Source organism: Klebsiella quasivariicola, assembly GCF_002269255.1.
Taxonomy (GTDB): domain Bacteria; phylum Pseudomonadota; class Gammaproteobacteria; order Enterobacterales; family Enterobacteriaceae; genus Klebsiella; species Klebsiella quasivariicola.
Genome location: NZ_CP022823.1, coordinates 2403415 through 2626979 on the forward strand (window position 1 = coordinate 2403415; position 223565 = coordinate 2626979).

General features: G+C 58.0%; 221 protein-coding genes, 3 tRNA genes, 8 pseudogenes and 2 CRISPR repeat arrays (2 of these 234 only partly in view). Of the genes and pseudogenes, 110 read left to right on the forward strand and 122 right to left on the reverse strand.

Annotated elements, in window-relative coordinates:
- Nucleotides 1–536, forward strand: partial view of a M20 aminoacylase family protein gene (locus B8P98_RS11955; RefSeq protein WP_095033047.1) — the 3' end only. The gene continues 622 nt to the left of window position 1, outside the view; 536 of the gene's 1158 nt are visible here — the last part of the coding sequence; its start codon lies beyond the left edge, outside the window; it ends in the stop codon at nucleotides 534–536.
- A 44-nt stretch (nucleotides 537–580) separates the two neighbouring features.
- Here the strand turns inward: B8P98_RS11955 and fdhF are convergent, their stop codons facing one another.
- Both fdhF and B8P98_RS11965 read right to left on the reverse strand, forming a co-directional pair.
- Nucleotides 581–2731 carry a formate dehydrogenase subunit alpha gene (gene fdhF / locus B8P98_RS11960; protein ID WP_095033048.1) on the reverse strand — a complete coding sequence of 717 codons (2151 nt, stop codon included), beginning with the start codon at nucleotides 2729–2731 and terminating at the stop codon, nucleotides 581–583.
- Between the two features lie 246 nt (nucleotides 2732–2977).
- The gene (locus B8P98_RS11965) at nucleotides 2978–4057 is read right to left on the reverse strand and encodes a malate/lactate/ureidoglycolate dehydrogenase (protein ID WP_095033049.1); all 1080 of its coding nucleotides are present in this window, start codon (nucleotides 4055–4057) and stop codon (nucleotides 2978–2980) included.
- Nucleotides 4058–4360: 303 nt separating this feature from the next.
- On the opposite strand from B8P98_RS11965, the gene B8P98_RS11975 reads away from it, so the two are divergent.
- The 13 genes from B8P98_RS11975 (at nucleotide 4361) to B8P98_RS12040 (ending at nucleotide 20775) form a co-directional block, all read left to right on the forward strand.
- The gene (locus tag B8P98_RS11975; protein WP_004203017.1) at nucleotides 4361–5449 is read left to right on the forward strand and encodes an ABC transporter substrate-binding protein; all 1089 of its coding nucleotides are present in this window, start codon (nucleotides 4361–4363) and stop codon (nucleotides 5447–5449) included.
- Between the two features lie 74 nt (nucleotides 5450–5523).
- Complete coding sequence (locus tag B8P98_RS11980; protein WP_095033050.1) at nucleotides 5524–7293, forward strand: ABC transporter permease; 1770 nt, start codon at nucleotides 5524–5526, stop codon at nucleotides 7291–7293.
- Nucleotides 7286–8356, forward strand: coding sequence for an ABC transporter ATP-binding protein (locus tag B8P98_RS11985; protein ID WP_008804521.1), 1071 nt, complete (start codon nucleotides 7286–7288; stop codon nucleotides 8354–8356). The genes B8P98_RS11980 and B8P98_RS11985 overlap by 8 nt, the downstream gene beginning before the upstream one ends.
- Before the next feature lie 251 nt (nucleotides 8357–8607).
- Nucleotides 8608–9064: direct repeats of the CRISPR family, unit length 29 nt; unit sequence GTCTTCCCCACATGCGTGGGGGTGTTTCT.
- 440 nt (nucleotides 9065–9504) lie between these two features.
- Complete coding sequence (cas3, locus tag B8P98_RS11995; RefSeq protein ID WP_095033051.1) at nucleotides 9505–12120, forward strand: CRISPR-associated helicase Cas3'; 2616 nt, start codon at nucleotides 9505–9507, stop codon at nucleotides 12118–12120.
- Between the two features lie 3 nt (nucleotides 12121–12123).
- Nucleotides 12124–13647: a type I-E CRISPR-associated protein Cse1/CasA gene (gene casA, locus B8P98_RS12000; RefSeq protein ID WP_025712116.1), complete on the forward strand. Its 1524-nt coding sequence runs from the start codon at nucleotides 12124–12126 to the stop codon at nucleotides 13645–13647.
- A gap of 11 nt (nucleotides 13648–13658) precedes the next feature.
- Entirely contained in the window at nucleotides 13659–14225 is a 567-nt protein-coding gene (gene casB, locus B8P98_RS12005) for a type I-E CRISPR-associated protein Cse2/CasB (protein WP_025712117.1), read from the forward strand.
- Entirely contained in the window at nucleotides 14218–14865 is a 648-nt protein-coding gene (gene cas6e / locus B8P98_RS12010; protein ID WP_025712118.1) for a type I-E CRISPR-associated protein Cas6/Cse3/CasE, read from the forward strand. Before casB ends, cas6e begins: the two co-directional genes overlap by 8 nt.
- 29 nt (nucleotides 14866–14894) lie before the next feature.
- Nucleotides 14895–15929, forward strand: coding sequence for a type I-E CRISPR-associated protein Cas7/Cse4/CasC (cas7e, locus tag B8P98_RS12015; protein WP_025712119.1), 1035 nt, complete (start codon nucleotides 14895–14897; stop codon nucleotides 15927–15929).
- A 12-nt stretch (nucleotides 15930–15941) separates the two neighbouring features.
- Nucleotides 15942–16658 (forward strand): type I-E CRISPR-associated protein Cas5/CasD, encoded by a 717-nt coding sequence (cas5e, locus tag B8P98_RS12020; protein ID WP_025712120.1) that lies wholly within the window; start codon nucleotides 15942–15944, stop codon nucleotides 16656–16658.
- Nucleotides 16658–17533: a type I-E CRISPR-associated endonuclease Cas1e gene (gene cas1e, locus B8P98_RS12025; RefSeq protein ID WP_025712121.1), complete on the forward strand. Its 876-nt coding sequence runs from the start codon at nucleotides 16658–16660 to the stop codon at nucleotides 17531–17533. The genes cas5e and cas1e overlap by 1 nt, the downstream gene beginning before the upstream one ends.
- On the forward strand, nucleotides 17511–17798 hold the full coding sequence (gene cas2e / locus B8P98_RS12030; protein WP_071993256.1) for a type I-E CRISPR-associated endoribonuclease Cas2e: 288 nt from the start codon (nucleotides 17511–17513) through the stop codon (nucleotides 17796–17798). Before cas1e ends, cas2e begins: the two co-directional genes overlap by 23 nt.
- Nucleotides 17799–17845: 47 nt before the next feature.
- Nucleotides 17846–18727: direct repeats of the CRISPR family, unit length 28 nt; unit sequence GTCTTCCCCACGCACGTGGGGGTGTTTC.
- Nucleotides 18728–18965: 238 nt separating this feature from the next.
- Complete coding sequence (locus tag B8P98_RS12035; RefSeq protein WP_025712123.1) at nucleotides 18966–20081, forward strand: DUF6883 domain-containing protein; 1116 nt, start codon at nucleotides 18966–18968, stop codon at nucleotides 20079–20081.
- A gap of 10 nt (nucleotides 20082–20091) precedes the next feature.
- A complete protein-coding gene (locus B8P98_RS12040) occupies nucleotides 20092–20775 on the forward strand; it encodes a YrhA family protein (RefSeq protein ID WP_025712124.1) in 684 nt (227 codons plus the stop codon).
- 60 nt (nucleotides 20776–20835) lie between these two features.
- Here the strand turns inward: B8P98_RS12040 and B8P98_RS12045 are convergent, their stop codons facing one another.
- On the reverse strand, nucleotides 20836–21207 hold the full coding sequence (locus B8P98_RS12045) for a VOC family protein (RefSeq protein WP_025712125.1): 372 nt from the start codon (nucleotides 21205–21207) through the stop codon (nucleotides 20836–20838).
- Nucleotides 21208–21708: 501 nt separating this feature from the next.
- Here B8P98_RS12045 and B8P98_RS12050 point away from each other — a divergent pair.
- From B8P98_RS12050 to ccmI, 12 genes are all read left to right on the forward strand, one after another.
- Nucleotides 21709–22464, forward strand: a complete 756-nt coding sequence (locus B8P98_RS12050; RefSeq protein ID WP_025712126.1) for a gluconate 2-dehydrogenase subunit 3 family protein — start codon at nucleotides 21709–21711, stop codon at nucleotides 22462–22464.
- Nucleotides 22465–22466: 2 nt separating this feature from the next.
- Nucleotides 22467–24251 carry a GMC family oxidoreductase gene (locus tag B8P98_RS12055; protein ID WP_002908285.1) on the forward strand — a complete coding sequence of 595 codons (1785 nt, stop codon included), beginning with the start codon at nucleotides 22467–22469 and terminating at the stop codon, nucleotides 24249–24251.
- A 10-nt stretch (nucleotides 24252–24261) separates the two neighbouring features.
- Entirely contained in the window at nucleotides 24262–25602 is a 1341-nt protein-coding gene (locus B8P98_RS12060) for a c-type cytochrome (protein ID WP_165931789.1), read from the forward strand.
- Between the two features lie 83 nt (nucleotides 25603–25685).
- On the forward strand, nucleotides 25686–26309 hold the full coding sequence (gene ccmA / locus B8P98_RS12065) for a cytochrome c biogenesis heme-transporting ATPase CcmA (protein WP_080896729.1): 624 nt from the start codon (nucleotides 25686–25688) through the stop codon (nucleotides 26307–26309).
- Nucleotides 26306–26965, forward strand: coding sequence for a heme exporter protein CcmB (ccmB, locus tag B8P98_RS12070; protein WP_095033052.1), 660 nt, complete (start codon nucleotides 26306–26308; stop codon nucleotides 26963–26965). Before ccmA ends, ccmB begins: the two co-directional genes overlap by 4 nt.
- 49 nt (nucleotides 26966–27014) lie before the next feature.
- Nucleotides 27015–27752 (forward strand): heme ABC transporter permease, encoded by a 738-nt coding sequence (locus B8P98_RS12075; protein ID WP_095033053.1) that lies wholly within the window; start codon nucleotides 27015–27017, stop codon nucleotides 27750–27752.
- Nucleotides 27749–27979 (forward strand): heme exporter protein CcmD, encoded by a 231-nt coding sequence (gene ccmD / locus B8P98_RS12080; RefSeq protein WP_025712131.1) that lies wholly within the window; start codon nucleotides 27749–27751, stop codon nucleotides 27977–27979. Before B8P98_RS12075 ends, ccmD begins: the two co-directional genes overlap by 4 nt.
- Complete coding sequence (gene ccmE / locus B8P98_RS12085) at nucleotides 27963–28421, forward strand: cytochrome c maturation protein CcmE (protein ID WP_025712133.1); 459 nt, start codon at nucleotides 27963–27965, stop codon at nucleotides 28419–28421. The genes ccmD and ccmE overlap by 17 nt, the downstream gene beginning before the upstream one ends.
- Nucleotides 28418–30370 (forward strand): heme lyase CcmF/NrfE family subunit, encoded by a 1953-nt coding sequence (locus B8P98_RS12090; protein WP_095033054.1) that lies wholly within the window; start codon nucleotides 28418–28420, stop codon nucleotides 30368–30370. The genes ccmE and B8P98_RS12090 overlap by 4 nt, the downstream gene beginning before the upstream one ends.
- Nucleotides 30367–30921 carry a DsbE family thiol:disulfide interchange protein gene (locus B8P98_RS12095; RefSeq protein ID WP_025712135.1) on the forward strand — a complete coding sequence of 185 codons (555 nt, stop codon included), beginning with the start codon at nucleotides 30367–30369 and terminating at the stop codon, nucleotides 30919–30921. The genes B8P98_RS12090 and B8P98_RS12095 overlap by 4 nt, the downstream gene beginning before the upstream one ends.
- An 11-nt stretch (nucleotides 30922–30932) precedes the next feature.
- Nucleotides 30933–31379, forward strand: coding sequence for a cytochrome c-type biogenesis protein (locus B8P98_RS12100; protein ID WP_167382694.1), 447 nt, complete (start codon nucleotides 30933–30935; stop codon nucleotides 31377–31379).
- Nucleotides 31376–32218 (forward strand): c-type cytochrome biogenesis protein CcmI, encoded by an 843-nt coding sequence (gene ccmI, locus B8P98_RS31425; RefSeq protein ID WP_095033056.1) that lies wholly within the window; start codon nucleotides 31376–31378, stop codon nucleotides 32216–32218. Before B8P98_RS12100 ends, ccmI begins: the two co-directional genes overlap by 4 nt.
- Before the next feature lie 402 nt (nucleotides 32219–32620).
- On the opposite strand, the gene B8P98_RS12110 is transcribed toward ccmI, so the two are convergent.
- From B8P98_RS12110 to budA, 4 genes are all read right to left on the reverse strand, one after another.
- Nucleotides 32621–33184 carry a GNAT family N-acetyltransferase gene (locus B8P98_RS12110; RefSeq protein ID WP_071993257.1) on the reverse strand — a complete coding sequence of 188 codons (564 nt, stop codon included), beginning with the start codon at nucleotides 33182–33184 and terminating at the stop codon, nucleotides 32621–32623.
- Nucleotides 33185–33489: 305 nt separating this feature from the next.
- Nucleotides 33490–34260, reverse strand: a complete 771-nt coding sequence (locus tag B8P98_RS12115; protein WP_023341702.1) for a (S)-acetoin forming diacetyl reductase — start codon at nucleotides 34258–34260, stop codon at nucleotides 33490–33492.
- Between the two features lie 23 nt (nucleotides 34261–34283).
- Nucleotides 34284–35963 (reverse strand): acetolactate synthase AlsS, encoded by a 1680-nt coding sequence (gene alsS / locus B8P98_RS12120; protein WP_025712139.1) that lies wholly within the window; start codon nucleotides 35961–35963, stop codon nucleotides 34284–34286.
- Between the two features lie 9 nt (nucleotides 35964–35972).
- Nucleotides 35973–36752: an acetolactate decarboxylase gene (gene budA, locus B8P98_RS12125; protein WP_025712140.1), complete on the reverse strand. Its 780-nt coding sequence runs from the start codon at nucleotides 36750–36752 to the stop codon at nucleotides 35973–35975.
- Between the two features lie 106 nt (nucleotides 36753–36858).
- Here budA and B8P98_RS12130 point away from each other — a divergent pair, with 106 nt between their 5' ends.
- Complete coding sequence (locus B8P98_RS12130; RefSeq protein ID WP_025712141.1) at nucleotides 36859–37731, forward strand: LysR family transcriptional regulator; 873 nt, start codon at nucleotides 36859–36861, stop codon at nucleotides 37729–37731.
- 19 nt (nucleotides 37732–37750) lie between these two features.
- Here the strand turns inward: B8P98_RS12130 and B8P98_RS12135 are convergent, their stop codons facing one another.
- The 6 genes and pseudogenes from B8P98_RS12135 to B8P98_RS12160 form a co-directional block, all read right to left on the reverse strand.
- Nucleotides 37751–38521, reverse strand: a complete 771-nt coding sequence (locus B8P98_RS12135; RefSeq protein ID WP_025712143.1) for a 3-hydroxybutyrate dehydrogenase — start codon at nucleotides 38519–38521, stop codon at nucleotides 37751–37753.
- A gap of 23 nt (nucleotides 38522–38544) precedes the next feature.
- Nucleotides 38545–39946, reverse strand: a pseudogene (locus tag B8P98_RS12140) (GntP family permease).
- Between the two features lie 44 nt (nucleotides 39947–39990).
- Entirely contained in the window at nucleotides 39991–40914 is a 924-nt protein-coding gene (locus tag B8P98_RS12145) for a 3-hydroxyacyl-CoA dehydrogenase family protein (protein ID WP_095033057.1), read from the reverse strand.
- 11 nt (nucleotides 40915–40925) lie between these two features.
- Nucleotides 40926–42107, reverse strand: a complete 1182-nt coding sequence (locus B8P98_RS12150) for an acetyl-CoA C-acetyltransferase (protein WP_095033058.1) — start codon at nucleotides 42105–42107, stop codon at nucleotides 40926–40928.
- A 9-nt stretch (nucleotides 42108–42116) separates the two neighbouring features.
- Complete coding sequence (locus B8P98_RS12155; protein ID WP_012541466.1) at nucleotides 42117–42773, reverse strand: CoA transferase subunit B; 657 nt, start codon at nucleotides 42771–42773, stop codon at nucleotides 42117–42119.
- Between the two features lies 1 nt (nucleotide 42774).
- On the reverse strand, nucleotides 42775–43482 hold the full coding sequence (locus tag B8P98_RS12160; RefSeq protein ID WP_095033059.1) for a CoA transferase subunit A: 708 nt from the start codon (nucleotides 43480–43482) through the stop codon (nucleotides 42775–42777).
- Between the two features lie 140 nt (nucleotides 43483–43622).
- Between B8P98_RS12160 and B8P98_RS12165 the strand changes: the two genes are divergently transcribed.
- Nucleotides 43623–44513, forward strand: a complete 891-nt coding sequence (locus tag B8P98_RS12165) for a LysR family transcriptional regulator (RefSeq protein WP_167382659.1) — start codon at nucleotides 43623–43625, stop codon at nucleotides 44511–44513.
- 47 nt (nucleotides 44514–44560) lie between these two features.
- On the opposite strand, the gene B8P98_RS12170 is transcribed toward B8P98_RS12165, so the two are convergent.
- On the reverse strand, nucleotides 44561–44701 hold the full coding sequence (locus tag B8P98_RS12170) for a hypothetical protein (RefSeq protein WP_002908189.1): 141 nt from the start codon (nucleotides 44699–44701) through the stop codon (nucleotides 44561–44563).
- A gap of 290 nt (nucleotides 44702–44991) precedes the next feature.
- Here B8P98_RS12170 and B8P98_RS12175 point away from each other — a divergent pair, with 290 nt between their 5' ends.
- Nucleotides 44992–45900, forward strand: a complete 909-nt coding sequence (locus tag B8P98_RS12175) for a DUF535 family protein (RefSeq protein ID WP_025712150.1) — start codon at nucleotides 44992–44994, stop codon at nucleotides 45898–45900.
- Nucleotides 45901–46057: 157 nt separating this feature from the next.
- Here the strand turns inward: B8P98_RS12175 and B8P98_RS12180 are convergent, their stop codons facing one another.
- A complete protein-coding gene (locus B8P98_RS12180; protein ID WP_080896737.1) occupies nucleotides 46058–46528 on the reverse strand; it encodes a winged helix-turn-helix transcriptional regulator in 471 nt (156 codons plus the stop codon).
- Between the two features lie 60 nt (nucleotides 46529–46588).
- Between B8P98_RS12180 and B8P98_RS12185 the strand changes: the two genes are divergently transcribed.
- The 3 genes from B8P98_RS12185 to chrA all read left to right on the forward strand — a co-directional run bounded on the left by B8P98_RS12185 (nucleotide 46589) and on the right by chrA (nucleotide 49269).
- Entirely contained in the window at nucleotides 46589–46825 is a 237-nt protein-coding gene (locus tag B8P98_RS12185; RefSeq protein WP_095033061.1) for a tautomerase family protein, read from the forward strand.
- Nucleotides 46826–46973: 148 nt separating this feature from the next.
- Complete coding sequence (locus B8P98_RS12190) at nucleotides 46974–47933, forward strand: chromate resistance protein ChrB domain-containing protein (RefSeq protein WP_025714438.1); 960 nt, start codon at nucleotides 46974–46976, stop codon at nucleotides 47931–47933.
- The gene (chrA, locus tag B8P98_RS12195) at nucleotides 47902–49269 is read left to right on the forward strand and encodes a chromate efflux transporter (protein ID WP_025714439.1); all 1368 of its coding nucleotides are present in this window, start codon (nucleotides 47902–47904) and stop codon (nucleotides 49267–49269) included. The genes B8P98_RS12190 and chrA overlap by 32 nt, the downstream gene beginning before the upstream one ends.
- Nucleotides 49270–49348: 79 nt before the next feature.
- Here the strand turns inward: chrA and B8P98_RS12200 are convergent, their stop codons facing one another.
- The 11 genes from B8P98_RS12200 to B8P98_RS12250 form a co-directional block, all read right to left on the reverse strand.
- Entirely contained in the window at nucleotides 49349–49648 is a 300-nt protein-coding gene (locus B8P98_RS12200) for a hypothetical protein (RefSeq protein ID WP_095033062.1), read from the reverse strand.
- Between the two features lie 41 nt (nucleotides 49649–49689).
- Complete coding sequence (locus B8P98_RS12205) at nucleotides 49690–50121, reverse strand: hypothetical protein (RefSeq protein WP_025714441.1); 432 nt, start codon at nucleotides 50119–50121, stop codon at nucleotides 49690–49692.
- A gap of 1 nt (nucleotide 50122) precedes the next feature.
- Nucleotides 50123–50599: a hypothetical protein gene (locus B8P98_RS12210; protein WP_025714442.1), complete on the reverse strand. Its 477-nt coding sequence runs from the start codon at nucleotides 50597–50599 to the stop codon at nucleotides 50123–50125.
- Between the two features lie 371 nt (nucleotides 50600–50970).
- Complete coding sequence (locus B8P98_RS12215) at nucleotides 50971–52392, reverse strand: FAD-binding oxidoreductase (RefSeq protein ID WP_025714443.1); 1422 nt, start codon at nucleotides 52390–52392, stop codon at nucleotides 50971–50973.
- A 26-nt stretch (nucleotides 52393–52418) separates the two neighbouring features.
- A complete protein-coding gene (locus B8P98_RS12220; RefSeq protein WP_004175779.1) occupies nucleotides 52419–53234 on the reverse strand; it encodes an ABC transporter permease in 816 nt (271 codons plus the stop codon).
- A gap of 1 nt (nucleotide 53235) precedes the next feature.
- Complete coding sequence (locus B8P98_RS12225; RefSeq protein ID WP_004175785.1) at nucleotides 53236–54066, reverse strand: ABC transporter ATP-binding protein; 831 nt, start codon at nucleotides 54064–54066, stop codon at nucleotides 53236–53238.
- Nucleotides 54063–55046, reverse strand: coding sequence for an ABC transporter substrate-binding protein (locus B8P98_RS12230; RefSeq protein WP_095033063.1), 984 nt, complete (start codon nucleotides 55044–55046; stop codon nucleotides 54063–54065). Before B8P98_RS12230 ends, B8P98_RS12225 begins: the two co-directional genes overlap by 4 nt.
- Nucleotides 55046–55927 carry a creatininase family protein gene (locus B8P98_RS12235; protein ID WP_080924293.1) on the reverse strand — a complete coding sequence of 294 codons (882 nt, stop codon included), beginning with the start codon at nucleotides 55925–55927 and terminating at the stop codon, nucleotides 55046–55048. The genes B8P98_RS12230 and B8P98_RS12235 overlap by 1 nt, the downstream gene beginning before the upstream one ends.
- On the reverse strand, nucleotides 55924–56403 hold the full coding sequence (locus B8P98_RS12240) for a RidA family protein (protein WP_002908128.1): 480 nt from the start codon (nucleotides 56401–56403) through the stop codon (nucleotides 55924–55926). Before B8P98_RS12240 ends, B8P98_RS12235 begins: the two co-directional genes overlap by 4 nt.
- Nucleotides 56393–57676, reverse strand: a complete 1284-nt coding sequence (locus B8P98_RS12245) for an amidohydrolase family protein (RefSeq protein ID WP_095033064.1) — start codon at nucleotides 57674–57676, stop codon at nucleotides 56393–56395. The genes B8P98_RS12240 and B8P98_RS12245 overlap by 11 nt, the downstream gene beginning before the upstream one ends.
- Nucleotides 57677–57687: 11 nt before the next feature.
- Entirely contained in the window at nucleotides 57688–58656 is a 969-nt protein-coding gene (locus B8P98_RS12250; RefSeq protein WP_095033636.1) for a PDR/VanB family oxidoreductase, read from the reverse strand.
- 207 nt (nucleotides 58657–58863) lie between these two features.
- On the opposite strand from B8P98_RS12250, the gene B8P98_RS12260 reads away from it, so the two are divergent.
- From B8P98_RS12260 to B8P98_RS12275, 4 genes are all read left to right on the forward strand, one after another.
- Entirely contained in the window at nucleotides 58864–59763 is a 900-nt protein-coding gene (locus B8P98_RS12260; RefSeq protein ID WP_025714449.1) for a LysR family transcriptional regulator, read from the forward strand.
- Nucleotides 59764–60058: 295 nt separating this feature from the next.
- Complete coding sequence (locus B8P98_RS12265) at nucleotides 60059–61048, forward strand: ABC transporter substrate-binding protein (protein WP_095033065.1); 990 nt, start codon at nucleotides 60059–60061, stop codon at nucleotides 61046–61048.
- An 11-nt stretch (nucleotides 61049–61059) separates the two neighbouring features.
- A complete protein-coding gene (locus B8P98_RS12270) occupies nucleotides 61060–62478 on the forward strand; it encodes an amidohydrolase family protein (protein WP_087805222.1) in 1419 nt (472 codons plus the stop codon).
- 20 nt (nucleotides 62479–62498) lie between these two features.
- A complete protein-coding gene (locus B8P98_RS12275) occupies nucleotides 62499–63488 on the forward strand; it encodes an isopenicillin N synthase family dioxygenase (RefSeq protein ID WP_095033066.1) in 990 nt (329 codons plus the stop codon).
- A 454-nt stretch (nucleotides 63489–63942) separates the two neighbouring features.
- Here B8P98_RS12275 and B8P98_RS12280 read toward each other — a convergent pair whose 3' ends face one another.
- Both B8P98_RS12280 and B8P98_RS12285 read right to left on the reverse strand, forming a co-directional pair.
- Nucleotides 63943–64467, reverse strand: a complete 525-nt coding sequence (locus B8P98_RS12280; RefSeq protein WP_095033067.1) for a phosphoribosyltransferase — start codon at nucleotides 64465–64467, stop codon at nucleotides 63943–63945.
- A 15-nt stretch (nucleotides 64468–64482) separates the two neighbouring features.
- Nucleotides 64483–65070: a sugar O-acetyltransferase gene (locus B8P98_RS12285; RefSeq protein ID WP_167382661.1), complete on the reverse strand. Its 588-nt coding sequence runs from the start codon at nucleotides 65068–65070 to the stop codon at nucleotides 64483–64485.
- A gap of 234 nt (nucleotides 65071–65304) precedes the next feature.
- Here B8P98_RS12285 and B8P98_RS12290 point away from each other — a divergent pair, with 234 nt between their 5' ends.
- On the forward strand, nucleotides 65305–66435 hold the full coding sequence (locus B8P98_RS12290) for a gluconeogenesis factor YvcK family protein (RefSeq protein WP_095033069.1): 1131 nt from the start codon (nucleotides 65305–65307) through the stop codon (nucleotides 66433–66435).
- Between the two features lie 71 nt (nucleotides 66436–66506).
- On the opposite strand, the gene B8P98_RS12295 is transcribed toward B8P98_RS12290, so the two are convergent.
- The 3 genes from B8P98_RS12295 to B8P98_RS12305 all read right to left on the reverse strand — a co-directional run bounded on the left by B8P98_RS12295 (nucleotide 66507) and on the right by B8P98_RS12305 (nucleotide 69564).
- A complete protein-coding gene (locus B8P98_RS12295) occupies nucleotides 66507–67481 on the reverse strand; it encodes a LacI family DNA-binding transcriptional regulator (RefSeq protein ID WP_157738367.1) in 975 nt (324 codons plus the stop codon).
- 130 nt (nucleotides 67482–67611) lie between these two features.
- Nucleotides 67612–68784, reverse strand: coding sequence for an MFS transporter (locus B8P98_RS12300; RefSeq protein ID WP_095033071.1), 1173 nt, complete (start codon nucleotides 68782–68784; stop codon nucleotides 67612–67614).
- A 9-nt stretch (nucleotides 68785–68793) separates the two neighbouring features.
- Nucleotides 68794–69564: an inositol monophosphatase family protein gene (locus tag B8P98_RS12305; RefSeq protein ID WP_095033072.1), complete on the reverse strand. Its 771-nt coding sequence runs from the start codon at nucleotides 69562–69564 to the stop codon at nucleotides 68794–68796.
- Nucleotides 69565–69663: 99 nt separating this feature from the next.
- Here B8P98_RS12305 and B8P98_RS12310 point away from each other — a divergent pair, with 99 nt between their 5' ends.
- Nucleotides 69664–70434, forward strand: a complete 771-nt coding sequence (locus B8P98_RS12310; RefSeq protein WP_095033073.1) for a DeoR/GlpR family DNA-binding transcription regulator — start codon at nucleotides 69664–69666, stop codon at nucleotides 70432–70434.
- Nucleotides 70435–70493: 59 nt separating this feature from the next.
- Nucleotides 70494–71069 (forward strand): helix-turn-helix domain-containing protein, encoded by a 576-nt coding sequence (locus tag B8P98_RS12315; RefSeq protein ID WP_095033074.1) that lies wholly within the window; start codon nucleotides 70494–70496, stop codon nucleotides 71067–71069.
- Nucleotides 71070–71355: 286 nt separating this feature from the next.
- Here B8P98_RS12315 and B8P98_RS12320 read toward each other — a convergent pair.
- Nucleotides 71356–71879: pseudogene (locus B8P98_RS12320) on the reverse strand (transposase); the annotation flags it as partial.
- Nucleotides 71880–71957: 78 nt separating this feature from the next.
- Here B8P98_RS12320 and B8P98_RS12325 point away from each other — a divergent pair.
- The 3 pseudogenes from B8P98_RS12325 to B8P98_RS31620 all read left to right on the forward strand — a co-directional run bounded on the left by B8P98_RS12325 (nucleotide 71958) and on the right by B8P98_RS31620 (nucleotide 74362).
- Nucleotides 71958–73068 (forward strand): annotated as a pseudogene (locus B8P98_RS12325) (IS3 family transposase).
- A gap of 243 nt (nucleotides 73069–73311) precedes the next feature.
- Nucleotides 73312–73425, forward strand: a pseudogene (locus B8P98_RS31615) (helix-turn-helix transcriptional regulator); the annotation flags it as partial.
- Nucleotides 73426–74106: 681 nt separating this feature from the next.
- A pseudogene (locus B8P98_RS31620) lies at nucleotides 74107–74362 on the forward strand (transcriptional regulator).
- A 36-nt stretch (nucleotides 74363–74398) separates the two neighbouring features.
- Here the strand turns inward: B8P98_RS31620 and B8P98_RS12335 are convergent.
- From B8P98_RS12335 to B8P98_RS12395, 13 genes are all read right to left on the reverse strand, one after another.
- Nucleotides 74399–74887: a DinB family protein gene (locus tag B8P98_RS12335; protein WP_095033075.1), complete on the reverse strand. Its 489-nt coding sequence runs from the start codon at nucleotides 74885–74887 to the stop codon at nucleotides 74399–74401.
- 117 nt (nucleotides 74888–75004) lie between these two features.
- Nucleotides 75005–75514, reverse strand: a complete 510-nt coding sequence (locus B8P98_RS12340) for an anti-virulence regulator CigR family protein (RefSeq protein ID WP_074385644.1) — start codon at nucleotides 75512–75514, stop codon at nucleotides 75005–75007.
- Between the two features lie 377 nt (nucleotides 75515–75891).
- Nucleotides 75892–76863: an ABC transporter ATP-binding protein gene (locus tag B8P98_RS12345; RefSeq protein ID WP_080896754.1), complete on the reverse strand. Its 972-nt coding sequence runs from the start codon at nucleotides 76861–76863 to the stop codon at nucleotides 75892–75894.
- Nucleotides 76860–77840: an ABC transporter ATP-binding protein gene (locus B8P98_RS12350; protein ID WP_080896755.1), complete on the reverse strand. Its 981-nt coding sequence runs from the start codon at nucleotides 77838–77840 to the stop codon at nucleotides 76860–76862. Before B8P98_RS12350 ends, B8P98_RS12345 begins: the two co-directional genes overlap by 4 nt.
- A complete protein-coding gene (gene opp4C, locus B8P98_RS12355) occupies nucleotides 77837–78787 on the reverse strand; it encodes an oligopeptide ABC transporter permease (RefSeq protein ID WP_087805234.1) in 951 nt (316 codons plus the stop codon). Before opp4C ends, B8P98_RS12350 begins: the two co-directional genes overlap by 4 nt.
- On the reverse strand, nucleotides 78784–79743 hold the full coding sequence (locus B8P98_RS12360) for an ABC transporter permease (RefSeq protein ID WP_095033076.1): 960 nt from the start codon (nucleotides 79741–79743) through the stop codon (nucleotides 78784–78786). The genes opp4C and B8P98_RS12360 overlap by 4 nt, the downstream gene beginning before the upstream one ends.
- A gap of 44 nt (nucleotides 79744–79787) precedes the next feature.
- Nucleotides 79788–81491, reverse strand: coding sequence for an ABC transporter substrate-binding protein (locus tag B8P98_RS12365; protein WP_080924162.1), 1704 nt, complete (start codon nucleotides 81489–81491; stop codon nucleotides 79788–79790).
- 148 nt (nucleotides 81492–81639) lie between these two features.
- Entirely contained in the window at nucleotides 81640–82683 is a 1044-nt protein-coding gene (locus tag B8P98_RS12370; protein WP_025710873.1) for a methionine ABC transporter ATP-binding protein, read from the reverse strand.
- A gap of 52 nt (nucleotides 82684–82735) precedes the next feature.
- The gene (locus tag B8P98_RS12375) at nucleotides 82736–83512 is read right to left on the reverse strand and encodes a MetQ/NlpA family ABC transporter substrate-binding protein (RefSeq protein WP_025710872.1); all 777 of its coding nucleotides are present in this window, start codon (nucleotides 83510–83512) and stop codon (nucleotides 82736–82738) included.
- A gap of 32 nt (nucleotides 83513–83544) precedes the next feature.
- Nucleotides 83545–84219, reverse strand: coding sequence for a methionine ABC transporter permease (locus B8P98_RS12380; protein ID WP_025710871.1), 675 nt, complete (start codon nucleotides 84217–84219; stop codon nucleotides 83545–83547).
- A gap of 1 nt (nucleotide 84220) precedes the next feature.
- Nucleotides 84221–85447, reverse strand: a complete 1227-nt coding sequence (locus B8P98_RS12385; protein WP_025710870.1) for an SfnB family sulfur acquisition oxidoreductase — start codon at nucleotides 85445–85447, stop codon at nucleotides 84221–84223.
- A gap of 266 nt (nucleotides 85448–85713) precedes the next feature.
- Complete coding sequence (locus B8P98_RS12390) at nucleotides 85714–86397, reverse strand: CatA-like O-acetyltransferase, family 1 (RefSeq protein ID WP_080896756.1); 684 nt, start codon at nucleotides 86395–86397, stop codon at nucleotides 85714–85716.
- A 31-nt stretch (nucleotides 86398–86428) separates the two neighbouring features.
- Entirely contained in the window at nucleotides 86429–86812 is a 384-nt protein-coding gene (locus tag B8P98_RS12395) for a VOC family protein (protein WP_025710868.1), read from the reverse strand.
- A gap of 91 nt (nucleotides 86813–86903) precedes the next feature.
- On the opposite strand from B8P98_RS12395, the gene B8P98_RS12400 reads away from it, so the two are divergent.
- Nucleotides 86904–87674 (forward strand): DeoR/GlpR family DNA-binding transcription regulator, encoded by a 771-nt coding sequence (locus B8P98_RS12400; RefSeq protein ID WP_025710866.1) that lies wholly within the window; start codon nucleotides 86904–86906, stop codon nucleotides 87672–87674.
- A 3-nt stretch (nucleotides 87675–87677) separates the two neighbouring features.
- Here the strand turns inward: B8P98_RS12400 and B8P98_RS12405 are convergent, their stop codons facing one another.
- Nucleotides 87678–88307: a LysE family translocator gene (locus tag B8P98_RS12405; protein ID WP_025710865.1), complete on the reverse strand. Its 630-nt coding sequence runs from the start codon at nucleotides 88305–88307 to the stop codon at nucleotides 87678–87680.
- 248 nt (nucleotides 88308–88555) lie between these two features.
- On the opposite strand from B8P98_RS12405, the gene B8P98_RS12410 reads away from it, so the two are divergent.
- Nucleotides 88556–89191 (forward strand): carbonic anhydrase, encoded by a 636-nt coding sequence (locus tag B8P98_RS12410; protein ID WP_025710864.1) that lies wholly within the window; start codon nucleotides 88556–88558, stop codon nucleotides 89189–89191.
- A 288-nt stretch (nucleotides 89192–89479) separates the two neighbouring features.
- Here the strand turns inward: B8P98_RS12410 and B8P98_RS12415 are convergent, their stop codons facing one another.
- From B8P98_RS12415 to B8P98_RS12425, 3 genes are all read right to left on the reverse strand, one after another.
- The gene (locus tag B8P98_RS12415; RefSeq protein ID WP_025710863.1) at nucleotides 89480–89689 is read right to left on the reverse strand and encodes a YdgH/BhsA/McbA-like domain containing protein; all 210 of its coding nucleotides are present in this window, start codon (nucleotides 89687–89689) and stop codon (nucleotides 89480–89482) included.
- A gap of 84 nt (nucleotides 89690–89773) precedes the next feature.
- Entirely contained in the window at nucleotides 89774–90490 is a 717-nt protein-coding gene (locus B8P98_RS12420; RefSeq protein WP_025710862.1) for a hypothetical protein, read from the reverse strand.
- A 45-nt stretch (nucleotides 90491–90535) separates the two neighbouring features.
- Entirely contained in the window at nucleotides 90536–90970 is a 435-nt protein-coding gene (locus B8P98_RS12425; RefSeq protein ID WP_025710861.1) for a winged helix-turn-helix domain-containing protein, read from the reverse strand.
- Nucleotides 90971–91369: 399 nt separating this feature from the next.
- On the opposite strand from B8P98_RS12425, the gene B8P98_RS30900 reads away from it, so the two are divergent.
- Nucleotides 91370–91519 carry a hypothetical protein gene (locus tag B8P98_RS30900; RefSeq protein ID WP_042929032.1) on the forward strand — a complete coding sequence of 50 codons (150 nt, stop codon included), beginning with the start codon at nucleotides 91370–91372 and terminating at the stop codon, nucleotides 91517–91519.
- A 72-nt stretch (nucleotides 91520–91591) separates the two neighbouring features.
- Here the strand turns inward: B8P98_RS30900 and B8P98_RS12430 are convergent, their stop codons facing one another.
- Together B8P98_RS12430 and B8P98_RS12435 are read right to left on the reverse strand one after the other, a co-directional pair.
- On the reverse strand, nucleotides 91592–92428 hold the full coding sequence (locus B8P98_RS12430; RefSeq protein ID WP_025710860.1) for an MBL fold metallo-hydrolase: 837 nt from the start codon (nucleotides 92426–92428) through the stop codon (nucleotides 91592–91594).
- A gap of 7 nt (nucleotides 92429–92435) precedes the next feature.
- Nucleotides 92436–92951 carry a DUF4286 family protein gene (locus B8P98_RS12435; RefSeq protein WP_025710859.1) on the reverse strand — a complete coding sequence of 172 codons (516 nt, stop codon included), beginning with the start codon at nucleotides 92949–92951 and terminating at the stop codon, nucleotides 92436–92438.
- A gap of 155 nt (nucleotides 92952–93106) precedes the next feature.
- Between B8P98_RS12435 and B8P98_RS12440 the strand changes: the two genes are divergently transcribed.
- On the forward strand, nucleotides 93107–93991 hold the full coding sequence (locus tag B8P98_RS12440; protein WP_025710858.1) for a LysR substrate-binding domain-containing protein: 885 nt from the start codon (nucleotides 93107–93109) through the stop codon (nucleotides 93989–93991).
- Here the strand turns inward: B8P98_RS12440 and B8P98_RS12445 are convergent.
- Complete coding sequence (locus B8P98_RS12445; RefSeq protein ID WP_025710857.1) at nucleotides 93988–94914, reverse strand: AraC family transcriptional regulator; 927 nt, start codon at nucleotides 94912–94914, stop codon at nucleotides 93988–93990. The genes B8P98_RS12440 and B8P98_RS12445 overlap by 4 nt on opposite strands.
- A gap of 98 nt (nucleotides 94915–95012) precedes the next feature.
- Here B8P98_RS12445 and B8P98_RS12450 point away from each other — a divergent pair, with 98 nt between their 5' ends.
- Both B8P98_RS12450 and B8P98_RS31625 read left to right on the forward strand, forming a co-directional pair.
- A complete protein-coding gene (locus B8P98_RS12450) occupies nucleotides 95013–95765 on the forward strand; it encodes an SDR family oxidoreductase (protein WP_025710856.1) in 753 nt (250 codons plus the stop codon).
- Nucleotides 95766–96725: 960 nt separating this feature from the next.
- Nucleotides 96726–97208 carry a hypothetical protein gene (locus B8P98_RS31625; RefSeq protein ID WP_223862108.1) on the forward strand — a complete coding sequence of 161 codons (483 nt, stop codon included), beginning with the start codon at nucleotides 96726–96728 and terminating at the stop codon, nucleotides 97206–97208.
- 184 nt (nucleotides 97209–97392) lie between these two features.
- Here the strand turns inward: B8P98_RS31625 and B8P98_RS12460 are convergent.
- From B8P98_RS12460 to B8P98_RS12470, 3 genes are all read right to left on the reverse strand, one after another.
- Nucleotides 97393–97469: transfer RNA gene (locus B8P98_RS12460), tRNA-Val, on the reverse strand.
- Nucleotides 97470–97473: 4 nt separating this feature from the next.
- Nucleotides 97474–97550: transfer RNA gene (locus tag B8P98_RS12465), tRNA-Val, on the reverse strand.
- Nucleotides 97551–97554: 4 nt separating this feature from the next.
- Nucleotides 97555–97631, reverse strand: a tRNA-Val gene (locus tag B8P98_RS12470).
- Nucleotides 97632–97885: 254 nt separating this feature from the next.
- Here B8P98_RS12470 and B8P98_RS12475 point away from each other — a divergent pair.
- A complete protein-coding gene (locus B8P98_RS12475) occupies nucleotides 97886–98464 on the forward strand; it encodes an LOG family protein (RefSeq protein ID WP_025710855.1) in 579 nt (192 codons plus the stop codon).
- Here the strand turns inward: B8P98_RS12475 and ydgU are convergent.
- From ydgU to mdtK, 3 genes are all read right to left on the reverse strand, one after another.
- A complete protein-coding gene (gene ydgU, locus B8P98_RS32135) occupies nucleotides 98457–98540 on the reverse strand; it encodes a small membrane protein YdgU (RefSeq protein WP_002907795.1) in 84 nt (27 codons plus the stop codon). The genes B8P98_RS12475 and ydgU overlap by 8 nt on opposite strands.
- Nucleotides 98541–98605: 65 nt before the next feature.
- Complete coding sequence (gene asr, locus B8P98_RS12480; RefSeq protein WP_025710854.1) at nucleotides 98606–99013, reverse strand: acid resistance repetitive basic protein Asr; 408 nt, start codon at nucleotides 99011–99013, stop codon at nucleotides 98606–98608.
- Between the two features lie 176 nt (nucleotides 99014–99189).
- Complete coding sequence (gene mdtK / locus B8P98_RS12485) at nucleotides 99190–100563, reverse strand: MdtK family multidrug efflux MATE transporter (RefSeq protein WP_025710853.1); 1374 nt, start codon at nucleotides 100561–100563, stop codon at nucleotides 99190–99192.
- Between the two features lie 229 nt (nucleotides 100564–100792).
- Between mdtK and B8P98_RS12490 the strand changes: the two genes are divergently transcribed.
- On the forward strand, nucleotides 100793–101428 hold the full coding sequence (locus B8P98_RS12490; RefSeq protein ID WP_080924156.1) for a riboflavin synthase subunit alpha: 636 nt from the start codon (nucleotides 100793–100795) through the stop codon (nucleotides 101426–101428).
- 35 nt (nucleotides 101429–101463) lie between these two features.
- Here B8P98_RS12490 and cfa read toward each other — a convergent pair whose 3' ends face one another.
- The gene (gene cfa / locus B8P98_RS12495; protein WP_095033077.1) at nucleotides 101464–102612 is read right to left on the reverse strand and encodes a cyclopropane fatty acyl phospholipid synthase; all 1149 of its coding nucleotides are present in this window, start codon (nucleotides 102610–102612) and stop codon (nucleotides 101464–101466) included.
- Between the two features lie 292 nt (nucleotides 102613–102904).
- The gene (gene punC / locus B8P98_RS12500; protein ID WP_095033078.1) at nucleotides 102905–104086 is read right to left on the reverse strand and encodes a purine nucleoside transporter PunC; all 1182 of its coding nucleotides are present in this window, start codon (nucleotides 104084–104086) and stop codon (nucleotides 102905–102907) included.
- A 111-nt stretch (nucleotides 104087–104197) separates the two neighbouring features.
- Between punC and punR the strand changes: the two genes are divergently transcribed.
- Nucleotides 104198–105109 carry a DNA-binding transcriptional activator PunR gene (punR, locus tag B8P98_RS12505; protein WP_025710849.1) on the forward strand — a complete coding sequence of 304 codons (912 nt, stop codon included), beginning with the start codon at nucleotides 104198–104200 and terminating at the stop codon, nucleotides 105107–105109.
- 18 nt (nucleotides 105110–105127) lie between these two features.
- Here punR and purR read toward each other — a convergent pair whose 3' ends face one another.
- Entirely contained in the window at nucleotides 105128–106153 is a 1026-nt protein-coding gene (gene purR / locus B8P98_RS12510) for an HTH-type transcriptional repressor PurR (RefSeq protein ID WP_025710848.1), read from the reverse strand.
- A 292-nt stretch (nucleotides 106154–106445) separates the two neighbouring features.
- On the opposite strand from purR, the gene cydH reads away from it, so the two are divergent.
- On the forward strand, nucleotides 106446–106538 hold the full coding sequence (gene cydH, locus B8P98_RS12515) for a cytochrome bd-I oxidase subunit CydH (RefSeq protein ID WP_002907776.1): 93 nt from the start codon (nucleotides 106446–106448) through the stop codon (nucleotides 106536–106538).
- A gap of 166 nt (nucleotides 106539–106704) precedes the next feature.
- Nucleotides 106705–107871, forward strand: a complete 1167-nt coding sequence (locus B8P98_RS12520; protein WP_095033079.1) for an MFS transporter — start codon at nucleotides 106705–106707, stop codon at nucleotides 107869–107871.
- Between the two features lie 63 nt (nucleotides 107872–107934).
- On the opposite strand, the gene sodB is transcribed toward B8P98_RS12520, so the two are convergent.
- Nucleotides 107935–108516 carry a superoxide dismutase [Fe] gene (gene sodB / locus B8P98_RS12525; RefSeq protein ID WP_095033080.1) on the reverse strand — a complete coding sequence of 194 codons (582 nt, stop codon included), beginning with the start codon at nucleotides 108514–108516 and terminating at the stop codon, nucleotides 107935–107937.
- A gap of 485 nt (nucleotides 108517–109001) precedes the next feature.
- On the opposite strand from sodB, the gene B8P98_RS12530 reads away from it, so the two are divergent.
- Entirely contained in the window at nucleotides 109002–109487 is a 486-nt protein-coding gene (locus tag B8P98_RS12530) for a helix-turn-helix domain-containing protein (RefSeq protein ID WP_025710846.1), read from the forward strand.
- On the opposite strand, the gene B8P98_RS12535 is transcribed toward B8P98_RS12530, so the two are convergent.
- Nucleotides 109442–110311, reverse strand: coding sequence for a C40 family peptidase (locus tag B8P98_RS12535; protein ID WP_080924151.1), 870 nt, complete (start codon nucleotides 110309–110311; stop codon nucleotides 109442–109444). The genes B8P98_RS12530 and B8P98_RS12535 overlap by 46 nt on opposite strands.
- 340 nt (nucleotides 110312–110651) lie before the next feature.
- Here B8P98_RS12535 and B8P98_RS12540 point away from each other — a divergent pair, with 340 nt between their 5' ends.
- The gene (locus B8P98_RS12540; RefSeq protein ID WP_002907768.1) at nucleotides 110652–110999 is read left to right on the forward strand and encodes a Grx4 family monothiol glutaredoxin; all 348 of its coding nucleotides are present in this window, start codon (nucleotides 110652–110654) and stop codon (nucleotides 110997–110999) included.
- A 48-nt stretch (nucleotides 111000–111047) separates the two neighbouring features.
- On the opposite strand, the gene rnt is transcribed toward B8P98_RS12540, so the two are convergent.
- The 4 genes from rnt to B8P98_RS12560 form a co-directional block, all read right to left on the reverse strand.
- Nucleotides 111048–111695 carry a ribonuclease T gene (gene rnt / locus B8P98_RS12545; protein ID WP_025710844.1) on the reverse strand — a complete coding sequence of 216 codons (648 nt, stop codon included), beginning with the start codon at nucleotides 111693–111695 and terminating at the stop codon, nucleotides 111048–111050.
- A 135-nt stretch (nucleotides 111696–111830) separates the two neighbouring features.
- The gene (gene gloA, locus B8P98_RS12550; protein ID WP_004202879.1) at nucleotides 111831–112238 is read right to left on the reverse strand and encodes a lactoylglutathione lyase; all 408 of its coding nucleotides are present in this window, start codon (nucleotides 112236–112238) and stop codon (nucleotides 111831–111833) included.
- A 78-nt stretch (nucleotides 112239–112316) separates the two neighbouring features.
- On the reverse strand, nucleotides 112317–113414 hold the full coding sequence (nemA, locus tag B8P98_RS12555) for an alkene reductase (protein WP_095033081.1): 1098 nt from the start codon (nucleotides 113412–113414) through the stop codon (nucleotides 112317–112319).
- A 53-nt stretch (nucleotides 113415–113467) separates the two neighbouring features.
- Nucleotides 113468–114067: a TetR/AcrR family transcriptional regulator gene (locus B8P98_RS12560; RefSeq protein ID WP_025710842.1), complete on the reverse strand. Its 600-nt coding sequence runs from the start codon at nucleotides 114065–114067 to the stop codon at nucleotides 113468–113470.
- Nucleotides 114068–114206: 139 nt separating this feature from the next.
- Between B8P98_RS12560 and B8P98_RS12565 the strand changes: the two genes are divergently transcribed.
- The 3 genes from B8P98_RS12565 (at nucleotide 114207) to sodC (ending at nucleotide 115985) form a co-directional block, all read left to right on the forward strand.
- On the forward strand, nucleotides 114207–114449 hold the full coding sequence (locus B8P98_RS12565) for a DUF1289 domain-containing protein (RefSeq protein ID WP_167382662.1): 243 nt from the start codon (nucleotides 114207–114209) through the stop codon (nucleotides 114447–114449).
- 48 nt (nucleotides 114450–114497) lie between these two features.
- Entirely contained in the window at nucleotides 114498–115394 is an 897-nt protein-coding gene (locus tag B8P98_RS12570; protein WP_095033083.1) for an aldo/keto reductase, read from the forward strand.
- Nucleotides 115395–115463: 69 nt separating this feature from the next.
- Nucleotides 115464–115985 (forward strand): superoxide dismutase [Cu-Zn] SodC, encoded by a 522-nt coding sequence (sodC, locus tag B8P98_RS12575; RefSeq protein WP_025710839.1) that lies wholly within the window; start codon nucleotides 115464–115466, stop codon nucleotides 115983–115985.
- On the opposite strand, the gene B8P98_RS12580 is transcribed toward sodC, so the two are convergent.
- From B8P98_RS12580 to B8P98_RS12590, 3 genes are read right to left on the reverse strand one after another with little or no spacing between them, the layout of a single operon-like run.
- Nucleotides 115978–118002, reverse strand: coding sequence for an FUSC family protein (locus tag B8P98_RS12580; protein WP_080896762.1), 2025 nt, complete (start codon nucleotides 118000–118002; stop codon nucleotides 115978–115980). The genes sodC and B8P98_RS12580 overlap by 8 nt on opposite strands.
- Nucleotides 118002–118898 carry an efflux RND transporter periplasmic adaptor subunit gene (locus B8P98_RS12585; protein WP_025710837.1) on the reverse strand — a complete coding sequence of 299 codons (897 nt, stop codon included), beginning with the start codon at nucleotides 118896–118898 and terminating at the stop codon, nucleotides 118002–118004. The genes B8P98_RS12580 and B8P98_RS12585 overlap by 1 nt, the downstream gene beginning before the upstream one ends.
- A gap of 10 nt (nucleotides 118899–118908) precedes the next feature.
- Nucleotides 118909–119145, reverse strand: a complete 237-nt coding sequence (locus tag B8P98_RS12590) for a DUF1656 domain-containing protein (protein ID WP_025710836.1) — start codon at nucleotides 119143–119145, stop codon at nucleotides 118909–118911.
- A gap of 172 nt (nucleotides 119146–119317) precedes the next feature.
- On the opposite strand from B8P98_RS12590, the gene slyA reads away from it, so the two are divergent.
- Nucleotides 119318–119758, forward strand: a complete 441-nt coding sequence (slyA, locus tag B8P98_RS12595) for a transcriptional regulator SlyA (protein ID WP_025710835.1) — start codon at nucleotides 119318–119320, stop codon at nucleotides 119756–119758.
- Between the two features lie 34 nt (nucleotides 119759–119792).
- Here the strand turns inward: slyA and B8P98_RS12600 are convergent, their stop codons facing one another.
- Nucleotides 119793–121154, reverse strand: a complete 1362-nt coding sequence (locus B8P98_RS12600) for a sensor domain-containing diguanylate cyclase (protein ID WP_095033084.1) — start codon at nucleotides 121152–121154, stop codon at nucleotides 119793–119795.
- Between the two features lie 223 nt (nucleotides 121155–121377).
- The gene (gene slyB, locus B8P98_RS12605) at nucleotides 121378–121845 is read right to left on the reverse strand and encodes an outer membrane lipoprotein SlyB (RefSeq protein ID WP_002907749.1); all 468 of its coding nucleotides are present in this window, start codon (nucleotides 121843–121845) and stop codon (nucleotides 121378–121380) included.
- Nucleotides 121846–122112: 267 nt separating this feature from the next.
- Here slyB and anmK point away from each other — a divergent pair, with 267 nt between their 5' ends.
- The 5 genes from anmK to pdxY all read left to right on the forward strand — a co-directional run bounded on the left by anmK (nucleotide 122113) and on the right by pdxY (nucleotide 126686).
- Nucleotides 122113–123237, forward strand: coding sequence for an anhydro-N-acetylmuramic acid kinase (anmK, locus tag B8P98_RS12610; RefSeq protein ID WP_025710833.1), 1125 nt, complete (start codon nucleotides 122113–122115; stop codon nucleotides 123235–123237).
- A 91-nt stretch (nucleotides 123238–123328) separates the two neighbouring features.
- Entirely contained in the window at nucleotides 123329–123652 is a 324-nt protein-coding gene (gene mliC / locus B8P98_RS12615; protein ID WP_042929030.1) for a C-type lysozyme inhibitor, read from the forward strand.
- Nucleotides 123653–123709: 57 nt separating this feature from the next.
- Nucleotides 123710–124366, forward strand: coding sequence for a pyridoxamine 5'-phosphate oxidase (gene pdxH / locus B8P98_RS12620; RefSeq protein WP_025710831.1), 657 nt, complete (start codon nucleotides 123710–123712; stop codon nucleotides 124364–124366).
- Nucleotides 124367–124490: 124 nt separating this feature from the next.
- Nucleotides 124491–125765, forward strand: coding sequence for a tyrosine--tRNA ligase (gene tyrS / locus B8P98_RS12625; protein WP_080924141.1), 1275 nt, complete (start codon nucleotides 124491–124493; stop codon nucleotides 125763–125765).
- 60 nt (nucleotides 125766–125825) lie between these two features.
- On the forward strand, nucleotides 125826–126686 hold the full coding sequence (gene pdxY / locus B8P98_RS12630) for a pyridoxal kinase PdxY (protein WP_095033085.1): 861 nt from the start codon (nucleotides 125826–125828) through the stop codon (nucleotides 126684–126686).
- Between the two features lie 42 nt (nucleotides 126687–126728).
- Here the strand turns inward: pdxY and gstA are convergent, their stop codons facing one another.
- The 13 genes from gstA to blr form a co-directional block, all read right to left on the reverse strand.
- Complete coding sequence (gene gstA / locus B8P98_RS12635; RefSeq protein ID WP_025710828.1) at nucleotides 126729–127334, reverse strand: glutathione transferase GstA; 606 nt, start codon at nucleotides 127332–127334, stop codon at nucleotides 126729–126731.
- Between the two features lie 110 nt (nucleotides 127335–127444).
- On the reverse strand, nucleotides 127445–128950 hold the full coding sequence (gene dtpA / locus B8P98_RS12640; RefSeq protein ID WP_080896766.1) for a dipeptide/tripeptide permease DtpA: 1506 nt from the start codon (nucleotides 128948–128950) through the stop codon (nucleotides 127445–127447).
- 601 nt (nucleotides 128951–129551) lie between these two features.
- Nucleotides 129552–130187, reverse strand: a complete 636-nt coding sequence (gene nth / locus B8P98_RS12650) for an endonuclease III (protein ID WP_025710826.1) — start codon at nucleotides 130185–130187, stop codon at nucleotides 129552–129554.
- A gap of 1 nt (nucleotide 130188) precedes the next feature.
- Nucleotides 130189–130887: an electron transport complex subunit E gene (locus tag B8P98_RS12655; RefSeq protein WP_025710825.1), complete on the reverse strand. Its 699-nt coding sequence runs from the start codon at nucleotides 130885–130887 to the stop codon at nucleotides 130189–130191.
- A gap of 2 nt (nucleotides 130888–130889) precedes the next feature.
- Nucleotides 130890–131510 (reverse strand): electron transport complex subunit RsxG, encoded by a 621-nt coding sequence (rsxG, locus tag B8P98_RS12660; protein WP_025710824.1) that lies wholly within the window; start codon nucleotides 131508–131510, stop codon nucleotides 130890–130892.
- Nucleotides 131511–131519: 9 nt separating this feature from the next.
- Complete coding sequence (gene rsxD / locus B8P98_RS12665) at nucleotides 131520–132572, reverse strand: electron transport complex subunit RsxD (protein ID WP_095033086.1); 1053 nt, start codon at nucleotides 132570–132572, stop codon at nucleotides 131520–131522.
- Nucleotides 132573–134726 (reverse strand): electron transport complex subunit RsxC, encoded by a 2154-nt coding sequence (rsxC, locus tag B8P98_RS12670; protein ID WP_080896767.1) that lies wholly within the window; start codon nucleotides 134724–134726, stop codon nucleotides 132573–132575.
- Entirely contained in the window at nucleotides 134719–135297 is a 579-nt protein-coding gene (rsxB, locus tag B8P98_RS12675; protein WP_025710821.1) for an electron transport complex subunit RsxB, read from the reverse strand. The genes rsxC and rsxB overlap by 8 nt, the downstream gene beginning before the upstream one ends.
- Nucleotides 135297–135878, reverse strand: coding sequence for an electron transport complex subunit RsxA (gene rsxA / locus B8P98_RS12680; RefSeq protein ID WP_025710820.1), 582 nt, complete (start codon nucleotides 135876–135878; stop codon nucleotides 135297–135299). The genes rsxB and rsxA overlap by 1 nt, the downstream gene beginning before the upstream one ends.
- Before the next feature lie 78 nt (nucleotides 135879–135956).
- Nucleotides 135957–136397 (reverse strand): DUF2569 domain-containing protein, encoded by a 441-nt coding sequence (locus B8P98_RS12685; RefSeq protein WP_025710819.1) that lies wholly within the window; start codon nucleotides 136395–136397, stop codon nucleotides 135957–135959.
- Nucleotides 136398–136472: 75 nt separating this feature from the next.
- The gene (gene ydgT / locus B8P98_RS12690) at nucleotides 136473–136688 is read right to left on the reverse strand and encodes a transcription modulator YdgT (protein WP_004202843.1); all 216 of its coding nucleotides are present in this window, start codon (nucleotides 136686–136688) and stop codon (nucleotides 136473–136475) included.
- Between the two features lie 216 nt (nucleotides 136689–136904).
- Nucleotides 136905–138275 (reverse strand): GH1 family beta-glucosidase, encoded by a 1371-nt coding sequence (locus tag B8P98_RS12695; RefSeq protein ID WP_095033087.1) that lies wholly within the window; start codon nucleotides 138273–138275, stop codon nucleotides 136905–136907.
- 115 nt (nucleotides 138276–138390) lie between these two features.
- The gene (gene blr / locus B8P98_RS12700) at nucleotides 138391–138528 is read right to left on the reverse strand and encodes a division septum protein Blr (protein ID WP_025710817.1); all 138 of its coding nucleotides are present in this window, start codon (nucleotides 138526–138528) and stop codon (nucleotides 138391–138393) included.
- Between the two features lie 188 nt (nucleotides 138529–138716).
- Here blr and B8P98_RS12705 point away from each other — a divergent pair, with 188 nt between their 5' ends.
- On the forward strand, nucleotides 138717–139757 hold the full coding sequence (locus tag B8P98_RS12705) for an oxidoreductase (protein ID WP_095033088.1): 1041 nt from the start codon (nucleotides 138717–138719) through the stop codon (nucleotides 139755–139757).
- Between the two features lie 35 nt (nucleotides 139758–139792).
- Here B8P98_RS12705 and add read toward each other — a convergent pair whose 3' ends face one another.
- Nucleotides 139793–140794, reverse strand: coding sequence for an adenosine deaminase (gene add / locus B8P98_RS12710; protein WP_025710815.1), 1002 nt, complete (start codon nucleotides 140792–140794; stop codon nucleotides 139793–139795).
- 220 nt (nucleotides 140795–141014) lie between these two features.
- On the opposite strand from add, the gene B8P98_RS12715 reads away from it, so the two are divergent.
- Complete coding sequence (locus tag B8P98_RS12715; RefSeq protein ID WP_095033089.1) at nucleotides 141015–141200, forward strand: hypothetical protein; 186 nt, start codon at nucleotides 141015–141017, stop codon at nucleotides 141198–141200.
- 9 nt (nucleotides 141201–141209) lie between these two features.
- On the opposite strand, the gene B8P98_RS12720 is transcribed toward B8P98_RS12715, so the two are convergent.
- The gene (locus B8P98_RS12720) at nucleotides 141210–141572 is read right to left on the reverse strand and encodes an RND transporter (RefSeq protein WP_095033090.1); all 363 of its coding nucleotides are present in this window, start codon (nucleotides 141570–141572) and stop codon (nucleotides 141210–141212) included.
- Between the two features lie 254 nt (nucleotides 141573–141826).
- On the opposite strand from B8P98_RS12720, the gene cybB reads away from it, so the two are divergent.
- From cybB to B8P98_RS12735, 3 genes are all read left to right on the forward strand, one after another.
- Entirely contained in the window at nucleotides 141827–142354 is a 528-nt protein-coding gene (gene cybB, locus B8P98_RS12725) for a cytochrome b561 (protein ID WP_025710812.1), read from the forward strand.
- A gap of 105 nt (nucleotides 142355–142459) precedes the next feature.
- Nucleotides 142460–142735 (forward strand): metal/formaldehyde-sensitive transcriptional repressor, encoded by a 276-nt coding sequence (locus B8P98_RS12730; protein WP_004101746.1) that lies wholly within the window; start codon nucleotides 142460–142462, stop codon nucleotides 142733–142735.
- Nucleotides 142736–142759: 24 nt separating this feature from the next.
- Complete coding sequence (locus B8P98_RS12735; RefSeq protein WP_025710811.1) at nucleotides 142760–143878, forward strand: S-(hydroxymethyl)glutathione dehydrogenase/class III alcohol dehydrogenase; 1119 nt, start codon at nucleotides 142760–142762, stop codon at nucleotides 143876–143878.
- Nucleotides 143879–143933: 55 nt separating this feature from the next.
- On the opposite strand, the gene B8P98_RS12740 is transcribed toward B8P98_RS12735, so the two are convergent.
- From B8P98_RS12740 to pcaH, 4 genes are all read right to left on the reverse strand, one after another.
- Complete coding sequence (locus B8P98_RS12740) at nucleotides 143934–146306, reverse strand: glucose/quinate/shikimate family membrane-bound PQQ-dependent dehydrogenase (RefSeq protein WP_095033091.1); 2373 nt, start codon at nucleotides 146304–146306, stop codon at nucleotides 143934–143936.
- A gap of 298 nt (nucleotides 146307–146604) precedes the next feature.
- Nucleotides 146605–147528, reverse strand: coding sequence for a LysR substrate-binding domain-containing protein (locus B8P98_RS12745; protein WP_080896772.1), 924 nt, complete (start codon nucleotides 147526–147528; stop codon nucleotides 146605–146607).
- 175 nt (nucleotides 147529–147703) lie between these two features.
- Nucleotides 147704–148324, reverse strand: a complete 621-nt coding sequence (gene pcaG, locus B8P98_RS12750; protein ID WP_025710808.1) for a protocatechuate 3,4-dioxygenase subunit alpha — start codon at nucleotides 148322–148324, stop codon at nucleotides 147704–147706.
- Nucleotides 148321–149061: a protocatechuate 3,4-dioxygenase subunit beta gene (pcaH, locus tag B8P98_RS12755; RefSeq protein ID WP_095033092.1), complete on the reverse strand. Its 741-nt coding sequence runs from the start codon at nucleotides 149059–149061 to the stop codon at nucleotides 148321–148323. Before pcaH ends, pcaG begins: the two co-directional genes overlap by 4 nt.
- Before the next feature lie 239 nt (nucleotides 149062–149300).
- Between pcaH and hglS the strand changes: the two genes are divergently transcribed.
- Together hglS and B8P98_RS12765 are read left to right on the forward strand one after the other, a co-directional pair.
- On the forward strand, nucleotides 149301–150644 hold the full coding sequence (gene hglS / locus B8P98_RS12760) for a 2-oxoadipate dioxygenase/decarboxylase HglS (protein WP_080924131.1): 1344 nt from the start codon (nucleotides 149301–149303) through the stop codon (nucleotides 150642–150644).
- A 41-nt stretch (nucleotides 150645–150685) separates the two neighbouring features.
- Nucleotides 150686–152191 (forward strand): carboxylesterase/lipase family protein, encoded by a 1506-nt coding sequence (locus B8P98_RS12765; RefSeq protein ID WP_080896774.1) that lies wholly within the window; start codon nucleotides 150686–150688, stop codon nucleotides 152189–152191.
- A gap of 54 nt (nucleotides 152192–152245) precedes the next feature.
- On the opposite strand, the gene B8P98_RS12770 is transcribed toward B8P98_RS12765, so the two are convergent.
- Nucleotides 152246–153334, reverse strand: coding sequence for an NAD(P)-dependent alcohol dehydrogenase (locus B8P98_RS12770; protein WP_080924127.1), 1089 nt, complete (start codon nucleotides 153332–153334; stop codon nucleotides 152246–152248).
- A 441-nt stretch (nucleotides 153335–153775) separates the two neighbouring features.
- Between B8P98_RS12770 and B8P98_RS12775 the strand changes: the two genes are divergently transcribed.
- Complete coding sequence (locus B8P98_RS12775; RefSeq protein WP_080924125.1) at nucleotides 153776–155431, forward strand: glucan biosynthesis protein D; 1656 nt, start codon at nucleotides 153776–153778, stop codon at nucleotides 155429–155431.
- A 52-nt stretch (nucleotides 155432–155483) separates the two neighbouring features.
- A complete protein-coding gene (gene rimL / locus B8P98_RS12780; RefSeq protein WP_025710802.1) occupies nucleotides 155484–156062 on the forward strand; it encodes a 50S ribosomal protein L7/L12-serine acetyltransferase in 579 nt (192 codons plus the stop codon).
- Here the strand turns inward: rimL and ydcK are convergent.
- Nucleotides 156048–157028 (reverse strand): YdcK family protein, encoded by a 981-nt coding sequence (gene ydcK, locus B8P98_RS12785; RefSeq protein WP_025710801.1) that lies wholly within the window; start codon nucleotides 157026–157028, stop codon nucleotides 156048–156050. The two genes, rimL and ydcK, sit on opposite strands and share 15 nt — an antisense overlap.
- 111 nt (nucleotides 157029–157139) lie before the next feature.
- On the opposite strand from ydcK, the gene tehA reads away from it, so the two are divergent.
- The 3 genes from tehA to B8P98_RS12800 all read left to right on the forward strand — a co-directional run bounded on the left by tehA (nucleotide 157140) and on the right by B8P98_RS12800 (nucleotide 159672).
- The gene (tehA, locus tag B8P98_RS12790; protein ID WP_080896778.1) at nucleotides 157140–158144 is read left to right on the forward strand and encodes a dicarboxylate transporter/tellurite-resistance protein TehA; all 1005 of its coding nucleotides are present in this window, start codon (nucleotides 157140–157142) and stop codon (nucleotides 158142–158144) included.
- Nucleotides 158141–158737 (forward strand): tellurite resistance methyltransferase TehB, encoded by a 597-nt coding sequence (gene tehB, locus B8P98_RS12795; protein ID WP_025710799.1) that lies wholly within the window; start codon nucleotides 158141–158143, stop codon nucleotides 158735–158737. The genes tehA and tehB overlap by 4 nt, the downstream gene beginning before the upstream one ends.
- 266 nt (nucleotides 158738–159003) lie before the next feature.
- Nucleotides 159004–159672 carry a DUF3313 domain-containing protein gene (locus tag B8P98_RS12800; RefSeq protein ID WP_025710798.1) on the forward strand — a complete coding sequence of 223 codons (669 nt, stop codon included), beginning with the start codon at nucleotides 159004–159006 and terminating at the stop codon, nucleotides 159670–159672.
- 47 nt (nucleotides 159673–159719) lie between these two features.
- On the opposite strand, the gene B8P98_RS12805 is transcribed toward B8P98_RS12800, so the two are convergent.
- Nucleotides 159720–160616, reverse strand: a complete 897-nt coding sequence (locus tag B8P98_RS12805) for a DMT family transporter (protein WP_025710797.1) — start codon at nucleotides 160614–160616, stop codon at nucleotides 159720–159722.
- 182 nt (nucleotides 160617–160798) lie between these two features.
- Here B8P98_RS12805 and B8P98_RS12810 point away from each other — a divergent pair, with 182 nt between their 5' ends.
- A complete protein-coding gene (locus B8P98_RS12810) occupies nucleotides 160799–161668 on the forward strand; it encodes an AraC family transcriptional regulator (RefSeq protein ID WP_025710796.1) in 870 nt (289 codons plus the stop codon).
- Here the strand turns inward: B8P98_RS12810 and B8P98_RS12815 are convergent.
- Nucleotides 161645–162811, reverse strand: a complete 1167-nt coding sequence (locus B8P98_RS12815; RefSeq protein WP_095033093.1) for a benzoate/H(+) symporter BenE family transporter — start codon at nucleotides 162809–162811, stop codon at nucleotides 161645–161647. The two genes, B8P98_RS12810 and B8P98_RS12815, sit on opposite strands and share 24 nt — an antisense overlap.
- Nucleotides 162812–162993: 182 nt before the next feature.
- On the opposite strand from B8P98_RS12815, the gene B8P98_RS12820 reads away from it, so the two are divergent.
- The gene (locus tag B8P98_RS12820; RefSeq protein ID WP_025710794.1) at nucleotides 162994–163563 is read left to right on the forward strand and encodes a helix-turn-helix domain-containing protein; all 570 of its coding nucleotides are present in this window, start codon (nucleotides 162994–162996) and stop codon (nucleotides 163561–163563) included.
- A gap of 10 nt (nucleotides 163564–163573) precedes the next feature.
- Here B8P98_RS12820 and B8P98_RS30915 read toward each other — a convergent pair.
- Nucleotides 163574–163741, reverse strand: a pseudogene (locus B8P98_RS30915) (hypothetical protein).
- Between the two features lie 32 nt (nucleotides 163742–163773).
- Between B8P98_RS30915 and B8P98_RS12825 the strand changes: the two are divergent.
- Nucleotides 163774–165735, forward strand: coding sequence for a peptidase U32 family protein (locus B8P98_RS12825; protein WP_095033094.1), 1962 nt, complete (start codon nucleotides 163774–163776; stop codon nucleotides 165733–165735).
- Between the two features lie 7 nt (nucleotides 165736–165742).
- Here B8P98_RS12825 and B8P98_RS12830 read toward each other — a convergent pair whose 3' ends face one another.
- The 5 genes from B8P98_RS12830 to B8P98_RS12850 all read right to left on the reverse strand — a co-directional run bounded on the left by B8P98_RS12830 (nucleotide 165743) and on the right by B8P98_RS12850 (nucleotide 169142).
- On the reverse strand, nucleotides 165743–165976 hold the full coding sequence (locus B8P98_RS12830) for a DUF2554 family protein (RefSeq protein WP_080896780.1): 234 nt from the start codon (nucleotides 165974–165976) through the stop codon (nucleotides 165743–165745).
- A gap of 151 nt (nucleotides 165977–166127) precedes the next feature.
- Nucleotides 166128–166514 (reverse strand): hypothetical protein, encoded by a 387-nt coding sequence (locus B8P98_RS12835; protein ID WP_095033095.1) that lies wholly within the window; start codon nucleotides 166512–166514, stop codon nucleotides 166128–166130.
- 95 nt (nucleotides 166515–166609) lie between these two features.
- Entirely contained in the window at nucleotides 166610–166735 is a 126-nt protein-coding gene (locus B8P98_RS12840) for a DUF2474 domain-containing protein (protein WP_048271748.1), read from the reverse strand.
- Entirely contained in the window at nucleotides 166735–167745 is a 1011-nt protein-coding gene (gene cydB / locus B8P98_RS12845) for a cytochrome d ubiquinol oxidase subunit II (RefSeq protein ID WP_095033096.1), read from the reverse strand. The genes B8P98_RS12840 and cydB overlap by 1 nt, the downstream gene beginning before the upstream one ends.
- The gene (locus B8P98_RS12850; RefSeq protein WP_080896783.1) at nucleotides 167745–169142 is read right to left on the reverse strand and encodes a cytochrome ubiquinol oxidase subunit I; all 1398 of its coding nucleotides are present in this window, start codon (nucleotides 169140–169142) and stop codon (nucleotides 167745–167747) included. Before B8P98_RS12850 ends, cydB begins: the two co-directional genes overlap by 1 nt.
- Nucleotides 169143–169672: 530 nt before the next feature.
- Between B8P98_RS12850 and B8P98_RS12855 the strand changes: the two genes are divergently transcribed.
- From B8P98_RS12855 to patD, 6 genes are all read left to right on the forward strand, one after another.
- The gene (locus tag B8P98_RS12855) at nucleotides 169673–171085 is read left to right on the forward strand and encodes an aminotransferase-like domain-containing protein (RefSeq protein WP_095033097.1); all 1413 of its coding nucleotides are present in this window, start codon (nucleotides 169673–169675) and stop codon (nucleotides 171083–171085) included.
- A 305-nt stretch (nucleotides 171086–171390) separates the two neighbouring features.
- Nucleotides 171391–172536 (forward strand): putative ABC transporter substrate-binding protein YdcS, encoded by a 1146-nt coding sequence (ydcS, locus tag B8P98_RS12860; protein ID WP_025710787.1) that lies wholly within the window; start codon nucleotides 171391–171393, stop codon nucleotides 172534–172536.
- A 16-nt stretch (nucleotides 172537–172552) separates the two neighbouring features.
- Nucleotides 172553–173566 carry an ABC transporter ATP-binding protein gene (locus B8P98_RS12865; RefSeq protein ID WP_025710786.1) on the forward strand — a complete coding sequence of 338 codons (1014 nt, stop codon included), beginning with the start codon at nucleotides 172553–172555 and terminating at the stop codon, nucleotides 173564–173566.
- Between the two features lies 1 nt (nucleotide 173567).
- Nucleotides 173568–174497 carry an ABC transporter permease gene (locus B8P98_RS12870; RefSeq protein ID WP_025710785.1) on the forward strand — a complete coding sequence of 310 codons (930 nt, stop codon included), beginning with the start codon at nucleotides 173568–173570 and terminating at the stop codon, nucleotides 174495–174497.
- Nucleotides 174487–175293: an ABC transporter permease gene (locus tag B8P98_RS12875; protein WP_095033098.1), complete on the forward strand. Its 807-nt coding sequence runs from the start codon at nucleotides 174487–174489 to the stop codon at nucleotides 175291–175293. Before B8P98_RS12870 ends, B8P98_RS12875 begins: the two co-directional genes overlap by 11 nt.
- A 22-nt stretch (nucleotides 175294–175315) precedes the next feature.
- Nucleotides 175316–176743 carry an aminobutyraldehyde dehydrogenase gene (gene patD / locus B8P98_RS12880; protein WP_025710783.1) on the forward strand — a complete coding sequence of 476 codons (1428 nt, stop codon included), beginning with the start codon at nucleotides 175316–175318 and terminating at the stop codon, nucleotides 176741–176743.
- A gap of 334 nt (nucleotides 176744–177077) precedes the next feature.
- On the opposite strand, the gene B8P98_RS12885 is transcribed toward patD, so the two are convergent.
- On the reverse strand, nucleotides 177078–177200 hold the full coding sequence (locus B8P98_RS12885; RefSeq protein WP_042929916.1) for a small membrane protein: 123 nt from the start codon (nucleotides 177198–177200) through the stop codon (nucleotides 177078–177080).
- A 489-nt stretch (nucleotides 177201–177689) separates the two neighbouring features.
- On the opposite strand from B8P98_RS12885, the gene B8P98_RS12890 reads away from it, so the two are divergent.
- Entirely contained in the window at nucleotides 177690–177941 is a 252-nt protein-coding gene (locus B8P98_RS12890; RefSeq protein ID WP_080896786.1) for a hypothetical protein, read from the forward strand.
- 51 nt (nucleotides 177942–177992) lie between these two features.
- On the opposite strand, the gene yncL is transcribed toward B8P98_RS12890, so the two are convergent.
- Nucleotides 177993–178085, reverse strand: a complete 93-nt coding sequence (gene yncL / locus B8P98_RS12895; RefSeq protein ID WP_071993330.1) for a stress response membrane protein YncL — start codon at nucleotides 178083–178085, stop codon at nucleotides 177993–177995.
- A 195-nt stretch (nucleotides 178086–178280) separates the two neighbouring features.
- Here yncL and B8P98_RS12900 point away from each other — a divergent pair, with 195 nt between their 5' ends.
- Both B8P98_RS12900 and B8P98_RS12905 read left to right on the forward strand, forming a co-directional pair.
- Nucleotides 178281–178454, forward strand: coding sequence for a GhoT/OrtT family toxin (locus B8P98_RS12900; protein ID WP_004202771.1), 174 nt, complete (start codon nucleotides 178281–178283; stop codon nucleotides 178452–178454).
- 88 nt (nucleotides 178455–178542) lie between these two features.
- Nucleotides 178543–179292 (forward strand): alpha/beta fold hydrolase, encoded by a 750-nt coding sequence (locus B8P98_RS12905; protein ID WP_025714527.1) that lies wholly within the window; start codon nucleotides 178543–178545, stop codon nucleotides 179290–179292.
- 13 nt (nucleotides 179293–179305) lie between these two features.
- Here the strand turns inward: B8P98_RS12905 and B8P98_RS12910 are convergent, their stop codons facing one another.
- A complete protein-coding gene (locus B8P98_RS12910) occupies nucleotides 179306–180739 on the reverse strand; it encodes an aldehyde dehydrogenase (RefSeq protein ID WP_095033099.1) in 1434 nt (477 codons plus the stop codon).
- A 269-nt stretch (nucleotides 180740–181008) separates the two neighbouring features.
- Between B8P98_RS12910 and B8P98_RS12920 the strand changes: the two genes are divergently transcribed.
- The gene (locus tag B8P98_RS12920) at nucleotides 181009–182607 is read left to right on the forward strand and encodes an ABC transporter substrate-binding protein (RefSeq protein ID WP_095033100.1); all 1599 of its coding nucleotides are present in this window, start codon (nucleotides 181009–181011) and stop codon (nucleotides 182605–182607) included.
- Between the two features lie 16 nt (nucleotides 182608–182623).
- A complete protein-coding gene (locus B8P98_RS12925) occupies nucleotides 182624–182857 on the forward strand; it encodes a YdcY family protein (RefSeq protein WP_025714524.1) in 234 nt (77 codons plus the stop codon).
- 8 nt (nucleotides 182858–182865) lie between these two features.
- On the opposite strand, the gene B8P98_RS12930 is transcribed toward B8P98_RS12925, so the two are convergent.
- Together B8P98_RS12930 and B8P98_RS12935 are read right to left on the reverse strand one after the other, a co-directional pair.
- Entirely contained in the window at nucleotides 182866–183315 is a 450-nt protein-coding gene (locus B8P98_RS12930) for a DMT family transporter (RefSeq protein ID WP_025714523.1), read from the reverse strand.
- Nucleotides 183312–183830, reverse strand: a complete 519-nt coding sequence (locus tag B8P98_RS12935; protein WP_080896789.1) for a GNAT family N-acetyltransferase — start codon at nucleotides 183828–183830, stop codon at nucleotides 183312–183314. Before B8P98_RS12935 ends, B8P98_RS12930 begins: the two co-directional genes overlap by 4 nt.
- A 162-nt stretch (nucleotides 183831–183992) precedes the next feature.
- Between B8P98_RS12935 and B8P98_RS12940 the strand changes: the two genes are divergently transcribed.
- Both B8P98_RS12940 and B8P98_RS12945 read left to right on the forward strand, forming a co-directional pair.
- Complete coding sequence (locus tag B8P98_RS12940; protein ID WP_025714521.1) at nucleotides 183993–184574, forward strand: helix-turn-helix domain-containing protein; 582 nt, start codon at nucleotides 183993–183995, stop codon at nucleotides 184572–184574.
- A 65-nt stretch (nucleotides 184575–184639) separates the two neighbouring features.
- Nucleotides 184640–185689 carry an NADP-dependent oxidoreductase gene (locus tag B8P98_RS12945; protein WP_095033101.1) on the forward strand — a complete coding sequence of 350 codons (1050 nt, stop codon included), beginning with the start codon at nucleotides 184640–184642 and terminating at the stop codon, nucleotides 185687–185689.
- Between the two features lie 48 nt (nucleotides 185690–185737).
- On the opposite strand, the gene rihA is transcribed toward B8P98_RS12945, so the two are convergent.
- Nucleotides 185738–186673 carry a pyrimidine-specific ribonucleoside hydrolase RihA gene (rihA, locus tag B8P98_RS12950; protein WP_080924112.1) on the reverse strand — a complete coding sequence of 312 codons (936 nt, stop codon included), beginning with the start codon at nucleotides 186671–186673 and terminating at the stop codon, nucleotides 185738–185740.
- On the opposite strand from rihA, the pseudogene B8P98_RS30925 reads away from it, so the two are divergent.
- Nucleotides 186635–186858: pseudogene (locus tag B8P98_RS30925) on the forward strand (hypothetical protein). The gene rihA and the pseudogene B8P98_RS30925 sit on opposite strands and share 39 nt — an antisense overlap.
- Before the next feature lie 85 nt (nucleotides 186859–186943).
- The gene (locus tag B8P98_RS12955) at nucleotides 186944–187243 is read left to right on the forward strand and encodes a DUF406 domain-containing protein (protein WP_025714929.1); all 300 of its coding nucleotides are present in this window, start codon (nucleotides 186944–186946) and stop codon (nucleotides 187241–187243) included.
- 98 nt (nucleotides 187244–187341) lie between these two features.
- Here the strand turns inward: B8P98_RS12955 and B8P98_RS12960 are convergent, their stop codons facing one another.
- Nucleotides 187342–189048: an amidohydrolase gene (locus B8P98_RS12960; RefSeq protein WP_095033102.1), complete on the reverse strand. Its 1707-nt coding sequence runs from the start codon at nucleotides 189046–189048 to the stop codon at nucleotides 187342–187344.
- A 197-nt stretch (nucleotides 189049–189245) separates the two neighbouring features.
- Nucleotides 189246–191351 (reverse strand): TonB-dependent receptor PqqU, encoded by a 2106-nt coding sequence (gene pqqU / locus B8P98_RS12965; protein ID WP_167382663.1) that lies wholly within the window; start codon nucleotides 191349–191351, stop codon nucleotides 189246–189248.
- 258 nt (nucleotides 191352–191609) lie between these two features.
- On the opposite strand from pqqU, the gene yncE reads away from it, so the two are divergent.
- Together yncE and B8P98_RS12975 are read left to right on the forward strand one after the other, a co-directional pair.
- Nucleotides 191610–192671 carry a 7-bladed beta-propeller protein YncE gene (gene yncE / locus B8P98_RS12970; protein WP_080896793.1) on the forward strand — a complete coding sequence of 354 codons (1062 nt, stop codon included), beginning with the start codon at nucleotides 191610–191612 and terminating at the stop codon, nucleotides 192669–192671.
- Between the two features lie 171 nt (nucleotides 192672–192842).
- Nucleotides 192843–193064 (forward strand): YgdI/YgdR family lipoprotein, encoded by a 222-nt coding sequence (locus B8P98_RS12975; protein WP_025712668.1) that lies wholly within the window; start codon nucleotides 192843–192845, stop codon nucleotides 193062–193064.
- 50 nt (nucleotides 193065–193114) lie between these two features.
- On the opposite strand, the gene ansP is transcribed toward B8P98_RS12975, so the two are convergent.
- The gene (gene ansP, locus B8P98_RS12980) at nucleotides 193115–194569 is read right to left on the reverse strand and encodes an L-asparagine permease (protein WP_025712669.1); all 1455 of its coding nucleotides are present in this window, start codon (nucleotides 194567–194569) and stop codon (nucleotides 193115–193117) included.
- A 189-nt stretch (nucleotides 194570–194758) separates the two neighbouring features.
- Entirely contained in the window at nucleotides 194759–195646 is an 888-nt protein-coding gene (locus tag B8P98_RS12985; RefSeq protein ID WP_025712670.1) for a LysR family transcriptional regulator, read from the reverse strand.
- A 194-nt stretch (nucleotides 195647–195840) separates the two neighbouring features.
- Between B8P98_RS12985 and dapF the strand changes: the two genes are divergently transcribed.
- Entirely contained in the window at nucleotides 195841–196707 is an 867-nt protein-coding gene (gene dapF / locus B8P98_RS12990) for a diaminopimelate epimerase (protein ID WP_095033103.1), read from the forward strand.
- 23 nt (nucleotides 196708–196730) lie between these two features.
- Here the strand turns inward: dapF and B8P98_RS12995 are convergent, their stop codons facing one another.
- Nucleotides 196731–197426, reverse strand: coding sequence for a class I SAM-dependent methyltransferase (locus B8P98_RS12995; protein ID WP_095033104.1), 696 nt, complete (start codon nucleotides 197424–197426; stop codon nucleotides 196731–196733).
- 95 nt (nucleotides 197427–197521) lie between these two features.
- On the opposite strand from B8P98_RS12995, the gene B8P98_RS13000 reads away from it, so the two are divergent.
- The 8 genes and pseudogenes from B8P98_RS13000 (at nucleotide 197522) to B8P98_RS13040 (ending at nucleotide 205681) form a co-directional block, all read left to right on the forward strand.
- Nucleotides 197522–198073, forward strand: a complete 552-nt coding sequence (locus tag B8P98_RS13000) for a shikimate kinase (protein WP_025712673.1) — start codon at nucleotides 197522–197524, stop codon at nucleotides 198071–198073.
- Between the two features lie 91 nt (nucleotides 198074–198164).
- On the forward strand, nucleotides 198165–199172 hold the full coding sequence (locus B8P98_RS13005) for an MsnO8 family LLM class oxidoreductase (RefSeq protein WP_025712674.1): 1008 nt from the start codon (nucleotides 198165–198167) through the stop codon (nucleotides 199170–199172).
- The gene (locus tag B8P98_RS13010) at nucleotides 199162–200283 is read left to right on the forward strand and encodes a M20 peptidase aminoacylase family protein (RefSeq protein ID WP_095033105.1); all 1122 of its coding nucleotides are present in this window, start codon (nucleotides 199162–199164) and stop codon (nucleotides 200281–200283) included. The genes B8P98_RS13005 and B8P98_RS13010 overlap by 11 nt, the downstream gene beginning before the upstream one ends.
- Nucleotides 200284–200307: 24 nt before the next feature.
- Nucleotides 200308–202571, forward strand: a pseudogene (locus B8P98_RS31635) (NtaA/DmoA family FMN-dependent monooxygenase).
- Nucleotides 202572–202582: 11 nt separating this feature from the next.
- Nucleotides 202583–203092, forward strand: a complete 510-nt coding sequence (locus tag B8P98_RS13025) for a GNAT family N-acetyltransferase (protein WP_025712678.1) — start codon at nucleotides 202583–202585, stop codon at nucleotides 203090–203092.
- Nucleotides 203093–203101: 9 nt separating this feature from the next.
- On the forward strand, nucleotides 203102–204028 hold the full coding sequence (locus B8P98_RS13030; protein ID WP_025712679.1) for an amino acid ABC transporter permease: 927 nt from the start codon (nucleotides 203102–203104) through the stop codon (nucleotides 204026–204028).
- A complete protein-coding gene (locus tag B8P98_RS13035) occupies nucleotides 204012–204791 on the forward strand; it encodes an amino acid ABC transporter ATP-binding protein (RefSeq protein WP_025712680.1) in 780 nt (259 codons plus the stop codon). The genes B8P98_RS13030 and B8P98_RS13035 overlap by 17 nt, the downstream gene beginning before the upstream one ends.
- A gap of 38 nt (nucleotides 204792–204829) precedes the next feature.
- Nucleotides 204830–205681 carry a transporter substrate-binding domain-containing protein gene (locus B8P98_RS13040; protein WP_167382695.1) on the forward strand — a complete coding sequence of 284 codons (852 nt, stop codon included), beginning with the start codon at nucleotides 204830–204832 and terminating at the stop codon, nucleotides 205679–205681.
- Nucleotides 205682–205746: 65 nt separating this feature from the next.
- On the opposite strand, the gene B8P98_RS13045 is transcribed toward B8P98_RS13040, so the two are convergent.
- Entirely contained in the window at nucleotides 205747–207057 is a 1311-nt protein-coding gene (locus tag B8P98_RS13045) for an MFS transporter (protein WP_095033107.1), read from the reverse strand.
- Nucleotides 207058–207261: 204 nt separating this feature from the next.
- A complete protein-coding gene (locus B8P98_RS13050) occupies nucleotides 207262–208458 on the reverse strand; it encodes an L-talarate/galactarate dehydratase (RefSeq protein ID WP_012541576.1) in 1197 nt (398 codons plus the stop codon).
- Nucleotides 208459–208761: 303 nt separating this feature from the next.
- On the opposite strand from B8P98_RS13050, the gene B8P98_RS13055 reads away from it, so the two are divergent.
- The 3 genes from B8P98_RS13055 (at nucleotide 208762) to pptA (ending at nucleotide 210765) form a co-directional block, all read left to right on the forward strand.
- Entirely contained in the window at nucleotides 208762–209766 is a 1005-nt protein-coding gene (locus B8P98_RS13055) for a LacI family DNA-binding transcriptional regulator (RefSeq protein ID WP_095033108.1), read from the forward strand.
- Between the two features lie 83 nt (nucleotides 209767–209849).
- The gene (locus B8P98_RS13060) at nucleotides 209850–210467 is read left to right on the forward strand and encodes a glutathione S-transferase family protein (RefSeq protein ID WP_095033109.1); all 618 of its coding nucleotides are present in this window, start codon (nucleotides 209850–209852) and stop codon (nucleotides 210465–210467) included.
- Nucleotides 210468–210537: 70 nt separating this feature from the next.
- Nucleotides 210538–210765, forward strand: a complete 228-nt coding sequence (gene pptA, locus B8P98_RS13065) for a tautomerase PptA (protein WP_095033110.1) — start codon at nucleotides 210538–210540, stop codon at nucleotides 210763–210765.
- A 39-nt stretch (nucleotides 210766–210804) separates the two neighbouring features.
- Here the strand turns inward: pptA and B8P98_RS13070 are convergent, their stop codons facing one another.
- Genes B8P98_RS13070 through B8P98_RS13080 form a run of 3 tightly spaced genes read right to left on the reverse strand, consistent with a single transcriptional unit; the run spans nucleotide 210805 to nucleotide 215438 of the window.
- A complete protein-coding gene (locus B8P98_RS13070; RefSeq protein ID WP_095033111.1) occupies nucleotides 210805–212421 on the reverse strand; it encodes a carbohydrate porin in 1617 nt (538 codons plus the stop codon).
- Nucleotides 212422–212463: 42 nt separating this feature from the next.
- On the reverse strand, nucleotides 212464–213846 hold the full coding sequence (locus tag B8P98_RS13075) for an MFS transporter (RefSeq protein ID WP_025712686.1): 1383 nt from the start codon (nucleotides 213844–213846) through the stop codon (nucleotides 212464–212466).
- Between the two features lie 23 nt (nucleotides 213847–213869).
- Complete coding sequence (locus B8P98_RS13080) at nucleotides 213870–215438, reverse strand: alpha-L-rhamnosidase-related protein (protein ID WP_025712687.1); 1569 nt, start codon at nucleotides 215436–215438, stop codon at nucleotides 213870–213872.
- A gap of 205 nt (nucleotides 215439–215643) precedes the next feature.
- Between B8P98_RS13080 and B8P98_RS13085 the strand changes: the two genes are divergently transcribed.
- Nucleotides 215644–216468, forward strand: a complete 825-nt coding sequence (locus B8P98_RS13085) for a helix-turn-helix domain-containing protein (protein ID WP_025712688.1) — start codon at nucleotides 215644–215646, stop codon at nucleotides 216466–216468.
- Nucleotides 216469–216523: 55 nt separating this feature from the next.
- Here B8P98_RS13085 and B8P98_RS13090 read toward each other — a convergent pair whose 3' ends face one another.
- Nucleotides 216524–217105, reverse strand: coding sequence for a flavin reductase family protein (locus B8P98_RS13090; RefSeq protein WP_004151228.1), 582 nt, complete (start codon nucleotides 217103–217105; stop codon nucleotides 216524–216526).
- A gap of 309 nt (nucleotides 217106–217414) precedes the next feature.
- Here B8P98_RS13090 and nhoA point away from each other — a divergent pair, with 309 nt between their 5' ends.
- Complete coding sequence (gene nhoA / locus B8P98_RS13095) at nucleotides 217415–218260, forward strand: N-hydroxyarylamine O-acetyltransferase (protein WP_025712689.1); 846 nt, start codon at nucleotides 217415–217417, stop codon at nucleotides 218258–218260.
- 536 nt (nucleotides 218261–218796) lie between these two features.
- Here nhoA and narI read toward each other — a convergent pair.
- The 4 genes in view from narI to B8P98_RS13115 are tightly spaced (each overlapping or abutting the next) and all read right to left on the reverse strand, a layout consistent with a single transcriptional unit that may run on beyond the window.
- A complete protein-coding gene (gene narI, locus B8P98_RS13100; RefSeq protein ID WP_025712690.1) occupies nucleotides 218797–219477 on the reverse strand; it encodes a respiratory nitrate reductase subunit gamma in 681 nt (226 codons plus the stop codon).
- Nucleotides 219474–220169 (reverse strand): nitrate reductase molybdenum cofactor assembly chaperone, encoded by a 696-nt coding sequence (gene narW, locus B8P98_RS13105; protein WP_080924099.1) that lies wholly within the window; start codon nucleotides 220167–220169, stop codon nucleotides 219474–219476. Before narW ends, narI begins: the two co-directional genes overlap by 4 nt.
- Nucleotides 220169–221713, reverse strand: a complete 1545-nt coding sequence (gene narH, locus B8P98_RS13110) for a nitrate reductase subunit beta (protein ID WP_025712692.1) — start codon at nucleotides 221711–221713, stop codon at nucleotides 220169–220171. The genes narW and narH overlap by 1 nt, the downstream gene beginning before the upstream one ends.
- Nucleotides 221710–223565 carry the 3' end of a nitrate reductase subunit alpha gene (locus tag B8P98_RS13115; protein WP_095033112.1) on the reverse strand. 1885 nt of this gene lie beyond the right edge of the window, so 1856 of the gene's 3741 nt are visible here — the last part of the coding sequence; its start codon lies beyond the right edge, outside the window — the gene reads right to left on this strand; the stop codon is at nucleotides 221710–221712. Before B8P98_RS13115 ends, narH begins: the two co-directional genes overlap by 4 nt.

Genomic DNA, 223565 nt, shown 5'->3' on the forward strand with positions numbered 1-223565 from the left:
AGCTGATTATGGCGCTGCAGACCATTCCTTCCCGCCGCCTGTCGCCGCAGGATTCGGCGGTGGTCAGTATCACCCAGATAAACGGCGGCGAGGCGATCAACGTTCTGCCGGACACCGTGGTGCTGCGCGGTACCTTCCGCTGCCTGAGCAATCGCGTTCGCGCCCGCGTGCGGGAGCTCATCGAAAGCTATGTGGCGACCCAGCCGCAGGTGTCCGATGTGCAGGGCGAGATTAGCTGGTTCCCGGGCTATCCGGTGACCAAAAACCATGCGCTGCAGGCGCAGCAGCTGCGCGAGGTCGCCGCCGCCACTCTCGGCGCGGAAGCGGTGCGCTGGAACCAGGCGCCGTCAATGGCCTCCGAAGATTTTGCCTGCATGCTGGAGGCCTGTCCGGGGGCCTATTTCTGGATAGGCACCGACGGCGAAATCCCGTCAAAGCCGCTGCATAACGCCAGCTATGACTTTAACGATGCGCTGATCGGCCCCGGCGTCGCCATGTGGGTGGCGCTGGTGGAGAAACAGCTGCCGGCGGCGTAACCCACCGGCAGCGAAAGAGGGGGAGCGCGGCGCGCTCCCTGAGATCAGACGTCGGCGGCGGCTTTCAGTCGCGCCTTCATGTCGCTGTAGGCCGTCCAGGCATAGCGCTCCGCCCATTGCTGGTCGGCTATCGCTTCCACTTTCACCGCACAGTATTTGGTTTCCGGCGTTTTGGAGATCGGATCGAGGTTATCCTGGGTCAGCTCATTGCAGGCGCCCACCCACCACTGATAGGTCATATAGACCGCCCCCGGGTTAATGCGATCGCTAAGGTCGGCGCGGGAGATCACCTTTCCTCGGCGGGAGCTGACCCACACCAGCTGTTTGTCGGCGATCCCCAGCCGTTGCGCGTCCAGCGGATTCATCTGCACCCGTCCCGGCTCGTCGGCCAGCGACTGCAGCGCGGCGCAGTTGCCGGTCATTGAGCGGCAGGAGTAGTGCCCGACTTCCCGCACGGTGCAGAGCACCAGCGGCCACTCGTCATCCGGGCGCTCCGCCGGTGCGCGCCAGGCGGTGGCGAACAACTGCCCTTTACCGGAGGGGGTGTCGAAGCGGTTGTCTTTATACAGCCACGGCGTGCCGGGGTGATCGAGGGTCGGGCACGGCCACTGAACGTGTCCCATATCGCCCATTTTCTCCCAGGTCACGCCGTAGAACAGCGGGCAGAGTTCGCGCATCTCGTCCCAGATCTGCTGGTTGTTCTCATAGTGCATCGGATAGCCCATTTCGCTGGCCAGCAGGCTGATGATCTCCCAGTCGCGCTTCACATTTCCCGCCGGAGGGATCGCCTGTTCAAACCGCTGGAATCCACGGTCGGCGCAGGTGAAGACGCCGCCGTGCTCGCCCCAGGAGGTGGCTGGCAGCAGGACATCGGCCATTTCCGCGGTTTTGGTCATAAAGATGTCCTGCACCACCACAAAGTCCAGCGCCTCGATGCCTTTGCGCACCAGGCCGAGGTCGGCTTCGGTCTGCAGCGGATCTTCGCCCATGATGTAATAGGCTTTAATCTCGCCGGTCAGCGCTTTATGCGGCACCTCGGTGATGCGGGTGCCGACCTGGTCATCCATCAGCGCCGGGTCGACGCCCCAGGCGGCGGCGAATTTCGCCCGCACGGCGGGATCGGTGACCTCCTGATAGCCGGGGAACAGGTTCGGCAGCACGCCCATATCGCAGGCGCCCTGCACGTTGTTTTGCCCGCGGACCGGCCCCACGCCGACGTTAGGCCGTCCCAGGTTGCCGGTGAGCAGCGCCAGGCTTGCCAGGCCGCGCACCACGTCCACCGCCTGGCCAAACTGGGTGACCCCCATGCCCCACATAATGGTGGCGGATGGGGCCGCGGCGAAGATGCGCATCGCCTCCCGGATTTGCTGCGCGCTGACCCCAACGATCGCTTCCACCGCTTCCGGGGCGTAATCTTTCACCGCCTCGCGGTAAGCGTCCAGCCCTTCGGTATAGCGTTCGACATAGGTTTTGTTATACAGCTCCTCCTCCAGTAGCACATAGCCGAAGGCATTCACCAGCGCCATATTGCTGCCGTTGTTGAGCTGTAGATGACGGTCGGCTATGCGTGCGGTTTCAATGCGTCGCGGATCGCAGACGATGATTTTGGCGCCGTTGTCCCGGGCTTTGATCACCCGGCGGGCGACGATTGGATGGGAGTCGGCGCAGTTGTAGCCAAACACCAGCAGGCACTTCGAGTTTTCGATGTCGCTTATCGAGTTGCTCATCGCCCCGTTGCCCAGCGCCTGCTGCAGCCCGGCGACGGAGGGACCGTGGCAGACGCGGGCGCAGCAGTCGACGTTATTGGTGTTGAGCACCGCGCGGGCGAACTTTTGCATCACATAGTTGGTTTCGTTGCCGGTACCGCGCGAGGAGCCGGTGGTCATGATGGCGCGCGGGCCATGCTTCTCTTTGATCTCCCTGAGCTTGCTGGCGGTGTAGCGAATCGCCTCCTGCCAGCTGACCGGCGTAAAGGCGCCGCCTTTCTGATAGCGGATCATCGGTTGTTTAAGACGGGGCGTCAGGAGCTGCGTGTCATTAAGAAAATCCCAGCCGTAGTAGCCCTTCAGGCACAGCTGGTTCTGGTTGGTGACGCCGTCGGCGGCTTCCGCGCGAATGATTTTATTGTTGTCGACAACCAGTTTAAGTTTGCAACCCGCCCCGCAGTAGGGGCACACGCTCGTGATTTTTTTCATCAGTAACAGACCTGTTAACAGTGAACTGAGGATCGCTGTCGCGCCGGGCCCGACGGGCAACGATCGCGGTATCGCCTGGTGGTGATGCAGACGCAGGCCTGCTGCGTTATGCAGGTCTTGTGCCAAAAATTAACTTATTGATTTTTATTGTAAAATGAAAGGTGATTACTGACGGGAGCGTGACCTCGTCACTAATGACGATGACGCAGAGCGCCGACGTCAGACGCTCTGCGGGGTAAAACGTGGCTAGGCGAGAGGGCGGCAGCGGTCGAAGTGCGATTCGCTCAGGCCGACGTTGCGCGCGGCGGTGCAGATAGCCTGCCAACTGCCGGCATCCAGCGGGATCCCGTGGGCCAGCCGCGCTTCGCGGTTGGCGGCCTCCCATTCGCCGGGCGCCAGCACCGGGGCATCGGGATCGTGCGGTGTCTGTTTACACCATGCGATAAAGGCCTCCGTCTGCGCCTGGCTGTCCGGGGCATCGAACGCGTCCGGGCGCAGGATCACCGTGGTCATGCAGTTAAAGATGGCGTCGACGCTGGTCTGCAGACTCTCCTGATGGGTGGTTTGTCCCCCGGAGAGCGCGCCGCCGAGCACTTCGCACAGCGTCGCCAGGGCATAGCCTTTGTGCTGGGCGAAGGTGAGCAGGGCGCCCAGCGGCGAAGTCTGCATCACCGCCGGGTCGGTGGTGGGGAGCCCTTTGGCGTCGATCAGGCAGCCGGGCGCGACGGCTTCGCCTTTATGCCAGGCGACGCGGGTTTTACCAAAGGCGATGGCGCTGGTGGCGTAGTCCAGCAGCAGCGGCGGATGGCCCTCGCGGGGGAACACCACGCACAGCGGGTTAGTGCCGAAGCGGCTGTCCTTCCCGCGGAACGGGGCGACCATCGGATCGCCGATCACGCTGACGAAGTGAATGGAGATCAGCCCGGCAGCGGCGCACTGCTCGGCCCAGTAGCCGATGCGCCCGACGTGATGCGCATTGCGCAGGGCGATCGCCGCCATACCGTGCTGCTTCGCCTTTTCAATGCCTAACTGCATCGCCTCGTGGGCAACCACCTGGCCGAAGCCGGCGTTGCCGTCGAGGGTGACCACGGCGCCGGCGTCTTTGGTTACCGTGGCGTGGCGGTTGAGCTGCAGAAAACCACCGGCGTGGGATTTCACGTAGCTGGGGATCATCCCGACGCCGTGGGAGTCATGCCCGGCAAGATTGGCGGCGATCAGATGGTCCGCGACGAGGGTGGCTTCCCCCGGGGTACTGCCGAGATGGGTAAACAGTGAGACGACAAACTGATGCAGATCCGTCGCCAGAAAGCGGTGTCCTGTAGGCACTGATTCTCTCCTGTAGTCTGTTGTTATTTTGTTATGTTTGCCGTTTTATGCTGCGCCGCCCGGCGCAGAAGGTCAAGGGCGGCTTCTCCCGGTGGAACGTCACCGCGTCTGCGTCTGAGTCAGGCGCCAGGCGATAAAAAACCGGGTCGGGATCGCGTTTTAATTAACGCCATAAACACCACATTTTTAAATTCTGCCAGTGTCACAAAAGCCAGAAAAAAGCCATCCCCGTCGTTGCAAGGGGAGCTGATACCACTATATGTTAAATTTGTGTTTATTAATTGATGATTAAAGGTTGGTATCATGTATAAGAAAATAAGTGGTTTAGTGGTTTCACTGACGGCCGTTTTCGCCTGTGCCGCCTGGGCGGAGGTGCCTGCGGGCTATCCGGCGGATTATCAAAAAACGGTGGATGCCGCCGTCAAAGAGGGCAAGGTGGTGATCTATTCCACTACTGATACCAAAGCGGCCGGGCCGTTAATTAAAGGATTCGAAGCGCAATATCCGGGCGTAAAAGTCGAATATAACGACATGAACAGCACCGAGCTGTATAACCGCTATATCAGCGAGCAGGCCGCCGGGGGCGGCAGCGGGGACGTAGTGTGGAGCTCGTCGATGGATACCGCGCTGAAATTAGCTACCGAATACGCGGAGCAATATGCCTCGCCGGAGGTGAAGCAATTACCCGACTGGGCGGTCTGGCAGCAGAAAGCCTATGGCACCACCTACGAGCCGGTGGTGTTTATCTATAACAAACGCCTGATCCCGCAGAATGAGGTCCCGGATTCGCATACCGCGCTGGCAAAACTGATCGCCAGCCAGGCCGATAAATTTAAAGGCAAAGTCACCACTTACGATATCGAAAAATCGGGCCTCGGCTTTATGCTGGCGGTGCAGGACAGCCAGGCCGACGCGAACTATTTTACCGACCTGGCGAATATTGCCAAAGGCGGCCTGACGGTGCAGTCTTCCACCGGCACGATGATGGAGCGCGTCTCCTCTGGCGAAAACCTGATCGGCTATAACATTCTGGGCTCCTATGCCGAAGCGCGGGCGAAAAACGATCCCTCCTTAGGCATTGCCTATCCGAAAGATTACGTGCTGGTGCTCTCCCGCGTCTCGTTTATTAGCCAGGAGAGCGAACATCCCAATGCGGCGAAATTGTGGCTCGACTATGTCCTGTCGGAAAAAGGCCAGCAGATCCTCGCCAGCCAGGCGGATATTCCCTCTATTCGTCGCGATATTGAAGGTAAAAATGATATCGACGGCATGACCGCGCTGCTGGGCAAAGCGTTAAAACCGATCCCGGTCAACGAAACGCTGCTCGATTATTTACAGCCGCAAAAACGCCTGCAGTTTATTAAACAATGGCGCAGCGCCGCCGCGAAATAATCCTCCCCCGGGGCGTCGCCGATGCCCCTTATTCACACCCGGCGGGTTTTTTCTCCTGACCGAAGGGATGAACCATGAATGTATTACGCAGAAAGTGGCAGGGGCTGCCGCGCGGCGTGGTGGTGTGCATCACGGCGCTGGTGATTTACGTCCCGCTGTTATTTATTGTGGTGCAGAGTTTTCTCTCCGCGCCATTCTTTTCCCGCTCCAAATCCTGGAGTCTGGAAGCCTTCGCCTTTATTTTTACCGACCCGGATTTTTATCTGGCATTAAGATCCGGTTTTATTCTCGCCTTTGGCCTGGTGATTATCGCCATTCCGCTGGGCGGTATTTTGGCGTTTCTGATGGTGCGCACCGATTTACCCGGCCGACGGTTCATTGAGCCGCTGATCCTGGTGCCGATTTTCGTTTCGCCGATGGTGCTGGGCTTTGGCTACGTGGTGGCCGCCGGGCCGGTGGGCTTCTTTTCCCAGTGGGCGCAGCAGCTGATCGGCTTTGTGCCGTGGAATATCTACTCGATGTTCAGCATTGTGGTTATCGCCGGCTTAACACACGTGCCGCACGCCTATCTCTATATCTCCTCGGCGCTGCGCAGCGTCGGTTCCGACGTGGAAGAGGCGGCGCGCACCGTCGGCGCCACGCCGCTGCAGGTGATGACCTCGGTGAGTCTGCCGATGGTGCGCCCGTCCATTCTTTACGCCTGCGTGCTGCTCTTCTTCCTCGGTCTGGAAGTTTTCGGTCTGATGCTGGTGCTGGGCGACCCCGAGGGCAACATGGTGCTGGCGACCTATCTCTATAAGCTGACTAACAAGCTCGGCACCCCCTCCTATCATCTGATGGCGGCGGTGGCGGTGGTGCTGATCTGCATCACCATCCCGCTGGTGATGCTCCAGCGGCGGCTGATGCGCACCGCCAACCGCTTTGTCACCATGAAGGGCAAGGCGTCGCAGGCGCGGGCGCTGCCGCTGGGCAAATGGCGCTGGGTCGCCGGAGCGGTGGTGATGGCCTGGCTGACGGTGACCATCGGCGTACCGCTGCTCGGCGTGGCGCTACGCGCTTTTATCTCCAACTGGGGCGTCGGGGTGTCGCTGTGGGATGAGCTTTCGCTGGCGACGTTCCACAATATCTGGCAGCAGCCCAACCTGCTGCGGGCGATCGTCAACTCGATGGCTATCGGCATCGTTGGCGGCGCGCTGGCGGTGATCTGCTATCTGTTTGTCGGCATCGCCATGCATCGCAAAGCCGACAACGTCACCCGCTTTCTCGACTACAGCGTGCTGGTCCCGCGCGCGGTGCCGGGGCTGCTGGCCGGTCTGGCCTTCCTGTGGGTGTTCCTGTTCGTGCCGATGTGGCTCGATCAGTCGCTGAAGCACGGCTGGCTCTCGGCGCTGCCGGTGGCCGACTGGCTGCGCGAGCACCTTATCGTGCAGCTGCGCGCCCTGCGCAACACCATCTTCAGCGTCTGGCTGGCCTACACCGTGGTGTGGATGGCCTACGGCCTGCGACTCATCTCTTCGACGCTGCTGCAGGTGGGCCCGGAGCTGGAGGAGGCGGCGCGCAGCACCGGCGCTTCCCGGGGGCAGATCACCCGCCACGTGACCGTCCCGCTGTCGCGCTATGGGCTGATTGGCTCCTGGCTGCTGATGTTCCTTATCTTTGAGCGCGAATATTCCACCGGCGTCTATCTGCTGTCGCCGGGTACCGAAACCATCGGCTCGATGCTGGTGTCGCTGTGGGCGGCGGGGGCCATCGATATCGTCGCGGCGCTCTCCTTTATTAATATTCTGCTGGTGGTGATTGGCCTCGGTATCGCCCTGCGCTTTGGAGTGAAATTACATGATTGAATTATCGGTAGAAAATCTGCATCTCACCTATGGCGACAACCCGGTGCTGAAGGGGGTGTCCATGACGCTCGGCCGGGGGGAGGTGGTATCGCTGCTGGGGCCGTCGGGAAGCGGCAAAACCACGCTGCTGCGGGCGGTGGCCGGGCTGGAAAAACCGACGAGCGGACGGATCGCCATTGGCAACCGCACGGTGTACGACGGCACGCCGCGCAGCGAAATCCCGGCCGAAGAGCGTAACCTGGGCCTGGTCTTTCAGTCCTATGCCCTGTGGCCGCACAAAACGGTGTTCGACAACGTGGCCTATCCGCTGAAGCTGCGTAAAGTCGCCGCCGGGGAGATAAAAGAGCGGGTGCAACGCGTGCTGGATCAACTGGGGCTGGGGCATCTTGGCAACCGCCATCCGCACCAGCTCTCCGGCGGCCAGCAGCAGCGGGTGGCCATCGGTCGGGCGCTGGTCTACAACCCGCCGGTTATCCTGCTGGATGAGCCGCTCTCCAACCTTGACGCCAAGCTGCGCGAAGAGGCGCGGGTGTTTCTGCGCGAGCTGATCATCAAGCTGGGGCTGTCGGCGCTGATGGTCACCCACGATCAGAATGAAGCAATGGCCATCTCCGATCGTATTCTGCTGCTGAATAATGGCGTCATTGAGCAGCAGGGGACGCCGCAGGAGATGTACGGCAGTCCGGCGACGCTGTTCGCCGCCGAGTTTATGGGCAGCAATAACCGCCTGCACGGTAAGGTGACGGCGCTGGAGAACGGTCGTGCGAGGGTTGAAGGCGCCAGCTGGACGCTGTGGGGACGAGCGGGCGAGGGGGTCAGCGTCGGCCAACCGGCGACGGCGGTGATCCGCGTCGAGCGCCTGCGTCTGGACGGCGCAGCGCAGGATAACAGTCTCCAGCTCCCGCTGCTGACCAGCATGTATCTTGGCGACCGCTGGGAGTACCTGTTCCGTACCGAAGGCGACGACTTTCCGCTGCGTGCCTACGGAACGGCGCTGCGCGATGCCGAACACTGCCATCTGACGCTCCCGGCGGAGGATGTGTGGATTTTTCCGCAGCGGTAACTGCGCGAAGCCACGGAAGGCAAGCGCCAGGATGACGCGCTACGTTCCGGGAATGACAAAAGTGTTTTGCGCCTGGCTGCGGCCCGGGGAGGCGAGTAGGGTAGACCGGTCCTGGTCAGCAGCAAGTCAACGGTGGTGAGATGGGGACTTACTTTTTCGTTTGATGAATGTGATGCTGATGCGGAACCCCTGCGGAGTGCAATTATCGTAAATCTGGTGTTTTAATACGCCGCTAAACACAATATGCTGGTGTCTTCCCCACATGCGTGGGGGTGTTTCTGGGTTTTCGTTCGAGTTTAGCGCCTGCAGGCGGTCTTCCCCACATGCGTGGGGGTGTTTCCCAGTCGCCAGGAACAAACTGTTCAACGGTTACGTCTTCCCCACATGCGTGGGGGTGTTTCTTATTATCTGCCGGTCGAATCCTCATATTTAGAGGTCTTCCCCACATGCGTGGGGGTGTTTCTACATCTGGCGCGAGAATAAGAAAGGCAACCCCGTCTTCCCCACATGCGTGGGGGTGTTTCTTGCTCTTGCCACAGCCGCGCCACGTTTATTTTGTCTTCCCCACATGCGTGGGGGTGTTTCTCGAATGGGAAAACCTGTTCGCTTTTTTATCAGGTCTTCCCCACATGCGTGGGGGTGTTTCTGGGATTCAGCCTGGGTTCTCTCTTGATGTGAGGTCTTCCCCATATGCGTGGGGGTGTTTCTCATGTAACTTTCAGTGCGCACCTTCTTTCATGGTCTTCCCCACATACGTGGGGTGTTTCTCTCGTGATGGTCTATGACGTCGCCGTCGGTGGGTCTTCCCCACACGTGTGGGGCGATTCAACAAAGCTGGTCAACCGTTGTTATCGTTATCTTGGTTTAGTTTGGCAAACACAGTTTAATATATTTTTCATGTGAATTTAAAATTCATATTCATGTGTTATATTTATTTTTTATTTCGCAATGGTTGTTAAGTCCATTTTTCTGGCGCACCTGAAGTATGATTATTCATACTACTTATTTATAATGTCTGATATTGTCGATTTGATGTCTCACATTAAGCGCAGCGTTTGTGAGTGCTTTTTATTTTATAAAAAATTATTTATAAAGCTTCCTGACTTTAGTATTAATAAAACGCACATGTTTTATTAAGGATGATTTTCATGAGGCGCTTAACCAGGGTTTCGCTACAAAATCAACATGCCATCGCGGCGATAAGTTTTGAAAACTGCCCGGCGAAAACCCGGATGTTGAGTGATGGTCGCGTGGTGCAGGGACGCTCGGTATTGAGTCATTGTAAGATTGTCGGGGAGATTGCCCGGGCGCTTATAGCGCTGTATCCCGAGCCGATGCGAAGTCGACTCTTTCCCGCAGGAAGTGAAATGGCAGCGGCTGGCCACGATATCGGAAAGGTCAGTCCGACGTTTTCCGCCAAACTTTTTGCGGCCTGTGACGTTAATGACCTCCGTCTTGCTGGGTTATCGGCGGTGAATCCCGGACTCGAAACGCTCTGGGGAGGACATGCAGGCGTCAGTCAGGCGACAGCGGAAAGTTTATATGCTCCGCGCTATGTTCCTGAGATCCTTGGTCAGCACCATGGTTTTAATCCAGGGCTCAACGGCAGGCGTGGTGATGCTGAAGTATTCGGCGGGCCGCTCTGGTTTGATGAGCGTAAAAAACTCGTGGATAAGCTGAAAGCGGAACTCTCCGCTGATTGGCCGACATTTGATTCAGCGGCTCAGGCTCGCGTGGTCGCCGGGTTGACCTCGGTAGCCGACTGGATTGGCTCTGGCGAATTTTTTGAAAATCCTGAGCAAGCGTGGCAGCCTGCCATAACGGCAGCCCTTAATAACGCCGGTTTTATTAAACCCGTTATACGTAAGGGACTATCCTTTGCAGAGGTCTTTTTTCCTGACGATCCGTCGAAGGAACCACGCGAAGCGCAATCGCGCTTTATTGACCAGGTTGCGGGGCCGGGTCTTTATATTCTCGAAGCGCAAATGGGGATGGGGAAAACCGAAGCTGCGTTATACGCTGCTTATCAAATGCTGACTGAGGAAAAAGCAACCGGTATTTATTTTGCGCTACCCACCCAGCTTACCTCGAACAAAATATACGATCGCTTTAATGCGTTTCTGCAACAAATTGTCAGTACTGAAACTCCACAGCATGCCTTACTTTTACATTCTGGCGCCTGGTTGATGAATACCGAGATGGGAGAAGAAGCAAGCCCTGGTGGCGCGTGGTTTAACCACCGTAAACGCGGCTTATTAGCGCCGTTTGCCGTCGGTACCATCGATCAGGCGCTGATGGCGGTGATGAATATTAAGCATGGTTTTGTCAGAGCGTTAGGGCTCGCAGGCAAGGTCGTGATCCTTGACGAAGTTCATACATACGATTTGTACACCGGCACGATCCTTAATGCGTTAGTCGAATTTCTGCGTCAAATCGACTGTACGGTGATTATTCTCAGCGCCACGCTGAGTCGGGCCCGCCGTGACGCCTTGCTGCAACAGACTACAAGCAGTGAGGCCTACCCGCTGATCACCGCCGCGCCCATCAGCGCAAGAGAGCAAGCGCTGGTAGAGATTGGCGTTCCTGTCACTGAGCACGCCACCCTTACGCTGTATTCCTGTAACAATGATGAATCCGCGCTGGAAGAGGCGCTGCGGCGCGCAGAACGTGGGCAACAGGTGTTGTGGATTGAAAATACCGTAGCTGAAGCGCAGCAACGGTATCTGGATATGGCTAGCCGGGCGGTTGAGGTGGGATGTGAAATCGGACTCTTACATTCTCGTTTTACGCCTCAGCACCGCAACCGGCATGAGCAACGCTGGATCGCGCTCTACGGCCGGACCGGCTGGTCGCAACGTCAGCAGTGCGGGCGTATTTTAGTCGGCACCCAGGTTCTGGAACAATCCCTTGATATTGATGCCGATTTCCTCGTGAGCCGATTTGCGCCATCCGATATGTTGCTGCAACGTCTTGGCCGGCTGTGGCGACATACCGATACACCCCGCAATGTGAGTGCGAAGGCGGAATGCTGGCTATTGTCACCTTCGCTGGAGAGCGCTTTAGCCAACCCGGGCTCGGCATTCGGCATGAGCGCCCTGGTCTACTCACCCTATGTGTTATGCCGCAGTCTGGAGGTCTGGCAAGAGATCCCGTCTCTCTCGTTGCCAGGAGATATTCGTCCCCTGATCGACCGGACCTATGTTGCACGTGCGGAAGAGGGACCATGGGCCACGCTACTGCATGAACTCAAGAATGGCAGCCGCTTTCGTTCTGGTGAAGAGGCGCTGCAGTCGCTGGCGAAGCTCACGTTATCTGGCGGCGGGAAAACGCTGCCTGAGCATAAAGCGGAGACTCGCTATAGCGATCGTGACACTCATGATCTGCTGCTGCTGCGTGGTCTGCGTACGCAAGACGGCGTCACGTATATGCGCCTTCTTGATGATGGTGAATTAGCCCTTCCTCATGGGCGCAACCGTTTAAGTCGGTTGCAATGGCGACAGCTGGCGGTGGCGCTGAATCAGCAGCTGGTACGAGTTAATCCGGCTTATTGTCCGCCCACGATAGCAAAAAGTGATCTGGAAAAATTACACCTGCAGGAGGTGTTCTATCTCGGCCGCCCCGAAGATGATGAGGCGTTATTGCGCGTTGCCATTGTCAGCCCCGCGGGTGAACTGAAGACGCTGGATGGCCGCCCCGCGGGAGAGAAATACACCCTTGAATACAGTGAATATCTTGGCTTCCGGGCCATTTCCAAAAAGGAATAAACCATGGAGAACCGCTTCAATTTGATTGATGAACCCTGGATTGCGGTCGTGGATGTGGGGTTGGTCAGTTTAACCGATATTTTCAGTCAGCCGACATTACGCGCTTTAGGGGGAAATCCGGTAGAAAAAATCGCGCTTACCAAATTGCTACTTGCTATCGCCCAGTCAGCCGCGACGCCGGCTGATGATAGCGACTGGCAGCAGATGGGCTGGCAGGGAATGGCCCATTGCTGCCTGAAGTACCTTGCTAAATGGCACGACCGTTTTTATCTGTATGGCGAAAAGCCGTTCTTACAGATGCCCGCTATTCAGGCCGCTGAATGTAAGTCATTGGGCGTATTATCACCTGAGGTGAGTACCGGCAATACCACCGTTTTAACCGAAAGTCAGCAACAGCAGCAATTAACTGATGCGGACAAAGCGCTAGCTATTATTGTGCAAATGGGCTTTGGGCTCGGAGGCAAGAAAACCGATAACTCTGTGGTATTAACGCCGGGCTATCGGGGTAAACAAAACGACAAGGGGAAGCCGGGCAGTGGAAAGGCCGGGATTTCTGTCGGGCATATGGGATTGTTACATTCGTTCTGGCAGGGGAATTCAATCGTACAGAGCATTTGGCTCAATTTATTTACCGCTGAGGATATTGCACAACTGGTGATGTATCCCACGCTGGGGACTGCGCCGTGGGAGCGAATGCCGACAGGGGAAGATGATGACGTTGCGCGTTCGTTAAAAGCATCGCTGCTTGGCCGCCTGATCCCAATGGGTAAATTTTGTCTGTTAGCCGGGGACGGTATTCACTATAGCGACGGTATAAGCCATGCCGGCTATCTGGAAGGCAAAACCGATCCCACGGTTTCCGTCGATTTTTCAGGAAAGAAACCGAAGGCATTATGGGTTAACCCAGGCAAACGCCCCTGGCGCGAACTGACGTCGTTATTACAGTTTATTGAGCAGGATAGCTCCCGAGGATATGAAACCCGTCAGCTTAACCTTCCTTTGAAGCGAATAGCCCATAATACGGTTCAGTTTGCGCTATGGTCGGGCGGCTTACGGGTAAGTAGTAATGCGGGTGAACAGTATGCTTCAGGAATGGATGATTATGTTCAGTCAGAAATATGGTTGTCATCCGAATTAATTAATAATTGCTTTATTGAATATTTAAAATATGAAATGACGCAGCTTGATGCTGTGCAAAAACAGCTTTGGGGTGCAGTTGTACGTTATTTCCGACAGCTTTCCGATATTGATAAATCAGCAACCGGTAAGGCCCAACCCTTTGTGGCAAAACAGGCCGAAAAAGCAACGGCGCTATTCTGGCAACTCTGCGAGCGTCAGGCCCAGGCGCTCATTAATGTTTGCCTGAGTTCCGGGGAAGACCATTCCGCGCGTCATCAGTTACGAAAAACGTTTATCAGCTATGCCGGCCAGGTTTTTAATCGGCTCTGTCCTCGTGACAGTGCCCGTCAATTAGATGCCTGGGCGCAGTCCCGGCCTAATTTTTCCAAATATCTCACCGTCGATTAAGGAGGATCTTAATGGATCAGTTTCCTGCAGACGTTACCGCTGAAAGCGCGAGTAACGAATTGCCCGCCAAACGATTTGTCGGTTACGTGATTGAGCGTATCGCAAAAGACAATGGCTTTGCCGCCCGCCTTAAACGAGCGGACAACCCGGCGACTGAGTATCAGAGCTGGGAAATTCTGGCAGGGTTTGGCATTGATCTGGAAAAAGAGTGGCAGCGCCTTCCGTACTGCGTCATTGGCGCCGCGCTGGCCAGGGTGAAACCGGCCAGCAATGGCACGACCTCGCTGGGAGGCGCCATTGCAGCTTGTTATCCCGAAGGGAATCAGTCTGAACAGGCGAAAGCCCGCCTGCGGCGATTGTTGGCCTGTACCTCGACGAGTGAAGCATGCCGTATTCTGCGCCCGTTGCTGGCATTAATGGCCAGCCGCAATGTGACACTGGATTTCGCCAGGCTACTCAATGAACTGCAGTGGTTTTCCGGCAGCAGTCGCGAACGGATCCGCGCCCGCTGGGCGCAAGAATTCTATCGTCGAGCCGATGAGGCAGCCGGGAATGAGGCGGGGAATCCACATGACTGAACTCTTTGCGAGTGCTTTACATCTCGATCGCGCTGCGGTGAAAGCCCTGAAAATCAGCGATGCCTATTCCCTGCACCGGGTGGTGTACAGCCTGTTTGCTGATGCGCGCACAGACCAGGAGAAGTGCAGCCATATGTCGAGCGGGATTGCTTATGCCGACCAGGGCGGAGATTTCCATGGCCGCAAAGTATTGATCGTCTCTGACAGACCTCCCGCTGCAAAGGTCGATGGGCTGTACGGTGAGGTCAACAGCAGATTAATTCCGGCCGCCTTTCTCTCTCATTCACATTATCGCTTTCAGGTGCAGGTGAATCCGGTACGGAAGGATAAACAGACAGGTAAACGCGTCGCGGTGAAAGGCCGGACTGATATTGCGCAGTGGTTCATTCAGCGCGCTGCCAGCCGCTGGGGCTTTGAAGTGGATGCGTCGAGCCTGCAGGTTGACGCGGTGGAAGTGCTGCAATTTAAAGATAAAGCAGGTCGCCAGGTGACCCTTGGCAAGGCGACGGTGCAGGGCTTGCTTACCGTCACCGACCGACAGCAGTTCCAGCATAGCTTTCATCATGGCATTGGCAAAGGGCGAGCCTTTGGCTGTGGCCTGCTGCAGATTGTGCCCGTTGTTGATGCGCTTTTTTCCTGATGGTTAATCAATTTATTAAGGATAATCCAATGACTACCCCATTTAAAAACACCCGTATCGAGTTTCATATTTTGCAGTCTTTCCCGGTGACCTGCCTTAACCGCGATGACGTGGGGGCTCCCAAGTCCGCTATTGTCGGCGGTGTGTCGCGCGCCAGAGTGTCATCGCAGTGCTGGAAACGTCAGGTTCGTCTGGCGCTGCCAGATTTTGGAATTCGTCTCGGGGTGCGTAGTAAAAAAATTGCTTCATTGCTGGCCAATGCCTGTCGCACAGCAGGGGCGAGCGAAGAACAGGCCACTCACTGCGGTGAGACGATGGCCGCTTTTTTCTCCGACGATACCCTGTTGTTTCTCAGCGCGGCTGAGGCCGCCGCATTTGCCGCTTATGCGCAGGAAAAAGATTTTGACGCCGCGAGCCTGAAAGACAAAGAACTGGTCAAGGTCGCCAAAAAGGTGGTTAACAATACCCTGGATGCCCTGGATATTGCGCTTTTAGGCCGTATGGTGGCCAAAGCGGCGGATATGAACGTTGAGGCGGCGGCATCGTTCGCGCATGCCATTTCCACCCATAAAGTGAGTAATGAGGTCGAGTTTTTTACCGCCGTGGATGACTGTAAAACGGAGGATGAAAGCGGTTCGGCACATATGGGCAGCCTGGAGTTTAATTCGGCGACCTACTATCGCTATGTCAGCCTGGATCTCGGGCAACTGGCGCAGACGTTGGGTGAGGGCGCCGATATGAAAACCGCCGTCGCCGCTTTTGTTAAGGCACTCTATGTCGCCGTCCCCTCAGCCCGACAGACAACGCAGTCCGGGGCCTGCCCGTGGGAATATGCTCGCGTGTTACTGCGTAAAGGTCAGGGTCTGCAGGCTTCATTCGAGCAGCCCGTTAAGAGTCAGGGTGAAGGCTTCTTATCCCCCAGTAAAGCGGCGCTCAAAGACTGGTTGCATACAAAAGAAAAACTCTCTGGCTCCCTGTTCGGCAAACAAGGCGATTACGAGTGGGGTGAGGATCTTGACTACAGCATTGACCGACTGATCGCTGACTTGCAGTCACATCTGTAATGGACGGTGAAGATGAGCCAAACTACGCACTATATGCTGCTGTGGCTTGAAGGGCCGCTGCAGTCATGGGGATTCGATTCAAAGTTCGGTGTACGCGATACGCTGAATTTCCCGACCCGCTCGGGCATTCTGGGGCTGATTTGCTGTGCACGAGGCGCCGCGGGGCCAGAGGTCGAGTGGCTGGCGGAGATGAATAACCTGCCGATGGAGGTTCGCGCCTACGCCCGAACCGACAAGGAGGGCCAGCCGCTCCTGCGCGAGCCGACATTGTGCGATTTCCAGATGGTTGGCAGCGGATATGACGACAGCGATCCGTGGCAAAGTCTGCTGATCCCTAAAACATCCGATGGAAAGAAAGCCGTAGGGGGTGGAACGAAAATGACCTACCGCCACTATCTCCAGGATGCCGTATTCGCCGTGGTAATGGGGCTTGGCAGCCAGCAAGCCGAGTCGTTACCAGAGGCGCTACAAAATCCGGTATGGGATTTATATCTCGGTCGTAAAAGCTGCGTGCCCAGCGAGCTGATCTATCAGGGCATCTATGACAGCGCAGAAGCGGCATGGCAGCAGGCCCGGACATTAGCTGAGAGTAAGCGGCGCACGCTGAGCTACAGGGTCATTGAAGGGGAAGGGGATGGCGATGTCATCACGCTTAATGATGTCCCGGTGCAGTTCGGCCGGCATAAGCGTTACCGGGATCGTCAGGTGACCGTGCTGGAGTGCGGCTAATGGCCCTGGGGGAGAGGCTGTTTGTCAAAGTTACCCGCGAACTCCTGCCTCAGGTAAAAGATAAATATCCTTTTCTCTATCTTGAGCGCGGGCGGCTGGAAATTGATGACAGCAGTGTGAAATGGGTGGATGCGGATGGCAACGTGGTGCCTCTCCCGGTGGCGACCATCAACACGCTGCTGCTCGGCCCCGGGACAACTGTGACGCATGAGGCGATCAAAACCGCGACCGCCGCTAACTGCGCGGTGTGTTGGGTGGGCGAGGATAGCCTGCTGTTTTATGCCGCCGGTTTTTTGCCCACTGCTGATACCCGCAATCTTAAAGCGCAGATGGCGCTGGCCTGCGATGGGGCGTCTGCCCTTAAGGTTGCCAGGATGATGTTTGCTAAACGCTTTCCGGATGCCGATCTGGAGGGTAAAAGTTTAAACAGCATGATGGGCATGGAGGGGAGTCGGGTTCGCGCGTTGTATCAGCAGAAAGCGCAGGAGTATGGCGTCGGCTGGAAAGGGCGTCAGTTTACACCAGGCAAGTTTGAACTGAGTGACCTGACAAACCAGGTACTGACCTCCACCAACGCCGCCCTGTATGGCATTTTATGCTCGGTTGTGCATGCGATGGGCTACTCGCCGTATATCGGCTTTATCCATTCAGGTAGCCCTTTACCGTTTGTCTATGATTTGGCCGACCTATATAAAGAACGACTCTGTATCGATCTGGCTTTTTCGCTGTCGAGGGAGATGGCGGGTCGATATGATAAACATAAAGTTTCTGAGGCATTCAGAAAACGAGTGATAGCCCTGGATTTGCTCAACCTTATTGCCGCCGATATCAATGAGCTAATGGGAGGAAAAGGTGCTCGTCGTACTGGCAAATGATCTGCCGCCAGCGGTCCGTGGACGAATGAAGCTGTGGTTTGTCGAACCCCGGCCAAATGTGTTCGTCTCAGGCGTCAAAGATTCGGTTGCACAAACCGTTGTTGATTATCTGATGCAGTACACGCCTGTGGAATCGGGCCTGATGCTGTTTCGCAGTATTCCTCAACCGCCTGGTTATGAAATTCGCTACAAGGGTGAGGTCAGAAAGCCGATTATTGAACTCAGTGGGTTACAGCTGATTATTGAAACCCTAAAACTGTCGTAATACGTGGATATTGTGGTTAAATTCTCGCTCTTTCACAATATGTTGGTGTCTTCCCCACGCACGTGGGGGTGTTTCCGGGTGAACTCCCCCCGCAGGTGGAGGTGTTTGGTCTTCCCCACGCACGTGGGGGTGTTTCCTCCCCCCGCAGGTGGAGGTGTTTGGGCAGCTTGTCTTCCCCACGCACGTGGGGGTGTTTCTTTGCTGGTCCGCAGCGCGGTCGCGGTTGGGGGGTCTTCCCCACGCACGTGGGGGTGTTTCCTTTTGATCTTCGCACCATTTTTCAACGGCTTTGTCTTCCCCACGCACGTGGGGGTGTTTCTAACCCCGGTTTGATCCAGTTTTTCAACCAGCCGTCTTCCCCACGCACGTGGGGGTGTTTCCAGACCTCTTCGTCCACCTCGACCGCCCTACAGGTCTTCCCCACGCACGTGGGGGTGTTTCTATCGCCCGGGCTCGCAGGCGCAGGACTATATCGTCTTCCCCACGCACGTGGGGGTGTTTCTACCAGTTACAGAAAGGGGATTGCCTCGAAGTTGTCTTCCCCACGCACGTGGGGGTGTTTCTATATTGGCTATATCCCGATTTATACAGGCATGGTCTTCCCCACGCACGTGGGGGTGTTTCCATCAGCAGAGAACCCGAGCGTAGACAGGCATTGTCTTCCCCACGCACGTGGGGGTGTTTCTATTGTTCGCGGCAAGTGTCATACGACCTGGTAGTCTTCCCCACGCACGTGGGGGTGTTTCTCATCCTTAACGGGTCGATGATTGAGCCTGTGAGTCTTCCCCACGCACGTGGGGGTGTTTCCCAGCCATCGGCAAAGCATATCGCGCGACCGTGGTCTTCCCCACGCACGTGGGGGTGTTTCCTCGCGCGCCGCTGCGGGCTGATCACGGCCAGCGTCTTCCCCACGCACGTGGGGGTGTTTCCAAAGAGGGGATCTGTTACGAGCTGCGCGACTAGTCTTCCCTACGCATGTGGGGCTTAGCAATAAGCGGAATACTCGTATTAGAATAAATATTTTATAGCCAGCGAAACTTAAAATGATTTTTAGCTAATGAAACTGTCGTTTGGGAGAGGTAGGAGTATTTTATTGCGATAGAGAAGGGAACTGTTTAAAGCAATAACCGCGAATGATTCTTATAAAATGAAGGATAGGGAATTCATATGTTTCGGCTTTACCAGTCACATGATTTAATACGCCAGTTAAAACCTGAAGACTTTCAATATATTTTGACACCAGCAGGTTCGCTAAGAGAAGTGTGTATACATTACGACCTCTCCTGTGAGGCGAATGGTCACAGCCTCGCTTTTGGCCTACCGAAGGAAATATACAATTCATCTCCACATAAAAGGCCATATGAACGAAGGCAACGTAGCTATGCAGATCCTATCTACGATGAGGTAGAGCACAGGCTACAAATTGGCTGGCTTGTTGGTCTGGATATCTCCAGGTGTTGGAGCAGTGACAGAAATCCATTTTACATCGACGACAATGGCGATTTAATTTTTACCCCTACCGCTTCGTTATACCATGCGTGGTTTAAGAACGAAATTATGAACGCCTACAGGCACACGATTGCCGATCGCCAAGGAAGGAAGCCAGCTCCCACTCAGCATATACAACACAATTATAATGGCTCAAGAATCGCACCAGCGTCAAAGACACTAAACAGTAAGACCATTGGCCGACTGCTAGCCGCTGGCGGTGTATATAATGGCAACATTGAAGGATTCCATGAAACAGCGTTGCAACTGGGTGGGGATGCGCCTGCAGGTTACGACCAGATTATGGACAATAAAGGATTACTCATTGCAGGAGCCTCTTTCGCGGCAGGATTAACAATGGGTAGGGTGAATCCTTTAAGTGAGTTAGATGAGTTATCGAGTCTCAGTAAAATACCAGCCTTTGAAAGTCCGTATGTAAAGGGCTTCATCTCTGAGAACGGTACGTTAGTGAATGCTGAACATGCCGTTATCGATCCGAAAAAACTCGCGACGTACGCTTTAGATTCAACACATCCTACAGGCGGTCATAAGGCTCGGGTGTTTGAGTCTGCCATGGGGTACAACCCAACGAATGCGGATGTTTTAGCCGCACGAATTCAGAAGGGCGTATTATCGGCCCCAGCAAAGATATTGCAGACAAACAACTACGGTCAAACAATGGCTGTAGATATGCCAATTTTAGGCATCAATGGTGAAACGGCGGTCATCCGTACAGGCTGGATGTATGAAACAGATGCGCTCGTTCCTCGCCTGACAACTATTTACGTTAAATAGGGAAATAAACATGAAAAGAGCCGAATTAGACGTTGTGGTTTTAGGTGAGGATTTACCGAATGAAGGGCTGGTAAAAGGAACGCCTGGTACGATTGTTATGGTTTTTAATACGCCAACAACTGGCTATCTGGTCGAGTTTTGCGACGAGAAAGGAAAAACAATCGCAATGCCAGTTTTATTCCCCGCCCAGCTAAAGCGCTATTTCACCATTGGTAACCTGAAGTCGCTGATGGTTGAAGGTAATTATCCCGTAGCCGACCCTGTAGACCCAGACGTCATGGCAGATTTAATGCACAAAGTCGCGCCTGTTGAATGGGAGGACAAGAAAAGAAGGGGCTATGAGGATATTCAACGACTATTGATTAGTCGGCCGGACTACGCGGATATGTTCAATATTATGGATGGGGGTGAGTACAATGGCATGACATTGTACAGCCTGGTGCAGGCAGAGAACGGTGAACCTGCATGGTCGAATATCTTTGTTCGAAACTTTGAGACGCGTATTAACGAAATCTATGTCGATCCAAACCTCAATGACAAAGTAGTGATTGGTGAAGAGGGCATGTCCGTGATTGTCTACAGCTTCACAGATGACCGTTTCGAAATCCGCGATAAAGTCTCCTCGGATTATGTCATTGAGTCACATACCCACTTCACCGGACTGTTGTCCGCCCTCATTGAGCCGGTCAGCTGAATCCGACACATCCATACCTTCAGCGTTTCCCACGGACGTGGGAATTTTTTTCCGCTCAGCTTACCCCGCCAGATGGCACACGGCTTCAATATTGTGCCCGTCTGGCGCAATCACAAACGCGGCGTAATAACTGGCGTGGTAGTTTGGCCGTAACCCCGGCGCGCCGTTGTCCCTTCCTCCGGCGGCCAGCGCCGCCTGCCAGAAGGCATCGACCTGCTCGCGGCTGTCGGCACGAAAGGCAATGTGCAGCGGCGCCGGTTTTTCCGCGCTTTGATAGAGGCATAGAGAAACATCGCCGCTGCCGGCCAGCTCTGCGCCGTAGCTCGGTTCGCCTTCGCCGACCAGCGTTACGCCAAGTGGGGCCAGAGCCTGTAAAAAGAACGCTTTGCTTGCGGCGTAGTCGCTGACGCCGAATTTCACATGATCGAACATAACGTCTCTTCTCCTGTGGACGGAATATCGCCAGCTGAACGGTTCAGCCAGGAAATAGATGGAAAATAATTAACAACGGTTATTAACTTTTTTAACAGCTCTAAATGTTTAATTATTCCTAATACGAGTGTTTACAGACGTTTAATCTGCCATGTACCATAAACAAAAAATAACATTTGTGATACAAGTCACTCTTTTTTGGCGCACAGGTAAGCTCAGCGCGGTGTGAACGCCGTCGGTTTACCGCCTCAAGGTTATGGCAGCACCCTTCTCACGATGACATTCCGGTGAATTTCGCTCCGATTTCCCGCGTTTCGTTGAGAATCGTCTACTATCCAAACGATAACCCTATAAATGATGTCGCCTCTGGCGATGTTTTATCCGACTTGCCGGGCCGGGCCAGACGCTAAGCGGTTTGAAAGCGCAATGGTATCGGTTCCAGCACGACATTCACTGGGTTTGTCTGCGACAAAAACAGTAATTTTCAATGACAGGAATGTGATGATGTCGAGCGAGAAAACCAACAATTCCAGGCGTGATTTCCTGGTGAAATCGATGGCGCTGATCCCGACGGTGGTGATCGGCGGCGCGGGAGCAGGGGCCATTGGCGTGGCCACCAGCGCGACCGCGCAGGCGGCCCCCGCTTCAGAGCCAGCCTCCGGGAACACCGCGGCGGCCAGCGACTGGAAGCCGCAGTTCTTCAACGATCGTGAGTGGGTGTTTATCAACGCCGTCGTCGCTCGCTTAATCCCGGCGGATGAACTCGGTCCCGGCGCCAAAGAGGCCGGCGTCCCGGAGTTTATCGACCGCCAGCTCAATACCCCTTACGCCACCGGCTCCATCTGGTATATGCAGGGTCCCTTTAACCCCGACGTGCCGAAAGAGATGGGCTATCAGCTGCCGCTGGTGCCCAAACAGATCTATAACCTCGGGATCGCCGACGCCGAGGCCTGGTGTCAGGACAAATATCACAAGACCTTCGCTGAACTGAGCAGCGAGCAGCAGGACGAGGCGCTCGGCCTGTGGGAATCCGGCAAAGCCGAGTTCAAACAGCTGCCGGCCTCGCTGTTCTTCACCTATCTGTTGCAAAACACCCGCGAAGGCTTCTTCAGCGACCCTATCCATGGCGGCAATAAAGGTATGGTCGGCTGGACGCTGATTAATTTTCCCGGCGCGCGCGCCGACTTTATGGACTGGGTTGAACGGGGCGAACGCTACCCCTTCCCGCCGGTATCAATTAATGGGGAGAGGGCGTAATCATGGCCACCGTATTGAAAAAAACCGATGTCGCGATCGTCGGCTTCGGCTGGGTTGGGGCGATCATGGCCAAAGAGCTGACCGAAGCGGGGCTCAACGTCGTCGCGCTGGAGCGCGGCCCGATGCGCGACACCTGGCCGGACGGCGCTTATCCGCAGGTTATCGATGAGCTGACCTATAACATCCGCCGCAAGCTGTTCCAGGATCTGTCGAAAAGCACCGTTACCATCCGGCATAACACCAGCCAGCAGGCGGTGCCGTATCGCCAGCTGGCGGCCTTCCTGCCGGGTACCGGCGTGGGCGGCGCCGGGCTGCACTGGTCCGGCGTCCATTTCCGCGTCGATCCCATCGAACTGCGGATGCGCAGCCACTATGAAGAACGCTACGGCAAAAACTTCATTCCCCAGGATATGATCATCCAGGATTTCGGCGTCACCTACGACGAGCTGGAGCCGTTCTTCGATAAAGCGGAAAAAGTGTTCGGCACCTCCGGGACCGCGTGGTCGATCAAAGGCAAGGTGGTCGGCAAAGGCCGCGGCGGCAACGCCTTCGCCCCGGACCGCTCGGACGACTTCCCGCTGCCGGCGCAGAAAAACACCTGGTCGGCGCAGCTGTTTGAAAAAGCGGCGCTGGAAGTTGGGTATCACCCCTATAATCTGCCGTCGGCCAATACTTCCGACTCCTATACCAACCCCTACGGCGCGCAGATGGGCCCGTGCAACTTCTGCGGTTTCTGCAGCGGCTACGCCTGCTACATGTACTCTAAAGCCTCGCCGAACGTGAACATTCTGCCGGCGCTGCGCCAGGAAAAACGCTTTGAGCTGCGGACCAACGCCAACGTGCTGAAGGTCAACCTGACCGACGACAAATCCCGCGCCACCGGCGTGACCTACGTCGACGGCCAGGGGCGTGAAATGGAACAGCCGGCGGACCTGGTGATTATCGGCGCCTTCCAGTTCCACAACGTGCACCTGATGCTGCTCTCCGGGATCGGCAAACCCTACAATCCGGAGACCGGCGAAGGGGTGGTGGGGCGTAACTTCGCCTATCAGAACATGACCACCATCAAGGCCATTTTCGACAAAGACACCTATACCAACCCGTTTATCGGCGCGGGCGGCAACGGCGTCGGGGTCGACGACTTCAACGCCGACAACTTCGACCACGGCGCGGCCGGCTTTGTCGGCGGTTCGCCGTTCTGGGTCAACCAGGCCGGGACCAAGCCCATATCCGGTTTCCCGGTACCGCCGGGCACCCCGGCGTGGGGCAGCAAGTGGAAAGCGGCGGTGGCCGACACCTACACCCATCACCTGTCGATGGATGCCCACGGCGCGCACCAGTCCTATCGGCAGAACTATCTCGATCTTGATCCGAACTACAAAAACGTCTTCGGCCAGCCGCTGCTGCGCATGACCTTCGACTGGCAGGAAAACGACATCAAGATGGCGCAGTTTATGTTCGATAAGATGGCGCCGATCGCCAAAGCGATGAAGCCGAAATATATCCTCGGCAGCCCAAAAAACGCCAACAGCCACTTTGATACCACCACCTACCAGACCACCCATATGAACGGTGGGGCGGTGATGGGGGAAGATCCGAAAACCAGCGCCGTTAACCGTTATCTGCAAAGCTGGGACGTGCATAACGTCTTCGTCATCGGCGCCTCCGCGTTCCCGCAGGGGCTGGGCTACAACCCAACCGGCACGGTGGCCGCGCTGGCCTACTGGTCAGCGAAGGCGATCCGTGAGCAGTATCTGAAAAATCCGGGTCCCCTGGTGCAGGCATAAAGGAAGGCAGATGATGAAAATGCAATGGTTATCGGCCCTGGTGCTTGGGGCATTGAGCTGCGCGGCTTTTGCCGAAGAGGCGCCTGCGGACAGCAATCTGATTAAGCAGGGGGAGTATCTGGCGCGGGCGGGGGACTGTGTCGCCTGCCACACCAACGGCAAAGCAGGGAAACCTTTCGCCGGCGGTTTGCCGATGGAGACGCCGATCGGCACTATCTACTCCACCAATATCACGCCGGATAAAGAACACGGCATCGGCGGGTACACCTTCGAAGAGTTCGACGACGCGGTGCGCAAGGGTGTGCGGAAAGACGGTTCCACGCTCTATCCGGCGATGCCGTATCCCTCGTTCGCGCGGATCAGCGAAGCGGACATGCGCGCCATGTACGCCTACTTTATGCACGGCGTGGAGCCGGTGAATGTCGCCAACAAGGACACCGACATCCCATGGCCGCTGTCGATGCGCTGGCCGCTGGCGTTCTGGCGCGGCATCTTCGCCCCGACGCCGAGCGACTTTGTCGCCAACCCGCAGGTTGACCCGGTGCTGGAGCGCGGCCGCTATCTGGTGGAAGGCCTGGGCCACTGCGGCGCCTGCCATACCCCGCGTAGCCTGACGATGCAGGAAAAAGCGCTCAGCGAAAGCGAAGGCGATGATTACCTGGCGGGCAGCAATGCGCCGATTGACGGCTGGGTCGCCTCCAGCCTGCGCGGCGAAAACCGCGACGGTCTGGGAACCTGGAGCGAAGCCGAGCTGGCCGAGTTCCTCAAAACCGGACGCAACGATAAATCGGTGGTCTTCGGCGGCATGAGCGATGTGGTGGAGCACAGTCTGCAGTATCTCTCTGATGACGACATCACCGCCATCGCCCGCTATCTGAAGTCGCTCCCGCCGCGCGGCGGCAAACAGACCCCAGCCCCGGTGGAAGACAGCGTGGCGAAAGACCTGTGGAAGGGGAACGACAGCAAAACCGGCGCCGCGCTGTACGTCGATAACTGCGCCGCCTGCCACCGCACCGACGGCGTAGGCTATAAGCGCGCTTTCCCGTCGCTGAAGGGCAACCCGGTGGTACAGACCGAAGATGCCACTTCGCTGATCCACATCGTTCTGACCGGGAGCACCACGCCGGCGGTGAAAGAGGCGGTCTCCAACCTGACCATGCCGTCGTTCGGCTGGCGTCTGGACGACCAGCAGGTGGCGGATGTGGTCAACTTCATCCGCACCAGCTGGGGCAACAACGCGCCGGCGGTCAGCGCCAGCGATGTGGCGAAGGTGCGTAAGGAGACCGCGGCGCACGATGAGAAGGCGTTAGGCAACGCCGATATCTCGAAGCTGCCGGGGGCCGGACAGTAATCGTCAGGGTTGCGTCGCCCGCGCGGCGCAACCCATACTTAGCCACGACGTAAAATACTGTCTGAATCAAGGAGTTTGCCTTCATGCTGCATGCAGAGCGACTGACCTGCATCGTTGACGATCGACCGCTATTTGCGGCGCTGACGCTGTCCCTCGCTGCCGGCGAGCTGCTGCAGGTCGCCGGTGATAACGGCGCGGGGAAAACCTCGCTGCTGCGGATCCTTTGCGGCCTGGCGCGCCCGGAAAGCGGGGTGGTGAGCTGGCAGGGGCATCCGCTGGCGAAGGTCCGGGAGTCATTTCATCGTCAGTTGCTGTGGCTGGGCCATAAACCCGGCGTCAACGCGGCGCTGACCGCCGATGAAAACCTGCGTTTCTTCTTTCCATCCAGCCGCCTTCAGCAGCGGGAAAGCGCCCTCGCCGCCGTCGGCCTGGCGGGCTATGAAGACCTCCCCTTGAGCCAGCTCTCCGCCGGGCAACAGCGGCGGGTGGCGCTGACCCGCCTGTGGTTAACCGACGCGCCGCTGTGGATCCTCGATGAGCCGTTCACCGCCCTCGACGCCACGGCGATGGAAACCCTGACCCGCCGCCTGGAGCAGCACGCCCGGCAGGGGGGAAGCGCGATCCTCACCACTCATCAGCCGCTGCGGCCGCTGCGCTGCCCGTTGCGCACCCTGCGCCTCGGCGGCGACGCGGGAGGCGGGCAATGATGCGAGCGCTGTTGGCCCGGGAACTGCGCCTGGCGTGGCGCAGCGGGGCGGAGATCCTCAATCCGCTCTGGTTCTTTCTGATCGTCATCACCCTGTTTCCGTTCGGCGTCGGCGCCGCGCCGCAGCTGCTGGCGCAGATTGCGCCGGGCGTGGTGTGGGTCGCCGCGCTGCTGGCGGCGCTGCTGGTAATGGATCGGTTGTTTCGCGACGACTGGCAGGACGGTTCCCTGGAGCAACTGATGCTCCTGCCGACGCCGCTGGTGGCGGTAGTGCTGGTGAAAGTGGTGGCCCACTGGATGATGAGCGGCCTGCCGCTGCTGATCGTCTCGCCGCTGGCGGCGCTGCTGCTGGGGATGAGCGTGCATGACGCCGGTGTGCTGGTGCTGACCTTGCTGCTCGGCACCCCGACGCTCAGTTTTCTCGGCGCGGTGGGGGTTGGCCTGACGGTCGGCCTGAAGCGCGGCGGCGTCCTGCTGAGCCTGCTGGTGCTGCCGCTGGCGGTGCCGCTGCTGATTTTCGCCACCGCAGCCTGCCAGGCGGCCGCCGCCGGGCTCCCGGTCAGCGGTTATCTGGCGATGCTGGCGGCGTTCTTAACCGCCAGCGCCACCCTGTGCCCGTTCGCCACCGCCGCCGCGCTGCGGCTGACCGTGCAATAATTCGCTGCGCCTGCGGGCGCGGTCATCATAACCGTGTGAGTAAGCGTCTATGTGGAAAGCGTTACATCAACTGGCGATCCCCGAGCGGCTGTACCGCCTGTGCGGCTGCTGGATCCCCTGGCTGGCGGCGTTAAGCGCGCTGTTGCTGGCCATCGGCCTGGGGTGGGGCTTTGGCTTCGCCCCCGCGGACTATCAGCAGGGGGAAAGCTACCGGATCATGTACCTTCACGTCCCGGCGGCGATGTGGTCGATGGGGCTGTACCTGGCGATGGCCGTCGCGGCCTTCGTCGGGGTGGTCTGGCAGATCAAAATGGCCGACCTGGCGATCGCCGCCCTGGCGCCGGTGGGGGCGGTCTGCACCCTGGTGGCGCTGGTCAGCGGCGCGGCATGGGGCAAGCCGATGTGGGGGACCTGGTGGATCTGGGACGCCCGCCTGACCTCAGAGCTGGTGCTGCTGTTTCTGTATGCCGGGGTCATCGCCCTGTGGCACGCCTTTGACGACCGGCGGCTGGCCGGGCGCGCGGCCGGGATCCTCGTGCTGGTTGGGGTGATCAATCTGCCCATCATTCATTACTCGGTCTACTGGTGGAACACCCTGCACCAGGGCTCGACCAACCTGCAGCAAACCATCGACCCAAGCATGCGTCTGCCGCTGCGGATCTGCATCTTTGCTTTCCTCGCGCTGTCGGTCACGCTGACCCTGATGCGCCTGCGTAACCTGATCCTGCAGCTGGAGCGCCGTCGACCGTGGGTGGTGGCGCTGGCTAGCAAAGGAGCCTCCCGATGAGCCCCGCCTTTTCGTCTTTCGCCGCCTTCCTGCATATGGGCGGCTATGCCGTGTACGTCTGGCTGGCAGTGGCCGTGGCCGTCGCCGCCTTTGGCCTGCTGACGGTGCACACTCTGTGGGCGCGGCGAGCGCTATTCCATGAGGTGCGACGCCAGCAGGCGCGCGAGCGGCGGATCGCTGCCGCCCGCGAACATGACAAGGAGGCCGCGGATGCAAGCGCGTCGTAAAACCCGGCTGTATATCGTGCTGGCGGTGCTAGCCGGCCTCGGGCTGACCGTCAGCCTGACGCTGTACGCCCTGAGCAGCAATATCGATCTGTTCTACACCCCGGGGGAAATTATCTACGGCAAAACGGAAACCCGGGCGCTGCCCCATACCGGGCAGCGGCTGCGGGTGGGGGGCTACGTTCAGCCGGGCTCCCTGCAGCGCGACCCGCAAACCCTCGACGTGCGCTTTAAGCTGTATGACGCCCGCGGGGTGGTGGACGTCAGCTATAAGGGCATTCTGCCGGACCTGTTCCGTGAAGGTCAGGGCGTGGTGGCCCAGGGCGTGCTGGACGGCGAGCGGCATATTACCGCCCAGCAGGTGCTGGCCAAACATGATGAAAATTACACGCCGCCGGAGGTGAAAAACGCCATGACGCCGGAGAAAGCGGGGGCGCAGCCATGATGCCGGAGCTGGGCAACTTTTTATTGTGTCTGGCGGCGGGGCTGGCGCTGCTCCTGAGCGTCTATCCCCTGTGGGGCGCGGCGCGGCAGGATCGGCGGCTGATGGCCCTGGCGCGGCCGCTGGCCTGCGGGCTGTTCGCCTGTATCGGCGGCGCCTTCCTGCTGCTGGTGCACGCCTTTGTGGTCAATGACTTTACCGTCCGCTACGTGGCGGAAAACTCCAACAGCGCGCTGCCGGTGTGGTATCGGGTGGCGGCGACCTGGGGGGCGCACGAGGGCTCGCTGCTGCTGTGGGTCCTGCTGCTCAGCGTCTGGACCTTCGCCGTCGCCATCTTCAGCCGCCGGATGCCGCTCGACGCCGTCGCCCGGGTGCTGGCGGTGATGGGGATGATCGCCTTTGGGTTCCTGCTGTTTATCCTCTTCACCTCCAATCCGTTCAGCCGCGGCCTGCCGCAGTATCCTATTGATGGCCGCGACCTCAATCCGCTGCTGCAGGATATCGGCATGATTTTCCATCCGCCGATCCTCTATATGGGTTACGTCGGCTTCTCGGTGGCTTTCGCCTTCGCCATCGCCTCGCTGCTGGCGGGGCGGCTGGATACTGCCTGGGCGCGCTGGTCGCGTCCCTGGACCCAGGCGGCATGGATGTTCCTCACCCTCGGCATCGTGCTGGGCTCGGCGTGGGCCTATTACGAACTGGGCTGGGGCGGCTGGTGGTTCTGGGACCCGGTGGAAAACGCCTCGTTTATGCCGTGGCTGGTGGGGACCGCGCTGCTACACTCCCTGGCGGTGACCGAGAAGCGCGGCAGCTTCCGCGCCTGGACGGTGCTGCTGGCCATCGCCGCCTTCTCCCTGTGTCTTCTGGGCACCTTCCTGGTGCGCTCCGGGGTGCTGGTCTCAGTGCATGCCTTCGCCTCGGATCCGTCGCGCGGGCTGTTTATTCTGGTACTGCTGATTGTCGCCATCGGCGGATCGCTGCTGCTGTACGCCCTGAAGGGCGGCCGGGTGCGGGCGCGGGTGGAACATACGCTGTGGTCGCGCGAGTCGTTCCTGCTTGGCAACAATATCTTGTTGATGGCCGCGATGCTGGTGGTGCTCCTCGGAACGCTGCTGCCGCTGGTGCATAAAGAGCTGGGCCTCGGCAGCATCTCCATTGGCGAGCCGTTCTTCAATACCATGTTCACCGCCCTGATGGCGCCTTTTGCGCTGCTGCTGGGGCTGGGACCGCTGATCCGCTGGCGGCGCGATGACGTCGCCAGGCAGATTAAACGCCTGATTATTGCCCTGGTGGTGACGTTGTCACTTTCTCTGGCGCTGCCGTGGCTGCTGCAGGACCGTATCACCGCCATGGCGGTCATCGGCCTGATGATGGCCCTGTGGGTGCTGATCTTCGCCCTGATGGAGGTTCACGAACGGGCCACCCATCGCCACGGCTTCTGGCGCGGCCTGCGCACTCTGACCCGCAGCCAGTGGGGGATGGTGCTCGGCCACGTCGGCGTGGCGGTGACCGTTATCGGCATCACCTTCAGCCAGAACTACAGCGTGGAACGCGATGTACGGATGCGCCCCGGCGACAGTATCGATATCCACCGCTATCACTTTGTGTTTAACGGCGTGCGCAATATCGTCGGCCCCAACTGGACCGGCGGCGAAGGCATTATCGCCGTGACCCGCAACGGCCGCCCGGAAGCGACGCTGTATGCCGAGAAACGCTTTTACACCGCCAGCCGGATGATGATGACCGAGGCGGCGATCAGCGGCGGGCTGACCCGCGATCTGTACGCCGCGCTGGGAGAAGAGCTGAGCGACTGCAGCTGGGCGGTGCGTCTGTACTACAAACCGTTTGTTCGCTGGATCTGGTACGGCGGGGTGCTGATGGCCCTCGGCGGTCTGTGCTGCATGCTCGACCCGCGTTACCGGATGCGTAAGAAGCTGCAGGAGGCTTCATGAACCGGAAGCTACTGTTTATCCCGCTGGTGCTGTTTCTGGTGCTAGCCGCCGCGCTGTTCTGGCAGCTGATGCGCAACGCCGATGGCGATGACCCGACGACCCTCGAGTCGGCGCTGATTGGCAAACCGCTGCCGGCATTTCGCCTGGAAGCGCTGAATACCCCCGGGCAGACGCTGGACCGGGGGGCGCTGATTGACGGCAAGCCGCTGCTGCTCAACGTCTGGGCCACCTGGTGTCCAACCTGTCGCGCCGAGCATCAGTTTCTCAACGGCCTGGCGCAGCAGGGCGTGCGGGTGGTGGGGATGAACTACAAAGACGATCGGCAGAAGGCGATGAGCTGGCTGCAGCGCCTGGGCAATCCGTACAGGCTGAGCCTGTACGACGGCAACGGCATGCTCGGCCTGGATCTGGGGGTGTATGGCGCGCCGGAGACGTTTCTTATCGACGGTCAGGGCTTCATCCGCTGGCGGCATGCCGGCGACCTGAACGAACGGGTGTGGCGCGAGGAGCTCCAGCCGCTGTGGGATCAATACAACCGGGGGGCGGGCTGATGAGACGCGTAATGGTCATCCTGCTGGCGCTGATGCTGACCGGCCAGGCGTGGGCCGCCATCGACACCTGGCAGTTTAAGGATGAGGCCCAGGAGCAGGCCTTCCGCGAGATCACCTCCCGGCTGCGCTGCCCAAAATGCCAGAACAACAGCATCGCCGACTCAAACGCGATGATTGCCGCCGATATGCGGCAGAAGGTGTACGAGCTGATGCAGCAGGGAAAAACGCAAGAGCAGATCGTTGACTATATGGTGGCTCGCTACGGCAATTTTGTCAGCTACGAGCCGCCGCTGACCGCGGGCACGGTGCTGCTGTGGCTGGGGCCGGGGCTGTTCGTCCTGGCGGGCGCGGGGGTGATTATCGCCCGCGCGCGTCGTCGCGACATTCCTGACGCGGCGCTCAGCGCCGAAGAACGCCAGCGGCTGGCGGCATTATTGCAAGAAGGAAAAGAACGATGAGTCTGTTGGTGGTTATCGCCGGGCTGTTGCTGGCTGGCGCGCTGGGGCTGCTGTACTTCCCGTGGTCGGGCAAAGGGGCGGTGGACCGCGATACCCTCAACCGCGCCCTGTACCAGTCGCGTCTGCAGGAGCTGGCGCAGGAGCGCGGCGAGGACAACCCGGCGCTGGTCGTCGAGCTGCAGCGCACGCTGCTGACCGATATCCCGCCGCAGACACTGCCTGGCGAACGGCCGCTAAACCGCTGGGTGCTGCTTCCGGGCGCGCTGCTGCTGGTGATCCTGAGTCTGGGCCTGTATCTGAAAACCAGCGATATTGGCCAGGTGTTGCTCTGGCAGCAGGCTGAACGGCATTATCCTGCGCTGTTGCAGCAGGTTAAGGACCCGACGGCGGCGCCGCTACGAATGGATGAGCTGGCGGAGCTGCGGCTTGGCCTGCGCAGCCACCTGCAGGATACCCCGAACGACCTCGCCGGCTGGCAGCTGCTTGGGCGGCTGGGCCTGTTGTTAAACGATGGCGAGACGGCGATCGGCGCCTTTGGCCGGGCGCATGCTCTGGCGGCGGATGACCCCGCGACGGCTTTCGATTACGCCAGCGCGCTGGTGCGGGCGGGGGATAGCGGCCAGGTTCGGATGGGCGAGCTGCTGCTGCGCGACCTGCATCAGCGGCAGCCGACCAGCCTGCCGGTGCTGGAGATGCTGGCCCTGAGCGCGGTGCGTAATGAAGATTACCCCGAGGCCGTGGCAGCCCTGCAGGCGTTACTGGCCCGGCTGCCGGAAGGAGATGCGCGGCGCGCGGCGATCGTCCGCCAGCTGGCGCAGGCGCAGCAGCAGGCGCAGTAACAGCCCGGCGGCGCTGAACTTGGGGTCTGCCGCGAGGACGGTACGGGCAGTTTTTGTAGGCCGGGTAAGTTTTGTAGGCCGGGTCAGGCGCAGCCGCCACCCGGCATAAAATCGGCCCATGCCCGCAGTCCTTGCCCGGCGGCGCTACGCTTGCGCGGGCCTACGAAGGGCGCGATTAGAGCGTCAAATCACCGGGCCGGGTAAGGCGTAGCTGCCACCCGGCAAAAATACGGCACCAGAGCGTAGCCCGGATTAGGTGCCATACGCCGCCATCAGGGATTTTCTCTGCTGGCGCTGTCATCAGAATGAGAGCGATTGCAAACGTCCTTTCTTCGCTCATAGCGGACCTTCAACTCAATCGCTCGTCCGATCCGCGCCAGCAGCGGACGTTACGCATGAACTCTAATGATCAATGGGTGGGGTAGTTCCCCTACTTAGCGCGTTGTTCCACTCATCCAGAGTCACAGTAAAAAGCATGCTTGCGGGCTCATTTTTCACGTCATGAATATTTCGTGAAAACCGGAGACCTGCTTTCGTCAGGATCTTTTGGGATGCCAGATGGTTTGGTCTTACTACCGCAGAAATCTCAGCCAGTTTTAAAACATCAAACCCGTACCCGACCGCATATTTAGCGAACTCTGTCGCCAGACCTTTCCCCCACGACTCTGTAGAGAAACGATACCCCAGGTTCATTATCGGTGTATTGTCATAACTGATAATGCTAAGCCCTCCAAAACCGATAATTCTATCGGGATTCTCTTTCAGTGAGATAGCCCAGTTTCCGAACCTATAATTCTCCCAGTGGTTAAGCCAACGGGCCATTACATTACGTGCGTGACTCATATCAGGATACGGGCCTGCTGGATTGAACGTATTTGTTGCAGGGTCGCCATAAATCCTGAAGAGATCATCTATATCTGATGCGTTAACGCGGCGAAGATAAAGTCTTGAGCGATCTGACTGCAAAGTAATCTCCCGATCTACAGTTTATAAAGCGGAGTATATTGCTGATATATAGATGTTAGATCCAGATTTCTCAACAGGATTGTTATGCTCGTGTGACAAAATATTCAATCGCACATAGTGACAGGTAGCTCTTCGCTCAAAGCATACTTTCATCCCAGCCAGATTGCCACGTTGTGCCGAAGCGTAAGTGAGAACGCCAGAGACTTTCAAATATCGTTGCTGTGTTTTGCACGAAGCTCACACCCAAACCAAAAAAAAGCCCCTGCGTGAAAGCAGGGGCAAGCCATGTCAGAGCTTATTTTTTATTAGTTAAATACCATCCCGCCGTCGATCAGCAATGACTGACCGGTCATGTAATCAGAATCCGGGCTGGCAAGATAGGAGACGCAGGCGGCGACATCTTCCGGCTCGGATAGCCGACCGAGAGTGATGCGTTTGGCGAACTCGGCGGTACCGTAGCCCAGCGGTTTCCCGGCGGCTTCGGACACCTGGCGGTCAATTTCGGCCCACATTGGCGTTTTGACAATCCCCGGGCAGTAGCCGTTTACCGTGATGCCCAGCGGCGCGAGGTCGCGAGCGGCGGTCTGGGTTAAGCCGCGTACCGCGAATTTACTGGAGCTATACACCGCCAGCTCCGGGTTGCCGACGTGGCCAGCCTGGGAACAGGCGTTGATGATTTTCCCGCCGTGACCCTCTTTTTTAAAGGCCTCGACCGCCGCCTGAATGCCCCAGATCACTCCTTTGACGTTGATGTTGTAGACTTTGTCGACAATCTCCGGAGTAATGGATTCGATCGGCGTGGACGGTGCCACGCCGGCGTTATTGACGATGACGTCGAAGCCGCCCAGCGTTTTGCGCGCCTGTTCGACGGCGGCAAACACCTGATCGCGGTCAGAAACATCCACTTTCACCGCCACGGCGCGTCCGCCGGCCTGGTTGATTTCGGAGGCGACCGCCTTGGCGGTGGCGTCGTTATAATCGGCAATGGCCACGGCAAATCCATCTTTCACCAGACGAAGGGCGATAGCTTTGCCGATCCCCTGGCCGGCGCCGGTAACAAGTGCGACTTTTTTCATTTTCCTTTCCTTATTGTGATGACTTACAGAATCTGACTCAGATGCAGCTGGCCCATCAGCAGCGGGTTATCGCGATAATCCACCGGGATGGCCACTACCGCCGGGCCGTCGACGTCCATCGCCGCATGCAGGGTTGGCTCCAGCGCTTCGGCGCTTTCCACGGCAAACCCTTTGGCACCGAAGGATTCGGCATAGGCTTTAAAATCCATCGGCCCGAACGCGACGCCGGACAGGCGCTGATATTTTTTCTCTTCCTGAATGGCCACCATGTTGTAGCCATTATCGACCCAGATGAGGTGCAGCACGTTGGCGTTCAGGCGGACAGCGGTCTCCAGCTCCATGCTCGACTGCAGGAAGCCGCCGTCGCCGGAGACGGAGACCACTTTGCGCTCAGGATTAACCAGCCAGGCGCCGATGGCCCAGGGCAGGGCGACGCCCATGGTCTGCTGGCCGTTGGAGATCATCACCTGACGGGCGCGGAAGCTGTACAGGTAGCGGGCGATCCAGATATGGAAGCTGCCCATGTCCACGGTCAGCGTGACGTCGCTGTTGACGATATCCTGCATGGCGCGAACGATGCGCAGCGGATGCAGGGCAAACTGGTTCAGCTGCGCGCCGCGATGGTCCAGCAGCTCGCGCTGGTGCTGGCGGTCGCGGAGGATCTCCGCCGCCTGCGGGGAGAGCACCAGCCGGTGATCGATATTTTGCGCCAGTTTGTTAAGCGTGCCGGCGATATCGCCCACAAGCTCGACATCCGGGGTGTAGTTGCGCTCTTCATAGGCGGGCAGCACGTCGATATGCACCAGCGTTGCGTTGCCGCTGTTCCACATCGCCGGTTCATATTCCACCGGGCTGTAGCCAATGCAGATCACCAGGTCGGCGAGCTGCAGCAGACGGTCCCCGGCCTGGTTGTTAAACAGCCCGACCCGGCCGGCGAAGCGAGAAAAGTTATCCTGATTCACCGCCCCGGCGGCCTGATAGGTGCTGGTGACCGGAATATGGCTGGCCTCCAGCAAACGGCGCAGCGCCGCGCTGTTTTCCGGCTGGCTGGCCATCAGGCCGAGCAGGAAGATCGGGTTCTTCGCCTGGGCGATAAGTTTCGCCACCTGGTCGATGGCGTCATCCGGCGCGGCGCCCATCTGCGGAGCCCCGCTGGCCGGCAGCACTTTGCCGCTGACCGGGCCATCGACCACATCCTGCGGCAGACTGACGAAGGCGCTCCCCGGCCGGCCCTGTTCGGCGGCGCGGAAGGCGTTGGAGACCACCTCGGCCAGCGCATCCGGCGCCGTCACCTCGACGGCGTATTTGGTGACCGGGCTGAACATCGCCACCGTGTCCATACTCTGATGCACCTGTTTGGCTTTATCGGCGCGTTTTACCGCGCCGCCCAGGGCCACCACCGGGTCGCCTTCGCTGTTGGCGGTGGCCATGCCGGTGATCAGGTTGGAACAGCCGGGACCGGAGGTGACCAGCGCTACGCCCGCTTTGCCGGTAATGCGTCCGACCGCGGCGGCCATAAACGCGGCGTTGGCTTCGTGGCGTACCGGAATAATGCGAATCGAGGAATCCAGTAGTGAGTCAAACACCTTGTCGATTTTGGCGCCGGGGATGCCGAACACCTGCCGTACGCCCTGAGCTTCCAGCTGGCTGACGACGAGATCGGCGCCGTGCGCCCACTGGCGTACCGGATACTGTTTGTCCATGTGACCCCCTTAACTTTCTACGGAACGGATGGAGGCATCGAGATTATCGGGATGCAGATTGGCCTGCAGGAACGCGCTGTCGGCGGGCAGGTCGATCATCAGCTTGTGTATTTCGCCGAAGGTCAGCACCCCGTGATCGAGCTGGTAATCCAGCAGGTGACCGCCGCCTTTGCGGTCATCGGTAATAAAGTGCTCGTGATACCCGGCGACGTTGATCCCCTGCATATGCTGCGGGGTACGGAAGCCGACCAGCACCCCTTCGCGCTGGGTAAAGCGGAACACCGGCTGATCGTCGAGGACGTCGGTCATCGCCCGGTACGGCGGCGTCTGGCGCGGCACGGTGCGGGTATGGGCATGGCGGAAATGGCCGTCGATGCGCAGGGCGCAGAACAGGTTGTCAGAGGGGATTTGCTGGTCGATAACCTCGTGCAGCTGCTGGCGGCTCACCGGATGGTTGAAGGTTTTCCGGTACTGCGGCTGAAACCAGGTCATCACCGCGAACGGCGTTTTCTGCTCCGGCTGGGCTTTACGCGCGCTACCGTCGGCGCGCAACTGATAGACCTGACTGCTGAAGGCGATCATCTCCCCGTCCAGCTCATTAAAGGTCCCGAGGCCGAAATCGCCGTGCTTCAGCAGGTCCGCGATGGTGGTGCTGCCTTCGTAAACCCCGCTCAGCAGGGCGCTCATGAGCGATGTCTGATAGAGCACGCTCTCGGGATGCTGCGCGGAAAACGCCCGCAGGGTTTCGCACAGACTTTCTTCGCAGGTGCATTCAGCAGAATGATTCATATACCACTTCCTCGTTCAACAAATATAAGAAAGGTTAAATAAATGTTGACCCGATTCAGCTCACAGTTCCAATATAGAAACCATGCTGGTTTGAGACGTTTTCGATATGGAACTTCGCTATCTTCGTTATTTTGTCGCCGTCGCCAGGACGCGGCACTTCACCCAGGCCGCCAAGGAACTGGGTATTTCACAACCTCCATTAAGTCAGCAAATTCAGCGGCTTGAGCGCGAGGTGGGGACCCCGCTGTTTCGGCGTTTAACCCGCGGGGTGGAGCTGACGGAAGCGGGTGAGTCGTTCTATGAGGATGCCCGTCAGATCCTCGCCATGAGCGATGCGGCGCTGGAGAAGGCCAAGGGCATTGCGCGTGGGATGAACGGCAGCCTGTCGCTAGGCATTACCAGCTCTGATGCTTTCCATCCGCAAATCTTCACCCTGCTGCACCGTTTTCAGCTCGATCACCCCGGGGTGACCCTCCATCAGATGGAGGGCAACATGGCCAATCTGATGACCGCCCTGAGCGAGGCCGAGCTGGATATCGCCTTCGTCCGTCTGCCGTGCGAGAGCAGTAAAGCGTTTAATCTGCGGATCATTGATGAGGAGCCAATGGTCATTGCGCTGCCGCGCGATAACCCGCTGGCGACGCAGCCGACCCTGACTCTGGAGCAACTGCGCGACGAGGCGCCGATCCTCTTCCCGCGGGAAGTGGCCCCGGGGCTGTATGAGCTGGTGTACAACAGCTGCCTGCGCGCCGGGATCGATATGGAGCGCACCTGGCAGTCGTCGCAGATTTCGTCGTCGCTGAGCATGGTCAATGCCGGCTTCGGCTTCGCGCTGGTCCCGCAGTCGATGACCTGCATTCAGCAGCCGAACGTCAGCTATCACCCGCTCAGCGGGGCGCCGCTGAAGACCGATATCGCCATCGCCTGGCGGCGCTTCGAGCGCTCGCGAACGGTGAAACGCTTTCTGGCGATGTTCTGATCTTCGCGGCGCCAGCGGCTTACTGCGCCACCCAGCCGCCATCCATGTTCCACGCGGCGCCGCGCACCTGGGCGGCGGCGTCGCTGCACAGAAACAGCGCCATTTCGCCCAGCTGCTGCGGGGTGACAAACTCCCCGGAGGGCTGTTTTTCCGCCAGCAGCTGGGCGCTGGCCTGCTCCGGGTCGAGCCCCTCGGCGATGCGCTTATCGATCTGCTGCTGCACCAGCGGGGTCAGCACCCAGCCAGGGCAGATGGCGTTGCAGGTGATGCCGCTGCGCGCGGTTTCCAGGGCCACGGTTTTGGTCAGGCCGACCACCGCGTGCTTGGCGGCGACGTAGGCCGATTTCTCTTTCGACGCCACCAGGCCATGCACTGAGGCAATGTTAATGATGCGTCCCCAGTTGCGCTGGCGCATGCCCGGCAGCGCCAGGCGAGTGGTGTGGAAGACGCTGGAGAGGTTAATGGCGAGAATATCGTTCCATTTGTCCACCGGGAACTGCTCCACCGGGGCGACGTGCTGGATGCCGGCGTTATTGATCACGATATCGACGCCGCCGCAGGTGCTTTCGGCATAGTGCATCATCGCCTCGATCTGCCCGACGTCGCGCAGGTCGGCGTCGTGATAGCCGGGGATCTTGCCCTGCGCGGCGACTTCAGCCCGCGCGTGGCTGCTGTCGCCGAAGCCATTGAGGATCACCTGCGCGCCCGCCTGCGCCAGCACTTTGGCGATCCCTAAACCGATGCCGCTGGTGGAGCCGGTGACCAGCGCCGTTTTACCGTTTAAATTCATTTTATTCCTCCTTCAGTCTGGTATCAGACAATCCCGGTGACATAGAACGTGGCGATGACAAACAGCACCGCGAGGCTTTTGATCACCGTGATGGCGAAAATGCCGCCGTAGGCCTGGCGATGGCTCAGGCCGGTGATCGCCAGCAGCGTGATCACCGCCCCGTTATGCGGCAGGGTGTCCATACCGCCGCTGGCCATAGCGGCGACGCGGTGCAGGACCTCCAGCGAAATATTGGCGGCGTGGGCGGCGGCGACAAAGGTCTCGGACATTGCTGCCAGCGCGATGCTCATCCCCCCGGAGGCCGAGCCGGTGATCCCGGCCAGTACCGTGACGCTGATCGCCTCGTTTAACAGCGGATTGGGAATGGCCGCGAGGGTTTTCGACAGCACCAGGAAACCCGGCAGGGCGGCAATGACCGCGCCGAAACCATACTCAGAGGCGGTGTTCATCGCCGCGAGAATAGCGCCGCCGACCGCCGACCGCCGTCCGGCTCCCCTCCGCCAGCCGGCCGCGAATATTGCGATAGCCGCAGACCAGCACCAGCACAATGCCGGAGAGCAGCGCCGCCTGTACCGCCCAGATGGCGGTGATTTTCCCCACCTCGGTGACCACAGGCTTGGCCAGACCCGGCAGGGTGAGCTCATGGCTGGCGCCGTACCACTGCGGGATCCAGTGGGTAAACAGCAGATTCAGCACCCCCACTAACAGCAACGGGGCGATAGCGATCAGCGGATGCGGCAGATCGATGTCATCTGGCGTCTCCGGCTCATTTTGCAGGTCGGTCCCATAGCCTTCGCCGCGGGCCTGAGCTTTGCGGCGCTGACGCTCCAGCCACAGCAAGCCGAAAATGATAATGAACAGCGAGCCGATAAGCCCCAGCCACGGGGCCGCCCAGGCGTTGGTGCCGAAGAAGCTGGTGGGAATAATATTCTGGATCTGCGGCGTGCCGGGCAGGGCGTCCATGGTAAACGAGAAGGCCCCGAGAGCGACGGTGGCCGGGATCAGCCGTTTCGGGATCCCGCTCTGGCGAAACAGTTCGGCGGCGAAAGGGTAGACGGCAAAGGCCACCACAAACAGCGACACCCCGCCGTAGGTCAGCAGAGCGCACACCAGCACGATCACCGGGATCGCATGGCGGCGTCCGAGGATGCGGATGGCGGCGGCGACAATCGAGCGCGAGAATCCCGACAGCTCAATCAGCTTGCCGAACACGGCGCCCAGCAGAAACACCGGGAAATAGAGCTTCACAAAGCCGACCATTTTTTCCATAAACAGGCCGGTAAAGGCCGGGCCGACCGCGCCCGGATCGGTGAGCAGCACCGCGCCGAGGGCGGCGATCGGCGCAAAGAGGATCACGCTGTATCCACGGTAGGCCGCCAGCATCAGTAACGCCAGCGCGGCCAGGGCAATTATCACACTCATCACGACGTCTCACTCTCATTGTTATTGTAGGGGTACAGAACGCGATACTAAGGCTTCAGGGCGTAGCGAAGCTGATGTTCCCGGCGCGACTGGATGCGCTGTTGCCGCGCCTCATCCCAGCGGTAAAAGCCTTGCCCGCTGCGGGCGCCGGTGTTGCCTTGCGCCACCTTCTCCGCCACCAGCGACATCATCTCCGTGCCGCTGGCCAGCTCCGGCAGCAGGTGCTGGCAGATATCCTGGACCGTCGCCAGGCCGGTCATGTCCGCTGCCTCCAGCGGGCCGACCATCGCATAGCGGCGGCCGAGCGAGGCGCGCATCACCTGGTCCACCACCTCGGCAGAGGCAATGCCGCTGTGGACGATATGCAGTGCTTCGCGCAGCAGGGCGAACTGCAGCCGGTTGCCGACAAAGCCCGGCGCGGCGCGATTGAGCACCACCGCTTCCAGCGCGCAGGCGGCGCAAAAGTCGCTCACCTGGCGCGCCAGATGGGGCAGTGTGGCGCTCCCGGGCACCACTTCCACCAGCGGGATCAGGTGCGGCGGATGCCAGAAGTGGGCGATCAGCAGCCGTTCAGGGTGGCGCATGCCCTGCGCCAGCGAGTCCGGCGGCAGGCCGCTGGTGTTGCTGGCGATAATCGCCTCGTCGGCGATCAGCGTTTCCAGTTCGGCATACAGGGCGTGCTTCAGCGTCAGCCGCTCGGGGATCGCTTCTATCAGCAGCGTGGTGTCGGCCAGGGTATTCAGCGCCGGGGTGGGGGTCAGACGGGCCAGCACGGCGTCGCGGTCGGCGGGATCCTGCTGGCCGCTGGCCTCCAGCTCGCACAGGATGGCGCTGGCCACCGCCGGAACCTCGGCGAGACGCTGCGGATCGGTGTCATACAGGCGGACGGCGTGACCGTGACGGGCGAAATGACAGGCGATGCCGACGCCCATCAGTCCCGCGCCAAGTACCGCCAGGCGTGGTGTAAACATAGTAGCTCCTGTTAACGTTGAAGGGTCATGGCGATGCCCTGGCCGCCGCCGACGCACAGGGTTGCCAGCCCTTTGCTGGCGCCCCGGCGCTGCATCTCATGCACCAGACTGACGAGGATCCGGCAGCCGGAGGCGCCGATGGGATGGCCAAGGGCGATGGCACCGCCGTTGACGTTGACCTTCTCGCTATCCCACTCAAGCAGCTGACCGACGGCCAGCGCCTGGACGGCAAAAGCCTCGTTAGCTTCGATAAGATCCACCTCGTCCAGCGTCCAGCCGGCGCGCTGCAGCGCTTTGCGGCAGGCGCTCACCGGGCCGATGCCCATCACCGATGGGTCGACCCCGGCGACCGCTGAGCTGACAATGCGCGCCAGCACCGGTAGCCCGAGCGCGTGCGCTTTATCGACGCTCATCAGCAGGACCGCCGCGGCGCCGTCGTTCAGCGACGAGGCATTCCCGGCAGTGACGCTGCCGTCAGCGGGACGAAACGCCGGGCGCAGCTGGGCCAGCTGCTGCTCGCTGGTCTCCGGGCGCGGTTGCTCGTCGTCAGTCACGACACGCGGCGGCTTTTTGCCCTGCGGGACGCTGACCGGGACGATCTCGTCGCGAAAGCGTCCGGCGGCGATGGCGGCCGCCGCTTTGCGCTGGGACCCGGCGGCAAAGGCATCCTGGCGCTCGCGGCTGATGTCGAAGGCGTCGGCGAGGTTCTCGGCGGTGATGCCCATGTGGTAGTCATTAAAGGCGTCCCACAGGCCGTCCAGAATCATGCTGTCCTGCAGGCTGGCGTGGCCGAAACGCAGGCCGTCGCGGGCGCCGTGCATCAGGTAGGGGGCATTGCTCATGCTCTCCTGGCCGCCGGCGATGACGATCTCGGCGTCGCCGCAGCGGATCGCCTGCACCGCCTGCTGAACCGCTTTCAGCCCGGAGCCGCACACCAGATTGACGGTGACCGCCGGGGTGTCCACCGGCAGGCCGGCCCGCAGCGCGGTCTGGCGCGCCGGGTTCTGCCCGCAGCCGGCGGCGAGCACCTGGCCGAAAATCAGTTCGTCGACCGCCGCGGCGGGCAACGGGCAGCGTTCAAGCAGGCTGCGTACCACCGCGGCGCCGAGGTCAACGGCGGAAAGAGGGGCGAAGGCGCCGCGAAAGCTGCCGACCGGGGTGCGTACTGCAGCAACAATGGCAATATCGGTCATGATCTCTCCTTAGCTGAAGCGCATTTCGCGCACATCGTCGGCCACGATCAGCCGTCCCGCCGTTTTACGCATCACCTCGTCGGGGCTCACCCCCGGGGCCACCTCGCGCAGGACAAACGCGCCGTCGACAATGTCCAGCAGGGCCAGGTCGGTGAGCACCCGGCGAATACAGCCCACGCCGGTGAGCGGCAGAGTGCACTGCGGCAGCAGTTTGGATTCACCGTTTTTTGAGGCGTGGGTCATCACCACGATGATGTTCTGCGCGCCGGCCACCAGGTCCATGGCGCCGCCCATCCCCTTGACCATTTTTCCAGGGATCATCCATGAGGCGATGTTGCCGGCGACGTCGACCTCAAAGGCGCCAAGAACGGTCAGGTCGACGTGGCCGCCGCGGATCATGGCGAACGACTGGGCGGAGTCGAAGATGGCCGCCCCGGTTTGCGCGGTGACGGTCTGCTTGCCGGCGTTAATCATGTCGGCGTCGATTGTGGCTTCGTCGGGAAATTCGCCCATCCCCAGCAGGCCGTTCTCCGACTGGAGCATCACCTCAATACCGGCGGGAATGTAATTGGCCACCAGCGTCGGGATACCGATCCCGAGGTTGACGTAGTCGCCGTCGCGCAGCTCCTGGGCGACGCGCATCGCCATTTGTTCACGGGTCAGCATCTCAGTGCCCTCCGGCGCGCAGGGTGCGCTGTTCAATACGTTTTTCAAATTGCCCGACGATCAGTCGGTCGACATAGATCCCCGGGGTGTGGATGGCGGAGGGCGGCAGTTCGCCCGGCGGCACAATCTCTTCCACCTCCACCACCGTAATACGCCCGGCGGTGGCCATCAGCGGGTTGAAATTCTGCGCGGTATGGCGATAAACCACATTGCCGTACCAGTCGGCTTTCCAGCCTTTGACCAGCGCGAAATCGCCGCGGATCGACTCTTCAAGGATGTAGTGCCTGCCGTCGAACTGGCGCACCTCTTTGCCTTCGGCGATCGGGGTGCCATACCCGGTGGCGGTGTAAAAGCCGGGGATGCCGGCGCCACCGGCACGGATTTTTTCGGCCAGCGTTCCCTGCGGGGTAAGCTCAACCGCCAGCTCGCCGCTCAGCACCAGCTGTTCAAACAGCGCGTTCTCCCCGACGTAAGAGGCCACCACCTTGCTGACCTGGCGCGACGCTAGCAGCAGGCCGAGACCGAAGCCGTCGACGCCGCAGTTGTTGGAGACCACCGTCAGCCCCTGCACCTGGCGACGCTGCACCTCGGCGATTAAGTTCTCGGGAATGCCGCACAGGCCGAAGCCGCCGGCGAGCAGCGTCATGCCGTCCGTTAACCCTTCCAGCGCCGCTTCGTAGCTGGCGACGCGTTTATCCAGTCCTGCCATCTTGTCTCTCCTGCCTTGCGATAGCCTTATCATTGGCGCAGGAGACTGATTTGATAATTTTGAATTTGTGACCCACTCATTTGGATTTTTAATTAATTTCCTGTTAACTAATTTTTTTCAATTAGTTAACAGGAAGAAAAATGAGAATGAGTGTCAAACAGTTACGCGCGTTTTTAGCGGTAGCTCACACTCTGAATTTTGCCCACGCCAGCGAAAGGCTGAATCTGTCGCAGCCCGCTCTCAGCCTGACTATCAAAGGGTTAGAGGAGGCGCTGGGCGGCGCGCTGCTGCAGCGCAGCACCCGCAAGGTGAACCTTACTCAGGAGGGGGAACTCTTTCTGCCGATGGCCCGTCAGCTGCTGGCCGACTGGGATAACGTCGAGGAGGCGATGCGTCAGAGCTTTACCCTGCAGCGGGGGAAAATTTCGGTGGCCGCGATGCCGTCGTTTGCCGCCAACGTCCTGCCGGAGGCGCTGAAGGCCTTTCGCGACCGCTATGCCGGGGTGAACGTCACGGTGCATGACGTGATTAATGAGCAGGTGATCGAGATGGTGCGCGAGGGGCGAGTGGAGATGGGCATCGCCTTCGAGCCATCGCCCAGCCACAATTTGCTGTTTACCCCGCTGGCGGTGGACCGCTTCGTGGCGATCGTTCCCCGGCAATCGCCGCTGGCGAAGAGAAAGCAGCTCACCTGGCAGGAGCTGTTGACCCTCGATTTTATTACCCTGCAGCGCCCCTCGGCGGTACGCCTGATGCTGGAGGAGGCGCTGGCGCGCAGCGGTCGTCAGCTGGACGTGGCGCTGGAGAGCCACCAGCTGGTGACGGTGGGAAGAATGGTGGCCAGCGGGCTGGGGGGCAGCGCGGTGCCGGCGCTGTGTAAAACGCAGATGGCGTCGCTGGGCGCCGTCTGTCTCCCGCTCAGCGATCCGCCGATTGAGAAGTGCGTCGGCGCGATCCATGCCGGGCACCTGCCGTTGTCAAAGGCGGCGCAGGCGCTGCTGGATACGCTGAAAGGGTTCTTGCCTACCTGAGCAGGCGGGAGGAACAAAAAAAACCGGCCAGCTGGCCGGTTGGATAATCAGATTTTGCAGGCGTCGCCGCAATCGTCATCGGCAACGATCGCCTGGGCTTTTTTGTCCGCTTCTTCCAGACGCTCCGCGTTGCGCTCTTCCGCTTCATCCAGGCCGCTGAAGACCAGGTTGTCGAGATCAATTTCCATAAGTTACCTATCGTTGCTGGTTTTTAATCAGCGTCAAGTATAGGGCAAAATCGCCAGCGGATGTAGCCGGGCTCTGCGCCGAACGCACAGAGCGTTAAGTCGCTGAATGCCACGCTCTCCCTACCATAATTAACCGTTGACAGACTGGCGTTGGATTAATTAATAACCATGCAGAATGATTTCCTGTGTATATATTAAATGAAAGGACAACGAAGGAGTAATTAAGCGTTGACGAAACGCTTTTATGTTAATATGCCGGCGATTATGGATGAATCTATGGATCTTAATCAATGGAACATACTGTTGCAGGCGCCATCAAAGAATGGCGTAAACATAATAAAGTGATCGGTCAGGTCAAATTAAACTATAAAAAAATATTACGAAAATGCAGAGAGCTGTCGCTCGCAGGAGGTAAATACAGAGAATATCAAGAACGTTGTGCGCAATATCAGTGCGCGCGGTTGACGGCCGTAACCAAAGGACTGGTGCCTTTCGAGGATAAACCCTTTAAAGCCTATCTTAATAAACGGCTGTCAAAACGTCGCAAACTGGATATCGCCCACGGTGCGCTGAATTTTATTGAGAAAACGTTTCACCCCGACGTCCTGCCGCAGCTGTACAATGTGGCGGATTTTGGCCGCGCAATGTTTGTTATTCCTTTGAAAAATGGCGATAACCTTGACGTTAAGCTGCTGGCGTCGCCGTTTCAGGAGGAGGGGGAGCTGATGCTGCAGCTGTTTCTCGGTGAGCGCCGCGTCTACAGCGTCTGTTTTTCCTGTACCGACGATGGCCGCGCCTATATCGGCGGCATCCAGGGCGGGAAAGACATCACCAATGACGAAGTGAAGGTGCTGACGAAAGAGCTGCATGGCGCGCGGCCGAAAAATATCATCATGAGCGTGCTGTATGGTTTTCTGCGATATTTCAACATCACGACGATCTACGCGATTGATGCCGATTACCACGTGAAAAGCGATCTGGTGAAAGCCAGTTATTCATCGCTGTGGCTGGAAATGGGCGGTGAGAAGCAGTCACGTGGCTGGTATAAACTGCCCGCGCAAGAGATCAAAAAAAGTATTGAAGAGGTGAAAAGTAAGCACCGGAGCCAGTTTATTAAACGCGAAGGTCTTAAAGAGCTGATTCAGATTGATATGGCGAATGCCCTGCAGCAAATTACCTTGCCAGCGCGGGTGAATTAACGCCACTCACACGCCGGGCGGGCAGCAGGGGGCTGCCGCCCGCCCGGCGCTATCCTTTCTTCACTGGCGCGTTTCCCGCCAGATTTCCTCCTTTCCCGGCGTTTTGGTGACCTGTCGAGCAGGCGAGGCCGCGCGTCCGGCGCCCGGAACACCTTCCTCAGCCTTCGGCATGGTTATCGGCTTTGACGATCTGTAGCGCGGCGGGGTTCGCCACGGCGCCGCTGGCGGTGACGAATCCGGGATGGACGGTCTCACCGCTGGCGGTGTCCACCAGCGCAATATGCGGTGCGCTGTGCAGCACCTGCTGGTGGCCCCATTCCATCAGGGCGAACAGCACCAGCGCCAGGCTACGGCTTTTGTCGGTCAGAACATATTCATAGCGTTCGCGGGAGCCGGCTTCCCGGTAGGGCACTTTGCTCAACAATCCCGTTTCAGTCATGGTTTTTAACCGGGTGGTGAGCGTCTGGCGGGTGATGTGGGTGTGCGCCAGCATCGTTTCAAAACGCGTCACGCCGTAAAACGCTTCGCGGAGGATCAACAGCACCCAGCGGTCGCCGAGGATTTTCGCCCCTTCCGCCAGGCCGCACAGCTCCGGGTCGAGATAGGGTAGTGATTTATTTTTTGACATCGCGAGATTGACCTTCTACTCTGAGTTTGAATTTTAGACTTAGATGCTAAGGAGCATAGCGTGCCATTTGTTAACGTGCAAACCATTAAAGGGATCATGACGGCGGAACAGAAAAGTGAGCTGCTGCGACGGATGACCGATCTGCTGGTGGAGATTGAGGGGCAGGGCGATCCGCAGTTCCGCCAGTCGGTGTGGATCCGCATTGACGAACATGACCCGGAGCAGTGGAGTCTGGGGGGCGTACAGCCGACGGCCGCGATGATTGCGGCGAAATTTGCCGCCGCGGGGCGCGACTGATCCGTGGAAAAACCGGGCCGCAAATGGCGGCTCGCCAGACGGGCCGCCATTTGCGCTTTTCGGCTTTGCTTTACTGAACTTCATCTAAGCTACAGCGCGTAAAAACGTCACATACGCTACATGCTGTAGTAATCTCTACACCATGACAATGCATCTCCTGATACTTAACCTGACAACGTCGCAAGCCACGCTGCGCATGCGTGTCTGGCGAACCCTGAAGCAGAGTGGGGCAGCAGTCCTGCGCGACGGGGTCTATCTGCTGCCCGACGTGCGCCAGGGCCATGAGACCTTCCTCAGCACCTGCGAGGCGATCCGCGCGGAAGGGGGGACCGGGCATGTGTTTACGATTGAGTCAGCGGAAGAAGAGATGCTCAGGCCGCTCTTCGATCGCCGCGAACAGTACGGCGCGCTGTTGCAGGATCTGCAGGCGCTGCAGAGGGCGTTATCCGCCGACGAACTGGCGGCTCAGCTCAAACAGCTGCGTAAAATTCAGCGTGATTACCGGCGAATTGAGGCCATTGATTTCTTCCCGGGGGCCGCCCGGGAGCAAACCGCTGAGCGACTGGCCGTCGTTGAGCAGGCGATAAATCAGCGATTATCGCCGGACGAGCCGCAGGCGGTAGCGGGCGAACTGAGCCTGCTGGACAGAGAAGCCTTTCGCGGCCGGCAGTGGGCCACGCGCCGACGGCCGTGGGTCGATCGTCTGGCCAGCGCCTGGCTTATCCGGCGCTTTATCGACCACGAGGCGCGGTTCCTGTGGCTGGCCGCCCCCGAGACCTGCCCGGCGACGGCGGTCGGCTTTGATTTTGACGGCGCGCCGTTCAGCCACGTCGGCACGCGGGTGACTTTTGAAGTACTGGTCCACCGCTTTGCGCTGGAAGCCGCGATCCCCGACAGCCTGGCGCGGCTGATCCACTTCCTGGACGTCGGTGGGGTACCGACCCCGGAGGCGGCGGGGGTGGAAAGCATTCTTGCAGGGCTGCGGGAAACCATTACGGACGATGACCAACTGCTGGCGGCAGCCTGCTCGCTGTTCGACGGCTTACTGAGGTCCTGTGAAATGAGGTCTGGCAACCATGAGCAAAACGGTCGTTCTTCCGCAGACTGACACTCCTTCCGTCGTCGCTTCCGTCTCCTTCTGGCAGGCTTTTCGCTTCTGGCTGAAGCTTGGGTTTATCAGCTTCGGCGGGCCTGCCGGGCAGATCGCCATGATGCACCAGGAGCTGGTGGATAACCGACGCTGGATATCGGAAGGGCGATTCCTGCATGCGCTCAATTTTTGTATGGTCCTGCCCGGCCCGGAGGCCCAGCAGCTGGCCACCTACATCGGCTGGCTGATGCATAAAACCTGGGGAGGCGTCATCGCCGGGGTGCTGTTTATTTTGCCCTCGCTGGTGTTACTCATCGCCCTGGCGTGGATCTACCTCGTCTGGGGGGATGTCGCGGTGGTGGCGGGGATTTTTTATGGCATCAAGCCTGCCGTGGCGGCAATCGTGCTGCAGGCGGCGCACCGCATTGGCTCGCGGGCGCTGAAAAATGGCGCCTACTGGGCTATCGCCGCTGCTGCCTTTGTCGCTATTTTTGCGCTGAACGTTCCCTTTCCGCTGATTGTCCTCGCCGCCGCGATCGTCGGCTTTATCGGCGGACGGCTGGCGCCGGCAACATTCGGCAAAGCGGACGCCCATCGTGCTCCGAGTCACCCTGGCGGGGCCGCCATTATTGATGACACGACGCCGATCCCGGCCCACGCCCTGTTCAGCTGGCGGCGTACCTCCCGGGTGCTGATCGCCGGGTTGCTGCTGTGGCTGGTGCCGATGGCCGCCCTGACGCTGATGCTGGGCTGGGCGCATCCGCTGACCCAGATGAGCTGGTTCTTTACCAAAGCCGCGCTGATGACCTTTGGCGGGGCATATGCCGTCCTGCCCTATGTTTATCAGGGGGCGGTGACCCACTTCGGCTGGCTGACGGCAGGGCAGATGATGGACGGCCTCGCCCTTGGGGAATCGACCCCCGGACCGTTGATCATGGTGGTGACTTTTGTCGGGTTTGTCGGCGGCTACACCAAAGCGGTGTTGGGCGTTGATGATGTGCTGCTGGGGGGCATCGCGGCGGCGTGCCTGGTGACTTGGTTTACTTTTTTACCCTCGTTTATCTTTATTCTCGCCGGCGGGCCGTTTATTGAAACGACCCATAATAAGGTGGGATTCACCGCGCCGTTGACCGCCATCACCGCCGCGGTGGTGGGCGTTATCCTGAATCTGGCGCTGTTTTTTATCTGGCATAGCGTCTGGGGACCATCCGGTTTCGACCCGTGGTCCGCAGCCATAGCCCTGGGCGCCGCCGGGCTGCTGTTTCGCTATAAGTGGAAGTTGACCTGGGTGCTGGCCGCCGCCGCCGCGGTAGGGCTTATCGTCCATATGGCGGGACTGTCCGGCGCAGGATAAGGTCGGCGTTGGGCTGAGAGACGTACACCGATGGGGGAGAGGCCAGTGCCCGGGCAGGCCCTGGCCGGATGGAGGAAATTTATTTATAGATGGGAGGCTCCACCGCGAGATGCAGTTGACAATATTGTTCAACGCCTTCTTTAAGCATCTTAATAATCATAAGTAGCATGGGTAAGTGCGGAACTAACTGAACAAGCAGTGCGCCCGTAGATCCGTCAAGCAGCGCCAGTGCGGCATCCACTTTCTTTTTCCATGCTTTGTTATATTCCACGCAAAAATTTTTAATATCGGCTGGCTGCGTTGAACGGGCAATCTGTTCGAGTTCTTCGATGGCGTTGAGTGCCGCTTTTATTTTCTCAATATCAGTGTGTTGAGTCATGTTAGCCTCGTAGTAACAGGAGAAAGAGAATTAACTCGTTTTTACTTCCCGGTTTGTGGCTTAAACAAAAGCCACGGTAAGGTGTAATCGTACAGCGCTTTCACCGGCACCACGGATAAGTGGAAATGTTTATCGTGCGGGCTGGCGCCATGATAATCCCGCCATATCCATGGCTGGACAGAAGCGCTAATGATCCGTTTGTTCCAGATAATATATTTAATTCGTTTGTCTTTGCTCTCGACCAGCGCATCGACAATCGCCTGAGCATTACACCCGTGATAAGGATCGTGTGTAATATCGATAGCCGTTACCACACCAATATTGCCATCCATCACCTGCGGATTATGATCCGAGTTGGTGTGAGCATGATGTTCATCGCCAATGGTGCCATCGCTGTCCGTGTTGCGATGTGGCGCGAATTGATCAATCTGATCTCTGAGTATCAGCAGACTCTTTGCGACCCGCCATACCATGTTATTTACCCTCCGGATTAAAACAGGGATTTGAGCTGACCGGCTCTGCGCCAGGAACCACGTCCTGATAAACCGGAGAGGGGGGAACAGGATCGGCGACAGGAGCCGCTTTCGCGCTGCTGACTTGTTCCTTTTTCAGGTTTTTCACTTGCAACAGATAATTAAGAATGACGTTCCAGAGCGCCGATCCACCGCTCGCCATCAGGCCAATGCATAATGTCATCAGGTCCGGATGTTTAATGGCCGAGAAACTGCCGGCGACAAAAGGTTGGGTCAAAAACGCCGTCACAATACCAGCAGCTACCGCTAACAGCTGCAGGGCAGATTTGCGCCGTCCTTCGATGACCGGATCCTGTTTTTCCAGATTGAGCCAGGGAAAATACCCTTTGATAATCTCTACCAGTCTTTCCGAGGCGATACTGATGGCGATCAGCATCGTAATGATGTTTTCAAGTTGCGAAGAAATGGCATCGCTCATATTATCCTCACTCTTGCTGTGTTGAAGGGAAATAAATCACAATGTTTTTATCATGTGTTTAATTCACAGTAGAAAATTCATGTCGACTAATTTTACGGTCAATTTTCGTCGTTCAGGCCAGTAATTGATAAGTTGTAATAAAATGACGGCGCGAAATAAAAATACGCCAGAGCGTGTTCGGAATAACTATTTAATTCGGCACGAAAACTGACTCGCGATAATAAATATATCGTCGCTTTTTTGATGAGTATAACGGAGGAAACCGACACGCCACTCATTCATATGAATGAGTGGCGTAAAAAAACTCGCCGCGCGGGCAGGAGGAAGAGATGCGGGCCAGCGACCGGTTAGCGTACCCCGGAATGGGACGCTCAGGTCGTGGGGGTTTCGCGGGTGGCCAGTGCCAGCGGGTTGCTGTCCAGCTCCAGCTGGTCGCGCAGCGCCCAGCCGCGCAGCTTGCCGGGGTTAAGCAATCCCGCCGGGTCGAGAGACTGTTTCACCGCCACGACGTCAGGACGGATCTCGCCCTGTTTGCCGTCCTCAACCTGCAGTACGTGGGGATTGTTAATCTTGACGTCGTTGTCGCGAAATATCTGCATGATGGCGTTGAGCCGCGCGGGTGTGGTATAGCGCACCAGCTGCAGACCGCTGGCGGTGAGATTGCCCTCGCTATCGCGCAGAAACTCAATATGGGAAATCACCTCCCCGGCGAAGTGCTGCTCCATCTGTAAAATTTGCTGCGGATAGCGCAGCGGATCAAACGCCGTCTGCAGATAAGTCAGCGTATTGTCCACCTTGAGCGCATGCAGGGTGGTGTGGTTCCAGCAGTATTCCATTAACGAGGCGTTTTGCGTCCGGGCCTCGTCGCTGGCCTGACGGATGGCGTTGCTCCCGCGATGGCGCTGTAACAGGCTGGCGCAGAGTCCTTCGCTCTCCTCGGCGATCAGGCTGATAACCGCATGCTGCCCGGTGCGGTAACGATCCTTGAGGTGGCTAAAATAGTCGGCGATCGGCGTGGCCAGCAGCGCGACCTGACGTTTCACCAGCCCCGGCGAGCGGACGCAGGCGTTGGCATAGTTCAGCGCATCAGCGAAATCGTCAAACACGTCCAGACGTTCAATCCACTGGTGCACGGGCGCCAGCGCCAGCTCAACCTCCAGAATGATGCCGTTGGTGCCGTAGGCGTGATGCAGTAGCAGCGCTTCGGGAGCCGGGATGGTCAGTATGCGGGGGACCGGCTCGACGGTCATCACTTTGACGCTGAGCACATTGCCGGGCGCCGCCAGCGGCCCATAGTTGATGGAGCCGATGCCACCGAACCCGCCGCCGTAGAGGCCGCCCAGGCTTGCCAGGCGGTAGGTTGACGGCATACAGCGCAGCTCCCAGCCCGTTGGGCGGGCGGCGGTTTCGATGTCTGCCAGACGAATGCCGGCCTGGGCGCGTACCGTGCCGTTGCCGAGGGCGACGATCTGGTTGAGTCCGGTCATATCGACCAGCAGCCCGCCTTCGAGGGGGACCAGTTGGCCATAGTTGCCGGTGGCGCTGCCGCGCAGGGTCAGCGGCAGCTGGTGCTGCGCGCAGGCGGCGACCAGCTGGCGCAGCTCCTCTTCGTCGCGTGGGCGAACCACCGCGTCCGCCTGTTTCCCCGCCAGTTGCTCAGTGAGTAGCGGACTGAACCAGTGAAAATCGCGGGAAAGCCGTTTGATCTTCGCCGGCTGTAAGGTCCACTCCAGCATCGGGAGTGCCTGCTGGATCGCCGCGACCGCGTGTTGACGCTGCTCATCAGTCATCATTTTTCTTCCTGTTCGTCAGCAAAACATTAATGAGATTGCACGGCTTCGCTTTCATGCCAGGCGCTGAGCGCCCGGCGCGAAACCCAGGACATCACGCCAAACAGCGCGATCCCGGCGAGAGAGATCAGCAGCAGCGCGGCAAACATCAGCGGAATATCCAGCTGGTAGCCAGCCTGCAGGATCTGATAGGCCAGACCGGTATTGGTCCCGCCGGTCCCGGCGACAAACTCCGCCACCACCGCGCCAATCAGCGACAGCCCGCTGGAAATACGCAGCGCGCCGAAGAAATAGGGCAGCGCCGAAGGGATACGCAGCCGCACCAGGGTTTGCCAGCGGCTGGCGTGATTGAGGCGAAAATAGCTCAGCAGGCCGGGGGAGACGCTGCGCAGGCCCTGAGTGGTATTGGAGATGATGGGGAAGACCGCCATCAGGGTGGCGCACACCACCAGCGAGAGCGTGGCATCCTTCACCCAGATGATGATCAGCGGGGCGATGGCGACGATCGGCGTCACCTGCAAAAACACGATGTAGGGAAACAGGGCGGTTTCCACAAAGCGGTTCTGCACCAGGATAAACGCCACCGCGGCGCCGATGACAATCGACAGCAGAAACGAGATCAGGGTGATCTTGAGGGTGAACAGCAGCGCCAGCAGCAGCGGCGTGAGATGCGTCCACAGGCTCTCCAGCATCACCAGCGGCGACGGCACCAGAAAGGCCGGGATGCGGAAATAGCTCACCGCGCCCTGCCACAGAAGCACCACCGCCACCGCGACGAGGGTCGGATAGAGAATTTTGAGAAAACGCGGATGCTGGACCCACGGCGTTGAGGTTGTGTTTTTCATATTATGACTCCATACCGGACTGACTGGCCTGCAACAGACTGTCCTGCAGCTGACGGGCATACAGGGAAAAGGCCGGACTGACGCGGAACGCCTCGCTGCGCGGGAACGGCTCGCGGATGGCAATATCTTCCACCACCCGTCCGGGACGGGCCGCCATCATGATCACCCGCTGTGAGAGAAACACCGCTTCATGGATCGAGTGGGTGACGAACACCACCGTCAGGTTCTGCTCCTGCCAGAGACGCAGCAGGTCGCTGTCGAGTTTATTACGCGTGATTTCATCGAGCGCGCCGAAGGGCTCATCCATCAGCAGCAGCTTTGGCCGGGTGACCAGGCCGCGGGCGATGGAGACGCGCATTTGCATGCCGCCGGAGAGTTCGCGCGGCAGGACGTCGGCGAATTTGCCCAGCCCCACCAGCTCAAGGACTTCACTCACCCGGGTATTACCTTCCGCCCGCGGCACGCCGGCCAGATCCAGCGGCAGCCTGACGTTATTGCGCACGCTGCTCCACGGCATCAGGGTGGCTTCCTGGAAGACGAACGAGAGCGGATGCTGGGCTTTTTCCCGGCTGTCGCGCCGCCACAGCATCAGCTTGCCGTCGCTGGGCTCCACCAGGCCGGCGACCATCTTCAGCAGCGTACTCTTCCCGCAGCCGGACGGGCCGAGCAGGGTAATAAACTCCCCCTGATTGATGGTCAGGTTGACGGGCAGCAGCGCCCGGGTACCGTTACTGTAGATCTTCTCCGCCGACAGCACCTCAATGGCCGGGGTGGCAGAGGCGGGCGTAAAGCGGGTGTCGCTCATCACGGTCAGTTTCGGGGCGGTATTCATGGCATCACTCCGGCGTCTTTGACCATCTCCAGGGTGTAAGTCTGCTCAAACGGCACCTTGCTGGCGTCGATCAGTTTGTTTTTCACCAGCATGTCCCAGGTTTTCTTCAGCCGCGGCTCGGTGATGATGCCGATGCCGCCGGTCTTAGCATCGCCGCCGGTCACCAGCTGGTACTGCTTCATCTGGGCAATACCAAAGGCGATCTGCTCGGCGCTCATTTGCGGATTTGCTTTACCGATCAGGCTGTTGCCGGGGGCGGGATCCTGCAGGTAGCTTTTCCAGCCCTCCATAGAGGCTTTGACGAAGGCCGCCACCGCCGCCGGACGTTTGCGGATGGTGTCGGCCATACAGATAATCGAGTTGCCGTAGGGCGGGTAGCCCCAGTCGCTGAGCGGATAGACATAGAACGGCTGTCCGCCTTTGGCGACGGAGAACGGCTCGGAGGTCACGTAGCCCTGCTGCACCAGATTTTTATCGGCGAGGAACGGCTGGACGTTAAAGGTATAGGGGCGCACTTTGCTGCCAGCCAGACCCAGCTCGCTCTTCGCCCACGGCCAGAAAGAGGTATAGGCCTCGGTGGCGAGCAGGAAGGTTTTGTCTTTAAGCTCCGCCGGGTTCTCCACTTTGTTATGAGTGATAAAGACCGTCGGCGAGTGCTGGAACACGGTAGCGACGGTCACCGCATGCACCCCGGCCTGCCAGGTCTCCAGCGCCTGACCGTTGTCGCCAAGGGTACAGTCCGCCTGGCCGGCCGCCATCAACTGCATGACGTTGATCTGCGGGCCGCCCATTTTAATCTCGACATCGAGACCGGCGTGCTGATACAGCCCGGTGGCCTGGGCCTGGTAAAACCCGCCGTGCTCGGCCTGGGCATACCAGTTGGTGAGAAACGTAAACTTCTCCGCCGCGAAGCAGGAGGCTGAGGTGGCGAGGGCGGCCACGGTCAGCAGGGTAAAAACGGGCGTCGGTCTGGTATTCATCAGGGCTCCTTGGATCCAGCAACGAAAGAGGGGGGTAGAGACTGCACAAAGCCGTGCCAGTGCTGTTTGCCCCAGGTCGGTTCGCGACGTTCGACCCAGGCCATGCGGTGGATCTCAATGATCGCCTGCGCCCAGCTGGCGGCGAGGGAGTCGAGAAGCCCTTCGCCTTGCTCCCGCGTCGCCGGGGTCGGGTCGCCAATCACCCCGCTGGGGCCAAAGTCATAGGAGGCCCACGCCGCCGCCGGGCGGCCTTTTGACAGGGTCGGGCAGGGAAATTCCGGCGGGAAGTTGGCGACCGCCCGCTCCATATGAACGCACTCCGGCGCCAGCGCCAGCATCAGCGCCGTTTCGCTATGCCCGGCGTGCATCGCCATCCGCTGTTCATGCGGGCTGAGAAACTGCTTTTCGCAGTTGGGCACGTTGAACACGTCGTGGGGGATGGCGATGAAATCCCCGTGGCGCAGGCGCATTTCCCGGCAGGCGATCTGCAGGATCTGCGGCTGGCCGCCGTGGCCGTTGATCATCAGCAGCTTGCGAAAACCGGCCCGATAGAGGGATTCGGCGATCTCCAGCACGGTATGCAGCAGCGTATCGCCGCTGAGGGTCAGGGTGCCGGGAAAATGCAGATGCTCCTCGGACTTACCGTAGACGATCGGCGGGATGGCGTAGGCCGGGATCGCCGCCGGCAGCCGGGCAAGGGCATGGCCCGCCACGCCTGAAGATATCACGCTGTCCACCGAGCAGGGCAGATGCGGGCCGTGCTGTTCTATCGCTCCAGTGGGGAGGACGATAACCGTATTGCTTTTATCCGGCAGGGCGGCAACGTCCGTCCAGCTCAGAAAAGGGAGAAAGCGCGCGGCAGGAATGTAACCGTTAATCATCGCGGAGCCTCGGAGTTAAATGACGGGGGTAACCAGACGGTCGCTTCAACTTCAATCAGTACCGTGGCGTCGGGCAGCATTTCGCTGACCTGCACCACGGTGGAAACGGGCGGCTGGTCGGGATAAAACAGCTTTCTGACCCGGCTGTAATAGGGAAAATGGTCAAGGTTGCGAAAGTACTGCACCAGCTTGATAACGTCGCTCATCTGCCCTCCCGCGGACGCCACGGTGCGGCGGATGCTTTCCAGTACGTACCAGCTCTGGGCGAGGATCGGGCCCTGTTTCGCGTCGGTCGAAAATTCGCCGGTCGCCCCCAGCAGCTCCCGCACCGGCTCAGGCACATCCTGAAAGCCGTTGACGATGGTGCCGGTCAGGGGATTGACCGGAATAATGCCCGAGAGAAAGATAAAATCGCCGGCTCTGCGCCAGGCGGCATACCGCGCCAGCGGTGCCCCCGCGCCTGCTTCAAGACTCATGTGCCATCTCCTCTTGCCACACGCGCCGGTGGGTTAATCTGCCGTGGTTAACCACCAGACGGGCGGCGCTGTTTAAAGGCCAGGTAAAACGGTCGCTACCCGGGAAAATCACCACGCTGGCCGCCGCGCCGACGGCAAAGGGCGCCGCGTCTGCCGGCGAACCGGTTAACGCCGCGCGATCGCAGATCAGCCGCGACTGCCGGTCAAACAGGTCGCTGAGCTGGGCGCTGAACAGGCCGCAGGCCAGGGTGTCCAGCGGGTCATAGCTGCCCGCCGGGCAGAAGGCATCCTGAACGTTGTCACAGCCGAGCAGGGTGGCCACGCCGGCGGCCTGCGCCTCGTGCAGCAGGGTGATCCCCCGCTGGCGCGGCGTGCGGCCGAATGTCGCATCCTGCAGCAGCAGGTTGGTCATCGGCAGAGCGATAAGGGTGACGCCGTGCGCCGCCAGCTGGCGCAGGATCGGCACCGCCTGTTCGTCGCTGCCGGCGGCCAGCGCGCAGCCGTGGCTGCAGCAGATATGCCCGGGAAAAGGGTGGCGGGAGAGATGGTCCGCCAGCCAGGCCATCCCCTGAGACACCTCGCGGAGCTCCTCATCGATATGCAAATCCAGATCCAGATCCCAGCGGGCGGCGCTATCCAGCAGGTTTGCCATGGCGGCGGCGTCCCAGTTGGAGGAGTGGATAAAGCCGCCCAGCAGGCAGCGCTCCCCGCTGTTGGCGACCGTTCGGGCAATGGCCCCGGCGTCTGCCGGATCGCGAAACAGGGTCAGCGGGACCAGCGCCACTCGCTCCAGGGTGATGCCGCCGGTATCGAGGCGGGCGATCTCCTGCCAGACGTCCGGTGCGTCGGCGGTAAACCAGTCGATATGGCTGCGCAAATGGGTCACGCCATTTGCTGCCGCCCGGGCCAGCGCGGCGGACGCCCTACGTTGAATATCCGCTCTGGTCCAGTGCCGGCGATCCTCGTGCATGGCGTGGATCGCCGCCAGCAGCCCGGCCTGCGCCGGACGGCAGCGTTCAATGGTAAAGGTCTTGTCCAGATGGGCATGAGGTTCCACCAGGCCGGGGAGCGTCAGGGCCCCCGCCAGGTCCCACAGGCCGGGAACCGGCTGGTCGGTCGGGGTCAGTGCGGCAATCCGACAGTCGCGAAAGGCCAGGTCCGCCAGCAGCGGTTCGCCATTGGCCTGCGTCGGCCAGCCGTCGGGCAGCGCCCAGGCCGGGAGGCGGGCGCGGCTGATGCCGGCGAGCGGCGAGGAAGAGGAGGGGAACGTCATCGTCAGTCTCCTCACAGATCCAAAACCAGACCCGGGGATTTCGCCCGCGAACAGCAGAGCGTGATCTGGTCGTTGCCGGCTTTCTCTTCCGCCGTCAGCACGCTGTCCCGGTGTTCGGGGATCCCGTCGAGGACCCCGGTAATACAGGAGCCGCACATTCCCTGTTCGCAGGAGAGCATCACCTCCACCCCGGCGTGCTGTAATACCTGAGCAATCGTTTGATCCGCGGCGACCTGCAGACGCTGGCCGCTGGAGGCCAGCTCAATATAAAAAGCATTTTTCGCCGCGGTATTATTTTCCGCCGCGGGAGTAAAACGCTCGAAGACGAATTGCGACGGCGACCAGCAATATTCCTCCATGACCGACTGCAGTCGCTGAATAAACCCCTCCGGGCCGCAGGCGACCACTGCGGTATCAGGATCGGGCGTGGTTAAGCAGGCGGGGATCCGCTGGCGAAACGACGCGCCTTCCTCGCTACAGTGGATCGCCACGGTGCCGCCCGCAGCCAGCTGGGTCAGGCGCGGGGAGAAGGCCGTCTGGCGCGCGCTGGCGACATAATAATGCAGCTCCAGCGCCCCCTTTCTGGCGGCAATCGCTTCAGCCATCGCCAGCAACGGCGTGATGCCGATACCGCCGGCAAACAGCAGGTAGCGCCCGGCCTGCGGCAGGGGAAAATGGTTACGCGGCGGCGAAATGGCGAGCCGATCGCCGGCTTTGAGCTGCTGGTGCAAATAGCGTGAGCCGCCGGTGGAGGTGTCAGTCAGCCTGACGCAAACTTCATAAGTATTACTGCGGTCAGGCATGCCGCACAGGGAATACTGCCGGGGGCCAACGCCGGGAATAATAATATCGATATGCGCCCCGGCGGAGCAGGCCGGTAATATTTCCCCGGCCGCCGCCTGCAATATTATGGATAGGTTTCCCTCACCATTGGGACGTATTTCCCCGACCGAGACCGAAATAAGATCGTGGCTGTGCATTACCATTTACTCTCCCTCATTCCGCTGTCTGCAGGGCGGCCAGGGGCGGCGAAGAGATAACTCCCCTTCGCGGTGAACTGTCCGGCGTGCAAGAAAATGGGTGAAACGATCGTTTCTCCGCTATGAATGCTACGGTATTGTGATAAAACTGTTGCGTCCAGAGCTTTGATTCGCACAACCCGTTGCAAAAAAGAGAGCACCCATACCATGTTTGCCTTCTCCCGATTTCTGCTCTATTTCACCGAAGTGGCCCGTCAGGGATCGTTTCGTAAAGCGTCAGAGGCGCTGCATGTGTCGGCGTCTTCCATCGATCGGCAGATTTTGCGCGTGGAACAGGAGCTGGCGATGCCGCTCTTCGAGCGCCACCCCACCGGGCTGCGGCTGACCGCCGCCGGGGAGCTGCTCCTGCACGCGGCCAATAACTGGAAAAAGGACTTTACCCGGGTCTGCGAACAGCTGGATGACCTGCGCGGGTTGCGGCGGGGGCATGTGCGCATCGCTACCATCGATGCTATTAACCGGCATTTTTTTTCGACGATGCTCAAAGAGGTGCATAAACATTATCCCAACATCTCTTTTACATTGACCACCATCAACAATATCCACATTCAGCAGGCGCTGATCTCCGGCGAGGCGGATTTCGGCATCATGCTCAATCCCCAGACTTCCCGCGAACTGCAGGTGCGGGCGTTTGCCGAGATGAATATGGGTATTGTGGTGCCCACCGGCCATCCGCTGGCCAGCCGCAGCGCGGTGCGCTTTAGTCAGTGCCTCGACTACCCGTTTATTCTGCCATCCGTCCCGTTGATGATCAGCGAGCCGGTGGCGGCGCTGGTGAATATCAGCGGCAACGAGGTGAAGGAGGTGGCGGTGTCGAATAACATTCACATGATCCGCACCCTGATCAAAGAGCAGATGGGCATCGGCATCCTGTGCCGGCTGGATATTCTCGATGAGATCGAGTCCGGCCAGCTGGCGTTTGTGCCGCTAACCGATCCGCAGCTTAAACCTTTCACGCTGGCGCTGTGCGTCTCGCCCGCCCGCCAGCTTTCCCTCGCCGCCTCGATGATGCTGAACCAGCTGGAGATGCTCTTCAGCCAGCTGTGAGCGACCGGGCAGGCACTAAAATCATTCATTAACGCACCATTGTGGTGCGTTTTTGGTGTGCATGAATCAAAGGTTGCATACCCAAGGGCGGCGGCGCAGGCGATTTCTCGCGGTAGTTCGCGGGCGATCAAATCTGGCATTGTTTTTGTATAACTGAGTGTGAGTAGAAGCGGTCAGTACGGGTTATCCATACGGGACATTGCTCAGTCACCATGTCGCGGTTCAATGTTGACCGGGATGGGAGGCTGAGCCGTGGTTTGCTCGCCCCTCTCCCGGCATGAAGAGGAGAGGGATAATGAAAAGTCATGCACGCCTTCCCCGGGGCTTACGCTGGCTGGGCCTGATGGCTCTCGGCGGTGTCTCGCTGGCCGTTCAGGCCGAGGAGAAAATCGTTCTGCTGACCTCCTGGTACGCCCAGGCGGAGCAGGGGGGTTATTATCAGGCCCAGGCCTCCGGGCTGTACAAAAAATACGGTCTCGACGTCGAGATCCGCTCCGGTGGCCCCCAGGTCAACGGCATGCAGTTGCTGTTGTCGAAGCGGGCCGATGTGATCATCGGTTACGACCTGCAGCTGCTGGAAGGCATTCAGCGCGGCTTCCAGGCAAAAGCTATTGCCGCGCCCTTTCAGTACGATCCCCAGGGGCTGTTGACCCACGCCGATGTCACCTCCCTGCAGGGGCTGAAAGACAAAACCCTGCTGGTCTCCAGCTCCGGTCAGGCGACGTGGTGGCCGTGGCTGAAGGCGCAATACCAGCTGAGCGATGCGCAGGTTCGCCCCTATACCTTCAATATTCAACCCTTTGTCGTCGACGACGCCGTCGCCCAGCAGGCTTATGTCAGCTCCGAGGTGTTTCAGGTGCAGAAGGCCGGGGTGAAGGCGAACTTCTTCCTGTTTTCTGAGCATGGTTATCCTCCCTACGGCGGCATTCTCATCGCCCGCCCGGACACCATCGCCGAGCGTAAAGGGGCGATGGCGAAGTTCGTCCGTGCCTCAATGGAGGGTTGGGTGAGCTATCTCAAGGATCCGGCGCCGGGAAATGCGTTGATTAAGCAGGACAACCCGAAAATGACCGACGATCTGCTCGCCTGGGGCGTGACCCAGATCCGTGAGCATCATCTGATCGACGGCGGGGATGCCGCCAGCCAGGGCTGGGGGACGATGACCGACGCGCGCTGGCAGAAGACCCGCGACTTTATGGTCAGCGCCGGTCTGCTGGCGGTGACCACCGACTGGAAACAGGCCTACACCACCGAATTTGTCCAGGCCATGCAGGTTAAACCCTGAGGAGCGACGCCATGTCATTAATCATTAAAAATGCCCATGCCATCCTCAGCGGTCTGCCGGGGGAGGCGGCGCGGCTGGCCGGGCCGGATATTCGCATCCGCGACGGCAAGATTGCGGCCATCGGCAGTCTGACGCCGCAGCCGGAAGAGCGACAGATCGATGCCCGCGACTGCGTGATCTATCCGGCATGGGTGAACACACACCACCATCTTTTTCAGTCGTTACTGAAGGGCGAGCCGCAGGGGCTGAACCAGAGCCTGACGGCCTGGCTGAGCGCCACGCCGTACCGCTTTCGCGCGGCCTTCGATGAGCACACTTTTCGTCTGGCGGTGCGCATTGGTCTGGTGGAGCTTCTGCGCTCGGGCTGCGCCAGCGTGGCGGATCACAACTACCTGTACTGGCCGGATATGCCTTTCGATACGTCGGAGATTGTCTTCAGCGAAGGGGAAGCGCTGGGGATGCGTATCGTCCTGTGTCGGGGTGGGGCGACCCAGGGCCGGGCGGTGGAACAGGATCTGCCCGTAGCGCTGCGTCCGGAAACCTTCGACGGCTATATGGCGGATATCGAACGGCTGGTCAGCCGCTATCACGACCCCCGGCCCGGTTCTCTGCGTCGGGTGGTGATGGCGCCCACTACCGTCCTGCACTCCGCGCCGGGCGCCCAGCTGCGGGAGATGGCGAAGCTGGCCCGTCAGCTGGGGATCCGGCTGCACAGCCATTTATCGGAAACCGTCGATTATCTCGACGCCGCGCGGCAGAAATTCGCCATGACGCCGGTGCAGTTCTGCGCGGAGCATGACTGGCTGGGAAATGACGTGTGGTTTGCCCATCTGGTGAAGCTGCTGCCGGAGGAGATTGCCCTGCTGGGCCGTACCGGAACCGGCATCGCCCACTGCCCGCAAAGCAATGGCCGACTGGGCAGCGGCATCGCCGATCTGCTGGCGCTGGAGCAGGCCGGGGTCCCGGTCTCGCTGGGAGTGGACGGCGCTGCCTCGAATGAAGCGGCGGATATGCAAAGCGAAGCCCATGCCGCATGGCTGCTGCAGCGCGCGCGCAAGGGAATGCTGGCGCAGCCGCGCTACGCCGGGGGCACCTTCGAGGGCGGGGCCGATGCGGCCACGGTGGAGGATGTGGTGCGCTGGGGCAGCGCCGGCGGGGCGCAGATCCTTGGCTTAGCGCAGAGCGGCACTCTGCAGGTCGGCATGCAGGCGGACCTCGCCATTTACCGGCTGGACGATCCGCGCTACTTCGGCCTGCATGATATGGCCATTGGGCCGGTGGCCTGCGGCGGGCGCGCCGCGCTGAAGGCGCTGCTGCTCAATGGCCGCCCCATCGTGGAAGATGACGCCATTCCCGGTCTCGATCTTGACGCGATGCGCCACGACGCGCTGGCGGCCGTCCGTACCCTCCAGCAGCGCGCCGCTGTTTAACTGATAACAGGATAATGACGATGACCTCAACCCCCCAGAATCAACGCTACGCCTTACAGGAACTGGAAAAAGAGGCGCTGATGGGCGCCCAGGGTGAAGAGACCTTCGCCCGCGAAGTGCGCTGTATCGACCTGTCGAACTTTGCCGAAAGAAAAAGTGAAATTGCCGAACAACTGTGGGAGGCGGCGGTGGAGATTGGCTTCTTCCAGGTCAGCCACCACGGTATTCCGCTGGCGGAGATCCGCCAGGCCTTCAGCATGACCGAGGCGTTTTTCGACCTGCCCGACGAGGTGAAGCGCCAGTATCCGCTGGCAGGCAACGCCGGCTGGGAGAGCAAGGCGCAGGTCCGGCCATCGACCCGCACGCCGGATCAAAAAGAGTCCTATCAGATAACCCGGCCGCTGATGGCCGGGCGCTGGCCCAGCGATCGGGAGTTGCCAGCATTTCAGCAGACGATGCTCGGGTTTGAATCGCAGTGCTGGCAGCTGGGGATGAAGATCCTCTCCTGCTTTGCTTTGAAGCTCGGTTTTCCGGAATCGTTTTTCACCACCGCGCACGATCCGCAGCGTGACAGCTACCAGAGCACCTTACGCATGCTGCATTACTATGCAACCGGGCAGTCGCAGCAGGGGATGTGGCGGGCCGGCGCGCACACCGATTTTGACTGTCTGACGCTGCTGTTCCAGCGCCCCGGCCAGGGCGGCCTGCAGGTTTGTCCCGGTAAAGACCGCGAAAGCCAGCAGTGGACCAGCATTGAGCCGCGGGAAGAGGTCATCACCTGCAATATCGGCGACATGCTGATGCGCTGGAGCGACGACCAGCTGCCGTCTAACTTCCACCGGGTGAGAAACCCGCTGCCGCACGAATATCAGGGGCCGCGCTACAGCCTGGCGTTTTTCTGCCAGGCCAATAAAGATGTCGAGATCCTCGGGCCGCAGAGAAAGTACCCGCCCATCAGCGCCGAGGATTATCTGCAGCAGCGGATCCAGGCCAATTTCGCCAAAGGGTAGGATGCTCCCTTGCGTGGTATTCCTGCCGCCGGCTTTCGCTGGCCGCGCGGCAGGATATCCGGCGCTGAGCTTTTCAGCTACCGTGTTAAGTTCCCTGGTATCGTTGAAATAACTGAAGAACATCCCCCTAAGCGTCAGTAGCAAGCTACCTTGGTTAAGGCCCTGAAAATCATGCCCTTTACGTCGTAAACGCCGTAAAGCCAGCTCACCGGGGGTAAAGGGATTACCTTAACTTCTTTATTGCTGTTAGTGGGTTAAGGCTAACCAGGGCAGGGGGGCCGAATTTATAGCTCGGTAACCGGCTACGCCGGGCTTTCGGCGCCATTTGACTCCACAGACACATGTAACCTCATCTGGCACCTCCATGCCGCTGACGCGGCATTCTGAAGCTTCTCGATGCTGTAGGTGTTAACGTCTGCTTTGTGCCATAAGCGGACGTCGCTCCAACGCAAGCTTAGCTGTCTTTGATCAACGTAGACACACAGGGTAGATTGCGGAACTTGTTCTGCCAGGGCATGCCATATCCTATGAGTAGATCATCATTCTCCATCTCATATGCGTAATAACACCGTGCAGGAATGGATACACGTCCGGGTTTAACAAAAAGGACGGCAACCGAGACTGACTGTGGATGATATTTTTCGTTAAGATGCTCCACAAGACGTCTCATTGTCCCCCCTGATTCGATCGCGTCGTCGATAACAATGACATGTCGTCCCTCAATTCCAATGTTGTTGTGGAAGACAATTTCTGACGCGTTATTACGTTCACCGGGTGTGTGTGGACAGGAAATATAATCCATTGCAACATCAAAGTTCAGTTTTCTCGTTAAGTCAGCAGTAAAAAATATCCCGCCGGGTACGACGGTAATAATCACAGCATCGCTGAAATCAGCATTAAGCCTGTCCGCAACAAGATTGACACCTTTCGCGATTGTGGATTCATCGAGAATAATTTTTCCAATATGTGAATCATTCATTTTAGTTTCTCTCCTTTACTGAATATGTTTTAACACTCTTGCGGGCACTCCACCGGCTATAACTCTGTCCGGAATATCGCGGGTCACCACACTCCCGGCGGCGATGACAACATCATTGCCGATCTTTACGCCTGGAAGAACAACCGATTTACCTCCAATCCAGACTCGGTCGCCTATGGTGACCGGCTGGACATACTCTATCCCTGTACTCCGGTGTCCGGGGTTGATGGGATGACTGACGGTATAAATGTTCACCTGAGGACCCAGTTGAACATCATCCCCGATAGTAACGTCTGTGAGATCCAGGATGACGCAGTCTACATTACAGTAGAAATTCTTCCCCGCCCGGATGTTATACCCTCTGCTGCAATGAAAAGGAGTGGTGACAGATACACCTTCTCCACATTCAGGCAACAGTTCTTTCATCAATCGCAGGCGGGCGCCAGTTTCAGCGGGGTCAATGTGGTTAAAACGATGAAGAAGCGATTTTGTCCGCAGGGAATCTGCTTTTATAGCTGGCTCTGCAGGGAAGAAATAATCCCCATCTTTAAGACAGATACGCTCCACCCCGACGTCAGCACAGGGGGGCAATTTTTCGTTCATTAATCCAGTCTCCTGCGTATTCAACGTGTATTCGGTCATCGGTACTTCGTGAACAAGCTATTCATATGAAAAACATGGCCAGTTCTTGTTGTTTTTCTCACAAAGTATCATAATCGAGCATAAAGTAAAGATTAAAACCACTTAACCGAGCACAATCGAGCTAGTGGATAACATCATGTTCCCCCTCCTGAGACAAAAGGATCGGGCCAATAGTTGGTAATGAGGAAGCACGTAATGAAACGAGTGGTTCTGTTTTCAGGAGGGAGTGCCTGTCGCTCACTGAATAATGCTTTGTGCCGGGAGGATGTCTCTCTGACCCGCATAGTGCCTGCCTGGGACAGTGGCGGGAGCTCGAGAACAATCAGACTGAGTCTCGATATGCTTTCTGTTGGAGATATTCGTCAGGCCCTGATGACGATGGCTCATGGGGAAAAACGGTCGGGTGACGTCGTGCGCATTTGTAACACACGTTTATCCTCCGATCTGCAGTCTCAGGATGCGAGAACGGAATTTACAGCCTACCTGGAGGGATATCACCCTCTACTTGAAAGGCTGGAGCCCGGTCTCCGGGGGGCTATCGTAAATTACCTGAAAACCTTTGCAGCAGAAGCCGGCAATACCTTTGATTACCGAAATGGCAGTATCGGGAATTTTATTCTTTCAGGTGCCTATCTGGCGCATAACAGAGATATCAACACTGCCATTTTTGTGTTCAGAAAGCTTTGCGGAATTTCAGGTAACGTCTGGCCTTCATCGCTCTGTAACGATCTCACTCTGTCAGCAACGCTGAATGACGGAAAAATTGTTTCGCCTCAGGACCAGATAACCAAGATGGCAGAATCGGATGCTTCAACGGGCATCAAAAATATTGAATTACGCACGTCTGACGGTCATGCTCCTGGCGCCAACCCGGTGGTACTGGAAGCAATCAGGGATGCTGATCTCATTGTATTTGGTCCGGGAAGTTTCTATACCAGCATTCTTCCTCATCTTCAGGTCGAAGGGATCACATCGGCTGTATCGCAGTCAGGATGTCCGGTTGTGTTTATCAGTAATATCCTTCAGTGCAAGGAGAGCCTGGGTCTTGGGTTAAGAGAAGTGTCAGAACGTTTTGAACGGGAATGGAAAACCCAGAGCAGTAATGTAGCTTTGCCGGTTCTGTATCTCTTTGGCAACCGTCGATTTCTCGCTATAGATAAATACGTTAACGGATTTGCTTATCTGAGTGATGAGGTCAGTGAATGCGAGGAATATCGTGTTGTGCTGGATGAGTTTGAAGATGTTTGGGAACGGGGAAAACATGATGGTACAGCCGTAGCAGCGAAGCTGCTTGCTCTGACTGATGGCTCTGTTCTGTCTCTATAAACGGTTCCGGCGCCGCGAACCTGGTGTACAGTACGCCTCCCTTCCATAGGAGGCGTATCGTCAGAACGTTCTCAGGATAAGATTTCCCCTGAATACCTTTGGTCAGTGCCGGGTGCATTGTGAAACAGCGCTGCTGCTTTATGTAGTGCTTCCCTGATAAGTTCCGGATAATTTATGACGACAACATTAACATCCTGATGCTCAAGTACCGGATCGTAAATTTCATCAAACGTAATCAGTAAAGGGGAAACAGGTATCTGCTGTTCGGACAGGGCCTGTGATACGCCATTATAGATTTCAGTATTGCAGGTAATGACAGCAGATACGGACTTTTTGCCCGACAGGAGGCCAGACATGGCCATGCGCCCCGCCTGAAAATTCCTTGCGCAGGGAACCAGATGATATTTCGAACGAGGCAGTTTGAGCTTCCTGGCAGCACACCTGAATTGTTCAATAATCTCGCAGTCAGGCGTTCCCGGCGAGAAATCACCGAGTATGGCGATATCATCACGCTCATAGCGGGTTAACATCTCCACCAATCTGAGAATACATGGTTGATAATCCACCCAGATAGCATGGCGCGGATTTTGTATTAACCGTTTATTAATAAGAATGATATCTGCTGCAGAGCGCTCAATTATTCGCCCCAACTCTGCGCTACCCATCGATACACTCATGATCAATATCACTGCACACTGCTGATTCTCCAGACGGGCGATGCCCTGCCGTTCATCCTCAGCATCAGCCCTGGCATCCGTTATAATAAGTTTCTTGTTATGCTCCTGCGCAAAATGCGCGGTGAGCCGGATGAGCTCAGGAAAATACCGTGTTTTATATACAGCCTCACTGACCAGCAAACCAATATTTTCCGCAGACTGAGTCGATAAACTCTGTGCAGTCTGGTTAATGGCGTAACCTGTTTCAGCGATAACATCCATGACTCTTTTATGCGTGTCCGGGGACACAACGTTTGCTCCCGATAACACCCTTGATACTGTCGCGATAGAGACGCCCGCGTGACGGGCGACATCAGTCATCTTAACCATAGCTATCATCCTGAACTATTTTCAGTGTGCCCTCCGGATATAGTGGAATGATCACACCTTCTGCATATGAATAATCAGCAAAACCACATACCGGCGCCGATACCCTATCAGCCGGTATGTGCACCGGAATTCAGGCTCCTGATTCAGCCGAGCAGATTCTCCCGACCATCACGTTTCTCGTTTTCAGGGTCATCAGGGCGACCAGGATCATCAGCACGCTAATACAGATGAACGCTGCGGGTAATGTGCTGAAGTGGGCAACATACCCGACGATGGCAGGCCCTGCCAGAACGCCAAGGTAACCCATCGTTGTCACAGCTGGAATTGCCACCGCTGCAGGCATGACAGCCTGTCGCCCTGCTGCGGAGAACATGACAGGAACAATATTGGCGCAACCCAAGCCCACTAACGCATATCCGGCCAGGGATATTTTCCAGTCTGGGATGAATAGCACCAGCGCAAACCCGGCGGCAGCGATGAGAGCCCCAGCAATCACAACCGGTATAGCGCCCAGCCCTGTAATGATGCGGTCCCCAATCAGTCTGGCAAAAGTCATTGCCAACGCAAATGTCGCGAAACCTAGCCCACCGTTAGATTCAGCCACGTCCCTGATTTCCGTCAGGAAAACGGCGCTCCAGTCAAGTACCGTGCCTTCTGCAAGAAAGACACTGAAGCAAATAATCCCCATCCACAGGACAATCCCTTTTGGCTTCGCAAAAGTGGGGCCTTCCACATGGCTGGATTCAGTCAGGAGCCCCTTTTGACTGATAATAAGCAGCGCAATCACCACTACCGAGACAAACGCCGTCGCAACAGAAATCGATATACCCACAGAAAGAAGTACGGTCATAAGCCCGGCACCGGCGATCCCTCCGCAGCTGTACATGCTGTGAAAGCCAGACATAAGCGGTTTACCGGCTTTTTTTTCCACGATGACAGACTGGATATTGATGGCCCCGGCAGTAATACCGATTCCGGTCCCAAATATCAGCAGCGCTGCCGCCAGCAGCAGCGGTGAGGTGATCAATGAGAGTAAAGGAAGTGAGGAAATAATACTCCAGACGGAAGCCCGGATAACCTTTTTGCAGTTGTATTTTGCCGTCAGATATCCAGTAAGTGGCATGGCCAGCAATGCGCCACCACCGAGACAAAGTAGAAGGGTACCTAACGTCGCTTCGTTTACACCAGTATTGGCCCTGGCATAAGGCACCACCACGGCCCACGAAGACGAGCTAAATCCCGTGATAAACAAAATGAGTTTTGTACCTAAGCGCTGATAGCGTTCCAGTAATGAAATGGACATGAATGACCTTTATTTAGATGAATTAAGTACTCTGAGGACTTCAGCATGCAGAACTGGCCCGGAACTGGCCAGATAGCCGGAATTCGGTCCGGATAGCTCTGTCACACATCCGCCAGCATTTTTTACCAGCAGGATCAGGGGTGAGAACGCACTCATCTTATCGGGATGAATGACGCACAAATCGATATAACCGGCAGCCAGCATGGTCATGGCGTGGCACGGATCGCCCCATCTTGACATCAGCACTCGGGACGACAGGCTTTGAATACCTTTCCGGGTGGCATCTTCGAAATAGTCGCCTTCACTGACGTGCATAATCGACTGATGCAACTGGATATTTCTTCTGGTATTAAGTCGAAATTCACCGAAAGGACTGCAGGCCATGGCTTCGGCGCCCTCCGCCCAGAAACGTTCCCGTGTGAAGGGGCTGACGACCATGCCAGCCACGATTTTTCCCCGGTGAGATAATCCGGCGGTGGCACCTCTCGCAGGAATGCCACGGTCGTTCAGCCTTTCCATATTAAAAACATCAACAGACCATACAAATTCATCACATGACTCATCCCGACTGCTGTCAAACACGGTGTGTCCAGGGAATGCCGTCGAAATATAGTCCTTTAAAATGCCCTGGATTTTGCCACTGCAGCCATAATGGAGTTCGTGATTAGTAATATCCCTCCCTCCCTGTTGATTTACGGCCGCTGCGTGCTCCTTCAGAATGAGATCTTCAGATAACGCAGCGAGTTGGTTCAGAAAACTCACATCAGGAATTGCTAACACTTTAAGGCCTCATCTTTGTATACAGAGAGTTGACATGAGGATCATGAATGCACGATCATGCTCTCTGATGCTTCATTTAGATAACTTCAGGTAAAACACATGCTCGATTATGCAACTTTCCCCGACCAACGACAAGAGTACATAAAAGAATCTCTTCGTGAGACCGGCAGAGTGTTTGTCGCCGAATTAGCCAGTACCCTCAATGTATCTGAACACACGATTCGCCGTGATTTACATGAACTTAGCAAAGATGGATTTTGCAAAAAGGTCTATGGTGGGGCGGTAATCATCATCCCTGAAGTGAGTGATTTTACCGTCAGAAAATCGCTGAACACCTCATCAAAGAGCAAAATCGCGCATAAATGTGCACAACTGGTTAAGCCAGATACCTGCATTTTCATTGATTCAGGAACAACTAATCTGGTCATGGCAGAGGCTGTTCCTGAAGACATTGGCTTAACCGTGGTGACGAATTCGCCTGAAATAGCGACTGTGCTTCTGAATAAACCATTATGCGAAGTGATCATACTTGGCGGGCAGATTCAAAAGGGTGTGAACGGTTGTATCGGTTCCACTGCCTTAGCTCAGATCCAGGGAATAAATTTTGATCAGGCATTTATTGGTGGATGTGCGATGGCCCCGGAATCAGGATTAACGGGTTACGACTATGCTGACTGTGAATTCAAAAAAGCCGTCATACAACAAAGCAGCGAAAATATTGTTGCTCTAACGGCAGAGAAAATGCCCGGTGTTGCAAGATATGTTGTGGCAAAAAGTACCGATATCGATGTCATTGTGACAGAGGAAAATACAGTAAAGGAATATGTTAATGCATTCAAAGGCCTGGACATTCGTGTTCATCAGGTCTGAAAAGGCTAATTATGGTCTGAACAGAAAATGCAACTAATCAACATCGGAGCCCCAGGAATATGAAAATAACTGGAACAGCACAGGCTGAGTTTTTAGCTCTCCCGACCCACTCTAAGGCGAAGGTGATACATACTATCGACAGGTTCCTGCTCGGCGATGGTTTCTCTACCCTGGTAAGGGTGGATGATAATTTAACAGGGATTCAAACAGAAGGAGCAGGCATCCAAAGAGTTATTTTCATTCGCAGAACCGTTGAAGGTGAGGTAATTCTAGGCGTAGCGATGAAGAAAAAGATGCGTTTCAACCAGAATGACGCCTTAGCATTTTTGGCAGACCGACTGGACTTATCAAAACCAACTAACCATGAATACTGGAATAATTTCAGAAAAGAGGCACTTACTGTAACAGCGGTAAAAAGCGGCTTTGAAAATGAAGTTTTAAAGGAAACTCTCCAGAAAACACTGATGAAATGGCGCAGTATCGCTGGCCTGACTCGACAACAACTCGCCAACAAAATGGGGGTGTCTTACAAATACCTATGTAGTATAGAAGCAAACCCATCCAAAGTGAGCATCATTACCCTTTACCATTATGCTAAGAAGTGTAATGTCAAAAGCCCTCAAATTTATCTATAAATAAAAAATACAAGATGCATTTCATCGAATTTTAGCTAATGTCCACAAGACTCAATTGCGCTCAAGATAACAGCCTAATCCTTTTACCAAGCTGAACTGTTTCAGACAGGGCTCAGTTTGGATATCGAAAATTATTGTACGTTAATGTTGTTTTTTGACCTTCCTACTTTAGCTGGCCGCTGACCTGATCCCGGTTGATTATTACATGTCAATGTTAGTCCTACATCCCTGCGGTTATGACAAATGCCAACTTCCGCTTCACGCCCTGAGACATTCGACAAGCTTTTTATGGCTTCAGTAAGGGCGAGTGTCGCGCTTCGAGAGCCAGCAAATATTTCGCTTCGTCGTAGCGGGTTCTGGTCTTCCAGCAGCGGTAAATGATCCTTATCCATTTAAACGCCAGAGCACGGATTGCAGATTGGTGAGATTTTCCTTTTTCTCGCAGTCCCTGATAATAAAGTCAGGCCCAATATGATGAGTTAACCGTCTTGGCAGCCCATTCAACGAAGGTCTGCCTGACGAACTTCGCACATTGCCATCTCCAGTGAACCCAGGATTTCTGGCCACTTCTTTCTGTCACCGGGCAATACCTGCATAGTTTTGAATTTCTTCAGCGCTGTTAAACCGGTCACGGTTATCACCAAGTGCAGCAAGCATCCGTGGGCCCATACACGGCCCCATGCCCGGAAGGGATTTGAACAGCCCCGCATCTGGCAATGTGTCAAACAGCGTTTCAATTCGTTCGTCATAGGTTTTGATGATTTCACTCACGACTTTAATTTGTGTCGCCAGTGCTGTTGCCATCAAAGTGTAAGTATCCCGGTAAAACGGACCATTCACTTTTAGAGATCTTCCGACATACTGATTATGTCCCCTGAGGAGATCGCTATGCGCAAGATCCGATTCACTGAACACCAGATCATCGCCGTATTGAAGTCCGTCGAAGCCGGACGTACCGTCAAGGATGTGTGCCGTGAGGCCGCTATTTCGGAAGCCAGCTATTACAACTGGAAGGCGAAATATGGCGGGATGGAAGCGGCCATATTAAAAAAATAAAAGACCTTGAAGATGAGAATCGACGTCTGAAACAGATGTTTGCTGATCTCAGCCTTGAGTGCCGGGCACTTAAAGACGTCATCGAAAAAAAGCTTTAAAACCAGCGATAAAACGTGAACTCGTCAGCTATCTGACGGCGCAATTTGCCATGAGTTTACGCCAGGCCTGCAGGACGTTATCGCTGAGCAGGACGGTCTATTTTTATCAGCCCGATACCCGACGTGATGAACCGGTGATCTGTGCGCTGACTGAACTGGCAGAACGCTATCCGCGCTACGGTTTTAAGAAGTTGTTCCAGCTGCTGCGCAGGCAGGGCAATACCTGGAACCATAAACGTGTTCACCGGATTTACTGCCTGCTGAAACTGAATTTTCGTCGCAAGGGAAAACAGCGACTGCCAGTACGTAATCCAGCACCACTGGCGACACCGCAAGCGTTAAACCAGAGCTGGTCCATTGATTTTATGCACGACGCGCTGGTCTGCGGCAGACGCTTCCGGACCTTCAATGTGGTGGATGATTTTAATCGTGAAGCACTGGCGATAGAAATCGACCTGAATATCCCGGCTCAGCGTGTCGTCCGGGTACTGGACAGGATAGTGGCAAATCGCGGCTACCCGCTAAAGATGCGGATGGACAACGGACCAGAACTCGTCTCACTGGCGCTGGCACAGTGGGCCGAAGAACATGGCGTGCAACTCGAATTTATTAAGCCGGGTAAGCCAACACAGAATGCGTTTATCGACCGGTTCAACCGGACATACCGGACAGAGATCCTGGATTTTTACCTGTTCAGAACACTGAATGAAGCACGGGAAATTACCGGGCGCTGGCTGATGGAATATAACAACGAGCGGCCTCATGAATCCCTGAACAACCTGACGCCGGAAGAGTACCGGCTGATGGCTGAAAAACCGGAACTCTCAAAAAGTGCGTGGAACTAAAACAGGTGTGCTTACAGTCACCCTGGTGTGCGCATTGATGGTCTGGCGGACGCTATGCCGGAACGGGAGCGCTTTGCAAACCCGCAACAGCGAATCCTGAACCCCTTGATAGCGCATTGGCGTCATGCTTCCCGGTCTGCTTAGCGAACCGGGACTGTCATTGTTTCGCTGGCGGAACTATGCTGATTAGGGCGGCCACATGCGCCGCTCCGGCCGCGGAAACAGTGACTCACAGGTGTCGTTATGGCGATTGATCCGGAACTGATTTACATCGAGATCCTGGAAACGGTGCTGATGGCCACCCTGGATCCTGATTTGTGGAAATCGGCGTTGCAGAAACTGGCGTTACTGACCGGCCATCAGTACGCGGCATTTCTGTTTTACGACAAAGGCAATGCGCATCTGTTGACCGATTCATTCCTGCTTGAGGAGAAGGTCTTTACCGCCTATCGCGATGTATTTCTGGCTATCGATCCCGCCGAAAAAATATTGACCGCGTTACCGGTCGGGCAAATGTATCGGGACCGCGAGTATTTGGGCGATAAGTTTATTGCCGGCAGCGTCTATTACAATGAATTTCATCACCCCAACGACCTGAATCATCTCACCAGCGTCAAGCTGTGCACCATCAATGGCTATGCCACCTATCTGTCACTGATGACGGCCAATACGGCGGCTTATCCGCAGCCAGTGCAGTTTGAACTGTTCAGGCGCCTGATCCCGGCGTTAAAAACCGCCTGCCAGCTTCACGCCCGGTTTGAACAACTGCGGGACACCATAAAATACCAGAGCGCGGTGATGGACAACGGGATCTACCCGGTATGGCTGGTGGATCATGGCGGTAAAATTCTCTACGCCAGCGCGCATGCTGAACGCTACCTGCGCGCCAACGCCCGCCTCTCCTGGTATAGCGGGGGCGATACGCTGTGCCTCGATACTGACAGTAAAAAACTCAAACGCGCCATCGAGCAGGCCACCCGGACGGCAGAGCCGCCGAAGGCAGGGCTGTGCTATACCGCCGGGCGCCAGCCGAAACCGATCCTCGTGATCCCGGCAGCCCGTCTTGCCGGGGTCGCCTGCGTGATTATTCCCGAGCCGTTTCTCACCGGCAGCGCCTTGATGGAGCTGTTTAACGTTAAGCCCGCCGAGAATGCGGTGGCGGAGCTGCTGGTGCGGGGCATGACACCGGATGAATGCGCCTTACATCTGGGCGTATCCATCGCCACGATCAGAACCCATCTCAGCGCCCTGTACCGGAAAACCCATACTCGTCATCAGGCTGAACTTCTGCTGATCCTCCGTGCGATCCACGGCTGATGCTATCGCTCCCTCAGGCATGATGGTCGCGCAGGAAAACCGTCAGCACCTCTTTCGGCGGCACGCCGCCGCATTCGCCAATCATCCAGCCCACCGCCCCGCGGTGATAGGTGCCGTGAAAGAGCATGTGATTCAGCATCTCCATTGCGGTCATATTGCCGTCGCCGCCATCGACGAATTTGAAGGCGATACGTTGGTGGAAATCGGTGGGGGTCATGGCGCTGACGTACTGAATGTACTCATCTGTACAGGCGGTCATGGCCGTCTCCAGCTGATCAACGGTTGGCGTCTCGGGGGTATTCAGCGCGGTATAACCGTGCGGCCTGCCGCGCAGGTTCGCCCGAAAAATCATATCAACGACATGGATATGGTTCATCAGCCTGAGGGTCAGATGACGTTTTTCACCATATACCGTTCCGTCAATTGCGCGGATCGCCTGCAAGGTGGCAAGGTCAATCCAGCGCTTGTATTTCAACAGCGTCACTACTGTGTCTTTGTCCATAGTCGGTCTCGGGTTGGTTGAACCGTTATCATACTGGTTATGCCGGTGAGTCGTCACGCTCCGGCATCAGGCACAAAAAAGCCTCGCCGGAGCGAGGCTTTTCAATAAGCAGGTGATTTAGTCAAACACACCGTTAATCACGGCGGTGACGATGGCGGTGCTCAGGGCGACCAGCACCAGGTCATCGCCGACCGCGCGCCATTCATAGCCAGGATAATAGGGCAGGTCGTTAATCATCGAAGCCGGCAGGGTCTTTTTCGCGATCCCCGGAGGCAGCGGTTTGCCGCGGGCGACATTTTTGGCGATACCCGGCGGCAGTGCCTGATAGCCGACCAGACCGTAGTTCACGGCAAGGGAGCGCGCTCGTGAAAAGCTGATATCGCTGTCGACGTGGTCGGGTTTACCGTAGTTTTTACGGTTGCCATGATCGTCAGTGGACTGACCTTTATTCTGGCCTTTATTACCATGGTCGCCATTATTGCCGTTATTGCCATGGTTACCACTGTTCCCGTGATTACCACCACCGTTACCGTTGCCGTTACCCGGGTTGGCATAGACTGGCGCGGCCAGCACGGCAAGAGAGATAACCGCCGCCAGTGCTGTTTTAAGTGTGCGACGCTTGAGCATGATGTTGATTCCTTGAAGGGGAGTACACGCTTAAAAAATAAGAGAAAGCTATGCCCCTGGCAATCTCATCATTTCTTATTTTTTGCAGGTTTTTAATCACCGGCGGGAAAGATAAAGGGAAAGGGATAGCGGGACGCGGACAAGCAATTCCATTGCTGCGTTTTGACAGACGGGCGACCGCGCCCCGCTAAATGTGTTGCCGACAGGATCGCTCCCGGGCGTAGAGAAAAAAATGCCCGAAGCCATCGGGCAAAAATGAACAAAAATATTACGCTTCATTCATAACGCGTCTCACAAGACGGAGCGGATAGTAAAGCCTGGCGCCGTCGCGCACAATCGGCCGGTTGTTTAGAAATAAACAACCCCGCCGACCGTGCTCAGGGGGAGACCCAATGACAGGCGACCCGATGGCCCGGGACTATCTCGCGGAGCGCCGGCGCCTCGCTGCGGCAGCGTTCGCTCACCTGCGGGCAGCGGGATGAAAAGCGGCAGCCGGTGGGCGGATTGGCTGGATCCGGGATCTCGCCTTGCACCAGCGCCTGCGGTTCACTGTGCGGATCGAGGGTCGGCACCGCGGCCAGCAGGGCGCGGGTATAGGGGTGGAGAGGGCGACTGAACAGCGCATCGCGGCTGGCGCTTTCCACCAGCTGTCCCAGATACATTACCGCCACATCGTCACATAAATGCTCCACCACCCCGAGATCGTGGGAGATAAACAGGAAGGTGACGCCGCGGTCGTCGCGCAGATCGGAAAACAAATTGATGATCTGCGCCTGAATCGACACATCGAGAGCCGAGATGGGCTCATCAGCGACGATAAAATCCGGGTTGAGGATCAGCGCCCGGGCAATACCGATCCGCTGGCGCTGGCCGCCGGAGAACTGATGCGGGAAGCGGGCGTAGTGTTCCGGCGCCAGGCCACAGATTTTCATCACGGCGATCACCCGGTCATACAGCTCATCGGGGGTGCACAGCTTGTGCTGCAGCATGGCTTCGCCAATCGCGTCGCCAATACGCAGCCGCGGGTTCAGTGAGCTGTAGGGGTCCTGAAACACCAGCTGCATTCTGGGCCGGATGGCGCGCAGGGCAGGCGCGGTAAGGTCGGCCAGCTCCTGACCGTGAAATTTCACGCTGCCGGCACTTTTCTCATACAGGCCAAGCAGGGTCCGGCCGACGGTGGTTTTACCGCTGCCGGATTCGCCCACCAGGCCAAAAATGGTGCCCGGACGGATGTTAAAGCTGACGCCGTCCACCGCGCGAAGCTCGCCGGTCTGCTGGCCAAACAGGCCGTCTCGCAGGGGAAAATATTTTTTCAATCCATCCACTTCAATGACATAGCGTTCACTCATGCTGTCGCCTCCGCAAATTCGCTATAAAGGCAGGCGGCTCGATGGCGCTCGCCGAGCAGGGGCGGAATCGCCTCCCGGCAGCGCGCTGTCGCCCGCTCGCAGCGCCCGGCAAAGGCGCAGCCCGCCGGCAGGGCGGCCAGGTCCGGCACCTGGCCGGGAATTGAGTACAGCCGCCGACGCCGCTCACCCGGCACCGGGCGGGAGGCGATCAGCCCCCGCGTGTAAGGGTGTTGCGGATGCCGTAACACCTCCGCGGTGGCGCCCTGTTCCACGATCCGTCCGGCATACATCACCACTACCTGCTTGGCCATCTGCGCGATCACCCCCAGATCGTGGGTAATCAGCATCATCGCCATCTGGCTGGCCCGCGCCCGGTCGCGCAGCAGGCGCAGGATTTGCGCCTGCACGGTCACATCGAGCGCGGTGGTGGGTTCGTCGGCAATCAGCAGTTTGGGCTGACAGCTCAGCGCCATGGCGATCATCACCCGCTGCAGCATGCCGCCGGAAAGCTGGTGAGGGTAGCGGGTCATCAGGCTGTCGCCGCGCGCCAGGCCGACCTCGCTTAACAGCTGGATGGCCTGCTGCCAGGCGGCTTTCGGCGTGGCGCCGAGGTGGCGGATCGGCGGTTCGCACAGCTGTTCCCCGATGGTCAACACCGGGTTCAGGGCCGACATCGGTTCCTGAAAGATCATGGCCAGCTGGTGGCCGCGCAGGTCGGCCATCTGTCTGGCTTTCAGTCGCAGCAGATCGCGGTCCGCGAAACGGATCTCACCGCCGTCGATGCGCGCGGCCTGCGGCGGCAGAAGGCCCATCAGCGCCATGGCGGTGACGCTTTTGCCGCAGCCGGATTCGCCCACTACGCCAACGGTTTGCCCGGCCTGTATAGTGAAAGAGACCTCCTGCACCGCGCGCACGCGAGTGCGTTCCCCGGCGAAAGAGACGGAAAGATGATTAAAGGAGACTAACGGCGTGGTCATTTCAGCCTCGGTTTCATATTGGGATCCATGGCGTCGCGCAGGCCATCGCCCAGCACGTTGATGGCGATCACGGTGATAAAGATGGCGATGCCCGGCGGCATCCACAGCCAGGGGCGGCGCTGGAAATCGATCAGGCTATTGGCGGCATCCATCATATTGCCCCACGACGGCGTCGGCGGCACCACGCCAAGGCCGAGATAGCTCAGCGCGGATTCACTGAGAATAGCGTTGGCGACGGCCATGGTCGCCATCACCACCAGAATCGGAATGGTATTCGGCAGCAGGTGGCCAAACAGCCGGCGACGCGCCGACAGGCCCAGCACCTGGGTGGCCAGCATAAAATCGCGTTCGCGCAGGGAGAGACATTGTCCGCGCACCAGCCGCGCCAGTCGGGGCCACTCCAGCAGGCTGAGCATCACCACCACCATATAAATGCGCGAGTCCGGCGAAAAATCGAGCTCGGAAAGCATCGCCCCGGCGACGATCAACAGCGGTAACCCGGGGATGGTCATCACCAGGTCGGCCACCCGCATGATCAGTTTGTCGGTTAACCCGCCGAGATACCCCGAGAGGGCACCGAGCAGGTAGCCGAGGCACACCGACATCACCATGGTCAGCAGGCCGATAATCAGCGAGATGCGCCCGGCCAGCAGCAGGCGGGTGTAGACATCGCGACCGAGAAAATCGGTCCCCAGCCAGTGTTCCGCCCCAGGCGGTTGGTTGATGCTCAGAGCATCGGTGGCATCCTCTTTCCACGGCGACCAGACGGGCCCCAGCACGCACCACACCGCCATCACCGCCAGCAGGATCAGGCAGAACATGGCCAGCCGGTTACGGCGTAGCTGTCGCCACCCCTGGCGCCAGAGAGAGGGGGGAATATGCGCCAGCGCCGGGATAGCCGCCTGCCGCTGGCGGCGACGGGAAGCAAAGTAAGACAGGATCATCACGACCTCACCCGAATACGCGGATCGGCCCAGGCGTACAGCACGTCGGCGAGCAGATTCCCGACGATCGTCAGCACCGCCAGAAACAGGGTAAACCCCATCAGCACCGGATAGTCGCGGGCGGCCAGCGAGTCGATATGAATGTGGCCCGCCCCCGGCCAGTTGAATACCTTTTCGGTAATGATCGCCCCGGAGAACAGCCCCGGCAGCTCGAAGCCCAGCAGGGTGATAATCGGCAGCAGGGCGTTGCGCAGGGCATGTTTGAGGATCACCGTGCGCTCCTGCAATCCCTTGGCGCGGGCGGTACGGATAAAATCCATTTTCACCACGTCGAGCATACTGGCGCGCACATAGCGCGCCAGGCTGCCCGCCTGCAGCATCACCAGCGCCAGCACCGGCAGCGCCAGGTGGGCGGCCACTTGTAGCACATACTGCCAGCCGCTCTCGTCGCTGCCGGTATTGGTCATCCCGCCTACCGGTAGCCAGTGGAGATCGACGGCAAACCATTTAATCAGCAGCAGGCAGAGGAAAAAGGTGGGGAACGACATGGCGGCAAACACCGCGACGCTTACCAGATGGTCAAACCAGGAGCCGGGCCGCAGGGCGGAAACCACGCCGACCGCCAGGCCAATGCCCCAGTAAAAGACCAGCGCGACGCTGGCCAGCAGAAAAGAGTTCCAGATGTACTGGTTGAGCAACTGGCTGACCGGGATCTGATATTGCAGTGAAAAGCCTAAATCGCCGTGCAGCAGCTGTCCCAGCCAGTGGAGGTAGCGGGTGAACAGCGGCTGGTCGAGGCCGTAGATCGCCTTCAGCTCCGCAGCGCGGGCGGCGGTCAGGGTGATATTGCCATCGATAAAGTCGCCGGGGGTTTTGGCGAACAGCATAAAAATGATGAACGAGGCCAGCAGCAGCATCGGCAGCGTTTGCAGCAAGCGCCTCAGGATGAAATTTTTCATGACGGTCTCATATCAGCCGCCGGTTAACCCGGCGGCCAGGGGAGTTACTTGACGATTTTTACATCCGGCAGGCTGCCGGTCAGGCCGTTGTAGATATCCGGCTTAAAGCCGGTGACGCGGGCGCTGCTGGCGGAAAGGATGTTGCGATAGCCGAGCAGGATCACCGGCGGATCGTCGGCCAGCACTTTATACAGCTGGTGGTAGATCGGCTTGCGCTGTTCAATGTCGAGCACCGCATTGCCGGCGTTAATCAGCTTATCGACTTCCACATTATGGTAGCCGGACTCTTTCGCTTCGCTGCTGTAGAAATCCCATACCCCGTCGTGCGGGTCGTTGAGCGTGCTGGTGCTAAAGGAGGCCAGATCGTAATTTCCGGCTTTGCGCTGCGCCATCAGGGCGTTGAAATCCACCACCTGCGGCTTCAGCAGTACGCCAATCTGCCGCCAGTTCTCCTTGGCGATGGGGATCAGTGCATCGTTGAGCACCTTCTTGCTCACCAGCAGGGTCAGCTCCAGGCGCTGGCCGTCTTTGGCGCGGATACCGTCGGCGCCAGGTTTCCAGCCGGCCTCATCCAGCAGCTTTTTCGCCTGTGCCGGATCGTAAGGGTAAGGGTTGACGCCTTCAGCGTTAAAGGCCCAGGAGATCGGGGCGATCGGCTCGATGGCGACTTTGCCGTACCCCTGATAGACCACGTCGATCAGCTTCTGCCGATCCAGACCGTAAATCAGCGCCTGGCGCACGCGCTTATCCTGCAGCGCCGGGCGATGCACGTTGAACTCCACCTGGCTGTAGTCGCTGGAGCCGTAAAGATTAATGTTGGCGAAGCCGAGCATCTTCAGTTGCTCAATATCGTCGGGACGCGAGGTAAAGGCGTCATAGTCGGTCTCCCCGGTCTGGAACAGCTGGAAGTTGGTCGACGGATTGGTCACGCGGTAGATAAAGCGCGGCGTTGGCGGTGTTCCACGGTAAAAATGGCTATTGGCATGGAAGCGAATTTCCTGACCGGGAATATATTTGTCGTACACGTAAGGGCCGTTGCCCAGCGGCTTGCCGTGCAGTGAGCGCAGATAGTCGAGATGTCCCCGCTGATACCCTTTGCCGTACCAGGCTTTCGACAGCACCGGACCGCCAATTTTGGCCAGCGTGGTGGCGCCTGGCTGAGTGGTGGTCACCTGCAGGGTGAGCGGGTCGATGACCTTCAGGCCGCTGACGCTGTCAGCTTTGCCGGCTTTGTAGTCCGCGCCGCCGGCGATATTGGCCAGGGTGATGTCGGTATCGCCATCATAGCTGGGGTCGAGCAGGACCGTCAGGGTAAAGGCGACATCTTCCGCCGTCAGCGGTGAACCGTCGCTGAAGGTCAGGCCAGGGCGCAATCTGATGGTGTAGACTTTACTGTCCGGGCTGACCGTCCAGCTCTCCGCCAGCCCGGGGACCAGCTTACCCTGGCTGTCCCAGTCGATCAGGCGTGAAAAGATAACGTTGGTGACGTTCTCATCCCAGCCGTTGACGAAAAAGTAGGGGTTAAAGATCCCCTGCGGCTCGGAGATCCCGGCCACCACCGTGTCTGTGCGCAGCCTGGCGCTTGCCGGGATCTGGCTGGCGTCGGTGGCCGGAGTGATGCCTTCTTTCAGGATCCCATCCGCAAAGGCGCCAGAAGAAAATGCCACCACGCCGCCGAGCAGGGCCACTTTTAGCGCCAGGGCGAAGCGGGTTTGTCTGGTTTTTAATCCTTGTTGTAATATGGACAAAAGTGCTACCTCATCAAATGATTGCGTGGTTATTTACAATTCATGACGAAAGATAAGAGGCGCACTTCGCCCTGTCTAACACTGAAACGCTATGGTTTATAACCAATTATCCTTAGCAAAGGATCGGGAATATAATTCCATCTGTTTGCTAAGACGCAGTGGTTTCCGCTGGATGAGGTCGGTGGGTCAGAATGCTGTCCGCCACCCAGCCATCCTGCGCCAGCGCGCTGGCGGCCAGCGGCCCGCTCAGCCGCACCTGCAGCTGGCCGATCACCCGACCCTGAATGCGCTCGCAGTTGCTGTACAGCAGTCGGGCATCGGCCCCCAGCAGGCGGGCGATATGCTGCAGATTGGGTTCGCGTCCGCTGCTGCCGTCAAAACGCAAGGTCACGATCTGCTCGCCATCGCGCAGCGTCGGCCCGGCCTCCGGGCGGTCGGGATGTTGCTGGCCGAGCATGGCGCGCGTCACCGGGTGCTGCGGGTTGCCAAACACGCGCCAGACGTCCCCCTGTTCGACAATGCGCCCGCCCTCAAGCACGCTGACCCGATCGCAGAGGGTGCGAATGACCTCCATTTCGTGGGTAATTAGCACAATAGTCAGCCCCAGGCGCTGGTTAATCTCCTTCAGCAGGGCTAACACCGACAGGGTGTTTTCCGGATCCAGCGCCGAGGTTGCCTCATCGCACAGCAGAACTTCCGGCTGCGTGACCAGCGCCCGGGCGATGCCGGTCCGCTGTTTCTGGCCGCCGGAAAGGCGGGCCGGATAACTGTCGCGCAGCGCGCTGAGGCCCACCAGCTCAAGCATTTCCGTGACCCGCCGCTGGCGTTCGCCGGCCGGGACGCCAGCCATCTTCAGCGGCAAGGCGATGTTCTGCGCCACGGTTTTGGTGGCCATCAGGTTAAAGTGCTGAAAAATCATCGCCACCCGCCGACGCAGATCGCGCAGCTGGCGCGTGGAGTAGCGCACGGTTGACTCACCGTGGATGAACATCTCGCCGCTGTCGGCATTCTCCAGACGATTAAACAGGCGCAGCAGGGTGGATTTTCCGGCGCCGCTGCGGCCGATGATGCCGAAAATTTCGCCCTGACGGATGGTCAGGTCAATGTCCTGCAGCGCCTGCACGCCGTTAGGATAGGCTTTGCTGATACCGGCAAACTCAATATGGATCGGTGGGGAGGGGATATGCGTCACGATGATACGCTCCGTTAGCCCGGGCAGCGGCTGACGCCGCTGCCCGCGGTGATTAGAATCCAGGTAAAATTTTGCCCTGATAACGCGTCAGGATGAACTGACGAACCGCGTCCGAATGCAGCGCTTGCGCCAGCTTCTGAATGCCCGGATCCTGAATATTGTCCGGGCGCGCCACCAGATATTCGACGTACAGATCGCTGCCTTTTTCCACCAGCAACGCTTTATCGGTATCAATGCCGGCCTCCAGCGCATAGTTGGCGAAGATAAAGGCCAGGTCGACCTGCTTCACCGCCCGCGCCAGCATGGCGCCCTCCAGTTCGCGGATCTTAAAGTGATGCGGGTTGCTGGTGATGTCCCTGGTTGCCGATTGCGGATTGTGCGGATCTTTGAGGGTAATCAGCCCGGCGTTGCTTAACATCACCAGCGCGCGGCCGGTGTTCACCGGATCGTTAGGGATGGCGATCGTGGCGCCGTCAGGCACCGCGGCGAGGGTCGTGTATTTGCTGGAGTAGGCGCCGAAGGGCTCGATATGCACCCCGACCACCGGCACAAGGTTGGTGTGGCGGGTCTGGTTGTAGTTATCGAGAAACGGACGGTACTGGTAGTAGTTGGCGTCGAGGTGTTTCTCCGCCAGCTGCTGGTTAGGCTGAATAAAATCGTTAAACACTTTGACCTGTAAGTCGACGCCTTCCTTTGCCAGCACCGGCTTCACAAATTCAAGGATTTCCGCATGCGGTACCGGGGTGGCGCCGACGATCAGCGTCTCGTTAGCCAGCGCTGCGGTGGAGAAGAGGGCCAGCAGTCCGGCGGCAATAATGGATTTTTTCATGATCGTGATTTCCTGAAACCTGGAGGAGTAAGTTATTTGCGGCTGACGTAGCGCACCAGGCGGTCGCCGCTCATTTGCAGAAGCTGTACCAGCGCAATCAGCATCAGGACGGTGACCACCATCACGTCAGTCTGAAAGCGCTGATAACCAAAACGAATGGCCAGATCGCCCAGCCCGCCGCCGCCGATTACCCCGGCCATCGAGGTGTAGTCGACCAGCAAAATGGCCGTCACGGTTACGGCGGCGATCAGCCCGGCCCGCGACTCCGGCAGCAGGGTGTGCCAGATAAGCTGCCAGGTGCTGCCGCCCATCGACCAGCTGGCTTCCACCAGGCCGTGCTCCACCTCGCGCAGGGCGGTTTCCACCAGCCGGGCGAAGAACGGGGCGCAGCCGGCGACCAGCGGCGGGATGGTCCCTGCCACCCCCAGCGAGGTGCCGGTTAGCAACGTGGTCACCGGGATCATTACGATAAGTAAAATGATAAACGGCAGGGATCGCAGCACGTTGACGCACAATGACAGCAGCCGGTAAAGGCGCGGGGCATACAGCAAACGCGGCTCGCCGGTGAGATAGAGCACAATCCCCAGCGGAAGCCCAATCAGCACGGTCCAGCCCAGCGACCAGGCCAGCATAGTGAGGGTGTCGAGGGCGGCCTGGGCCACATCGCTCCAGTCGATTTGCGCGAAAAACGCCAGCAGACTCGTCATATCAGTTCCAGTCATGTCGTTGCGGGCGAATACCGTTCAGCACCCAGTTGCCCAGCAGCTGATACTTCCAGCGAACCGGGTCGTGCAGGGTATGCACCCGGGCGTTGCGCCAGTGACGGTCGAGGTTGAGCGACTCACCGGTAGCGCGCGTCCCCCCCAGCTCAAACAGGCGGCTGGCGGCCTCCAGCGCCACTTCGGTGGTCCAGATTTTGGCGCGGGCAACCGCCAGCGAGGCCTCGGCGACGTGCTCCTCGCTGAGGTCATTTTTATAGCGGTCGAGCACCCGTCCCGCCCGTTCCAGCAGCGCGTCGGCGGCGGCAAGACGGCTGTCCAGCTGGCCGATATGGTAGATAGTCAGCGGATCGTCGCTCGCCCGCTCCACACCGGCGTCGATCCACGGCCGGGCGCGGTCGCGCACGAACGCCACGGTATCGTCCAGCGCTGCACGGGCGATACCGGCGTCTATCGCCGCGGTGGTCAGCTGGGCGAAGGGGCCGGCGAGGGTCGGGCTGGCGTAAGACTTCCAGGTTGGAAAAAGGTGGAAAGGATTAACCGGAAGATTGTCGGCCAGTACGGTGCCGCTGGCGGTGGTGCGCTGACCGAGGCACGCCCAGTCATTGACCACCGTCAGTCCAGGGCTGTCGTGCGGCACGAAAGCGAGCTGGGCGCGTTCGTCGGCGTCCAGCGCCAGAATGCCAATCCAGTGGGCGTACAGCGAGCCGGTGCAGTAGCCTTTACGGCCATTGATCCGCAGGCCCCCGGCGCCTTCCTCGATACGGGTACGAATATCGAGCACCGTTTTCCCTCCAGTTTCCGACAGGGCATTGGCGAAGCGATAGCCCTGCAATACCTGGGCGAAAAAAAACGCCTGCTGCTCGTCGCTGCCCTGCAGACGAATGTCCTCCAGCAGGCAGTAGTGGTTCTGGGGGATCTGGCCTAACGACGGATCGGCCGCGGAGACAATGGCGATAACCTGCGCCAAAGTCGCGGCCGAAACCTCGGCGCCGCCAAAGCGGCGTGGTACCGTGATGCCCCACAGTCCGCTGTTGGAATAGGTGTTGACGATCTCCGCCGGAACGATACCCGTGCGGTCGCGCTCGGCGGCGCCGGGTTTAAGCACGGCGGCGATCTCATGGGCGATGGCAAGGGCTTCCGCATCGCTGGCAATAATATGCGCCTGCGGCGTGGACTGGGTGTAAGGCAGAGCGGGTGAACTGGCTGACATCATCTTCTCTCTTATTCAGTAGATAGCTTATGCATAAATTAGATAAATAAATAATTCATAATACCTGGGGGTTATATGTATGAATAAGCAAAACCTGTGCCAGCGAGTAAGGAAGGCGCGATGGCGGTATTTAGCGGGTTGCAGAGGTCTGCTGGTGGTGCGGACTGCTGCAAATGCAGCGTACTTTTGCGCTGGCTGTTGCAAAGGCAACAGCTGGAGAAGCGATCGCCGGACAGAGGGGGCTGTCCGGCGGTGAGTATGGCGAGGCCTCAGCGCCCCTTCGCCGCCGGGGGTAGCAGTGAGGGGGCGGTCGCGGTTAGCGGCTGCCAGAGCCGCTCGGGGTCGCTAAATCCCTCTCCGACGAGGGCAAAAAAGCGGCTGGCGTGGAGACCGTCGACGAAGGCATGGTTAAACCGCCCGGCCACCGGGATCACGCCATTCTGCAGTTTTCCCCAGGTAAGCGCGGGCACCGCCGCGCCGACGGCATATTCCGCATGGGTCATCGAGGTGAAGTGAAGCCACGGCAGACAGCTGGCGCAGATAAAATGCTCACCATCGACGATGAGCGGTGCCGGGGATGTCTCTCTTGCCGCGACGATCTTCGGCGTGGCCGCGTCGCTGAAGGCGGTGAACTCGGGGGCGTTGTCGCACCACACCTGGCGGAATCCCTCCCCAACGGTCATCACCGGTGTCATTACCGCCAGGTTGTCATATTCAATCACCTCGTCATTGCGCACACGCTGGCGTAGCTGCGGTACCCCGTTGGCCGCGCGCAGCAGGGCATAAAGCGCGAGCTGAAAAAACGAGACCCGACGCTCCTTCGCACATTCGTAGAGGCGCTGCGCCGCTATCGGAACGCAGAGATTAAAGCTGGGGTTAGCAAATTGGCGGTAAAAGGTGAAATGGTCCCGGCGGGGCCAGGTCGCGGTGTCGATAATCCGGTAATGAGCCATGGATGCCTCCTTATTGCTGGCGATCTGCTGACTATGCGACGATTTCGATCAGGTTGCCATCAGGATCGGCGATCACCGCCTCATAATAGCCGTCGCCGGTGGTGCGCGGCGGCGAAACCAGTATCCCGGCAGCCCCGGCGCGTTGAGCGAGGGCATCGACCTGTTCTGCCCCGCCTACCGAGAGGGCCAGATGCGCCCAGCCGGTATGGTTGTTATCCGCGCTGGCCGGCTGCAGGCCAGGCTTGGTCATCAGCTCGATCACTACCTCATCGTCGATAGTAACAAAATAGGAGGCAAAACCGGGGTTGGTCTGGCTGAGGTATTTTTCATTGATGCTAGCGGCAAAAAACTCAACCCAGAAGCGGGCCTGGACGTCGAGCTGTTGGGTCCACAGGGCAAGATGGGCTATTTTCATGGTAAACCTCCGGGCAGGAACGTTGACAATCAGAGCAGGGCAGACGATCATGCTTGCTGTTGCTCGGTTTTGATTATTTAAGGAGTTTGGTTTGCTCGATTATGCTGCTTTCCCGCAACAGCGACAAGCGCTGATTTGCCAGATCCTGCAGGAAAACGGCAGGGTGGTTTGCGCGGAGCTGGCCGCGCGGCTTCAGGTATCGGAACACACCATCCGGCGCGATCTGCATGAACTCAGCCGCGAGGGGGTGTGTAAAAAGGTGTACGGCGGGGCGGTGCTGAGCCTGCCGGAGGCCGGGGACTACAGTGAGCGGAAAGATAAGAATCGAGCAACAAAGCTCAGGATCGCACAGCAGTGTGCCCGGCTGGTGAAGCCCGGTGGCACCCTTTTCATCGATACCGGCACCACTAATCTGGCGATGGCCGAGGCGCTGCCCGCCGAGCTGGCGCTGACGGTGGTGACGAACTCCCCGGAGATCGCTGCGGTACTGATGAAAAAACCGTTGTATGACGTGGTGATCCTCGGCGGCCAGGTACAGCGGGCAAGCGGCGGCTGCGTCGGGGCTGCTGCCGTAGCTCAGGTGCAGGGCATGTTATTCGACCAGGGGTTTATCGGCGGCTGCGCCATGGCGCCAGAGTCGGGCCTGACCGGCTTTGACTACGCCGATTGCGAGTTCAAAAAAGCGGTTATTAAACAATGCAGCGAAATTATTGTTGGCCTGACCTCGGATAAAATTCCGGCGGTGGCGCGGTTTGTGGTCGCCGCGAGCAGCGATATTGACGTACTGGTGGTGGAAGAGAATATCAGCCGCGAATATCGTGTTGCCTTTCAGCAGCACGATATCCGCATCCATACCGTGTAGCCGTTAACGGGTCAGGGAGGTGGCGATAAGCCGCAGACCCAATGCCCCCAGCACCGTCGCGGTGGCGATGTCGATTCGTCGTTTCAGCCGCAGGTATACCCGCCGCGGCCGGTCAGCAGACAGCACCAGCGCCACCAGCGAATACCAGCTGACATCAATCAGAAAGCTCATCAGCGGCACAATGTAATAGAAAGCGGTGGGGATCTGCGCTGGCAGCAGGGCGGTAAAAATTGAGGCGAACACCAGCGCGGTTTTGGGATTGCTCAGTTGCGTATACAGCCCGTCGCGGAAGGTCTTCAGCAGCGAACGATTGCCGGCCATCCCGCTGGCGCAAAAGTCCATCGGCTGCGCCGACCCGCGGAAAATTTTATAGCCAAGCCACAGCAGATAGAGCCCGCCGGCCACCTTCAGCCCAATGAACAGTTCCGGTACCGCGGTGAGCACCTTCTGCAGGCCCAGCATCGCCATAATAGAAAAAATGGCAGCGCCGGCGCCGGTACCGAGGGCGGTCACCATACCGTGCAGACGCGAGCGGGCAACCGCATTGCGCGCGACAAAAATAAAGCTTGGGCCAGGACTGATCACGCCCATGATCAGCACCGCGGCAATGGCCATCAGGCTGGATAAGAACATAGCAACTCCTGGTATTTCCGCCGCAGACAGGCGGTCGGCAACGGGTGAACGATACGAGCAGACAGAGTAGCAAACTGGCTCAGGAAAGCACGTCAAAACCGTGTGGAAAAGGAGGGGGGAGCGGGCGTCGGCGCCGCGCGTTTTCTGTGCAACTGTTTGAATAACGATTCCCATTCTTGTCATCAATGGTAAACTGAATAACTGTGATCTTTGTCATACCGTAATAACTACAGAGAAGAGACACTGCTATGCAACATATCATTGAGGGCTTCCTCAACTTCCAGAAAGAGATCTTCCCCCAGCGTAAAGAGCTCTTCCGCAGCCTGGCCTCCAGCCAGAATCCCAAAGCGCTTTTCATCTCCTGTTCTGACAGCCGTCTGGTGCCGGAACTGGTTACCCAGCAGGAGCCGGGACAGCTCTTTGTCATTCGTAATGCCGGGAATATCGTGCCGTCTTTCGGGCCGGAGCCGGGCGGCGTTTCAGCGACCATCGAATATGCCGTGGTTGCCCTGGGAGTGACGGATATCGTGATCTGCGGCCACTCCAACTGTGGGGCGATGAAAGCCATCGCCACCTGCCAGTGCCTCGAGCCGATGCCGGCGGTCTCCCACTGGCTGCGCTACGCCGACGCCGCGAAAGCGGTAGTGGAAAAGAAAACCTGGGCCAGCGAAACCGATAAGGTCAACGGCATGGTGCAGGAAAACGTCATCGCCCAGCTGAACAACATCAAAACCCATCCGTCGGTGGCGGTTGGTCTGCGCGATCAGACTCTGCGCCTGCACGGCTGGTTCTACGACATTGAAAGCGGTGACATTCAGGCGCTGGATAAAAACACGAAATCCTTTGTGTCGCTGTCGGAAAATCCGGACGTCTTTTTCGAATAAAGCCGTTCTCAGGGCAGGGAGGCCCTGTTCATTCCCCCACCACGCCATGCACGGCGCCCCTTTACAGACAGCGGAAGGCTTCCGGCATGTCCGCAAAGTCAGATCTATCAATTTCATGCTCTCCAGCGAACCGGGTATTTTTTCACATCAGGCTCTTTTTTTGGAAGAGAGTCAGTAGCGTCCGGATACGGGCGAATGCCACTCGGGGCTGTTGGGAAACGTCAGGAAGGGGAAATACTAAAGCGCCGTGCGGGACGGCGCTTTAGCAAGCGCTAAGGGGCAAGGGGATTATTTGCTCAGTTCGGCTGTCATATGAACACGGTTGTTAAACTGGGCGCTGGTGATTTTATAGGATGCACCCTGTTCTGCGGCCTGGGCGGCAATTTTTGCTTCCGCGCGGTCCAGTGTGGAGGCAGTGGCGCTAACGCTTTGGGCGAAGCTGGCAGCAGAGAACAGAGACAGAGCAGCAACAGCAACGAAAGTTTTGATTAATTTCATGGTCGTATTCCTTAATTTGGTGTCTGATAAAGGGCCTGTTGCCCTGATGTGATAAAGAATACGCTTGACGCCTTGAGGTTAAAATCAAAACAATTTGCGAAACTCTTTCAAATAATATGAATGATTTTCGCGCGAGCGTGAGGCCGCACGCTGCGGGCGGGATGGGGCAGGCGCCGTTGTCAGTGGGCGGAGATCGGTGGACAGGCGGCTAAAAGAGAGCCTGGCGGTCATGAAATGATGGAAATGGCTATGACTGACCAGACGGAAATTCACTTTAATCCTTTCCAGACCGTTATAGACCCGCTTACGATTGATCCCCAGCGTAGCGGCCATTTGATGCACCGACTGACCCTTCATGGTGGCATTTATCATCCGCATTTCCAGGCGGTTGAGCGGGGCTCGCTGACGAGAAGAAACGCTCTGACGTTGATGACGCGGCACAAGGGGCCAGCGACGCTCGGCCAGGCAGTGCAGAAGGCGGCTCACTTCACGTACCGTTTCGCGCTGACTGACCCACAGGAGGGTATCCGCGAAAAAGGCACGGCCACGCTTTACGTGACTGGCTGACGTAAAGCCGATGACCAGGCCCTGAAAGTGCTGGGCGATCTCAGCGGCAGCCTGGTAATCATGATAGTTTTCCAGCGACAGAATAATGACATCCAGCGCGGTCAGTTCTGGTAGATGACTGAGCGGCAGGGAGTGAATAACTTTTAATTCGGGCGCCGTTTGCTGAATATCCCGAATACACTGGGCAAGGCCGATATTAAAATAAATATTATTGCTGTGAATTAAAATGTTCAACGGGAAATACCTGTTACATGCGACGTATGGGGTCCGGAGAGGGGATTAGCTGCGTACCAGGAGTTTCTTCATATCAGCAGGCGCGGTGTTAATATAATTCAACATGCCCGGTGGTTTAAATGAATAAATTTCGGCTACATACGCGTTATTAATATAATACCCTTCACATTTAACCCGAATAATTAATGCGTTTTCCACCCCCACCTCGGCCAGACGGGATTTTAAAGTCTGAATGACTTGCCATAGGCGCTGCGCGGAAGGGCGGAGATTATTTTTTTCCCAGACGTTAATCATTAACTCTTCGTCACTGACTAACCGTTCCCTGCCATGCGCCAGCAGGTACTCCAGTAAACAGGCCATGGTGCTACGCAGCTGAATCTGTTTTCGGGTCCCTCGTAGCGTGATAATTTCCCGATGATGCAGGCAGTAGAAAATATCATCCGCTAACTTATAGCCAAGTAGTTTATAGCCTTTAGTCATCCACCACTCCATGATAAATTCTCTTATTGCCGATGCAGATTACCTGCCAGGCGCGTCCTGACCAAGTTAATTTTATCTGCTAGAATAATCAAAACAAATAACCATATACGCATACATAACTAGAATAAAAATCTGATAATCTTGCTGTGTTCTGTTGGATTATGTGGTATAGGAAAAGTCTTAATCAAGACGCGGGCGCTGGTAAGCGGTTGAAAATATGGATGGCAGAAAAAAATAAAAGCACTTACATTGATCTAGATCAATTTAATGCCTTTCTACTGGTATTGAACATTTACATAGTAAAACAAAGATTGAAATAACTTACGTTATACGGTGTTAAGCTGATTCTGAACTTATGGAATTACCCAGGGAACTGTTCATTACTTTCAGGAGCGTTTTATGGCCATTGCAACTCGTAAGCCTCTTTGTAACAAACGCTGGTCGGCCAGCCCGGCCTCTCAGGATCTTCAGCTCACCCAACTGCGTCACCCATGGGTCGCCACTAAAGCCAGCTGCAAAAGTAAAAAGGGCTGGAAGCGCCGCGGTTAGCGGCCTGTCCAACCTCCCTTACATAAAGCCCTGCTTGCCCCTGCGGACATGCAGGGCTTACCTCTGCGACGTTTACACCGCCCGCAACAGATAGCCGGAGGGGGTCTCCACCACCCTGGCAAAACCAGGCAGGCCAAGATGCATCCCGGCGATCAGCCATTGTTCGCTGGCGGCCTGACGCAGCACGTTCTCGCGGGTTTGCCGGGCCTGGTCAGGATCGACGTCGAAAGCCACCGATACCTCGGGCCGCGCGGTCTGAATCGGCGGAAAATGGACGATATCCCCCCAGATCAGCAGCGAGGTATCGCCCAGTTCCAGTCGATAGCCGGTATGCCCGGGGGTATGGCCGGGCAGCGCACATGGCTGGATACCTGCCACCCTTGTTTCTTCATTAAGTTCACGAATTTGTTCTGCGCAGATCGCCAGCACGCGGCGGACGAACAGCACGTTACGCTGGCCGCGATCGCTGGCATTGGCGAGGGTCGACGCCGCCAGCCAGTAAGCCTGTTCCCGCCAGGGCAGGTAAACCGTGGCACGGGGAAACGCTGGTGCACCAGCGGCCGTGAGCAGGCCCCCAATATGGTCCGGGTGGGCGTGGGTCAGGAGGATGGTGTCGATTTCTTCAGGGCGCACGCCCAGCTGCGCCAGGCTGGCGATCAGTGCGCCGCCGACGCCGTTGACCCCACCGGTGCCCGTATCCACCAGCACCGTGTGCCCGCGACCGCGGATCAGATAGGCGCCAATCTCAATGGTCTCCGGTGAAGCGATCCCCGCCTGCAGCTGCAGGCGCACCGCTTCTTCAGGGGGAAGCCCCGAGAGTAACGTCAGCGGCGCCGCCATCTGACCATCACTCACGGCGCTTACCGTCAGGTCGCCTTGCGTCAGGGTATAAAAAGGGGCTGGTATCATCATGACCTCAAGCTCGCTGCGCCGGGTTACGCAACCGGGCGGTGATGGGTTGATAAACAAAGACGGTGGCTGCCGTGGCCAGGTGTTTCAGGTCGTCGCGCGGGAGGATGGCAGCACACCGGGCGTGTTGGGTCCCCAGGCCGCCGGGCTGCAGGACCCACAGTGGGGCGACGGGCAGGGTTTGCGCGGTATCGCTTAGCAGCAGCACCTCATCTGGCCGGACTTCCCGCATGTCGCCATCTGTAACATAGAGGTGGCGATGCCAGTCGGTGATCGCCGATTGCCAGTGGGCAAAATGGCCCCCTCCGTTGCGGCGATAGGCGTCGCTGTCGATCACGGCAGCATCGCGGATATCGTGCAGCGCCAGATAGCGGGGGCAACCCTCGCTGAGGGCGCGGAAGCGCTGGGAAGCATAAAAGCCGGGCACAGACACCAGCGCCGGCAGTTTTTCCTGATTGTAAAAGGTATTCCACGCCGTTTCGCTTTGTGGGTCGGTGTAGGCGCATTCGACGACATAGAGCATTGGGACCTCGCTGGACAGATGATTGCGCTTACAAGGCGCTTTAGTGAGTTTTCATCATCCTATCGGCTAAAACTGGCGCTGAAAAACGATGTTAATTCAAGGTTCAGTGATATTCTGTCACTGACTTTCGCCGAGGCCGTACAGGAGCCATCGTTATGCGTCGTAAAATCCCCAGCAGCGCTGCGCTACTGGCTTTTGAGGCCGCCGCCCGCCACGGCAATTTTGCCCGCGCCGCGGCGGAGCTCGCGTTAACGGAAGGGGCGATCAGTCGGCAGATAGCCCGTCTGGAAGCGCTCCTCAACAGCAAACTCTTCGACAGAACAGGGAGTCGGGTACGGCTCAACCCGGCAGGCGCCCGCTATGCCCGCCAGGTCCGTGAGATCCTCACCCGACTGGAGCGGGACACCCATGACGTCAGCGGGATGCCCGCCGAGGGTCGCAGTCTGGAGATCGCTGTGCTCCCCACCTTTGCCAGCCGCTGGTTAATTCCCCGGCTCGGGCGCTTTACGGCGCAGCATCCACATATCGTGGTTAATATCGCCGCCCGCAGCGATCCCTTCATCCTGCCGGGCAGCGGATTTGATGCGGCCATCCATTTTGATCACCCGGCGTGGACTGGGATGGAGGTGACGTTTTTGTTCGAGGAGTATCTGCTGCCGGTCTGTCATGCTGCGCTGGTGACGGATGACGATCTCCCGGGGCAGCTTAACCGGCTGCCGCGCATTCACCGGCGGCAAAACCCCGACGCCTGGCTGCACTATGCCCGCGAGTGTGGTTTGACGCTCGATAATCCGGCGCAGGGTCCACGCTACGATCTGCATGAGATGGCGATAGCCGCGGTATTGAGCCAGCAGGGGGTGGCCCTGGTACCGAAGATGTACGTGGAAAGCGAGTTGCGTGTCGGAACGCTGGTCGCCCCGTGGCCCGGCTCCCCGACGCTGGCCAAGCGTTTCTGTCTGATTAAACCCGGCGGCGGGGAGGGGGAGCAGCCGCTGCAGATGTTCGAGCGCTGGCTGCTGGCGGAGATTGCAGCAGGTTAGGTGATGGCTGCATCTGTGGCCTGTTGCGTCGCCCGCTGCCGGGCATATTTGCCCGGCGAAATTCCGGTATAACGAGTAAAGGCTACGCTGAACGCGCTGGCCGAACCATAGCCGATGCGTTCGGCGATTTCCGCAATACTGATGCCGGTTTCGCTCAGCCACTGCATGGCCAGCGTCATCCGCCAGCCTAACAGATACCCCATCGGCGTCACCCCGGTCAGTTCGATAAAGCGTTCAAATAACGTCGAACGAGACAGCGCACAGTCGGCGGCCAGAGCGTTAACCGTCCAGCGTCTGGCGGGGTCCTGGTGCAGCAGGCGGATTGCCTGGGCGACCCGCGGGTCGCTCAGGCCGCGCACCAGACCGGGGGTCGCAAGAGTTCCGGTGGAACGGATGGCTTCGATGAAAAGCAGTTCCACCATCCGCGCCAGAACGAAAGATTTGCCCGCGCGATCGGCCTGCGCTTCCTCTTTCAGCAGCCTGACAAAGGTGGCCAGCCGCGGCTGGTCGCGGACCACTACAAAGGCTGGCAGCAGCGAGGCCAGCAGGCTGGCGTTCGTCGAACCGGAAGCGCAGTGGCCAATCAGCGCCTGCATCTGTGACGGCTGGTCAAGCGCTCCCAGCCGAAAGTGTCCCTCCGCCAGCCGCACCGGGATGGTCTCCAGCGCTGGCGATCGGGGCGGGGCCAGACTGGTAAGCGCGAAGCGGTACGCCGCCGGGATCAAAATAAAATCCCCGGCGCGCAGGATCTGCGGCTCATGCTGGTCAATTTCCAGCCGACAACTCCCGGCCAGCACGGCGCCGTAGAACGACATCCCTTCATCCGAACGCCTCACTCGCCATTCTCCCGCCCCCTCGATGGTTTTGGTCAGCACCGCTCTGAGATTTAACATCGCGATGATCTCCGCCAGCGGATCGCTCATTCCCGGACTCCTGCTAATGAATGGTGGACTATTGACCCTATATCGTCCGGGAAAGGCTGTCTATGATTGAAATGGAAACGTTAACGGGAGACAGAAATATGAAGACGATTATGATCACCGGCTGTTCCTCGGGTTTTGGCCTGGAGACGGCGCGTTATTTTCTCGAACATGGCTGGCGGGTGATCGCCACCATGCGTGTCCCGCAGGAAGGTCTGTTGCCCGCCAGCGACCGCCTGCGGCTGGTGCGTCTTGACGTCACCTCGGCGCAGAGTATCGCGGAGGCCCTTGCCGAAGCGGGAGAGATCGATGTTCTGGTTAACAACGCTGGAGTGGGGATGCTTAACGCCCTCGAGGGCGCATCGCGCGAGGCGATAGCAGACTTGTTTGCCACCAACACCCTGGGAACTATCGCCCTGACTCAGGCGGTACTTCCCCGATTCAGAGCACGCCGTAGCGGGACAATTGTCAATATTACCTCGGCGGTGACCCTGCAACCGATGCCCCTGCTGGCGGTCTATACCGCAAGCAAGGCGGCAGTGAATGCCTTCACGGAGTCGCTGGCGCTGGAGCTCCGTGCTTTCAATATTCGCGTCGGGCTGGTCCTGCCGGGACGCGCCCCGCAGACCCGGTTCGGGGAAAACGCCCGCCGGACGATGGGGCAGCTCCCGGAAAGCTATGCGGCGCTCGGTCAGCAGATCCTCGACCGCATGCAGGATAACGCCAGCGTGACGCAGGCGGTTGATGTGGCTCAGGCCGTCTGGCGAATGGTGAACGATCCTGATGCCCCTTCGCGGCTGCCGGCTGGAGAAGATGCCCTGGCGATGGCGCAGGTCAGCCTTCGCCGTGTCTGAAGGCGATATGCGGTTCTTGTCTGCCAGGCGGTAGATGCGCAAGCTGCCGCTGCGCTTTATGGTCGGGGAATATTATCCGTGTCAGGATCGCCAGGACACTAGTGGCGGGTTATGTGAAATAATGGTCGGCTGGCGCTTATTGATGTAAATCAGGACTACCATGTATTTCATGGTGCGTTTTTCGCCGCTTATTCTGGATATGTGCGACTCGTCCGCCATATTATTACACGATCAATGGCTAAGGTCTTTTATATTTAATTTCTCAATGTCGTTCGGGCGTTAATCTTAAAAAGTTAGTCTGGCCAGACCGGGGCTGGACTTTCTTTATTCTCTTGTGGCAAGGTTCTATCCCTTATTTACCGCATGCTTGCCTTATTACGCCAGAGATAGTTTTCAGTATGGAATCTTGTTTTTGCGAAGCCACCGCTTCCGCCCTGCGTCCAGACGGCTTCCTTCTCTGGCATGACAAAATATTGTCAGTTTATTTTTTTATTCTGTTTATCGTCTTTTTCAACATTACGCAGCCACCTCCGAGCTGAACCGAAATACCGCTGAATTCAAACTGAATGTACTCCGCGAATACGCGGAGACAAACGGGATTTTCATGTGCATGTATTGCTGAGTGTCTGTTATCCAGGACGTTAAAAAAAGCCACCGTTCTGCCTTGCTCAGTGCGCTTAGGGTTCCTTTAGGAGACAGCGATGGGCGGTAGCGTTCGCGAAAACAGGCGGGTGCGTTAGCGCAGCCAGGGGGCGGGACGGCGGAGGTAAATGAATGAAGGACGTTGTGATGGAGTTTAACGCCAGAAAAGATGGAGTAAAGCGATGAGTAACAGCCTGCTGAATCAGCAGATATTGCCGGTGCTGAGTTAGCAACTGTTACCCCATATAGCGGCAGAACAGAAGCCGCAGCACCTGACCCTGGACTGGGATGAGGTAGAGGGGGAGCGCCTCCAGAGGCGTGTCCGCTTTTTTCGCAGGAAGTCTTGCCGGGTTATTATTATCCATTGGTGCTGAAACATCCAGAGCAATATACACGTCCCGATATCTGAAGCGCAGAAATCCGGTACTGCATGATAAACTGCAAAGTCTGGGAGAACTGGATCTTCTGTATTTCCTTGTTGAGGATATTGTAAAACCTTTCGAAACAGCGTGTATGGTCGGTGATAAGATTCAGCAGAATTTAAAAAAATATGTGAATACTTGTTTGGTGGATTATGAATATAAAACGAAAATTATTCATCATACTTTCCCGTGTTATCAAGGGGGCAGGTATGGGATTAGGTGCTTCAGGTATCGCGCTGGCTGGCTGGTTCTTTTTTTCTCAGTCAATGAATATAAATATCTCTGGGGTTTACTTTCAGTTGTGGAATTCCTGGTGGGGTATCTGATATATCGTTTTGCATATGCATATATATATGACGAATGGACTGATTATCATTAAAAAATTAAACAGCGTGGTCTGTTAATCGATTTTTGATACTCATTTAAAGGGTTGGCTTCCCCTGCATTAATGTGGACTAGTATGGAAGAGGCAAGCAAAGCTCTTTGCCCATACACAACATTTTAAATCAGCAATACAATCGGGGAGCAGGGGATAAAATTCAGAAACTACAGAGAAAAAAGCTTGGTGCGTCTGAATGGACTCGAACCATCGACCCCCACCATGTCAAGGTGGTGCTCTAACCAACTGAGCTACAGACGCATTATGGTGCGTTTAATTGGACTCGAACCAACGACCCCCACCATGTCAAGGTGGTGCTCTAACCAACTGAGCTATAAACGCATTATGGTGCGTTCGATTGGACTCGAACCAACGACCCCCACCATGTCAAGGTGGTGCTCTAACCAACTGAGCTACGAACGCAATGTTGTGGTGACAACGGGGACGCATATTAACGGCAGGGAGGGGATGTGGCAAGAGGTAAACGTCACTTTTCTTGTACATTGCATGCGATTGCGGAACTTTTACCCATTCCGGATATATTTTACTGAACCACAAGGATATTTCTTCGCCAGCGAGCGTCACAGCTCTCATTTTTCAGCCAGTCTAATCCAGCGCGGAAGGGTTGCCGTTGTGTTAAATTATCGGCCATCAGAAGAGAAGGAGTGATAACGAAGATGAAATCTATTGGTATTTTCTGCGGTTCTTCAGCTGGCGAACATCCGCTGTATCTCGAAACCGCCCGTCTGGTTGGACGTACACTGGCGCAGCAGGCGCTGGCGCTTGTCTATGGCGGTGGCAAAGTCGGTCTGATGGGGGCGGTCGCCGATGCGGCGCTGGAGGCTGGTGGCGTGGTGATAGGCGTGATGCCGCGCGGCCTGGTGGAGCGGGAAATTGCCCACCGTGGTTTGACGGAGCTACATGTGGTCGAGGATATGCACGAGCGGAAAACCAAAATGGCGGCGCTGGCGGATGGCTTTATTGCCCTGCCGGGCGGGGCGGGGACGCTCGAAGAAATTTTCGAACAGTGGACCTGGGCGCAGTTGGGGATCCATGAGAAACCGTGCGCGTTCCTGAATATCAAGGGCTATTACGATCCGCTTCAGGCGATGGTCGATAACATGGTGCGGGAAGGGTTTATGCATCCGCGCTATGCGGAGATGCTGCCGTTTGCAGACTCGGTGGAGGAGATTATCGCCGGTTTTCGCGACTATACGCCGCCGGCCCGTAAATGGGTTCAGCAGCCAGCTATTTAAACATCAAGCGCAGAGTAAACAGTGCGCAGACGATGAGCAATAACAGCAGCAATTCGAAGCGATAGCGTTGCAGCATGATGTCCTCCTGAAAAAAAACCGGCGCTGTTCAGCGCCGGTTTATCACCTTTTATGCCCTGACCGTTATGCCGCTGGTTTAACCGCCGGTTTAGCTGCATGGTGCGCCACTTTATGGTGTTTCTTCGCAGCCTGGGCTTTTTGCTCAGTAGCCGGTTTAGCGGCCGCTTTATGGTGTTTCTTCGCAGCCTGCGCTTTTTGCTCGGCTGCCGGTTTAGCGGCCACTTTATGGTGTTTCTTCGCAGCCTGGGCTTTCTGCTCGGCTGCCGGTTTAGCGGCCGCTTTATGATGTTTCTTCGCAGCCTGGGCTTTTTGCTCAGTAGCCGGTTTAGCGGCCGCTTTATGATGTTTCTTATGGTGAACAGTGGTATGGCTGGCTGCTGCACTCGGGGTGGTGCTCGCCGCATCGGCAGCGAAAGCAACTGACGACAGACCCATAGCAGCGGCAACGACCAGAGCTAATACTTTTTTCATTCTGAAATCCTCGACTTGGTTTCTTGAGTAACCCCACTGCGGGGCTGTTGGCAACACTATAAGCGCCTGCCGGGAGGTCATCAGTGAGTCTTTGGTGTCGGGGAGTAACGGAATGTACAATGCGGCCGCTGTGCCGTAGAACGAAAAAGCCCGCCGGAGTGGCGGGCTTAGATAAGTTAACGCGCGGCGCGCTGTAAGATGATGCTGGAAGGCTGGCGCTGCAGAAAACGCATCCGCAGCATCATCATGATGGCGGCAGAGGTCAGGCCGATGATAAATCCGCACCAGAAACCGGCAGGTCCCATGCGGGGCACAATCATATCGGTCAGCGCCAGCAGATAGCCGCTCGGCAAACCCAGCACCCAATACGCGGTGAACGTGATAAAAAAGATAGACCGCGTATCTTTATAGCCGCGAAGGATACCGCTGCCGATCACCTGGATGGAGTCAGAGATCTGATAGATAGCCGCCAGCAGCATCAGATGCGAGGCCAGCGTCACCACCTCCGGGTTGTCGTTATACAGCAGCGCAATCTGCTTACGCATCAGCACGGTAAAGATAGCGGTAAATACCGCCAGGCAGACGCCCACGCCCACGCCGGTGCGGGCCGAAACTTGGGCATCTATCGTTGAGCCCTGGCCAAGGCGGAAGCCGACGCGAATGGTGACCGCTGCCGCCAGCGACAGCGGCAAAACGAACATCAGCGAGCTGAAGTTCAGCGCAATCTGGTGACCGGCGACGTCAATGATCCCGAGCGGGGAGACCAGCAGCGCGACGACGGCAAACAGAGTGACTTCAAAGAACAGCGCCAGAGCAATGGGCAACCCCAGCTGCACCAGCCGCAACAGGACGGCGAAATCGGGGCCATTGAAGCCCTCGGCGCAGCGAATATCCCGCATCGAACGCGCCCGGCGCACCCACCACAGCATGCTGGCGAACATCACCCAGTAAACCGAAGCAGTCGCTACGCCGCAGCCGACGCCGCCCAGTTCGGGCATGCCGAAATGACCATAAATAAAGATATAGTTCACCGGAATATTAACCAGTAAGCCGATAAAGCCCATGACCATCCCGGGCTTGGTTTTAGCCAGCCCTTCACACTGGTTACGCGCTACCTGGAAGAACAGATAGCCCGGCGCGCCCCACAGCAGCGCGCGCAGATAGCCAACCGCCTTCTCCGCCAGCAACGGATCGATGTTGTGCATGGAGCTGATGATATACCCGGCATTCCACAGCACGACCATGATCAGCACCGAGACAAAGCCGGCCAGCCAGAAGCCCTGACGCACCTGCGGCGCGATACGCTCCCGCCGGCCAGAGCCGTTAAGCTGTGCCACCACCGGAGTCAGCGCCAGCAGCAGGCCGTGGCCGAAGAGGATCGCTGGCAGCCAGATGGAGGTCCCGATGGCCACGGCAGCCATATCCGTGGCGCTGTAGCCACCCGCCATCACGGTATCGACAAACCCCATCGCCGTCTGCGCCACCTGCGCGAGGATGACGGGTATGGCCAGAGCTAATAACTGACGCGCTTCAATAAAATACTTCTGCACGTGAACACCTTCGAATTGTTGTTATTTTGAGACTAAAAAAGCCGCCGTAACTGGCAGCAAGGGGATAAAAATGAGGAATTTCCAGTCTATTGTAGCGAGGATTAGCCATTAAGCCAGTGAAAAAAGAGTCGGGGCACGAAGCGCGCTGGCAACCGCTTTGCCCTCCTGTTATTGTTCCTGATAGCGAAAACGGTAATCATACCGTCATGATTTTCAACAGGAGCCTAAGATGTTTACAGGTATTGTTCAGGGAACCGCGAAAGTGGTCTCCATTGATGATAAACCCAATTTTCGCACCCACGTGGTGGAGTTACCGGCACATATGCTGGAGGGGCTGGAAACCGGCGCCTCTGTTGCCAATAATGGCTGCTGCCTGACGGTGACTGAAATCAACGGCGCGCGCATCAGCTTCGATTTGATGAAAGAGACACTGCGTATTACCAATCTCGGCGATATCAAGATCGGCGATGAAGTGAACGTTGAGCGAGCGGCGAAATTCAGCGACGAAATTGGCGGGCATTTAATGTCCGGCCATATCATGACCACAGCAGAAATTGTGAAAATCCTCACTTCCGAAAATAATCGTCAGATCTGGTTTAAAGTGCAGGATCCGACGCTGATGAAATACATCCTCTATAAAGGATTCATCGGTATTGATGGCATTAGTCTGACGGTGGGAGAGGTCACGGCTACTCGTTTCTGCGTGCATCTTATTCCGGAGACGTTGCAGCGGACCACGCTGGGAGCGAAAAAGCTGGGCGATCGCGTCAATATTGAGATCGATCCGCAGACCCAGGCGGTTGTCGATACGGTAGAGCGCGTGCTGGCGGCGAAAGAGATTGCGGCGAAGGTCAATGAAGCCTGAAAAAAATCCCCCGCCGATCGGCGGGGGAGTGTTATTTAACGGGCGACGCGCAGTCCATGTTCAATACCGCGCGAGAACACCACCTGCCAGAGCTGAATGTCGCGGGCGCGGAAGGCGCCGGCGCAGGCGTTCAGATAATAGGTAAACATGCGTTTGAAACGTTCTGAATAATTATCGGCAATTTCCGGCCAGCTGGCGAGGAAACGCTCATACCAGGCCATCAGGGTCGTGTCGTAATCGGCGCCGAAGTTGTGCCAGTCTTCCATCACAAAATGCTTCTCGCTGGCTTCGGCAATGTGACGCACGGAAGGCAGGCAGCCGTTAGGGAAGATATATTTATCGATCCACGGGTCAACATTATGATCAGTGACTTTGGAACCGATAGTGTGCAGTAAGAAACGGCCATTGGGTTTCAAATTACGGTCGGCAACCTCGAAGTAGGTGGCGTAATTTTTCGGCCCCACGTGCTCAAACATGCCTACGGAGACAATGCGATCAAAGCTGTCATGCAGATCGCGATAATCCTGGAGACGAATCTCCACATCGAGATCGGCGCAACGGGCCTGAGCCATCTTTTGCTGTTCAGCGGAGATAGTTACACCCACGACGCTGACCTGGAAGTGTCGTGCCATATATTCGGCAAGACCACCCCATCCACAGCCGATATCCAATACCCGCATACCCGGTTCAAGCTCAAGCTTGCGGCAAATCAGATCCAGTTTGTCCTGCTGCGCGGCCTCAAGGGTTTGCGCCTCTTTCCAGTAACCGCAGGAATACTGCATGTAAGGGTCAAGCATCCGACTAAACAGATCGTTACCGAGGTCGTAATGCTCTTTGCCCACAATCCAGGCGCGTTTTTTACTTTGTAAATTAAACAGACGAGCGCCTGCTATGCGGAGTGTATCTTTGAAATGGTGAGGGAGCTGTTTTTCCAACCCGGCGCGTAACACCTTGTGGAAGAATATATCCAGACGCTCGCAGTCCCACCAGCCGTCCATATAGCTTTCGCCTAAACCCAGCGAACCTTCCTGCAAAACCCGTTTAAAAAAGAGAGGGTTTTTAACCCGCAGGTCTGACGGCGCGGAGCCATTGATTTCAATTCCCGCACGGCCTAATAATTCAGCTGCAATCCGGTACCAGTCATCATTTGGTACACTTACTTCTTCTATACACGATGAACTCATAGCTTCTCCATCACGCCCAAGTGATCAGAACCTTAAAACAGCGTAGACGCTTTTTTGGCTTTGTGAGAAATCTCACGGATAATCCGTGAAGTCGCTATCCGACGTAAACAGAGGAAGGGAGATAACCCTTGCCGAAAGGCCTTCCATGGTGAAACGAAGGCATCCTGCATCCGTTAATCTGTAACTATTTTCTATTTATGTGAACCCGGATCCAGTATAGGACGCTAAGTACTGGCTTTCAATAAAAATTTCTTAGCATGCTAACGACTGGTCCGGGTCCCGGCGAGGTAAGTTAAGCGTGGGAAGAGCGGGGAGTCAGCTCAGGTGTCTGCTGCAGACGAAAGCCTATCCCGGCTAAGCCAATCGAGACCAGCATCACGCTGGTGGTGGTCAGCAGCGGCGTGGCGATCAGCGCGGATACCAGCAGACTGGTCAGGAAGCACAGGCCAAGCTGCAGGGTATTCTGCAGCGCCGCTGCCCGGCCGGTCGCCTGCGGGAAAGGCTTCAGCGCCTGAGCAACCACGATGGGGTAGATCCCGCCGTTGACCACTGCCATCAGGCAGAAAGGGATCATTAACGCCACCAGCGAGGCATGCGTCTGTAGACCGACCAGCCAGGTGGCGGCTACGCTGACGGCGAAGACCACCAGCAGCCACGGCAGCATCTGTTGACCGGACCACTTTTGCAGCAGCGCGCGGCAGCCATAGCCTCCCACCAGAAAGGCGATGGTCTGTGGGATGTAGCTCAGGCCGATGGCGGTTGGGCCGTAGCCCATCTCGTGCAGGATAAAAGGCGATCCCGTGAGCCAGGCGAAGAAGCTGGCGGAACAGGCGGCGTAGATCAGGACATTGCCGCTGTATTCACGCGAACGCAGCAGTGCGAGGAAGGTGATCTTCTGCTGTGTCACGGCGACTGGCTTTGCCGCTGCCTTCAGGCGCAATGCCGGCAGCATCAGCAGCAAGGTAATTGCAAACAAGGTGGCGAAGATGGCCTGCCACTCAAAGTGAATCAACAACCAGCTGCCCAGCAGCGGGGCCAACGCTGGCGATAATCCCACCAGCGGCATAATGGTAGCGAAGATACGGTTAGTCCGCTGTGCGGGATAGTAATCGGTGACCATTGCCTGCCAGGTAACCGCCGCGGCACAGACGCCGATCGCCTGCAGAAAGCGCAGCGCCAGCATCAGAGTGGCATTGTGCACCCACAGCATTCCCAGACAGCCGAGAGCGAAAATCGCCAGCCCGCTCAGGAGCACCGGTTTACGCCCGTAGCGATCTGACAGCGGCCCCCAAAACAGCTGGCCCAGTGCGAAGCCAGCGAGAAACAGACTCAGGCTGGCGCTGATTGAGGCGGGGGAGGTATTGAGATCCTGCTGCATGGCGGCAAACGCCGGCAGGTACATATCGGTGGCCAGAAAGCCCAGCACGCTCAGGCCAGCCAGCCAGACTAAAAATCCTTTCCCAGGTTGTGACATAACGTTCTCATTTTTGACGGCAGGTACGATGGCGCAGAGTGTAGGCAGTGCATTGTGGCTTGTGAAACGCTAATATTTGTCACATGCATTCAAAAAATTTGCAGGCAGAATATGTGGTCTGAATACTCTCTGGAAGTGGTTGATGCCGTTGCCCGTAATGGCAGTTTCAGCGCTGCCGCGCAGGAGCTGCACCGGGTCCCTTCCGCGGTCAGCTATACCGTGCGTCAGCTTGAAGAATGGCTGGCGGTTCCCTTGTTTGAGCGGCGTCATCGTGACGTGGCGCTGACCCCGGCTGGAGTCTGGTTCTTACAGGAAGGGCGCTCTGTTATCAAAAAAATGCAGATCACCCGCCAGCAGTGTCAGCAAATCGCCAACGGCTGGCGCGGACAGTTGTCGATCGCGGTGGACGATATTGTGAAACCGGCGCGCATGCGCCAGATGATCGTCGATTTCTATCGCCATTTTCCCGACGTCGAACTGATCGTCTTTCAGGAGGTATTCAACGGCGTGTGGGATGCCCTGGCCGATGGCCGTGTAGAGCTGGCGATCGGCGCAACGCGATCTATCCCGGTCGGCGGCCGCTATGCGTTCCGCGATATGGGAATGCTGAGCTGGGACTGCGTGGTGTCAAGCGATCATCCGCTGGCGAAGATGGATGGCCCTCTGAGCGACGATGTTCTGCGCAACTGGCCGTCGCTGGTGCGAGAGGATACCTCACGTTCACTGCCCAAACGAACGACATGGTTACTGGATAATCAGAAGAGGGTGGTCGTTCCCGACTGGGAGTCGTCTGCTACCTGTCTGTCGGCTGGACTTTGCGTCGGTATGGTGCCGAGCCATTTTGCCCGTCCATGGATAGATCGCGGTGAATGGACCGCACTGGCGCTGGAAAATCCGTTCCCGGATGCCGCCTGCTGCCTGACGTGGCAGCAGAGTGACGCTTCACCGGCGCTGAACTGGATGCTGGACTATCTGGGAGACAGCGATACGCTAAACCGGGAGTGGCTGCGGGCGCCGGAATGATCCGCGCCCGCAGAGGCCTTAGCGGCGATAATCGACAAACGGGCCATCCGCCACCGAGCGGCGTTCGACCAGTCGGGGATGAACTTCGATAGACTGTGACTCTTCACGCTTGTTGACGATACGATCCAACAGCATGTTAAACGCGGCTTCGCCCAGCGAATCTTTTGGCTGATGAATGGTAGTCAACGCCGGGCTGAAATAGCGGGCGTTGCGCACATTATCATAACCGATCAGCGAAATGTCCTGCGGCACGCGCAGCCCCATTTCGTCTGCGGCGCAGATAGCGCCCATCGCCATGATATCGCCACCGCAGAATACCGCCGTTGGGCGATGCTGCTGGTTCAGGATCTGCTGCATTGCCCGGTAGCCGGACTCAGGTTCGAAGTCGCCCTGCACAATCCAGTTTTCCGGCACGTTGATATGCGCTTCTTTCATTGCCTGCATAAAACCGGCCAGGCGTCCTGCGCCGGTATTGCGCTCCAGCGGCCCCGGGATCACGCCGATTTCGCGATGACCACGCTCAATCAGATAGCGTCCGGCAATATAACCGCCCTGGAAGGCGTTATCGATCACCGCATCGGTAAAATCAGCTTTCGCTTCGCCCCAGTCCATCACCACCATCGGAATATGGCGGTATTCTTCCAGCATGCTCAGAACCGAATCCGGATACTCAGAACACATCACCAGCAGACCGTCGACGCGCTTTTGCGCCATCATCGACAGATAGGCGCGCTGTTTTTCCGGATCGTTCCAAGCGTTACCCAGGATCAGGGTATAGCCCTTCTGGAAGCAGCTCTTTTCCACGGACTCAATAATTTCAGCGAAATAGGCGGCTTCGCTACTGGTCGCCAGCAGGCCAATCGATTTTGTATGATTGACTTTCAGGCTGCGGGCCACGGCGCTCGGCGAGTAGTGCAGCTCTTTGATCGCCGCCCACACCGCATTACGCGTCTCTTCGGCAACGAAACGGGTTTTGTTAATTACATGTGATACAGTTGTAGTGGAAACGTTTGCGCGCTTCGCTACATCTTTAATAGTTGCCATTACATCTCACTCCATGCCTTGACCTGATCGCCTGATCATCGATACGTAAACGTTTGCCTACACACACCCTGAATACAATTTTCAACATTGCATCACGTCGGGAAAACGACACAGAACGACAGGAAGGGGTCAATGGCCGATACGCTTTTAAATTAGCGTGGGATTTTGTCCGATCTTGGGGCAAAGTGGAAGAGCAAAAATGTGCATCGCCCTAAATCCCGGAAGATTTTTGCGATTTTTTGTGCAAAAATGAGCAAGCTCACTTTTGGTGTGGGGATAACTAGAGGGAAAAATGATGGATACCAATTTAAAGTTTTCGCTGATCACCACGATTATTGCTCTCGGCGTGATTGTCGCTTTCAGCCTGACCGCCATACTGCACTAAGTTTCCGCTGCGGGAGGAGCGCGCCTCCTCCCTCTCCACCGCTATTATTATCAATTCTGCAAAAATCTTTTGTCATTTCGTTCACTTTTGTTTTTTTGTGATTGATGTCATGCTTTTGACTTCTGATGTTACGCCGTCCTCTCTGACGGCCTGATGGAGTCATTGAATGAAAATCAACTTTCCTTTACTCGCGCTGGCGATCGGCGCCTTTGGCATCGGCACCACCGAGTTCTCCCCGATGGGATTGCTGCCGGTGATTGCGAAAGGTGTGGACGTCTCGATACCGGTGGCGGGAATGCTGATCAGTGCGTATGCCATCGGCGTCATGGTCGGCGCACCGCTGATGACCCTGCTGTTGTCACATCGCGCACGGCGCAATGCGCTGATTTTTCTGATGGGGATCTTCACCGTCGGCAACCTGTTGTCATCCATCGCGCCGGATTACACCACGCTGTTGCTGTCGCGCATTATTACCAGCCTCAACCACGGCGCGTTCTTTGGCCTGGGGTCGGTGGTGGCGGCCAGCGTTGTACCGAAACATAAGCAGGCCAGCGCGGTAGCCACCATGTTTATGGGACTCACTATCGCCAACATTGGCGGTGTACCGGCGGCCACCTGGCTTGGCGAAACCATTGGCTGGAGAATGTCTTTCCTCGCCACCGCGGGGTTAGGCCTGCTGGCAATGGTCAGCTTGTGGTTCTCCCTGCCGAAGGGCAGTGCGGGTGAACGCCCTGAAGTCAAAAAAGAGCTGGCCGTCCTGTTGCGCCCTCAGGTGCTCTCTGCCTTGCTGACTACCGTCCTGGGCGCGGGTGCGATGTTTACGCTGTATACCTACATTTCGCCAGTGCTCAATACGCTGACCCACGCTTCATCGCTGTTCATTACCGCGATGCTGGTGCTGATTGGCGTCGGCTTTTCGCTGGGTAACTATCTGGGCGGTAAATTCGCCGACCGGTCGGTCTCCGGCACCCTGAAAGGATTTCTGCTGCTGCTGATGGCGATCATGCTGGCAATCCCGCTGCTGGCGCAATCTCAGGTCGGGGCGGCCATCAGCATGATTGTCTGGGGCGCTGCCACCTTTGCGGTAGTGCCACCGCTGCAGATGCGCGTCATGCGCGTGGCACATGAAGCGCCGGGACTCTCTTCTTCGGTGAATATCGGCGCGTTTAACCTCGGCAACGCGCTGGGCGCTGCCGCCGGTGGGGCGGTGATCTCTGGCGGACTGGGCTATGCGTTTGTGCCGGTGATGGGGGCGATTATCGCCGGTCTGGCGCTGCTGCTGGTCTGGTTTAGCGGACGAGCGCAGCCGGAAGAGGCTTTCGCCAGCCAGTAATCATTGGATGGGGAAGGGCTAAAAAAGAACCGCAGCCGGGGAGACCCTGCTGCGGTTTGTCGTTTATGCCGCCAGGTTGGCCGCAACAAACTTCCAGTTAACCAGCGCCCAGAAATGGTCCAGATAGCTTGGACGGGCATTGCGGTAATCGATGTAGTAAGCGTGTTCCCAGACGTCAACGGTCAGCAGCGGTTTCGCATCAGTGGTCAGCGGCGTACCGGCGTTGCTGGTGGAGACGATAGCCAGGCTGCCGTCAGCATTTTTGACCAGCCAGGTCCAGCCGGCGCCAAAGTTTTTCGCTGCGGCATCGGTAAATTTCGCTTTAAAATCAGCAAAGCTGCCGAAGGATTTTGCAATCGCTGCCGCTAATTCGCCTTCCGGTTCACCGCCGGCGTTTGGCGCCAGGCAGTTCCAGTAGAAAGTATGGTTCCATACCTGCGCTGCGTTGTTGAATACGCCGCCTTCAGAAGTGCGCACGATCTCTTCGAGGGATTTGTCTTCGAACGCGGTGCCTTTGATCAGGTTGTTGAGGTTAGTGACATATGCCTGGTGGTGTTTACCGTAGTGGTATTCCAGGGTTTCTGCGGAAATGTGCGGCGCCAGGGCGTCTTTTGCATATGGTAATGCAGGTAATTCAAACGACATTGCTACTCTCCTTATAACTTTTTGTTTTATCTCACATTGACAGGATGAGGTTTTCACCTGAATCGTGTTCTGACCGCCCAACGCTGTCGCGTCCCGGGCGTGTTATTGTATTGAGAATGTTAACATTTGCCGCCGGCAGTGAAAAGCCTTACCACCATAAAGGTTATTGTGACAGGCGCAACTGTCGAAGACTTAACCGTTTTCTGGAAAACCGAGGCGCTTTCCGCCTGGTAATGTAACAAAAATGTATTAGTAGCCAGTATCTGCCGTTGTGAATTCTGTCGTTGACAGGTCAACCCGACCGCTTTCCCTAAATGGCGGCCGCGTTGCACAACCACTGCATGCTAGCCAATCTTTGTTAAATCAACTTATTAAATTAAATATGCATCCAGGCAATCACCGCTATGCCAATAATTCATTGTCTATTTTCATATTTGTATGACAAATATAGCCACCCGACGAAAGTGACCAACAGGATGTTCACGATGAAAAGAACAGATGAGGTGGTGAGTCCAAAAATGATCCCGGTGGTGCAGGGGATCGTTGACTGGATCGAAGCCCACATATTTGACACCCTGCCGGTGAGCGCGATTGCCAAAAAGTCCGGGTATTCGCACTGGTATTTCCAGCGGCAATTCGCCATGGTGACCGGCTGTACGTTAGCGAATTACGTCAGTCGGCGGAAGATGTCCATTGCGACGATCTATTTAACGCAGACCCAGGCCTCTATGCAGAGTATCTCTGAGAGTCTCGGTTACGAGGGACAGGCGGCATTCTGTCGTGCTTTCCGCCGTCACTTTGGCATGTCGCCGACCCGCTATCGTCGTGAAACGCCGGGCAAAGAGAGCAATTTGCAATATCCTCTGCGGGTGGGGATGGGGAACGAGCAGGGGAGGCGGCCTGCCGCGTCGGCGGCAGACCGGGATCAGCGAATGGTTTTCGGCGTCATGACGCGACGGGCGCCAACGTAATGGCGAACCCAGTAGTCCTCGCTCAGGGAGGTGATTTGAATGTCGCGTCCCGTACGCGGTGACTGAATAAATTTCCCATTGCCAACGTAGACGCCAACGTGGTCAGCAGTGCCGCGTCCGCGGGTGCGGAAGAAGACCAGATCGCCGCTCTGCAGTTCGTCACGATCCACCGGACGCGCGTCACGCAGGTGGTACATTTCGTTGGCGGTACGCGGGATATGGATCTTAACCAGGTCTTTGTAGGCGTAATACACCAGCCCGCTGCAGTCAAAGCCGGTACGCGGCGAGGTGCCGCCCCAGCGATACGGTTTACCCAGCTGGCCCATCAGTTTATTCATGGCGGTACTTTGCGCTTTTTGTACCCGGACTTTATGCGCGTCGGCAATCGTCAGATTCGCTTCGCTGGCCTCGGGTTTACAGCGTTTTTTATAGCCCTTACGCACCACGCATTTACTTTTGACGCTGTTCAGCGCCAGAGTCGGCTCGGCGCTGGCGGCGATCGTTTTCGCACACTGCTTTTTATAGCCTTTACGCAGGACGCATTTTTTCGTAACGCCGGCGGCCTGACGGTTTAGTGCGGTTTGGCTTGCGGCGGTAGTGCGGGAAGGGAGCCGGGTGCTGGAAGACTTTTTACTGGTGGTTTTAGCGGTGGTTTTACTTTTTTGACTGGTTTTTTTCTTGCGCTCTGAGCCACTTTTCGCGGCCAACGCCTTTGGCGAGGCAGAGGCGTGAGAATGCCCTGACGCATGAGCCAGTGGCGTGAATGAGATAGATGTGAACAGTAATGCACAGAGCGATATCGCGATTTTGTTTAGCCGCGCCACTGAGCAATCCCCTGATTAATTACAGACATGTACAAATGCCTGATGATGAATGACAAACCGGAACGATTCTAAAGCAAAAAAAACCGGAAAGTTAATATTCTTTTGTATCAAAAATGTCGATTGGTTAACGATTGCAAGAAAACGCGTCAGACATTGACCGTCTCGCGCAGAAAATGCGCAATGCGCGCTAGCCCGCGCCATCAAAATGATATTTTTAAGGCAACTTCGCGCAACAGAAGATAAAATAGGAATAGTGAAGAAAATGTTATTATCCGTCCTGCCTTCAGGACGCTACAATGACAAGTTACTGCCGTAGAAAGAAGTTTAAGGAAGCACGACAATGAGCTCGACTTTAGAAAAAATCCAACGCCAAATCGCTGAAAACCCGATCCTGCTGTACATGAAAGGGTCGCCGAAACTGCCAAGCTGCGGTTTCTCTGCCCAGGCCGTTCAGGCGCTGTCAGCCTGTGGCGAACGTTTTGCTTACGTTGATATTCTGCAGAATCCGGACATCCGCGCCGAGCTGCCTAAATATGCCAACTGGCCGACCTTCCCGCAGCTGTGGGTAGATGGTGAACTGGTGGGCGGCTGCGATATCGTCATCGAAATGTACCAGCGCGGCGAACTGCAGCAGCTGATCAAAGAGACGGCGGCGAAGTACCACACCGACGAGCCGAAAGCGGAGTAGTTCCCGCCATCAGCAAAAAAGCGACTTCCCGGGAAGTCGCTTTTTTTGTCATTCCGGCGTCGCCACAGGCAGCGGCCAGCCGCCGAGCCGCTTCCAGCGGTTCACAATCTCGCAAAACAGCTGCGCCGTCTGTTCGGTATCGTAGAGGGCGGAGTGGGCCTGGGCACCGTCGAACGCCATGCCTGCGGCAATGCAGGCTTTGGACAGCACCGTCTGGCCCAGCGCCAGCCCGCTCAGCGCGGCGGTGTCGAAAGTGACGAACGGATGGAACGGGTTGCGTTTTAGCCCCGCCCGTTCGGCGGCGGTCATGGTGAAGCTGTGGTCAAACGTGGCGTTATGCGCCACCATGATGGCCCGGCTGCAGTCGCTCTCTTTCATCCCTTTGCGTACCATTTTGAAGATGGCATGCAGGGCATCGTATTCGCTGACGGCGCCGCGCTGCGGGTCGTGCGGGTTAATCCCGTTAAAGGCCAGCGCTTCGGGCTGCAGATTGGCGCCCTCGAAAGGTTCAACATGGAAATGCAGCGTTTCATCGGGCATCAGCCAGCCTTGCTCATCCATCTTTAACGTAATGGCGGCGATCTCCAGCAGGGCGTCGGTTTTGGCATTAAATCCGGCGGTTTCGACATCGATTACCACTGGATAAAAACCGCGGAAACGGTCGCACAGACCATTCAGTTGAGCGTTCTCGGACATCAGATTCTCTTAGCTGGAAAAAAGTAGCGCGCATTATGGCAAATTTTGCCGCGGCTTGCAGCAGGCAGGGGTGAAAACAACGGGCGCCGCAGCGCCCGGGCGAGCCATGAAAACAAAGGCTATGGCCGTGAAGCGTTAGTTGCCGAGGCCTTTGCCGGCATCTTTCTCTTCAATCAGCTCAATTTTGTAACCATCCGGATCTTCCACGAAGGCGATGACGGTGGTGCCGCCTTTTACCGGTCCGGCTTCACGGGTGACGTTGCCCCCGTTCTGGCGGATCCGCTCGCAGGCTTCGGCAGCGTTGTCGACGCTCAGGGCGATATGACCATAGGCCGTACCCAGCTCATAGCTGTCCACGCCCCAGTTGTAGGTCAGTTCAATCACCGCGGTATCGCTCTCTTCGCCGTAGCCGACAAAGGCGAGGGAGTATTTGTACTCCGGGTTTTCGCTGGTGCGCAGCAGCTTCATGCCCAACACGTTGGTATAGAAGTCGATTGAACGTTGCAGGTCGCCAACGCGCAGCATGGTGTGGAGTAAGCGCATAATGTCCCCTATGCAGTTTATTTGATAGATCAGAGCGTTGAGTATAGCGGCGATATGTCGCCGCTATCAATGGAGGGATTACAGAGTCGGATAATCGGTGTAGCCTTCCGCGCCGCCGCCGTAGAAGGATTCCGGGCGCTGTGGGTTAAGCGCCGCTTTTTTCTGCAGGCGAGCTACCAGATCCGGGTTGGCGATGTAATCGCGGCCAAAGGCTACGGCATCAATCAGCCCTTTGTTGATCAGGTCGTTGGCTTTTTCTACCGTGTAGGCGCCAGCGCCAATGATCACCCCCGGGAAGCGGTCGCGGACTTTCTGACGGAAGGCTTCGCTGTAAGGCTTGCCGCCCGCCCAGTCCGGCTCGGACATGTGCAGATAAGCGATACCGCGTTTCGCCAGCTCGCTAATCAGATACAGCGCGTCTTCTTCTTCGTTCGGGCCGTTATCGACATTCTGGAAACTGCCGATTGGCGACACACGAATGCCGATCCGGTCGGCGCTCCACTCTTTGCTCACGGCGTCGACCACTTCCAGCACCAGACGAGCGCGATTCTCCACATTGCCGCCGTACTGGTCGGTGCGATGGTTAGAGGAAGGCGACAGGAACTGGTGCAGCAGGTAGCCATGGGCCGAGTGCAGTTCAACCAGATCGAAACCCGCGTCGCGGGCATTGCCGACCGCCTGACGGAAATCGTCGACAATTCCCGGGATCTCTGCGGTTTCCAGCGCGCGTGGCATAGACGTATCGACGCGGATGGCATGACCGTTTTCATCGCGCAGGGAGGTGCGGGTGCCAGCACTCAGCGCCGACGGTGCGACCGGGGCGGCGCCGCCAGGCTGCAGGCTGCTATGGGAAATACGCCCGGTGTGCCACAGCTGCACGGCGATATGGCCGTTTTCGGCATGCACGCCGGCGGTGATTTTCTGCCAGGCGGCAATCTGCTCCGGGCTGTGCAGCCCTGGCGCGCCGGCATAGCCTTTGGCCTGAGCGGAGATCTGCGTTGCTTCGCTGATGATCAGGCCGGAGCTGGCGCGCTGACGGTAGTATTCGCCCATCAGCGGGGTAGGAATATCGCCCGGCTCGATGCTGCGCAGACGCGTCAACGGCGCCATAAATACGCGATTAGGAACGGTCACCGCGCCGACTTTCAGCGGGCTAAATAATTTTGCTTCCGACATAATGACTCCTGAGTAGACCGGTCGTCTAGTAACTGATGAAATAAAAACGCCTGTTAAACAGCAGGCGCCGCAATAATCTGTTTGGCGTGGGCAAGGGCGCTTTCCAGCGGCGTTGCGCTACGCGTAATTTTGGCCTGCAGGTTGGCGCCGAGCCACAGGGAATACAGCACCTGCGACAGGGTCATGGCCTCGCCGTCAAACGTCAGACTACCCTCCTGACGTCCTTTCTCCAGCGCCTCGCCCAGCAGGGCGATAATCTGGCTGGCGCCGCGATCCATGGCGGCGCGCATATCTTCTGACAGGTCGCACACCTCCGCCGATAGCTTAACGGTGAGGCACCCGCTAATAATCCCCTGCTGGCAGAACTGGTTCAGCGTGTGCTGATAATAAGCCAGCAGACGGTCGCGATAGTTGCCGTCGCCATGATCGAAGTGGTCGACCAGGCGCTGCAGATAGCCGGTATAGTGATGTTCAAGCAGCGCGACGCCGAAGGCTTCTTTAGAGCGAAAGTAGTGGTAGAAAGAGCCCTTGGGCACTTCCGCCGTCTTCAGAAGTTCGCTCAAGCCCATTCCGGTAAAACCGCGATGCATGCAGAGCTGCTCGCCGGTGACCAGGATATGTTCTCGGGTATCGCATTCGCTGTGTCTGTTCATGGAGCACACTGTAGTAGACCGATTGGTCTAATGCAACCCCCAACGGAAAAATGTCCGCTGGCGCAGCACAGGGTGAACAAAATTTGCGTCGGCGCGGGGAAACGTCTTCAATGAAAGGAGACGAGGGGACAGGAGGCGTGTGGTGGCAGAGCAGTTAGAGTTTTTTCCGGTGCAGAGCCCGTGCCGGGGAATATGTCAGGCCGATGAACGCGGCTACTGTCGCGGCTGTTTTCGCAGCCGTGAGGAACGCTTCGACTGGCAAAAAATGAGCGATGCGCAGAAACAAGAGGTTTTGCGTCTCTGCCGCCAGCGCCTGCTGCGCAAATTACGTGCGAACAGGCCAGATCCAGCAGAAGAACCGCAGCAACCCTCACTGTTTTAAGCCAAAAATTACGTATACTCAGAGCACTTTTTTATTGAGGAAGCGGTTATGGTTCAGCGTATTGCTATGGCTCCCCAGGGGCCGGAATTTTCGCGTTTTGTGATGGGCTACTGGCGTCTGATGGACTGGCAGATGTCTCCTGGCAAGCTGGTCAGCTTTATTGAACAACATCTCGATTTAGGCGTGACGACCGTCGATCATGCCGACATCTATGGCGATTACCAGTGTGAAACCGCCTTTGGCGAAGCGCTAAAGCTGGCGCCGCATCTGCGTAGCCGGATGGAGATTGTCAGCAAATGCGGCATTGCTACCCGGGCGCGCGCCGAAAACACTATCGGCCACTATATTACTGACCGCGACCACATCGTACTGAGCGCTGAGCAATCGCTGCGTAACCTGGCGACAGATCATCTCGATCTGCTGCTGATCCACCGTCCGGACCCACTGATGGATGCCGATGAGGTGGCAGAAGCTTTCCTCGCGCTGCATCACAGCGGCAAAGTGCGCCATTTTGGCGTATCCAACTTTACTCCTGCCCAGTTCACGCTGCTGCAGTCGCGCCTGCCGTTTACCCTCGCCACTAACCAGGTTGAAATTTCACCGGTGCATCAGCCTCTGCTGCTCGATGGTACCCTCGATCAACTGCAGCAACTGCGCATTCGGCCGATGGCATGGTCTTGCCTTGGCGGTGGTCGCCTGTTTAACGAAGAGGGCTTCCAGCCGCTGCGCGATGAGCTGGCGCAGGTGGCGCACGAGCTCAACGCCGACAGCATCGAGCAGGTGGTTTATGCCTGGGTACTGCGTCTGCCGTCGCAGCCGCTGCCAATTATTGGTTCGGGCAAAATCGAGCGTGTGCGCTCGGCGATTGTGGCCGAAAAACTCAGCATGACCCGTCAGCAATGGTTCCGTATCCGTAAAGCCGCGCTCGGCTACGACGTCCCGTAACGGGCATTTCGCCTCCGGAAAGCGGTTCCTGGTTTACACTTAACAGGGAGACAGCCATCCGGAGGTGTTATGCAACGATGTATTCTCGCAATCCTTTCCCTCGCATTTTGCGCTGGCGCACAGGCCGTCAGTGAAGATGTTCAACTAAATCTTGTGACCAGCCAGGGCGTCGGGCAGTCCATCGGTAGTGTAAAAATTACCGAAACCGATCGCGGCCTTGAGTTTGCCCCCGATCTGCGGGCGTTACCGCCGGGCAAGCATGGGTTTCATATCCATGCTGAAGGCAGCTGCCAGCCGGCGATGAAAGAGGGCAAAGCCGTGGCCGCCGGGGCGGCGGGTGGCCATTACGATCCACAACATACCGGTAAACATGAAGGGCCGTTGGGCACCGGTCATCTTGGCGATCTGCCCCTGCTGGTGGTTAATGATGCGGGTGTGGCCGCCCAGCCGATTATTGCCCCGCGACTGAAAACACTGGCAGAAGTGAAAGGGAAGGCGCTGATGGTCCACGTCGGTGGCGATAATATGGCGGACAGCCCGCAGCCGCTGGGCGGCGGCGGCGAGCGGTTTGCCTGCGGAGTGATTAAGTAGTCTTTTCGCCAATCGTGCCGGCGATCGGGGCCTGTTCCAGCTGCGACAGGGCGCAATAGAGCCGCCAGATTGCGGCGGCCAGCTCCCGGGCTGCCGGCTGATGGTGGTGGTTAAGGGCGTCACAGATCCGCAGCAGCTCCTGCAGAGTGGAGGCCAGTGGTCGCTGCTGTACGCCACGCTCGCTCATCACATCACGCAGCAAGTTAATGCACAGATCGCGCACCTGGGCGAGGGGATCAGAGCGGGTCTCCCATTCACGTAGCTGCCAGACGACGTGTGAACAGTTCAGCAGCACAACGCCCCAACGCAGCAGCCAGCGCCGGGCCAGAGCATCTTTACTTTGACTCAACTGACTGACGTGATGATAGACCAGCGATTCAAATTCATGCTCACTGTGCTGGGGATGACGGCTGAGCTGATCGACAAAGTGACGCCGTAACGCCCTGATATGGCGCCGCCCTTTGCGGGCGTCTGAGCCGGGACTGAGTATCGCAAAGGCCAGCCAGGCAAAGCCCACGCCGACAATCTTACTTAAATTGTCATTAAAAAAAGCCGCATAGTCGTACACCGGCGGGTTGGTCACGGAGATAAACGAGCCCATAAAGACGATAAGCTGCCCCCACAGGCCGGCAAATTTTGGCCACTGCAGCTTGAGCAACTGCATGGTAGTCAGCAACGGGAACAGAAACAGCAGAAACTGCCACAGGTCGGTTATCTGTACCATCAGGCCGAACTTCACCACAAAACTGAACAGCGAGAGCAGCACCAGGGTCTGCATCAGCAGCGTCAGCGAGCGAAACGGCGAGGCGGAAACCGAATAGAGCACGCAGCAAATGGAGGCCAGCGTCAGAGCCGCCGCGCAGCTGGTCCACTGGGTACTGATCCCCCACGCGCCAATCGCCACCAGCGCGCAAAAGGTACGGATGCCGTTGAGCAAGGCTTCTGCCTGATCGGTGTGGCGTGCCAGTGCGGGTGCCGAGGGTACATTGAACTCGGTGATGGCCGACGCGTTTTCAACCCGACGGATCCAGCGACTGCTTTCGAGATAAATACGGCAGAAATAGCGTAACCGCGCCCAGAAGGCGATATGCCGGTAATCCGCGCCCGGCGGCGGTGCCAGCGGCGCCAGGATCCGTGCGACGTGATAGCTGTCGGCGCGGGGGGTTGCCAGTTCAGTGAGCAGCGACTCCAGTACTTCACGCGTGTACGTCGGAGCGTCGGGCCAGTTCAGCAGCATGCGCCGCAGGCTGGAGATGACGCTGGTCATTCTGAGCTGCTGATGCAGCAGATAGTTCAACAGGGGGTTCTGCCGCCGGAAGCGGTAGTGGCTCCAGAAGGCCTGGATCCGTAGCAGGTTCATGGTCAGGATCTGGCCAATCACGCTTTCATGGGCGGTGCGGATGGCATCCGTCGTTTCTGGCACCCACAGCAAGCTGGCGTGCTCCAGCAGCCGGGCGTGCATAGTCTTTAACGCCGTCAGCAGGTTGCTGCCGTCGGAGGTACTTGGCAGGATCATCATCATCACCCCCCCGCAGAGGATCCCGACAATGACTTCGCAGACACGCGACTGTGCGATGACCCACAGTTCGTAGCTGTCGCTGATGTTAATGACCGGAAAGGCGATGATAGCGCAGGTATAGCCGGCGAGCTGAAAGGCATAGGCCACGTTGTTGGTGAACAGGGCACAGGCCCAGGTACACAGTGCCAGCCAGCCGGAGATACTCAACAGAAATAGCCAGGGATCGTTGAGGGTATGACCTGCCAGCAGCAGTGCGGCACAGGCGCCGAGCAGGCTGCCGGCGATGCGGCCAAAACTTTTACTGATTACCCCGCCGACGGTGGGGAAGCTTACCACCGCCGCAGACGTCATCGCCCAGTAGGGTTCATCGAGATCCAGCGCGTAGGCAATACTCAGCGCCAGACACATGGCAATGCCATTGCGCAGTGCATATCGCCACTGCGGCCGGGTGGCTTTAACCCAGGGCAGTGTGCGCCACGACAGGGGCTGTAGATTCATTACTGTCCGCCAACCGAGACCGTGCAGGTGGTCCCGGAGACCAGCGTGACGTCGGCCGGCAGCTTATCGAACGCGATCCGTACCGGGACGCGCTGCGCGAGACGGACCCAGGGGATATTGGGTTTGATATTAGCCACCAGACCGCTTCCCTGTTCGACGCTCTGATCGACAATCGCGCGGCCGATGCTGGCGACATGACCCTGCAGCGTTTGCTGATTGCTGTAGAGGATTATCTGCGCCGGATCGCCGATGCGAATATGGCGCAGTTTGGTCTCTTCAAAGTAACCCAGAACGTAGAACGAATGGCTGTCGACCAGGGCGAAGACTGGATGGCCAGTGGTAGCGTAGTCGCCGATCCGGGTGGAGAGGTTAGTCACCCAGCCGTCCACGGGGGCTTTAACCGTCGTCTGGCTAAGCTGCCACTGCGCATGTTTCAGCGTCGCCTCGGCGACCCCCATACTGGCTTTGGCGGCGGCGAGGGTGGTGGTGGCCGTGTTCAGCGCCGTATTGACGTTCTCAAGATCTTCAGTCGAGATAGCATTTTGCGACAGGTTGCGGCGGCGGCGGGCATCGCTGGCAGCCTTGCTTTGCTCAGCCTGCGCTTTCGCCACCTCGGCTTGCGCTTTCGCCAGCTGTGCCTGTGCGTTTAATACGGCGATGCGGTAGGGGGTATCATCGATGGTGAACAGGACATCTCCCGCGTTTACCCGTTGGTTATCGGTCACGTTCAACTGCAGAATACTGCCGGAAACCTGCGGGGTGATCCCGACCTGTTCCGCACGGACTTTACCGTCGCGAGTCCACGGAGACTGGGTGTAGAAACTCCATAACAACCATGCGGCAATCAAGGCGATGGCCGCCACTAACAGCGTTGAGAGATATTTTAATTTTTTCATAGCAGGGAGATCACCAGGCAATCAGTAACACCAGGGCCAGACAGACCGAGAGCGCAAACAGGGAGAGATCCATCAGCAAGGGATGCCAGATGTCGCCCGCATACATCCAGTCACGCAGCTGGCGATGTAACAACAACCAGATAAAAAAACCTAACAAAACAGCTTTGAACAGCGGGGGGAAATAGACGGATGCGCCGAACACGAGGTCCTGCAGCGGCAATCCGGATGTGTTAAGACTCAGTTTCACAAGCAAAAATCCTTTGCCATTACAGGGATAACCCCAGGACGTGCTACTCTTTAACAGTGTAAATCATTGTTTTGGTTTTTGTTGAATCAAGTAATTCATTTGTTTTGGTAATTCAAATGCTGCACACTATTCTAAAATCAGTATAATAACTTAGCAAGCTAATTATAAGGAGATGAAATTGGAATCGCCACTTGGTTCTGATCTGGCACGTTTAGTCCGCGTTTGGCGCGCACTAATCGACCATCGCCTGAAACCTCTGGAGTTAACGCAGACCCACTGGGTCACGCTGCATAACATCCACCAGCTGCCGCCTGAGCAGTCGCAGATCCAACTGGCGAAAGCCATTGGTATCGAACAGCCATCGCTGGTGCGCACGCTCGATCAACTGGAGGAAAAGGGGCTCATTTCGCGCCAGACCTGCGCAAGCGATCGGCGGGCCAAACGCATCAAACTAACCGAAAAAGCTGAACCGCTGATCAATGAGATGGAAGAGGTGATAGGCAAGACCCGCGACGAGATCCTGACAGGGGTGTCGAAGCAGGAAGTGGAAACGTTGCTCCACTTAATTCGCAAGCTTGAACAAAATATCCTCGATCTCCAGGCAAAAGATTAATCTTTTTGCGGCCCGGATTGCCCCGGGCCTTTTTTCAGTTACTCTGACCGCGCCAGACCACCACCCGATTACGCCCGCTGTTTTTTGCTTCGTACATGGCCGCATCCGCCCGCTGGACGCACTCCTCTGCGCTCACGCTGGCGTTACGCGTCGTATACACGCCCATACTGATGGTCATTCGTTCCGGCAAATGGCTCTGCTCAACGCTGACCGCCTGGCGGATTCGTTCGGCAATCGCCTGGGCATCTTCTTCACCGGTATTGACCAACAATAAAGCAAACTCTTCCCCGCCAATCCGTGCGGCGGCGTCGTCAACACGCGAATGGTTCTCCAGTACCGAGGCGGCGAACTGGATCACTTTATCCCCTACTACGTGACCGTAGTTATCGTTGATGCGTTTGAAGTGGTCGAGGTCGCTGACCAGCACCGACAGCGGATGCTGGGCATTGACCTTCGAAAGCTGCTGATTGAGGGTGTCGTAGAAGAAGCTGCGGTTGTAGAGACGAGTTAAAGGATCACGGATCGAGTTCTGATACGAATTGACGTACTTATGGTTCGATTCCCGGTAGAGAATGAAAACATCAACCAGCAGCACCAGGATGAGGAACAGTGTGCAGAGCGTTTCAAAGAAACGAGCCTGGTACCAGGTTTGATCGAGGTCCCCCGTGACGGAGAGGAGCTGATACAGGGTAAAGAGATAAGCGCTGCAAAAAAAAGCGCCGCTATACCAAAATATATTGCGCAATTTGCTCAGGCAGATTAATAAAATCAATGTAATAAACCAGATGCATATCAGCACCCAGCCAGTAATACTTTGCCACAGCGGTGTAAAAGTATGGCTGGTATCATCGATGAAGTCGATGTTCAACCACGGTGAGTGGCTTGAGAAGAGCCAGGACAAAATAATAATAGTTAAAGAAAAAATAATACACGCCATGAATGTAATTGCGTGCGCTTTCCACGAATGCATCAAACGCTGGCGGAAATAGTATAATATTATTGATGACATGAATGATAAAGCCATCATTATATTACGGAAGAAATAATATATAACGGCGTCATTGTGTTTGACCACTGGAGTCGTCATGCAGGTCCACCAGTCCGGATAACTGCTGAGGGTGCCCAGCATCAGAAGTGCGGAACAGGCGAAAGCGAATGCAATAGGGGTCAGATACAAACGGCGTTTACTGCTCCAGTACTTCATCCCCATAAAGCAGGCGATAGTAATGTGAAATACCATCAAAAAGCTGGTAAGCAGAGGAAATAATATTGAAGAAGTGATGCTGAGGCTGCTATGAAAAAAAACCGTCAATCCGGCGATGCCTACCCCCGCTAAGATACAAATAAAAATATAAATGATGATACGTTTTGTAAGATGATTCGCAGGTATGCGCATAGAGAAGATTCCACAACAAAAAGCAGCAATATCGACATTCAGGCGACAAAAATGTTATTACCCGTTGAGAGTAGTGGGGTGAGCAGGACAAGATATTGCGCAGGCGCAATGATTGATGGATTAATTAAATTAATAAGTCTGAGGGCTAATACGAATCTGTTACGTGGAAATAAACGACGCCGAAAAATACGATGCGGCGCTATCGGCCGCATCGTAAGGGTGATTATCGTGGAGAGACGGTGACCTGGCTGCCGCTTCCGGCAATCGCCACGCGCTGGCCGACGGAGAACGGCGTGCTGCCTTGTTTCTGCACTACCATGATGGTGTTGCCGTCATCCTTACGGATTTCCAGCTCGACACCCTGCGTTTTATTCATCGCACCCTGTACACCCTGACCCGCTACGCCACCGGCGACCGCACCTGCCGCGGTTGCCAGGGAGCGACCGGTACCGCCGCCGATGGTGTTCCCGAGGAACCCGCCCAGCACAGCACCCCCAATCGCGCCAATCGCATTGCTGTCATCACCGCTCTGGATCTGTACGGCGCGCGTATGGACAATCGTACCGTATGTCACGCTCTGCACCTGTTTGGCTTCAGATGCGGAATAAACGTCGCCGGACAGGCCGCTGCTGCTGACGCAGCCTGCGAGCGTAAAACCAATCATCGATACAGCCAAAACACGTAAAATCATTTATGAATCTCCTGTTCACCGAAGGTGTTCAATTGAACGTCCATACGGTTAATTATATGGCATTTAGTCGTCGGCGGGCATAGGTTCTCCTCGGACTATACAAAAAATAATAATTAATGGTGCTTCAACCTAAACTAAACGCCGCTTCTTTACGATGTTCTCTGAATTGTCGCTCTATTGTTAAAAAGTATTATTACAACATAGCATTAGCGAGCACTTTATGATGGAGTGAGGGGCATACGAGGGTCATGGAATGAAGGAAAACGTATGAGATCGGGTCGCTTTATTGGCGTTATGTCCGGTACCAGCCTTGATGGTATCGATGTCGTGTTAGCCGCCATTAACGAAAATTTGGTGGCGCAGCAGGCCAGTCTCAGCTGGCCCATCCCGCAGGCGATAAAAGAAGAGATCCTCGCTATTTGTCAGGGGCAGCCGCTGACCCTGTCACAGCTGGGGCGTCTGGATACTCGTCTGGGACGGCTGTTTGCCGAGGCCGTACAGGCATTGATGCGCCAGGAGAACCTCAAACCGACAGATGTGATTGCCATTGGCTGCCATGGGCAAACCGTATGGCACGAACCGCTTGGCGATGCGCCGCACACGCTACAAATTGGCGATAACAACCAAATTGCTGCCCATACCGGGGTCACTGTCGTCGGTGATTTTCGTCGCCGTGATATGGCGCTAGGCGGGCAGGGTGCGCCGCTGGTTCCGGCATTTCATCATGCGTTGCTGGCCCATCCGGTTGAGCGGCGGATGGTGCTCAATATCGGCGGGATCGCCAACGTCTCGTTACTGGTGCCAGGCCAGCCGGTGCGCGGCTATGATACCGGACCCGGCAATATGTTACTCGACGCCTGGATCTGGCGTCAGCGGGGGAAACCCTATGACAAGGATGCGCAATGGGCCAGCGAAGGGAAAGTGCTGCTGCCGCTGCTGCAGGATATGCTAAGCGATCCGTGGTTTGCGTTGCCGGCGCCGAAAAGCACCGGTCGTGAATATTTCAATTACGGCTGGCTGGAGCAACATCTGGCTCGTTACCCAGGACTTCGCGGGCAGGACGTGCAAGCTACCCTGGCGGAGTTGACTGCTGTCACCATCAGTGAGCAGGTATTGTTAAGCGGCGGCTGCGAGCGTTTGTTAGTGTGCGGCGGCGGTGCACGCAACCCGCTGTTGATGGCGCGCCTGGCGGCTCTGCTGCCGGGAACGGAAGTGTCGACCACCGACGAGGCGGGTATCAGCGGTGATGATATGGAAGCTCTGGCCTTCGCCTGGCTTGCCTGGCGCACGCTTGCCGGTTTACCGGGCAATCTGCCGTCAGTCACGGGGGCCAGTGAAGCCACGGTGCTGGGGGCTATATTTCCCGCTAATCCACCGCAGAATCGGAGTTAACTGAAATATTAACCAGGACGCTACCAGTAAACTGGACCGGTTAAGGGGAGGGTGAGCGCCCTCCGTGACCGGGAAAGTCGAAGGCAAACGAATGAAAAAAATTCTTATCGCAGTTGTACCTTTTATGCTGGCGGGCTGTAGCTACTACAACCAGTTCGTTGAGCGGATGCAGACGGACACGCTTGAGTATCAGTGCGACCAGAAACCGTTGACGGTCCATCGCAATAATGCGCGTCAGCAGGTTAGCTTTATCTATGATAATCAGCAGTTGAATCTGGCTGAGGGGCTGTCGGCCTCCGGCGCGCGCTACACCGATGGCGTCTATGTCTTCTGGTCGAAGGGCGATACCGCTACCGTCTATAAGCGTGACCGCATCGTCCTCGATAACTGTCAGCTCCAGACGGCCAAACGTTGAGATTTCTGTCGGGGGGGCGCACAATAACGCCACCTTATGACTACTTCCTCAATGGCCATGTCTGATAACGACGAACTCCAGCAAATTGCGCATTTGCGCCGTGAATATACCCGTGGCGGTTTGCGTCGCCACGATCTTCCTGCTGAACCCCTGCCGCTGTTTGAACGCTGGTTACGCCAGGCTTGCGACGCGAAACTCGCTGACCCGACGGCCATGGTGGTTGCCACCGTGGATGAGCGCGGTCAACCCTACCAGCGCATCGTTCTGTTGAAGCATTACGACGAAAAAGGGCTGGTGTTTTATACCAACCTTGGCAGCCGCAAAGCCCATCAGATTGAAAACAACCCGCAGGTGAGCCTGCTTTTTCCATGGCATATGCTGGAGCGCCAGGTGATGGTGATCGGCAAAGCGGAGCGTTTGTCGACGCTGGAAGTGGTCAAATATTTCCATAGCCGCCCGCGCGACAGCCAGATTGGCGCCTGGGTCTCGAAACAGTCGAGCCGGATCTCCGCTCGCGGTATTCTGGAAAGTAAATTTCTCGAACTGAAACAAAAATTCCAGCAGGGCGAAGTGCCACTGCCGAGCTTCTGGGGCGGCTTCCGCGTCAGCATTGAGCAGATGGAGTTCTGGCAGGGTGGAGAACACCGCCTGCATGACCGCTTTTTATACCAGCGCGATAATGGCGCCTGGAAAATAGACCGCCTGGCGCCGTAAACGCCGAAATTAGTTATCGAAGCGCTGGCGCTGAATGGGCCGGCGCTTTATTCTATGTACTTTTCGCATCTGGCGAAAAGTCGTGTACCGGCAGAGGTGCAGTCGTTTATACATGGAGAATTTGATGGCAAGCAGTAACTTGATTAAACAATTGCAAGAGCGGGGGCTGGTAGCCCAGGTGACGGACGAGGAAGCGTTAGCAGAGCGACTGGCGCAAGGCCCGATCGCGCTCTATTGCGGCTTCGATCCTACCGCTGACAGCTTGCATTTGGGGCATCTTGTTCCATTGTTATGCCTGAAACGCTTCCAGCAGGCAGGCCATAAACCTGTGGCGCTGGTGGGCGGCGCAACCGGTCTGATTGGCGACCCAAGCTTCAAAGCCGCTGAGCGTAAGCTAAACACCGAGGATACCGTGCAGCAGTGGGTGGATAAAATCCGCAAACAGGTGGCCCCGTTCCTTGATTTTGACTGCGGGGACAATTCGGCGATTGCGGCGAACAACTATGACTGGTTTGGCAGCATGAATGTGCTGACCTTCCTGCGCGATATCGGTAAACACTTCTCTGTTAACCAGATGATTAATAAAGAAGCGGTGAAGCAGCGCCTGAATCGTGACGATCAGGGTATCTCCTTTACCGAGTTCTCTTACAACCTGCTGCAGGGGTATGACTTCGCCTGCCTGAACAAGCTGCACGGCGTGGCACTGCAAATCGGCGGTTCCGACCAGTGGGGCAACATTACCTCCGGTATCGATCTGACCCGTCGTCTGCACCAGAACCAGGTGTTTGGCCTGACGGTTCCGCTGATCACCAAAGCCGATGGCACCAAATTCGGTAAAACCGAGGGCGGCGCGGTATGGCTGGATCCGAAGAAAACCAGTCCGTATAAATTCTACCAGTTCTGGATCAACACCGCGGATGCGGACGTTTATCGCTTCCTCAAGTTCTTCACCTTTATGGACATTGCTGAGATCAATGCTCTGGAAGAAGAAGACAAAAACAGCGGTAAAGTGCCGCGCGCCCAGTATGTGCTGGCAGAGCAGGTGACGCGCCTGGTGCACGGCGAAGAAGGGCTGGAAGCGGCGAAGCGCATTACCGAAAGCCTGTTCAATGGTAATCTGAGCGATCTGAGCGAAGCCGATTTCGAGCAGCTGGCGCAGGATGGCGTGCCGATGATCGAAATGGAAAAAGGCGCCGATCTGCTGCAGGCGCTGGTGGATTCCGAGCTGCAGCCGTCCCGCGGACAGGCGCGTAAAACCGTCGCTTCTAATGCGGTTACCATCAACGGTGAAAAACAGGCCGACCCGGAATATGTTTTTGCCGACAGCGACCGTCTGTTTGGCCGCTACACCTTGCTGCGCCGCGGTAAGAAAAATTACTGCCTGGTGTGCTGGAAATAATAAATACTACCAGGGCGTGGGAAACCACGCCCTTTTTCTTTTTAGGGTTGTGGTAAGAAAATGAAGAACATCCTCGCCATTCAGTCTCACGTTGTATTTGGCCACGCCGGCAACAGCGCCGCCGAGTTTCCGATGCGCCGTCTGGGCGCCAATGTCTGGCCCCTGAATACCGTGCAGTTCTCTAATCATACGCAGTACGGCAAATGGACCGGCTGCGTCATGCCGCCTGCACACCTGACGGAGATCGTCCAGGGCATTGCCGCTATTGATAAGCTGCAGACTTGTGACGCGGTACTGAGCGGCTATCTCGGCTCCGCTGAGCAGGGCGAGCATATCCTCGGTATCGTGCGTCAGGTAAAAGCGGCCAATCCGGCGGCGAAGTATTTTTGCGACCCGGTGATGGGCCATCCCGAGAAAGGCTGCATCGTCGCGCCGGGCGTGGCGGAATTCCACGTGCGCTATGCGCTACCGGCCAGCGATATCATTGCGCCGAATCTGGTGGAGCTGGAGATCCTGTGCGGTCATCCGGTCGCCAGCGTGAACGACGCGGTGGCTGCGGCGCGGGAGCTGATTGCTCAGGGTCCGGAAGTGGTATTAGTCAAGCATCTCGCCCGTGCGGGTCTGAGCATGGATCGTTTTGAGATGCTGCTGGTGACGGCTGATGAAGCCTGGCATATCAGCCGGCCGCTGGTGGATTTTGGCCTGCGTCAGCCGGTCGGCGTTGGCGATGTGACCAGCGGTTTACTGCTGGTAAAACTGTTGCAGGGCGCCAGCCTGCGTGATGCGCTCGAGCACGTTACTGCCGCAGTGTACGAGATTATGTTGACCACCAAAAACATGCAGGAGTATGAACTGCAGGTGGTGGCGGCGCAGGATCGTATCGCCATGCCGGAGCATTGCTTCAGCGCCACCCGCTTGTAACGTTTCGTTTCTGCCCGGCAGGCCGCCGGGCAGCTCCAGAACTTACTTGACGCCTTCCGCCGCCAGTGCGTCAGCCACCGCCGGACGCGCTGCCACCTGCGCCATCCAGCTGCCGATATGACCGTAGGCAGCCATATTCAGTTTGATCCCGTAGCCCCAACGCAGCACCGTGAACAGATAACCATCGGCAATCGTGAAGCGATGGCCGGTCAGCCACTGTTTATCCGCCAGCGTTGCGTCAACGTACTCCAGCTTCTTCTCCAGCAGGGCGCGGGCGACGGGCTTATAGTCCTCCGGGGTGTCAGGGCGGAACAGCGGGGTAAAGCCTTTATGCAGCTCCGTCGCCACGTAGTTGAGCCACTCCAGCGTCTGATAGCGGGCAATAGTGCCCACCGGTGCCAGCAGGTGACGATCCGGAACCTGGTCTGCAATGTACTGCATAATGGCCACGCCCTCGGTAAGCAGGATCTCATCATCCAGCAGCAGTGCCGGAACCTGACCTTTCGGGTTGATCAGAAGATAGTCATCCCCGTTTTCCAGCCGTTTTTTGGCCAGATCTACGCTCTGTAAAGTGAAATCCAGACCGCTTTCGCGCAGGGCGATATGCGAGGCAAGGGAACAGGCGCCGGGTTTGTAGAACAGTTTCATGCGTGACTCCTCGTGGCTGCAGTTTTGTGTATGTTAGTCCTGCCAGGGGTAAAAAAAAAGCCGCTAACCTAACGTTAGCGGCTTAAAAATATTTAGTTTTCCCTGCGGCGTCAGGCTGCCGCGGTTTCGCGTGCTTTAATGTCGGCGCTGTCGTCCTGAGTCATACGATTCAGTTTCGGCGCCGTCAGCAGCATCAGGACGGCGATAACCGCAGTGACGATACCAATCTGCAGGAATACGTGACCGTACACTTCCAGCGACACCAGCGGATCGGTAACATTCTCCGGGACCGCCATCAGGTTAGCGATTTTACCGGCGATGATCGCCGCACCTGCCGTGGTGAGGAACCAGCTACCCATAATGAAGCCCATCAAACGCTGAGGAACCAGCTGAGCGACCATCGCCAGGCCGAGGCCGGAAATCATCAGTTCACCGATAGACTGCAGCGCGTAGCTCAGAATCAGCCAGTTCACCGAGACGATACCGGCGTCGCTGGCGAACTTCGCTCCTAAAGGCAGGACGAGGAACGCGCCAGAGCACAGTACCATACCGATAGCAAACTTATGCGGCATCGGCAGGCGATCACCCATCTTGTTGTAGATGGCGGCCAGAATCGGGCTACCAATCATGATCCAGAACGGGTTCAGCGCCTGATATTGTTCCGGCTCGAAGGCGAGTCCGAGGATCGAGTGCTCCACGTTACGGATGGCGAAGAAGTTCAGGGACGTCGGCATCTGGCTGTACAGTACGAAGAAGACAATCGCTTCTACCATCAGCAGGAAGGCGACGATCATTTTACGACGCGGGGCGCCTTTCAGGCCCATGGTTTCTTTGGCGAAAATCACGACGATACCCAGCGCGACGACGCCCAGCACCATACGTGCGATACCCTGATTGTGCAGCAGCCAGGTGGCGATGGCGACCAGCACCACTACGCCAGCGATGGTCGCCAGCAGTTTGCCCATGTGTACCGGGGCAAAGTCCGGTTTGGAGCCGTACTGTTTTACCCATTTCTGGCAGAAGGCAAAGTTAATAATCGTGATCACCATCCCCACTACGCTGAGGGCAAACGCCACGCTCCAGCCGAAACGAGCGGCCAGCCACGGGGTTGCGAGCATAGAGAAGAACGAACCGATGTTGATGGACATGTAGTACATGGTGAATGCACCGTCCAGACGCGGGTCGTTTTTGTCATAGCAGGTCGAAAGCAGGGAAGACGGGTTGGCTTTAAACAGGCCGTTACCGACGGCGATGGTCGCCATACCCATATAGACGATGGCAGCATCATGGCCGGACCAGGCCACCAGCGCATAGCCGATGGCCAGCACGATAGCACCCAGCATGATGACACGTTTGGTGCCCAGCACTTTATCGCCGAGCCAGCCGCCAATAGCAACCAGGCCGTAGACCAGCGCGCTAAAAGAAGAGAACAGAGTAATGGAATCCGCTTCCGACATACCCAGCTGTTTTACCAGGTAAACGGCCATGATCCCTTGCAGGCCGTAATAACCAAAACGCTCCCACAACTCGATCGAGAAAATGAGATAGAACGCGCGTGGTTGTTTGAAAGCGTTCAGACTCACGCTTTCTGCTGGTTTATTGTTTGCAGTAGACACATATACCTCTTTTTTTACATCCCATATTTACTGGGGGGTGTTCGGGGCGCAATCTCGTTGGACCGCCGCCTTTATAGTTATTCTTGGAGGGAAAACGGCAAGTAATGTTCACTATCCTGGCGCATCAGGCAAGGCTTTTGTAATAATCTGTTACACATATTGTAGGTGGTATAATGCTCCGGACATATGAATGTTATCCAGAGTTAAATTTCACCGTTTCGCTATCGATGATATTTTTATCTTAATCCTCAGCGCAGGTGTGGCGAAAAGGCGATATATTCTACTGATTAAGCGAAATGGTAGTGATATGGACCATTATCCTAAAAAATAATGGGTAATTATCCTGGTAAACTTTGTCCACCCATTGTAATCCCTGACTTTTATTTTCAATTTTGCAACAACAGATCAACAATAAGTTGCGAGTATGATCTCGATCACAAATGTATAGAAATTTTGCGTTGAGAAAAAAAGAAAGAACTGACTGTTCGTTATATAGCCGGATTATTAGCCATAATACGCCGGGTTTTATGGTGTTAACGGCGGGTTAAATGCATAAATCCGAGCCATAACTCAGGGTTAGGTAATGGCTCGGCAGCAGAGATCAGGCGTAGACTTTCTCTTTAAATTCACAAAGGTCTTCTATCAGGCAGGAGCCGCAGCGCGGCTTGCGGGCGATGCAGGTATAACGTCCGTGCAGAATAAGCCAGTGATGACAGTCGACCTTAAACTCGGCGGGTACCACTTTCAGAAGCTTCTCTTCCACCTGCTCAACGTTTTTCCCCGGGGCGAACTGTGTGCGGTTACACACGCGGAAAATGTGAGTATCTACGGCAATCGTCGGCCAGCCAAACGCGGTATTCAGCACCACGTTTGCGGTTTTACGACCCACGCCAGGCAGGGCCTCCAGTGCCGCTCTGTCCTCCGGCACTTCGCCGTTGTGCTGTTCAAGCAGGATCCGACAGGTTTTGATGACGTTTTCTGCCTTGCTGTTAAACAGACCAATGGTCTTAATATAGGATTTAACGCCCTCTACACCCAACGCCAGCATCGCTGCGGGCGTATTCGCCACCGGATATAGCTTTGCTGTTGCTTTGTTGACGCTGACGTCGGTGGCCTGCGCCGAGAGCAGAACGGCGATCAGCAGCTCGAACGGGGAGCTGAAGTGCAGCTCCGTGGTGGGGTGGGGATCGTTTTCCCGCAGCCTGGTGAGGATCGCCAGGCGTTTGGCTTTGTTCATATTACGCTTTCCCTGTCACATCAGACGGGGCGACAGAGCCGGCACGGGCCGCCTGCGCCTTTCGCTGCTTGCTACGTTCATCGATGAGATATTTTACCGCCAGCATCATACCGAGGCCAATAAAGGCGCCTGGCGGCAGCATAGCCAGCAGGAAGGGGGTATCCGTATGGAAAACCTCGATGCGCAGCACCTTAGCCCAGCTGCCAAGCAGACTGTCGGCGCCGTCAAACAGCGTGCCGTTGCCAAGGATCTCGCGCAGGGAGCCCAGCACAAACATCGCGCAGGTGGCGCCCATGCCGATAGAGAAGCCATCCAGCGCCGACAGCGCCGGCCCTTTTTTAGCGGCAAAGGCTTCGGCGCGGCCCACCACGATACAGTTGGTGACGATAAGCGGGATGAAAATCCCCAGCGACTGGTAGAGGCCGAAGGCATAGGCGTTGATCAGCATCTGCACGACGCTCACCACCGAGGCGATGATCATGACATAGATGGGGATCCGGATCTCCGCCGGGGTCCAGCGGCGCAGGCTGGAGATGGTCAGGTTGGTCAGGGTTAACACCAGGGTGGTGGCCAGGCCCAGCCCGAGAGCGTTGGTAGCGGTCGAGGTGACCGCCAGCAGCGGACACATGCCTAACAGCTGAACCAGGGCGGAGTTATTTTTCCACAGGCCCTGGACGATGACGTCTTTAACTTCGCTCATGGTTACTCTCCACAGGCGGTGAATTCAGGAAGTTGCTCAGGCAGCGTTTGTGCATACAGGCCTGCGCGCTTAACGGCATTGACCACCGCCCGGGGAGTGATGGTGGCCCCGGTGAATTGGTCAAAATCGCCGCCGTCTTTTTTAACCGCCCAGTGGCTGTCGCCCTGGCCGTGAATGACTTTCCCGGCAAAATGCGTGATCCAGTCCGACAGGCGAAGCTCGATTTTATCGCCAAGACCTGGCGTTTCATGATGCTCGGTCACGCGGGTGCCGAGGACGGTGCCGCTGAAATCGGCGGCAACCAGCAACTGTATCGCCCCGGAATAGCCATCCGGCGCGGTGGTTTCCATGACCGCGCCGATCGGCTGGTCGTTATTTTTGGCAATCCACACCTTATGCTGACCTTTCCCCAGCGCCGGGGCGCTGACCAGATAGCAGCTCTTGAGCAGATCGTTATTATAGCGGTCGGCAGGTAAGACCTGGTCGAATAATGCTTTCTGCTGCAGGGCCGCCTGCTGATCGATAGTGCTTTTGGTCAGCTCATTGATCGCCGCCGTCAGCCCGGTGGAGCCGGCGGCAAACAGCGCCAGCGTGACACCGTGTTTACGCATTGTTTTTAACATCATCGCTCCTCAACGGTGGCCATACACGCGGGGGCGTGTGTAGTAATCGATCAGTGGAACGGTAATATTCGCCAGCAGAACGGCAAATGCCACGCCGTCCGGGTAACCGCCGAAGCTGCGAATAAGCCAGACCAGCAGGCCGGCGAGGGCGCCAAAGATCAGGCGGCCGCGGTTGGTTGTTGAGGCTGTCACCGGGTCGGTCAGGATAAAGAAGGCGCCAAGCATGGTCGCCCCGGAGAGCAAATGCATCTGTGGTGAGGCCAGGCTCTGCGGCGAGAAAAACCAGCCGAGAGCGGCGCACAGGCCGAGGCTAACAAGGAAGCTGACCGGGATATGCCAGCGGATCGCCTTCTGCCACAGCAGGAACAGGCCGCCCACCAGCCAGGCGATATTGACCCACTGCCAGCCCAGACCTGCCAGTACCCCGCCGTAAACCGGCAACTGTAACACCTGCTGGACGCTATGTCCGGCATGCAGAGAGGTTTTAAAGGTATCCAGCGGGGTGGCCTGGCTGACGCCATCAATACCCAGCCGCAGGCTACTCATGTCGCCCCCGGCGGCGGTATGGCCGGTGAAGATCATCTGCAGCGCATCGCTGAACGCCGGGATATGGGCGGCAATCTCATACGAAGGCAGCCAGGAGGTCATCTGCACCGGGAACGAGATCAGCAGCACGACATAGCCGATCATCGCCGGGTTAAACGGGTTATGGCCTAATCCACCGTACAGCTGCTTGGCGATCACCACGGCAAAGGCAGTGCCGAGCACCACCATCCACCAGGGAGCCAGCGGCGGAATACTCACCGCCAGCAACAGGCCGGTGAGCAGGGCGGAGTTATCCTTCAGGGTCGCCACAATATGCTGCTTACGCAGTTTAAGGATAGCGGCTTCCGTCGCCCAGGCCGTCAGGGCGGCGAGGACGATCTGCAGGACGGTGCCCCAGCCGAAAAACCAGGTCTGGACCACGATGCCAGGCACGGCGGCGAGCAGCACCAGCAGCATAATGCGCGAGGTCTGCCGCTGGTTATGGGTATAAGGGGAGCTTGCGATTCTAAAAACCATTTATTCCTCGTTAACGGCCTGCTGTGTTGCTTTACGCGCCTGAACGCGGGCGATCGCGGCGGCGACAGCCGCTTTGCGTGGGTCGTCATTGGCTGCGGCTGACGCGATCTCCGCCTGGGCTGCCTGTTGCTTACGCGCTTTGGCACGGGCAATGGCCGCTTCCACCGCGGCTTTACGCGGATCGACCGGTTCGGTCGCCGGAGCGTCCACCGGTGCGGCCTGCTGCTCGGCTTTACGCGCTTTGGCGCGGGCAATAGCCGCTTCCACCGCGGCTTTACGTGGATCGACCGGTTCGGTCGCCGGAGCGTCCACCGGTGCGGCCTGCTGCTCGGCCTTACGCGCTTTAGCGCGGGCAATAGCCGCTTCCACCGCGGTTTTACGCGGATCGACGGTGTCGGTCACCGGAGCGTCCACCGGCGCGGCCTGCTGCTCGACTTTACGCGCTTTGGCGCGGGCAATAGCAGCTTCCACCGCGGCTTTACGCGGATCGACGGTGTCTGTCACTGGAGCGTCCACCGGCGCGGCCTGCTGCTGCGCTTTGCGCGCCCGAGCTTCAGCCTTACGCGCTTCACGAGCGGCAATCGCCTCGCTGTTGTCCGGTTTGGCGCCAGCCTGGATAACGATCGGTTGCGCGGCGTCACGCTGCTTGTCACGTACCCGGGCCAGGGCGGCGTTAATCGCCTCCTGATCTTTGGCGGCAGGCTGAACGGCAGCTTTTTTATGCCGTTCGGCGCGGGCCGCTTTCTCGCGCTCCAGGCGCGCTTGTCGGGCTTCGAATCGTGCTTTGGCCTCCGCGGCGCGCTGCTCTTCCTGACGAATCGCGCTGATCTCGGCTTTTTCCTGACGGAAGTACTGCACCAGCGGAATATTGCTTGGGCAAACCCAGGCGCAGGCGCCACATTCGATACAGTCCGCCAGGTTGTGGGCGGTGGCTTTATCGTGCTGCTGGCCTTTGCTGAACCAGTACAGCTGCTGCGGTAGCAGATCGGCCGGGCAGGCGTCGGCGCAGGCGCTACAGCGAATGCAGCCTTTCTCTTCCTGCGGCTCGCCCATCTCGCTGGCGGAAGGCGCCAGCAGGCAGTTGGTTATCTTCACCACCGGAACATCCAGCCACGGCAGGGTAAAGCCCATCAGCGGGCCGCCCATGATCACCATCGGTTCGGCGCTGGCGCAAAAGCCGGCGTCATCCAGCAGATGGCGCACCGGCGTGCCAAGGCGCGCCCAGACGTTGCCCGGACGGGTCACCGCCTCACCGGTGAGGGTGACCACGCGCTCTGTTAACGGTTCGCCGTCTATGACAGCGCGTTTTACCGCGTAGGCCGTACCGACGTTCTGCATCAGCACGCCAATATCCGACGAACGGCCGCCGTGCGGCACTTGCTTGCCGGTGAGAATTTGAGTCAGCTGCTTGGCGCCACCGGAGGGGTATTTGGTAGGGATCACCCGCAGCGAGATACCATGGGCGTCGCAGAGCACCGCCCGCAGCATTGAGATGGCCTGCGGCTTGTTGTCTTCAATACCGATCAGCACTTCGTCCGGCTGCAGAATATGAGCGAGGATACGGATCCCCTCGACAATCTGCGCCGCGCAGTCCTGCATCAGGCGGTCGTCCGCCGTGATATAAGGCTCACACTCAGCGGCGTTAATGATCAGCGTTTTGATTTTATCCCCGCCGCCGCGCAGTTTGCTGCCGGTAGGGAAGCCGGCGCCGCCGAGGCCCGCGACGCCAAACTGATGAATACGTTCGATAAGTGCTTCACGCGTCCGGGTCTGATAGTCGCTCCAGCCGTCGCGTTCGATCCAGCGATCTTCGCCGTCGGCGTCAATAATGACGCTCATCTCCGCCAGCGCTGACGGATGGGCGGTGGTGTGCGGGGCGATGGCGGCAATGGTGCCGGAGGTCGGGGCATGAACGGGGAGCATTCTGCCCCAGCCGCGAGTCAATGGCTGGCCGCGCAGCACCCGATCGCCCACCTTGACGCACAGTTCGCCCTCGGCGCCAATGTGCTGCTTCAATGGAATAACAAGACGCTGCGGCAGCGATACCTGGCGCAGCGGGGTGCCGTTAGACTGGGTTTTCATTTCCGGGGGATGAATACCGCCGTTAAAATCCCAGACTTTATCTTTTCGGAAAGCGGAAAATAACTTAAACATGTTGTTCCACAGGAATATTTCGCACCGGGATCGCATGCAGATCCCATTTCCAGGTTTCCGGGGTCGTCGCCACCGGAACGAGTGATATGCACTGGGTCGGGCAGGGGGCCACACACAGATTGCAGCCGGTGCACAGGTCGCTCATCACGGTATGCATGGCGCGGGTCGCGCCAACTATGGCATCCACCGGACACGCCTGGATACATTTGGTACAGCCAATACAGTTCGGCTCGTCTATCACCGCGAGCATGCGAACCGGCTCCGCCTCGTGCTCGTCGCCGTCGACTGGCTGCGGATCGACGTTCAGTAAGGCGGCTATTTTTAACATCACCGCTTCCCCACCCGGGGCGCAGCGGTTAATTTTTTCCCCCTGGGCACCGACCGCTTCCGCATAGGGGCGGCAGCCAGGATAGCCACACTGCCCACACTGGCTCTGCGGCAACAGCTCATCAATTTTTTCTACTACCGGATCATCCTGCACCGCGAAACGGCGGGAGGCATACCCCAGTATTAAGCCGAAAATCAGCCCCAACAGGCTGATGGCGATCACGGCTATCCAGACTGCGCTCATTACAACTTCACCAAACCACTAAAGCCCATAAAGGCGAGAGACATTAAACCGGCGGTAACCAGGGCGATGGCGTTCCCGCGAAACGGCGCGGGTACATCGGCCACCACCAGACGTTCGCGGATCGCCGCGAACAGTACCATCACCAGCGAGAAGCCGACGGCGGCGGCAAAGCCGTACAACGCGGACTGCAGGAAATTGTGGCCCAGATTGATATTCAGCAAAGCCACCCCGAGCACCGCGCAGTTGGTGGTGATAAGTGGCAAAAAGATCCCCAACAGGCGATAGAGCGCCGGACTGGTTTTACGTACCACCATCTCAGTGAACTGGACCACCACCGCAATAACCAGAATAAAAGCCAGGGTGCGTAAATAGACCAGGTTTAGCGGGATAAGGATCCAGGTATCAATCAGCCAGGCGCAAATAGAGGCCAGGGTCATCACGAAGGTGGTGGCAAGCCCCATCCCCATTGCGGTTTCCAGCTTTTTGGAAACCCCCATAAACGGGCACAGACCAAGAAACTTCACCAGAACGAAGTTATTGACCAGGACTGTACCAATAAAGAGCAGTAAATAATCAGCCATCATGCGACCTGAAACGAAAAAAAGCCGCTTATTATCGAATAAATCGATACCGGCGACAACAGGTTAAGTGTGGGGTTATTACGGATTAACAAAGGTCCGTTTTACCCGCTGCGAGCGGCGGAAATAGGGTGCCAGCAGCGCGGCAGCCAGCAGCGGAAACAGCAGCTGACGCAGAGCAAGTACATCTGAAACGGGAGAAAAGGCAAAAGCCTTAATCGCCAGCAGCAGAGTAATCAGCAGCCAGATAATATAGTGTTTCGGCACTACCGCCCGTCGCTTGAAAAATGCAATGGTCAGCCAGAGCGTGTAATACCACATGGCCAGGGCAAAGAGCAGCGAGGCGATCCACAGCGCCAGGTGTCCGGCGCTCATCGCATGCAGTAGCGCATAGGTCTGCGGCGACATGAGGGCATCGGCAAAAAACAGCAGCGATAACGAGGCGCTTAACAGCGCCACCAGCAACCAGGCCAGCGGTGCCAGCAGCCATCCGCCGATGCGTTCCGCAGATTGAGACGTCATGATTCTCCCCTATTCAACGCCAGTGAGTAAAAGCAGGCCGGGAAGTATAAGCAACTGGCGTGAAGGATGACAGCCTTACTGCACGAATCGCCAAACGGATTTAGGCACCTGGCCCACATCGAACAATTTACCGCCAGAAACCAGCTCCGCCCGGCGATGGTCGGCCGCACGATACATATTCACGATCTCTTCGGTGTCGGTCAGGGAGTAGTTAAGGTGATCAAAAAGTTTTTCAAGACTTTCCAGCGAACTGATTTTGCGGAATTTTAATAAATAGTCCAGAACGGTCATTTTCGTATCCATTTTATAATCGGAATAATTACATTGAATATTATCAGCATTCACTAAACCTACTCTCAACCAATGGCGCCTTCTGCTGGGGCCGCATGGAATGATTCAGGATATATAAACCCATGACAAGGGGCAAAGCCAGCCTTGAAGAGTAGGGAGATGTTTAAGAATATTCTAAAACCAGACCGGGCGCCGAATGGCGCCCGCAGGAGAAGATTAACGCTGTTCGCCGTGACTGGCAATAACAGATTTGTACCAATAAAAACTCTTCTTTCGTTTCCGCGCCAGATTTTGCTGGTGATCGACATAGACAAAGCCGTATTGCTTTTGATAACCGTTGAGCCAGCTCAGCAGATCGATAAACGACCACGGATAATAACCCCGCACGTCTGCTCCCAGCGCCAGCGCTTGTTCCAGGGCGCCGATATGGCTGCTCAGGTAATCAATTCGCGGGTCGTCGACCACTTCACCAGCAATGATCGGGTCTTTCGCCCCCAGACCATTCTCGGTGATATAGATAGGGATATCACCATAGCGCGCCTTGATCATCATAATGCCGTCGGTCAGCCCCTGCGGCCAGATTTCCCAGCCCCATTCGGTATAGGTGCTCTGCGGATTATGCACAAAATAAAACAAACCCTCTACGCCAGGCTCGCCGCCGGTAGCGACTTCGGGCGGCTGCGCGGATACCGTTTCCCGACGATAGTAGTTCAGACCAATAAAGTCGCAGCGATTGTCGCGGAGCAACGCATCGTCCCCCGGGGCAAAGCGCGGTACGCCCCACAGGGCCTGGGTCTGCGCCAGCAGCTCGGCAGGATAGGTGCCTTTTAGTACCGGATCGTACAGCCAGTGGGTATGGATGGCGTCAGCCAGTTCAGTGGCCTTTATGTCCGCCTCGCTGTCGGTGAGCGGGGTATGCGGCTGCAGCACATTAACGAAACCAATTTCGCCCGCCACGGCCATCTCGCGAAAGGCCTTCACCGCCAGCGCATGGGCGATAAACACGTGATGACAGGCCTGAATGGCACGCGCCGGATCGCGCACCGCCGGGGGATGCCGGCCGTTTATGTAGCCGTGGCCGATGAACACAATCGTCTCGTTAAAGGTGGCCCAGAGCTTCACTCGGGAACCAAAGCGCGCGTAGCACAAGCGGGCGTATTCCGCGAAGGCTTCGGCGGTACTGCGTGCCTCCCAGCCGCCCTCATCCTGCAGAGCCTGCGGCAGGTCCCAGTGATAGAGAGTGATCATTGGTTCAATATTATGCGCCAGCAGTTCATCAATCAGATCGCTGTAAAACTGCACTCCTGCTTCATTAACTTCGCCACGGCCTGCGGGCAACAGCCGGGGCCATGAAATGGAAAAACGGTAGCTTTGCAGGCCCATTTCGGCCATTAACGCCACATCTTCACGAAAGCGGTGATAGTGATCGACGGCGACATCGCCGGTGGTTCCCTCAAAGGTAGTTCCCGGCAGGTGGGAGTAGATATCCCAGATTGACGGTCCCTTACCGTCAGCATTGTGCCCACCCTCAACCTGATACGCTGCGGTTGCGGCACCCCATAAAAAATGTTGCGGAAAAGCGGCCATGAGAAAGCTCCCTGTCTAATGATAGAGGGAGTGTAATAAAAGGCAGGATGTATGTGCAACCGGTTTCTGAAACCGGTTGCACAGTTGCGAGGCGGGTCACTGTTTCCCGACGGTGCTACTTAGTCTGCACCACATCCGCAGGCGGTGGCGTCTGGTAGTTATCAATATGGTGCGCGATAACCAAAAGCAGAGCGGAAATACCAAAAACAACCCAGCCAATAAGTTCTACAATACGGGTAAAAACAGTTGTCATCATGCTTCATTATCCTTTGAACACAGCGTGAAATGTTACTCTATGGTCAGCAGATCACAAGGGGTATCTGTCTGATTTTGCAAGTGTGCGGAAAAAGCGCAGGTTAAAAAATGATAAATCCTGCTCACTATTTGTAAGATTATTTTCATTAACCTGCTCCTGACATCAGATGAAAGCGAGGCGGTAACATGAGTGACGCGATCCGGGTAGGGCTTATAGGCTACGGCTACGCCAGCAAAACGTTTCACGCGCCGTTAATCAGTGGCACGCCGGGCATGGCGCTGGCGGCGATCGCCAGCCGCGACGCCGATAACGTTCATGCGGACTGGCCAGGCGTGAAGGTGATAAGCCAGGCGAGTGAGTTACTTACCGATCCTGACATCGACCTGGTGGTCATCGCCACCCCGAATGACACCCATTTCTCTCTGGCCAAAGCGGCGCTGGAGGCAGGGAAGCATACGGTAGTCGATAAACCCTTTACCGTGACACTGTCACAAGCTCGTGAGCTGGAGGCCCTGGCTAAGCACGGCGGCCGCGTGCTGTCGGTGTTTCATAATCGCCGCTGGGACAGCGATTTTTTAACCGTCAGGGCGCTGATTAACGAAGGTCAGCTGGGGGAAGTGTGTTATTTCGAATCACATTTCGACCGCTTCCGCCCCCAGGTGCGCCAGCGCTGGCGGGAGCAGGCGGGCCCCGGGAGCGGAATTTGGTATGACCTGGGGCCGCATCTGCTCGACCAGGCGGTAGTGCTGTTTGGCCTGCCGGTGAGCATTACCGTGGATCTCGCTCAGCTGCGGCCCGGCGCGCAATCCACTGACTATTTCCACGCCGTGCTGGTTTATCCCCAGCGGCGGGTGGTGTTGCACGGTACGCTACTCGCCGCCGCGGAGACTGCGCGCTTTATCGTTCATGGTTCGCGGGCCAGCTATATAAAGTATGGTCTCGACCCGCAAGAGGAACGGCTTAAAAATGGCGAACGTTTGCCACAAGAGGACTGGGGATATGATATGCGCGACGGTACGCTGACCCGCGCCGAAGGTGACGAACGCCGCCAGGAGACCTGGCTGACGCTACCGGGAAATTATCCCGCTTACTATGCTGCAATCCGCGACGCGCTTAACGGGGCGGGGGAAAACCCGGTCCCGGCCAGCGAGGCGATTCAGATCATGACCCTGATTGAGCTGGGTCTCGAGTCGGCCAGGCATCGCGCCACGCTCAGCCTGGTATGAGGCGTTGCCCGGCAGCACAGCCGCCGGGCCTGTCTTCAGCCTTTAGCAACCCGCTGAATGAGCGCGGCTTTTTCCTGTTCGCTCAGAAACGCCTGGGCCAGTCCGTTGATCTGCGCCTGACGGATCTGTTCCCGGCTCAGGCCTGCCGCTGGCGCCGCCACGGTATACTCGTGAATGATATCGACCCCCTGGACCGCCGGATCGTCGGTGTTGAGGCTGGCCAGCACGCCGTGCTCAAGGAACTGCTTCAGCGGATGCTGGGCCAGGGAGGCCACGGTGCTGGTTTGCACATTGGAGGTCAGGCACGATTCGATCCCGATGCGGTGCTCGGCCAGGTAGTCCATCAGGGCCGGATCCTGTACCGCTTTCACTCCATGGCCGATGCGCTCGGCGCCCAGCTCACGGATAGCCTGCCAGATACTTTCCGGACCAGCCGCTTCGCCAGCATGGACGGTGATATGCCAGCCAGCGTCGCGGGCCTGGTTAAAGTGATTAAGGAACAGCGCGCCCGGGAAACCGAGCTCATCGCCGGCCAGATCGAGTGCGGTGATGCCCTCGCGGTGAGCGAGCAGCGCCGCCAGCTCTTCCTGACAGGCGGCTTCGCCGAAGGTACGACTCATAATGCCGATCAGGCGGGCCTCGACCTGAAAATCGCGGCTCCCTTCACGTACGCCAGCGATAACTGCCTCAACCACGCCGTCGACGGGAAGCTGGTGGGTCATCGCCATATAGCGAGGAGAGAAGCGCAACTCGACATAGTGCAGGCCATTGCGCGCGGCATCTTCCACGTTTTCGTACGCCACGCGGCGACAAGCTTCCAGCGAGGCCAGGACTTTCACCCCCCAGTCGAGCTTAGCGAGAAAACTGACCAGATCCGGTTCGAGGCTGGTGACCTGGACGTGGGGACGCAGCGATTCAAGGGTGGTAGCGGGAAGGGCAATATTAAACTCGCGGCCAAGATCGAGGATGGTTTGGGCCCGGATGTTACCGTCAAGGTGGCGGTGAATGTCGGTTAATGGCAATGAAGAATCAATCATGGTCGCACTCTTTTTTTAGTTAAAGTGCACGTCATTATACAACAGATGCCTGATGCTTTAAAACGATTGAAAAAGGCAACAGATACAGAAGCCTGCGCCAGGGCCGCTCAGCGCCGCAGAATGCGCTGCATAATTATTTACATTTATATTTTATTTGAATGTATTCATGTAACATATTAAATTCTGCTTACTTTATCGACGATGAGGCAAGGATGCGGATGTGGAGAGCGTAATCCATAACAATATTGCGGGTTTTCTGCTGATGTTATTAAGCATGTGGCCCATTCTGATTGTGGTGTTTATTGGCGTTGCGATTTCATTCTATACCATGCTGTTACGCAAAACGGCGCTGGCCTGCCTGCTGTTCGCTGTGGCTATCGGCGCCGCGGGCTGGAGCTTTGCTTAGCCTCCCTTCTCAGGGGGTATCCAGCACGCTCATGCTGGAGGTGGCGGCGCCATCATTCAGATTGGACGGCGAATGCCAGTCGCGACCCGCCAGCGCGCTGTCGCTCTGGCCGCTGCTGACGCCTTGCTGCGCCGAAAGCGATGAACCTTCCAGTGCTTCATCTGCTCCTGACCGATCGGGCAGGGAGCTGGTATACCCGCCATTATTCGAGTACGTATCCATGCCATTCACTTCATTAGGCACCGTGTCGGTGGTCGTGCCGTCATCGTTAATGCAAAACGAGCCGCCAATGCCGTTTGGCTGACAGTCTGCGGCAAAAGCCGGGCTGGCCAGTGTGGTCAGTAGCAACAACGATAAGCCGATTTTCTTCATTTTCATCTCCCTGCGCAGTGTGGCCCGACAGATGTTTTCTACTATAGAAGGCGCAACGTAGCGGCAGGTGACAAAACTGTTTAATTTTGTAAGGACCGAGGGATAATCTTTGGCCGGCAATCTCTACCTGTTTAAGGCACGCCGCGCAGGCCAGTGCATGTGGTAATCAATTGTTAATTCAACGTAAAGGTTAATGAAAATTTAAGGCAAGGCGGCTATGTTGGCTGCATCACATTTTCCATTAAGGATATTCCATGCGCGATAAATATTCGGGCCTGCAGATCGGCATCCACTGGCTGGTCTTTTTGCTGGTGGTGGTGGCCTATGCCGCGATGGAGCTGCGAGGTTTTTTCCCCCGTAGCGACCGGCCGCTGATTAATATGATTCATGTTTCCTGCGGGATCGCCATCTGCGTGCTGATGGTGGTGCGTTTGCTGGTGCGGCTGAAGTCGCCAGCGCCGCCGATCGTGCCGAAACCGTCGCCGATGATGACCGGCTTTGCTCATCTCGGTCATCTGGTTATCTATCTGCTGTTTATTGCCTTGCCGCTGATCGGGATGGTGATGATGTACTGGCGCGGAAATCCCTGGTACGCCTTTGGCCTGACCATGCCCTATGCGCCACAGAGCGATTTTGAGCGGGTAGATAGCCTGAAGGCGATCCATGAATGGTTAGCCAACGCTGGGTACTTTGTGATTGGCCTGCATGCCCTTGCCGCGCTGCTCCATCATTACTGGTGGAAAGATAATACCCTGCTGCGGATGATGCCCCGTAAGCGCTAAACGATGGTTACCGTTTTGCCTGACCCCGTCCCGCGACGGGGTTTTTTTTGCCTTTATGAGTAATAAAATATAGTATACCCCCCTATATGATACGGAGGCGTAATCGTGCCACATTCACCTGAAGATAAAAAACGGGCGCTCAGTCGCGTACGACGCATTCGCGGCCAGGTTGAAGCCCTCGAGCGCGCGCTGGAGTCTGGCGAACCCTGCATGACAATCCTGCAGCAGATTGCTTCGATTCGCGGGGCGGCAAATGGCCTGATGGGCGAAATGGTGGAGATCCACCTGCAGGACGAGCTGGTTAGCGGCGAGACCACCCCGGACCAGCGGGCCGCGAGAATGGCAGAGGTCGGTCATCTGCTACGATCCTATTTAAAATAACATCACGACGAGGAAGAGACAGTTATGAAATCACGCGCAGCAGTTGCCTTTGGTCCCGGCCAGCCGTTAAAAATCGTTGAGATTGACGTCGCGCCGCCGAAGAAAGGCGAAGTTCTGGTGAAAATCACCCACACCGGCGTCTGCCATACCGATGCCTTTACCCTCTCCGGCGACGATCCGGAAGGGGTCTTCCCGGCGGTGCTGGGCCATGAAGGCGGCGGCGTGGTCGTGGAAGTAGGCGAGGGCGTCACCAGCCTTAAGCCGGGGGACCACGTGATCCCGCTGTATACTGCGGAATGCGGTGAGTGCAAGTTCTGTAAGTCGGGTAAAACCAACCTCTGTCAGGCGGTGCGAGCCACCCAGGGCAAAGGGCTGATGCCGGACGGCACCACCCGTTTCTCGTACAACGGCGAACCGATCTATCACTACATGGGCACCAGCACCTTCAGTGAATACACGGTCTGCGCTGAGATCTCGCTGGCGAAAGTGAATCCGCAGGCGCCGCTGGATAAAGTGTGCCTGCTGGGCTGCGGCGTGACCACCGGTATCGGCGCGGTGCACAACACGGCGAAGGTCAAGGCCGGGGATAGCGTCGCGGTCTTTGGTCTGGGCGGCATTGGTCTGGCGGTGATCCAGGGCGCGGTGCAGGCGCAGGCCGGGCGTATTCTGGCGGTCGATACCAACCCGGATAAGTTCACCCTGGCAAAAGAGATGGGCGCAACCGACTTTATTAACCCGAACGACTACGATAAGCCGATTCAGGATGTGATTGTCGAGCTGACCGACGGGGGCGTGGATTTCAGCTTCGAGTGCATCGGCAATGTTAACGTCATGCGCGCCGCGCTGGAGTGCTGCCATAAAGGCTGGGGTGAGAGCGTCATCATCGGCGTCGCAGGGGCTGGGCAGGAGATCAAGACCCGTCCGTTCCAGCTGGTAACCGGCCGCGTGTGGCGCGGTTCCGCCTTCGGCGGCGTGAAAGGACGCAGTCAGCTCCCGGGAATGGTGGAAGACGCGATGGCGGGTAAAATTCGCCTCGACCCGTTTATTACCCATCGCCTGCCGCTGGAGCAGATTAACGAAGCCTTCGATCTGATGCATGAAGGCAAATCGATTCGTACCGTCATCCATTTTGGCGACCAGTAATCGCGTATCGTCACTCATAAAAAAGGGCCCGGATGGGCCCTTTTACTTAGGTCGATCAGTGCTGGTCAGGGAGCGCGTAGGCGATGATGTAATCGCCGCGATCCGGTGACTGACGGGCGCCGCCGGCATTGATAATAATGTACTGCTTACCGGTTTTCGGTGAGACATAGGTCATCGGGCCGGACTGGCTGCCGACCGGCAGACGCGATTTCCAGATCTCTTTGCCGTTCGCGGTATCAAAGGCGCGCAGGTAGAAATCCTGCGTACCGGCAAAGAACAGCAGTCCGGACTGTGTCGCCAGTGAGGCGCCAAGGGTCGGCATGCCGATCGGAATGGGCATATGCATACGGATCCCCAGCGGCCCGGTATCTTCTACGGTGCCCACTGGCACCTGCCACACCAGTTTCCCGGTTTTCAGATCCACCGCGGACATGGTGCCGAACGGCGGTTTCTGACACGGAATGCCCAGCGGCGACAGGAAACGTTCGCGCATCGCGCCAAACGGCGTACCTTCCATCGGCACAATGCCCATCTCAATCCCGCTGGCGTCTTTCGCCACCTTCGCGCGTGGCACCATGTAGTTGGCGAGGCCCAGGCGCATATCGTTGACGAACATCAGGCTGTTGTTCGGATCCACCGAAACGCTGCCCCAGTTCATGCCGCCGAGCGAGCCCGGGAACTGCAGAGAGCGGTCTTCACCTGGTGGGGTAAAGACGCCCTGATGACGCATCTCTTTGAACTGGATACGGCACAGCAGCAGGTCGATCGGTGTCGCTCCCCACATATCGGACTCGGTCAGCGTCTGGTTGCCGATCATCGGCATCCCTACAGAGTAAGGCTGCGTCGGTGAGTAGCGTTCACCCTTGACGTTGCCCGCCGGTACCGGACGCTCTTCCACTTTCGCCACTGGCTCGCCGGTCTCGCGGTTGAGCATAAAGATCATGCCCTGCTTGCTGGTCTGCACCAGCACCGGCGTGGTGCCGCCCTTGCCGTCAGGCAGGTCGTACAGCAGCGGCTGGGAAGGCAGGTCAAAATCCCACAGGTCGTGGTGAGTGGTCTGGAAGTGCCAGCGCACCTGGCCGGTGGTGGCATCTACGGCAACGATAGACGAGCTATATTTATCGTCCAGTGCGGTACGTTCGCCACCGAAGAAATCGGGTGTGGCGTTGCCGGTTGGCAGATAGATCAGGTTCAGCTTCGCGTCGTAGGACATCGCCGACCAGACGTTTGGCGTGCCGCGCGTATAGGTCTGGCCTTCCGGCGGTACGCCGGTCAGCGCTGGATTGCCAGGATCCCACGCCCACGCCAGTTTGCCAGTGTGGACGTCAAACGCGCGGACCACCCCAGGCGGTTCGCCGGTCGAGTAGTTATCCGCGACGCGGCCACCCACCACCACCACATTGCCCGCCACCAGCGGGGTAGAGGTCTGCTGATAGTAGCCTGCTTTGACTTCTCCCATGCCGACGCTGAGGTCGACAATACCGCGATCGCCGAAGCTCTCACACAGTTTCCCGGTGTCGGCATCAATGGCGATCAGGCGGGCGTCGATGGTCGGCAGGAACAGACGACGGGAACAGGCGGCAGGCTGAGTGCCTGACGCTGGCGTAGATTGCGCCTGGCTATCTTCGTAATAGCCTAAGCCGCGGCAGCGCTGCCAGTTTGGCGAAGAGGATTTGGAGTCATAGCGCCATTTCTCTTTCCCGCTGTCCACATCCAGCGCCAGCACTTTGCTGTAAGGGGTACAGACGTACAGCGTATCGCCAATCTGCAGCGGCGTATTTTGATCCTCCGCGCCGGAGCCATTGCTCTGCGGGATATCGCCAGTATGCGCCACCCAGGCCACCTGCAGCTGGTTGACGTTTTGTTTGTTGATCTGATCCAGCGCGGCGAAACGGTCGCCGTGGGTGGTGTTACCCCAGTGCGCCCAGTTTTTCTGCTGTTCGCCCGGCGCGACAGGCTTCACCGGTACCGCTTCGCTGGCACTGACCAACGGTTCGGGTTTGAACATCCAGCCAAAGCTTACCGCCAGCGCCACGGCAAAAATGGCGGCGATGGTAAAAGCCGGGCCTTTTTTCGCCGGCGGGCTGGCGAGGAAAGGCCAGACCAGGACGGCGAGAAAAGCCAGCACGCCCAGGGCGAAGAGGCGCGAGAAGAGCGGCCAGAAGTTCCAGCCAGCGTCGCTAATCGCCCACATCACCGAGGCGATAAACGCCACGGCGTACAATACAATGCCGCCGCGGCGGTGACGGAAAATCAGCACTGCGGCGATGACCATCACCAAGCCCATCAGTGCGAAGTACAGCGTGCCGCCGACGGTAGCCAGTTTTACCCCAAGAATACCGATAGCCAGACCGATGATGAGCATCAGTCCGGCGAGAAGCCACTGCAGGATCCGGGGGAATCCGCGCGGCGCGTTGCCAGTTGCCATGTAATCTCCTTAACCACACCCACCACCTCAGAGCGAACCAAATGAAACACATTCTAATTATTTCATTTATGAATGAAGTGGTTTGAACCTTCGTAAATACGTCTTTATTGCCAAATCTGATTTCGAGTGAACCATTTGGTGAAATCACGATATGATAGATCTGTTAAAGAAATTTGCGCAATTGTTAATAAATAATTTCGCACTAAATGATTATTTTGCTGAATGTGTTCAAGGCGCGCGGACGGGGGAGAGGCAGAAAGGTGAGTCCCCGACCAGCGCAGGCCGGGGAGAAAGAGGATCAGGCAGGCATGGATTTGCGGATGGCGCTAAGCAGCGTTTGTGTCCCCGGGGTCAGTGTCGCATCGACGCGGGTCAGAATGCCGATGGGCTCCCCGGCGCCCTGGGTGGCGATCGGCAGGGCGGTCAGCACGCCACGACGAAGATCGTCTTTCACCGCCCCGGAAGGCACGAACCACACATAGTCGAAATCGACCGTCAGCTGCCGCGACAGGGAGGCCGAGAGGGTCTCAATGCAGCCGGCGGGCATTTTACAGCCCTGACTCTGCAGGAGTGCCTCAGCATTTTGCCGCGGTACAGTGCCCTTCGGTGAGACCACCACTGGCCAGTCCATGACCCGGCTAAGGGTCACCGTCTCCTGAAGCAGGGGGTGTCCCGGACGAACCACCAGCTTCAGGGATTCAAGGAACAGCAGCTCGTAATGCAGCCCGCTCATCAATTCAGGATCGGACATGCGTCCAATGCCGATATCAATCTCCCCGGATTTTAACCCGGCAAGCAGCATAGTGTTGTTCATGGTGGCGACCTGCAGCGTGATATCTTTTTGCTGCTTATGGAACTGGCCGATCACCGTAGGCAGGATCCCCAGCGCGGCGGTGGGCAGCGCGCCGATGCGCACGACGTCGTTATTCATACCCTCTTTGCGGTTCAGCGCCTGGCCGGCGGAGTTAAGGGCATCAAGCACCTTAACGGCATGCGTCAGAAACTGTTCACCGACCAGGGTCAGCTGTGCTCCCAGACGGCCTCGCTCAAACAGCCGGGTACCGGTCAACTGTTCTAGCTCGTTAAGCGTTTTCGAGAGTGCTGGCTGGCTCAGATTTAATGTTTCAGCCGCGCGCCCCAGCGTTCCCTGTTGAGCGACGGCCACGAAGGTGTGTAGATGGCGCAAGCGAATGCGCTGACTGAAGAGACCATTTTTTTCCATAGTAAGATGATGTTAAAAACACAGCGGTGAAAGAGACAAGCGGCCTTGTTTAAATTTGATAACCAGATAGCAAAATATTATTAACATTTGACCTGGTTATATTACAAGATCTTTCCCGGTGATTTAAAAACGCCTTCGCCCCACAGAGACGGGGCGAAGGGGGGTCAGCGCGACGCTAAATATCGAAAAAGACGGTTTCGTTTTCGCCCTGCAGATAAATGTCGAAGCGATAGACCACTTCTGCACCGCGAACTTCACGCTCGGCGATCAACGTTTTGCGTCTCACCTCCCACTCGATGAGATTGAGCACCGGGTCGCTGGCATTGGCCTCGTGTTCATCGGCAAAATACATCCGCGTGTTCAGGCCGATGTTGATCCCCCGCGCGACGACCCACAGGTTGACGTGCGGCGCCATCAGGCGGCCGTCGCGGCCAACCACCGGGCCAGGCTTAATGGTTTCAAAACGCCAGACGCCGGAGGTGAAATCAGAACAGGTACGTCCCCAGCCGCGGAAGGCCGGGTCGACGGCTTTCTGCTGCTGACGGTCGTCAGGATGGTTATAGCGACCCGCGGCGTTGGCCTGCCAGATCTCCAGCAGCACGTCGCGGACCGGCGTTCCGGAACCGTCGATAACCCGGCCTTCAATGGTAATTCGCTCCCCGGCTGTATCGGCGGTGGTGAGGACCGGACCAAAGTTTTTCTCAAAAATATGAAAACCCGCGGCGTCCGGCGCCAGACCGATATGAACATAAGGTCCCGCCGTCTGCGAGGCGGTTTCAGGCAGATACTCTTTCATCGGGCGGCCCCCTGAGTGCGATTTTCAAACAGCGTGGCGCGATGGCCGCGCAGAACAAGGTCGAAGCGGTAGGCCAGACAATCCAGCGGCACGGCAGCGTGCATATCCAGCTCGGCGATCAGCGTGCGCACGGCGTCGTCATTATTAATGGTTCGGACGATCGGGCACTGTTTAATCAGCGGATCGCCTTCGAAGTACATCTGGGTGATCAGGCGCTGCGCCCAGGCGTCGCCTGAGAGCGAGAAATGAATATGCGCCGGACGCCAGTCGCTGGCCTGGTTGCGCCAGGGATAAGGGCCGGGCTTGATGGTGCGAAAACAGTAATAGCCGTTGTCATCGGTGAGCACCCGGCCACAGCCGCCGAAGTTTGGGTCAATCGGGGCCAGATACTGATCTTTTTTATGTCGGTAACGGCCGCCGGCATTGGCCTGCCAGACTTCCACCAGGGTATTTTTCATCGGCCGGCCAAAGCCGTCGCGGACATAGCCGTGGACGATGATTCGCTCGCCAATCGGCAGGCCTTCTTTGGCGTAGTTGAGGATAAGATCGTTATCCAGAGGGCCCAGATCGTCGTGGCTGAAAACCGGCCCGGTGATCTCTGACAATGAATTCTGCAGGGAGATCAGGGCGTTTTTCGGGGAGCGCAGGACGCTGGTTTTATAGCCCGGCGCGTAAGCGGGCGGGTGACTACTGTAGCCGCGATGGATAACCTCGCGTGGTGACCATTTGTCGTTCATCGGGTACTCCGTATAGACGGTAGAGGGGCATGTTGTTGTAATGTCGCCAGAATCAGTGTGTGTAAATGCATTGTTAATTTAAAGTGAAATTACAGGGTGTTTTTCATAACTGTGGGTTATGCCCCGCGCCGCGTCACTGGAGTGAAGCAGGTTATCGCCATCACAGTTTGTAAATTCTTCCCCCCGCCGGGAGGCAGCTTTCCTACACTCCAGGAAGTATTCACTGGAGGTAACACATCATGGCGAACACCATCACGGCTGATGAGATTCGGGAGCACTTTTCGCAGGCCATGTCGGCCATGTACCAGCAGGAAGTTCCGCAGTACGGGGCGCTGCTGGAGCTGGTGGCTGACGTCAACCTGGCGGTACTGGAAAATAATCCACAGCTGCATGAACAACTGGCCAATGCCGACGAGCTGGCGCGCCTGAACGTGGAGCGCCACGGCGCGATCCGCGTGGGCACGGCGGAGGAACTGGCGACGCTGCGTCGCATGTTTGCCATCATGGGGATGTATCCCGTGAGTTATTACGATCTTTCGCAGGCGGGGGTGCCGGTGCACTCCACGGCGTTTCGTCCTATCGACGATGCCGCGCTGTCGCGCAATCCGTTTCGGGTTTTCACCTCACTGCTGCGCCTGGAGCTGATTGAAAATCGTGCTCTGCGCGAGCGGGCCGCGGCGATCCTCGCCCGGCGCAACATCTTCACTCCCCGCTGTCTGGCGCTGATTGCGCAGTATGAAGCTGAGGGCGAATTCACCTCTGCCGACGCGCGCGAGTTTGTGCAGGAGGCGCTGGAGACCTTTCGCTGGCACCGGCATGCCACCGTCGATGAGGAAACGTACCACGCTCTGCATCGCGAGCACCGCCTGATAGCCGATGTGGTCTGCTTTCCGGGATGCCATATCAACCACCTGACGCCGCGGACGCTGGATATTGACCGCGCCCAGGCCCTGATGCCAGAGTGCGGCATTGAGCCCAAAGCGCTGATTGAAGGGCCACCGCGCCGGGAGGTTCCGATCCTCCTGCGGCAGACCAGCTTTAAGGCGCTTGAGGAGCCGGTAATGTTCGCCGGCGAACATAAAGGTACCCACAGCGCTCGCTTTGGCGAAATTGAGCAGCGCGGCGTGGCGCTGACGCCAAAAGGACGCGCGCTGTATGACCGACTGCTGCAGGCGGCAGGGACCGGCAAAGACAATCTCAGCCACCAGCTGCATCTGCAGGAGGTGTTTCGTGAATTTCCCGACAGTGAATTTCTGCTGCGTCAGCAGGGGCTGGCCTGGTTTCGTTACCGCCTGACCCCCGCCGGTGAGGCGCATCGCCAGGCATTTCGCCCGGGGGACGATCCGCAGCCGCTGATTGAGCGCGGGTGGGTGGTCGCCCAGCCGATTATTTATGAAGACTTTTTACCGGTCAGCGCGGCGGGTATTTTTCAGTCTAATCTGGGCAATGAAATTCAGGCGCGCAGCCACGGGAATGCCAGTCGCGAGGTCTTTGAGGCGGCGCTGGGCTGCCCGGTGCAGGATGAGTTTGAACTGTACCGGCAGGCGGAGGAGCGCAGCAAACGACGTTGCGGTCTGCTGTAAAATCAGTACCCTGCTGGCATCAGCCTTACAGGGAGCAGGTTATGCAACATCCGTCGAAACCGTTGGCGAAAACCCGGCAGGGAAGTCTGGCCGGGTGCGAAGAGCAGGGGATTTATATCTGGCGCGGTATTCCGTACGCTGCGCCGCCCGTCGGCCCGCTGCGCTGGCGTGCGCCACAGCCCCCTGCGCGCTGGCAGGGCGTCCGCCAGGCCGACGCCTTTTCCGCCGCCAGCTGGCAGGACATTGACTACTGCCGTGAACTCGGCGGCGGCGATCCCGGCCGTTTCAGTGAAGACTGCTTATATCTCAACGTCTGGGCCCCCGCCAGCGCCGCGCAGCCGCTGCCGGTGATGGTCTGGCTGCACGGCGGCGGGTTTACCATCGGCGCCGGCAGCCTGCCGCCTTACGATGGCAAAGCGCTTGCCAGCCGTGACGTGGTGGTGGTGACGGTCAACTATCGTCTGGGACATCTCGGCTTTTTTGCTCATCCGGCGCTGGAGGAAGAGGCAGGCGAACGCCTGTACAATTTCGCGCTACTCGACCAGATTGCCGCCCTACAGTGGGTCCAGGAGAATATCCACGCCTTCGGCGGGGATGCCGCTAATGTCACGCTGTTTGGCGAATCCGCCGGGGCGCGCAGCGTACTGTCGCTGATGGCTTCGCCCAAAGCCAAAGGATTGTTCCATAAGGCGATTATCCAGAGCGGGTATACGTTACCCGACCTGCCGCGGGAGAGGGCGCTGGAGAAAGGCCGCCTGCTGGCGGAACATTTCGCCTTGCCTAATGCCAGCGCAGACCAGCTGCGCGCGATCCCGGCGGAGGCGTTCTGGTCGCTCACCGCGCCGCTCAATACGGGCCCGGCCCCCATTGCCGGGGACATAGTCCTCCCGCAGCCGATGCTGGAGACTTTTTTCGCCGGGCGCCAGCACCCGATGCCGGTGATGATCGGCTCCAACAGCGATGAAGCCAGCGTGATGGCGGTGTTTGGCGTCGATATCGCCGGGCAGATCCAGAAGCTGCGCCGCGAGCGCCGTCTGGGATTGGGGCTTATCAAACTCCTCTATCCCGGCGTGAAGGGTGATGAAGCGCTGGGACGGGAAGTCTGCCGGGATATGGCGTTTACTACTCTCGGCTATGTGGTGATGCAGGCCCAGCAGCGCGTCGGCCAGCCGTGCTGGCGTTACTGGTTTGATTATGTCGCGCAAGCGGAGCATGACACCTATCCACACGGCGCCTGGCATGGCAACGAAGTGCCCTATGTGTTTGATAACCTGCAGCTGACAGAACCCGTCCGGCAGTACGCCAGCGCAGCGGATCTGGCCTTTGCCGCCCAGGTCGCTGACTACTGGGTCCAGTTTGCCCGCGTCGCCAGCGGCGAACAGGCGCTTGCCGGCGCGGTGCGCTGGCCGGCCTGCCTGCGCGGACGGGACCGTCTGTTGCGCATTGGGTTGCATAAACGTGCCGGGTTTAAAGTGGAGAATCGCTTTATGCGCGCGCGGCTGGCGCTGTTTCGTCGGGTGATGAAGCACCATGTGACGCTGGACTAAATGTCGCCATGGCGAAGGGAGTGACCGCCGCCACCGGATGGTGACGGCGTCATGTCACATGACCACTACCGGCTTGATCACCTTGCCGGAAGCTGAATCGGCAAACGCCTGGTTGATCTCGGCCAGCGGATAGCGCTGGATGAGCTTATCAACCGGGAATTTGCCCTGCTTATAAAGCTGAACCAGCAGTGGAATGAACAGGGCCGGAACGGCATCGCCTTCAATCACCCCGACCAGCGATTTGCCTTCCGCCATCAGGTCGTTCTGCACGTTAAAGGTGATATCGCCGGTAAAGCCCACTATCGCCACCGTGCCTAACGGTTTTACCGCGTGCACGGCCTGCAGCACGATAGCCGACACGCCGGTGGTTTCCACCGCGTAGTGCGCCCCTTTACCGGTGATCGCTTTGATGCGGGCAACGGCATCTTGTGCTGTGCCGTTGATCTGATGCGCGGCGCCCAGTTCAGCGGCCAGGGCGAGGCGATTGTCATGGATATCCACCGCGATAATCTGCGAGCAGCCGGTTAATTTCGCCGCCATGATCGCGCTGAGCCCCACCGCGCCGCAGCCAAACACCACCAGTGATTCCCCCACGACCGGTTTCAGGCGGTTAAGCACCGTCCCGCTGCCGGTCTGGATGCCGCAGCCCAGCGGGCCGAGTAGCGTAAGATCAACCTCCGGGTCGACCACGATGGCATTGGTTGCGCGGGTGACCACATACTGGCTGAACGATGACTGGCCAAAAAACAGGGACAGATCCTGGTCTCCCAGGCGATAAGGGGTGGTGCCATCCTCACGGCGACCGCCAAAGTTAAGTGGATTAAAGTCTTCGCAGGCGGAAGGATGGTTGCTTAAACAGTTTTCGCAATGGTGACAGGCGGCGTAGCTGAGCACCACATGATCGCCTGCCTTAATTCCGGTGACCGCTTCTCCGACGCTGGCTACCACCCCGGCTCCTTCATGACCGAGGATCGCCGGCATGGGCACCACCCCGGGGTTGTCGCGCATCACCGCGTCGGTGTGACACACGCCGGTGGCGGCGATTTTGACCAATATCTCATCCTTGCCCGGCCGGGCGACCTCGATGTCTTTAATGACGAAAGGCTGCTGATTGCCCAGCGTGACGGCTGCTTTTACTTGCATAGCATGACTCCTGAATGAATTCCCTGGAGAGCGTGAAGGGATAGCCCGGACGGCGCTCCCGTGTTGGCCGCTAACATAAAGATATTGCGCGGTTATCCATCAAAACTTAGCACCAGGCGTGGCGGAAATTTACGCGAATCGTGCCTAAAAATAGCGCATGGTGGGGAGGTATAAATGTAATAAATATTCAGCGACAGAGAATAGCTATCCGGTCAATAATTCAGCGCGGCAAGCCGCAGGGGGCGAGTCTGCAGCTCGTGCAGACTCGCTGGCAAAAGTAAAAATACAGGCAGTTCCGCTGGACAGGGCTTTTTTACCCTTTTTTCTGCGGCCAACAATTGGATTATTAATCGTTTTTGTCTAGAGTGGGCGGAATTTATCACGCAACGTGATGTGGCGTTGCGTATCAATTCACCCGTGTAGAAGGACGCTTTCTCAGGCATGAACCGCAGACGTTTTCTTAAATCTTCCATGGCTGTTGCCGCCGTATGCGGAACGTCAGGAGTCGCTTCCTTATTCAGCCAGGCCGCTTTTGCCGGGGACGCGGGCATTGCCGACGGGCAAACGCGTCGTTTCGATTACACCGTGCTGCAGGCCATGGCCCACGACCTGGCGCGTCAACCGTGGGGCGGCGCCCCGCGCGATCTGCCACCGACGCTGGCCAACCTCACTCCGCAGGCCTACAACAGCATCCAGTACGACGCCAACCACTCGCTGTGGAACAACATTGAAGAACGCAAACTGGACATCCAGTTTTTCCACGTCGGGATGGGGTTCCGTCGCCGCGTGCGGATGTTCTCTTTAGACGCTAATACCCAACAGGCGCGCGAAATCCACTTCCGCCCGGAGCTGTTTAAGTACAACGACGCTGGCGTTGACACCCGCCAGCTGGAAGGCCAGTCTGACCTCGGCTTCGCCGGGTTCCGGGTGTTTCAAGCGCCCGAACTGGCACGCCGTGATATCGTGGCGTTCCTCGGCGCCAGCTACTTCCGCGCCGTAGACAGCACCTATCAATATGGCCTGTCGGCCCGTGGTCTGGCAGTAGATACCTTTACCGATACCCCGGAAGAGTTCCCCGACTTCACCTCCTTCTGGTTCGAAACGGTCAAAGGGGATGCCACGGTGTTTACCGTTTACGCGCTGCTGGACAGCCCGAGCATCACCGGTGCCTATAAATTCACTATCCACTGCCAGGATACGCAGGTCATTATGGACGTAGAGAACCACCTCTACGCCCGCAAGGACATCAAACAGCTGGGTATCGCCCCGATGACCAGTATGTTCAGCTGCGGCAACAACGAGCGCCGGATGTGCGATACCATTCACCCGCAGATCCACGACTCCGATCGGCTGTCGATGTGGCTGGGCAACGGCGAGTGGGTTTGTCGACCGCTGAATAACCCGCAGAAGCTACAGTTCAATGCTTTCCAGGACAAGAACCCGCGCGGCTTCGGTCTGCTGCAGCTGGACCGCGATTTTTCCCACTATCAGGACGTGATGGGCTGGTATAACAAGCGTCCCAGCCTGTGGGTTGAGCCGCGTAATCAGTGGGGCAAAGGGGCGGTCAGCCTGATGGAGATCCCGACCACCGGCGAGACACTGGATAACATCGTCTGCTTCTGGCAACCAGAAAAGGCGGTGAAAGCCGGCGACGAGCTGGACTTCCGCTATCGCCTATACTGGAGCGCGCAACCGCCGGTGAGCACGCCGCTGGCGCGCGTTCTCGCCACCCGCACCGGGATGGGGGGCTTCCCTGAGGGATGGGCGCCGGGTGAACATTACCCGGATAAGTGGGCGCGTCGCTTCGCCATCGACTTCGTCGGCGGCGATCTCAAGGCGGCCGCGCCGCGCGGTATTGAACCGGTGATCACCCTTTCCAGTGGGGAAGCGAAGCAGATAGAGATCCTCTACGTCGAGCCGTTCGATGGCTATCGTATCCTCTTTGACTGGTATCCGACCTCGAATTCGACCGACCCGGTGGAGATGCGTCTGTTCCTGCGCTGTCAGGGGGCCGCTATCAGCGAAACCTGGCTTTATCAGTATTTCCCGCCGGCAGCGGATAAACGTAACTACGTTGACGACCGGATCATGAAATAACCCATGACAGCTGACCCCCGCAGGCAACCCCTGCGGGCCAGAAGAGAGCGCCATGACCACATCTATCCCAACAGCACCTGAGTCGATCCCGGTGACCGAGGCGCTGAAGCTTATCGCCATTGATGAGCAGTATATTAGCGAGTTACACCAGCTGGTGGTGAAAAACCAGCGCTGGCTAACGCAGTCGCTTAGCTGGCCCGCCGAGGTGCGCAGTGAAGAGGAAACCCGCCGCCACGTGCAGGGTAACGTGATGCTGCATCAGCGGGACTACGCCAAAATGTTTTTGCTGTTTCTCGACCATCGTCTCGTTGGCGTCCTGGCGTTCAACCAGATCGAACCGCAGAATAAAACGGCCTATATCGGTTACTGGATCGATGAAGAGCACCAGGGGCAGGGGCTGCTTTCCCGCGCCCTGCAGGCCTTTATCCACCATTACGCCCGCAGCGGGCTGGTGCGCCGGTTTGTGATCAAATGCCGGGTGGCCAATACCCGCAGCAACCAGGTGGCATTGCGCAATGGGTTTGTCCTTGAAGGCTGTCTGAGGCAGGCTGAATATCTGAACGGCAGCTATGACGATCAGAATATCTACGCGCGCATTATTGACCGCGATGAGGCGTTACAGCGCGCCTAACAGCGGTGTTCGGGTGATCTGCTCCTGCGCGACCAGCGTCTTCGGGCCGCGCAGATGAATGGCTTCGCCTTCACGTGCGACGATCTGCACATCGTCGCTTATCGTCACCTGATGCTCAACGATCACATCGCCGACGATGATTGTCCGGCCCTGGATCAGCACCTCATCATCCAGCAGAATTGGCCCGCCGCGCAGTTGCGCCTCGCCGCCGACCATTGCCCGATGCTTCAGCAGGCAGTTGCCCTCAATCACCGCATTCTCCGCCACCTGTGAACTGTAGCGCACCGTGGGAATGGCATCTTCTCCGCGACCGGCGATCAGACGGGCATGGCCGTATATCCGGGCGTTATCGCAGACCCAGACGTCGTTTTCTTCATTCCCCTCAAGTCTTGCCTGGTCGAACACCTCTGCCCGATGTTCGACAAAGGCGTGCTCAACGAAGGCGTCTCCATAGATTTGAGCCTGATGAAGAATACGTGAGGCACTGACGGTGGCTCGCTGATAAATCTGCAGTATTTTGTCGCGATCGGCGGTGAGTCCGCGGGCGGCAATCACCTGGCAGTGGGGCAGGAGCCGCGCCTCGTCGGCGAGGCGACAATAACCGCGCACCTGACTATGATAAACCGTGACGTTGTCACTTATATCTGCCTCGTGGCTGATGTGCGAGGCCTCGATACAGGCCTGTCCCCGGATGGTGGCCCCATGACTGACCACGCAGGGGCCGGTGAGCCGGGCATCGTCGCGGATACTTGCCCCGGCGAAAACCACGCTGTTGGCATCGTAGATCCAGCACAGACCCTGTTGGCTGAGAGCGCTTTCCGTATCCACCCAGCCGCCTTCACTGCCTGCTTTCACGTCAGCGAAATCAATTAGCGCCACGATCTGGCGCAGGGTGACGCTTTGTTTGCCATGCTCTTCCTGATAACAATACTGCCGGGTCTGTTCGCTGAGACGGTATTTACGCATGGCCGATCCTCATTACTTTTGGTTAACATAAACATAGCAAAGATCGCCGTAGCGTGCGGGATAAGGTTCCTTTAAAATGCAACTTCAAATTAAATTGATATCATCAACAAAATGAAGAATAAGCAAAGGCCCAGGCAGGTGCTGAACCTGCCGGCAGGCTATTTTGGCATGGTGCTCGGCACCATCGGCATGGGCTTCGCCTGGCGCTATGCCAGCACCCTCTGGCCGGTCAGCCGCAGCATCGGCGAAAGTCTGGTGACGCTGGCGATAGCGATGTGGGCGCTGCTCAGCATCGCGTTTCTCTGCCGGGCGATTCGCTTTCCGGCGAGCGTGCTGGAGGAGATGCGTCATCCGGTCAGCAGCAGCTTTGTCAGCCTGTTTCCGGCCACCACGCTGCTGGTGGCGATCGGGCTGGTGCCGTGGTGCCGGCCGCTGGCGCTGGGGCTGTTTGTGCCGGGCGTGGCGCTGCAGCTTACCTATGCCGCCTGGCAAAGCGCCGGACTGTGGCGGGGGACGCATCCTCACGAGGCCACTACGCCGGGGTTGTATCTGCCGACGGTAGCCAACAATTTCATCAGCGCGATGGCCTGTGGTGCGCTGGGGTTTACCGATGCCGGACTGGTGTTCCTCGGCGCCGGGGTCTTCTCCTGGCTGAGCCTCGAGCCGGCAATCCTCCAGCGTCTGCGCAGCGCGGGTGAACTGCCCCCGCCGTTACGCACCTCGTTGGGGATCCAGCTGGCGCCTGCGCTGGTGGCCTGCAGCGCCTGGCTTAGCGTCAACGGCGGCGAGGCCGATACCTTCGCTAAGCTGCTGTTTGGTTACGGTCTGCTGCAGCTGCTGTTCATGCTGCGCCTGATGCCCTGGTACCTTCGCCAGCCGTTCAATGCTTCCTTCTGGAGCTTCTCGTTCGGTATTTCCGCCCTGGCCACCACCGGCCTGCATCTTGGCCGCGCAAAGGCGGACGGCTTTTTTCATTATCTGGCGATGCCGCTGTTTATTTTTAGCAATCTGGTTGTCGGCCTGCTGTTGTTACGCACAGTGTTGCTGTTGGTCAGCGGGAAACTGTTGGTAAAGGTCGACCAGGAAACACTCCTGAATAAGAAGGAAGGATCATGACAATACGTGACGCGGATTATTTTACTGAAAAATATAGCCTGACCCGCACCCATTCCGAGGTACTGCACGCCGCGACGGTGGTGCCGCCGGGGCGGGCGCTGGATCTGGGCTGCGGCAACGGTCGCAATAGCCTTTATCTGGCGGCGAACGGCTTCACAGTGACAGCCTGGGATAAAAATCCGATGAGCATCAATAATCTGGAGAGCATTCGCGCCGCCGAGGGGCTGGAAAATCTGCATACGGCGGTGAAAGACCTCAACAGTCTGAGCTTTGACGGCGAGTATGACCTGATCCTCTCCACCGTGGTGATGATGTTCCTGGAGCCTGCTACCATCCCGGGACTGATCGCCAATATGCAACGCTGCACCGCCGCCGGCGGTTATAACCTGATTGTGGCGGCGATGGACACCGAAGACTATCCCTGCACCGTCGGCTTCCCGTTTGCTTTTAAACCTAACGAGCTGCGCGACTACTACCGTGGTTGGGAGCGGGTGAAATACAATGAAGACGTCGGAGAACTGCATCGGACCGACGCCAGCGGCAACCGTATTAAACTGCGCTTCGCTACGCTCCTGGCGCGCAAACCAGCCTAATCAATCTTGTCGGCGCAGGAAATACATGCGGTGCCTGCGCCGCTTATTTCGCCATAAAACACGACTCCGCTGAGTAAAAAATCAGCCAGTAAAGAGCGATATAATGCAGGTCGTTTCTTTTTTTAAGTGATTATTTAATAACGTAATGTTCAGACCATCAATATTTATAAATCTTGCTTGACGAAGCCCTTTTTTTGTCACAAAACTAGTAGGTCCTATTTGCTATAACGTCTGCCGAAAAAAACTGCATTTACAGGGATCTCTCTATGCGTACTCGCGTTTTACTGAAAGTCGCCGCTCTGGCGGGGATGTTAGCGTTGACTGGCTGTGCGTCGAAACTGGCGCAACCGAATCAATATTCGGGCTTCTTAAAAGATTATTCCAACCTGAAAGAAACCACTACCGCTTCCGGCAAGTCGGAGCTGCGTTGGATCGATCCAAATTACAATCCGGCTAACTACGACAACGTTGTTTACCATCCGGTGACCTACTATCCGGTACCGAAGCCGACCACCCAGGTAGGGGAGAAGGCGCTGCAGGATATTCTTAATTACACCAACAAAGAGCTGAAACAGGCTATTTCCGAGCGTAAACCGCTGGCCACCACGGCTGGCAAGCGCAGCCTCATTTTCCGCGGGGCGATCACCGGGGTGGACTCCAGCAAAGAAGGGCTGCAGTTCTATGAAGTGATCCCGGTGGCTATGATCGTTGCTGGTACTCAGGCTGCGACCGGCCATCGTACCATGGACACCGACCTCTATTTTGAAGCCGAACTGATCGACGCCAGCACTAACAAGCCGGTGATCAAGGTTGTTCGTAAAGGGGAAGGAAAGACCCTGGCCAATGAAAACACGCCGCTGACCGTCGAAACCATGAAGCAGGTTATCGATGATATGGCGGTCGACGCCGTGAAATTCGACCCTTCTCAGCATTAATGATCACAGCGCCGTCTGATGACGGCGCTGTTCTTCTGCCCGCCGCTTCAGGCCAGCTTCCGTCGTAGCAATAGCTGTTCCGGTCTGGCAAACATCACCAGGTTACCCAGCAGGATCAGCGCCAGTCCGATCACGGCATTGCTGTGCCAGACGTATCCCTCGTAGACAGTGGAAATAGACAGTGCGACCAGTGGAAACAGCAGCGTGCTATAGGCGGCTTTACTGGCGCCAATGCGCCCCACCAGAGTGAAATAGGCCCCGAAGGCGATCACCGAGCCGAACAGCGCCAGATAAAGCAGGGCGCCAAGGTAGCTGACGGTCCATTGCGGCATAAAGTTATCGCCGCGCAGCAGAGCGATCGCCCCCATCACCAGCGTGCCGTACAGCATTGCCCAGCTGTTGGTGGTCAGGGTTTCCAGGCCGCGGCGCTGGTGGCGAATACTGAACATATTGCCCAGCGAAAAGCCGTAGGTGCCCAGCGCGCTCAGGCCGATCCCCCACAGCAGCGAGGCGTTCAGCCCGTTAGCCAGCAGGTCATCCCAGAAAAGGGTGACGATACCGGCCAGACCCAGCGCGGCGGCGGCCCAGAAGCGCCCCGGCGGCTGCTGGCGGAAAAAGAGAAAGCTGTTGATGGCGTTAAACAACACCGCCATCGAAAAGATCACCGATTCCAGCCCGGTGTTAATCCAGGCGGCGGCGGTATAAAAGCACCAGAAATTAAAGCAGAAGACGCAGCAGCCCTGCAGCAGGCAGCAGAGATGGTCTTTGGCGCGCAGCGGCCGCAGGCGTCGTGTGACGAGCAGAATCGTCAGCATTGTCACGCTGGCAACAGCGAAACGCCAGAAAATCGATACCGGCGCAGCCACCGGTCCCTGCTGTAAAAAAATCGCAATCCACGTTGTACCCCAGATGACGACAACGAGTGCATAGAGTAATGCGTTCACCCTGGTTCTCCTTAGCCTTGTTGAAGGAAGCAGTATGCTGCCTGTCGCCATCCGCGGCTTTCACCAGTTTGTTGTCGGCTTGCAAATTCTTGCGCTTATTTGTCATAAAGGTATGCGGAAGACTGGAAACCGCGCCACAGTCTCCCTAGACTAGGTTTTTTACAGATAAATGCGTGAAGGCGATGAGTTACGGGACGTTTGAAACATTACGGCGACAGAACGCGGTGCTGAAGGGAACCGTGGAGCTGAATTCCGGTATTCAACTGGCCGCCTGGTATAACCATTGTGATACCATAACGGTCCGCAGCGATCATCATACGTTGAGTCTGTACGTGGCCGATGGCTACGAAAGCTATCAAAAAACCCCGCACGGCTGGAAAAATGGCGGCGGCCCGGACCGTTTTTGTCTGATGCCGAAAGGCGATGAGAGCGTCTGGGATATCCGCGGCGATCTGTCGTTTGTGCATCTCTACTGTACCGATGAGCACCTGCGTCGCGTCGGCGAGGAAGTGTGGGACCGCAGCCCGGCGACCTTCACCCTGCAGGAAAAGACCTTCGCCAGCGATGATAAAATCACCGCGGTATATCGTCAGTTTTTGCTGGCTAACGACTGGCGTCAGCCGGCGAACCAGCTGATCCTCAGCGCCGCCAGCAGCTTACTGCTTACCCATTTGATTCAGCGCTATTCCACCGTACAGTGGCGTCTGCCGTCGGTCACCGGGGGGCTGGCGCCGGGCGTAAAGCGTCACGTGCTGGCCTGGATCGACGCCCATCTCGATCAGCCGTTGACCCTGGCCGACCTGGCGCAGCAGGCGGGACTGAGTGAGTTTCATTTTGCGCGAATGTTCCGTCAGTCGCTGAATATGGCCCCGCATCAGTACGTGATGCAGCAGCGAATGGCGAAGGCGCAACACCTGATCTGCCATAGCACGCTGCCGTTAACCGAGATTGCGTTCGCGTGCGGGTTCAGCTCCGCCAGCCATTTCAGCCACCGGGTCAAAGCCGCCACCGGCCTGACGCCCTCCCAGCTACGAGCGGCGCAGCGCGGATAACACGCCGTAGCTCACCCCTCCCAGCACCACGCCCCAGAAGGCCGAGCCAATTCCCGCCAGCGACACGCCGCTGGCGGTTACCAGAAAGGTCAGCACCGCCGCGTCGCGTTCACTGGCCTGATGCACCGCCTGAAACAGGCTGCCGCCGATGGTGCCGAGCAGCGCCAGTCCCGCCAGCATCTGGATCCACGCCGTCGGCAGGGCTGACATCAGGGCAGTGATCGACCCGCCGAAAAGCCCGGCCAGCAGATAAAAAACGCCCGCCGCCATTGCCGCCAGCCAGCGCTGGTTTGGATCCGGGTGCGCTTCCGGGCTCTGGCAAATGGCGGCAGTGATGGCCGCGATACAGATGGAATAGACCCCGAAAGGGGCCAGCAATAATGCCAGCCCGCCGCAGGCGACGATCAGCGTCGACACCGGCACGGTGTAGCCCGCTGCCTGCAGGGTGGCGAACCCGGGAGCGTTCTGTGAGGCCATGGTGACGAGGAAAAACGGTAGGCCGACGCTGAGCAGCAGCGATGGCGTAAACTGCGGGGCGATCCATTCCGGTGCCACCCACGTCAGCGGCACGGCGGCGCTGGCGACGTCCCCGGATGCCGCCGCGATCAGCGCCCCGACGACCAGCGCGGCCACCACCGCGAAGCGGGGCCATAGTGCTTTACAGAGAAGCCAGGCGGCGAGCATGCCGCCGCACAGCAGCAGATGATCCTGCAAGCCGGCGAAGGCCTGCAAACCAAACCGCAGCAGAATGCCGGCCAGCATCGCCGCGGCAAGCGAATGGGGAATGACCTTCATCAGCCGGGCAAACAGGCCAGTCACGCCGCAGAGGACGATCAGCGCGTTAGCGAAGATAAACACCCCGACGGCTTCAGCAAGGGTAACGCCCTGCAGGCCGCTGACCAGCAGCGCTGCGCCCGGCGTTGACCAGGCGGTGAGCACCGGAACTTTACGCCAGCCGGTCAGGACGAGGGTGCTGATCCCCATGGCGAGACCCAGCGCCGTCATCCAGCTGGCGATTTGTCCGGGCGTAGCGCCGGCCGCGGCGGCGGCCTGCCAGATGATGGCAGCGGAGCTGGCGTAACCCACCAGCACGGCGACGAAGCCGGCAAACAGGGTAGGAAGCGGAACAGTAAAGGGGCGCATAGTAATCCCTTGTGCGTTATAACGTCCAGTTACTCTAGCATTGTGCGCTATAGCGCACAAGCAGAGAGATTCTCCGGATATCCGGCAAGTAATGATGGCCGCAACGGCCGGTGACGCCGCTAAATACCCTGAAGAATCAGGCCAATGCGGGTATACTTTGGTCAGCTTAATCAGGAGGTAGAATGAATATTGCGCAACATCTGGCGGCAACGCTTAAAACCCTGCGCCAGCAGCGCGGCTGGAGTCTGTCCCGTCTGGCGGAAGAGACTGGCGTGTCGAAAGCCATGCTCGGGCAGATTGAGCGTAATGAATCGAGCCCGACGGTGGCAACGCTGTGGAAGATTGCCACCGGGCTGAACGTGCCGTTTTCGGCGTTTATCGTGCCTGACGCCAGCGCTGCGCCCGCCGCGTTTGATCCGCAGCAGCAGGCGATGGTGGTGACCCCGGTTTTTCCATGGGACCCGGAGCTGCGCTTTGACCATTTCTCAATAACGCTCGCCCCCGGGGCGCTGAGCGAATCGACGCCGCATGAAAAAGGGGTGATTGAACATGTAGTGGTGATTAGCGGCACTCTGGATCTCTGTGTACAGGGGGAGTGGCATTCACTGCAGGCAGGAGAGGGACGGCGCTTCGCCGGCGATGCGGCCCATGCGTATCGCAACCGCGACGTTCAGGTGGCGCATTTCCATTCTCTTATCCATTATCCAAAAGAAAAAACCGCGGGCGAGCCCGCGGCCAGACAAGATGACTGATGATAACCACTCACAACGTGACGAGGAAAATCCGGAATACGTGACCACCGTACTCCGCGGCGTGAATTGAGGGAAATATCTTTTCCTTCAATACTTTGCTGAAAAGTGAAAATTCGTTGTTTCACCAGGGCGGAAAAGGTTTTCGTCCGCGCCCGGTTCTGACTACAATAGCCGCCATTTCGACCCCTTATACTGGATAACAACACGCGTATGCGCCTGCACAATCATCGTCTTGAACTTCTTAGTCCTGCTCGCGACGTCGGTATCGCTCGCGAAGCGATCCTCCACGGCGCCGATGCCGTTTACATCGGTGGACCCGGCTTTGGCGCCCGGCATAATGCCAGCAACAGTCTGAGCGATATCGCCGGGCTGGTGCCTTTTGCCCATCGCTATGGCGCGAAGGTCTTTGTGACGCTGAACACCATTCTGCATGACGATGAGCTGGCGCCGGCGCAGCGGCTGATTACCGATCTCTATGAAGCAGGCGTTGACGCGCTGATTGTGCAGGATATGGGGATTATGGAGCTGGATCTGCCGCCGATTGAGCTGCATGCCAGCACCCAGTGCGATATTCGCAGCGTGGAAAAAGCGAAATTTCTTTCTGACGCGGGTTTCAGCCAGATCGTGCTGGCGCGCGAACTGAACCTTAGTCAGATCAAAGCCATTTACGATCATACTGACGCCACTATCGAATTTTTTATCCATGGCGCCTTGTGCGTGGCTTATTCCGGCCAGTGCTACATTTCACACGCCCAGACCGGGCGCAGCGCCAACCGTGGCGACTGCTCGCAGGCCTGCCGCCTGCCGTATACCCTGAAGGACGATCAGGGGCGAGTGGTAGCCTATGAAAAACACCTCCTGTCGATGAAAGACAACGACCAGACCGCCAACCTGGCAGCGCTGATCGATGCTGGCGTTCGCTCCTTCAAAATTGAAGGTCGTTACAAAGACATGAGCTACGTGAAAAACATCACAGCCCACTATCGGCAGATGCTGGATGCTATTATCGACGATCGTGGCGACCTGGCGCGCGCCTCGGCCGGACGCACCGAGCACTTCTTTATTCCGTCCACCGATAAAACCTTCCACCGCGGCAGTACCGACTACTTTGTTAATGCCCGCAAAGGTGATATCGGCGCGTTTGATTCGCCAAAATTTATCGGCCTGCCGGTGGGCGAAGTGCTGAAGGTGGGTAAAGACCATCTCGACGTTGAGGTCAGCGAACCGTTAACTAACGGCGACGGTCTCAACGTGATGATTAAGCGTGAAGTGGTGGGCTTTCGCGCCAATACGGTGGAAAAAACCGGCGAAAATCGCTATCGGGTGTGGCCGAACGAGATGCCGACGGATCTGCATAAAGTGCGTCCGCATCAGGCGCTGAACCGCAATCTCGATCATAACTGGCAGCAGGCGCTGCTGAAAACCTCCAGCGAACGCCGTATTGCTGTGGACATAACGCTGAGCGGCTGGCAGGAACAGCTGGTGTTAACCATGACCTGCGAAGATGGCATCAGCGTGACCCATACACTCGACGGAGAGTTTGCCGAAGCCAACCAGGCGGAAAAGGCGCTGGCCAATCTGCGTGACGGTGTCACCAAACTGGGGCAAACCATCTACTACGCGCGCGACGTGCAGGTTAATCTGCCGCCGCTGTTTGTTCCCAACAGCCTGCTCAACCAGCTGCGCCGGGAAACGGCGGAGATGCTGGATGAAGCCCGCCTCAACGCCTGGCAGCGCGGTACCCGCAAGCCGGTCTCTGTGCCGCCGCCGGTCTATCCGGAGACGCATCTCTCCTTCCTCGCCAACGTCTATAACCATAAGGCGCGGGCGTTTTACCAGCGCTATGGCGTGCAGCTTATTGACGCGGCCTATGAGGCGCACGAAGAGAAGGGCGATGTGCCGGTGATGATCACCAAACATTGCCTGCGATTTGCCTTTAATCTCTGTCCGAAACAGGCCAAAGGCTCCATCAAGAGCTGGAAAGCGACGCCGATGCAGCTGATTCATGGCGATGAAGTGCTGACCCTGAAATTTGACTGCCGGCCGTGCGAAATGCACGTGGTGGGCAAGATTAAAAATCATATCCTCAAAATGCCGCACCCGGGGAGCATTGTGGCTTCCGTCAGTCCGGACGAGCTGCTGAAAACCCTGCCGAAGCGCAAAGGCGCCTGATTCGACGCTACTGGCTTAGGGGCGCCCGCGGCCTGTGGGCGTCCTGCCAGCGGTGATGCTCGCGCAGTTCGGCAGCAACCTCTTCACACCGGCTGCGCAGCTCATCGCTATCCGCCTCGTGCAGCAGCTGCTGTTCGAGGCTTTGCACCGGAAAGTAATCGTGTCCCTGGCGGCGAGCCAGCAGATGTCCTGAAAAAAGCGCACACAGCAACAGCAGCGCGCTCATGCTTCTCCTCAACATACCTTTTCTCTGCGAATCAATGGCGTGGGCTTACTATGCCAGGCGCTGTGCAGGTTTTTTTCTCGGCTTCTCAAAGAAGGGCAAGAGTTTGTCAGCGGTGGCTGAAGGACGGTGAAAAAAAAGCCTGGCGCGGAAGGCCAGGCCTGAGGGATTACGCTTTTGGCGGCAGTGGTTTCCCGCTGTGATCGCCGCCTTTTGGCGGCTGCTTGCCGTCATGCTGCGGCTGTTTGCCGTCATGCTGCGGCTGCTTGCCGTCACGCTGCGGCTGCTTGCCGTCATGCTGCGGCTGTTTGCCGTCATGCTGCGGCTGTTTGCCGTCATGCTGCGGCTGTTTGCCATCATGCTGCGGCTGTTTGCCATCATGCTGCGGCTGTTTGCCGTTGTGTTGCGCTTGCTTACCATCGTGTTGGCCGTTTTTCGCCGGCGGTTTACCCTGATGCTGCGCGCCTTTTTCTGGCGGCGGCGGGTTGTCGGCAGCGAAAGCCCATGACGATATTCCCAGCGTCATCACGGCGGACAGTAAAGCTAACTTCTTCATAGCAATATCCTTTCTTCTGATGTATCGCCGTATTTCATCAGGCAAAAGTGAAGATAAGATGGAGAAATCCCTTTTCGGACTTCTCTGCATCCCACTCAGACTTTTAGCCCTGCGGCGGTCATCAGCAGGCGAAACAGCAGGCTGATGGCGGCCAGCGTCAGTACGCTGCCTCCCCAGATCGCGATCAGCCACAGCAGACGTTTAGGCCAGGCAGTATGCATCAGTGATATCCCTCCCCGGGCTGAACTTTGCCGCGGAACACGTAATAGCTCCAGCAGGTGTAGCCCAGGATCACCGGAATAATCAGCAGTGCGCCCACCAGCATAAAGCCCTGGCTTTGCGGGGGTGCGGCAGCCTGCCAAAGCGTGATGGCCGGCGGGATAATATGCGGCCAGATGCTGATCCCCAGTCCGCTAAAGCCGAGAAAGACCAGGCCCAGCGTCAGCGTGAAGGGCGAAACATGGCGGTCGCGCTGATGCAGCGTGCGCCACAGCCAGCCGCTGATGAGGATCACCAGCAGCGGCACCGGCAGCAGGAAATAGAGATTCGGCAGGCTGAACCAGCGGTCGGCAATGGCCGGGTGCGCCAGTGGCGTCCAGAGGCTGATGACGGCAAACACCGCCAGCAGGGCGACCAGTAGCCAGCGCGCCGCTTCGCGCATCCGCAGTTGCAGCGCGCCTTCACTTTTCATCACCAGCCAGGTCGCGCCCAGCAGCGCATAGGCTACACACAGCCCCAGTCCGCAAAACAGGGTGAACGGGGTCAGCCAGTCAAACATGCCGCCGCTGAAGGCGCGACCGCTGACGGTAAAACCGTTGATCACCGCTCCGACCACCACGCCCTGGCTGAAGGTCGCCAGCAGGGAGCCGCCAAAAAAGGCGCGATCCCAGAACGGTCGGTGCGACGGCGTGGCCTGGAAGCGAAACTCAAAAGCGACGCCGCGAAAAATCAGGCCGATCAGCATTAGGGTCAGGGGGATCGACAGGGCGTCGATGATCACCGCGTAGGCGAGGGGAAAGGCGCCAAACAGTCCGGCGCCGCCGAGCACCAGCCAGGTCTCATTGCCATCCCATACCGGGGCGACGCTGTTAACCATGATGTCGCGATCCTCACCGCCCCGCACCGTGCCGAACAGCAGGCCGATACCCAGGTCAAAGCCGTCCATGACGATGTACATCAGCGTGGCAAAGACGATAATCACAAACCAAATCACCGATAATTCGATACCCATTAGCGGGACTCCTTCTGCAGATAGCCTTCAGTGGCGGCGGACAGCGGGCGGGCAGGGGTTCCGGATGTCGCCGGGTGCATCTCCTGCGGCCCTTTACGGATCAGGCGCAGCATATAGCTGTAGCCGACGCCGAACACCGCGCTGTACACCACGATAAAGGTCAACAAACTCACCGACATGTGCAGATCGCCATGGGCGGAAACGGCATCAGCGGTGCGCTGAACGCCATACACCACCCATGGCTGACGGCCCACTTCGGTGGTCACCCAGCCAGCGAGAATAGCAATCAGTCCTGAAGGGCCCATCCACAGCGCAAAGCGCAGAAATGGCCGTGAATGGTACAGTCGGCCGCCGCGACGCAGCCACAGGGCCAGTACGCCGAGCAGGAGCATCAGCATGCCAAGACCGGCCATCAGGCGAAACGACCAGAACACCACGGTAGCGTTCGGGCGATCCTCAGGAGCGAACTCTTTCAACGCCGGCACCTGTTTATCAAGGCTGTGGGTGAGGATCAGGCTGCCCAGGGCCGGGATCTCAAGCCCGTAGCGGGTGCGCTCCTGCTCCATATCAGGCCAGCCAAACAGCAGCAACGGCGTTGGCTCGCCCGGCGGGTTTTCCCAGTGGCCCTCAATGGCGGCTATTTTCGCCGGCTGGTGTTTCAGGGTATTCAGACCATGCATATCGCCGATCAGCGCCTGGACGGGGGCAACCAGCAGCGTCATCCAGAGCGCCATAGAGAACATCTTACGGATCGCCGGCGACTGATTGCCGCGCAGCAGATGCCAGGCCGCCGAGGCGCCGACAAACAGCGCGCTACTGAGAAACGCCGCCACTGTCATATGCAGTAAGCGGTAGGGGAATGACGGGTTAAAGATCACCGCCAGCCAGTCGACGGGCACCACCTGGCCATCGACGATCTCAAACCCTTGCGGGGTCTGCATCCAGCTGTTAGAGGCGAGGATCCAGAAGGTCGAGATGATGGTGCCCAGCGCCACCATGCAGGTGGCGAAAAAGTGCAGCCCCGGCCCCACGCGGTTCCAGCCGAAGAGCATCACTCCGAGAAAGCCTGCTTCCAGAAAGAACGCTGTCAGGACTTCATAGGTCAGCAGGGGGCCGGTAATGCTGCCCGCGAACTGAGAGAAACCGCTCCAGTTGGTGCCGAACTGATAGGCCATCACCAGCCCGGAAACCACCCCCATGCCGAAGTTGACGGCGAAGATTTTTGACCAGAAGTGGTACAGCGAGCGCCAGACAGGATTTTTTGTTTTTAGCCATAAGCCTTCGAGCACCGCCAGATAGCTGGCCAGTCCGATGGTAATGGCGGGGAAAATAATGTGAAACGAGACCGTAAAGGCGAATTGAACTCGCGCCAGATGGAATGCATCAAGACCGAACATGCAGGACTCCACAACAAAATTGATTCAGCGCAATTTTAGGCAGCGTGGGAGTGAGGGGGCAGAAACAGTCCGGCCATTTTTTACGATAACAGTTGGCCACTGTTATGTTTTTGACCGTCCGGACATGTCTGTGCCCGGATATCTTTTGACGGGGTATGACCCTCTTCGGCCTGATTTATTATCATTCATTAATATGAGAATCAGTAAAAAGGATGAGCCAGTTAATAGTGAATTAAAAAATATTAAATTGTCCAGTCATTAGACTCTTCGTACTGTATTAACCGGATAATGAAATAAGGGAATGCCAATGTCTGAAAAAGGATTACAGAGTTTGTGTATTACGCTTGGTGCCATGCTGATTTTCTGGTTTGTTTTAATCACGCTATGTTGGGTGATGATATTTTAAACGCCTCTGGTCCGGAGGACAGGGGCATCATGGACGCCTTCGCAGGCATAACAGTTATCAAAACCTATTATTTTTTATTAACTGATATATGATAAAGGGAGGTTATCGTACGGGAACGGCCGCAATGAAAAAGTATCAACAGCTGGCGCAGCAGCTGACCGAACAGATCGCGCTTGGCGTCTGGTTGCCTGGCGATCGGCTGCCGTCGCTGCGCGAGCAGGTGGTCAGCAGCGGCATGAGCTTTATGACCGTCAGCCATGCCTATCAACTGCTGGAAAGCCAGGGGCGCATCGTCGCCCGTCCACAGTCGGGTTATTATGTCGCCCCCCAGCCGGTAAAGCTCCGGCAGCCGGCGCCGCCTGCCCAGGTGACCCGCGATGAAGCCGTTGATATCAATACCTATATCTTTGAAGTCCTACAGGCCAGCCGCCAGGCGTCGATGTTGCCCTTTGCCTCAGCCTTTCCGGATCCGCGCCTCTTCCCGCTGCAGCAGCTCAACCGCTCGCTGGCGCAGGTGAGTAAAACCGCCACCGCCATGAGCGTCATTGAGAACCTGCCGCCGGGCAATGCGGAGCTCCGGCACGCCATTGCCCGCCGGTATGCCCTGCAGGGAATGAACGTCTCGCCGGACGAGATCGTCATCACCGCCGGAGCGCTGGAGGCGCTTAACCTCAGCCTGCAGGCGGTAACCGAGCCGGGAGACTGGGTGGTGGTGGAAAACCCCTGTTTCTACGGTGCCCTGCAGGCGCTGGAAAGACTGCGTCTGAAAGCGCTGTCGGTGGCGACTGACGTTAAGGAAGGCATTGACCTGACGGCGCTGGAAGCCGCTCTGGAAAACTACCCGGTCAAGGCCTGTTGGCTGATGACCAACAGTCAGAATCCGCTCGGGTTCACCCTCAGCGCGGCGAAAAAAGCGCAACTGGTGGCGCTGCTGGCGCGCTATAACGTCACGCTTATTGAAGATGATGTTTATAGCGAACTCTATTTTGGCCGTGAGAAACCGTTACCGGCGAAGTATTGGGACCATAACGACATGACGCTGCACTGCAGCTCGTTCTCCAAATGTCTGGTACCCGGATTTCGCATCGGCTGGGTGGCAGCCGGTAAACAGGCGCGACGGATCCAGCAGCTGCAGCTGATGAGCACGCTCTCCACCAGCTCGCCGATGCAGTTAGCCCTGGTGGATTACCTGTCCACCAAGCGCTATGACGCCCATCTGCGTCGTCTACGTCGCCAGCTGGCGGAGCGTAAACAGCTGGCCTGGCAGGCGCTGCTGCGCCATCTGCCGCCGGAGGTGACCATCCACCATAGCGACAGCGGGTATTTTCTGTGGATCGAGCTACCGGAAGGCGCCGACGCCAGCGCGCTCAGCGCCCGGGCGCTGGCATCGCATATCAGTATCGCGCCGGGAAAAATGTTTTCCACCACCGCCAGCTGGACCTCTTTTTTCCGTTTTAATACCGCCTGGGGCTGGGGGGAACGTGAAGAACAGGGGGTTAAACGGCTGGGGGAGCTTATTCGTGAGCAGCTTTCCTGACCCGTCAGGCTATTTTGGCGCACAATAAACGCTGGCAAAAAATAAACGCAGGTGACTTTTAATCGAAGCCGGTCATTATTTTACCGGCGCCCACCATAGGAAATATGCATACCCCTCCTTTTTGTCTAACTCGTTGTCTATAATCCATAAAGTCATTTTTGTGTTGGCGATTTTTGCGTAATGCGTCCCGGGTCACAACCTGCATAAATTCCCCCGGGGGCGTTAAACTGCTGACTACCCTTATTTCAGGAGATATTTTTACGGCACGGCTGCCGCTAATTCCTTTGTGACAGGAGTAACACCTGATGAGCAAAAAATTTGCCCGTTGCAGCCTTTATGTGCTGAGTATGGCCTGTTTGACCGTTCAGGCTGCCGAGCCGCTCACGTCGCTGGATAAACCAGAAGGGCGTCTCGATATTATTGCCTGGCCGGGGTATATCGAACGCGGCCAGACCGACAAGCAGTACGACTGGGTCACCCAGTTTGAAAAAGAGACCGGCTGTCAGGTCAATGTCAAAACCGCTGCCACCTCTGACGAAATGGTCAGCCTGATGGCCAAGGGCGGTTACGATCTGGTGACCGCGTCAGGGGATGCCTCGCTGCGCCTGATCATGGGCAAACGCGTACAGCCGATCAATACGGCGCTGATCGCGGGCTGGGGCACTCTTGACCCACGCATTGCGAAGGGAGCGTGGTTTAACGTCGGCGGTAAAGCGTACGGCACACCCTATCAGTGGGGGCCAAACCTGCTGATGTATAACACCCGCGTATTCCCGACGCCGCCGGACAGCTGGCGCGTGGTGTTCGTTAAGCAGGACCTGCCGGACGGTAAAACCAACCAGGGGCGGGTGCAGGCCTATGATGGCCCAATTTATATTGCCGACGCCGCGCTGTTTGTCAAAGCCACCCAGCCGCAGCTGGGGATTAACGACCCCTATCAACTGACCGAAACCCAGTACAACGCAGTGCTGAAAGTCTTACGCGATCAACAGCCGCTGATCCATCGCTACTGGCACGATGCCACCGTGCAGATGAACGACTTTAAAAACGAAGGCGTGGCGGCTTCCAGCTCATGGCCCTATCAGGCCAACGGCCTGAAGGCGGAAGGCCAGCCGGTCGCCACCGTGTTTCCGAAGGAGGGGGTGACCGGCTGGGCGGACACCACCATGCTGCACAGCGAAGCAAAGCACCCGGTCTGCGCCTATAAATGGATGAACTGGTCGCTCACGCCGAAGGTGCAGGGCGACGTGGCAGCCTGGTTCGGCTCGCTCCCGGTAGTGCCTGAGGGCTGTAAAGCCAGCGCGCTGCTCGGGGAAAAAGGCTGTGAAACCAACGGCTATGACCAGTTTACCCGCATCCATTTCTGGAAAACACCGGTCGCCGAAGGCGGGAAATACGTTCCCTATAGCCGCTGGACTCAGGACTATATTGCGATAATGGGCGGCCGCTAAGGACGGGAGGCAGACAATGACGTACGCGGTCGAGTTTCAGAATGTATCGCGTCTGTACGGCGATGTGCGGGCGGTGGATGGGGTCAGCATTGGCATCCGCGACGGCGAATTTTTCTCGATGCTGGGTCCCTCCGGCTCGGGAAAAACCACCTGTCTGCGGCTGATCGCCGGATTCGAACAGCTCTCTGGCGGCACTATCCGTATTTTTGGTCAGCCGGCCAGTGAGCTGCCGCCCTGGCAACGGGATGTGAATACCGTGTTCCAGGACTACGCGCTGTTTCCCCATATGTCGATCCTCGACAACGTCGCCTATGGTCTGATGGTCAAAGGGATGGCGAAGAAAGCGCGCTATGCCCGCGCCCAGGAGGCGCTGGAAAAAGTGGCCCTCGGCTTTGCCCATCAGCGTAAACCTTCGCAGCTTTCCGGCGGCCAGCGGCAGCGGGTCGCTATTGCCAGAGCACTGGTGAACCAGCCGCGGGTGTTGCTACTCGACGAGCCGCTGGGCGCCCTGGATTTAAAGCTGCGCGAGCAGATGCAGGTGGAGCTGAAAAAGCTGCAGCAATCGCTGGGGATCACCTTCATTTTTGTTACTCACGACCAGAGCGAAGCGCTGTCGATGTCGGACCGCGTGGCGGTGTTTAACAACGGGCGTATCGAGCAGGTCGACGCCCCGCAGGCGCTCTATCTGCACCCGAAGACCGCCTTTGTCGCTGGCTTTGTCGGCACCGCCAACGTCTTTGAAGCCGAGGCGGCCAGGCGATTGTGCGGTATGCCGGGCAGCTGGTCGCTGCGTCCGGAGCATGTTCGCCTGCAGAGCGGCGGCGAGGTGGAGGTGCAAGGCGTGGTGCAGGCGGTGCAGTATCAGGGGGCGGCGACGCGGATCGAGCTCCGTCTGGCGGATGGCGACAAACTGCTGGTCAGCCAGGCCAATATTGATGGTGCTGCGGCGGCCAGCGTACCGCGAACCGGACAAACGGTACTGGCTTCCTGGGCGCGGTCGGCGATGACCCCGCTGGAAAGCGGAGGCTGAGATGACCATGGCGTTGATTCCTGCGCAGAGCGGACGCGTATCGGGGATGTTCTGGCGCCGGCCGGCGCTGGGCCTGTTTTTACTGCTGATCGGGCCGCTGATGTGGTTTGGCATCGTCTATCTGGGATCGCTGCTGACCCTGCTGTGGCAGAGCATTTATACTTTTGACGACTTCACCATGTCGGTGACCAGTGACTTCACGCTGGCGAATCTGCGGGCGCTGTTCAACCCCGCCAACTACGACATTATTGTGCGTACCCTGGTGATGGCGCTGTGTGTCACTCTCGCCAGCGCCATTCTGGCGCTGCCGATGGCCTGGTATATGGCGCGTTACACCAGCGGCAAAATGAAGGCTTTCTTTTATATCGCGGTGATGCTGCCGATGTGGGCCAGCTATATCGTCAAAGCCTACGCGTGGGTGCTGCTGCTGGCGAAAGATGGCGTGGCGCAGTGGTTCCTCGGCCATCTGGGTCTGGAAGGGGCTCTGAACGCGCTGTTGAGCGTTCCGGCGGTTGGCGGTAACACCTTGTCCACCTCCGGTCTTGGACGCTTTCTGGTGTTCGTCTACATCTGGCTGCCGTTTATGATCCTGCCGGTACAGGCGGCGCTGGAGCGCATTCCGGGGTCGTTGCTGCAGGCTTCGGCCGATCTTGGCGCGACGCCACGGCAGACCTTCCGCCATGTGGTGCTGCCGCTGGCCATTCCCGGCATTGCCGCCGGGTCAATCTTCACCTTTTCCCTGACCCTGGGCGACTTTATCGTACCGCAGCTGGTCGGCCCGCCGGGGTACTTCATTGGCAATATGGTTTATTCGCAGCAGGGGGCGATCGGCAACATGCCGATGGCGGCGGCGTTCACCCTGGTACCTATCGTATTAATTGCCCTCTATCTGGCGTTCGTGAAACGTCTGGGAGCCTTCGATGCACTCTGATCGCGCACCCTGGTATCTGCAACTGGCGACCTGGGGGGGCGTGGTGTTCCTCCACTTTCCGCTGCTGATCATCGCCATCTATGCTTTTAATACCGAGGATGCGGCCTTCAGCTTTCCGCCGCAGGGGCTGACGCTACGCTGGTTTAGCGAGGTCGCAGGGCGCAGCGATATCCTCGAGTCCGTGACGTTGTCACTTAAAATTGCCGCCCTGTCGACTGCTATTGCCTTAGTCCTTGGCACGCTGGCTGCAGGTGCCCTGTGGCGCAGCACTTTTTTTGGCAAGAATGCGGTATCGCTACTGCTGTTATTACCCATTGCCCTGCCGGGGATCATTACCGGCCTGGCGCTCCTGACGGCGTTTAAAGCCGTCGGTCTCGAGCCTGGGCTACTGACCATTGTAGTGGGGCACGCGACCTTCTGCGTGGTGGTGGTGTTTAACAACGTCATCGCCCGCTTCCGCCGGACGTCGTGGAGCCTGGTAGAAGCCTCGATGGACCTGGGGGCGACCGGCTGGCAGACCTTTCGCTACGTGGTGTTGCCCAACCTGGGGTCGGCGCTGCTGGCGGGGGGAATGCTGGCATTCGCCCTGTCATTTGATGAAATTATCGTCACCACGTTTACCGCGGGGCATGAACGCACCTTGCCGCTGTGGCTACTGAATCAGCTGGGGCGGCCGCGCGATGTGCCCGTCACCAACGTTGTCGCGCTGTTGGTGATGCTGGTAACAACCATACCAATCTTAGGGGCCTGGTGGCTCACCCGCGACGGCGATAACGACGCCGGAAACGGGAAATAAAACCATGAAACAGGATAATGCTATGCAACACAACCTATTGATAAACGGTAAGTTAGTGGCAGGTGAAGGCGAAAAGGTGCCGGTATACAACCCTGCAACCGGCGATGTGATCCTGGAGATTGCCGAAGCGACAGCGGCCCAGGTCGATGCCGCCGTTGAGGCGGCGGATCGGGCATTTGAAGCCTGGAGCCAGACAACGCCGAAAACGCGTTCGGAATGTTTACTGAAGCTGGCGGATGTCATCGTGGCGCAGGCGGAGACCCTGGCGCAGCTGGAGTCGCTGAACTGCGGCAAGCCGCTGCACTGCGTGATCAACGATGAGCTGCCGGCCATTGCGGATGTCTTCCGCTTCTTCGCCGGCGCCGCCCGCTGCCTGCCGGGAATGGCTGCCGGAGAGTATCTGGAAGGACATACCTCAATGATTCGCCGTGATCCGGTGGGCGTGGTGGCTTCCATTGCCCCGTGGAACTACCCGCTAATGATGGCGGCCTGGAAGCTGGCCCCGGCGCTGGCGGCGGGCAACTGTGTGGTGATCAAACCTTCAGAAATCACCCCGCTGACGGCGCTGAAGCTGGCAGAGCTGGCAAAAGATATTTTCCCGGAGGGGGTGATCAACGTGCTGTTTGGCCGCGGCAAAACGGTGGGCGATCCGCTGACCGCCCACGCGAAAGTGCGGATGGTTTCCCTGACCGGATCGATTGCCACCGGAGCCCATATTATCGGCCATACCGCCTCGTCGATTAAACGTACCCACATGGAGCTGGGGGGGAAGGCGCCGGTCATCGTCTTTGACGACGCGGATATTGATGCGGTGGTCGACGGGGTACGGACTTTCGGTTTTTACAACGCTGGTCAGGACTGCACAGCCGCCTGCCGGATCTACGCCCAGCAGGGCATTTATGAGCAGCTGGTGGAGAAGCTGGGCGCGGCGGTGGCCAGCCTGAAAATGGGCGCGCCGGAGGACGCCGCTACCGAGCTGGGGCCGCTCAGTTCGCTGGCCCATCTCGAACGCGTCAGCGCGGCGGTAGAAGCCGCCAGGGCGCAGCCGCATATTAAAGTGGTCACCGGCGGCAGTCGGGCTGACGGCGCGGGTTATTACTTCCAGCCGACGCTCCTCGCTGGCGCCCGGCAGGAGGACGCTATTGTCCAGCGGGAAGTGTTTGGCCCGGTGGTTAGCGTGACGCCTTTCAGCGATGAAGCGCAGGCCCTGAGCTGGGCGAATGACTCTCAGTATGGTCTGGCCTCCTCGGTATGGACGAAAGATGTCGGTCGCGCCCATCGTCTTAGCGCCAGGCTGCAGTACGGCTGCACCTGGGTCAATACCCACTTTACGCTGGTGAGCGAAATGCCGCACGGTGGTCAGAAGCTGTCGGGCTACGGCAAGGACATGTCGATGTATGGCCTGGAAGATTACACCGTGGTTCGCCACGTGATGGTGAAGCATGGCTAACGTGTTGCCGGTTAAGCGCCAGGCGATTATTTCGCCACGGGTGTGTTAGTTCGCTAATAGTCACAATGGCAAGAAAGGTCAAAACTCAATGCCGGGGATATGAGATTATTCTTATGCCCCTTCAAGAGCTAAGCCATCGTGAGTGCCGGAGATAAGCGCCGGATGGGGACCGCCAATCACCCTGGGCGCACAGCGCCCGGCGGGTGGGGCGGGAACATCGCTATTCGCGAACAAATATCGGCCCCTGCCTGCTGGCAGGGGCTTTTTTGTATCCGTAGTTGCGGTAGAAGGGCTGAGGCCTCGATGGAGCAGAGCGGCATCACATCGTTGCCTTTCAGTGCCGGTTTTTTTTACTCGGCAAGCTGGCGCTGCGCCGATCCCGTATATAGGAAATAAGATTATACACCGCCGCGATCAGCAGGATCAGCGCGATGACCAGCGTGATGATTCCGGACATATCCACCTCGAATTTATCAAGCGCCGTAGCGCAAAAACATTACCAATAGTTATGAATGTAAGTATTATCTCAGGGCAAGGCAAATGATATTTATTGTCATTTAGCGCCTTCTGTCGCGCATATTTGCCGCAAAAAAGCGTGAAGGGTTTATGTTACAACGGCTTGAATCTAGCCTTTCTCCGGTTAAGGATCTGCCGGGCGGGGGAATAATCGCACCATTAGTCAACTTTTCGGGCGCCATTACCTCGCGGTCGACATAAGCGTCGGGATATTTTAATTGTCGGTTGTCGCCGGTCGTGGGTTGCCGAAATCTATTTCGGGATTAATAATAAGGTTTTTATATTAGCGGTCCTTGCAGGATATTTGTTCTCACTCTCGCATATTCCATCGCTGAGGCCGAAATGCCGCCCGCAGCGCCGCCAGGTTTGACTTTACAACATCCGTCATGCGATCATTTACCGCATATTAGATTTTAACGTTGATGTGGCTGTGAAAATTTTTGCTTTTATTTTATTGGCTATCGGCATCCTGACGCTGAGCTATGGTAATGCCCCGGCGAAACGTATCCAGAGCTGTGAGAACACCGGCGTGGAGCAGGCCGTTTGCGCCGCCGCCGAATGGGATAGTGAAAACGTTAATGTTCTGCCGCGCTATAACCCCAGTTTGAATAAGGAAATAGCGGCCGGGCCGTTAGCCCCCACCGCTCGGCAGCAAAATATCGATTCTGTTGTTCGCGCGTAAAAAAGCAGCCCTGGAGGCTGCTTTTTTAGGTTTCGTTGCTGAGTAAAATGATTAAAACCAGCCAAATCTTACGGACAGCAGGCTGATAAGCGCAAACGCGGCGCAGACATTAATCAGAATGACGGTTTTACTGGAGACATCCATAACGCCACCTTAATGAGTAAGTCCCTAAAGGTATAGTACGGCGCCTGCGGTTGCGCTATCGGATTAAGACGAATCAGGCTTTATTCTGAATATTCAGCCTGTTTCTGAAATTGTTATACAGGTATCTCTGAATCACGACGTCATGGCAGATAATCATTCCACCATGGAACGCCCCTCAGGGAAGGAAGGACAAGAATGACGTTATATCAAAAAATGCTGGTGTTTTACGCCATTATGGGCGTGATATGCGCCGTGATTAGCTGGTTTTTAACCAAAGAGAGCTGGGTGATCCGTTTGCTGGCTGCGCTATTGATCGGGGCGACCTGGCCGTTCAGTTTCCCGATGGCGCTGCTGGTCTCGCTGTTTTAACCTTCTGGCCGCTGCGGGCAGAAAAGGGTAGCGGAAAGGGTAAGGTTACTGTATAAAAAACCAGTAACCTTATCATGGAGGCATGCAGGTGAACGGTTTCTTTTCGTCCGCTGCTGGCGCCACGCTGCGCTGGTTCGATCTCCCGGGAGAGGGCCTTCCGGTGGTATTTATCCACGGCCTCGGCTGTGCGTCATCTTACGATTATCCCCGCGTTGTCAGCGATCCCGCCCTGGGCGGGCGGCGCAAAATACTCATCGATCTGCCGGGTTTTGGCTACAGTGACAAACCGCAGGGATTTAGTTACAACATACATGATCAGGCTGTCGTCGTGGAGCAGCTCCTCAGCCACCTGCGCCTGCAGCGCTTCGCGCTGTTCGGGCATAGCATGGGCGGAAGTGTTGCCATCGAAGCGGCGGGGCTGCTGGGCGAGCGGGTGACCACGCTGCTGGTCTCCGAACCAAACCTGTTTGCCGGCGGCGGCGAATACAGCAGGCGCATTGCGGCGCAATCCGAAGCGGCTTTTATCGCCGAAGGCTATGCCAGGCTGCTGGCTGAAGAGCGCTCACCGTGGGCCGGCTGTTTGCAAAACAGCGCGCCCTGGGCCGTCTGGCGGGCCGCCAGCAGCCTGATACGTGGCAGCGACACGCCCTGGTTTACCCAGCTCTGTCGGTTACGCTGTCAGAAACGACTGATTGTCGGCGAGCTGTCGCTGCCTTATGCCGATATCGACCTGATGCAGGCGCAAGGCATCCCGGTCGGGATTGTGCCCCACGCGGGGCACTCGATGGCGTGGGAAAACCCGGAGGGGCTGGCGCAGCTTATCGCCAGCCACGGTTAAGGGAATACCGGCGTCAGAAAGGAAGTTCGCGGGGCTGGGTCTGGAGGGTTATCCAGCGCAGCTCGGTGAACTCCGCGATACCGGCCCGGCCACCGAAGCGGCCATAGCCGGAGGCTTTGCAGCCGCCAAACGGCATTTGCGCCTCATCGTGAACCGTTGGGCCATTGATATGGCAAATGCCGGTCTGCAGGCGTTGCGCCACGTTCCACGCTCTGGCGCTGTCACGGCTGTAGACCGCCGCGGACAACCCATATTCGCTGTCGTTGGCTACGGTCAGCGCCTCTTCCTCGTTATTGACGCGAATAATCGCTTTTACCGGCCCGAAGGACTCTTCGCGCCACAATCGCATCTCCTGTGTGACACCGTCCAGTAAGGTTGGAGGCATGTAAGTATCGCTGGCTTTCCCGCCGGTTAACAGACGAGCGCCTTTGGCTAACGCGTCGTCGATTAATGCATTGCAGCGGGTAATGGTGTTCATATCGACTACCGGGCCCGTGAGGCTGATGGGCAGGGCGGCGGCGCGTTTGGCCAGCAACGGAATAAAGGTTTCCGCCACGGCGTTGTCAACAATAATGCGTTCGGTGGACATACAGATCTGCCCGGCGTTGGCGAAGGCGCCAAAAATGGCCCCAGCCGCGGCTTGCTCGATATCGGCATCGTCCAGCACCAGCAGCGGCGCCTTACCGCCGAGTTCCAGTACCGCTGGCTTGAGATGTTGCCCGCAGGTGCGGGCGATAATCCGCCCCACCGGCGTGGAGCCGGTAAAGTTAACCCGCCGTACCGCCGGATGGGCAATGAGCGACTCCACCAGCGCCGGGGCATCCTCAGGCGCGCAGGTAAGGTAGTTGACCACGCCCGGCGGGAAGCCCGCTGCGTCAAGAGCGTCAATAATCAGTCCCTGTGTGGCTGGCGACAGCTCGGCGCCCATAAGGATCACCGTGTTTCCGCAGGCCAACGGCGTCGCCAGCGCCCGGGTGGCGAGGATCAGCGGTGCGTTCCACGGCGCCATGCCCAGCACCACGCCGGCCCCCTGGCGGACGCCCATCGCCAGGTTTCCCGGCACGTTAGAGGGGATGATCTGTCCTTCAATCTGGGTGGTGAGGGCTGCCGCCTCCCGCAGAATATCCGCTGCCAGATGGACGTTAAACCCCGCCCAATGGGCGGTCGCGCCGGTCTCTGCCGCCATAGCGGCGATAAATTTAGCCTCGCGCAACAGCATATGTTCCGCCGCGTCGAGCAGTAAGCGACGCCGTTCCGCCGGGGGCGTATCACGCCAGCGTGGGAAGGCGCTGGCCGCGGCTTCGACGCAGCGTTTAGCGTCGGCGAGGCTGGCGGCAGCGGCCACCGAGGCCACATCGTCGTGGGCAGGGTGGCGGCGGGTAAAGGTGCGGCGGTCTTCGGCATCGTGCCACTGGCCGTTAAGGTACAAATTGCAGGTGATTGTCATAATGGAAACCTCTTGTTCTGCGGTTTTCCCAGTGTACCGGGCGGCACTGACGGTAAGCGTGAGCCGGGCGGTTATCGCACAATTTTTTGCAGGAATTCAGAGCGGCTCACACCCACCCGGCGCTGTCTGGCGGAAAAAACAGCGCGATGCCGATAAAAACAACACATTCAGCGTGATTAGCATAAGGTGATAGCCATTGATTATTTGCCCGGGGCGAGGGGCTGTGCTGTTATTACGCTTCTTATAATCAATAATCAGGACTTATAACCATGTCTACAGGGAAAACCACGCTGGCGCTGCTGCTGAGCGCACTGCTGCCGGCCGGCGCTGCATGGGCCGCAGGCAATGACACACTGGTCTACTGCTCAGAGGCCTCCCCGGAGTCCTTCAATCCGCAGATCGCCAGCTCCGGCCCGTCGTTCGTCGCCAGCTCGCAGGTACTGTATAACCGTCTGGTCACTTTTGACCCGGTGAAGAACACACCGATTCCGTCGCTGGCCACCGAGTGGCACGTCTCTGAGGATGGCAAAACCTGGACCTTTACTCTGCGTCAGGGGGTAAAGTTCAACAGCAATAAATTCTTCAAACCGACCCGTGATTTTAACGCCGACGACGTCCTGTTCTCCGTGCTGCGCCAGATGGATCCCCAACATCCTTATCACAAGGTGTCGCAGGGGAACTATGAGTACTTCCACGACGTGGGCCTCGATAAGCTGATTAAGTCGGTGAAAAAGGTCGATGACTATCACGTCCAGTTCGTGCTTAACGAGCCGAACGCGGCGTTTCTCGCCGACTGGGGCATGGACTTCGCCTCTATTCTGTCGGCGGAGTATGGTGAGGCGATGCTGAAGAAAGGGACGCCAGAGAATGTTGATAACTGGCCTGTCGGTACCGGGCCGTATGCCCTGCAGCAGTATAAAGTGGATTCCCAAATCCGCTATATCGCCAATCCCCACTACTGGGAAGGCGAGGTACCAACCAAGCACCTGATCTTCTCCATTACGCCGAACGTCGAGACCCGTCTGGCAAAACTGCAGACCAACGAGTGCCAGATTATTCCTGCGCCTTCGCCGGTACAGTTCCCGGTGATTAAGGGCAATAACGATCTGGCGCTGCATGCGGTCGAGGCGCTGAACGTCGGCTATCTGGCGTTTAATACCGAGAAAAAACCGTTTGATAATGTGCTGGTACGCCAGGCGTTAAACTACGCCACCGACAAGCAGGCGATCGTCAAGGCGGTATTCCTTGATTCCGGCAGCGTAGCGAAATCACCGATCCCATCGGCGATGCTTGGATATAAGAAGGATCTCCCTGACTACGACTACGATCCGCAGAAAGCGAAAGCGCTGCTCAAGCAGGCGGGTCTGGAGCAAGGGGCGGAAGTGACCCTGTGGTCGATGCCGGTCCAGCGCCCCTACAACCCTAACTCCAAACGCATTGCCGAAATGATCCAAAACGACTGGGCCAAAGTAGGGATAAAAGCAAAGATTGTCAGCTATGAATGGGGCGAATACCTTGCCGGCATGCGCAAAGGGGAGCATGACAGCGCCCTGTATGGCTGGATGTCGGACAACGGCGATCCGGACAACTTTGCCGGTACGCTGCTCAGCTGTGATAATATCCAGACCGGCTCCAACGCCGCCCGCTGGTGCAATAAATCCTATGACGCGCTGGTGAAGAAAGCGCTGTTGGTGAGCGATCCGCAGGCGCGGGCAAAACTTTACGCACAGGCGCAGGAGATCTTCTACCAGCAGGCGCCATGGATCACCCTGGCGACCGGCAAGACCTTCTATGCCACCCGCAGCAACGTCAGCGGCTACACTGTGAGCATGATGGGAAGTGATTTTTCCAAAGCGAAACTGAATTAAGCGAAAGGAGAACAGGATGGCACATCTGGATGAGGTTATTGTCAACGTTGATAATACCATTGCCGAGGGGGTTATCGCTCATATGAATGAGCTGCTGATCGCCCTGAGCGATGATGCGCAGCTCAGTCGTGAGGAACGCTATACTCAGCAGCAGCGTCTGCGCACCGCCATTGCCCATCATGGGCGACAGCATCAGGAAGAGCAGGACGCGCGCCGCGAGCAGTTGACCAAAGGCGGCGCGATCCTCTGAAGATGCGCTCAGAACTGGCGTCTGGCCACCAGCCAGGCGCCGACCACCAGCATCACCGCCCCGCATAACGGTCCGATGAGCGCCCGCACTGGCACGCCGTGGGCGCGAACTAAATCCATGATCAGGCCGCCCACCAGCTGGCTGGCCACCAGTACCGCAATGGTCGTCGCAGCGCCAACGTTTTGATAGCCGCTAATGCTGGCGAAGACGAAAAAGGACCCCAGCAGGCCGGGGATCAGCGTCCACCACTTCACGCTCTGGGCCAGTTCCTGAAAACCGGGGATGCCCTGGCGCAGCAGCAGCAAGGTTACGAAAATAACAATCCCCACCAGCGAATTGAGCAGCATGGCGATCAGGATCGTCGATGACGACTGGGTGATGCGCACCATCAGCGTGTTCTGCACCACCAGGCCAACGCCGGCGGCGATCAGGCAGGTGAGGGTGAGCGACGCATTCATGCCTTGCCGTCCGGTTCCTGACGCTCGTCAAGCTGCAGCTGCATAAAGGTCAGATCCAGCCAGCGGCCAAATTTGGTGCCCACCTGCGGCATCTGTCCGGTGGTGATAAAGCCCAGCGTTTCATGCAGATGTAGCGAAGCGTGGTTCTGCGACTCGATGCCGGCAACCATCACATGTTTATTTAGCCGTCGTGCTTCGGCGATCAAGGCGACCAGCAGTTGGCGACCCAGTCCTTTTCCCTGATGATCCGGGTGAACGTACACCGAATGCTCTACGGTGTGGCGAAAGCCGTCAAACGCGCGCCAGTCGCCAAAGGAGGAGTAGCCGGTAATGACGCCGTCTTCCTCGCTCACCAGTACCGGAAAGCCTGCCAGCTGGCGGGCCTCATACCACGCGATGCGGTTGTCGGTATCCACGGTTTTATCATTCCAGATGGCGGCGGTATGGACGACGGCATGGTTATAGATCTCGGCGATCGCCGCGCAGTCATCTTTAATGGCAGGGCGAATGGTCATAGCAAACCTCAGTTTTCTGTACACTATAGTAGTACGTTATTATTACAATAATGAACGTCATGCTGTCATCCGTTTTCAGCAGAAATTTTACTGATAACCCCGTCCTGTCGCGGACTGCGCGGCGGTTGTGCAAAGGACGGTCGCCTACTATAGTGTTACGTTATGAATACTATAGAAGACAACCTCAATCAGCGCATCAGCGCGCGTATCCGCATCGAGCGCGAGTCCCGCGGCTGGTCGCTGAACGACCTCGCGGAACGGGCCGGCGCCTCGCGGGCGATGATCCATAAAATCGAGCGCGGCGAAAGCAGTCCGACAGCCTCGATGCTGGGTCGGCTTTCCGGCGCCTTCGGCATCAGTATGTCGACCCTGATCGCCCGTGCGGAAATGCAGGAAGGCAAGCTGTTGCGCTTTGCCAGCCAGCCGGTATGGCACGACCCGCAAAGCCACTATCTGCGCCGCCACGTTTCGCCGCGCAGCGATCTGCCCATCGATCTGGTGCAGATTGAGCTGCCGCCCGGCAGCGATGTACCCATGCCGGCGGCGTCCTATGCTCTGGCCCGCCAGCTGATCTGGCTCCAGCAGGGCGAGCTGGTGTTCGTCGAAGGCAATACCCGCCATGAGATGCAGGCAGGAGATTGTCTGGAGCTTGGTCCGCCAAACGACTGTCGCTTTATTAATGAATCCGCGGCGACCTGCGTCTATCTGGTGGTTCGTCTTAATCAATCGCCATCCGGCTCTTAATGTTAAAGCGTAATGCGCATAAAGCAGCTAGCCTCAGTACAGTCTGCTAACAAGAGGAGTTTGCTATGACAGATCAACCGCAACGCCATCGCCGCTGGGTCCTGGCTTCCCGTCCCCATGGTGAACCGACGGCAGAGAATTTCCGCCTGGAAGAGAGCGAGGTGCCGACGCCAGGCCCGGGCCAGGTGCTGCTGCGTACCGTTTATTTATCGCTCGACCCGTATATGCGCGGGCGCATGAGCGACGCGCCCTCCTATTCGCCGCCGGTGGCTATCGGTGCGGTGATGGTCGGGGGAACGGTGAGCCGCGTGGTCAGCTCAAATCATGCCGATTATCAGCCCGGCGACTGGGTGCTGGGCTACAGCGGCTGGCAGGATTATGAACTCTCCGACGGCAGTGGACTGGTGAAGCTGGGGGACAATCCGCAACACCCGTCCTGGTCGCTGGGGGTCCTGGGGATGCCGGGCTTCACCGCTTATATGGGATTACTGGATATTGGCCAGCCGAAGGCGGGCGAAACGCTGGTGGTCGCCGCGGCCACCGGGCCGGTGGGCGCCACGGTCGGACAGATCGGCAACATTAAGGGTTGCCGCACCGTCGGCATCGCTGGCGGCGCGGAGAAATGTCGCTATGCGGTTGAGACGTTAGGCTTTGATGTCTGCCTTGACCATCGTGCGGATGATTTCGCCGAACAGCTGGCCCAGGCCTGCCCGCAGGGCATTGACGTTTATTATGAAAACGTCGGCGGCAAGGTTTTTGACGCGGTGCTGCCGCTGCTGAATACCGCCGCGCGGGTACCGGTCTGCGGGCTGGTAAGCGGCTATAACGCTACCGGTCTGCCGGACGGGCCGGATCGTCTGCCGCTACTGATGGCGACCATCCTCAAAAAGCGCATCCGGATGCAGGGCTTTATTATCGGCCAGGATTACGGGCATCGGATCGCCGAATTCCAGCAACAGATGGGGCGCTGGGTGCAGGAGGGGAAAATCAAATATCGTGAGCAGCAGATAGATGGCCTGGAGCAGGCGCCGCAGGCGCTGATCGGCCTGTTAAAAGGTGAGAACTTCGGTAAGGTAGTGATCCGCGTCGCGGCGGACGACCAGCCCGCCGGGTAACGCGGCAATTGCCCCTTTCCCCGGCGGGGAGAGGGGCAGGTAACGCTATCAGGCGTAAAAGGTTAACCGCTGGGCGAGCAGATCGACAAACGCCTCGCGGTCCACATCCAGCATCAGGGTGGTATTGGGCGGGTTGCCGGTCAGATGATAGTAATCGACCACCGTCATTCCCTGGGTATAGTGTCCTTGCGTTTCCACGCCGACCCAGCGCTCAATAGTGGTAAAGATCTCCGGCTTGAGGAGCCAGGCGATGGTGCAGGGATCGTGCAGCGGCGCGCCGTCAAAGCCCCATTTTTCATCTTTGTGGTAGGCCATAAAGAAGTCGAGCAGCTCGGCGACAATGGTCGACACCGGATTGCCAATCTGGCGGAATCGCTCGATATCGGCGGGAAGGATTTGCGCCCGATGCGTAACATCCAGCCCCGCCATAACCACCGGGATCCCGGACTGAAAGACCATCTCCGCCGCCTGCGGATCAACGTAAATATTAAACTCCGCCGCCGGCTGCCAGTTGCCCAGCCCCATCGCGCCCCCCATGATCACGATGCGGGCGATCTTCGCGTGCAGCTCCGGGTGGCTGGCGAGCAGCAGGGCGACGTTGGTCTGCGGCCCGGTGGCCACCAGGGTCACCGGCTCCTGGCTCTCGCGCAGCACCCTGGCCATCAGCTCGACGGCAGTGCAGTTCTGCGGCGCAAAGGCCGGATCCGGCAGATTCGGGCCATCCAGTCCGCTTTCCCCGTGCACGTTATCGGCGATGATCAGATCGCGCATCAACGGCTTCCACGCGCCGCCAGCCACCGGGATATCCGGCCGGTTCAGCAGCGTCAGCATACGCAGCACGTTGCGCAGGGTCTTGTCCGGCGTCTGGTTGCCCGCGGAAGCGGTGACGGCTTTGACCTCCAGCTCCGGCGAGGCGAGGGCAAGAACCAGGGCGATCGCGTCATCATGTCCCGGATCGCAATCAATCATAATCGGCAGTGCCATAGCAGCTCCTTGTTGGCGATGTTCTGTGACCAGACTAACGCTGCGAGTCGAGGCAGACGAGATGGTGTGCAGAATAGTGTGATGGTGAGCACGATTGGGGCGATAGCGTCGCGCGACCCTGCGGAACCATGATGCTCCGCCTTGCGGTGGCGCAAGATGGTTCCCGGCGCGGCGCGATATACTAGAAAATTGCTAATCCTTACGGATATTAATGGTTTGCTTTTCGGCGAGCGGATTCTTATCCTTAAGAAAACTCGAGAGGTTATTACGATGAAAGATGTAGTAGATAAATGCAGCACCAAAGGCTGCGCCATTGATGTCGGTACCATCATTGATAACGAGGACTGCGTCTACCGGGCTGAGAAAATGTTCCCGAGCCGCGAGGAAGCAGAATCCACGGTTGCCGCCGTTCGCGAACGTGCCGCCGCCGCGGCGCCGGCCAGTGAACCGCCGCAGGTCGATTACACCATTGCCGCCGCTGGCGACGCGGTGAAACTGGACCTCTCCATCGCCTTCTCCTGCCAGGCGGAGAAGATCATTTTCGAATTGTCCCTGAGAAATCTGCTTTAATTCGCTCCCGTAGCGGAAGAACGTTGCCCCTGACGGGCAGTCGCCTTCCGCTGGTGCAGCCCGCTGCCCGCCCGGCGACCTGCGCCGGGTGAGCGCGGTTAGTCTTGAAAGACGATGTTTCCGGCAACCATGGTCATCACCACGCGACTGTCGCCAATTTCCTCATGGGCAACGGCGAAAATATCGCGATCCAGCACCTGAAAATCAGCGACTTTGCCGATCTCAATTGAGCCGCGTACCGTTTCTTTGCCTTCCTGACAGGCCGCATTGATGGTGTACATCCGCACGCCATCCGCCACGCTAATCGCCAGCTCCGGGCGAATAACCTTGCCGCTGGACGATGATTTGCGGGTGACGGCAGCCTGAACCATTTTGCGCCAGTTCACCAACGCCATAATGCCATCTGACCCGCCGGCGACGATGACCCCAAGGTCGATGATATCCCGCAGTCCTTTGCAGATTTCCCCCTTGATGCCACAGTAGCGGGCACGTTGTTCGTAGTCATACGCCGGGCCGCCGGGTGAGGGTTGTTCGGAAAGCAGAATGCCGTATTTTGCCGCCGTCACGAAATCTTGCCGATCGCCCATGGAGCCATGCAGCACATAATTCCGCCGACTCTCCCCCGGATAGCGCTGAATCGCCTGCACGAAGCTGTTAACCGTGGTCTTTACCGCCTTATCGCCGACCGCGTGGACAGCCACCTGAAAACCGCGCTGGTGAGCCAGCATAATCATCTGCTGTAGCGCCTCAGCTTGTTCTTCCTCGGTTGCCCCGGGGCCACCAAACACCGAGCGTCCGCGATATCCCGGCCGGTCGGCGTAATCCTGATTCATCCACGCCGTGTGCGACGTGGGTACGCCATCGCAGAACAGCTTTATGGTCCGGCAATCCAGCCAGTCCCGGTCGGTGAACAGAGAGAAATCAAAGCTATCCAGATCGCGCTTCAGAGTGGCGCAGGACTGAACGCCCCGCTCGGCGGAGTAAAAGGCGATGGATACCCGGGCGGTGAGTTTCCCTTCATCCTGCAGTTCACGGTACGCGGCGATGGCGCGATCCCCCGCGGCGCCCACCTCGCGCGTGTTTTCCCCCGGCCCCATCGCGCCTTCGGTGTAGCTGGCGTAGCCTTCACTGTTCATCAGGCGCTGGGCTGCCAGAAGGTTCTCTTTGAGGGCCGCTACGGTCAGACGCGGCATCGTGCCGGATGCCAGATGCAGGGCGGGCAGGTCGATGAAATTACCGTCCAGTTCGCCACTGGCCATTCGTCCCAGATGTCCGCCGAGGGGATCTGGCGTGCTGGCGTCAAGACCGGAGAGCGCCAGCGCCCGGCTGTTGATGATACAGGAGTGACCGTCCCACAGGGCGAGCAGGGTGGGATGATCGGTCGTGACATCGTCAATATCCCAGCGCGTCAGGGAGCGCTGCTCGGCCGCGCATTCCTCAATCGCATTCGGATCCAGTCCACAGACGCGGATCCACTCTCCGGCCGGAGTGCGCGCTGCCTGGTCGCGCAGTCTTTCCCGCAGTTCGGCCAGGGAACGCACGTCCTGGCAGTTCAGGCAATGCCAGCTGTCAGCGAGCCAGCCGATATGGATATGAGAGTCATGCGCGGCGGGTAGAATGAGTTTGCCCTCAAGGTCAATGACCTGCGTCTGGGGACCAATATGCTGCTGAATCTCCTGGTCTTCACCAACGTTAATAATCCATCCCTGCTTTACGGCGATGGCGCGCTTAAAACTAAAATGAGCGTCCACCGTGGCGACCTTGCCGTTAATTAATACGCAGTCCGCATAAACGACATTATCCATTTATTCCTCCCTGTCGGATGAAAATACCGATCACTATAAATAGTCATCATGGTGATTATATGGCAGCTATCTGACTACGAAGGGGATGGAGTGTCAAGCGCGGGTGGTTGGCGGTGTCAGCCTGGCGGTGGAAGAGACGATAAGGAAAAGCGCTGCGCCCGCCGATAGCGAGAGCCATCGGCGGGCGCAGGGGCGTGTTATTCGAAGCGCCAGGCGAGGTTCAGGCCGATGCCGTAGTTGCGTCCCGGTGCAGGTTCGTAGTAGCGTCCGTTGGACTCGTTAACGATGACAGAGCCGACGTACTCCCGGTCGAACAGGTTGTCGACGCGACCGAACAGATCCAGATCCATTTTGCCATAACTCCATTTATAGCCGGTCGTCAGGCCAACCACCGTCCAGGAGGGGGCTTTGGCGGTGTTTTCGTCATTGGCCATGATGTCGCTCATATAGCGAATATCGCTGCCGGCATACCAACCTTGCTCCGGCTGATAGCCGAAAGAGGCGTAGCCCATATTGCGCGCGATCCCCGGAATACGGTTGCCGTTGCAGCTGGCATCATCGCAGACGTTAGTGCGATAGGTCGCGTCCAGCCAGGTCCAGGCCGCCTTCAGACGCCAGCTCTCGCCAAACTGCTGATCCAGTCCCAGTTCCATCCCCTGACGACGGGTCTTGCCGGCGTTTTTATAACTGGTGCGCCCGCCGCTACTGCTGTCGACCACGATCTCATTATCGGTATTGGTCTGGAACAGGGCGGCGGTGAACAGCCCATTGCCGATCCGCGTCTTGCTACCGATCTCCACCGTGTCGTTGGTGGAGGGCTTCAGGCCGAAGTTAAGGCCGCTCTGGTTATCGGAGCGGTAGGAGAGTTCGTTAATGGTCGGCGTCTCGAAGCCGCGGCCGGCGGAGAGGTAGACGTTCCACGCGTCGGTCAGGGCATATTTCAGCGAGCCTGCGGGCAGCCATTTGTGATAGCTGGCATCGCCGCTGTCATCGCCATTGCCCGGCGTGATGTAGTAGTCATTTGAATCGAACCATACTGAGCTGTAGCGAACCCCGGCATCGAGCGAGAGTTTTTCCGTTAATTGCCACTGGGTCTGCAGGTAGGGATCGACGTTCCACATCAGGTTGCGTTCGTTACGGCGCAGCGCGCCCTGTTCGCCATACTGCGGCGCGCCGTTGACCATCACAAAGTTTTCATACCCTTTGCGCCGCTCGCTCATGTTCTCGTAGTCGAGCCCGGCGGTCAGGGTGACGGGCACCAGCAGCTCTCCGCGATGGGTCAGCCGGGTATCGATCCCCTGGTAGTGGCGGGTAAGGTCGATCACCCCGCCGGCATGGCTCGGCTTCAGCTGCGGCGCGCGGGGAATGGACTGGAACTGGGTGGTTTCACGTTCCCCGGCGTACATCATAACGCTGAGATCGTCCTGGGCGCTGAGCTGGCGCTCATAGCGCAGGCCGGCCTGGGTCTGCCGGGTGTTTTTGCGGGTATTGTATTCGTCGCCGCGCGGTGACTGGCGCGGGTTATCGCGCCATTCGTCGGCGGTTAAGCCGCCAGCGTCATTGGCTTTGATGTCCACGCTGTTCAGCAGCAGGGTCAGCTTACTGACGTCGTTGATGCGCACCCCCAGCCGGGCGTTCGCCAGATTTTTGCGCGCGCCGCTGTGATCGCGATAGCCATGGGTGGTAAAGCGATTGGTTGAAACCGTGTAATCCACATCGCCTGCATGGCTGCCGTCGCCAACGGCGCCAGTGGCTTTCAGTCCGTAGTGCCAGGTGCCGAAGCTGCCATAGTAGCTGCTGGCTTCCACGGTGGGCGGCTGGGCGCCGGTCTGGCTGGTGACGTTGATCACCCCGCCGGACGAGTTACCGTACAGGGCAGAGAAGGGGCCGCGCAGCACCTCAATGGTGTCAACGCTGCCGATATCGATATTCGAGGTCTGCCCCTGGCCATCGGGCATGGTCGCCGGAATGCCATCCACATAGATGCGCAGCCCGCGCACGCCGTAGGTTGAGCGGGAGCCAAAGCCGCGGATCGACAGCTGTAGATCCTGGGCATAGTTTTGCCGGTTCTGCACCTGCAGGCCCGGTACGGCGCCCAGCGATTCAGAGAGATTAACGCGCGGCGCGGCCTGGCGCATTTCATCCCCATTGACCACGCTGACGGCGGCGGGGGTATCCAGCTCAGAAACCGTGGTTGGCGCGGCGGTCACCACCATGGTTTGTTCATCTGCGGCCTGGGCCGCGGCAATCAGCGGTAGCAGCAGCGCCGGCAGGGCGGCGTGACGCACGGACAGGATTTTCATCGATAATACTCAGAGACGAACCAAATGGAACATATGTATATATGTTACCTCGTTTGTAAAATATTTGAAAATTATTAACTGCCGTTGGTTAACGGATAGTGCTTCTTGCTGATGAATTTACCGAACAACAACAATTAGCGCTCCACTTTGATATAAATAATGATTACTATTCGCATTCAAAAATCAAGGTAAAGCCAGGACTTTACCGCCGGAAGCGATGTCGGGTCAGCACATACTGGTTTATCAAAGGGAGTCGTCATGTCACTACGTCATTTTGCCGCGCCGCGTCTGCGCCATTCACTGTTATTCACCTCTCTGCTGCTGGCGGGCAGCTTTAGCGCCCACGCCGCAGAAGAGATGCTGCGTAAGGCCGTGGGGAAAGGGGCCTATGAAATGGCCTACAGCCAGCAGGAGAATGCCCTGTGGGTTGCCACGTCGCAGAGCCGTTCGCTGGACAAGGGCGGTATTGTTTATCGTCTTGACCCTAACACCCTGGATGTGACGCAGATTATTCACAACGATCTGAAGCCGTTCGGCGCCACTATCAACCATGCCACCGGCACGCTGTGGTTTGGTAATACCGTCGACAGCACTGTCACCGCTATTGACGCCAAAACCGGGGCAGTGAAGGGGCGGCTGGTGCTTGACGAGCGTCAGCGCAGCGAAACCGTGCGCCCGCTGCAGCCGCGCGAGCTGGCCGTGAACGAGCAGACCAACACGGTCTACATTACCGGTCTGGGCAAAGAGAGCGTGATTTGGGTGGTGGATGGCGCGACCCTGAAGCTGAAAACAACCATTACCGGCACCGGCGCGATGGCCACGGGTCTGGCGATCGATCCGCAGGCTAAGCGTCTCTATGCCACCAATGCCGACGGCGAACTGCTGACCATCGACAGCGAGAGCAATACCATTGTGTCGCGCAAGAAATTGCAGGATGACGGTAAAGCGCATTTCTATCTTAACCTGAGCCTGGATACCGCTGGTCACCGTGCTTTTATTACCGACAGCAAGCAGCCGGAGGTACTGGTGGTCGATACCCGCGACGGCAAGGTGCTGGAGAAAATTGCCGCGCCGGAATCACTGGCGGTGCTGTTTAACCCGGTGCGTAATGAAGCCTACGTGACGCACCGCAAGGCCGGAGAAGTCAGCGTTATCGACGGTAAGCGCTATAAAGTGGTGAAGACCTTTAAAACGCCGACTCACCCCAACAGCCTGGCGCTCTCCGAGGACGGCAAAACGCTGTACGTCAGCGTGAAACAGGCGTCCAGCCGCGAAAAAGAAGCTACCGCACCGGACGACGTGATCCGCATCGCGCTGTAAGGCGCCCGGGCGCGACGCCGATCGGTTCATGGTCGTCGCGCCCGGCATCCTGGCGGGCCGGGACAGGCACCTCACCCTCTGTTACAAACGCGTATTGGCCCGATAAACCTGATGGTTATACACTTACCCCTTTCCCGCCAGGCGCGGGCAGTAGTAATCAGTGGAGATAAAATGAAAAAACCATTTATGGTACTTTGCGCAGGCGCCATGCTGGCGCTGCTGGCAGGCTGTACGTCCAACTACGTGATGACCACCAAAAGCGGTCAGACGATTGTCACCCACGGCAAGCCGCAGCTGGATGAAGATACAGGGATGACCAGCTATATCGATGAGTCGGGTAATAAGCGGGAAATTAACAGCAGCGATGTCTCGCAGCTGGTTGAAGATAATTAAGTTCTGACCTCCCGGTTTGCCCGCGACGGACAAACCGGGAGTCCTGCCTGTTACTTCCTCAGCGTCGGCGCCGTACTGTGAATGGCATGGACGCGTTTACGCACACCAAACCAGCCAGCCACCAGCAATACCGCCAGCAGCGGAATTGAGCCTATGGTGTAGGTGCCGTTCGGATAATCGAAGGCCATCAGCACCAGCACGCTGAACAGGAACAGCAGCGTCAGCCAGGAGGTGAACGGCGCCCCCGGCATTCTGAAGCTGACCTTTGCCGCTTTCCCTTCCTTGATCGCTTTGCGCAGACGCATCTGGCACACCACGATAAAGCCCCAGGAGGCAATGATCCCCAGCGAAGCGACGTTAAGTACGATCTCAAACACCTGCGACGGCACCAGATAGTTAAGGAACACCCCCACCACATATACCCCCAGCGTCGCCAGGATCCCGGCGTAAGGGACGTGATGACGGCTCATCTTCGACATAAACTTCGGCGCGGAGCCCCCCATCGACATCGAGCGCAGAATACGCCCGGTGCTGTAGAGACCCGAGTTAAGGCTGGAGAGGGCCGCGGTTAACACCACGATGTTCATCACGCTGCCGATATAAGGTACGCCCAGTTTTGAGAAGAAGGTGACGAACGGACTTTGTCCGGCCTGGTAGGCATTCCAGGGCAGGAGCAGTACCAGCAGCACCACCGAACCGACGTAGAACAGGCCGATACGCCAGATCACGCTGTTGATGGCTTTCGGCACCATCGACTCTGGATCTTTACACTCGCCGGCCGCGGTTCCCACCAGCTCAATGGAGGCGAAGGCGAAGACCACGCCCTGCACCAGCACCAGCGCCGGCAGGAGGCCGTGCGGGAAGAAACCACCGTTATCGGTGATCAGATGGAAGCCGGTGGCATTGCCATCCAGCGGCTTACCGGAGCCGAGGAAAATGGTGCCGACCACGAGGAAGGCGACGATCGCCAGCACTTTAACCAGCGCGAACCAGAACTCCATCTCGGCGAACCACTTCACGCCGATCATGTTCATGGTGCCGACGATGGCCAGCGCGCCAAGGGCGAAGACCCACTGCGGCACGTCGCCAAACGCGCCCCAGTAGTGCATATACAGCGCCACGGCGGTGATATCGACGATCCCGGTCATGGCCCAGTTAACGAAGTACATCCAGCCGGCCACGTAAGCGGCCTTTTCACCGAGGAATTCCCTGGCATAGGAGACGAAGCTGCCGCTCGAGGGGCGGTGGAGAACCAGTTCGCCGAGGGCGCGAAGAATAAAGAAGGAGAAGATGCCGCAGACCAGATAGACCAGGGCAAGCGCTGGCCCTGCCATTTGTAAACGTGCCCCGGCGCCGAGGAACAAACCGGTACCGATGGCGCCGCCGATGGCGATCATCTGTACCTGACGGTTGCCCATCGCTTTGTGATAACCCGCTTCATGTGAGTTGAGCCAGTGGCGTTTTGCAGCATGATGCTCCGCTGCATTTTCGTGTTTCGTATTCATTGATGTATCAGTTTCCTGTCAATGCCCATGTTTGCAGCCGGAGTGGAGGACGGCTGGCACATTATGCTGGCTTTCTCATCATTCTGACGTAGGAGATAAGCTCAGACATGGCGCTGAATCCTACACGTAACGTAATAGTTACGCACCTAAAACATTTACCGATAGCATTTGACAGATTTATCAATGAGATCAGCGTCGCAGAGTTTCCAGTAACAGCGTGAAAGCGCTGGTATGCTGGCGCCGGCTGGGGTAGTAGAGATGGTAGCCGGGGAAGGTGGGGGTCCACTCCGTCAGCACCCGCACCAGCCGGCCACTGGCTAAGGCCTCCGCCACGCAATCGTCCGGAACGTAGGCCAGCCCGAGGCCCGCTTCCGCCGCGTCGATGCGCTGCGGCAGGCTGTTGAGGATCAATTGTCCCTCCACTCGCACCTGAATCTCCCGGCCATCGCGGGCAAATTCCCAGGCGTAAAGTCCCCCTCGTGTCGGCAGACGCAGATTGATGCAGCGATGCCGGGCAAGATCCCAGGGCGTTTGCGGCGTACCGGCCCGCTGCAGATAGGCCGGCGAACCCACCACCGCCATCCGCATATCCGGGGCGATGCGCACGGCAATCATATCTTTTGCCACCTGTTCGCCGAGACGCACCCCGGCGTCGAAGCGGTCACCCACGATATCCGTGAGACCATTATCAACAGTGATTTCGATGTTAATATCAGGATATTGCAGCATAAATGGCTTTAGCGCCGGCCAGAGCACCGCGCTGGCGGCATGCTCCCCGGCGGTGATGCGCAGGTTGCCCGCCGGGCGCTCTCGGGTGTCGCGCAGGGCGGCCAGGGCCTGCTCCATCTCTTCCAGATGCGGACCGAGGCGCTGAATCAGTCGCTCGCCCGCTTCGGTCGGCACCACGCTGCGGGTGGTGCGGGTCAGCAGCCGCACATCGAGCCGCGCTTCAAGATGGCGCATAGCATGGCTGAGCGCCGATTGCGACACGCCAAGCTGGGCCGCCGCGCGGGTAAAGCTGCGCTCACGCGCTACCACCATAAAGGAGAGCAGATCGTTTACGTTCTCTTTTAGCATAATCTTTCCGGATTGATGAATACCGCTCACAGGTACGCTGAGTGTAAGCCCGACGGAGGGGAGGCGCCAGTCTGATAGCCGGACGCAGTGGAGCAGAATGATCACGACGGTTAACAACGCAGGGTTTAATTCATCAAGACGGCGAATGTAATGTAATATGTCCAAAAAACTGCAGCGCCAGGCGAACCCACACAATGACACCCTTACACTTTCATAAATATCACGGGCTGGGTAATGATTACCTGGTATGCCATCGCGACGTTGCCGATCAGTTGAGCAACGAGCATATACAAATTCTGTGCCATCGCCACTATGGCGTGGGATCGGATGGCCTGCTGATCGACAGCGGCGATCAGATCAATCCCACTCTGCGTATTATCAATCCGGACGGCTCCGAGGCGGAGAAAAGCGGTAACGGGCTACGGATCTATGCGCGTTATCTTTTTGATATCGGTCGTGTCGGCCATGAGCCCTTTCTGGTACACACGGCGGGCGGTGACGTTTATTGCACTGTGCATGGCGATGTTCATCAGATTAGCGTCGACATGGGGCGGGCGAATTTCAATCCGGCGGCGCTGCCCGCCTTAGTGAATTTGCCTGAGGCGGTGAATTATCCTTTGCCGCTGGCGGATGAAACCCTGTCCGTCGTGCTGGTCTCCATGGGCAATCCCCACTGCGTTGTTCTCGTCGATAAGCTCGATCTGGCGCAGGTTCATCGTTTAGGACCGCAAATCGAACACCATTCCTTGTTCCCCAAACGCACCAATGTCCAGTTCGTGGAAGTTATCGATCGCCATACGCTGAAGATTGGTATCTGGGAGCGGGGCGCGGGGTTCACGATGGCCTCCGGGAGCAGCAGTTGTGCGGCTGCCAGCGCGATGCGCCGGTTAGGGAAGGTGGACGATCGGGTGGATGTCAACATGCCTGGTGGTCAGCTGCACATCGCCTTCGATGCGGATTTTCAGGTCCGTATGCGTGGCCCGGTGCATAAAATCGCCAGCCTGACGCTGGATAAAGACTGCTTTGTTGGCGGCAGCGCCATCTTCACTGGCGCTGCATAACCGATGGCGCGGTCAGCCTGAAATTAATTCTCCTGAGGATCTGCCGACGGCCCGTTTGCCGAACAAACGATGGTGGCATGGTCCCACCAGGCATTGTGCTTAACGTTGGTGGCAAGGACGGTAAATTGCGCCTGCTGTATCTCATTCAGTAAAGCCGGGAGGGGTTTAAGCGTACGCCAGGGCTGCCCCTCTTTCAGGAGATGATGCCTGGCAGGATCGTAAGTGGCGAGGTCTTCAGCATAACGAGGAAGCCCGCACATCGAGCCGATCACCAGCCGGCCTGCGGATTTCAGCAATCTTCTCGCCTCGGCGAAAAAACGGCGACGCTCATCTTCCAGCAGACAATGTAGACAGCTGCCATCAATGATTAAGGCATACTGGGCATCCTCACATTGGGAAAGATGACAGACGTTGCCGACGAAAAATGTGGCGTCCAGACCCGCTTGCTGAAAACGGTCTTCTGCCCAGCGGATCGCCGTTTCGGACACATCAACACCCGATACGGCATAGCCTCTTTCCGCCAGATACTGGGCTGCCATGGCACCATTGCCACATCCCAGTTCAAGTACCGGCGCGCCGGGAGCGGGTAAATAGCCATGGGCATCCAGCCAATGAAATGTTTTTTCCTGTTGTATCTTTGCCCGGGCAAAACCATCACCCGCCCAGGCGCTGGCTCCGTTGGCTAACAGTTGTCTGTAGCGTGCTTCATAGGGGTTCATCCTGAAAACACCTTTTATCATTGATAAGCATCACTACTGTATACGCCATTTAACATTGATATAAGTATTCGTTTGGCTACCAGGGAGAAACAGAGATGAACATCAACGTGGTCGGCACCAGCGGCTCAGGCAAATCCACCCTGGCCCGGCGCCTGGCGCACCGGCTGGGGCTGCCGTGGATCGAGCTCGATCGCCTGTACTGGCGGCCGAACTGGCAGGGCGCACCGGATGAGGCGTTTTTCGCCGCTATTGCCGCCGCGACGGCCACGCCGGGCTGGGTGCTGGATGGCAATTATAATCGCAGCCGCAGCGTTAAATGGCGCGAGGTGGATCTGGTGATCTGGGTAGATTATGGCTTCTGGCGCACGTTGCGCCAGGCGGTATGGCGGGCGGCGAGCCGGGCGTGGCGGCATCAGGAGCTGTGGCCGGGCACGGGCAACCGCGAGAGCTTTCGTCGTTCGTTCTGCAGTCGGGAATCCATTATCCTGTGGACGCTGAAGACCTGGCGGCAGCATCGCCGACGCTATCTGGCCGATATGCAGGATCCGCAATATCGCCATATTCGCTTCGTCCGGGTGCGTAATCCGCGGCAGGCTGAGGCGCTGCTGTGTGAGCTGGAAGCGCAGCGGTCAGCCGGGCATATCTAATTTTCAGCAGTACACATGTGAATTAATTGTTTCTCAATAGTTAGCAGAGATTTTAATAATGCAGGCACGTACTTTCATATGAGCCTGCGAAATGTCTTATCGAATCAGTATCCTGGATAAAAGTCCGCTTGCCCCCGGGGAAACCGCTGCGCAGGCGCTGGCGCGTACATTAACGCTGGCGCAACACGCCGAAGCCTGGGGCTTTCACCGCTTCTGGGTCGCCGAACACCACAATACCGATCAGCTGGCGAGCCCCTCGCCGGAGCTGGTTATCGCCTGGCTGCTGGGCCACACCCGGCGCATTCGCCTCGGGTCCGGCGGCGTCATGCTCCAGCACTACAGCCCCTATAAGGTCGCGGAAAACTTTAACCTGCTCGCCGCACTCGCACCGGGTCGCATCGATCTCGGGGTGGGCAAGGCGCCTGGCGGCCTGCCGCTTTCCACCCGCGCTCTGCAGCAGGGCCTGCATCAGGCGGAGAAAGGCACCTTTGCCGATCAGCTGGCGCAGCTCGATAACTGGCTGTCACTGACTGAGCCAGGGGGAGAGGAGAGCCTGCGCGCCACGCCGATCCCGCCGCGCCGGGCCGACGGTTTCCTGCTCGGCGCCAGTCTGGAGAGTGCTGAACTGGCCGCCCGTCTTGACTGGAACTTTGTCTTTGCCGCCCATCTCAATGGCGACAGCGCGCTGCGCCGTTCCGTGTTCAACCGCTGGCGCGAGCTCAGCCCGCGTGAGGCGATTGTCGCCGTGCAGGTGGTGGTGGCTGACGATCCGGCCACCGCCGCCGCGCTGGCGCAGCAGGTCGAGGTGTGGGGCGTCGAGCTGGAGAACGGCCAGCGGGTGACCGTCGGCAGCGAGGCTCAGGCCGCCGCTTTTGCCCGCCAGGCCGGCAGCCGGCCGACGCGCATCCACCGCCGCGAATCCTCACTGATCTCCGGTACTCCCGAACAGGTTAAAGCCCGGCTTGACGCGCTGCAGGCGGAAGATCAGCTGGATGAACTCATCATTGATACCCCTATTAGCGACGGGCCAGCGCGCCTGCACTCCCTGCGCCTGCTGGCGCAGGCTCACTACGGCAAGGAGGTGCTGAATGTCCTTTGAACAACAACTGATTAGCTGGCGGCGCGAGCTGCACCAGAACCCGGAGCTCTCCCTGCAGGAGGTAGCCACCACCGCGCGGATCCGCGACTGGCTGCAGAGCGGCGGGCTGACACTGCTGCCCTACGATTTGAAAACCGGGCTGGTCGCCGAAGTCGGCAGCGGCGACAAGGTGATTGCTCTGCGGGCGGACATCGACGCGTTGCCCATCGAGGAGGCGACCGGTCTGCCTTACCGCTCGCAAAATGAAGGGGTGATGCATGCCTGCGGCCATGATATTCACACCAGCGTGATGCTGGGGGCGGCGCTGCTGCTGAAGGAGCGGGAAGCGGAACTCCCGGGGCGGGTACGGATCCTGTTTCAGCCGGCGGAGGAAAATTTTGGCGGGGCGAAAACCCTGATCCGCGCTGGGGCGCTGGAGGATGTGTCGGCGATCTTTGGCATGCACAATGAGCCCGGCCTGCCGGTGGGGGAATTTGCCACCCGCGGCGGCGCGTTCTACGCCAACGTCGACCGCTTCGTCTTCAAAGTGACCGGGAAGGGGGCGCATGCCGCTCGCCCACATGAAGGAAAGGATGCGATCCTGCTCGCCAGCCAGCTGGTGACGGTGCTGCAGAGCGTGGCCAGCCGGGAAGTGAACACCCTCGACTCGGTGGTGCTCAGCGTGACGCGGATCCAGGGGGGCAATACCTGGAACGTGCTGCCGGAGAGCGTCGAGCTGGAAGGGACGCTGCGCACCCACAGCAGTGACGTGCAGCAGCGGGTCAAGGCCCGGGTCAGCGAGATCGCCGCCGGTTTCGCCAGCGCCTTTGGCGCACAGATTGACGTCTTCTGGTATGCCGGCCCGACGGCCCTGGTCAACGACGCCCGCTGGGCCGACTTCGCCAGCGACGTGGCGGCCCAGGCCGGGTACCGCACCCATCACGCCGATCTGCATCTCGGCGGCGAAGATTTTGCGGTCTATCTTCAGCATATTCCCGGGGCGTTCGTCAGCATCGGCAGCGCCAGCGAATATGGTCTGCACCATCCGGCATTTAATCCGGACGAACGGCTTATTGCGCCCGCAGCGCACTATTTCGCCCGTCTGGCGGAACAGGCATTACAACATATTTAATGGATGACAGGGGAAGGGGTAGCTATGTCTGGAAATCGACAATTGCGTCTGGGAACGATATTACATGGCGCATCGGGAAATATGTCCGCCTGGCGTCATCCGGCGGCGCAGGCGGACGCCAGTATTAATTTTGACTTCGTCACACAGACGGCGTTAAAAGCGGAAGCGGGGAAGCTGGATTTTATTTTTGTCGCCGACGGTTTATATATTAACGAAAAATCGATTCCCCATTTTCTAAATCGCTTCGAACCTTTAACGGTACTTTCCGCGCTGGCGGCGGTCACCCGGCGTCTGGGGCTGGTGGGGACCTTATCCACTTCCTACAGTGAGCCGTTTACCACCGCTCGCCAGTTCGCCAGCCTCGACCATTTAAGCCAGGGACGGGCGGGATGGAATGTCGTCACTTCCCCGCTGGAGGGGTCGGCGAAAAACTTCTCCCGCGCCCAACATCCGGATCATGCGCTGCGCTATCGCATTGCCGATGAGTATCTGCAGGTGGTGAAAGGCTTATGGGATTCGTGGGAAGAAGACGCCTTTGTGCGCAATAAAGAGACTGGCCAGTTCTTTGATAAAAATAAACTGCATACGCTCGATCACCACGGCGATTTCTTTAAAGTTGCCGGGCCGCTGAATATTGCCCGCACGCCGCAGGGCCGACCGATTATTTTCCAGGCCGGCGCGTCGGACGACGGCAAAAAATTAGCCGCACGCCACGCCGATGCCATTTTTACCCATCAGGACTCGCTGGCCGAGGCGCAGGCATTTTATCGGGATGTCAAAAGCCAACTCGCCGCATATCAGCGCACCCCGGATCAACTGCATATCTTCCAGGGCGTCAGCGTCATCGTCGGGGATGACGCCGAGGATGCGGAACGTCAGTACCAGACTACCGCGGCGCTGGTTTCCATCGAGGATGCGCTGAATTATCTCGGGCGCTATTTCGAACACCACGATTTCTCGCAGTACCCGCTCGACGAACCTTTCCCGGATATTGGCGACCTGGGACAGAACAGCTTCCGCAGCACCACCGACGAGATTAAACGCCACGCCCGCGAGCGGGGATTAACCCTGCGCCAGGTGGCTCTGGAGGCAGCGAGCCCACGTCCGCGCTTTACCGGCACCGCCAGCGATGTCGCCGATGGCCTGCAATTGTGGTTCGAACAGCATGCGGCGGACGGTTTCATTATTCAGGGCGGCACGCCGGAAACCTTCCCGCGTTTTGTGGATGAGGTGGTTCCGCTGCTTCAGGCGCGTGGACTGTTCCGTCGCGACTATCCGGGCACCACCCTGCGGGAAAGTCTGGGTCTGGCGCTACCCGCTAATCAATTCCAAAAATAATAAAAGAGAATCACGCTATGCAGAAAACAACACTCTTGCTGGCCGTCGCGTTGGCATTTAGCGCCTCGTCGTGGGCCCAGGACGTCAGGATCAATGGCACCGGGGTGAGCCTGGAGGCCAACAAAACGCCGATTCACACAGCGAAAAATCCGCAGGCCATTGCCCTGTTGCCGAAAGACCTGCATCTGGCGGTGCCGGGGAAATTCACCGTCGCGGTGGCGGCCCTGAACTCACCGCCGCTGACGGTCTTCGCCGATGACAACAAAACCCTGCTCGGCAGCGAGACGGATATCGCCCGGCTGGTGGCGGAGAGCCTCGGAATGGAAGTGAACGTGGTTCCCACTTCATGGGAAGACTGGCCGCTGGGCGTCACCTCCGGCAAATATGATGCCGCAATCAGCAATATTACCGTCACCAAAGAGCGTAAAGAGAAGTTCGATTTCGCCACCTACCGCAAAGACTCGCTGGGCTTCTACGTCAAAAGCACCAGTCCGCTGAACAAAATTGACAAGGCGGAGGATATCGCCGGGCTGAAGATTATCGTCGGCTCCGGTACTAACCAGGAGGCGATCCTGCTGGCGTGGAATGCGGAGAACGTCAAAAAGGGGCTGAAGCCGTTTACCCCGGTTTACACCAAGGATGATGCCGCCCAGACGCTGGCTCTGCAAACCGGACGAGCCGATGCCTTTTTCGGCCCCAACGTGATTGGCGCATGGAAGGCGGCGCTGTCCGGCAAAACCAAACTGGTGGGCAGCGTCGATGGCGGCTGGCCGAAAGCGGCGCATATCGCGGTGACGCTGAAAAAAGACAGCGGGCTGGTGAATGCCGTCCAGGCGGCGCTGAACGGCGCTATCGCCAGCGGGGATTACGCCAAAGTGCTTAACCGCTGGGGTGAAGGAGTGGAAAGCATTCCGCAATCGGAAATCAACCCGCCCGGACTGGGCGACTGACAGGAGGCGCGATGAGCGAAGCATTCCGCGATATTTCTCCGGACGCCCCGGAGCTACAGCCGATTATTAGCGGGCTGTTTGCCGAATACGCCGCCCGCTACGGCGACTATTTTTCCCGCGATGCGGAAGTGGAGTTGAGTGAGTGGTATGTGCCGCCGCAGGGGCTGTTTATCGTCCTTGAGCGGGAGGGCGAAATTATCGCCACCGGCGCTTATAAGCCGAAAGATCGCCACACCGCGGAGATCAAACGTATCTGGACGCACCGCGACCTGCGCCAGCAGGGGCTGGCGGCGAAGGTGGTTCAGGAGCTGGAGCGGCGGGCGGTGCTGGCCGGGTACAGCCATATCTACCTGACCACCGGCTTCCGCCAGCCGGAGGCGGTAAAGCTCTATCTCAGCCAGGGGTATGAGGCGCAGTTTGACCTCACGCGCGACCCGGAAGAGTACAGTCAGCCGCCCTACGATGGCCGGTTGCGGTTCACTAAAGCGCTGGCGGTGAGCGCCTTCAGTCACAGCGCCTGAGGAGGCATGATGCATTCATCTGAAACAATCAAAGTGGTGCCGGCGCGCTATCCGCTGCGGGTAGTCGGGGCGCTGGTCGCCCTGCTGGTGCTGGCGGTGGTGATCCAGTCGGTGGCCTTTAACCCGCGCTGGGAGTGGGGCGTCTTCGCCCGCTGGTTCTTTGACCCGGTGATCCTCGAGGGGCTGGGACAAACCCTGCTTCTGACCCTGCTCGGCACGGTGCTGAGCGTGATCTTCGGCGGCCTGCTGGCGCTGGCCCGCTTATCCTCATCGTGGCTGCTCAGCAGCCTCGCCTGGAGCTATATCTGGCTGTTTCGCTCGCTGCCGCTGATTGTGGTGCTGATCATTCTCTATAACTTTTCCTACCTCTACGACACCCTGTCGCTGGGGATCCCGTTTACCGGCGTCACCTGGGCCAGCTATCAGACCATTAACGTGCTGGGGCAATTCTCCACGGCGGTGGTGGGCCTGACGCTGGTGCAGAGCGCCTATACCGCGGAGATCATTCGCGGCGGCTTTTTGGGGGTCGACCATGGGCAGTATGAAGCCGCCGCCGCGCTGGGGCTGCCCGCCTGGCGACGTACGCTGCGCATTATTCTGCCGCAGGCGTTGCGCACCATTCTGCCCTCCGGCTTCAATGAGATCATCAGTCTGGCCAAGGGAACGGCGATGGTGTACGTCCTGGCGATGCCGGAACTGTTCTACACCATCCAGATGATCTACAACCGTACCCAGGAGGTGATCCCGCTGTTGATGGTCGGCGCCGCCTGGTATCTGGCGATCACCAGCGTCCTCTCCGCCATTCAGTATCTGGTGGAACGCGCCCTGGCGCGCAGCGAGCGTCGCTCGGCGGTAAACAGCGCCCGCAGCAGCCGTCTGAATCAACCCGCACGTCAACCACAGCCGCAGGAGGCCGTTCATGCCCAGCTCTCATAATGGCCATATCTCTATCACCGGGGTCAGCAAATACTATGGCCGCCACAAGGCGCTGGACGATGTGTCGCTGGAGATCCCCCCGGGCACGGTGACGGTGATCCTCGGCCCTTCCGGCTCGGGCAAGTCCACGCTGCTGCGCACCATAAATCACCTCGAACGTGTCGATGAGGGATTTATTCAGATTGATGGCGACTATATCGGCTATCGCCGCAAAGGCGACAAGCTGTATGAGATGAAAGAAAAGGAAATTCTTCGCCAGCGGATCAACGTCGGCTACGTGTTCCAGAACTTTAACCTGTTTCCGCACCTGACGGTGCTGGAGAACCTGATTGAGGCGCCGATCGCCCACAAGCAGGTCACGCGCAAAGAAGCCATTGCCCGCGCCTGGGAGCTGCTGGACGTCGTCGGACTGCGCAATAAAGCCGACGCCTGGTCGCGGCATCTCTCCGGCGGGCAGCAGCAGCGTATCGCCATTGCCCGGGCGCTGGCGCTGGACCCGCGGGTGATCCTGTTTGATGAGCCCACCTCGGCGCTGGATCCCGAGCTGGTGGGCGAGGTGCTGGATGTTATCAAGAAGCTGGCGCGCTCCGGCACTACCCTGGTGGTGGTGACCCATGAGATTGGCTTTGCCCGCGAGGTGGCCGACCAGGTGGTGTTTATGGTCGACGGCAGGATCGTCGAGCAGGGCAGCAGCGACGAGGTGCTCAACCATCCGCAGCATCCGCGTACCCGACAGTTTTTATCCAGGGTGCTGCCGTCATGAAAAGAGCGCTAATGACCCTTATTCTCAGCGCTTTTGCCATGAGCGTTCACGCGGCGCTGGATCTGCGCGCCAATGAGCAGCCATTGCCGGTCACCCGTGACCCGCAGGCGATAGCGAAAATCCCGCCGGGCTATCGCTTCGTCGAGCCGGGGACGCTGACGGTGGCGATCTCGGCGCTCAATTCGCCGCCGCTGGCGCTGCTGGCCAGCGACAACCGCACGCGGATCGGCAGCGACCCGGATATGGCCCGCCTGCTGGCCGGAAGCCTTGGCCTGAAGCTCAGGCTGGTGCCCACCGCGTGGGAGGACTGGCCGCTGGGCATCGCCTCCGGCCGCTACGATGTGGCGCTGATCAATATCGCGGTGACCGAGAAGCGCAAAGAGAAGTTCGATTTTGCGACTTACCGGGTGGACTCCCTGGCCTTCTCGGTGAAATCCACCAGCGACATCGCCGCGATAAACGGACCTGCCGACCTCGCCGGGCGCAAAGTGATCGTCGGGTCCGGCACCAATCAGGAGCGGATCCTGCTGGGCTGGAACGAGGACAACCGCGCCGCCGGACGGCCGCAGGCCCAGCCGGTCTACCTGACCGATGATGCCTCCGGCAACCTCTATATCCAGTCCGGGCGGGCGGATATCTTTTTCGGCCCGCAGTCGGTGGCAGCCTATAAAGCCGCCCTTAACGGCCAGACCCGGGTGGTGGGCCTGGGGCCGAAAAAAGCGTGGGTGGCGACGACCACTAAAAAAGGCAACGGTCTGGTCTATGCCCTGCAGGCGGCCCTCGACGGGGCGATTGCCCGCGGTGAATATCAGCAGGTGCTGGCGCGCTGGGGAGAGCAGGGCGAAGCGGTGACGCAGTCGGTGGTCAACCCGCCGGGGATAACCTACTAAAAAACCGCTGTTTCGCCGGAGTACGATGCGAAACAGCGGAGGCGAATGCTCGCCAGGGTCATCAATCAAACGGTGCGCGGAGTGAGCGTCAAGCGATCCAGCGGCCCAACGATGAACAGATAGGAGAACAGGCCCAGCACGCCCATGGACCCGACGTAGAGGATGGCGTAATCAAATGAGTGGGTATTGGCGAGGATCACCCCGATGACCAGCGGGGTAATGATGCTCGCCAGGTTGCCGCACATATTGAACACGCCGCCGGCAATACCGAGCATCTCTTTTGGCGAGGTGTCGCTCAGCACGCACCAGCCGAGGTTTCCGAAACCTTTGGCAAAGAACGCCAGACTCATGGCGGCGATCACCACCACTTCCGAAGAGGTGTAGTTGGCGACGACAATGATGCAGGAGAGCAGCATGCCGCAGATCACCGGGAGCTTACGGGCGGTGGTCAGACTGTAGCCGCGTTTCAGCAGCCAGTCCGAAAACACGCCGCCCAGCAGGCCGCCGATAAAGCCGGCTATCGCCGGGATACTGGCGACAAACCCGACTTTGAGGATTGACATGCCTTTGGCCTGGTAGAGGTAGGTCGGAAACCAGGTGAGGAAGAACCAGGTAATCGAGGTGACGCAAAACTGGCCGATATAAACCCCGATCATCATGCGATTGACACAGACGCTTTTAATCTGCGCGAGGGTTAATTTTTGCTGCGTTTTCTGACTACCTAATTCCGGTACGCCGCCGCCTTCACGAATATAATCGAGCTCCTGTTGGTTAATTTTAGGATGATGTGAAGGATCCTTCACTTTTACCAGCCAGAATATCCCCAGCACCACCCCGATAGCGCCAATATAATAAAAGACATAGTGCCAGCTTAAATTATGCAGAATGATGGTCATCAGCGGCGTAATAATGCCCAGCGAAATATACTGCGCCGCCTGATAGACCGAGGTGACAAATCCACGCTCTTTATTGGGAAACCACTGGACGCTCAGGCGACTGTTGGCCGGAAAGGCGGGCGCTTCAATGGTGCCCATCATCAGACGCAGGATCACCAGCACCACCAGCGGGCTGGCAAACAGATAAATAGTGCCCTGGAACATAGTGACGACCGACCAGCCAATCAGCGCGCAGCCATAGACCAACCGCGAACCATATTTATCCAGCAACCAGCCGCCGGGGATTTGCATAATGACGTAGGAAATACCAAACACCGAAAAGGCCAGGCCCATGGCTTCAGGGTCAAAACCTAACTCTTTACTCATAATGGGCGCGACAACGGACAGAGTGGCCCGGTCAGCATAATTAAATACGGTCGCGAGAAATAAAAAAAGTAATATGCCGTAACGCACGTTGCTGCGTTTTAGTTGCTGTTGCATGTTATTCAACTTCTTTGCAGGGTTGTGAAGACACGTCATCCTCCATGCCGCCTTGATGCTGGCTGCAGGATTTCGTGTATAGCGAGTACAGCGGGTCAGAGGTTTATCCCCGGTGACGCTGCGCTTACCGGGGCTACGGGTCCTCAGTGGTCTGCGGACCGGTAGCCCGGATAAGGCGTTGGCGTCATTATCCGGGGAACGTGATTACGGGCGTGTTCCGAACTCGCAGCTCTGCTGGGTCCAGCGGCGCGCCTGCTCGCTGAGGGTGAAGCCCAGACCATGGCGTTCGGAAACCCACATCCGCCCATCGCGCAATTCTAACTGCTCGTTAAACAGCGGGTTCAGCCACTCGAAGTGCTCCAGCCATGGCTCCAGCGGGTAAGCGGCGGCGAGATGCAGGTGCACCTCCATGGCAAAGTGCGGGGCCAGCTTGCGACCGTGCTTCGCGGCCAGATCCATTATTTTCAGGAACGGGGAGATCCCGCCGACGCGAGGGGCATCTGGTTGCACGAAGTCGCTGGCGTTGCCGAGGATCAACTGCTCATGTTCGCGGAAGCTGGTCAGCATCTCGCCGGTGGCAATCGGCGTATCCAGCGCGGCGGCCAGCTGCGCGTGGCCTTCAACGTCATAGGCATCCAGCGGCTCCTCAATCCAGATCAGATTGAACGGCTCCATCTTACGTCCCATGCGGATGGCGGTTTCGCGATCCCACTGCTGGTTGGCATCGACCATCAGCGGAAAGTCATCGCCCAGCACTTCACGCACCGCCGTCAGACGACGGATATCCTCGGCAGTATTAGGCTGACCGACTTTCAGTTTAATCCCGCCGATGCCGTTTTCACGGGAGATAGCCACGTTTTTCAACACCTGATCCAGGGGGGTATGCAGGAAGCCGCCGGAGGTGTTGTAGCACTGCACGGAATCACGATGCGAGCCCAGCAGTTTGGCCAGCGGTAGACCAGCGCGCTTGGCTTTCATATCCCACAGGGCAATATCGATAGGGGAGATAGCTTGTACCGCCATTCCGCTACGGCCGACGGAAGCCCCGGCCCACAACAGTTTGGTGTAGATCTTGTCGATGTCGTTTGGATCTTCGCCAAGCAGATTATCGGCTATCTCTTTGGCGTGAGCGTAAATGCCCTGGCCGCCCGCACGTTTCGAGTAGCTAAAGCCGACACCGGTAAATCCATCCCGGGAGTGAATTTCCGCGATGATAATCGCCACTTCGGTCAGCGGTTTTTGGCGACCGGTCAGCACTTTGGCATCGCTGACGGGGGTGGCCAGCGGCAGAAAAGCCAGCGACAGTTTCACGTGGTCAATGCGGTCACCGGTTTCAGCGGCGGTTTTGACGCCGAAAGCTTTGGCGTAGGTTACGGACTCGGAATTGGCGCTTGAGGTCATAGTGGTGTCCTTTTTGATAACAAAATGATTGCGCTATCATTTGTGATAGTGAAATGCTTTGACGCTACGCTAGTGGTTTTAATTTGTACAAACGATCACAATTGGCCGTTATAAAGGCGAAAAATTTGCTGTGCAGGTCACAATCCAAAACAGTTTGTGAAATGTGACAAGTTAAAATGATAGCGATAACATTATGGGGCGCAGGTCATTGATTCTGTTAGGGGAGACGCGGCGGGCGCTGGCAATTGCGTGGGGCATCATCAATAATGCCCACAGGAAACGACTTAACACAGGGGCTTAGCCGTGAAAAGCAAAAAGCCGACGCGGGCGCCGACGCTGGAGGATGTGGCTCGCAGCGCCGGGTTGTCGCCGATGACGGTCAGTCGGGCGCTGAATACACCCCAGCTGGTCAGGCCAAAAACGGTAGAGAAAGTGATGCAGGCGGTGCAGGCGACGGGCTATATCCCCAATGCGCTGGCCGGGGGGCTCGCCTCCAGGCGCAGCAAGCTGGTGGCGGTCGTGGTGCCGCAGATCAATAACAATATGTTTGTCGATACCATCCAGGCGCTAAGCGATACTCTGGCGGCGCGCGGCTACCATATGCTGCTGTGCGTGGCGGGCTATGACCGACAGACCGAAGCCGAGCTGGTCTCCACCTTACTGTCGCGGCGCCCCGATGGCGTGGTGTTAACCGGCATCCAGCATGCGCCGCTGTTAAAGAAAACGATTCTTAACGCCGCCACGCCGGTGGTGGAAATCTGGGATCTCACCCCGACGCCGCTGGATATGCTGGTCGGTTTTTCCCATGAAAAAGTGGGCGAAACCATTGGCGAGTACGTGCTGGAGAAAGGCTATCGGCGTCCGGGTCTGCTGTGGGCGGGCGATGCGCGCGCGATGTTGCGTAAGCAGGGGCTCTGTGCCCGACTGGCTAAAAAAGGGCTGGACGATGCGCCTCAGGTTGAAGTGCCGCTCCCGGCGTCGCTGGCGCTGGGGCGGCGCGGTCTGGCTGAGCTGCTGGCCGCCGGCGAGTTTGATGTGATCATCTGCAGCTCAGATACCCTCGCCCAGGGGGCGATTATGGAAGCCGAAAGCCGGGGGCTACGCGTACCGCAGGATCTGGCGGTGATCGGATTTGGCGATCTGGATTTCGCCGCCAGCAATCGTCCGGCCATCACTACCGTCAGCGTCGACCGTCATGCCATCGGCGAACGGGCCGCTACGTTGCTGGCCGACCGTATCGAAGGGGGAGAAGAAAGCGGGTTGATTATAGATATCGGCTTTCAGCTGGTGGCGCGGGAATCGGCGTAGCCCTGCTTTTTCAGGGCGCAATATGCCGGGTGGGTGAGCGGCAATTTTCTGCCTACACTTAGGCTTTACCCTGGAGGCAGCCCATGATAACCGTTTATGGCGTGCCGGGATGGGGCTCGACGATTAGCGAGCTGATGCTCTCCCTGGCCGATATTCCCTACGAGGTGGTTGACGTCGAGGGCTTTGACCAGCCCGGCCCGGCGCGCGAGCGTCTGCGGCAGATTAACCCGCTGTGCCAGGTGCCCACCCTGCAGCTGGCCGACGGGAGCATCATGACTGAAACCGCCGCCATCGCGCTGATGATCCTCGACCAGCGTCCCGATCTAGCCCCCGCGCCAGGGACGCCGCAGCGTCAGCAGTTCCAGCGTCTGCTGGTCTGGCTGGTGGCCAACGTCTATCCTACCTTTACTTATGCCGATTACCCGGAACGCTGGGCGCCCGCCGCCGCGGAGCAACTGGTGGAGAATTGTCGCCAGTACCGGAAAACTCTCTATCTCTGGTTCGAACAGCAGCTGGCCGCCGGGCCGTGGGCGCTGGGCGCGTCGGTAACGTTGCTGGATTGCTATATCGCGGCGATGTACAGCTGGGGGCCGCGGCAGACGTGGTTTAACGACCACACGCCAAAATTCGCCGCCGTCGCCCGGGCGGTCTGTCAGCGACCGGAGCTGGCCGCGGCGCTGCGCCGCAACAAGCTGATTTAACGCACGTGATGCCAGCCAGAACGGCCATTCTGTGGTAGCGTTATGGCTCTGACCACAAGGAGTCTTTGCTATGCCGCATGTAGATATTAAATGTTTTCCCCGTGAACTGACTGACGAACAGAAAACCGAGCTGGCCGCCGACATCACTGAGGTGCTGATCCGCCATCTGAACAGCAAAGAGAGCGCCGTCAGCGTCGCGCTGACTCAGGTTGAGCCGGAGGCGTGGCAGGCGGTGTGGGACAGTGAGATCGCCCCGCAGATGGCGCAGTTGATTAAGAAACCGGGTTATAGCATGTAATTGCCACTGGCGGGCGTGATGCCCGCCAGTGACGCTCGGTCAGAACCAAATCTCCGTCTGCACGCCGAAGTTCCATGTCCCGCCGGCGGTAAAGCCTTTGCTGCCGAAATCGTCATTTATCGCGTAGCGATCCAGGGCTTTATCCCAGTTCATCCAGGTGGCAAAGAAGCGGATTTCCGGCCGCGCTTTGATATCAAACACATCGCCCACTTTAAAAGTGGGGGCGAAGGTCAGCTTGTAGAAATCGCCGCGCACCGCCTGATACTGATAAACGTTGTCATTATAGCGATAGCTGCGCCCGTTCGGATTGAGATCCATATACTGCCACGAGGCCTCATACAGCAGGGCGAAGTGGGCGGAGATCCCTTGCGATACCCGCAGGTTAAACGTCGCCCAGTCGTAGCGGTCGCCGTCGCGATAGCGGTCTTCGCTGTGTTGGGCTATCACCGACGGCGCCAGCTGCCAGTTTTTCCCCAGCGGCAGGATACCGTACGACGCAAAGCGCAGGGAGGCGGCATTCTCGGTCAGATCGCCATCGCTCCCCGGCTGACGCGCTTCGGCGCCCAGCCCGACGCCGTATTGCAGCGCACTTTCCGACACCCCCGGCGCCAGGCCGTAGAACTGCTGTTTGTCGTGCAGGGCCAGCATCGCGTAGTAGCCGTTTTTGGCGGTGTTATCGCTGCGCAGCGCATAGCTTCCGGTAGTTGAAGTATTATCTTTCAGGTCATCGTTGCCCTGGGCGGTCATCACCGTGGTCATCAGCTGCCAGTTGCCATAAAAGTGGTTGGCGGTGAACAGCAGATTCTGGATGTCATTATCCGCGTAATTATCGCTGCCAAGGTCGCCGAAGTTACGTGCATACACCGAATAGTCGCCGCGCAGGCCGCTTCCCCAGTCGACATCATTGATCCCGCCGCCGGTACCGCCGAGGAACATGATGTCGCTATCGGTAAAGTGGATATCGAAGTTATCCCGATCGAAGCGCTTGCCGGCCCAAATCGAGGCGCGTTTTAACGGTCCGGTGAACTCGGCGAAGTCGCCCATCTCGACGTACAGCTGACGAATGTTCAGATGGTGGCTGTCGTTGTCCTGAACCCACGGATCCGGGTTGGTGGCCCCGTCGGCGAGCATGGTCTTAAAGCGCGCCCAAGAGCCATCGTTGAAGGTGAGCTTTTTGCCAAAGCTCAGCTCAGCGTAATTATCTTTTTCGTTGCCGAGACGGCCGACGTGGGCATCGCCATTGAGGGAGCTGGCCGGGGAGACGCCTGGCCCGCCGCGGGCGCCTTTACCATGGCTGTTCACCAGCATGCCGGAACGGGCATAGGCGTTAAAGGTAAAGCCGTCGTCCGGGGCGCGCTTCGCCAGCTGTTCACTCAGCTGCTGATTGGTGGCCTGCTGTTTTTGTTCGCGGGCCGTGGTCTGCTGGCTGAGGGCCTGCACCTGCTGCTCCGCCGCCGCGGCGCGCTGTTCGGCGGCGGCGGTTTGCTGTTCTGCCCGCTGCGCGCGGCGGCTGGCCTCGCTGGCCTGCTGTTCAGCGAGATTGAGGCGCGCTTCCAGCTGCGCCAGCCGTTGTTCCACGCTCAACCCGGCGGCGCTGACGCTGATGAGCGGAAAAAGGGCGCAGCAAATCGCTGCGCTAATCACAGAGATACGCATAAAAGTCCTTAATTTATCCAGAGGTTAAATCAGCGGGGCGCCTTACATGGCGGGGGATTCTCCGGTGGTCGGGGCCGGGGCTGGCGTGGCGCCGCGTCCGGCATCAAGGTCGGCACGGATCTGCTCATACTGATCGTCGAGACGGTAGAAGCGGCCCATCCACAGCATCGAGGCGAGGATCAACAGCGCCGGAATGTACAAATAGCAGGCCTTGATGGCCAGCAGGGCGCTGTCGCTCTGCATCTGGTTGGCGATATAGCCGCCGGAGGAGAGCAGCACGCCGGTGATGGCGCCGGCGCCGGCCATCGCCACCTTGCCGAGAAAACCGTTTATCGAGGTCAGGATACCCGCGGTATTAATCCCGGTTTTCCACACGCCGTAATCCACCGGGTCGGCCTGCATCGAGAAATAGATAGCCGTGCGCTGACCGGCGCCAAGGGAGAGGATCACCGCTCCGACGATCAGTCCCAGGGCGTGAGCGCCAGACAGCATCATAATCCCCATCCCCAGCAGATTGACCGCGCTGGCCACCAGATAGACATGACGTTTTTTCATACGCCGGGCCAGCAGCGGGACGGTGAGGGTGCCGAGCAGGGGAACGAAGGTGGAGATCCCGGCGATAACCGCCGTCAGCTCGGTATTCCCGACGTAATAATGGAAGAAGTACACCAGTGCCCCGGTCTGAAAGAAAAAGGCGCCCCACATCAGAAAGATATTGCTGGCGAAGACCCACCACGGACGATTAGCGCGCAGACTCACCCAGGCGCGTTTCAGGGTCATGCGCTCTCCGCTGAGCGTGATCTTTTCTTCAACGTTGCGAAAGCTCACCAGCAGGAAAAAGGTCGCCAGTACGCCAAAAATCACCGCGGTATAGAGGAATCCCTGCTGCTGGTTGCCCTTGCCCAGCGCACCGACCAGCGGCAGCGTAGCCACGGCGACAATGGTGGCGCCAAGGGAGCCCAGCAAAATGCGCACCGCCGACAGCGTTGTGCGTTCTGCGGAATCACTGGTTAAAAACGGCAGCATGGCGCAGAACGGAATGTTCACCAGGGTGTAGAGGAAGGACAGACACAGATAGGTGACAAAGGCGTACAGCAGTTTGCCGGTGGTGCCGAAATCCGGCACATAAAAGGCCAGAATACACAGCAGGCCAAAAGGCAGGGCGCCGATCAGCAGCCAGGGACGGCAGCGCCCCCAGCGGGTGGCGGTATTGTCGATTACCAGCCCCATCAGCACGTCGGCCACGCCGTCCACCAGCCGGGTAACCAGGAACATCAGGCCGACGTAATAGGCCGGGAGGCCCATCACGTCGGTGTAAAAGAACATCAGATACAGAGAGATCATCTGCCACACAAGGTTGCAGGAGAGATCGGCAATGCCATAGCCAAGGCGCTGCCGCCACAGGGTAAACGTTGTTTCTGCCATAAATCACTCGCTTATCGTTGTTGTTAAAGTCCGTACTGGCGAATAAACCAGGCCGGGGTACAGCTCCACGCATGGCAGTAACTGTTAATGAGCTTACTGCCATACGGGGAAAAGTCAGGATGCTGTGGGTCGAAAATTTCCCAAAAGGTGTCGGCGCCGTAGTCAACCATCGCTCCCCAGTAGGCTTTGATCTCTGCCACCGCCTCCTCGCGCAGATCGCACTGCAGCAGGGCGACAATGTGATGATGGCGCAGGTACGGGGTGTTCATGGCAATGGCCGGCGGCTGTTGCTGCAGGCGGCGCATCAGCGCCTGACGCTGCCCGGCGGTGCCAACCTCCGCCAGCACCAGCCAGATCTGCGACGCCCACGAGACCTGGCGCGCGGCGCCGCTGATAAACACCTGCCGCTCGCTATCCCACAGGTGGCGGAGGGCGGCCTCTTTCAGCTGCGCGAGCGTAGCGGTGTAGTCGGCTACCCGCTGCGGTTCAAAACGCTGCGCCAGCCAGAGGGCACGCTGCAGGCAGTAGATAAGCACCCCCTGCGCCGACGCCTGTTTATTCAGCTCTGCCTGCCAGTCGATAAATACCCACCAGTCATCGCTGTCGCGCACCAGACCCTGGGGATCGCAGCGGGTCAGCGCCAGCTCGATTTGCCGTCGCGCCGTGGGCCACAGTTCACGGGCGGTGTCCGTGTCGCCAGTGCTTTGCAGGTGGTTATAGAGCACGTCGACAAAAAACAATGAATAATCAAACAGAAAGGTGTCATCGGCGCGCACCTCCGGCTGAACAAAGACATTGGCGGAAACCATGCCATCTTCCCGGGTATGGCCGGCAAACAGGTACAGGCAGCGGCGGACCAGATCGTGGTGGCCGAAGGTGACGTCGTTCACCTGTGCCTGCAGGCGCAGGTCGCCCAGCCACAGCCGCCGGTCGCGTTTCGGCCCATCCTCAAATACCTCCTGCATGCAGTTTTTCAGGGTGCGAACGGCAACGTCATCAATGGCTTTCAGCTGCGGATCGGCGATTTCCGCCAGCTGCGGACTGCCGGCAGAGGTCACGGTGTCCAGGGCGATCTCATCGAACTGCAGACGAAACTTGCGCGACAGCGCTTTGACCTCCACCTTCAGGTAGCGCAGGCAGTAGCGACGCGGGAGAGCGACCCGGGCGGGCAGGACATCGAGCCACAGATCCTGCTGCTGCAACCAGCTGCTGCTCAGCCATCCCTGGTACTCACTGAACGGCTCACAGACTTCGCTCAGCGTCTCGCCGAAGGTGAAGTGCAGATGGGCCGGGGCATCCGGCGGGCTGCCGACGCTGCGGCAGCTGAACTGCAGGTAGCCAACAAAATGGCTGCCAAAATCAATAATGAAGCTGTCGCCGACGCGAAGCGGCTGCTGATAAAACTGCTCCGGCGTGCAGACGGTGTGTCCCCGCCAGCCGTTCAGCGCCGCCGGATCGGCGACGGCCTCGACGATGGCCTGCGGCATCTGGCGCTGGTGATGTAGCGCGGGCGTCAGGTCGGCCGCACGCTGTAAAAAGCGCGGATGGCGGATCATCGCCACGCTGGAGTTGTATTGAATTGCCTGTGACATACTGCGTCCTCTCAATTAGGTTAGGCGCAGCATAGGCCGTCGTCCGGCGACGGCACCACTCTGGCAATGCCAAACCGTCAGTGAAAATGGCAGGAATAATGAGGTGGGGGCGCTGGCGATCACAAATCCGCACATCGGGCGCGTGGCGAGGGCCGGAATAGATTATCGTGCCCCTGCGCCATAAGGTTGTTCAGGATTTGCTGTAATGATGACACTGACCGTTGAGTATTATTTCACCCATCCCCAGGATAAGCTCGGCATGTACGCCAGCGATCCGGAGGATAATAGCCAGGAGCATGGCCATGAGTTTGCCGAACTGGTGATCGTCGAGGAGGGGCATGGACTACACGTTATTAATGGCCGCCCGCTGTATATTCAGCAGGGCGATGTTTTTTACGTCCAGCCTGGCGATGTCCATTATTATGATGAGCTGGGGACGCTCAAGCTGATTAATGTGTTAATTAACCCGGGGGTGAGCTTTCACTATTTACAGCAAATGGAGGGATTGCTGCGGCAATTATCGGCGCAGCGCGCCGCCTGCTATGGCTGGCTGGCCCCGGAGACCCGCAGCTATTGTCGGGAACTGGTGGAAAAGATATTTTCCCCGGCGCTGAGGGCGGCGGATAATACCCCGCTACGGGAGTCTCTCTTTTTTCAGCTGGTGACCACCATTCTTACTGCCGAGTCGGAAGCGGAATACAGCAGCACCCGCTATAAGCTGCATAAATTACTGACCTGGCTGCAGGAACACTGTTTTGAAGATCATAACTGGCAGCAGCTGGCGGAGCAATTTCATCTCACCACCCGCACGGCGTTTCGCCATATTAAAGAGGCTACCGGCCTGACGCCGGATAATTATCTGAAACGTCTGCGGCTGGTCTCCGCGCGGGTCAAATTACGCGAAACGGAGATGACTATTACCGAAGTGGCTTATCTGTGCGGCTTTGCCAACAGTAATCACTTTACCACCCTGTATAAAAAAGTGTTTGGCCTCACGCCCAGCGCCGATCGCCGCCGCCCGCTGGGTTAAAAAGGGGGCCGCAGGCCGGGCAGGGGGAAAACCTGCCGCCCGCGGCAAGTGACGCTTATTCGTCGAGGGAGTTTGCCCGCACATGACGGCCGCTGGCGACAAAATTGCCGGTGCCAAGATGATGCAGGGTATTGAGCTTATCGTCGTCGAACTGCCAGCGTCCGGTGACGAACGCGCGCTCATCGGCGGCGGCAGACACCACCTCCCCGAACAGGGTGTCGTACTGGGTCTGGGCCGCCGTCGCCGGCAGCAGGCGGCACTCCATCCACGCCAGACACTTCTCTTCGATCAGCGGCAGCCCCAGCTCCGGACCGGTCACCACCGGAATCCCCCAGGCATTGAATTTGTCCTCATCGCGGCCGCTGACGCTGCCGACGGCGTAGGTCCAGCTGGCGGCGGCGACGCCGGGAACCACAATGCCGAAGGTGCCGTTGCGCTCGATGATCTCCCGCGTCCAGGTGCTTTTATCCACCACGATAGCCACCCGCGGCGGGGCGAACTCCACCGGCATTGACCAGGCGGCGGCCATAACGTTGCGCCGGTCGGACGGGGCGTCGTAGCTGGTGATCAAAATGGTCGGGCCGTGGTTGAGCAGGCGGCTGGCATACTGCAGTTCAACGTGGCGAAAGCGGCTCATAGGTGTTCCTTGAATAATGGGTCGGTTGGCAGATAACACGTTATGCCGCAATGAAAATGTAATCAATACGTCATCACGTCTGACGAGAGTCGCCAGCACTCACTCCCAAAGAGATCGCACGGTGTTGGCTCCCCTGATGTTATCTCCGGCGAGCGTGCCCCGGCGGATACCGACCCGGTCTGGTACAGATGCTCACGACGCGGGCGCTGAGGCAGCGCCGCACGCGCGGTTAACGGCAAGCGCACAAAAAAGACGGTCAACGCGGAAAAATAGGCTATAAATGTCGGACACCTACAGCTGGAGGCCTTGATGAGTCCCTTTTTACGCGCCTATTTTTCCCGTCTGGGCTGGACGGGGGAGCCTGATGTTTCCATTGATACCCTGCGCGAGCTGCATCTGCAGCATAACAGCGCCATCCCCTTTGAAAACCTCGACGTCCTGCTGCCGCGTGAGATCCACCTTGACGATCGGGCGCTGGAAGAGAAGCTGATTGTTGCCCGCCGCGGGGGGTATTGTTTTGAACAAAATGGCCTGCTGGAGCGCGCGCTGCGCGAGATAGGCTTTAACGTCCGTAGCCTGCTGGGCCGTGTGGTGCTGGCCAATCCTCCGCAGATGCCGCCGCGTACTCACCGTCTGTTGCTGGTGGAAGTGGCGGGGGAGCGCTGGCTTGCCGACGTCGGCTTCGGTGGCCAGACGCTGACCGCGCCGATCAAACTGCTGGCCGATATCCCGCAGCAAACGCCGCACGGTAGCTATCGTCTGGTGCATGAGGGCGATGAGTGGACGCTGCAGTTCAACCATCATGAGCACTGGCAGTCGATGTACCATTTCGATTTAGGCCGGCAGTATGCGTCTGATTATGTGATGGGCAACTTCTGGTCGGCGCACTGGCCGCAGTCCCACTTCCGCCACCACCTGCTGATGTGCCGTCATCTGCCCGACGGCGGCAAAATGACCCTCACCAATTTCCACTTTACCCACTGGGAGAATAACCACGTGGTGGAGAAGGTTGATTTTGCCGATGTCTCTGCGCTGTATGAAGGGCTGCAGACCCGCTTCGGGCTGGGCGTCGACGATCCTAAACATGGCTTCAGCGAAGCGGCGCTGGCGGCGGTGATGGCGGCGTTCGATACCCATCCGGAAGCCGGGAAGTAACTCTCCTGATACCCGGTGGCGCTGCGCTGACCGGGCCTGGGGGGTATGCGCCTGTGAGAGGCCCCTGTAGGCCGGATAAGGCGCAGCCGCCATCCGGCGAAATTACAGGTACCGTGCCTGATATCTTGCCCGGCGGCGCTGCGCTTGTGCGGGCCTACGAGGTATGAGCCTGTGAGAGGCCCCTGTAGGCCGGATAAGGCGATAGCCGCCACCCGGCGAAATTACAGGTACCGTGCCTGATATCTTGCCCGGCGGCGCTGCGCTTGCGCGGGCCTACGAGGTATGCGCCTGTGAGAGGCCCCTGTAGGCCGGATAAGGCGCAGCCGCCATCCGGCGAAATACCGTGCCTGATATCTTGCCCGGTGGCGCTGCGCTGACCGGGCCTGGGGGGTATGCGCCTGTGAGAGGCCCCTGTAGGCCGGATAAGGCGCAGCCGCCATCCGGCATAAAGGCTGGAACCGGGGCCGATAAATATGACCCGGAGTCGGCGCGAGCGCCTCATCCGGGCTACCGGTAAGGATGAATGATAAACGCCGTCAGCGCCGGGAGCGTACCACCTGGTAGCGGCGGGTAAAATACTCCACCGGCGCACTCCACACATGAACCAGACGGGTGAAGGGGAAGATCAGGAAGATGGTCATCCCCAGCACCAGGTGGACGCGATAGATCCACGCCACGCCGTCCAGATGCGCCGAGGCGCTGCCGTGGAAGGTGACCACCGCCTGCGCCCAGTCCACCAGCTTCAGCATCTCGCTGCCGTCCGGATGCCGGGCGGAGAAGGGAATAGTCGTCAGCCCCAGCGCACACTGAATCAGCAGAATGCACAGGATAAGAATATCCGCGGTCGTGGAGGTGGCGCGAATGCGCGGGTTGGTCAGGCGGCGCACCAGCAGGCCGAGTCCGCCGACCAGGGTCAGCACGCCACAGACGCCGCCGAGGATCATGGCCATCAGCTGCTTCTGCGACATCGGCAGGAACCACGAGTAGACCCAGTGCGGGGTCAGCATGCCAAAAAGATGGCCGAAGAAGATGCCGAGGATGCCGATATGGAATAAGTTCGACCATAGCACCATCCCGCGCTTATCCAGCATCTGGCTGGATGAGGCGCGCCAGGTATACTGCCCGTAATCATAGCGCAGCCAGCTGCCTACCAGAAAAACGGTGCCGCAGAGGTAAGGGTAGATATCGTAAAAGAAGACGTTCAGATACTGGATCATTTCGGGCCTCCGGCACGGATGTCAACGTACTGCGGCGCCACATCCTGACTAAAGCGTCGTTGATAAGCTTGCATCGGCGAGCTGTCGCAAGCGGTCGCATTATCTTCAATAAACTTCACCTGCTCTTCTTCCCACACGGCGTCCAGCGCCTGACGGGTATCGTCGCGCTTTTCGCCCGCCACCTGTTTAGTGACACTGTCACTGGTGAGCGGGCTTTTAGCCAACGCCAGCAGGGCGTCAAACAGCTGATAATACGGACAGGCTCGCTGCTTCAGGCGGCCGCCGATCAGCGCCAGAATCGGCGCGATATTCTGCAGCCCTTCGCGCGCCTCCGCGGGGGGTAAAATACTGAGGTACTCGAGATACAGCGGCAGATGATCGGGCAGCTCGCGACAATCGATCTGCAGACCCGCCTGCTGATACTGATTCATCAGGTCGACCATCGCCTGGCCGCGGTCGCGGGATTCGGCATGCACATGTTCAAACAACAGCAGCGAGGTGGCGCGCCCGCGCTCGAACACCTCGCACCACTCGGCCTGGCGATCCAACAGCGGAGCCGTCAGCAGCTCACTGACAAACGGCGTCAGGGAAGGGACATCGGCGCTGACCAGCGCCAGGGCGTCGTCGCGGTTCTCCCAAAGTAACTCGTCGGGGTACTCCAGCAACAAACCGATCACTTTCAGGATCCGCATCACTCGCCCTCCCCATGCTTACGCACGCCGCTGACGTCGATGGCGTCGATCCGCCGGCTGTTAAACAGGTTGAATTTCGTATCTGACCCGTGGCAGCCATCGCCGAAGGTAAAGCCGCAGCCGTTACGTTCCGGGAAGGCATCCTCCGCCAGTTCGCGATGGCTGGTGGGGATCACAAAGCGGTCTTCGTAGTTGGCGATCGCCAGATAGCGATACATCTCTTCGACCTGCTCAACGCTGAGGCCCACTTCTTCAATGGCGCGGGTATCGGTGACGCCTTCGACGGTTTGCGAACGTTTGTAGTGGCGCATCGCCATCATGCGTTTTAACGCGCGCAGGACCGGACCGGTATCGCCGGCGCTCAGCAGGTTCGCCAGGTATTGCACCGGTATACGCAGGCTCTCAACCGCTGGCAGGATGTTGCCGTTGCCCGGCAGGCCGCCGGCGTCGGCCACCGACTGGATCGGCGACAGGGGCGGCACGTACCAGACCATCGGCAGGGTGCGGTATTCCGGATGCAGCGGCAGGGCCAGCTTCCAGTCCATCGCCAGCTTATAGACCGGCGATTTCTGCGCGGCTTCAATCACGTTATGTGGAATACCCTGTTTTAACGCCTCTTCGATGACCGCCGGGTCGTTAGGGTTGAGGAACACCTCGCACTGGCGCTCATAGAGGTCGGTTTCATGTTCGGTACTGGCCGCTTCTTCGATGCGGTCGGCGTCATACAGCAGTACGCCAAGATAGCGGATGCGCCCGACGCAGGTTTCTGAACAGACCGTTGGCTGCCCGGACTCAATACGTGGATAGCAGAAAATGCATTTTTCCGACTTGCCGCTCTTCCAGTTAAAGTAGATTTTTTTGTACGGACAGCCGCTGATGCACATCCGCCAGCCGCGGCATTTATCCTGGTCGATCAGCACGATGCCGTCTTCTTCACGCTTGTAAATAGCGCCGCTCGGGCAGGTTGCGACACAGCTCGGATTGAGGCAGTGTTCGCACAGGCGCGGCAGATACATCATGAAGGTGTTTTCAAACTGGCCATACATCTCTTTCTGCATGGCTTCGAAGTTACGGTCTTTGGCGCGTTTTTCAAACTCGCCGCCGAGCAGTTCTTCCCAGTTTGGCCCCCATTTTATCTTATCCATACGCTCGCCGCTAATCAGCGAACGTGGGCGGGCGGTAGGCAAGTATTTGCCTTCCGGCGCGTTGTGCAGGTGCTGATAATCGTAGGTAAAGGGTTCGTAATAATCGTCAATCTGCGGCAGCACCGGGTTGGCGAAAATCTTCGACAACACGCTGACGCGGTTGCCCAGGCGCGGAGTGAGCTTGCCGCTGATACCGCGGATCCAGCCGCCTTGCCACTCGTCCTGATCTTCCCAGTTTTTGGGGTAGCCAATGCCCGGTTTGGTTTCCACGTTATTGAACCACGCGTACTCCATGCCTTCGCGGCTGCTCCAGACGTTTTTACAGGTGACGGAGCAGGTATGGCAGCCGATGCATTTATCCAGATTCAGCACCATTCCGACTTGTGAACGTATTTTCATTTCTTCGCCTCCTGTACCTGGTCGCGACCTTCGCCATCCAGCCAGTCAATATTTTTCATTTTGCGGATCATAATGAACTCGTCGCGGTTGGAGCCGACGGTGCCGTAGTAGTTAAAGCCGTAAGCCAGTTGGGCATAGCCGCCAATCATATGCGTGGGTTTTGGACAGACGCGGGTGACGGAGTTGTGGATACCGCCGCGACGACCGGTCACTTCCGAACCCGGAATATTCATAATGCGTTCCTGAGCGTGATACATCATGGTCATGCCCGGCGGCACGCGCTGGCTCACCACCGCACGCGCGGTGAGGGCGCCGTTGGCGTTGAAGGCTTCGATCCAGTCGTTATCTTCAATCCCCAGTTCTTTTGCGTCGGTTTCGCTTAGCCAGACGATGGGCCCGCCGCGCGACAACGTCAGCATCAGCAGGTTTTCGCTATAGGTCGAGTGGATACCCCATTTCTGATGCGGGGTCAGGAAGTTCAGCGCTTTTTCCGGGAAGCCGTTTGGCGGCACTTCCTTCATCTGGCTGACGCTTCGCGTATCGATCGGTGGGCGATAGGCCACCAGACTCTCGCCGAAGGCGCGCATCCAGGGATGATCCTGATAGAGCTGTTGCCGCCCGGAGAGGGTGCGCCAGGGGATCAGCTCATGCACGTTGGTATAACCGGCGTTGTAGGAGACATGCTCGCTTTCCAGCCCGGACCACGTTGGGCTGGAGATGATCTTGCGCGGCTGCGCCTGAATATCGCGAAAGCGGATCTTCTCATCCTCTTTATTCAGCGCCAGATGAGTGTGCTCGCGGCCGGTAAATTCTCCCAGCGCTTGCCAGGCTTTCACCGCCACCTGGCCATTGGTTTCCGGCGCCAGGCTCAAGATGACTTCACTGGCGTCGATGGCGCTGTCGATGCGCGGTCGGCCTTTGGCCGGACCATCCGGCTTGAGGTAGTTAAGCTTGCCGAGGAAATCGACTTCGCTCTGCGTATTCCATGTAATGCCTTTCCCGCCGTTGCCGAGCTTATCGAGCAGCGGGCCGAGAGAGGTGAAGCGGTCCCAGGTGGCGGGATAGTCGCGTTCAACCAGGGCAATTGACGGTGCGGTTTTGCCTGGAATGAGATCGCATTCGCCCTTGCGCCAGTCGAGGACATCGAACGGCTGTGACAGCTCCGCCGGAGAATCATGCTGCAGCGGTACCAGTACCACATCGGTCTCTTTATCAAGGTGGCCGACGCACACTTCAGAGAAACTTTTGGCGATGTCCTTGTAGATTTCCCAGTCGCTTTTCGCCTCCCAGGCCGGGTCGACGGCGGCGGAAAGGGGGTGGATAAACGGGTGCATGTCTGAGGTGTTCATATCGTCTTTTTCATACCAGGTGGCGGTCGGCAGGACGATATCGGAGAACAGGCAGGTACTGGACATGCGAAAATCGAGGGTCACCAGTAGATCAAGTTTGCCCTCTATCGCCGCGGTCTGCCACTCGACTTCCTCTGGCTTCACGTCAGCGGTGGAGCCAAACTCCTCGCCCTGAATACCGTTATCGGTACCGAGCAGGTACTTGAGCATGTACTCATGGCCCTTACCGGACGATCCCAGCAGGTTAGAACGCCAGATAAACAGGTTGCGCGGGTGGTTGTTGCCGCTATCCGGCTGCTCGGCGGCAAAGCGAATATCGCCTGCTTTTAACGACTGGACGGTGAAATCGGCCGGGGACAGCCCGGCAGCGTCGGCCTGCTGCCTGATGCTCAGTGGGTTAACATTAAGCTGCGGCGCGGAGGGCAGCCAGCCCATGCGTTCGGCGCGAACGTTGAAGTCGATCATATGGCCGCTGAATTTGCTGGTGTCGGCCAGCGGCGACA

What these genes read in the sequence shown, in the direction of transcription:
- B8P98_RS12150 (WP_095033058.1), bottom strand. Translation starts at nt 42,107, where the DNA reads ATGACCGATATTGCCATTGTTGCTGCAGTACGCACCCCGGTCGGCAGC.
- mliC (WP_042929030.1), top strand. Translation starts at nt 123,329, where the DNA reads ATGAAAAAAATTCTTATCGCAGTTGTACCTTTTATGCTGGCGGGCTGT.
- B8P98_RS12300 (WP_095033071.1), bottom strand. Translation starts at nt 68,784, where the DNA reads ATGTCCATTTCATTACTGGAACGCTATCAGCGCTTAGGTACAAAACTC.
- B8P98_RS12570 (WP_095033083.1), top strand. Translation starts at nt 114,498, where the DNA reads ATGGTTCAGCGTATTGCTATGGCTCCCCAGGGGCCGGAATTTTCGCGT.
- B8P98_RS12825 (WP_095033094.1), top strand. Translation starts at nt 163,774, where the DNA reads ATGCGCCTGCACAATCATCGTCTTGAACTTCTTAGTCCTGCTCGCGAC.
- ansP (WP_025712669.1), bottom strand. Translation starts at nt 194,569, where the DNA reads ATGAATACGAAACACGAAAATGCAGCGGAGCATCATGCTGCAAAACGC.
- B8P98_RS12205 (WP_025714441.1), bottom strand. Translation starts at nt 50,121, where the DNA reads ATGGTATGGCGGGTCGCAAAGAGTCTGCTGATACTCAGAGATCAGATT.
- B8P98_RS12135 (WP_025712143.1), bottom strand. Translation starts at nt 38,521, where the DNA reads ATGAATTTAAACGGTAAAACGGCGCTGGTCACCGGCTCCACCAGCGGC.
- sodB (WP_095033080.1), bottom strand. Translation starts at nt 108,516, where the DNA reads ATGTCGTTTGAATTACCTGCATTACCATATGCAAAAGACGCCCTGGCG.
- B8P98_RS12580 (WP_080896762.1), bottom strand. Translation starts at nt 118,002, where the DNA reads ATGAATCTACAGCCCCTGTCGTGGCGCACACTGCCCTGGGTTAAAGCC.
- B8P98_RS12200 (WP_095033062.1), bottom strand. Translation starts at nt 49,648, where the DNA reads ATGACTCAACACACTGATATTGAGAAAATAAAAGCGGCACTCAACGCC.
- asr (WP_025710854.1), bottom strand. Translation starts at nt 99,013, where the DNA reads ATGAAAAAAGTATTAGCTCTGGTCGTTGCCGCTGCTATGGGTCTGTCG.
- B8P98_RS12260 (WP_025714449.1), top strand. Translation starts at nt 58,864, where the DNA reads ATGTTTGCCTTCTCCCGATTTCTGCTCTATTTCACCGAAGTGGCCCGT.
- pdxY (WP_095033085.1), top strand. Translation starts at nt 125,826, where the DNA reads ATGAAGAACATCCTCGCCATTCAGTCTCACGTTGTATTTGGCCACGCC.
- punR (WP_025710849.1), top strand. Translation starts at nt 104,198, where the DNA reads ATGTGGTCTGAATACTCTCTGGAAGTGGTTGATGCCGTTGCCCGTAAT.
- pqqU (WP_167382663.1), bottom strand. Translation starts at nt 191,351, where the DNA reads ATGAAAATCCTGTCCGTGCGTCACGCCGCCCTGCCGGCGCTGCTGCTA.
- B8P98_RS12170 (WP_002908189.1), bottom strand. Translation starts at nt 44,701, where the DNA reads ATGGAAATTGATCTCGACAACCTGGTCTTCAGCGGCCTGGATGAAGCG.
- slyA (WP_025710835.1), top strand. Translation starts at nt 119,318, where the DNA reads ATGAAATTGGAATCGCCACTTGGTTCTGATCTGGCACGTTTAGTCCGC.
- B8P98_RS12075 (WP_095033053.1), top strand. Translation starts at nt 27,015, where the DNA reads ATGTGGAAAGCGTTACATCAACTGGCGATCCCCGAGCGGCTGTACCGC.
- B8P98_RS11975 (WP_004203017.1), top strand. Translation starts at nt 4,361, where the DNA reads ATGTATAAGAAAATAAGTGGTTTAGTGGTTTCACTGACGGCCGTTTTC.
- B8P98_RS12600 (WP_095033084.1), bottom strand. Translation starts at nt 121,154, where the DNA reads ATGCGCATACCTGCGAATCATCTTACAAAACGTATCATCATTTATATT.
- B8P98_RS13085 (WP_025712688.1), top strand. Translation starts at nt 215,644, where the DNA reads ATGATGACACTGACCGTTGAGTATTATTTCACCCATCCCCAGGATAAG.
- B8P98_RS12415 (WP_025710863.1), bottom strand. Translation starts at nt 89,689, where the DNA reads ATGAAATTAATCAAAACTTTCGTTGCTGTTGCTGCTCTGTCTCTGTTC.
- B8P98_RS12975 (WP_025712668.1), top strand. Translation starts at nt 192,843, where the DNA reads ATGAAAAAACCATTTATGGTACTTTGCGCAGGCGCCATGCTGGCGCTG.
- cas3 (WP_095033051.1), top strand. Translation starts at nt 9,505, where the DNA reads ATGAGGCGCTTAACCAGGGTTTCGCTACAAAATCAACATGCCATCGCG.
- B8P98_RS12335 (WP_095033075.1), bottom strand. Translation starts at nt 74,887, where the DNA reads ATGGACAAAGACACAGTAGTGACGCTGTTGAAATACAAGCGCTGGATT.
- B8P98_RS12225 (WP_004175785.1), bottom strand. Translation starts at nt 54,066, where the DNA reads ATGAATACCGCCCCGAAACTGACCGTGATGAGCGACACCCGCTTTACG.
- B8P98_RS12290 (WP_095033069.1), top strand. Translation starts at nt 65,305, where the DNA reads ATGAAACGAGTGGTTCTGTTTTCAGGAGGGAGTGCCTGTCGCTCACTG.
- rsxC (WP_080896767.1), bottom strand. Translation starts at nt 134,726, where the DNA reads ATGTTTAAGTTATTTTCCGCTTTCCGAAAAGATAAAGTCTGGGATTTT.
- B8P98_RS12945 (WP_095033101.1), top strand. Translation starts at nt 184,640, where the DNA reads ATGACAGATCAACCGCAACGCCATCGCCGCTGGGTCCTGGCTTCCCGT.
- tehA (WP_080896778.1), top strand. Translation starts at nt 157,140, where the DNA reads ATGAAGAATAAGCAAAGGCCCAGGCAGGTGCTGAACCTGCCGGCAGGC.
- B8P98_RS12145 (WP_095033057.1), bottom strand. Translation starts at nt 40,914, where the DNA reads ATGTTTACACCACGCCTGGCGGTACTTGGCGCGGGACTGATGGGCGTC.
- narW (WP_080924099.1), bottom strand. Translation starts at nt 220,169, where the DNA reads ATGCGGATCCTGAAAGTGATCGGTTTGTTGCTGGAGTACCCCGACGAG.
- B8P98_RS13005 (WP_025712674.1), top strand. Translation starts at nt 198,165, where the DNA reads ATGTCTTATCGAATCAGTATCCTGGATAAAAGTCCGCTTGCCCCCGGG.
- rimL (WP_025710802.1), top strand. Translation starts at nt 155,484, where the DNA reads ATGACCACATCTATCCCAACAGCACCTGAGTCGATCCCGGTGACCGAG.
- B8P98_RS13045 (WP_095033107.1), bottom strand. Translation starts at nt 207,057, where the DNA reads ATGCAACAGCAACTAAAACGCAGCAACGTGCGTTACGGCATATTACTT.
- anmK (WP_025710833.1), top strand. Translation starts at nt 122,113, where the DNA reads ATGAGATCGGGTCGCTTTATTGGCGTTATGTCCGGTACCAGCCTTGAT.
- nhoA (WP_025712689.1), top strand. Translation starts at nt 217,415, where the DNA reads ATGAGTCCCTTTTTACGCGCCTATTTTTCCCGTCTGGGCTGGACGGGG.
- B8P98_RS12840 (WP_048271748.1), bottom strand. Translation starts at nt 166,735, where the DNA reads ATGCATACTGCCTGGCCTAAACGTCTGCTGTGGCTGATCGCGATCTGG.
- B8P98_RS12190 (WP_025714438.1), top strand. Translation starts at nt 46,974, where the DNA reads ATGCATCTCCTGATACTTAACCTGACAACGTCGCAAGCCACGCTGCGC.
- rsxD (WP_095033086.1), bottom strand. Translation starts at nt 132,572, where the DNA reads ATGGTTTTTAGAATCGCAAGCTCCCCTTATACCCATAACCAGCGGCAG.
- alsS (WP_025712139.1), bottom strand. Translation starts at nt 35,963, where the DNA reads ATGGACAAACAGTATCCGGTACGCCAGTGGGCGCACGGCGCCGATCTC.
- cas6e (WP_025712118.1), top strand. Translation starts at nt 14,218, where the DNA reads ATGACTGAACTCTTTGCGAGTGCTTTACATCTCGATCGCGCTGCGGTG.
- B8P98_RS13070 (WP_095033111.1), bottom strand. Translation starts at nt 212,421, where the DNA reads ATGCGTATCTCTGTGATTAGCGCAGCGATTTGCTGCGCCCTTTTTCCG.
- B8P98_RS12115 (WP_023341702.1), bottom strand. Translation starts at nt 34,260, where the DNA reads ATGAAAAAAGTCGCACTTGTTACCGGCGCCGGCCAGGGGATCGGCAAA.
- tehB (WP_025710799.1), top strand. Translation starts at nt 158,141, where the DNA reads ATGACAATACGTGACGCGGATTATTTTACTGAAAAATATAGCCTGACC.
- B8P98_RS12265 (WP_095033065.1), top strand. Translation starts at nt 60,059, where the DNA reads ATGAAAAGTCATGCACGCCTTCCCCGGGGCTTACGCTGGCTGGGCCTG.
- B8P98_RS12235 (WP_080924293.1), bottom strand. Translation starts at nt 55,927, where the DNA reads ATGATTAACGGTTACATTCCTGCCGCGCGCTTTCTCCCTTTTCTGAGC.
- B8P98_RS12340 (WP_074385644.1), bottom strand. Translation starts at nt 75,514, where the DNA reads ATGCTCAAGCGTCGCACACTTAAAACAGCACTGGCGGCGGTTATCTCT.
- B8P98_RS11985 (WP_008804521.1), top strand. Translation starts at nt 7,286, where the DNA reads ATGATTGAATTATCGGTAGAAAATCTGCATCTCACCTATGGCGACAAC.
- B8P98_RS12695 (WP_095033087.1), bottom strand. Translation starts at nt 138,275, where the DNA reads ATGGCCGCTTTTCCGCAACATTTTTTATGGGGTGCCGCAACCGCAGCG.
- B8P98_RS12775 (WP_080924125.1), top strand. Translation starts at nt 153,776, where the DNA reads ATGAACCGCAGACGTTTTCTTAAATCTTCCATGGCTGTTGCCGCCGTA.
- B8P98_RS13035 (WP_025712680.1), top strand. Translation starts at nt 204,012, where the DNA reads ATGCCCAGCTCTCATAATGGCCATATCTCTATCACCGGGGTCAGCAAA.
- B8P98_RS12560 (WP_025710842.1), bottom strand. Translation starts at nt 114,067, where the DNA reads ATGAACAGACACAGCGAATGCGATACCCGAGAACATATCCTGGTCACC.
- nemA (WP_095033081.1), bottom strand. Translation starts at nt 113,414, where the DNA reads ATGTCGGAAGCAAAATTATTTAGCCCGCTGAAAGTCGGCGCGGTGACC.
- B8P98_RS12930 (WP_025714523.1), bottom strand. Translation starts at nt 183,315, where the DNA reads ATGAATGCGTCGCTCACCCTCACCTGCCTGATCGCCGCCGGCGTTGGC.
- B8P98_RS12910 (WP_095033099.1), bottom strand. Translation starts at nt 180,739, where the DNA reads ATGACAATCACCTGCAATTTGTACCTTAACGGCCAGTGGCACGATGCC.
- B8P98_RS12540 (WP_002907768.1), top strand. Translation starts at nt 110,652, where the DNA reads ATGAGCTCGACTTTAGAAAAAATCCAACGCCAAATCGCTGAAAACCCG.
- B8P98_RS12705 (WP_095033088.1), top strand. Translation starts at nt 138,717, where the DNA reads ATGAGTGACGCGATCCGGGTAGGGCTTATAGGCTACGGCTACGCCAGC.
- gloA (WP_004202879.1), bottom strand. Translation starts at nt 112,238, where the DNA reads ATGCGCTTACTCCACACCATGCTGCGCGTTGGCGACCTGCAACGTTCA.
- B8P98_RS12430 (WP_025710860.1), bottom strand. Translation starts at nt 92,428, where the DNA reads ATGATACCAGCCCCTTTTTATACCCTGACGCAAGGCGACCTGACGGTA.
- B8P98_RS12585 (WP_025710837.1), bottom strand. Translation starts at nt 118,898, where the DNA reads ATGAAAAAATTAAAATATCTCTCAACGCTGTTAGTGGCGGCCATCGCC.
- B8P98_RS12900 (WP_004202771.1), top strand. Translation starts at nt 178,281, where the DNA reads ATGACGTTATATCAAAAAATGCTGGTGTTTTACGCCATTATGGGCGTG.
- B8P98_RS12375 (WP_025710872.1), bottom strand. Translation starts at nt 83,512, where the DNA reads ATGAAAAAATCCATTATTGCCGCCGGACTGCTGGCCCTCTTCTCCACC.
- casA (WP_025712116.1), top strand. Translation starts at nt 12,124, where the DNA reads ATGGAGAACCGCTTCAATTTGATTGATGAACCCTGGATTGCGGTCGTG.
- B8P98_RS12435 (WP_025710859.1), bottom strand. Translation starts at nt 92,951, where the DNA reads ATGCTCTATGTCGTCGAATGCGCCTACACCGACCCACAAAGCGAAACG.
- rihA (WP_080924112.1), bottom strand. Translation starts at nt 186,673, where the DNA reads ATGGCACTGCCGATTATGATTGATTGCGATCCGGGACATGATGACGCG.
- B8P98_RS12315 (WP_095033074.1), top strand. Translation starts at nt 70,494, where the DNA reads ATGAAAATAACTGGAACAGCACAGGCTGAGTTTTTAGCTCTCCCGACC.
- B8P98_RS12130 (WP_025712141.1), top strand. Translation starts at nt 36,859, where the DNA reads ATGGAACTTCGCTATCTTCGTTATTTTGTCGCCGTCGCCAGGACGCGG.
- ydcS (WP_025710787.1), top strand. Translation starts at nt 171,391, where the DNA reads ATGAGCAAAAAATTTGCCCGTTGCAGCCTTTATGTGCTGAGTATGGCC.
- B8P98_RS12935 (WP_080896789.1), bottom strand. Translation starts at nt 183,830, where the DNA reads ATGACCATTCGCCCTGCCATTAAAGATGACTGCGCGGCGATCGCCGAG.
- B8P98_RS11980 (WP_095033050.1), top strand. Translation starts at nt 5,524, where the DNA reads ATGAATGTATTACGCAGAAAGTGGCAGGGGCTGCCGCGCGGCGTGGTG.
- B8P98_RS12155 (WP_012541466.1), bottom strand. Translation starts at nt 42,773, where the DNA reads ATGCTGACCCGTGAACAAATGGCGATGCGCGTCGCCCAGGAGCTGCGC.
- pptA (WP_095033110.1), top strand. Translation starts at nt 210,538, where the DNA reads ATGCCGCATGTAGATATTAAATGTTTTCCCCGTGAACTGACTGACGAA.
- B8P98_RS12870 (WP_025710785.1), top strand. Translation starts at nt 173,568, where the DNA reads ATGACCATGGCGTTGATTCCTGCGCAGAGCGGACGCGTATCGGGGATG.
- B8P98_RS12740 (WP_095033091.1), bottom strand. Translation starts at nt 146,306, where the DNA reads ATGGCAACTGGCAACGCGCCGCGCGGATTCCCCCGGATCCTGCAGTGG.
- fdhF (WP_095033048.1), bottom strand. Translation starts at nt 2,731, where the DNA reads ATGAAAAAAATCACGAGCGTGTGCCCCTACTGCGGGGCGGGTTGCAAA.
- B8P98_RS12275 (WP_095033066.1), top strand. Translation starts at nt 62,499, where the DNA reads ATGACCTCAACCCCCCAGAATCAACGCTACGCCTTACAGGAACTGGAA.
- B8P98_RS12925 (WP_025714524.1), top strand. Translation starts at nt 182,624, where the DNA reads ATGGCACATCTGGATGAGGTTATTGTCAACGTTGATAATACCATTGCC.
- B8P98_RS13075 (WP_025712686.1), bottom strand. Translation starts at nt 213,846, where the DNA reads ATGGCAGAAACAACGTTTACCCTGTGGCGGCAGCGCCTTGGCTATGGC.
- B8P98_RS13030 (WP_025712679.1), top strand. Translation starts at nt 203,102, where the DNA reads ATGCATTCATCTGAAACAATCAAAGTGGTGCCGGCGCGCTATCCGCTG.
- ccmI (WP_095033056.1), top strand. Translation starts at nt 31,376, where the DNA reads ATGAGTCTGTTGGTGGTTATCGCCGGGCTGTTGCTGGCTGGCGCGCTG.
- B8P98_RS12765 (WP_080896774.1), top strand. Translation starts at nt 150,686, where the DNA reads ATGCAACATCCGTCGAAACCGTTGGCGAAAACCCGGCAGGGAAGTCTG.
- B8P98_RS13080 (WP_025712687.1), bottom strand. Translation starts at nt 215,438, where the DNA reads ATGTCACAGGCAATTCAATACAACTCCAGCGTGGCGATGATCCGCCAT.
- B8P98_RS12280 (WP_095033067.1), bottom strand. Translation starts at nt 64,467, where the DNA reads ATGAATGATTCACATATTGGAAAAATTATTCTCGATGAATCCACAATC.
- purR (WP_025710848.1), bottom strand. Translation starts at nt 106,153, where the DNA reads ATGGCAACTATTAAAGATGTAGCGAAGCGCGCAAACGTTTCCACTACA.
- B8P98_RS12440 (WP_025710858.1), top strand. Translation starts at nt 93,107, where the DNA reads ATGCGTCGTAAAATCCCCAGCAGCGCTGCGCTACTGGCTTTTGAGGCC.
- B8P98_RS12220 (WP_004175779.1), bottom strand. Translation starts at nt 53,234, where the DNA reads ATGAAAAACACAACCTCAACGCCGTGGGTCCAGCATCCGCGTTTTCTC.
- nth (WP_025710826.1), bottom strand. Translation starts at nt 130,187, where the DNA reads ATGAACAAAGCCAAACGCCTGGCGATCCTCACCAGGCTGCGGGAAAAC.
- ccmD (WP_025712131.1), top strand. Translation starts at nt 27,749, where the DNA reads ATGAGCCCCGCCTTTTCGTCTTTCGCCGCCTTCCTGCATATGGGCGGC.
- B8P98_RS12770 (WP_080924127.1), bottom strand. Translation starts at nt 153,334, where the DNA reads ATGCAAGTAAAAGCAGCCGTCACGCTGGGCAATCAGCAGCCTTTCGTC.
- B8P98_RS30900 (WP_042929032.1), top strand. Translation starts at nt 91,370, where the DNA reads ATGGCCATTGCAACTCGTAAGCCTCTTTGTAACAAACGCTGGTCGGCC.
- patD (WP_025710783.1), top strand. Translation starts at nt 175,316, where the DNA reads ATGCAACACAACCTATTGATAAACGGTAAGTTAGTGGCAGGTGAAGGC.
- B8P98_RS12295 (WP_157738367.1), bottom strand. Translation starts at nt 67,481, where the DNA reads ATGGTTAAGATGACTGATGTCGCCCGTCACGCGGGCGTCTCTATCGCG.
- B8P98_RS13090 (WP_004151228.1), bottom strand. Translation starts at nt 217,105, where the DNA reads ATGAGCCGCTTTCGCCACGTTGAACTGCAGTATGCCAGCCGCCTGCTC.
- B8P98_RS12215 (WP_025714443.1), bottom strand. Translation starts at nt 52,392, where the DNA reads ATGATGACTGATGAGCAGCGTCAACACGCGGTCGCGGCGATCCAGCAG.
- cas1e (WP_025712121.1), top strand. Translation starts at nt 16,658, where the DNA reads ATGGCCCTGGGGGAGAGGCTGTTTGTCAAAGTTACCCGCGAACTCCTG.
- B8P98_RS12475 (WP_025710855.1), top strand. Translation starts at nt 97,886, where the DNA reads ATGAAATCTATTGGTATTTTCTGCGGTTCTTCAGCTGGCGAACATCCG.
- B8P98_RS12060 (WP_165931789.1), top strand. Translation starts at nt 24,262, where the DNA reads ATGATGAAAATGCAATGGTTATCGGCCCTGGTGCTTGGGGCATTGAGC.
- B8P98_RS12850 (WP_080896783.1), bottom strand. Translation starts at nt 169,142, where the DNA reads ATGTTCGGTCTTGATGCATTCCATCTGGCGCGAGTTCAATTCGCCTTT.
- B8P98_RS13060 (WP_095033109.1), top strand. Translation starts at nt 209,850, where the DNA reads ATGATAACCGTTTATGGCGTGCCGGGATGGGGCTCGACGATTAGCGAG.
- B8P98_RS12425 (WP_025710861.1), bottom strand. Translation starts at nt 90,970, where the DNA reads ATGACTAAAGGCTATAAACTACTTGGCTATAAGTTAGCGGATGATATT.
- budA (WP_025712140.1), bottom strand. Translation starts at nt 36,752, where the DNA reads ATGAATCATTCTGCTGAATGCACCTGCGAAGAAAGTCTGTGCGAAACC.
- B8P98_RS12380 (WP_025710871.1), bottom strand. Translation starts at nt 84,219, where the DNA reads ATGACGAGTCTGCTGGCGTTTTTCGCGCAAATCGACTGGAGCGATGTG.
- gstA (WP_025710828.1), bottom strand. Translation starts at nt 127,334, where the DNA reads ATGAAACTGTTCTACAAACCCGGCGCCTGTTCCCTTGCCTCGCATATC.
- B8P98_RS12855 (WP_095033097.1), top strand. Translation starts at nt 169,673, where the DNA reads ATGAAAAAGTATCAACAGCTGGCGCAGCAGCTGACCGAACAGATCGCG.
- B8P98_RS12350 (WP_080896755.1), bottom strand. Translation starts at nt 77,840, where the DNA reads ATGACCACGCCGTTAGTCTCCTTTAATCATCTTTCCGTCTCTTTCGCC.
- B8P98_RS12830 (WP_080896780.1), bottom strand. Translation starts at nt 165,976, where the DNA reads ATGTTGAGGAGAAGCATGAGCGCGCTGCTGTTGCTGTGTGCGCTTTTT.
- B8P98_RS12405 (WP_025710865.1), bottom strand. Translation starts at nt 88,307, where the DNA reads ATGTTCTTATCCAGCCTGATGGCCATTGCCGCGGTGCTGATCATGGGC.
- B8P98_RS12955 (WP_025714929.1), top strand. Translation starts at nt 186,944, where the DNA reads ATGAAAGATGTAGTAGATAAATGCAGCACCAAAGGCTGCGCCATTGAT.
- B8P98_RS12490 (WP_080924156.1), top strand. Translation starts at nt 100,793, where the DNA reads ATGTTTACAGGTATTGTTCAGGGAACCGCGAAAGTGGTCTCCATTGAT.
- B8P98_RS12940 (WP_025714521.1), top strand. Translation starts at nt 183,993, where the DNA reads ATGAATACTATAGAAGACAACCTCAATCAGCGCATCAGCGCGCGTATC.
- B8P98_RS12820 (WP_025710794.1), top strand. Translation starts at nt 162,994, where the DNA reads ATGAATATTGCGCAACATCTGGCGGCAACGCTTAAAACCCTGCGCCAG.
- B8P98_RS12655 (WP_025710825.1), bottom strand. Translation starts at nt 130,887, where the DNA reads ATGAGCGAAGTTAAAGACGTCATCGTCCAGGGCCTGTGGAAAAATAAC.
- B8P98_RS12055 (WP_002908285.1), top strand. Translation starts at nt 22,467, where the DNA reads ATGGCCACCGTATTGAAAAAAACCGATGTCGCGATCGTCGGCTTCGGC.
- yncL (WP_071993330.1), bottom strand. Translation starts at nt 178,085, where the DNA reads ATGGATGTCTCCAGTAAAACCGTCATTCTGATTAATGTCTGCGCCGCG.
- pdxH (WP_025710831.1), top strand. Translation starts at nt 123,710, where the DNA reads ATGTCTGATAACGACGAACTCCAGCAAATTGCGCATTTGCGCCGTGAA.
- B8P98_RS12720 (WP_095033090.1), bottom strand. Translation starts at nt 141,572, where the DNA reads ATGAAGAAAATCGGCTTATCGTTGTTGCTACTGACCACACTGGCCAGC.
- B8P98_RS13000 (WP_025712673.1), top strand. Translation starts at nt 197,522, where the DNA reads ATGAACATCAACGTGGTCGGCACCAGCGGCTCAGGCAAATCCACCCTG.
- B8P98_RS12445 (WP_025710857.1), bottom strand. Translation starts at nt 94,914, where the DNA reads ATGAGCGATCCGCTGGCGGAGATCATCGCGATGTTAAATCTCAGAGCG.
- B8P98_RS12095 (WP_025712135.1), top strand. Translation starts at nt 30,367, where the DNA reads ATGAACCGGAAGCTACTGTTTATCCCGCTGGTGCTGTTTCTGGTGCTA.
- yncE (WP_080896793.1), top strand. Translation starts at nt 191,610, where the DNA reads ATGTCACTACGTCATTTTGCCGCGCCGCGTCTGCGCCATTCACTGTTA.
- B8P98_RS12250 (WP_095033636.1), bottom strand. Translation starts at nt 58,656, where the DNA reads ATGCACAGCCACGATCTTATTTCGGTCTCGGTCGGGGAAATACGTCCC.
- B8P98_RS12360 (WP_095033076.1), bottom strand. Translation starts at nt 79,743, where the DNA reads ATGAAAAATTTCATCCTGAGGCGCTTGCTGCAAACGCTGCCGATGCTG.
- B8P98_RS12815 (WP_095033093.1), bottom strand. Translation starts at nt 162,811, where the DNA reads ATGCGCCCCTTTACTGTTCCGCTTCCTACCCTGTTTGCCGGCTTCGTC.
- cydH (WP_002907776.1), top strand. Translation starts at nt 106,446, where the DNA reads ATGATGGATACCAATTTAAAGTTTTCGCTGATCACCACGATTATTGCT.
- B8P98_RS12745 (WP_080896772.1), bottom strand. Translation starts at nt 147,528, where the DNA reads ATGGAAAAAAATGGTCTCTTCAGTCAGCGCATTCGCTTGCGCCATCTA.
- B8P98_RS12345 (WP_080896754.1), bottom strand. Translation starts at nt 76,863, where the DNA reads ATGAGTGAACGCTATGTCATTGAAGTGGATGGATTGAAAAAATATTTT.
- B8P98_RS12230 (WP_095033063.1), bottom strand. Translation starts at nt 55,046, where the DNA reads ATGAATACCAGACCGACGCCCGTTTTTACCCTGCTGACCGTGGCCGCC.
- B8P98_RS12865 (WP_025710786.1), top strand. Translation starts at nt 172,553, where the DNA reads ATGACGTACGCGGTCGAGTTTCAGAATGTATCGCGTCTGTACGGCGAT.
- tyrS (WP_080924141.1), top strand. Translation starts at nt 124,491, where the DNA reads ATGGCAAGCAGTAACTTGATTAAACAATTGCAAGAGCGGGGGCTGGTA.
- B8P98_RS12920 (WP_095033100.1), top strand. Translation starts at nt 181,009, where the DNA reads ATGTCTACAGGGAAAACCACGCTGGCGCTGCTGCTGAGCGCACTGCTG.
- ydgU (WP_002907795.1), bottom strand. Translation starts at nt 98,540, where the DNA reads ATGCTGCAACGCTATCGCTTCGAATTGCTGCTGTTATTGCTCATCGTC.
- B8P98_RS12685 (WP_025710819.1), bottom strand. Translation starts at nt 136,397, where the DNA reads ATGACGTCTCAATCTGCGGAACGCATCGGCGGATGGCTGCTGGCACCG.
- ydgT (WP_004202843.1), bottom strand. Translation starts at nt 136,688, where the DNA reads ATGACCGTTCTGGACTATTTATTAAAATTCCGCAAAATCAGTTCGCTG.
- hglS (WP_080924131.1), top strand. Translation starts at nt 149,301, where the DNA reads ATGGCGAACACCATCACGGCTGATGAGATTCGGGAGCACTTTTCGCAG.
- ccmB (WP_095033052.1), top strand. Translation starts at nt 26,306, where the DNA reads ATGATGCGAGCGCTGTTGGCCCGGGAACTGCGCCTGGCGTGGCGCAGC.
- add (WP_025710815.1), bottom strand. Translation starts at nt 140,794, where the DNA reads ATGATTGATTCTTCATTGCCATTAACCGACATTCACCGCCACCTTGAC.
- B8P98_RS12270 (WP_087805222.1), top strand. Translation starts at nt 61,060, where the DNA reads ATGTCATTAATCATTAAAAATGCCCATGCCATCCTCAGCGGTCTGCCG.
- narH (WP_025712692.1), bottom strand. Translation starts at nt 221,713, where the DNA reads ATGAAAATACGTTCACAAGTCGGAATGGTGCTGAATCTGGATAAATGC.
- B8P98_RS12165 (WP_167382659.1), top strand. Translation starts at nt 43,623, where the DNA reads ATGAGAATGAGTGTCAAACAGTTACGCGCGTTTTTAGCGGTAGCTCAC.
- B8P98_RS12450 (WP_025710856.1), top strand. Translation starts at nt 95,013, where the DNA reads ATGAAGACGATTATGATCACCGGCTGTTCCTCGGGTTTTGGCCTGGAG.
- sodC (WP_025710839.1), top strand. Translation starts at nt 115,464, where the DNA reads ATGCAACGATGTATTCTCGCAATCCTTTCCCTCGCATTTTGCGCTGGC.
- B8P98_RS12245 (WP_095033064.1), bottom strand. Translation starts at nt 57,676, where the DNA reads ATGACGTTCCCCTCCTCTTCCTCGCCGCTCGCCGGCATCAGCCGCGCC.
- rsxA (WP_025710820.1), bottom strand. Translation starts at nt 135,878, where the DNA reads ATGGCTGATTATTTACTGCTCTTTATTGGTACAGTCCTGGTCAATAAC.
- cas7e (WP_025712119.1), top strand. Translation starts at nt 14,895, where the DNA reads ATGACTACCCCATTTAAAAACACCCGTATCGAGTTTCATATTTTGCAG.
- B8P98_RS12995 (WP_095033104.1), bottom strand. Translation starts at nt 197,426, where the DNA reads ATGAACCCCTATGAAGCACGCTACAGACAACTGTTAGCCAACGGAGCC.
- B8P98_RS12050 (WP_025712126.1), top strand. Translation starts at nt 21,709, where the DNA reads ATGATGTCGAGCGAGAAAACCAACAATTCCAGGCGTGATTTCCTGGTG.
- ydcK (WP_025710801.1), bottom strand. Translation starts at nt 157,028, where the DNA reads ATGCGTAAATACCGTCTCAGCGAACAGACCCGGCAGTATTGTTATCAG.
- B8P98_RS12875 (WP_095033098.1), top strand. Translation starts at nt 174,487, where the DNA reads ATGCACTCTGATCGCGCACCCTGGTATCTGCAACTGGCGACCTGGGGG.
- B8P98_RS12960 (WP_095033102.1), bottom strand. Translation starts at nt 189,048, where the DNA reads ATGGATAATGTCGTTTATGCGGACTGCGTATTAATTAACGGCAAGGTC.
- B8P98_RS12040 (WP_025712124.1), top strand. Translation starts at nt 20,092, where the DNA reads ATGAAAAGAGCCGAATTAGACGTTGTGGTTTTAGGTGAGGATTTACCG.
- B8P98_RS12210 (WP_025714442.1), bottom strand. Translation starts at nt 50,599, where the DNA reads ATGAGCGATGCCATTTCTTCGCAACTTGAAAACATCATTACGATGCTG.
- B8P98_RS12395 (WP_025710868.1), bottom strand. Translation starts at nt 86,812, where the DNA reads ATGAAAATAGCCCATCTTGCCCTGTGGACCCAACAGCTCGACGTCCAG.
- casB (WP_025712117.1), top strand. Translation starts at nt 13,659, where the DNA reads ATGGATCAGTTTCCTGCAGACGTTACCGCTGAAAGCGCGAGTAACGAA.
- B8P98_RS12035 (WP_025712123.1), top strand. Translation starts at nt 18,966, where the DNA reads ATGTTTCGGCTTTACCAGTCACATGATTTAATACGCCAGTTAAAACCT.
- punC (WP_095033078.1), bottom strand. Translation starts at nt 104,086, where the DNA reads ATGTCACAACCTGGGAAAGGATTTTTAGTCTGGCTGGCTGGCCTGAGC.
- cfa (WP_095033077.1), bottom strand. Translation starts at nt 102,612, where the DNA reads ATGAGTTCATCGTGTATAGAAGAAGTAAGTGTACCAAATGATGACTGG.
- B8P98_RS12800 (WP_025710798.1), top strand. Translation starts at nt 159,004, where the DNA reads ATGCGTACTCGCGTTTTACTGAAAGTCGCCGCTCTGGCGGGGATGTTA.
- ccmA (WP_080896729.1), top strand. Translation starts at nt 25,686, where the DNA reads ATGCTGCATGCAGAGCGACTGACCTGCATCGTTGACGATCGACCGCTA.
- B8P98_RS13010 (WP_095033105.1), top strand. Translation starts at nt 199,162, where the DNA reads ATGTCCTTTGAACAACAACTGATTAGCTGGCGGCGCGAGCTGCACCAG.
- B8P98_RS12985 (WP_025712670.1), bottom strand. Translation starts at nt 195,646, where the DNA reads ATGCTAAAAGAGAACGTAAACGATCTGCTCTCCTTTATGGTGGTAGCG.
- B8P98_RS12285 (WP_167382661.1), bottom strand. Translation starts at nt 65,070, where the DNA reads ATGAACGAAAAATTGCCCCCCTGTGCTGACGTCGGGGTGGAGCGTATC.
- B8P98_RS12385 (WP_025710870.1), bottom strand. Translation starts at nt 85,447, where the DNA reads ATGATGTCAGCCAGTTCACCCGCTCTGCCTTACACCCAGTCCACGCCG.
- narI (WP_025712690.1), bottom strand. Translation starts at nt 219,477, where the DNA reads ATGATCCAGTATCTGAACGTCTTCTTTTACGATATCTACCCTTACCTC.
- B8P98_RS12885 (WP_042929916.1), bottom strand. Translation starts at nt 177,200, where the DNA reads ATGTCCGGAATCATCACGCTGGTCATCGCGCTGATCCTGCTGATCGCG.
- B8P98_RS12735 (WP_025710811.1), top strand. Translation starts at nt 142,760, where the DNA reads ATGAAATCACGCGCAGCAGTTGCCTTTGGTCCCGGCCAGCCGTTAAAA.
- rsxG (WP_025710824.1), bottom strand. Translation starts at nt 131,510, where the DNA reads ATGTTAAAAACAATGCGTAAACACGGTGTCACGCTGGCGCTGTTTGCC.
- B8P98_RS12180 (WP_080896737.1), bottom strand. Translation starts at nt 46,528, where the DNA reads ATGTCAAAAAATAAATCACTACCCTATCTCGACCCGGAGCTGTGCGGC.
- B8P98_RS12390 (WP_080896756.1), bottom strand. Translation starts at nt 86,397, where the DNA reads ATGGCTCATTACCGGATTATCGACACCGCGACCTGGCCCCGCCGGGAC.
- rsxB (WP_025710821.1), bottom strand. Translation starts at nt 135,297, where the DNA reads ATGAGCGCAGTCTGGATAGCCGTGATCGCCATCAGCCTGTTGGGGCTG.
- chrA (WP_025714439.1), top strand. Translation starts at nt 47,902, where the DNA reads ATGAGCAAAACGGTCGTTCTTCCGCAGACTGACACTCCTTCCGTCGTC.
- ccmE (WP_025712133.1), top strand. Translation starts at nt 27,963, where the DNA reads ATGCAAGCGCGTCGTAAAACCCGGCTGTATATCGTGCTGGCGGTGCTA.
- cas5e (WP_025712120.1), top strand. Translation starts at nt 15,942, where the DNA reads ATGAGCCAAACTACGCACTATATGCTGCTGTGGCTTGAAGGGCCGCTG.
- B8P98_RS12160 (WP_095033059.1), bottom strand. Translation starts at nt 43,482, where the DNA reads ATGGCAGGACTGGATAAACGCGTCGCCAGCTACGAAGCGGCGCTGGAA.
- cybB (WP_025710812.1), top strand. Translation starts at nt 141,827, where the DNA reads ATGCGCGATAAATATTCGGGCCTGCAGATCGGCATCCACTGGCTGGTC.
- B8P98_RS12100 (WP_167382694.1), top strand. Translation starts at nt 30,933, where the DNA reads ATGGTCATCCTGCTGGCGCTGATGCTGACCGGCCAGGCGTGGGCCGCC.
- B8P98_RS12810 (WP_025710796.1), top strand. Translation starts at nt 160,799, where the DNA reads ATGAGTTACGGGACGTTTGAAACATTACGGCGACAGAACGCGGTGCTG.
- B8P98_RS13040 (WP_167382695.1), top strand. Translation starts at nt 204,830, where the DNA reads ATGAGCGTTCACGCGGCGCTGGATCTGCGCGCCAATGAGCAGCCATTG.
- B8P98_RS12520 (WP_095033079.1), top strand. Translation starts at nt 106,705, where the DNA reads ATGAAAATCAACTTTCCTTTACTCGCGCTGGCGATCGGCGCCTTTGGC.
- cydB (WP_095033096.1), bottom strand. Translation starts at nt 167,745, where the DNA reads ATGGGTATCGAATTATCGGTGATTTGGTTTGTGATTATCGTCTTTGCC.
- B8P98_RS12090 (WP_095033054.1), top strand. Translation starts at nt 28,418, where the DNA reads ATGATGCCGGAGCTGGGCAACTTTTTATTGTGTCTGGCGGCGGGGCTG.
- B8P98_RS12835 (WP_095033095.1), bottom strand. Translation starts at nt 166,514, where the DNA reads ATGAAGAAGTTAGCTTTACTGTCCGCCGTGATGACGCTGGGAATATCG.
- rnt (WP_025710844.1), bottom strand. Translation starts at nt 111,695, where the DNA reads ATGTCCGAGAACGCTCAACTGAATGGTCTGTGCGACCGTTTCCGCGGT.
- B8P98_RS12310 (WP_095033073.1), top strand. Translation starts at nt 69,664, where the DNA reads ATGCTCGATTATGCAACTTTCCCCGACCAACGACAAGAGTACATAAAA.
- pcaH (WP_095033092.1), bottom strand. Translation starts at nt 149,061, where the DNA reads ATGAACGACAAATGGTCACCACGCGAGGTTATCCATCGCGGCTACAGT.
- slyB (WP_002907749.1), bottom strand. Translation starts at nt 121,845, where the DNA reads ATGATTTTACGTGTTTTGGCTGTATCGATGATTGGTTTTACGCTCGCA.
- blr (WP_025710817.1), bottom strand. Translation starts at nt 138,528, where the DNA reads ATGACAACTGTTTTTACCCGTATTGTAGAACTTATTGGCTGGGTTGTT.
- B8P98_RS12410 (WP_025710864.1), top strand. Translation starts at nt 88,556, where the DNA reads ATGCAACATATCATTGAGGGCTTCCTCAACTTCCAGAAAGAGATCTTC.
- B8P98_RS12530 (WP_025710846.1), top strand. Translation starts at nt 109,002, where the DNA reads ATGAAAAGAACAGATGAGGTGGTGAGTCCAAAAATGATCCCGGTGGTG.
- B8P98_RS12240 (WP_002908128.1), bottom strand. Translation starts at nt 56,403, where the DNA reads ATGAGTCTTGAAGCAGGCGCGGGGGCACCGCTGGCGCGGTATGCCGCC.
- B8P98_RS13050 (WP_012541576.1), bottom strand. Translation starts at nt 208,458, where the DNA reads ATGACCTCAAGCGCCAATTCCGAGTCCGTAACCTACGCCAAAGCTTTC.
- pcaG (WP_025710808.1), bottom strand. Translation starts at nt 148,324, where the DNA reads ATGAAAGAGTATCTGCCTGAAACCGCCTCGCAGACGGCGGGACCTTAT.
- B8P98_RS12175 (WP_025712150.1), top strand. Translation starts at nt 44,992, where the DNA reads ATGGAACATACTGTTGCAGGCGCCATCAAAGAATGGCGTAAACATAAT.
- dapF (WP_095033103.1), top strand. Translation starts at nt 195,841, where the DNA reads ATGACACCCTTACACTTTCATAAATATCACGGGCTGGGTAATGATTAC.
- B8P98_RS13025 (WP_025712678.1), top strand. Translation starts at nt 202,583, where the DNA reads ATGAGCGAAGCATTCCGCGATATTTCTCCGGACGCCCCGGAGCTACAG.
- B8P98_RS12045 (WP_025712125.1), bottom strand. Translation starts at nt 21,207, where the DNA reads ATGTTCGATCATGTGAAATTCGGCGTCAGCGACTACGCCGCAAGCAAA.